The organism is Chromohalobacter sp. 11-W (assembly GCF_029889905.1).
Taxonomy (GTDB): Bacteria; Pseudomonadota; Gammaproteobacteria; order Pseudomonadales; family Halomonadaceae; genus Chromohalobacter.
In genome coordinates this window covers 113,415-318,640 of record NZ_JARANZ010000005.1, presented here as the reverse complement: position 1 = coordinate 318,640, position 205,226 = coordinate 113,415, and the positions used below count along the sequence as shown (strand labels likewise).

Annotated in this window: 177 protein-coding genes, 1 tRNA gene and 1 riboswitch; of the genes, 111 read left to right on the top strand and 67 right to left on the bottom strand. The window is 61.7% G+C overall.

Annotated elements, in window-relative coordinates; genetic code table 11:
* Positions 1–181 precede the first annotated feature (181 nt).
* Together OP494_RS09585 and OP494_RS09580 are read left to right on the top strand one after the other, a co-directional pair.
* Positions 182–2,224, top strand: coding sequence for a T6SS effector BTH_I2691 family protein (locus tag OP494_RS09585; RefSeq protein WP_280540507.1), 2,043 nt, complete (start codon positions 182–184; stop codon positions 2,222–2,224).
* 38 nt (positions 2,225–2,262) lie between these two features.
* A complete protein-coding gene (locus OP494_RS09580; RefSeq protein WP_280540506.1) occupies positions 2,263–3,174 on the top strand; it encodes a hypothetical protein in 912 nt (303 codons plus the stop codon).
* Positions 3,175–3,360: 186 nt separating this feature from the next.
* On the opposite strand, the gene OP494_RS09575 is transcribed toward OP494_RS09580, so the two are convergent.
* The 5 genes from OP494_RS09575 to OP494_RS09555 all read right to left on the bottom strand — a co-directional run bounded on the left by OP494_RS09575 (position 3,361) and on the right by OP494_RS09555 (position 8,487).
* Positions 3,361–4,212: an ABC transporter ATP-binding protein gene (locus tag OP494_RS09575; protein ID WP_280540505.1), complete on the bottom strand. Its 852-nt coding sequence runs from the start codon at positions 4,210–4,212 to the stop codon at positions 3,361–3,363.
* Positions 4,209–5,297, bottom strand: a complete 1,089-nt coding sequence (locus OP494_RS09570) for an iron ABC transporter permease (protein ID WP_280540504.1) — start codon at positions 5,295–5,297, stop codon at positions 4,209–4,211. The genes OP494_RS09575 and OP494_RS09570 overlap by 4 nt, the downstream gene beginning before the upstream one ends.
* An 85-nt stretch (positions 5,298–5,382) precedes the next feature.
* Entirely contained in the window at positions 5,383–6,354 is a 972-nt protein-coding gene (locus OP494_RS09565) for an iron ABC transporter permease (RefSeq protein ID WP_280540515.1), read from the bottom strand.
* Between the two features lie 115 nt (positions 6,355–6,469).
* Positions 6,470–7,387 carry an iron-siderophore ABC transporter substrate-binding protein gene (locus OP494_RS09560; protein WP_280540503.1) on the bottom strand — a complete coding sequence of 306 codons (918 nt, stop codon included), beginning with the start codon at positions 7,385–7,387 and terminating at the stop codon, positions 6,470–6,472.
* Between the two features lie 389 nt (positions 7,388–7,776).
* Positions 7,777–8,487, bottom strand: coding sequence for a dienelactone hydrolase family protein (locus tag OP494_RS09555; RefSeq protein ID WP_280540502.1), 711 nt, complete (start codon positions 8,485–8,487; stop codon positions 7,777–7,779).
* A 226-nt stretch (positions 8,488–8,713) separates the two neighbouring features.
* On the opposite strand from OP494_RS09555, the gene OP494_RS09550 reads away from it, so the two are divergent.
* Together OP494_RS09550 and OP494_RS09545 are read left to right on the top strand one after the other, a co-directional pair.
* Positions 8,714–10,504, top strand: coding sequence for an assimilatory sulfite reductase (NADPH) flavoprotein subunit (locus OP494_RS09550; RefSeq protein WP_280540501.1), 1,791 nt, complete (start codon positions 8,714–8,716; stop codon positions 10,502–10,504).
* 10 nt (positions 10,505–10,514) lie between these two features.
* The gene (locus OP494_RS09545; protein ID WP_280540500.1) at positions 10,515–12,245 is read left to right on the top strand and encodes an NADPH-dependent assimilatory sulfite reductase hemoprotein subunit; all 1,731 of its coding nucleotides are present in this window, start codon (positions 10,515–10,517) and stop codon (positions 12,243–12,245) included.
* Positions 12,246–12,323: 78 nt separating this feature from the next.
* On the opposite strand, the gene OP494_RS09540 is transcribed toward OP494_RS09545, so the two are convergent.
* The 10 genes from OP494_RS09540 to OP494_RS09495 form a co-directional block, all read right to left on the bottom strand.
* Positions 12,324–13,259, bottom strand: a complete 936-nt coding sequence (locus OP494_RS09540) for a diiron oxygenase (RefSeq protein WP_280540499.1) — start codon at positions 13,257–13,259, stop codon at positions 12,324–12,326.
* 26 nt (positions 13,260–13,285) lie between these two features.
* Positions 13,286–13,906, bottom strand: a complete 621-nt coding sequence (locus OP494_RS09535) for an aminodeoxychorismate/anthranilate synthase component II (protein ID WP_280540498.1) — start codon at positions 13,904–13,906, stop codon at positions 13,286–13,288.
* Positions 13,890–15,779 (bottom strand): aminodeoxychorismate synthase component I, encoded by a 1,890-nt coding sequence (pabB, locus tag OP494_RS09530; protein ID WP_280540497.1) that lies wholly within the window; start codon positions 15,777–15,779, stop codon positions 13,890–13,892. Before pabB ends, OP494_RS09535 begins: the two co-directional genes overlap by 17 nt.
* A 242-nt stretch (positions 15,780–16,021) precedes the next feature.
* Complete coding sequence (locus tag OP494_RS09525) at positions 16,022–16,291, bottom strand: DksA/TraR family C4-type zinc finger protein (protein ID WP_280540496.1); 270 nt, start codon at positions 16,289–16,291, stop codon at positions 16,022–16,024.
* A 54-nt stretch (positions 16,292–16,345) separates the two neighbouring features.
* A complete protein-coding gene (locus OP494_RS09520) occupies positions 16,346–18,697 on the bottom strand; it encodes an FdhF/YdeP family oxidoreductase (protein ID WP_280540495.1) in 2,352 nt (783 codons plus the stop codon).
* Between the two features lie 196 nt (positions 18,698–18,893).
* Positions 18,894–19,295, bottom strand: a complete 402-nt coding sequence (locus OP494_RS09515; protein ID WP_280540494.1) for a heme-binding protein — start codon at positions 19,293–19,295, stop codon at positions 18,894–18,896.
* A 31-nt stretch (positions 19,296–19,326) separates the two neighbouring features.
* Positions 19,327–20,595 carry a glycolate oxidase subunit GlcF gene (gene glcF, locus OP494_RS09510; protein WP_280540493.1) on the bottom strand — a complete coding sequence of 423 codons (1,269 nt, stop codon included), beginning with the start codon at positions 20,593–20,595 and terminating at the stop codon, positions 19,327–19,329.
* Positions 20,596–20,597: 2 nt separating this feature from the next.
* Entirely contained in the window at positions 20,598–21,722 is a 1,125-nt protein-coding gene (gene glcE, locus OP494_RS09505) for a glycolate oxidase subunit GlcE (RefSeq protein WP_280540492.1), read from the bottom strand.
* Between the two features lie 44 nt (positions 21,723–21,766).
* Positions 21,767–23,266, bottom strand: a complete 1,500-nt coding sequence (glcD, locus tag OP494_RS09500) for a glycolate oxidase subunit GlcD (protein ID WP_280540491.1) — start codon at positions 23,264–23,266, stop codon at positions 21,767–21,769.
* Positions 23,267–23,487: 221 nt separating this feature from the next.
* Entirely contained in the window at positions 23,488–25,182 is a 1,695-nt protein-coding gene (locus OP494_RS09495) for an L-lactate permease (RefSeq protein WP_280540490.1), read from the bottom strand.
* Between the two features lie 385 nt (positions 25,183–25,567).
* Between OP494_RS09495 and OP494_RS09490 the strand changes: the two genes are divergently transcribed.
* Positions 25,568–26,278, top strand: a complete 711-nt coding sequence (locus OP494_RS09490) for a glutathione S-transferase N-terminal domain-containing protein (RefSeq protein WP_280540489.1) — start codon at positions 25,568–25,570, stop codon at positions 26,276–26,278.
* A 54-nt stretch (positions 26,279–26,332) separates the two neighbouring features.
* The gene (locus tag OP494_RS09485; RefSeq protein WP_280540488.1) at positions 26,333–27,091 is read left to right on the top strand and encodes an SDR family NAD(P)-dependent oxidoreductase; all 759 of its coding nucleotides are present in this window, start codon (positions 26,333–26,335) and stop codon (positions 27,089–27,091) included.
* Here the strand turns inward: OP494_RS09485 and OP494_RS09480 are convergent, their stop codons facing one another.
* The 5 genes from OP494_RS09480 to OP494_RS09460 all read right to left on the bottom strand — a co-directional run bounded on the left by OP494_RS09480 (position 27,092) and on the right by OP494_RS09460 (position 31,798).
* Complete coding sequence (locus OP494_RS09480; protein WP_280540487.1) at positions 27,092–27,511, bottom strand: GNAT family acetyltransferase; 420 nt, start codon at positions 27,509–27,511, stop codon at positions 27,092–27,094.
* A 26-nt stretch (positions 27,512–27,537) separates the two neighbouring features.
* Entirely contained in the window at positions 27,538–29,586 is a 2,049-nt protein-coding gene (locus OP494_RS09475) for an FUSC family protein (protein WP_280540486.1), read from the bottom strand.
* A 7-nt stretch (positions 29,587–29,593) separates the two neighbouring features.
* Positions 29,594–30,463 carry an efflux RND transporter periplasmic adaptor subunit gene (locus OP494_RS09470; RefSeq protein WP_280540485.1) on the bottom strand — a complete coding sequence of 290 codons (870 nt, stop codon included), beginning with the start codon at positions 30,461–30,463 and terminating at the stop codon, positions 29,594–29,596.
* A complete protein-coding gene (locus OP494_RS09465) occupies positions 30,464–30,682 on the bottom strand; it encodes a DUF1656 domain-containing protein (protein WP_280540484.1) in 219 nt (72 codons plus the stop codon).
* Positions 30,683–30,859: 177 nt separating this feature from the next.
* Complete coding sequence (locus OP494_RS09460; protein ID WP_280540483.1) at positions 30,860–31,798, bottom strand: LysR family transcriptional regulator; 939 nt, start codon at positions 31,796–31,798, stop codon at positions 30,860–30,862.
* A gap of 242 nt (positions 31,799–32,040) precedes the next feature.
* Here OP494_RS09460 and OP494_RS09455 point away from each other — a divergent pair, with 242 nt between their 5' ends.
* The 4 genes from OP494_RS09455 to modC all read left to right on the top strand — a co-directional run bounded on the left by OP494_RS09455 (position 32,041) and on the right by modC (position 36,768).
* Positions 32,041–34,020, top strand: a complete 1,980-nt coding sequence (locus OP494_RS09455; protein WP_280540482.1) for a ligand-gated channel protein — start codon at positions 32,041–32,043, stop codon at positions 34,018–34,020.
* A 165-nt stretch (positions 34,021–34,185) separates the two neighbouring features.
* Positions 34,186–34,986, top strand: a complete 801-nt coding sequence (gene modA / locus OP494_RS09450) for a molybdate ABC transporter substrate-binding protein (protein ID WP_280540481.1) — start codon at positions 34,186–34,188, stop codon at positions 34,984–34,986.
* Positions 34,986–35,681 (top strand): molybdate ABC transporter permease subunit, encoded by a 696-nt coding sequence (gene modB, locus OP494_RS09445; RefSeq protein ID WP_280540480.1) that lies wholly within the window; start codon positions 34,986–34,988, stop codon positions 35,679–35,681. The genes modA and modB overlap by 1 nt, the downstream gene beginning before the upstream one ends.
* Entirely contained in the window at positions 35,674–36,768 is a 1,095-nt protein-coding gene (gene modC, locus OP494_RS09440) for a molybdenum ABC transporter ATP-binding protein (RefSeq protein ID WP_280540479.1), read from the top strand. The genes modB and modC overlap by 8 nt, the downstream gene beginning before the upstream one ends.
* A gap of 6 nt (positions 36,769–36,774) precedes the next feature.
* Here the strand turns inward: modC and OP494_RS09435 are convergent, their stop codons facing one another.
* The gene (locus OP494_RS09435; RefSeq protein WP_280540478.1) at positions 36,775–37,638 is read right to left on the bottom strand and encodes an EamA family transporter; all 864 of its coding nucleotides are present in this window, start codon (positions 37,636–37,638) and stop codon (positions 36,775–36,777) included.
* 71 nt (positions 37,639–37,709) lie between these two features.
* Between OP494_RS09435 and OP494_RS09430 the strand changes: the two genes are divergently transcribed.
* The 10 genes from OP494_RS09430 to ilvD all read left to right on the top strand — a co-directional run bounded on the left by OP494_RS09430 (position 37,710) and on the right by ilvD (position 52,789).
* Positions 37,710–38,195, top strand: a complete 486-nt coding sequence (locus OP494_RS09430) for a DUF192 domain-containing protein (RefSeq protein WP_280540477.1) — start codon at positions 37,710–37,712, stop codon at positions 38,193–38,195.
* A gap of 63 nt (positions 38,196–38,258) precedes the next feature.
* A complete protein-coding gene (locus OP494_RS09425) occupies positions 38,259–39,065 on the top strand; it encodes a sulfite exporter TauE/SafE family protein (RefSeq protein ID WP_280540476.1) in 807 nt (268 codons plus the stop codon).
* A gap of 250 nt (positions 39,066–39,315) precedes the next feature.
* Positions 39,316–40,293 carry a TAXI family TRAP transporter solute-binding subunit gene (locus OP494_RS09420; protein WP_280540475.1) on the top strand — a complete coding sequence of 326 codons (978 nt, stop codon included), beginning with the start codon at positions 39,316–39,318 and terminating at the stop codon, positions 40,291–40,293.
* A 161-nt stretch (positions 40,294–40,454) separates the two neighbouring features.
* Positions 40,455–43,052, top strand: coding sequence for a TRAP transporter permease (locus tag OP494_RS09415; RefSeq protein WP_280540474.1), 2,598 nt, complete (start codon positions 40,455–40,457; stop codon positions 43,050–43,052).
* Between the two features lie 211 nt (positions 43,053–43,263).
* Complete coding sequence (locus OP494_RS09410) at positions 43,264–44,055, top strand: MOSC N-terminal beta barrel domain-containing protein (RefSeq protein WP_280540473.1); 792 nt, start codon at positions 43,264–43,266, stop codon at positions 44,053–44,055.
* 254 nt (positions 44,056–44,309) lie between these two features.
* Entirely contained in the window at positions 44,310–44,720 is a 411-nt protein-coding gene (locus tag OP494_RS09405) for an oxidoreductase (protein WP_280540472.1), read from the top strand.
* A 2-nt stretch (positions 44,721–44,722) separates the two neighbouring features.
* Positions 44,723–46,930, top strand: a complete 2,208-nt coding sequence (locus OP494_RS09400; RefSeq protein ID WP_280540471.1) for an ATP-binding protein — start codon at positions 44,723–44,725, stop codon at positions 46,928–46,930.
* A 40-nt stretch (positions 46,931–46,970) separates the two neighbouring features.
* A complete protein-coding gene (locus tag OP494_RS09395; protein ID WP_280540470.1) occupies positions 46,971–48,212 on the top strand; it encodes a DUF945 family protein in 1,242 nt (413 codons plus the stop codon).
* A gap of 91 nt (positions 48,213–48,303) precedes the next feature.
* A complete protein-coding gene (gene lon / locus OP494_RS09390) occupies positions 48,304–50,760 on the top strand; it encodes an endopeptidase La (RefSeq protein ID WP_280540469.1) in 2,457 nt (818 codons plus the stop codon).
* A 316-nt stretch (positions 50,761–51,076) separates the two neighbouring features.
* Positions 51,077–52,789 carry a dihydroxy-acid dehydratase gene (gene ilvD, locus OP494_RS09385; RefSeq protein ID WP_280540468.1) on the top strand — a complete coding sequence of 571 codons (1,713 nt, stop codon included), beginning with the start codon at positions 51,077–51,079 and terminating at the stop codon, positions 52,787–52,789.
* A 64-nt stretch (positions 52,790–52,853) separates the two neighbouring features.
* Here ilvD and OP494_RS09380 read toward each other — a convergent pair whose 3' ends face one another.
* Positions 52,854–54,797, bottom strand: coding sequence for an aconitate hydratase (locus OP494_RS09380; RefSeq protein ID WP_280540467.1), 1,944 nt, complete (start codon positions 54,795–54,797; stop codon positions 52,854–52,856).
* Between the two features lie 444 nt (positions 54,798–55,241).
* On the opposite strand from OP494_RS09380, the gene OP494_RS09375 reads away from it, so the two are divergent.
* Both OP494_RS09375 and OP494_RS09370 read left to right on the top strand, forming a co-directional pair.
* Positions 55,242–56,300 carry an oxidoreductase gene (locus OP494_RS09375; RefSeq protein WP_280540466.1) on the top strand — a complete coding sequence of 353 codons (1,059 nt, stop codon included), beginning with the start codon at positions 55,242–55,244 and terminating at the stop codon, positions 56,298–56,300.
* A gap of 152 nt (positions 56,301–56,452) precedes the next feature.
* Positions 56,453–56,839, top strand: a complete 387-nt coding sequence (locus OP494_RS09370; protein ID WP_280540465.1) for a hypothetical protein — start codon at positions 56,453–56,455, stop codon at positions 56,837–56,839.
* Positions 56,840–56,935: 96 nt separating this feature from the next.
* On the opposite strand, the gene nudE is transcribed toward OP494_RS09370, so the two are convergent.
* On the bottom strand, positions 56,936–57,568 hold the full coding sequence (nudE, locus tag OP494_RS09365; protein WP_280540464.1) for an ADP compounds hydrolase NudE: 633 nt from the start codon (positions 57,566–57,568) through the stop codon (positions 56,936–56,938).
* An 81-nt stretch (positions 57,569–57,649) separates the two neighbouring features.
* Between nudE and yrfG the strand changes: the two genes are divergently transcribed.
* The 9 genes from yrfG to rsd all read left to right on the top strand — a co-directional run bounded on the left by yrfG (position 57,650) and on the right by rsd (position 67,639).
* The gene (gene yrfG, locus OP494_RS09360; RefSeq protein WP_280540463.1) at positions 57,650–58,324 is read left to right on the top strand and encodes a GMP/IMP nucleotidase; all 675 of its coding nucleotides are present in this window, start codon (positions 57,650–57,652) and stop codon (positions 58,322–58,324) included.
* A 102-nt stretch (positions 58,325–58,426) separates the two neighbouring features.
* Positions 58,427–58,819, top strand: a complete 393-nt coding sequence (locus OP494_RS09355; protein ID WP_280540462.1) for a S4 domain-containing protein — start codon at positions 58,427–58,429, stop codon at positions 58,817–58,819.
* 50 nt (positions 58,820–58,869) lie between these two features.
* Positions 58,870–59,745, top strand: coding sequence for an Hsp33 family molecular chaperone HslO (gene hslO, locus OP494_RS09350; RefSeq protein ID WP_280540461.1), 876 nt, complete (start codon positions 58,870–58,872; stop codon positions 59,743–59,745).
* A gap of 198 nt (positions 59,746–59,943) precedes the next feature.
* The gene (locus tag OP494_RS09345; protein WP_280540460.1) at positions 59,944–61,527 is read left to right on the top strand and encodes a phosphoenolpyruvate carboxykinase; all 1,584 of its coding nucleotides are present in this window, start codon (positions 59,944–59,946) and stop codon (positions 61,525–61,527) included.
* A gap of 87 nt (positions 61,528–61,614) precedes the next feature.
* Positions 61,615–62,121 carry a peptide-methionine (R)-S-oxide reductase MsrB gene (msrB, locus tag OP494_RS09340; protein ID WP_280540459.1) on the top strand — a complete coding sequence of 169 codons (507 nt, stop codon included), beginning with the start codon at positions 61,615–61,617 and terminating at the stop codon, positions 62,119–62,121.
* Positions 62,122–62,281: 160 nt separating this feature from the next.
* Positions 62,282–64,609 carry a Tex family protein gene (locus tag OP494_RS09335; RefSeq protein ID WP_280540514.1) on the top strand — a complete coding sequence of 776 codons (2,328 nt, stop codon included), beginning with the start codon at positions 62,282–62,284 and terminating at the stop codon, positions 64,607–64,609.
* A 252-nt stretch (positions 64,610–64,861) separates the two neighbouring features.
* On the top strand, positions 64,862–66,424 hold the full coding sequence (gene gshA, locus OP494_RS09330; RefSeq protein WP_280540513.1) for a glutamate--cysteine ligase: 1,563 nt from the start codon (positions 64,862–64,864) through the stop codon (positions 66,422–66,424).
* Between the two features lie 107 nt (positions 66,425–66,531).
* On the top strand, positions 66,532–67,050 hold the full coding sequence (locus tag OP494_RS09325) for a disulfide bond formation protein B (protein ID WP_280540458.1): 519 nt from the start codon (positions 66,532–66,534) through the stop codon (positions 67,048–67,050).
* Between the two features lie 79 nt (positions 67,051–67,129).
* A complete protein-coding gene (gene rsd, locus OP494_RS09320; protein WP_280540457.1) occupies positions 67,130–67,639 on the top strand; it encodes a sigma D regulator in 510 nt (169 codons plus the stop codon).
* Between the two features lie 46 nt (positions 67,640–67,685).
* Here rsd and OP494_RS09315 read toward each other — a convergent pair whose 3' ends face one another.
* The 3 genes from OP494_RS09315 to cra all read right to left on the bottom strand — a co-directional run bounded on the left by OP494_RS09315 (position 67,686) and on the right by cra (position 71,391).
* Complete coding sequence (locus OP494_RS09315) at positions 67,686–69,614, bottom strand: alkaline phosphatase D family protein (protein ID WP_280540456.1); 1,929 nt, start codon at positions 69,612–69,614, stop codon at positions 67,686–67,688.
* Positions 69,615–69,649: 35 nt separating this feature from the next.
* Entirely contained in the window at positions 69,650–70,303 is a 654-nt protein-coding gene (locus OP494_RS09310) for a phosphoribosyltransferase (protein ID WP_280540455.1), read from the bottom strand.
* Positions 70,304–70,377: 74 nt separating this feature from the next.
* A complete protein-coding gene (gene cra / locus OP494_RS09305) occupies positions 70,378–71,391 on the bottom strand; it encodes a catabolite repressor/activator (RefSeq protein ID WP_280540454.1) in 1,014 nt (337 codons plus the stop codon).
* A gap of 317 nt (positions 71,392–71,708) precedes the next feature.
* Between cra and ptsP (OP494_RS09300) the strand changes: the two genes are divergently transcribed.
* Genes ptsP (OP494_RS09300) through fruA form a run of 3 tightly spaced genes read left to right on the top strand, consistent with a single transcriptional unit; the run spans position 71,709 to position 77,331 of the window.
* On the top strand, positions 71,709–74,585 hold the full coding sequence (ptsP, locus tag OP494_RS09300) for a phosphoenolpyruvate--protein phosphotransferase (protein WP_280540453.1): 2,877 nt from the start codon (positions 71,709–71,711) through the stop codon (positions 74,583–74,585).
* On the top strand, positions 74,585–75,553 hold the full coding sequence (pfkB, locus tag OP494_RS09295; RefSeq protein WP_280540452.1) for a 1-phosphofructokinase: 969 nt from the start codon (positions 74,585–74,587) through the stop codon (positions 75,551–75,553). The genes ptsP (OP494_RS09300) and pfkB overlap by 1 nt, the downstream gene beginning before the upstream one ends.
* Positions 75,550–77,331: a PTS fructose transporter subunit IIBC gene (fruA, locus tag OP494_RS09290; RefSeq protein ID WP_280540451.1), complete on the top strand. Its 1,782-nt coding sequence runs from the start codon at positions 75,550–75,552 to the stop codon at positions 77,329–77,331. Before pfkB ends, fruA begins: the two co-directional genes overlap by 4 nt.
* A 110-nt stretch (positions 77,332–77,441) precedes the next feature.
* Here the strand turns inward: fruA and OP494_RS09285 are convergent, their stop codons facing one another.
* From OP494_RS09285 to otsB, 4 genes are all read right to left on the bottom strand, one after another.
* On the bottom strand, positions 77,442–79,496 hold the full coding sequence (locus OP494_RS09285) for a choline transporter (RefSeq protein ID WP_280540450.1): 2,055 nt from the start codon (positions 79,494–79,496) through the stop codon (positions 77,442–77,444).
* A 328-nt stretch (positions 79,497–79,824) separates the two neighbouring features.
* A complete protein-coding gene (locus OP494_RS09280) occupies positions 79,825–81,201 on the bottom strand; it encodes a trehalose-6-phosphate synthase (protein WP_280540449.1) in 1,377 nt (458 codons plus the stop codon).
* Positions 81,198–83,015 (bottom strand): glycoside hydrolase family 15 protein, encoded by a 1,818-nt coding sequence (locus tag OP494_RS09275; protein WP_280540448.1) that lies wholly within the window; start codon positions 83,013–83,015, stop codon positions 81,198–81,200. Before OP494_RS09275 ends, OP494_RS09280 begins: the two co-directional genes overlap by 4 nt.
* Entirely contained in the window at positions 82,979–83,761 is a 783-nt protein-coding gene (gene otsB, locus OP494_RS09270) for a trehalose-phosphatase (protein ID WP_280540447.1), read from the bottom strand. Before otsB ends, OP494_RS09275 begins: the two co-directional genes overlap by 37 nt.
* Before the next feature lie 205 nt (positions 83,762–83,966).
* Between otsB and OP494_RS09265 the strand changes: the two genes are divergently transcribed.
* Positions 83,967–85,745: an acyl-CoA dehydrogenase gene (locus OP494_RS09265; protein ID WP_280540446.1), complete on the top strand. Its 1,779-nt coding sequence runs from the start codon at positions 83,967–83,969 to the stop codon at positions 85,743–85,745.
* 10 nt (positions 85,746–85,755) lie between these two features.
* Here the strand turns inward: OP494_RS09265 and OP494_RS09260 are convergent, their stop codons facing one another.
* The gene (locus tag OP494_RS09260) at positions 85,756–86,418 is read right to left on the bottom strand and encodes a 2OG-Fe(II) oxygenase (protein ID WP_280540445.1); all 663 of its coding nucleotides are present in this window, start codon (positions 86,416–86,418) and stop codon (positions 85,756–85,758) included.
* 23 nt (positions 86,419–86,441) lie between these two features.
* The gene (locus OP494_RS09255) at positions 86,442–87,065 is read right to left on the bottom strand and encodes a CoA pyrophosphatase (RefSeq protein ID WP_280540444.1); all 624 of its coding nucleotides are present in this window, start codon (positions 87,063–87,065) and stop codon (positions 86,442–86,444) included.
* A gap of 48 nt (positions 87,066–87,113) precedes the next feature.
* On the opposite strand from OP494_RS09255, the gene OP494_RS09250 reads away from it, so the two are divergent.
* Positions 87,114–87,671, top strand: a complete 558-nt coding sequence (locus OP494_RS09250; RefSeq protein WP_280540443.1) for an NUDIX hydrolase — start codon at positions 87,114–87,116, stop codon at positions 87,669–87,671.
* A gap of 5 nt (positions 87,672–87,676) precedes the next feature.
* Here OP494_RS09250 and OP494_RS09245 read toward each other — a convergent pair whose 3' ends face one another.
* Complete coding sequence (locus tag OP494_RS09245) at positions 87,677–87,988, bottom strand: NGG1p interacting factor NIF3 (RefSeq protein WP_280540442.1); 312 nt, start codon at positions 87,986–87,988, stop codon at positions 87,677–87,679.
* Positions 87,989–88,113: 125 nt separating this feature from the next.
* Here OP494_RS09245 and ftsB point away from each other — a divergent pair, with 125 nt between their 5' ends.
* The 13 genes from ftsB (at position 88,114) to OP494_RS09180 (ending at position 99,534) form a co-directional block, all read left to right on the top strand.
* Entirely contained in the window at positions 88,114–88,479 is a 366-nt protein-coding gene (ftsB, locus tag OP494_RS09240; protein WP_280540441.1) for a cell division protein FtsB, read from the top strand.
* Positions 88,476–89,198, top strand: a complete 723-nt coding sequence (gene ispD, locus OP494_RS09235; RefSeq protein WP_280540440.1) for a 2-C-methyl-D-erythritol 4-phosphate cytidylyltransferase — start codon at positions 88,476–88,478, stop codon at positions 89,196–89,198. The genes ftsB and ispD overlap by 4 nt, the downstream gene beginning before the upstream one ends.
* Positions 89,195–89,683, top strand: a complete 489-nt coding sequence (gene ispF, locus OP494_RS09230) for a 2-C-methyl-D-erythritol 2,4-cyclodiphosphate synthase (RefSeq protein ID WP_280540439.1) — start codon at positions 89,195–89,197, stop codon at positions 89,681–89,683. Before ispD ends, ispF begins: the two co-directional genes overlap by 4 nt.
* Positions 89,680–90,726, top strand: coding sequence for a tRNA pseudouridine(13) synthase TruD (locus tag OP494_RS09225; protein WP_280540438.1), 1,047 nt, complete (start codon positions 89,680–89,682; stop codon positions 90,724–90,726). Before ispF ends, OP494_RS09225 begins: the two co-directional genes overlap by 4 nt.
* A gap of 36 nt (positions 90,727–90,762) precedes the next feature.
* Positions 90,763–91,515: a 5'/3'-nucleotidase SurE gene (gene surE / locus OP494_RS09220; protein WP_247620533.1), complete on the top strand. Its 753-nt coding sequence runs from the start codon at positions 90,763–90,765 to the stop codon at positions 91,513–91,515.
* Positions 91,496–92,185, top strand: a complete 690-nt coding sequence (locus tag OP494_RS09215) for a protein-L-isoaspartate(D-aspartate) O-methyltransferase (RefSeq protein ID WP_280540437.1) — start codon at positions 91,496–91,498, stop codon at positions 92,183–92,185. The genes surE and OP494_RS09215 overlap by 20 nt, the downstream gene beginning before the upstream one ends.
* Positions 92,182–93,123 (top strand): DUF368 domain-containing protein, encoded by a 942-nt coding sequence (locus OP494_RS09210; RefSeq protein WP_280540436.1) that lies wholly within the window; start codon positions 92,182–92,184, stop codon positions 93,121–93,123. The genes OP494_RS09215 and OP494_RS09210 overlap by 4 nt, the downstream gene beginning before the upstream one ends.
* On the top strand, positions 93,116–94,222 hold the full coding sequence (locus OP494_RS09205) for a peptidoglycan DD-metalloendopeptidase family protein (protein WP_280540435.1): 1,107 nt from the start codon (positions 93,116–93,118) through the stop codon (positions 94,220–94,222). Before OP494_RS09210 ends, OP494_RS09205 begins: the two co-directional genes overlap by 8 nt.
* 122 nt (positions 94,223–94,344) lie before the next feature.
* The gene (rpoS, locus tag OP494_RS09200; RefSeq protein ID WP_280540434.1) at positions 94,345–95,322 is read left to right on the top strand and encodes an RNA polymerase sigma factor RpoS; all 978 of its coding nucleotides are present in this window, start codon (positions 94,345–94,347) and stop codon (positions 95,320–95,322) included.
* 277 nt (positions 95,323–95,599) lie between these two features.
* Positions 95,600–97,072: a TolC family outer membrane protein gene (locus tag OP494_RS09195; RefSeq protein ID WP_280540433.1), complete on the top strand. Its 1,473-nt coding sequence runs from the start codon at positions 95,600–95,602 to the stop codon at positions 97,070–97,072.
* Between the two features lie 130 nt (positions 97,073–97,202).
* Complete coding sequence (gene alr / locus OP494_RS09190) at positions 97,203–98,297, top strand: alanine racemase (protein ID WP_280540432.1); 1,095 nt, start codon at positions 97,203–97,205, stop codon at positions 98,295–98,297.
* Positions 98,298–98,340: 43 nt separating this feature from the next.
* Complete coding sequence (gene lpxL, locus OP494_RS09185) at positions 98,341–99,261, top strand: LpxL/LpxP family Kdo(2)-lipid IV(A) lauroyl/palmitoleoyl acyltransferase (RefSeq protein ID WP_280540431.1); 921 nt, start codon at positions 98,341–98,343, stop codon at positions 99,259–99,261.
* 114 nt (positions 99,262–99,375) lie between these two features.
* Positions 99,376–99,534, top strand: a complete 159-nt coding sequence (locus OP494_RS09180) for a DUF1328 family protein (protein WP_075368045.1) — start codon at positions 99,376–99,378, stop codon at positions 99,532–99,534.
* Here OP494_RS09180 and OP494_RS09175 read toward each other — a convergent pair.
* The 4 genes from OP494_RS09175 to OP494_RS09160 form a co-directional block, all read right to left on the bottom strand.
* Complete coding sequence (locus OP494_RS09175) at positions 99,512–100,876, bottom strand: DUF2254 domain-containing protein (protein WP_280540430.1); 1,365 nt, start codon at positions 100,874–100,876, stop codon at positions 99,512–99,514. The two genes, OP494_RS09180 and OP494_RS09175, sit on opposite strands and share 23 nt — an antisense overlap.
* Positions 100,877–101,119: 243 nt before the next feature.
* Complete coding sequence (gene ettA / locus OP494_RS09170; protein WP_280540429.1) at positions 101,120–102,781, bottom strand: energy-dependent translational throttle protein EttA; 1,662 nt, start codon at positions 102,779–102,781, stop codon at positions 101,120–101,122.
* 121 nt (positions 102,782–102,902) lie between these two features.
* The gene (locus OP494_RS09165; RefSeq protein ID WP_280540428.1) at positions 102,903–103,337 is read right to left on the bottom strand and encodes a PAS domain-containing protein; all 435 of its coding nucleotides are present in this window, start codon (positions 103,335–103,337) and stop codon (positions 102,903–102,905) included.
* Positions 103,338–103,408: 71 nt separating this feature from the next.
* Entirely contained in the window at positions 103,409–104,725 is a 1,317-nt protein-coding gene (locus OP494_RS09160; RefSeq protein ID WP_280540427.1) for an MFS transporter, read from the bottom strand.
* Positions 104,726–104,858: 133 nt separating this feature from the next.
* Here OP494_RS09160 and OP494_RS09155 point away from each other — a divergent pair, with 133 nt between their 5' ends.
* Positions 104,859–105,128: a SelT/SelW/SelH family protein gene (locus tag OP494_RS09155; RefSeq protein ID WP_280540426.1), complete on the top strand. Its 270-nt coding sequence runs from the start codon at positions 104,859–104,861 to the stop codon at positions 105,126–105,128.
* Between the two features lie 4 nt (positions 105,129–105,132).
* Here OP494_RS09155 and OP494_RS09150 read toward each other — a convergent pair whose 3' ends face one another.
* Positions 105,133–106,107, bottom strand: coding sequence for a zinc transporter ZntB (locus tag OP494_RS09150; protein WP_280540425.1), 975 nt, complete (start codon positions 106,105–106,107; stop codon positions 105,133–105,135).
* Between the two features lie 173 nt (positions 106,108–106,280).
* Between OP494_RS09150 and OP494_RS09145 the strand changes: the two genes are divergently transcribed.
* Positions 106,281–107,168 carry a DMT family transporter gene (locus tag OP494_RS09145; protein ID WP_280540424.1) on the top strand — a complete coding sequence of 296 codons (888 nt, stop codon included), beginning with the start codon at positions 106,281–106,283 and terminating at the stop codon, positions 107,166–107,168.
* A 6-nt stretch (positions 107,169–107,174) separates the two neighbouring features.
* Here OP494_RS09145 and OP494_RS09140 read toward each other — a convergent pair whose 3' ends face one another.
* Positions 107,175–107,786, bottom strand: coding sequence for an arylesterase (locus OP494_RS09140; RefSeq protein WP_280540512.1), 612 nt, complete (start codon positions 107,784–107,786; stop codon positions 107,175–107,177).
* 46 nt (positions 107,787–107,832) lie between these two features.
* Between OP494_RS09140 and OP494_RS09135 the strand changes: the two genes are divergently transcribed.
* From OP494_RS09135 to OP494_RS09095, 9 genes are all read left to right on the top strand, one after another.
* Positions 107,833–108,552 carry an ABC transporter ATP-binding protein gene (locus OP494_RS09135; protein WP_280540423.1) on the top strand — a complete coding sequence of 240 codons (720 nt, stop codon included), beginning with the start codon at positions 107,833–107,835 and terminating at the stop codon, positions 108,550–108,552.
* Positions 108,549–111,077 carry an FtsX-like permease family protein gene (locus OP494_RS09130; RefSeq protein WP_280540422.1) on the top strand — a complete coding sequence of 843 codons (2,529 nt, stop codon included), beginning with the start codon at positions 108,549–108,551 and terminating at the stop codon, positions 111,075–111,077. The genes OP494_RS09135 and OP494_RS09130 overlap by 4 nt, the downstream gene beginning before the upstream one ends.
* A 400-nt stretch (positions 111,078–111,477) precedes the next feature.
* Positions 111,478–112,740 (top strand): serine hydroxymethyltransferase, encoded by a 1,263-nt coding sequence (glyA, locus tag OP494_RS09125; RefSeq protein WP_280540421.1) that lies wholly within the window; start codon positions 111,478–111,480, stop codon positions 112,738–112,740.
* Positions 112,741–113,016: 276 nt separating this feature from the next.
* Positions 113,017–113,799, top strand: coding sequence for an FCD domain-containing protein (locus OP494_RS09120; protein ID WP_280540420.1), 783 nt, complete (start codon positions 113,017–113,019; stop codon positions 113,797–113,799).
* Positions 113,800–113,835: 36 nt separating this feature from the next.
* Positions 113,836–114,984 (top strand): galactonate dehydratase, encoded by a 1,149-nt coding sequence (dgoD, locus tag OP494_RS09115; protein WP_280540419.1) that lies wholly within the window; start codon positions 113,836–113,838, stop codon positions 114,982–114,984.
* A 10-nt stretch (positions 114,985–114,994) separates the two neighbouring features.
* The gene (locus tag OP494_RS09110; protein ID WP_280540418.1) at positions 114,995–115,681 is read left to right on the top strand and encodes a 2-dehydro-3-deoxy-6-phosphogalactonate aldolase; all 687 of its coding nucleotides are present in this window, start codon (positions 114,995–114,997) and stop codon (positions 115,679–115,681) included.
* On the top strand, positions 115,678–116,589 hold the full coding sequence (locus OP494_RS09105; protein ID WP_280540417.1) for a 2-dehydro-3-deoxygalactonokinase: 912 nt from the start codon (positions 115,678–115,680) through the stop codon (positions 116,587–116,589). Before OP494_RS09110 ends, OP494_RS09105 begins: the two co-directional genes overlap by 4 nt.
* Before the next feature lie 261 nt (positions 116,590–116,850).
* Positions 116,851–117,738 carry an HAD-IIB family hydrolase gene (locus tag OP494_RS09100; protein WP_280540416.1) on the top strand — a complete coding sequence of 296 codons (888 nt, stop codon included), beginning with the start codon at positions 116,851–116,853 and terminating at the stop codon, positions 117,736–117,738.
* The gene (locus OP494_RS09095) at positions 117,735–118,955 is read left to right on the top strand and encodes a glycosyl transferase (RefSeq protein WP_280540415.1); all 1,221 of its coding nucleotides are present in this window, start codon (positions 117,735–117,737) and stop codon (positions 118,953–118,955) included. Before OP494_RS09100 ends, OP494_RS09095 begins: the two co-directional genes overlap by 4 nt.
* A gap of 28 nt (positions 118,956–118,983) precedes the next feature.
* Here the strand turns inward: OP494_RS09095 and OP494_RS09090 are convergent, their stop codons facing one another.
* The 3 genes from OP494_RS09090 to OP494_RS09080 all read right to left on the bottom strand — a co-directional run bounded on the left by OP494_RS09090 (position 118,984) and on the right by OP494_RS09080 (position 121,207).
* Complete coding sequence (locus tag OP494_RS09090; RefSeq protein ID WP_280540414.1) at positions 118,984–119,733, bottom strand: amino acid ABC transporter ATP-binding protein; 750 nt, start codon at positions 119,731–119,733, stop codon at positions 118,984–118,986.
* Positions 119,730–120,404 carry an amino acid ABC transporter permease gene (locus tag OP494_RS09085; RefSeq protein ID WP_280540413.1) on the bottom strand — a complete coding sequence of 225 codons (675 nt, stop codon included), beginning with the start codon at positions 120,402–120,404 and terminating at the stop codon, positions 119,730–119,732. Before OP494_RS09085 ends, OP494_RS09090 begins: the two co-directional genes overlap by 4 nt.
* A gap of 62 nt (positions 120,405–120,466) precedes the next feature.
* Positions 120,467–121,207, bottom strand: a complete 741-nt coding sequence (locus OP494_RS09080; RefSeq protein WP_280540511.1) for an amino acid ABC transporter substrate-binding protein — start codon at positions 121,205–121,207, stop codon at positions 120,467–120,469.
* 379 nt (positions 121,208–121,586) lie between these two features.
* On the opposite strand from OP494_RS09080, the gene OP494_RS09075 reads away from it, so the two are divergent.
* The 3 genes from OP494_RS09075 to OP494_RS09065 are packed head-to-tail and all read left to right on the top strand — an operon-like array spanning position 121,587 to position 124,557.
* Positions 121,587–122,498: an MBL fold metallo-hydrolase gene (locus OP494_RS09075; RefSeq protein WP_280540412.1), complete on the top strand. Its 912-nt coding sequence runs from the start codon at positions 121,587–121,589 to the stop codon at positions 122,496–122,498.
* A gap of 38 nt (positions 122,499–122,536) precedes the next feature.
* On the top strand, positions 122,537–123,238 hold the full coding sequence (locus OP494_RS09070; RefSeq protein ID WP_280540411.1) for a response regulator transcription factor: 702 nt from the start codon (positions 122,537–122,539) through the stop codon (positions 123,236–123,238).
* The gene (locus OP494_RS09065; RefSeq protein ID WP_280540410.1) at positions 123,235–124,557 is read left to right on the top strand and encodes an ATP-binding protein; all 1,323 of its coding nucleotides are present in this window, start codon (positions 123,235–123,237) and stop codon (positions 124,555–124,557) included. Before OP494_RS09070 ends, OP494_RS09065 begins: the two co-directional genes overlap by 4 nt.
* A gap of 26 nt (positions 124,558–124,583) precedes the next feature.
* Here the strand turns inward: OP494_RS09065 and dsbG are convergent, their stop codons facing one another.
* From dsbG to dsbD, 3 genes are read right to left on the bottom strand one after another with little or no spacing between them, the layout of a single operon-like run.
* On the bottom strand, positions 124,584–125,351 hold the full coding sequence (gene dsbG / locus OP494_RS09060) for a thiol:disulfide interchange protein DsbG (RefSeq protein ID WP_280540409.1): 768 nt from the start codon (positions 125,349–125,351) through the stop codon (positions 124,584–124,586).
* A 10-nt stretch (positions 125,352–125,361) separates the two neighbouring features.
* A complete protein-coding gene (locus tag OP494_RS09055) occupies positions 125,362–126,189 on the bottom strand; it encodes a TlpA disulfide reductase family protein (protein WP_280540408.1) in 828 nt (275 codons plus the stop codon).
* Positions 126,186–128,042 (bottom strand): protein-disulfide reductase DsbD, encoded by a 1,857-nt coding sequence (dsbD, locus tag OP494_RS09050; protein WP_280540407.1) that lies wholly within the window; start codon positions 128,040–128,042, stop codon positions 126,186–126,188. The genes OP494_RS09055 and dsbD overlap by 4 nt, the downstream gene beginning before the upstream one ends.
* A gap of 231 nt (positions 128,043–128,273) precedes the next feature.
* Between dsbD and OP494_RS09045 the strand changes: the two genes are divergently transcribed.
* Entirely contained in the window at positions 128,274–128,798 is a 525-nt protein-coding gene (locus OP494_RS09045) for a hypothetical protein (RefSeq protein WP_280540406.1), read from the top strand.
* A gap of 2 nt (positions 128,799–128,800) precedes the next feature.
* Here the strand turns inward: OP494_RS09045 and OP494_RS09040 are convergent, their stop codons facing one another.
* From OP494_RS09040 to OP494_RS09025, 4 genes are all read right to left on the bottom strand, one after another.
* On the bottom strand, positions 128,801–129,124 hold the full coding sequence (locus OP494_RS09040; protein ID WP_280540405.1) for a DUF190 domain-containing protein: 324 nt from the start codon (positions 129,122–129,124) through the stop codon (positions 128,801–128,803).
* The gene (gene crcB / locus OP494_RS09035; RefSeq protein WP_280540404.1) at positions 129,121–129,519 is read right to left on the bottom strand and encodes a fluoride efflux transporter CrcB; all 399 of its coding nucleotides are present in this window, start codon (positions 129,517–129,519) and stop codon (positions 129,121–129,123) included. Before crcB ends, OP494_RS09040 begins: the two co-directional genes overlap by 4 nt.
* A 103-nt stretch (positions 129,520–129,622) precedes the next feature.
* Positions 129,623–129,754, bottom strand: a riboswitch (Fluoride riboswitch).
* Between the two features lie 28 nt (positions 129,755–129,782).
* The gene (locus tag OP494_RS09030; RefSeq protein ID WP_280540403.1) at positions 129,783–131,585 is read right to left on the bottom strand and encodes a sugar phosphorylase; all 1,803 of its coding nucleotides are present in this window, start codon (positions 131,583–131,585) and stop codon (positions 129,783–129,785) included.
* A gap of 81 nt (positions 131,586–131,666) precedes the next feature.
* Positions 131,667–131,915 carry a GlsB/YeaQ/YmgE family stress response membrane protein gene (locus OP494_RS09025; protein ID WP_280540402.1) on the bottom strand — a complete coding sequence of 83 codons (249 nt, stop codon included), beginning with the start codon at positions 131,913–131,915 and terminating at the stop codon, positions 131,667–131,669.
* A 176-nt stretch (positions 131,916–132,091) separates the two neighbouring features.
* On the opposite strand from OP494_RS09025, the gene nrdR reads away from it, so the two are divergent.
* The 7 genes from nrdR (at position 132,092) to OP494_RS08990 (ending at position 137,723) form a co-directional block, all read left to right on the top strand.
* Positions 132,092–132,577 carry a transcriptional regulator NrdR gene (nrdR, locus tag OP494_RS09020; RefSeq protein ID WP_040243189.1) on the top strand — a complete coding sequence of 162 codons (486 nt, stop codon included), beginning with the start codon at positions 132,092–132,094 and terminating at the stop codon, positions 132,575–132,577.
* Between the two features lie 40 nt (positions 132,578–132,617).
* Positions 132,618–133,787 (top strand): bifunctional diaminohydroxyphosphoribosylaminopyrimidine deaminase/5-amino-6-(5-phosphoribosylamino)uracil reductase RibD, encoded by a 1,170-nt coding sequence (gene ribD, locus OP494_RS09015; protein ID WP_280540401.1) that lies wholly within the window; start codon positions 132,618–132,620, stop codon positions 133,785–133,787.
* Between the two features lie 176 nt (positions 133,788–133,963).
* A complete protein-coding gene (ribBA, locus tag OP494_RS09010) occupies positions 133,964–135,124 on the top strand; it encodes a bifunctional 3,4-dihydroxy-2-butanone-4-phosphate synthase/GTP cyclohydrolase II (RefSeq protein ID WP_280540400.1) in 1,161 nt (386 codons plus the stop codon).
* 188 nt (positions 135,125–135,312) lie between these two features.
* Complete coding sequence (ribE, locus tag OP494_RS09005) at positions 135,313–135,795, top strand: 6,7-dimethyl-8-ribityllumazine synthase (RefSeq protein WP_075368961.1); 483 nt, start codon at positions 135,313–135,315, stop codon at positions 135,793–135,795.
* Positions 135,792–136,292: a transcription antitermination factor NusB gene (gene nusB / locus OP494_RS09000; RefSeq protein WP_246974819.1), complete on the top strand. Its 501-nt coding sequence runs from the start codon at positions 135,792–135,794 to the stop codon at positions 136,290–136,292. The genes ribE and nusB overlap by 4 nt, the downstream gene beginning before the upstream one ends.
* Position 136,293: 1 nt before the next feature.
* Positions 136,294–137,253: a thiamine-phosphate kinase gene (gene thiL, locus OP494_RS08995; RefSeq protein WP_280540399.1), complete on the top strand. Its 960-nt coding sequence runs from the start codon at positions 136,294–136,296 to the stop codon at positions 137,251–137,253.
* Positions 137,250–137,723, top strand: a complete 474-nt coding sequence (locus OP494_RS08990; protein WP_280540398.1) for a phosphatidylglycerophosphatase A — start codon at positions 137,250–137,252, stop codon at positions 137,721–137,723. Before thiL ends, OP494_RS08990 begins: the two co-directional genes overlap by 4 nt.
* 82 nt (positions 137,724–137,805) lie before the next feature.
* Here OP494_RS08990 and mqo read toward each other — a convergent pair whose 3' ends face one another.
* Both mqo and OP494_RS08980 read right to left on the bottom strand, forming a co-directional pair.
* A complete protein-coding gene (gene mqo, locus OP494_RS08985) occupies positions 137,806–139,332 on the bottom strand; it encodes a malate dehydrogenase (quinone) (protein ID WP_280540397.1) in 1,527 nt (508 codons plus the stop codon).
* 200 nt (positions 139,333–139,532) lie between these two features.
* A complete protein-coding gene (locus OP494_RS08980) occupies positions 139,533–140,189 on the bottom strand; it encodes an HAD family hydrolase (protein WP_280540396.1) in 657 nt (218 codons plus the stop codon).
* A 165-nt stretch (positions 140,190–140,354) separates the two neighbouring features.
* On the opposite strand from OP494_RS08980, the gene OP494_RS08975 reads away from it, so the two are divergent.
* Both OP494_RS08975 and ptsP (OP494_RS08970) read left to right on the top strand, forming a co-directional pair.
* A complete protein-coding gene (locus OP494_RS08975) occupies positions 140,355–140,852 on the top strand; it encodes an RNA pyrophosphohydrolase (RefSeq protein WP_133698004.1) in 498 nt (165 codons plus the stop codon).
* Between the two features lie 107 nt (positions 140,853–140,959).
* Positions 140,960–143,221: a phosphoenolpyruvate--protein phosphotransferase gene (gene ptsP / locus OP494_RS08970; RefSeq protein WP_280540395.1), complete on the top strand. Its 2,262-nt coding sequence runs from the start codon at positions 140,960–140,962 to the stop codon at positions 143,219–143,221.
* 45 nt (positions 143,222–143,266) lie between these two features.
* Here ptsP (OP494_RS08970) and OP494_RS08965 read toward each other — a convergent pair whose 3' ends face one another.
* Positions 143,267–144,049, bottom strand: coding sequence for an NRDE family protein (locus OP494_RS08965; protein ID WP_280540394.1), 783 nt, complete (start codon positions 144,047–144,049; stop codon positions 143,267–143,269).
* Between the two features lie 151 nt (positions 144,050–144,200).
* Here OP494_RS08965 and OP494_RS08960 point away from each other — a divergent pair, with 151 nt between their 5' ends.
* From OP494_RS08960 to OP494_RS08935, 6 genes are all read left to right on the top strand, one after another.
* Positions 144,201–146,255, top strand: a complete 2,055-nt coding sequence (locus OP494_RS08960) for a response regulator (RefSeq protein WP_280540393.1) — start codon at positions 144,201–144,203, stop codon at positions 146,253–146,255.
* A gap of 85 nt (positions 146,256–146,340) precedes the next feature.
* The gene (gene lgt, locus OP494_RS08955; protein WP_075368966.1) at positions 146,341–147,147 is read left to right on the top strand and encodes a prolipoprotein diacylglyceryl transferase; all 807 of its coding nucleotides are present in this window, start codon (positions 146,341–146,343) and stop codon (positions 147,145–147,147) included.
* A 63-nt stretch (positions 147,148–147,210) separates the two neighbouring features.
* A complete protein-coding gene (locus tag OP494_RS08950; protein ID WP_075368967.1) occupies positions 147,211–148,005 on the top strand; it encodes a thymidylate synthase in 795 nt (264 codons plus the stop codon).
* Positions 148,002–148,538 (top strand): dihydrofolate reductase, encoded by a 537-nt coding sequence (locus tag OP494_RS08945; protein ID WP_246940797.1) that lies wholly within the window; start codon positions 148,002–148,004, stop codon positions 148,536–148,538. Before OP494_RS08950 ends, OP494_RS08945 begins: the two co-directional genes overlap by 4 nt.
* Before the next feature lie 139 nt (positions 148,539–148,677).
* On the top strand, positions 148,678–149,451 hold the full coding sequence (locus OP494_RS08940) for a ProQ/FINO family protein (protein ID WP_280540392.1): 774 nt from the start codon (positions 148,678–148,680) through the stop codon (positions 149,449–149,451).
* A 475-nt stretch (positions 149,452–149,926) separates the two neighbouring features.
* Positions 149,927–151,051, top strand: a complete 1,125-nt coding sequence (locus OP494_RS08935; RefSeq protein ID WP_280540391.1) for a porin — start codon at positions 149,927–149,929, stop codon at positions 151,049–151,051.
* A 283-nt stretch (positions 151,052–151,334) separates the two neighbouring features.
* Here the strand turns inward: OP494_RS08935 and OP494_RS08930 are convergent, their stop codons facing one another.
* Positions 151,335–151,580, bottom strand: coding sequence for a hypothetical protein (locus tag OP494_RS08930; RefSeq protein ID WP_280540390.1), 246 nt, complete (start codon positions 151,578–151,580; stop codon positions 151,335–151,337).
* A gap of 637 nt (positions 151,581–152,217) precedes the next feature.
* Here OP494_RS08930 and OP494_RS08925 point away from each other — a divergent pair.
* The 5 genes from OP494_RS08925 to OP494_RS08905 all read left to right on the top strand — a co-directional run bounded on the left by OP494_RS08925 (position 152,218) and on the right by OP494_RS08905 (position 158,129).
* Positions 152,218–153,747, top strand: coding sequence for a sugar ABC transporter ATP-binding protein (locus OP494_RS08925; protein WP_280540389.1), 1,530 nt, complete (start codon positions 152,218–152,220; stop codon positions 153,745–153,747).
* Positions 153,728–154,744 (top strand): ABC transporter permease, encoded by a 1,017-nt coding sequence (locus OP494_RS08920; protein ID WP_280540388.1) that lies wholly within the window; start codon positions 153,728–153,730, stop codon positions 154,742–154,744. Before OP494_RS08925 ends, OP494_RS08920 begins: the two co-directional genes overlap by 20 nt.
* A 70-nt stretch (positions 154,745–154,814) precedes the next feature.
* Positions 154,815–155,768 (top strand): ABC transporter substrate-binding protein, encoded by a 954-nt coding sequence (locus tag OP494_RS08915; protein ID WP_040242445.1) that lies wholly within the window; start codon positions 154,815–154,817, stop codon positions 155,766–155,768.
* 67 nt (positions 155,769–155,835) lie between these two features.
* Positions 155,836–156,891, top strand: a complete 1,056-nt coding sequence (locus tag OP494_RS08910; RefSeq protein ID WP_280540387.1) for a sugar phosphate isomerase/epimerase — start codon at positions 155,836–155,838, stop codon at positions 156,889–156,891.
* 41 nt (positions 156,892–156,932) lie between these two features.
* Positions 156,933–158,129 carry a Gfo/Idh/MocA family oxidoreductase gene (locus OP494_RS08905; protein WP_280540386.1) on the top strand — a complete coding sequence of 399 codons (1,197 nt, stop codon included), beginning with the start codon at positions 156,933–156,935 and terminating at the stop codon, positions 158,127–158,129.
* A gap of 347 nt (positions 158,130–158,476) precedes the next feature.
* Here OP494_RS08905 and OP494_RS08900 read toward each other — a convergent pair whose 3' ends face one another.
* The 3 genes from OP494_RS08900 to OP494_RS08890 form a co-directional block, all read right to left on the bottom strand.
* The gene (locus OP494_RS08900) at positions 158,477–159,424 is read right to left on the bottom strand and encodes a DUF2971 domain-containing protein (protein WP_280540385.1); all 948 of its coding nucleotides are present in this window, start codon (positions 159,422–159,424) and stop codon (positions 158,477–158,479) included.
* 114 nt (positions 159,425–159,538) lie between these two features.
* The gene (locus tag OP494_RS08895; RefSeq protein WP_280540384.1) at positions 159,539–159,781 is read right to left on the bottom strand and encodes a hypothetical protein; all 243 of its coding nucleotides are present in this window, start codon (positions 159,779–159,781) and stop codon (positions 159,539–159,541) included.
* Complete coding sequence (locus OP494_RS08890) at positions 159,778–160,275, bottom strand: hypothetical protein (protein WP_280540383.1); 498 nt, start codon at positions 160,273–160,275, stop codon at positions 159,778–159,780. The genes OP494_RS08895 and OP494_RS08890 overlap by 4 nt, the downstream gene beginning before the upstream one ends.
* Positions 160,276–161,019: 744 nt before the next feature.
* On the opposite strand from OP494_RS08890, the gene OP494_RS08885 reads away from it, so the two are divergent.
* Entirely contained in the window at positions 161,020–161,379 is a 360-nt protein-coding gene (locus OP494_RS08885) for a hypothetical protein (RefSeq protein ID WP_280540382.1), read from the top strand.
* A gap of 206 nt (positions 161,380–161,585) precedes the next feature.
* On the opposite strand, the gene OP494_RS08880 is transcribed toward OP494_RS08885, so the two are convergent.
* Together OP494_RS08880 and OP494_RS08875 are read right to left on the bottom strand one after the other, a co-directional pair.
* A tRNA-Arg gene (locus OP494_RS08880) sits at positions 161,586–161,662 on the bottom strand.
* A gap of 49 nt (positions 161,663–161,711) precedes the next feature.
* The gene (locus tag OP494_RS08875) at positions 161,712–164,198 is read right to left on the bottom strand and encodes an EAL domain-containing protein (protein ID WP_280540381.1); all 2,487 of its coding nucleotides are present in this window, start codon (positions 164,196–164,198) and stop codon (positions 161,712–161,714) included.
* A 258-nt stretch (positions 164,199–164,456) separates the two neighbouring features.
* On the opposite strand from OP494_RS08875, the gene OP494_RS08870 reads away from it, so the two are divergent.
* Both OP494_RS08870 and OP494_RS08865 read left to right on the top strand, forming a co-directional pair.
* On the top strand, positions 164,457–165,233 hold the full coding sequence (locus OP494_RS08870; protein WP_280540380.1) for a methyltransferase domain-containing protein: 777 nt from the start codon (positions 164,457–164,459) through the stop codon (positions 165,231–165,233).
* Positions 165,230–166,225: a methyltransferase gene (locus OP494_RS08865; protein WP_280540379.1), complete on the top strand. Its 996-nt coding sequence runs from the start codon at positions 165,230–165,232 to the stop codon at positions 166,223–166,225. Before OP494_RS08870 ends, OP494_RS08865 begins: the two co-directional genes overlap by 4 nt.
* 165 nt (positions 166,226–166,390) lie before the next feature.
* Here OP494_RS08865 and greB read toward each other — a convergent pair whose 3' ends face one another.
* Positions 166,391–166,930, bottom strand: a complete 540-nt coding sequence (gene greB, locus OP494_RS08860) for a transcription elongation factor GreB (RefSeq protein WP_280540378.1) — start codon at positions 166,928–166,930, stop codon at positions 166,391–166,393.
* Positions 166,931–167,162: 232 nt separating this feature from the next.
* Here greB and OP494_RS08855 point away from each other — a divergent pair, with 232 nt between their 5' ends.
* The 8 genes from OP494_RS08855 (at position 167,163) to OP494_RS08820 (ending at position 175,674) form a co-directional block, all read left to right on the top strand.
* The gene (locus OP494_RS08855; RefSeq protein ID WP_280540377.1) at positions 167,163–167,846 is read left to right on the top strand and encodes a hypothetical protein; all 684 of its coding nucleotides are present in this window, start codon (positions 167,163–167,165) and stop codon (positions 167,844–167,846) included.
* A 126-nt stretch (positions 167,847–167,972) separates the two neighbouring features.
* Positions 167,973–168,602: an NUDIX domain-containing protein gene (locus OP494_RS08850; protein WP_280540376.1), complete on the top strand. Its 630-nt coding sequence runs from the start codon at positions 167,973–167,975 to the stop codon at positions 168,600–168,602.
* 3 nt (positions 168,603–168,605) lie between these two features.
* A complete protein-coding gene (locus OP494_RS08845) occupies positions 168,606–169,052 on the top strand; it encodes a DUF1249 domain-containing protein (RefSeq protein WP_075368979.1) in 447 nt (148 codons plus the stop codon).
* On the top strand, positions 169,052–169,774 hold the full coding sequence (locus OP494_RS08840) for a metallophosphoesterase (protein WP_280540375.1): 723 nt from the start codon (positions 169,052–169,054) through the stop codon (positions 169,772–169,774). Before OP494_RS08845 ends, OP494_RS08840 begins: the two co-directional genes overlap by 1 nt.
* A gap of 174 nt (positions 169,775–169,948) precedes the next feature.
* Entirely contained in the window at positions 169,949–170,866 is a 918-nt protein-coding gene (gene cysD / locus OP494_RS08835) for a sulfate adenylyltransferase subunit CysD (protein WP_280540374.1), read from the top strand.
* A complete protein-coding gene (gene cysN, locus OP494_RS08830) occupies positions 170,866–172,293 on the top strand; it encodes a sulfate adenylyltransferase subunit CysN (RefSeq protein WP_280540373.1) in 1,428 nt (475 codons plus the stop codon). The genes cysD and cysN overlap by 1 nt, the downstream gene beginning before the upstream one ends.
* Before the next feature lie 182 nt (positions 172,294–172,475).
* Complete coding sequence (epsC, locus tag OP494_RS08825; RefSeq protein WP_280540372.1) at positions 172,476–173,387, top strand: serine O-acetyltransferase EpsC; 912 nt, start codon at positions 172,476–172,478, stop codon at positions 173,385–173,387.
* A gap of 190 nt (positions 173,388–173,577) precedes the next feature.
* The gene (locus OP494_RS08820) at positions 173,578–175,674 is read left to right on the top strand and encodes an LTA synthase family protein (RefSeq protein WP_280540371.1); all 2,097 of its coding nucleotides are present in this window, start codon (positions 173,578–173,580) and stop codon (positions 175,672–175,674) included.
* Between the two features lie 2 nt (positions 175,675–175,676).
* Here the strand turns inward: OP494_RS08820 and OP494_RS08815 are convergent, their stop codons facing one another.
* The 3 genes from OP494_RS08815 to cmoA all read right to left on the bottom strand — a co-directional run bounded on the left by OP494_RS08815 (position 175,677) and on the right by cmoA (position 178,322).
* Complete coding sequence (locus OP494_RS08815; protein WP_280540370.1) at positions 175,677–176,465, bottom strand: ABC transporter ATP-binding protein; 789 nt, start codon at positions 176,463–176,465, stop codon at positions 175,677–175,679.
* A 116-nt stretch (positions 176,466–176,581) separates the two neighbouring features.
* Positions 176,582–177,586, bottom strand: coding sequence for a tRNA 5-methoxyuridine(34)/uridine 5-oxyacetic acid(34) synthase CmoB (gene cmoB, locus OP494_RS08810; RefSeq protein WP_280540369.1), 1,005 nt, complete (start codon positions 177,584–177,586; stop codon positions 176,582–176,584).
* On the bottom strand, positions 177,579–178,322 hold the full coding sequence (gene cmoA, locus OP494_RS08805) for a carboxy-S-adenosyl-L-methionine synthase CmoA (protein WP_280540368.1): 744 nt from the start codon (positions 178,320–178,322) through the stop codon (positions 177,579–177,581). The genes cmoB and cmoA overlap by 8 nt, the downstream gene beginning before the upstream one ends.
* 117 nt (positions 178,323–178,439) lie before the next feature.
* Here cmoA and pgi point away from each other — a divergent pair, with 117 nt between their 5' ends.
* The 5 genes from pgi to serB all read left to right on the top strand — a co-directional run bounded on the left by pgi (position 178,440) and on the right by serB (position 186,370).
* Complete coding sequence (gene pgi / locus OP494_RS08800; protein WP_280540367.1) at positions 178,440–180,119, top strand: glucose-6-phosphate isomerase; 1,680 nt, start codon at positions 178,440–178,442, stop codon at positions 180,117–180,119.
* A 61-nt stretch (positions 180,120–180,180) separates the two neighbouring features.
* Positions 180,181–180,825 (top strand): YqiA/YcfP family alpha/beta fold hydrolase, encoded by a 645-nt coding sequence (locus OP494_RS08795; RefSeq protein WP_280540366.1) that lies wholly within the window; start codon positions 180,181–180,183, stop codon positions 180,823–180,825.
* A gap of 10 nt (positions 180,826–180,835) precedes the next feature.
* On the top strand, positions 180,836–182,716 hold the full coding sequence (parE, locus tag OP494_RS08790) for a DNA topoisomerase IV subunit B (protein WP_280540365.1): 1,881 nt from the start codon (positions 180,836–180,838) through the stop codon (positions 182,714–182,716).
* Positions 182,717–182,877: 161 nt separating this feature from the next.
* Complete coding sequence (gene parC, locus OP494_RS08785) at positions 182,878–185,136, top strand: DNA topoisomerase IV subunit A (RefSeq protein ID WP_280540364.1); 2,259 nt, start codon at positions 182,878–182,880, stop codon at positions 185,134–185,136.
* A gap of 10 nt (positions 185,137–185,146) precedes the next feature.
* A complete protein-coding gene (serB, locus tag OP494_RS08780; protein WP_280540363.1) occupies positions 185,147–186,370 on the top strand; it encodes a phosphoserine phosphatase SerB in 1,224 nt (407 codons plus the stop codon).
* A gap of 67 nt (positions 186,371–186,437) precedes the next feature.
* On the opposite strand, the gene OP494_RS08775 is transcribed toward serB, so the two are convergent.
* Positions 186,438–187,277, bottom strand: coding sequence for an AraC family transcriptional regulator (locus tag OP494_RS08775; protein ID WP_280540362.1), 840 nt, complete (start codon positions 187,275–187,277; stop codon positions 186,438–186,440).
* Between the two features lie 343 nt (positions 187,278–187,620).
* On the opposite strand from OP494_RS08775, the gene OP494_RS08770 reads away from it, so the two are divergent.
* The 8 genes from OP494_RS08770 to OP494_RS08735 all read left to right on the top strand — a co-directional run bounded on the left by OP494_RS08770 (position 187,621) and on the right by OP494_RS08735 (position 197,248).
* The gene (locus tag OP494_RS08770; RefSeq protein ID WP_280540361.1) at positions 187,621–189,768 is read left to right on the top strand and encodes a TonB-dependent siderophore receptor; all 2,148 of its coding nucleotides are present in this window, start codon (positions 187,621–187,623) and stop codon (positions 189,766–189,768) included.
* A gap of 49 nt (positions 189,769–189,817) precedes the next feature.
* A complete protein-coding gene (locus tag OP494_RS08765; protein ID WP_280540360.1) occupies positions 189,818–190,693 on the top strand; it encodes an alpha/beta hydrolase-fold protein in 876 nt (291 codons plus the stop codon).
* A 157-nt stretch (positions 190,694–190,850) separates the two neighbouring features.
* On the top strand, positions 190,851–192,563 hold the full coding sequence (locus OP494_RS08760; protein WP_280540359.1) for an HD domain-containing phosphohydrolase: 1,713 nt from the start codon (positions 190,851–190,853) through the stop codon (positions 192,561–192,563).
* Between the two features lie 79 nt (positions 192,564–192,642).
* Entirely contained in the window at positions 192,643–193,686 is a 1,044-nt protein-coding gene (locus tag OP494_RS08755; protein WP_280540358.1) for a M4 family metallopeptidase, read from the top strand.
* Positions 193,683–194,033 (top strand): protealysin inhibitor emfourin, encoded by a 351-nt coding sequence (locus tag OP494_RS08750; protein WP_280540357.1) that lies wholly within the window; start codon positions 193,683–193,685, stop codon positions 194,031–194,033. Before OP494_RS08755 ends, OP494_RS08750 begins: the two co-directional genes overlap by 4 nt.
* A 374-nt stretch (positions 194,034–194,407) precedes the next feature.
* Positions 194,408–196,123: a 2-isopropylmalate synthase gene (leuA, locus tag OP494_RS08745; RefSeq protein WP_280540356.1), complete on the top strand. Its 1,716-nt coding sequence runs from the start codon at positions 194,408–194,410 to the stop codon at positions 196,121–196,123.
* Between the two features lie 7 nt (positions 196,124–196,130).
* On the top strand, positions 196,131–196,592 hold the full coding sequence (locus tag OP494_RS08740) for a DUF3465 domain-containing protein (protein ID WP_280540355.1): 462 nt from the start codon (positions 196,131–196,133) through the stop codon (positions 196,590–196,592).
* A 62-nt stretch (positions 196,593–196,654) separates the two neighbouring features.
* The gene (locus OP494_RS08735; protein WP_280540354.1) at positions 196,655–197,248 is read left to right on the top strand and encodes a DUF4202 domain-containing protein; all 594 of its coding nucleotides are present in this window, start codon (positions 196,655–196,657) and stop codon (positions 197,246–197,248) included.
* A gap of 31 nt (positions 197,249–197,279) precedes the next feature.
* On the opposite strand, the gene epmB is transcribed toward OP494_RS08735, so the two are convergent.
* On the bottom strand, positions 197,280–198,350 hold the full coding sequence (epmB, locus tag OP494_RS08730) for an EF-P beta-lysylation protein EpmB (protein WP_280540353.1): 1,071 nt from the start codon (positions 198,348–198,350) through the stop codon (positions 197,280–197,282).
* 110 nt (positions 198,351–198,460) lie between these two features.
* Between epmB and efp the strand changes: the two genes are divergently transcribed.
* Together efp and epmA are read left to right on the top strand one after the other, a co-directional pair.
* Positions 198,461–199,027 (top strand): elongation factor P, encoded by a 567-nt coding sequence (efp, locus tag OP494_RS08725; protein ID WP_040242404.1) that lies wholly within the window; start codon positions 198,461–198,463, stop codon positions 199,025–199,027.
* A gap of 179 nt (positions 199,028–199,206) precedes the next feature.
* Positions 199,207–200,181 (top strand): EF-P lysine aminoacylase EpmA, encoded by a 975-nt coding sequence (gene epmA, locus OP494_RS08720; RefSeq protein WP_280540352.1) that lies wholly within the window; start codon positions 199,207–199,209, stop codon positions 200,179–200,181.
* 127 nt (positions 200,182–200,308) lie between these two features.
* Here epmA and asd read toward each other — a convergent pair whose 3' ends face one another.
* Positions 200,309–201,145, bottom strand: coding sequence for an archaetidylserine decarboxylase (gene asd / locus OP494_RS08715; RefSeq protein ID WP_280540510.1), 837 nt, complete (start codon positions 201,143–201,145; stop codon positions 200,309–200,311).
* Positions 201,146–201,243: 98 nt separating this feature from the next.
* A complete protein-coding gene (locus tag OP494_RS08710) occupies positions 201,244–202,074 on the bottom strand; it encodes a rhodanese-like domain-containing protein (protein ID WP_280540351.1) in 831 nt (276 codons plus the stop codon).
* A gap of 163 nt (positions 202,075–202,237) precedes the next feature.
* Here OP494_RS08710 and OP494_RS08705 point away from each other — a divergent pair, with 163 nt between their 5' ends.
* Positions 202,238–203,572: an NCS2 family permease gene (locus OP494_RS08705; RefSeq protein WP_280540350.1), complete on the top strand. Its 1,335-nt coding sequence runs from the start codon at positions 202,238–202,240 to the stop codon at positions 203,570–203,572.
* Positions 203,573–203,618: 46 nt separating this feature from the next.
* Here the strand turns inward: OP494_RS08705 and OP494_RS08700 are convergent, their stop codons facing one another.
* Positions 203,619–205,112, bottom strand: a complete 1,494-nt coding sequence (locus tag OP494_RS08700; RefSeq protein WP_280540349.1) for a RimK family protein — start codon at positions 205,110–205,112, stop codon at positions 203,619–203,621.
* Between the last annotated feature and the right edge of the window lie 114 nt (positions 205,113–205,226).

The window sequence follows — 205,226 nt, the reverse complement described above, 5'->3', positions numbered from 1 at the left end:
GCATGATCGCGCTGGTGCTGATCGCCTCGCCGGTCATGCTGCTTCACGCGGTGGCGCACTGGTGTTCGCTGCTGCTGTGCTGGCCGGTGTACTGGCCGCGTCAGCTGCGTCTTGAAAGCACGGCATCCGAGCCAGTGTGAGGGAATACCGGCACAATACGACCCCGAGCTTTCGCAACACGGTGGCTGACGAAGACGATGCGCAAAACACCGCCACCTTCGAATCCGTCTATCCCTTCCAATGGCGCGCTTTTGAGGCCGATGACCTGATCGAAACCGCCGAGCGAACATCGCAGGGGCGATCCATTCTCTTCGCCGCGCACGACCCGCGCGGCATCACGGTCGAGCTCAACGCCGAGCAGATTCAAGCGGTATCGGCGTCGCTGCAGCGTTTTAGCTGGCGTATGTCCTCGTGGGCCGGGATACAAACCATACGGGAATCTGTAGGAAACCAAGCAGAAAAGCGTCACCGGCAATCGGTGCTGTTACGTGACCCAGAAATGCTCGAGCTCAATGAGCAACAGCAGCAACAGGTGAATGCACGGATCGAGATCACAGGCCCAAGTGAACACCAGTTGCAATACAAAAAAGAGCTCGAAGAAACACATGATATTATCGCTGGTAGAATAGAGAAAAAAGAGGCCACATCGGAGCAACTGACCGATGATAGAATCAAGGAGGTCCGACTGGCCGCTTGGGAGGAAACCCGGGAAGGGAAGAAGTTTCTGTCGCGGACGGACAAGAAAATCGAAGACGATTATCAAAGTATCAAGGAAACCCTCAAAGCCGATTCCGAGGCGATAGACATACCGCTCTCTCAAGATCACGCGACCTGGCTGGACTCCCCCGATCTGAAAAGGATCTTCTCCTCGGATTATCGGACGGACGAACTCGATTCCGGGGTGAATTACGTCAACCACTTCGTCGACTGCATTGACGATGCCTCTGACCGAGAAGAGTGTGCCGAGATACTGAGGACATGGGCGAGCGCGGGTAACCCCACCGACCCGGATAACCCGCTGTTACGGAGCCTTGGGCATAACCAGGACGACCACCTGGCGGAGATCGATAGTGCGCCACCCCTGACCGCACAAAGCGCCTCGACGATTCTCGACAAATTCAATGCCGCGTGGCAAAAAAGCGCCAAAGCGATGCTAAACCCCGAAACGAGCGAAACCGCGGGGCGCGATGCCTTCACCAGGTTGATCTATCATTCCGGGGCGCCGGTTGCCAAGTTACTCTCTCAAGGTGTCGACGGCACTGCGAAGAGCCTCTATCTGATGGCATCGATGTTCTCCACCGATCAATGGATTGTGGAGCGCCCCTTGAGGGGCACTCCTACGCAGTTCGTCAATCTTCTGGCCGAAGAAATGCGCCTGGCCATTCCGGCGAACAAGCGGCCCAGCCGACTTCAGATGCAGCGTGCGCTGCGAGAGATGCTAAAAAGAACAGGCCAGTACGACCAGCTCGGCTCTCAGCACTTCGTGTTCGTGGATCGCGCGCGCCTGGCGGCAATCGGTGACGGCCAGGGAGCCGGGCGCTCGACAGCGGAGAGGATCTTGCACTCCCGTGAACCCATTGTCCTGGCCCCGCGTAACATTCGCGAAGGGATCATGCCAGGCTTCCAGCAAGCCATGAATGGCGAAGTCAGAATGAATGCGGTTTCCTTGTTCTTCTCGGGCATCTCCTGGTACTACGCGGGCAAGGCGCTGGACAGCGCCAATTCATTCAGCCGCCGCGAGCTATCGGTCAAGTTCTGGACCTCACTGGCCGGTGTCGTCGGTGGCCTGTGCGAGACAGTAGAAGCGGGTGTGAAAGGGCTAGTCGCTGCTGGTCAACAATTCTCAGATGGCACTAAAAGCCTTTTCAAGGCTGTGGGCAAGATTGGCCGCTTTTTAGGGGCGGGTGTGGCGTTTGTGTTTGCTGTATACGATGTGACACATGCAGTTGAAGAGTTGATCAAAGGTAATTATGGATTGTCGGCACTCTATCTGGCTTCGGCTGCAGGTGGTTTCGCTCTTGGCTATATCGCGATAGCCGCCGGTATTTTTTCATTGCTTGGTATGGCTTTGGTTTTAGTCATGCTAGGTATTGGGTTCCTGATAGGCCTTTTGACGGATTCGAAAACTCAGCAGTGGCTAAGTCATTGTTTTTACGGATCTGCTGATAGATTTTCGACCATTGAAGAATCTCAGCAGGAACTTGGTGATATTTTTAGGGGGTGAGTGTGAATAAGCGAGATCGGGTTTTTAAGGCTTTAGGTATGATTCCTAAGCATCAGTTTGAACTTCCTTCTAATGGCAGGGAGAAACGCTTATCTATTGAAAGCCCTTCTGCCGACGAGGCTTGCCCCTCCCAAGTTATGATTTTATATAGTAATAATATTTTGCAGGTTGCTGATTCTGAGTTTCAGCGGAGGGGGATTTATCTGGGCTGGGGGGTTGTGATTGGGATTCCCCTGGTTGCGTTGTTTGTTTATATGTCAGCGTTGCCATTTTTCTATCCTCTTGCTCCATTTTGGATGATCCCTGTGTTTGCCTTAATCATTTTGCCTCTTGCGGCAGGGGTTTTGTGGATGGCCTGGCAGGAGATTAAACGTTACGCAATATCGCCCGTGGTTTTTAACCGTCGCACGGGGAATGTTCATTTTTTTAGCATTCATGATGGCCAGCCGGTTACCTATCCTTGGCGCCGCTGTACCTACTGTATAGTGCCAAAACGGGCGGGCGGGCCCGAGGGGCGCGACTATGAAGTGCGCGGCTATGTATTGAATGAGTACGATGGTGTGCTGGATAGCTTTTCTATTGGCGAAGAAATGATTAATTTGGGTCATGTTGCTGGAAGCATGACGGAGCGTTGGTTGAGCTACCAGTTCGAGTATGTTCGTCAGTTTATGACTTTGCAAGATATTAGAGGCTTGGAGGCACCCAAAGAAGATGACTATGTTTCCCTCAAGCCTAGCTTTAGGCAGGCGATGGAAGTTGTTGATCCTAAGGTAAAGTCAAAATCGCTAGTCATTAAGCTGTTGTCTGTGCTGATGAGTGTGGTCACCTTGATACCTAAGGTGCTTGGTGGCGCTGGGCATTATTTATGCTGCAAATACTGCAAGGTGCCTCAGTGGTCTCAAGAGATCATTGACGAGTGTGGTCCTGAGATTGTGCTATCCAAGCGCTGATTGGTAATAGAAGTTGTTGGGAAAATCTGCAGACCTTAAGGGCTACTCGGCGCGTTGCTTGAGTCCTCAAGCACGCCCTGGTGATCGCTGCTGCTGGCCGTGAAAGCTGCGCCGGGACGGTACGGCATCGGTACCGATTGGAATGATCTCGGCGCTACCCACGCTAATCAGTTCTGGCGCGCCTTCCTAGGTCGCGCTGCCGTCGAGGACGTCGCGTGTGCGGCGTACATTGGTGAGCAGCGGGGCACCGGTGGCGGGGTCGGTGATCAGTGTGCAATCAACGCCATACAGCCGCCGTACTAGATCGGCCGTGACCGTCTCCCCCGGCGGCCCTTCGGCGAGAATCTGACCTTGGTGCATGGCGATCAGGTGATCGGCGTAGCGACAGGCGCCGACCAGATCGTGGATGACCATGACGATGGTCTTGCCTGCAGCGGTAAGCGAGCGGATGAGCTCGTAAACCTCGACCTGATGCCCAAGATCGAGCGCCGAGGTGGGCTCATCGAGCAGCAGCGTCGCGGTCTGCTGGGCGATGGCCATGGCGATCCAGGCGCGCTGCCGCTGGCCGCCGGAGAGCGCGTCTACCGGGCGCTCGGCAAGCGTCGTAAGCCCCGTCAGCTCGAGCGCTTCGTCGACGCAGGCCTTGTCGTCTGCGGACCACTGGCGTAGCCAGCTTTGATGCGGATGACGCCCGAAGCGTACCAGTTCGGCCACGGTCAGCGCCTCGGGTGCGTGGGGCTGTTGCGGGAGCAGCGCCAAACGCTTTGCCAGCTCTCGGCTTGGCACGCGCTGGATGTCCGCGCCATCGAGCAAGACCGCGCCCGCGCGCGGCTTGAGTAAGCGCGACATCCCCGACAATAAGGTCGATTTTCCGCAGCCGTTGGGACCCACGATGGCCGTGACCTGCCCGGCGGGAAGGCGTAGCTCGAGCCCCTCGATGACGGGTACGTTGCCATAGGCGAGCGATAGTCCCTGCGTCGCAATGTCCGGGGCGCTGTCGTCATCGGCGGGCGCGTAAACGAAAGCCTCTTGGGTCATGGGGTCGTCCTGGCATTAGGGTTCAAGAGTATCCACAGCAGCAGCGGGCTGCCGATCAAGGCGGTGACGATGCCCACCGGTACTTCGATGGGGGCGAATATCACGCGCCCTAGCAGGTCGGCGGCCAGCATGACGATGGCACCTGCCAGGGTCGCGCCGACCACGGGCACCGTGTTTCGGGTACTGATCTGGCGTGCGAACTCCGGGCCGATCAACGCCACCATCCCCACTGGGCCGGCCACCGCCACGGCCAATCCGGTGAGGATCACCGCCACGTTCAGCGCCATCAGGCGACAGCGGCTCGCCGATACGCCTAGACCGATGGCCACGGCGTCGGAGAGGCGCATGACGGTCAACGAGCGTGTCAGCCGAATGGCCGCTAACACCGCAGGCAGTAGGGCCAGTGAGAGTATCGATACCGCATGCGCGGGGCGTGCGTTGAGGCTGCCCACCGTCCACGGATAGGCGGCGTTGGCAGCATCGATCGAGACCCGTGTCAGCATGAGTTGGGTAATGGCGCCGAATACCGCGCCCACGCCGATACCGGCGACCAGAAAGCGGTAGCCGCGCACGCCGATGCTGCCGGTCAGCCCGAAAGTCAGCGCGGCGGCGACGGCGGCGCCAGTCAAGGCCATGGCAGGTGGCGCCAGGCTGATCCCGGTGCCCACCACGGAGGCTACCGCGAAGGCCGTGGCGCCATTGTCGAGTCCCACGATGCCCGGCGTTGCCAGACGGTTGCGTGCCACCGTCTGCATCAGGCAACCGGCCAGCGCGAAAGCTCCCCCAGTGACGAGCCCGGCCACGACGCGGGGTAGGCGCAGGTCACGCACCACGAAAATATCCAGCGCGCTGCCGTGGCCGAGCAGCGCCCCGAGCGTTGCCGGTCCTGACAGCGTCGCGGCACTGCCGGTAGCGAGCGATATCCCTGTCAGTAACATCAGGAGTCCCACCATCAGCAGATTGGCGAGCAAATTGCGCTTGTCGACGATGATCCGCAGTGGCGGACGCTTGCCCAGCGGCAGCGTGAGGAGGAATTTGCCCGTGTACGTGTGGCTCGACGTCTGCGTTCGAGAGAGCAATGTCACTTCGTGTTTCGTGGAACGCGAAGTTGTGGAAAGCGTGTTCGACATGGGCGGCTTTTGCGTTATGGACGGCTTCGACATGGGTGACTTACAGCATCGGGAGTCGGCGGCGGCGGACCACGGCGATCAATACGGGCGCACCGATCAGGGCCGTGATCACCCCTAGTGGCAACTCGGAAGGCTGCACCACGAGTCGCGAGACGATGTCGGCACTGACGACGACGATGGGTCCCAATGGCAGACAGAACCATAAGGTGCGCCGAATGTCGGGGCCTGCCAGCGCCCGCGCGGCGAAGGGCACTACCAGTCCCACGAAGGCGACGGGGCCGGCGATGGCCGTGGCGCCTCCGACCAGCAGCGCGACCACGACGATCACCAAGAAACGCACTATGCGGGGGTGATGCCCCAGGCCGATGGCGACATGCTCGCCGAGCGCCAGTGCCGCGAGCGGGCGCGCGAGAATGACGGTCAGCAGCGCGGCCAGTGCCAGGCTGGGAGCCAGCGGCATCAGGTCTGTGGCATCCCGGCCGGCGAGGCTACCCACCACCCAGAAGCGGATCTCATCCGCCGTATATTGATCGAACAGCAGGATCAGCGACGATAGCGAGTGCAGTAACCCCGAGAGAATCGCCCCGGCGAGAATGAGGCGTACCGGGTCGTTGCCGATGCCTTGCAGGCGCGCCGCGGCCAGTACGCACAAACACCCGCCCAAGGCACCGAGTTGCGCGACCGAGATGCGCAGCGTGGCGGCATCCGCTCCCCACAGGATCGCCAGCGTCACGGCGAAGGCACTGCCCGCACTGACGCCCAGCAACCCGGGTTCCGCCAAGGGGTTGCGCGTCACCGCCTGCAGCAGCGCGCCCGCGATGCCCAGGGCGATTCCCACCACCAGACCGATTCCAAGGCGCGGCAGGCGTAGCTCGCCGATCACGAAATGGGCCTCGCTATCGTGCATGGCGGCGGCGTCGAAATCGCTCAGCGCCAGCCAGGCGCGATCAGGGCCGACAGCGCCGGCCCCGAACAGCAAGCTCAGTAATGCGATGACCGCCAGCAAGATCATCAACAGACCCCACGTGGCGACCGGCGAGGGCGACTTGCCGGACCACAGACAGGCTCTCAGGCGAACCATGACGCTGCTGTCGGCGTGGCGGTTCATGAACGACGCCATGTAGCGGTCACTTCATTTCGCGCATGGCGGTGTCGATGTCGTCGAGGATCTCCTGCGCCGCCATCGGACCGGACGCGCTGGTCCATAGCTGGCCGTCGACGGTGATCACGTGGTCCTGTTGCACGACGTCGAGGCGTTCGAAGGCCGGCGACTGCTTGGCCGCTTGGTAAGCCTCATCGCCCTCGGCATTCAGTGTGGCCAGGAATAGCCAGTCGTTGTCGATCCTCGATAGGTTCTCCAGGCTCAGCGGATCGCTGTGCGGGCGCCCCTCCTTGACGGTATCGCCGTCATCGACCGTGAACCCGCTGCGGGTGAGCAGCGTATTGGAAAAAATCTGCGGCGCCATGACGATGGCGCCTTGCGGCATCCAACGAATCAGGCTGGCCGTGGGCGAGTTCTCGATGTCCTCGCGAATTTCCTGTGCCTGTGCGTCGACCCCATCGATAGCCTCGTTGACGGCATCAAGACGCCCCAGTGCCTGGCCATAGACTTGTGCTTCCTGCTCCCAGCTATCCATCTGGTAGGGCGTGACATCCGGCACCACGGTGGGCGCGATACGCGACAGCAACTGATATTGCGACTCGGGAAGTTGCGGCGAGGCGAGAATCAGGTCCGGCTTGAGCGCCGCCACGGCCTCGATGTTGGTTTCCCGCGGTGTGCCGACGATGGAGATGTCGCCGGCCGCGTCGCTCAGGTAGCCAGGTACGCCGTCTCCGCCGCGCGTGGCGACCGCACCGAGGGGCGTCATGCCTGCTGTCAGTGCCGTATCCAGCGCCCCCGTATAGAGCGTGACGACGCGTGCGGGATCGTCATCGACCTCGACCGAGCCGAAGGCCGTTTCCAGGGTCGTGGCGCTGGCCGGCAAGGTCGTGGAAAGCGCGGCGATGCCGGTCGCGGTCATGCAAAAGCGACGTAGAGATGTCATGGCGAGGTTCCTACCTGTTGATCCCGTGAGGAATGATCCGTCGTGAAAGCGCCAAGAATAGTAAACGAGAACGAATGTAAATGAGAAGCTATCTCACAATTGGGTAGGCGATGTCGTCTCCGTGAGAGACGCAAAGCGCGGCATATGACTGGCCGAGTTTAGGCGGAGAGAGGCAAGAGTAGTGCGCGAAAAAGGTGGGATTTTTTTATTAAGGTATTGATTCTAAATATCTTTCAAGAAAGTCATGACAACCGTCTTCACGGTGCGAGCGTTTCGACGGGGAACGTTTCGGGAAGCGCGTTCGCCATGACGAAACATGGTGTTCGTGATACTGCTGAGAACCCCAATTGGGCTGGGGTTCTCACCGGCGAGATCTGTGTGGCGGTGTGTCAGGCGCGGTCTTCGATGAAGACCAGGGTGCGGCCGTGGGAGAGCGCCGCTGCGTGGCGATGGTAGGCGCTGCGAGCCCAGCAGTTGAAGCCGTGATCGGCACCGTCGTAAACGTTGATCGTGACGTCGTCGCGGTCGGCGAAGGTGGTGCGGACTTGGTCGACGGTCTCGGCGGGGATATGTCCGTCGTTACCGGCGAAATGGAACTGCACCGGCACGTCGAGCTGCGCGGCCTTGTCCAAGTGCTTGTGGATGCCGCCGGGGTAGAAGCTCGCGGCACGATCGACGCCGGCTTCAATAGCTGCCAGATAGGCAAGGATGCCGCCCATGCAGTAACCGATGGCGGTGACGTCGCCGTCGCATTCGCTGCGTTGACGCAATGCCTGGGCGGTGCTGGCCAGGTCCTTGACGGCTACCGTGAAATCGATATCGCCGACGAGCTTGAAGGCCTTGTCCATGTCGGCCCCTTCATAGGCGAGCTCGACGCCCGGCTCCTGACGCCAGAATACATCCGGCGCGAGCACCACGTAGCCGTCCTGAGCGTATTGCTCGGCGACGCTACGCATGTGGGCATTGACGCCGAAGATCTCCTGGATCAAAACGATGCCGGGGCCCTTGCCAGCAGGTGGCAGCGCCAGGTAGCCCTTGAAGGACTGACCGTCGTGGGACGTGATGTCGATCCACTGGGGGGTGACGGTGGCGTCGCTCATGGTGTCTCCTTGGATGGGTGAAGCGTTCGAGATATGGATCTAGTCTAGAGAGCTGACATCCTGAAGGCTAGGAGGTTTGCAGGCGAACGATGGCCCAGTCGAGTGGCTAGGCCGTTTAATCCTGTAAAGAATATGAGAATCGCTTTTTAGAATTTTTCATTCTTTTTAGACTTGCTAGTCTAGAGGTCTTCGTTTTCCGAGCATTTACGCAACGATGAGAGGTCCAATGTCGCAAGGACGCTTGTCCGAATCGAACAGCCCCCTCAGCGCCGATCAGGCGCGGCGGCTCAATGACGCGCTGGCCGATCTCGACGCCCGGCAACGTGCCTGGCTGCAGGGATATCTGGCCGGCCTGGAGGCGCATGATGCACCGGCGGTCGCCGAATCGCCGGCCGCGACGCCGGGTGAGCCGCTGACCGTGCTGTTCGGCAGCCAGACCGGCAACGCCGAAGGCGTAGCCGAGCAGGCGGCCGAGCGCGCGCGTGCCTGGGGGCTCGACGTCGAGCTGAAGGACATGGCGTCCTTCGGCAAACAAGACCTCAAGCAAGCCACCCGGCTGATGGCGGTGGTCAGCACTCAAGGAGATGGTGACCCGCCGGATAGTGCCTTGGGTTTTTACGAGCTGATTGCGGGGCGCAAGGCACCACGTTTGAGTGACGAGCATCGCTTCGCTGTCTTTGGGCTGGGCGATGCCAGCTACGAATATTTCTGCGAGTCCGGCAAGGTGCTCGATTCGCGGCTCGAGGCTCTGGGCGCGCAGCGCTTGTGCGCGCGGGTCGACGCCGATGTCGACTACGAAGAGACCGCCACGCAATGGGTCGACGCGACGCTCGAGGCCTTCGCTGCGCTCTCGGGGAGTGCTGCGCCGGGACCGGCATCCGATGCGCCCGGCAGCGTGGCCGCGACTTACTCGCGTTCACATCCCTTCCAGGCGGAAGTGCTGGAGGCGCAGCCGCTCAATACCCGGGATTCCGACAAGCAGACGCTGCATGTCGAGCTCTCGTTGGAGGAGTCGGGGCTGGAATATCTCCCCGGCGACGCGGTGGGCATCGTACCGCAGAACGATCCTGCCTATGTCGAGGAACTGCTGGCCGCCTTGCGACTGGATGGCGAGGCACCGTTCGAGGAAGGGCGCCAACTGCGCGATGCCCTGCTCAACGATTTCGAGGTCACCACGCTGACGCGCCCCTTCCTCAATCATTGGGCCGAGATCAGCGATGATGCCGAACTGCGCCGCCTGCTCGACGAAGAGTCGCGCGACGAGCTGCGCGAATGGCTGCAGGGACGGCATATCATCGATGTACTGGAGCACTTTCCGGTCGAGGGGCTGGAGGCGGACACTTTCATTCGTGCGTTGCGCAAGCTGCCGCCACGCTTGTATTCGATTGCCTCGAGCCAGGCCGCGGCCCCCGACGAAGTGCACCTCACGGTGGCCGTGGTGCGCTATGAAACCCACGGTCGCGCGCGCGGCGGTGTGGCGACGACCTATCTCGCCGACCGCGTCAGCCCTGGCGACCGGGTGCCGATCTACATCGATCACAACAAGCACTTCAAGCTGCCCGACGATGATGCGGCGCCCATCGTGATGATCGGGCCGGGGACTGGGGTGGCGCCGTTCAGGGCCTTTCTCCAGGAGCGCGAAGCGCGCGGGGCGAACGGCGATAACTGGCTGTTTTTCGGCGACCGGCGGCGGCGTAGCGACTTCCTGTATCAGGCCGAATGGCTGCAATGGCGCAAGACAGGACTCCTGTCGCGGCTCGACGTGGCGTTTTCCCGCGATCAACAAGACAAGGTCTACGTGCAGGACCGCCTGCGCGAGCAGGCCGCCACCCTCTATGATTGGTTACAGGCCGGGGCCTATGTCTTCGTGTGCGGCGATGCCGAGCGCATGGCGCCGGACGTCCACCAGGCCTTGCTCGATGTGATTCGCGAGCAAGGTGGATACGACGAGGAAGCCGCTGCCGAGTACCTGCGTGACCTGCAGCAGCAAAAGCGCTATCAGCGCGACGTCTATTGAGGAGACCGACATGGATATCATCGCCAAGATGCGTGACGTGTCGCTCGATGAGCTGCACCCCAATGAACGGCTCAAGGTCGACAGCCACTATCTTTACGGCACCCTTGAGGAGAGCTTGGCCGACCGGGCTACCGGCGCGGTCAATGAAGCGGATACCCAGCTGACCAAGTTTCATGGCTTCTATCAGCAGGATGACCGAGATGTGCGCGACGACCGCCGCCATCGCAAACTGGAGCCGCTGTATTCGTTCATGGTGCGCCTGCGCTTGCCCGGCGGGCGGGTATCGCCTGAGCAGTGGCTGACGCTGGATGACAACGCCAGGCGCTATGCCAACGGCACGCTGCGTATCACTACACGCCAGACCTTTCAGTATCACGGGGTGTTCAAGGAAAACCTGCGCGGCCACTTGCAAGCGCTGGACAAGTCGATGATGGATACCATCGCCGCCTGTGGCGATGTCAACCGCAACGTGATCTGCACCGCCAATCCGCACCGCTCGCCAGTGCATCGTCAGGTTTACGACCTCGCGCACGAGATCAGCACTCGCCTATTGCCGAGCACTCGGGCCTATCACGAGATATTTCTCGGTGAGGAGCGTGTGGCGGGCGGGCCTCAGGAAACCGGCGACGAGGTCGAGCCGCTCTACACACGGCATTATCTGCCGCGCAAGTTCAAGGTCGCGCTGGCGATCCCGCCCGAGAACGATGTCGATGTGTTCGCCCATGATGTCGGCTTCATCGCCGACGTACAGGCGGGCGAGTTGCAGGGCTTCAATGTTTGCATCGGTGGCGGCATGGGCATGACGCACGGTGAGACCGCGACCTTCCCGCGACTTTCCGACATCGTCGGCTACTGTACGCCGGATCGCGCGGCCGCCGTGTCGGAGGCGGTCATGCTCGTGCAGCGTGATAACGGTAATCGTCACGACCGCAAGCAGGCGCGTCTCAAGTACACTGTCGAGGCCCTGGGCGTCGACGGCTTTCGCGAGCGCGTCGAGGAGTATCTGGGCGAGTCGCTGGCGCCGGCGCGTGAATTGCCGCTCACCCACAATGGCGACCGACTGGGTTGGTATCAGGGGGAGGACGGCCTCTGGCACTACGGCCTGTTCGTTCAAAATGGTCGTCTGGCCGATGTCGATGGGGGCGCTCAGCTACTGACGGGCATGCGCGAGATCGCCAAGGCGCATGAAGGCGATATCGTGTTGACCACCAACCAGAACCTGATCATCACCCAGGTGCCCGAGGCACGCCGCGAGGCCATCGACACGCTGCTGGCGGATTACGCGATGACGTTCGAGACGACACCACTGCGGCGTCACGCGATGGCCTGTGTGGCATTCCCCACTTGTGGCTTGGCGATGGCCGAAAGCGAGCGTTATCTGCCGTCACTCATCGACCGGCTCGAGGCGATCATGCATGACGCGGGCCTTGGTGACGACGCCATCATCGTGCGTATGACGGGTTGCCCCAACGGTTGTGCGCGGCCCTATCTGGCGGAAATCGGCTTCGTAGGCAAGACCTTGGGACGCTACAACCTTTATCTGGGGGGCGGTTTCGCTGGTGAGCGCCTCAATAAGCTCTATCGCGAGAACATCGACGAGGCGACCATTCTCGAGGAGCTCACGCCGCTGATTCAGCGTTACGCCGCCGAGCGCGAGGCGGATGAGGCATTCGGCGACTTCGTGGTGCGCGTGGGCGTGATTGCGCCGACCCTGGCCGGGCGCGAGTTCCACACGCGCTGAGCCTGCGCCCAAACTTGCTTCTACTGTCCTTGGCGTCAGGGGGCGCCAAGGCGTGGCGTCCGATCGCGCGATGTCGTGTTATCGGAAGACGAAACTCGGCCCTTCGTGAATGCCGATCTGCTGCAACAGTTTGACCAGCGCGCCATAATCGCGAAGTGAGCGCTTCGTGCGGCTCTTCGAGGCCATGTCTTGCAGTATGCTCTCGCGTTCGGGAATCGCCAGATAATCGAGAATGGCGCGCCAGAATCCTACGTCGAGTTCGACGAAGTCGTCGATGGCGCGCATCAAGTGGGCGCGAAAGATCGCTTGCTGTCCGGCACTGAGGCGCTCGTAAACGGCGCGGGCGATCTCGCCGAAAATGGCGGCGTGCGAGGCTTCGTCCTGGCGGTGGAGCTCGGTATTCAGGCGGTTGAGCGGCTGGATGCTGCGGTCCTGCGAGAGACGTTTCAAGAATACGTTGATGGTCATTTCGGCCACGGTGGCGTAGGCCATGCGGATCAAGGCGAACTCACGCTCGTTGTCCGCCTTGGAAAGCGCTGTCTCCATGCGTTGCTCGAGCAGGGGCGTGGGAATGCGCAAGTCCTGGAGTCGGTGCTGGCGGCGCGCGCAGTCGCAGACTTCCAGGCACATCAGAATATGGAACTGCTCGTCCACCTGGGTCTGCGCGATGGCCTTTTTGGAGACGGTATCGCCGACGCCGGGCAGGGCATCCTGTAGCAGCAACGAGCACATGGGATTGATGACCTTGTCCTCGACGAAGATCGTCTTCTCGTTGTAGTTGATCCAGGCGCCAGCGAGGACGCGGCGTTTGTCCGCTTCGCCGATGGCCTGGAAACGCGAGTCGTCCCAGAAAGGCACCATCGACGATGGGAAATCCGGCGCCGTGGTGTCGTAATATTCGCTCAGGTCGAGCCGCGCCTTGCGCACTGCGACGCGCTGGTTCCAGTTCTCGGTGAGGCGCGCGAGTACCTCGTTTTCACGCGCCGTCGTAGGGTTGTCGGTACCGGTGTACATGTGGATTCTTCCTTGAAAATCCTTGCCTAGAAGCCAGCCGCTTTCCCGAGCGATGGGCGATGTTGATCGAGTTTACGCAGGAAGTTCGCCAGCATGAGGTGGCCCTGCTCGGTGAGGATGGACTCGGGATGAAACTGCACGCCTTCGATGTCCAGGTCGCGATGACGGATGCCCATGACATCCTCGATATTGCCCTGTGCGTCACAGGTCCAGGCGCTGATCTCGAAATTGGCGGGCATGCGCTGGCGGGTGACGATGAGTGAGTGGTAGCGGGTCACGCGCACCGGTTGGCTGACGCCGGTGAACACGCCGCGTCCGTCGTGGTGAACGTGGGATACCTTGCCGTGCATGACCTCGCGAGCGTGCTCGATGTACCCATCGAAGGCCTCGGCGATCGCTTCGTGTCCCAGACAGATGCCCAGAATCGGGACCTTACCTGCGTAGGCCTTGATGACCTCGAGCGTAATGCCGGACTGCGAGGGCGTGCAGGGCCCCGGCGAAATCAGGATACCCTCGATGTCGTGGCTCGCCAGTTGGTCAAGCGTCATCGCATCGTTCTTGACGATCCAGGGCTGTGTGCCCAGTTGGTTGAGGTAGGACACGATGTTGTAGGTGAACGAATCGTAGTTATCAATGAGACACAGCATAGGTAGCCTCCTGGCCCGCCCAGGCGGTAAGGGTTTGTATGGCCTGCTCGCTGAGCGTGACCGGTATGACGCCGCGCACGGCGTTGGTCAGCCATATGGCATCGGCGTCGAGCAGATCCCGCGGCGTGATCGGACGTTCGCAACAGCGCTCGCAACTCGCTTCTATGAGCGTGTCGCGTGCGATGCCGGGCAGTACGCCTTCGTCGATTGGCGGTGTCAGCAGCAAGCCGTCCTTCTCGATGAATAGGTTATGGCGACTGGCCTCGGTCACCCGGCCTTCGTGGTTGAGGAAGGCGACGTCGTAGTCGCCTTGAGCCTGGTGGCGTCGATATTCGCTATTGTAGATAGTGCGTTCGGTGGTCTTGTAACGCAGCAAGAAGGCGTGCTGGTCGATGGGGTGGGCGCTGATGCCCAGTCGCGCTGTAGAGGGCGCTTCTTCCTCGGGCCCTAGTGACGTGGTGGTGATATCGAACTGGCCGTCGTGGGCCAGGGAAAGACGCACTCGTGTGTCCTGATCGAGTCCATCGATGGCCTCGGCGAGGGCCAGTCGGACGCTGGCGGCCGCGTAGACGAAATGTAGATCGCGGGCTGCGTGTGACAGCCGTTGCAGGTGCTTCTCAAGGTGCTCGATATGGGCGCCTTCCGCCCGGTAACGCATGGTCTCGATGAGTTGCAGGTCCTGATTGAGCCCGCTCAAGAAACGCGCCTTGAGCAGGCATTCCTCGTATTCGGCTTCAGGGTCCGACTCATGAAGCACGCCGCCGCCAATTCCCATCTCCGCATGGCCATCGGCATGTGCGATGCAGGTGCGGATGGGTACGTTGAAACAGAAATCGTTGTGAGGCGTCAGATAGCCGATTGCGCCGGTATAGACGCCGCGCGCTTCGAGCTCGAGTTCTTCGATGATCTGCATCGTGCGTATCTTGGGGGCGCCGGTGATCGAACCGCAGGGAAATAGCTCGCGTAACACATGTTCGATCCTGGCGTTGGAGTCGATCTTGCCGGTCACGGTGGAAATCATCTGATGCAGCGTCTCGAAGGTCTGTATCTCGAACAGATTCTTGACCGCCACGGATCCCGGCGAGGCGACGCGACTGACATCGTTGCGCAGCAAATCGACGATCATCACGTTCTCGGAGCGTGTCTTCGTATCGTGACGCATCGTATCGAGAATAGCGGCATCTTCTTGGGCCGATGTCCCACGTGGGAAGGTGCCTTTCATGGGCTTGGACTCCAGTTCTGTGCCTTGTTTACGCAGAAAGAGTTCCGGCGATAGCGACAGTACTGAATACTCTGGAAAATTGAGCAGCCCACCAAACTCGACTTTTTGGCGACTTCGGAGTTTGCGATACAGGGCGACGGGTGAGCCTTGATATTCGAAGCGATATTTTAGTGTGTAGTTGACTTGATAAGTGTCACCTTCTCTAATATAAGACTTTATTTTTTCGATATTAGCGAGGTACTCTTCGCGTCGCGCGTTGAGCGCCAAGTGGCGAATGGCTGCAGGTGTCGTGTCGGGCGTGCGTGCTTCGAGGAACCGGTTGGCTTGATGCTGCGACAAACGGCGTACATCGCGAAACGCATAGAAATGCACGAGTGGGGCATCGCTCTTGGCGCGATTGCAAAACTTGAAGTCCGGCTTGTCCGCCAGCGCGTAGCCCGCCTCATAGGCGAGATAGCCAGACACGTAATAGCCTTGCTCACGCAACTCATCGAGCTCGCGCAACGCGCCCTGCAATGCATCGTTGCGGTAACAGATCACTTCGTATTCGGGGTTTTCGAACAACAATGAAGCGCGGTGATCGCTTGAGCAACGGGTGTTCTCGAGCAATATGAAAACATTGTCTGTTTGTTGTTTGTTTAGGCTGCGCATCACCCATGCTCCCTGGTATTAATTATATGTTTATTTAAGAGCGCGCAGGAGTTGGTGTCAATGATGATTATATTGGTATTATTATGTAATATATTTAATGCAAAGAGGTTATTATGCGTTTAAAAACAACCTTAAAAATGGGGTGGTAAATCTACACAATGCGTGGCAGGAAAATACCGCGTGCCGATGAAAATGCTCATCCCGCCGCCGGTCGCAATGCGATTCATCGACGGCGGAACGACTCAACGCAGCTGGCTATCCTTGCTGCCTCGACGGTTGTAGCCGCTGGCATCAAAGCGTTCATGCCGATCACGCTCGCTCTGGCAAGCAATGCACAGTCGTACCCCAGGTACGGCATCACGCCGCGCTTGGGGGATAAGATCGCCGCATTCCTCGCAGTGGCTCAGACTTTCGCCGCTGGGTAGCCGATGGCGCGAGCGCTGCACAGCGTCTTCGACGGTGCTATCGATCTGGTCCTGTACGGCACCGTCCTTCGACCATCCTCCTGCCATGTCATCTCTCCTCGGCATGTGGCATGCCGTGCCTGCGGTTGGGCTCACGGGCGCTCAACTCGTGGCAAGCATTCCCGTGGCGTTCTCGACTTCCTCGCTCGACATCAGCGATAAGGTGACCGGTATCGACTTGCCGGCGATGGTATTGCTTTGGCGGTCCCGGTTGGTGACTGGAATCAGGTCGTTGACCTCCGGGTAGTACGCGCCCAGGCAGTTCTCGGGTAAATCATAGGCGATGAGCTTGAAACCGGATACCTGGCGTTCGATGCCATCGTCGCTGACGGCGGTCAGCGTGACGCGATGTCCCGCCTCGAAGCCGTGTTTCTCCATGTCCGTGGGATTCATCATCACCACGCTGCGGGTACCGTAAATGTCACGATAGCGGTCGTCATAGGAATACACGGTGGTGTTGAACTGATCGTGACCGCGAATCGAGAGCAGTTGGAAGTGCGTATCGTCGGGGACGGAATCGTCCTCGGTGAGCATGTCGCCGGGGAACAGGAAATTAGCCTTGCCCGAGTCGGTGTGCCAGAGACGGTCACGCGCGGCGATATCGAGATGGAATACGCCTTCCGCGTCGAGCCGGCGGTTGTAATCGCGGAACGTCGCAGGCTGTGTGGCTTCGATCTTGTCGCGGATGCGCGCGTAATCTTCGCTGAGCCATTCCCAGTCGACCTTGGGATTGGGTGAGAGCGTGGCGCGTGCCAGTCCGGCGACGATGGCAATCTCCGAGCGCAAATGTGGCGATGCCGGCTCCAGTGCGCCGGTCGAGCCTTGCACGTTGCACATGCCGTCCTCGATGGTGATGGTCTGTTCGACGCCGGACTGGATATCCTTCTCGGTGCGCGCCAAAGGTGGTAGCAAGTAAGCGGCCTTGCCGTGAAGCAGGTGGCTTCGATTGAGCTTGGTGGCGATCTGCACGGTTAACGGAATATGTTTGACGCGTGCGGCGACGCGCGCCTGATCCGAAATCGCGCGGAAGAAGTTGCCGCCCATGCCGAGGAAGGCGTCGACCTCGTCGCGCAGGATGGCCTCGCAGCATAGTGCGACGTCATGGCCGCGCTCGCGCGGGCATTGGATACCGAAGACCTCGTCCATCTTCGATAGGAACGCCTCGCCGGATTTGTGAAAGATCCCCACGGTGCGGTCACCCTGGACGTTGGAGTGGCCGCGCACAGGGCAGGCACCGGCGCCGCGGCGGCCGATGTGACCGCCCATCAGCAGTAGGTTGAGGATCTGATGAACGTTGTCGCCGCCACGGATGTGCTGGGTGATACCCATACCCCAGCAGCAGATGACGCGCTTGGCACGCATCCATGCCTCGGCGGCTTCCTCCATGGCCGCGCGCTCGAGACCACTATGACGTTCGAGACGTTCCCAGGACAGTGCTCGGCAATGCGCAGCGAAGTCCTCGAAACCGGCGGTGTGCATACTGATGAACTCATGATCGATCACCCCCTGGCGGCTCTCGGCATGTGCCGCGTCATCAGCCTCGAGGATGCGTTTACACATGCCTTGAATGGCGGCGATATCGCCGCCTATGCGTACCTGATGGTATTGCGAGCTGATCGGCATGCCGTGGTTGGTGAGCATGTCCTTGGGTGTCTGCGGATTGGCGAACTTGACCAGCGCCCGCTCGCGAAGCGGATTGAAGGTGATGACCTCGGCGCCGCGCTGGCGCGCCTCATGCAGCAGGCCCATCATGCGCGGGCTGTTGGTACCGGCGTTCTGACCGAAGATGAAAATCGCATCGGCGTGCTCGAAATCCTCCAGGGTCGTGGTGGCCTTGCCCACGCCGATACTCTGGGGGAGCGCCACGGTGGTCGTCTCGTGACACATGTTGGAGCAATCCGGGAAGTTGTGCGTGCCCAGCATGCGACCATAAAGTTGCCACAGAAACGCCGCTTCGTTGGATGTGCGCCCCGACGTATAAAGCTCGACTTTTTGAGGATCGTAGGTCTTGAGGCGCTCGCCGATCTCCCGAAATGCCGTTTCCCAGTCGATGGGATCATACTTGTCGGTGGTGGCGTTGTAGCGCATCGGATGCGTCAGTCGGCCTTGCTTCTCGAGTGCGTGATCCGACCAGTCGAGAAGTTCGCTCAGCGTGTGCTTGGCGAAGAACTCCGGGGTGGTGCGTGCCGCTGTGGCCTCCCAAGCGACGGCTTTGGCACCGTTTTCACAGAATTCCGCCGGGCCGGGCTTTGCGGGATTGGGCCAGGCACAGCTAGGGCACTCGAATCCGCCTTGGGGCTGATTGATCTTGAGCATCAAGGCATTGCCATTGAAGGGCACTTTCTCGCGCAGGAAATGCGTCTCGGTGGCCTGGATCGATTGCCAGCCTCCGCCTGGGGCATCGTGCGGGCTCTGCTGGCCGTGTACTGCATCATCCGTGAGCGAACGCGCCATGCTAACTCCTCCTACGGTCACCCAACCTACGATAGAGCACGATACGTCGCGAACTCATCGTATGGTGGCTAGTAAGTATGTGACTAGCGAGTATGGCAATGACAGCGCGATCTTGCAGGGACAATTAAGGGAGAAGTGGAGAAAAGGGCAGGGAAGCAGAGACACGCCCGCGGCGTGTCTCACGGCGAGCGAAGGGTCACACCAAGGCGGCGACGGCGGCCTTGGCGACTTGCACGTCTTGATCGGGTTTGACGCCGGAAACGCCGACGCTAGCGATGACGTTACCCTCGACGATCAGCGGCACGCCACCGGCGAGCAAGGCTTGCATCGGCGCGCTGACGAAGGCGGTGCGGCCGTTATTGATCATATCCTCGAAGACTTGGGTCTCCTTGCGGCCGATCGCAGCGTTACGTGCCTTTTCGGTAGCGATTCCGGCGCTGAACGGTGCCGCGCCGTCGAGTCGACGCAGGCCGAGTAGATGGCCGCCGGCATCGGCGACGGCGACGGTGATGGCCCAACCGTTGGCGTCGGCTTCTTGCTGAGCGGCGTCGAGCAACTGATTGACGTCGCTAAGTTCAAGCACTGCGTGGGTCTTCATTTGTGTCTCCTTGGTAGATAATTGCTGCGGGCTACGGGACGTTCGCAGCTCGAGGCGCGTCACTCGTAGCAGGAGTCAGGGCCTCATCGACGATTTCGATCCAGTGTCGCACCGGGGTGCGGCCTGCACCTGCCAAGTGAGTCTGACAGCCAATGTTGGCGGTGACGATTTCCTCGGGGTGACCCGCTTCGAGCGCGTCGAGCTTGTCATTGCGTAATTGTGTCGCCAAGGCCGGCTGGGTGATGGAGTAGGTCCCGGCCGATCCACAGCATAGGTGGGGATCGCGCACCGGGGATAGTGTGAATCCCAGGCGTGTCAAGACGCCTTCTACGGCGCCGCCGAGTTTCTGGGCATGCTGCAGTGTGCAGGGGCAGTGGAAGGCGAGGCGCTTGTCGTGGCGCGGTGCCAGCGTCTCGAGGTCTTCGTCGCGAAGGATTTCGACTAGATCCTTCGCGAGGGCGCTGACATGGCGTGCCTTGTCGGCATAGCGTGGGTCGTCGGCGAGCATCTCGCCATATTCCTTGACGAAGGCGCCGCAGCCGCTGGCGGTCTGCACGATGGCCTCGGTGCCTGCCTCGACGTGTGGCCACCAGGCGTCGATATTGGCTCGCATGCGCTCGCGTCCGTCTTTCTGGGCATTGAGGTGATAGTCGATGGCACCGCAGCAGCCTGCCTCCGGGGCTGAACTCAGGGCGATCCCCAGACGGTCGAGAACGCGTGTCGCGGCGGCATTGGTGTTGGGGGAAAGCCCTGGCTGTACGCAACCCTCGAGCACCAGCATATGGCGGTCGTGGGTAGCGGGTTCTGTGCGCCCCACATTGACCGCGCGGGGTGGAATCTTGTCCTTGAGCGGCCCCGGCGCCAGCGGGCGAAAGGTTTGCCCCAACGCTAGCAATGTCTGGAAGCGACGTGGCTCGACCAGTGCCTTGCGTAGGCCATAACGCAAGGCGCGCTCCTTGTAGGAACGTCCGACGCGACGCTCGACCTCGGCGCGCCCGATATCCAGAAGCTTGTGATATTCGACCCCCGAGGGGCAGGTGGTTTCGCAATTGCGACAGCTTAGGCAGCGGTCGAGATGTGTTTGCGTTTCTTGCGTGACTCGGTCGTCATCGTCGCGGCTTTCCAGCAGCTCCTTCATCAGATAGATGCGTCCGCGCGGGCCATCGCGTTCGTCGCCCAGAAGCTGATAGGTCGGACAGGTCGCGTTGCAGAAGCCACAGTGCACGCACGACCGCAGGACGCGGTCGGCCTCGCGAATGTGCGGTTGGCGTAGGGCTTCGTCGGTGAAATTCGTCTGCATGGCTATAGCCCCTCGTAGAGTCGCCCGGGGTTGAAGATGCCGTGCGGGTCGAGCTCGGCCTTGAGTCGGCGGTGGTACTTGGTGAGCACGGGCGAGAGTGGTGTGAAGGGCGTCTCGATGCCATGCGGCCGGTCAAGGTCGATACGCGTCGCGTGCCCGCCGGCATGGGCAGCATGCCGGCGCATCGTTTCGGCCGGCGTATCGCTGCGCCACCAGCGTTGCGCGCCCGCCCAGTCGATGAGCTCGTCGCCGTCGAGCGGTACGGAAGGAGCGCGATGCGGTAGCGATAGCCGCCAGAGTGGGCGGCTGTCGTACTGGCGTGAGAAGAAGGGCAGCTCGAGCTCGCGCAGTCGTCGCCAGAAATCGACGTAATCCGGTTCGCCGCCGAGTCGCTTCCGCGTGTTGGCAACTGAGCCAGGACCGCCCTCGAGACGAATATGCAGTGTCTCGCCATCGTGCGCGGCACCGGTGATGGGCAGTGGCTCGCGTCCCCATTCGGCGAGGCGCGCCATGGCTGCGTCGCGGGACATCTCCAGGTGCAGCGTGGCGCTTTCGGCGGGACGCGGCAGGACCTTGAACGATACCTCGTCGATCACTCCCAGCGTGCCCTGTGCGCCGACCATTAACCGCGAAAGGTCGTAGCCGGCAACGTTCTTCATGACTTCGCCACCGAATCGTAGCCGCTTGCCGTCGTGGGTAATGAGGCGTGTTCCGAGGACGAAGTCGCGCACGCTTCCCGCCCAGGGGCGGCGTGGGCCGGAAATTCCGCAAGCCACCATGCCGCCTACCGTGGCGGTGTCGGCAAAGTGCGGCGGCTCGAAGGCCAGTTGCTGGCCCTCATGGGCCAGTGCGGCTTGCAGATCGGCCAGGCGGGTGCCGGCGCGTACCGTGACCACCAACTCGACCGGGTCGTAGTGGACGATACCCGTGTGCGCGGCGAGCGAGAGCGTCTCGCCGCTTACGGGGCGGCCGTAAAAGCCCTTGCTGTCGCCGCCGACCAGGCGCAAGGGCGTATTGTCTTGCGCCGCTTGCCGCACGCGTTCGAGCAGGGTGTCGCTGGCATCGTGATCGGCGGCCGGCAGACTCTCCGGCGCGGGCGCCGGGTTTTGATCCTGGGGGTGTGTCATGGTTTCTCCTTCACACACGGCACGAGGCGCTTTTCAGACGAGTTCTAGAAGCGCGGCAATTCGGGGTGTGGCAATTGCCCCTGGTGAACGTGCATGGCGCCGAATTCGGCGCAGCGCGCCAGCGTCGGAATGTTCTTGCCGGGATTGAGCAGTCCGCGTGGATCGAAGGCGGCCTTGACGGCATGAAAGACCGTGATTTCGTCGGGATTGAACTGGGCGCACATCTGGTTGATCTTCTCGCGACCCACCCCGTGTTCGCCGGTAATGCTGCCGCCGACCTCGACGCAGAGTTCGAGGATTTTGCCGCCTACCTCCTCGGCCAGTGCCAGCTCGCCGGGGGCATTGGCGTCGAAAAGGATCAGAGGGTGCATGTTGCCGTCGCCGGCATGGAAGACGTTGGCCACGCGCAGGCCGTGGGTCGCCGAGAGCTCGGCGATGCCCTTGAGCACGCGTGGAAGCTCGCGACGCGGGATGGTGCCGTCCATACAGTAGTAGTCGGGCGACATGCGTCCCACCGCGGGAAAGGCGGCCTTGCGTCCGGCCCAGAAAGTGGCGCGTTCGGCATCGTCACGGGCGAGGCGGATATCGATGGCGCCGGCCGCTTCGAGGACGCCACGCACCGTTTCGCAGTCAGCGTGGACATCATCCTCGACGCCATCCAGCTCGCACAGCAGGATGGCGTCGGCATCCACCGGATAGCCGGCCTTGACGAAGTCCTCGGCAGCCTGGATGGCCAGTTTGTCCATCATCTCCAGGCCGCCGGGGATGATGCCTGCGGCGATGATGTCGCCGACTGCCTTGCCGGCCTTCTCGACGTCGTCGAAGCTGGCCATCAGTACCTTGGCGACCTCGGGCTTGGGTAGCAGCTTGACGGTGATCTCGGTGATCACGCCGAGCATGCCTTCGGAGCCGGTGAACAGCGCCAGTAAGTCGAAGCCCGGGGCATCCAGAGCCTCGCTGCCTAGCGTGATGTGTTCGCCCTCGATGGTCAGGATGTTCACTGCGAGAACGTTATGCACGGTCAGTCCGTACTTGAGACAGTGCACGCCCCCGGCATTTTCGGCGACGTTGCCGCCGATCGAGCAGGCGATCTGCGAGGAAGGATCGGGCGCGTAATACAGCCCATGAGGTGCCGCCGCTTCGGAGATCGCCAGGTTGCGCACGCCGGGCTGTACGCGGGCGGTACGTGCCTCGGGGTCGATATCGAGAATGCGGCTGAAACGGGACATCACCAGCAGCACACCTCTTTCGAGTGGTAGAGCGCCACCGGAAAGGCCGGTGCCCGCGCCTCGCGTGACCACCGGCACGCCTTGGGCGTGGCAGATGCCGAGCAGGGTTTCCACCTGCTCCAAGGTGTCGGGAAGCGCCACCAGCATGGGTAGCACGCGGTACGCGGAGAGGCCATCGCACTCGAAGGGGCGAAGGTCTTCCTCGCGATGCAACAACGTCATGCCAGGTAGGTGGGCGGTTAGATGCGTCAAAAGGGCGTCCTTGTCTACCGTCGGCAGCGTGCCGTCCAGGCGTTCGTCAAAGAGGATGTTCATACGGTCTCCTTGGGCGATGCCGCCACGCGTGGGCGTGGACTCGGTGCATGGCGCGGGACAGGACCTCGCCACTTATGGAAAGTGTTTCCATATTCGCGCATGGCAAACGATTGTGCCTATTAGCCGAAAGGATAAAATATGGGTAATTGGTAAGACCAATAATGCCCTCCCCAGTGCGATCCGGAGAGGGCATTACCCATGAGGGGGTCGGCCGGTGCGGGCTAGCCGAGTAGTGGATCGCTGACCCCGATCACGTAGAACGCGAACAAGCCGATGAGGCCCGTGAAGATAAGGTAGTAAAGCGTCGGCAGGATCGTCTTGCGCAGCGTAGTGCCCTCGCGGCCCAGCAGGCCCACGGTAGCGGAGGCGGCGACCACGTTGTGAATGGCGATCATGTTGCCGGCGGCCGCGCCCACGGCTTGCAGCGCCACCATCATCGCGGTGGACAGCCCCAAGGCCTCGGCGACATTGAACTGGAAGTCCGAGAGCATCAGGTTGGAGACTGTGTTGGAACCCGCGATGAACGCTCCCAACGCACCGACGGCGGGGGCGAAGAACGGATAGACATGCCCCACGCCATCGGCGACGAGTTGCGCCATGGCCACGGGCATCGAGACTAGATCGGCCTGGTTGACGCCGGAGTTGATCAGGATGCGTACCATCGGCACGGTGAAGATCAACACGAAGCCGGCGCCCAACAGCGTCTTGGTCGATTCGCTGAAGGCCGCACCCAGCTCGCTAGCGCGCATGCGGTGCAGCAACACGGTAAGCAGCACCACGATCAGGATGATGCCTCCAGGCAGGTACAAGGGCTGAAGGCTACCCGAGACACCGCTTTCACCGAGGATGTCGTTCCAGCTAAGGCTGATCGACTGAAGCGTCGAGGTGACCGACGGCACGGTGCGCGAGATCACCAGAAGAACGGCCAGCAGCACATACGGCACCCAGCCCATGAAGACCGACATCGGCGCCTTGCCGGCGACTTGATCCATCTTGATTTCCAGGCGTCCGAGCCACTCGTCCGGCCAGGTCGTGCTGTCCGGGAAGTCCCAGGTGTCTTTGGGTAGCAGGAAGCCTTTCTTGGCGGCTGGCACGACAATCGCCAGACCCACCAGGGCACCGATCATCGATGGGAACTCAGGGCCCAGGATCACGCCCACCAGGGCGTAGGGCACCACGAAGGCGACGCCAGTGAACAACGCGAACGGTGTGATCGAGAGCCCTTCCTTCCAGGAGCGGTTGGCACCGAAGAAGCGCACCATCACGATGACCATGATCAGTGGCATCAGGACCCCCACGATGGCGTGGGTAATGGCGACTTCCGAGGCGACCAGTCGAAAGAAGCTTTCCCAGCTCGAGCCGCTGGCGGTCAGTTGTTCGGTGATCGCGTTGCGGTTGAGGCCGCCGGTGACGCCCACCACGATGGGTGTGCCGACGGCGCCGAAGGAGACCGGCGTGGACTGAATCATCATGCCCACGGTCACCGCGCCCAGCGCGGGAAAGCCCAGTGCCACCATCAGCGGCGCCGCCACGGCTGCTGGGGTTCCGAAACCGGAGGCCCCTTCGATGAAGCAGCCGAACAGCCAGGCGACGATCAGCGCTTGCACGCGTCGGTCGGGGCTGATGCTGGAAAAACCGTTGCGAATGGCGGTGATGCCGCCGGAGTGCTTCAGCGTATTGAGTAGCATGATGGCGCCGAAGATGATCCACAAAAGGCCCACGGTGAGGATCAGTCCCTGGAACGTCGAGGCAGCGACCCGGGTGAACGTCATATCCCAGGCCAGCAAGGCGATCAGCGCGGTGACCACGAAGACTACGGGCATGGCGACCTTGGCCTGAACTCGGAAGCCAATCAGCAGTACGCCGGCCAGCACCAATGGCAGGAAGGCGAGTAGCGAGAGCAGCGTTTGATTCATGAAAGTGCCCCTGATTGTGTTGTTGTGCAGCGCAAGACGGAGGCAGGCGAATATCGCCCGTCATCGCGCAAAAGATAAACGTGAAATGCGACAGGGCCAATTGTTGGATAATTGGTATTACCAATAATGGATTCAATCTGGTGAGGTCGAAATATCTTTCAAAATCAAATTTCTATAGCCTTGCTTGTGACCTTCGTCGGAGTCTTTCGGCGTGTTGACGAGGTGTTTAGTACGTCTTGAGTTCGACTAATAGACGAGCCTTTTCAAGGACATCGCCGCCTGGGCGCGGGCGTCGTAGGCGCGATTGCGTGGCATGTGGTAGCGTCGGAGGTCCGGCGCGTGGAGTATTCTCACGCTAAGCCTATGATCAAAAAGGAGCGGTGGCATGGCGTTGCAGATGTACGATTTGAGCGGGCGTGACGAGCGGCTGCGGTTCTCGCCTTACTGCTGGCGCGTGCGTTATGCGCTGGCACACAAGGGCCTGGAATGCGATTTCATTCCATGGCGTTTCACACAGAAAGAGGCGATCGCGTTTTCGGGACAAGGCAAGGTGCCGGTACTCGTCGACGGTGAGACCTCGGTCACCGATAGCTACGAGATCTTCCGCTATCTGGATCGCGTGTACCCGCAAAATCCGCTGTTGGGCGACGACATGTCGGAGTCACGGGCGCGCTTCTTCAAGTTCTACAGCGAGCGGGCCCTGGCGCCGGGGATCCTGCGCACCATCGTCATGGACTTGTTCAACGTCGTGCATCCTGACGATCAGGCCTATTTTCGTGAAACGCGTGAAAAGGCGCTGGGACGCAGCCTCGAGGAAATGCATGCGCCCAGCAAAGGACTCTCGGCACTCGATGCGGCCCTCGAGCCGTTGCGTGGGCGTCTCGAAGAGGCCGACTTCCTCGACGGCGAAGCGCCCGGCGGTGCCGACTACATGGTCTTCGGTCATTTCATGTGGGCACGGTGTGTCTCGGCGGCGGATCTCGTCTCCAATGCCGACCCGGTCTATGCCTGGATCGAGCGCATGCTGGATCAGCATGGTGGCGTAGGGCGCAATGCCACGCGCATCGTCGACATCGAGGGCGGCTATCCTGGTTGATGGCGCTGTGAGTGTGCCATGAGGGGTAGGGCGTATGTGGATAAGGAGCAAAGCATGAGCGATATCGTATTGATTACTGGCGCGACCTCGGGCTTCGGGCGTGCTGCGGCACGGCGTTTTGCCGAGGCCGGCTGGTCGTTGATTCTCACCGGGCGGCGCGCGGAGCGTCTCGAGGATCTCGAGAAGGAGCTAAACGACAAGGTGCCTGTGCATACCGCGGTGCTCGACGTGCGGGACGCCGAGGCGATCAAGGACGTCGTTGCGGCGCTGCCGGAAGGTTTCCGCGCGGTCAAGGCGTTGATCAACAACGCCGGCTTGGCCCTGGCACCGGAGCCGGCGCAGAAGACGGATCTGAACGACTGGCATACGATGATCGACACCAACATCACCGGCTTGGTCAACGTGACGCATGCGCTGCTGCCTACGCTGATCGAGACCGGGGCCGGCGCGAGTATCGTCAACCTGGGGTCGGTCGCGGGGCAGTGGCCGTATCCGGGAAGTCACGTCTACGGCGCGAGCAAGGCATTCGTGCAGCAGTTTTCCTATAACCTGCGTTGCGATCTGCAAGGCACTGGCGTGCGGGTCACCGATATCGCGCCGGGCATGGCCGAAACCGAGTTCACGCTGGTGCGCACTGGCGGCGATCAGGCGGCCTCCGACAAGCTTTACGGCGACACCACACCACTCGAGGCCGAGGATATCGCCGAGTTGATCTGCTATACGGTGTCGCTGCCGGCACATGTCAACGTCAATCGCCTCGAGGTCATGCCGACACGCCAGGCGTGGTCGGCCTTCGCCATCGACCGCGACTGATCAGTCGTCGGCGATCAAGCGCTTGCCAAGGGTCACGAAGTCACCTTCGTCGTACCCTTGGCGGCGGTAATAGTCGATCAGCGTGGGATGCTCGTTGCGTACCATCAGCATCAGCTTCGGGCAGCCCCGGGCCTGCAGGGCGCGCTCCACGGCGGTGAGTAATTGGCGGCCAAGGCCGCGGCGCTGGCAATCGGGGCTGACCGCCAGATAGTGCACCCAGCCACGATGACCGTCGTAGCCCGCCATGGCACTGGCGATCACCGCGCCCGCTTCCACTCCCACCAGAAACAGGCTGGGGTCTTCCGCGAGCTTGCGTGCGATGTCGCGGCGTGGGTCGTTCCATGGGCGCGTCAGCTCGCAGCGTTGCCAAAGCGCAATGACGCTCTCTTCATCTTGGGGCTGGAAAGGGCGGATCTGCATATTTATCTCTCGGATGACGTGGGTCGTCAGGCGCTCTTGGTCGCGGAGATGGCCGGTGTTTGACGCTCGGCCATGACGTCGGCCTGACGTTCCAACACCAAGACGAGTCGCTCGATCAATCCCTCGATGAGCTCGCGCGCGTCTTCCTCGATGCCGCCATGGCGTGCGATGGCATCGTCCAGCGCTTGGCCGGCCTGGTTTATTCCCTGAGGCGAGCGGCCATGGGCACTGTCCTCGAAGCCGTCGGCCAGCGTGGCCAGAAGATGTTGCATGGCGTCACGTACAGGCGCCGGTGCGTCTTCCAGGCGGTGGCGCAGGCGTAAACACGAGCGACCCAGGTCGAGGCCGTTGAGGCCGATCATGAATAGGTGGCGATGATCCTCGGGCAGCATGTCGTCGTGCCGTGCGAGTTGCAGCAGGCGATCGGCCATGCGGCCGCTGAAGCGGCTTTCGGCTTCATGCAAGGGCTGCTGGTCGATATACCGCAAGTCGTGGCTGATGGCGCCGATCAAACGCCGGCGCCGGATCGGCGTGCCCAGGCCGGGGAACAGGCGGAACCCCATCACCACGGCGCTGAGCCCGACAATGACGGCGATGGCGCGATTGGCGAAGCTGTCGAATGAGAATTCCATCCCATTGCCGGGCATGGTCAGCAGAATATTGAAGATAGTGAAGGCAAGGCAATAACCCATCAAGCGTGGGTTGGAGGCGCCAAGCAGCCCTAGGAACAGCGGCGTGACGAAGAGCATGGCGAGCATGGGAAAGCCGTTGGCCTGCGAGAGCAACACATGGCCGAACAGGAAGGCGCTGGGCAATGCGGCCAGCATGCCTTTGAAGAACATCATGCAGATCGTCACGGGGTTATCGCGTGTGGCGAAAAACGCCGAGAACAGAGTGCCGAGAAGCATCGCGACCTGGCCGTTGTTCCAGTGTGTCTGCAACCAGAAGATGGCCAGACACGAAAAGACCAGCCCCGCGCGGCCGGCATTGAGCAACGCCACCAGGTGATCGCGGTGCCAGGACAACGAGCCGCCGCGTAGTTGCTTGCGCCCGGGGTGGGCGATGGCCTCGCGCGCGTCGAGCATGATCATGGCATGACCGAGGACCTCGCGCAGCGCCAGAAGCACACGGCGCTGCAAGGGGTCGAGCTGCGTGTCGGAATAGCCGTGAGCGCGCTTGCGCAGATCCTGTAGTTGGCGGCGTGCGGCGGGTACGCCTTTCACGTGCTCGGCGTTGCGAAAGCCGTCGGCGATTTCGTTGGCCAACTGGTGCAGGGGCGCGCTGATGCGCTCGCGATGGTCGTGCAGCAACTGATAAAGCGCGCCCAGCGTGGCGAAGAACCGCAACGTGCGTCGGGTGAGCACGTGCGTCGCGCGGATTCGGCCGCCGCCATCGGGGCCCTCGTAGCGTGCCGCCTGGCTGTCGGTTTCGAGCATCGTCAGCGGCTCGAGACTGGCGGTCAACGATTGCTGCATGGCGTCCAGGCCATCGCCGGCATCGAGGCGTTGCCCGGCGTGCGTGAAGGCGTGGTTGATTACCTCGTCGGCTTGATTGGCCAAGTGGTCCTTGACGCGCGTGGGCCATAGCAAGGCACTGACAAGAGTGGCGCAGAGGGCGCCGAGCCCCAGCTCGGAGAGCCGTGCGACGGCGATATCGAAGAGGCCGCCGGGCTGACCGGCGGCGATGACCACGATCAGCATTGCCGTGACGGCTCCCATGATGCAGCCGTAGGAAAAGTTGTTGCGCAACAGCGAGCTGCCGTAGGTGCAGAACATGATCCACAGCGTCAGCACTACCAAGGCGGGCACACGTGCCTGTGCGAAGAAGGCCATGATGACGATGCCGACCAGCGCACCGATGAGGGTGCCGCCGATCTGGCAGATGCCTTTTTCGACGACCATGCCGCTCATCGGTCGGATCTGCAGGAAGGCTGCCGAGATCAACGCCCAATAGGGACGGTCGAGATCGCACCATAGCGCGATGTAAAGCGCCAGCAGCATCGCCAGTGTGGTCTTGGCGGCGAACTGCAGCGACGCCTTCGAAGGGGTGAGGTAGGTTTCCAGCCAAGGCGACATGGGCGGCTCAGTCGGTATCCGTCTCGTCGACGATATGGATGGTGGCGGTCATGCCGGCACTGAGCAGCGTCTCGTCGGGGACCTCATCGAGCGCGATGCGCACCGGAATCCGCTGCGCTAGCCTGACCCAATTGAAGGTCGGCTCGACCTGAGGCAAGAGCTGATCGTTGGGCGAGGTATTGCTATCGGCAATCCCGCGTCCGACGCCCGTGACATGGCCACGCAATTCGGTATCGCCGTTCATCAGCGTGATCTTGGCGGTGTCGCCTTCATCGATACGCGACATCTTGGTCTCTTCGAAATACCCGGTCACGTAGTAGGAGTCCGCTTTGAGCAGTGCCATCACGGCATTGCCGGCCGAAACGTAGTTGCCCTCGGTAAGGTGCAGATTGAGGATATGCCCATCGGCGGGTGCCTTGACCACGGTGCGCTTCAAGTCGAGCTGGGCGCTTTCCAGGTTGGCCTGGGCCTCGTCGAGATTGGCTTTCGCCACGCGGGTATCGATTCGCGCGACTTCACGATCCTCGCTGCTGATGGCCTGATTGCTCAAGTTGTTGCGCCGGTTCTCCTCGTGTCGCTTGAGCTCCAACTGCGCTTGGTTCAACGCGACCATGGCCTGGGCTTTGTTGACGGCAGTTTGGTAACGCGCCTGATCGATCTGGAACAGGGTGTCGCCTTGTTCGACTTTCTGCGTGTCGCTCACTGGCAGCTGGCGCACCCAGCCCGAGACATCCGGGGCGATCGTGACGACATCGGCACGAACGCGGCCGTCGCGTGTCCATGGCGTATATAGATAGTAATGCCAGAGCCAGACGCCGGCAGCGATGGCCAGTGCCACGACAACGAGGGTGATCAGCATGCGTAGCGGTGTGCGCATTTAAACGATTCCAGCAGTGGGCGAGAAGGCAAAGGCGACGGCGGCCGTAATGATGACGAACAAGGCGGCATCGAACCACGCTTCGAACCAAGGGATGTGTTGCCCTACGAGTCGATGCAATACGGTACGCACAATGAGTGCGCCGATGAACCCTAACAGGGCATAGATAAGCAGCGGACTGAGATAAATGCCACCGACAGCGATTTCCTTGAGACCCATTCCCTCTCCCATTCGCCAAGGCAAGCGCATATGTTAGCACGCTATCAAAATGCGCGACACCTGGACATCGGCATTTCGCATGAACCGGCTTCCACATGCACTGACTTTCACTTGAGCCAGCTTTTTATATGAACCGGTTCTTTATAAAAGAGAGTACAGCATGCCATTTTGAGGCTGTCAGTCTAGCGTGAAAACGCGCTCGGGCGGGATAGGTGAATGCAGGCGCCAGCTCTCCGGCACGGTCTGGCGGATCTGTTCGAGAAGCGTGACGCTCTTGCGAGGTAAACGCCCGAAGGGATAGAGCAAGGTGATGGGAAGTGACGAGGGTGCCCATTCTGCGAGGCAGGGCGCCAAGCTGCCGGGATGATGTTGAAGGCGTTTCTCGGCCATCCAGTGGGGGAGAAGGCCGAGGCCGCGTCCTCGTGCGATGGCATCGATATGCAGGACGTATTGATCCACGTGCAGACGTGAGGGCGGCAGCGTGATCCGGGTCTCTCCTTCACGCGTGTGATGCAACGTCACGCCTTCTTCACTGGTGCCGAGCAAATCGACCCAGGCGTGTTCTGTCAGTTCGCGGGGGTGGCGAGGCATGCCATGGCGCCGGAAATAGTCGGGATGCGCGTAGACGCCACGACGCATGTAGCCAAGCGTTTCCTGACGCAGGCCGCAGTCGGCGACGTCGCCCAGCCACAGGCACAGGGTCTCGTCTTCGGGGCCCGTGGGCGGCGTCATGCGGGTATGCAGGTTCAGGCGCACGCCCGGATGACGTGCCACGAAATCTTCCATCTGCTGGCTGAACCAGCCCCGCGCAAAGGCGTTATGCACCTCGACGGTCAACGTGCCGCTGACATCTGCGCGCAAATCGTCGAGCGCCTGCTGGCCTTGCTCGGCGAGGTGCAGTATCTGCTGACTGTAGGCAAGAAACAGCGTACCGGCTTCGGTGGGAAGCAGTCGGTTGGCTTGGCGTCGTAGCAGCGGTTGCCCCAGTCGTTCTTCCAACTGGCTGATACGCCGACTGAGTGTCGACTTCGCTAGCCCCAGTTCGCGTGCGCTGGCGGTCAGGCTGCCGGACGCCATGACCGAGGCGAACGCGGTCAATTCATCGAGATCGTGCATGCCATAGGCCATCATCAGCGTGGTGCGTGGAGTGGGTCACTATTCTGGCATATTGTGCGACGTTTTTGAAAATCATTAACGCTTGTAATTATCTCTTGTTGCGTTGCGGATTATGAAACGCCCTGTCCCGTGTTCTGTTGTCACTCTCTGTGAAAGAATCTAAATGATAAAAATTCGCATTAAATATCATGCAAAAGCTCCAGCGGTGTCGGAGCGGGATTCATCAGGGAGAACAACGCATCATGTCTCATTACGTTCGGCCATCAGTGCTTGCACTTGCCGTTACCACTCTCGGTACGCCGCTGGCCTATGCTGCCGATGACGATGTCCAACTCGACAATGTCGTCGTCACCGCCGCGGGATACGCCCAGCAGATACAGGACGCGCCGGCATCGATCAGTGTCATTTCGCGCGAGCAGCTCGAGAAAAAGGCCTACCGCGATATCACCGACGCCTTGCGTGATGTCCCCGGCGTTATCGTCACGGGAGGTGGTCGTGGCGATAACGGCGCCGATATCAGCATGCGTGGCATGCCGGCGCAGTACACCTTGATGCTCGTCGATGGTCGCCGCCAATCCTCGCGCGAGTCGCGTCCCAATGGAAGTGCTGGGTTCGAGCAGGACTGGTTGCCGCCACTGCAGGCCATTGAGCGGATCGAGGTCATTCGCGGGCCGATGTCGACGCTTTATGGCTCGGACGCGATCGGCGGGGTCATTAACGTCATTACGCGTAAGGTGGCCGATGATTGGCACGGCAACGTGCGTGCCGAAGCCACACTTCAGGAAGACAGCGACTCGGGCAATGCCAATCAGGGGCAGCTTTATGTCTCGGGGCCCTTGGCCGACGACCTGCTGGGGCTGCAAGTCTATGGCCAGTACCAGAAGCGTGAGGAAGATGACATCGAGCAAGGGTACGAGGACAAGGATCTACAAAGCCTGACCGCCAAATTTGCGCTGACCCCGAGCGAGAATCACGATTTTGGTGTTGAGGTCGGCAAGGAAACGCAGGATCGCGCGTCACATGTCGGCAAATCTGCCCCGGCGGAAGGGTGCCGCGGCGGCTGTACCGATAGCTATTCGGAGCATGATCGCGAACATTACGCATTGACCCATACCGGGCGCTGGGGATTCGCCACCTCCGACAGTTACGTCCAGCGCGAGGCCACCGATAACAAGTCGCGCGATATAGAAATTACCAACACCGTGGCGAACACCCAGTGGGTACTGCCGTTGTCGGGTCATATCGTGACGCTGGGCGCTAACTATGAGAAAGAAGAACTCGATGATCAGAACACCAACCAGATTTCTGACCGGACCCAGGTCAGTAACTATCAGTGGGCGCTGTTCGCCGAGGATGAATGGCTATTGACGCAAGATTTCTCGTTGACCGGCGGGGTGCGTCTGGATGACAACGAAAACTACGGTAGCCATGTCAGCCCGCGTCTGTATGGGGTTTGGCAGGCGGCGCCGCGCTGGACGCTCAAGGGCGGTGTTTCCACCGGGTATCGCGCTCCCGGGCTGCGTGAGGTAACGGCCGATTGGGGAGCCATTAGTCGTGGCGGTACCACTTACGGTAATCCGGATCTGGAGCCCGAGACATCGCTCAACCAGGAGCTGGCCTTGCTGTATAGCGCCCCGAGTGGCCTGAATGCCAGCGTGACACTGTTCCACAACGACTTCGAGGACAAGATCACGCGGGTACGTTGTGGCTCGGCCACGGCATGCCCGCCGGTAACGCAGTACGATACCGACGATGACGGCACTCTGCGGACCAATACCCGCATCAATGTCGACGAAGCCGTGACGCAAGGCGTGGAGCTCGCACTCTCGTCGCCGCTGACCGAGACGTTGACCTTGTCGACGAGCTATACCTATACCGACTCCGAGCAAAAAAGCGGCGAATACGAAGGCAATCCGTTGACCCAATTGCCCAAACATCAGTTCAGCGGCACGCTGGACTGGGCCCCGTCGCAGCGCCTCAATGCCTGGGCTCGCTTGACCTACCGCGGTAAGGAAAGTCAGCCCGTCGAAGGGCCCTCTTCCAATACCACCCGAGCCCCTTCCTACACCTTCGTGGACAGTGGCGGTTCATGGCAGCTCACCAGACGAACCAAGCTCATGCTCGGTGTCTATAACATCTTCGACGAAGAAATCGACTACGACGAATACGGTTACGTGGACGATGGGCGTCGGTATTGGGTAGGGGCAAGCCTCGACTTCTAAGCAGCGAATGAACGCTCGCGTCGTGCAGGGAGGCCTTGAGGCCTCCCTGTTGCGTTCGGCACGGCTGCCTAGCGAGTGTCTGGGTTGTTGCCATTGCGCATGCTATTTTCGGTAAGCTAATTCACTTGTCATGTGTATCAAGAAGGCCGTCAGGCCCGGAGTTCTATGTCACGTCGTCCGCTGGTTCGTCTTTGTATCGTTCATGCCCTGGCACTGTCGTTGGGTATGGCAAGTCTTTCGGCATTGGCGGGTGAGCGCGTCAAGGTCTTCGCTGCGGCCTCGCTGACCGATGCCGTCGATGCGCTGGCTGATGCTTACGGGCGCGATCACGATGTCGAGATCGTGCCTGTCTACGCCGCCTCGTCGACGTTGGCCCGGCAGATCGCCAATGGTGCGCCGGCGGCCATTTATCTCTCGGCCAATGAGCGCTGGATGGACTGGCTCGACGCGCAGGAGGGGATCACGCTCTCGCATCGCCACGATGTACTGGGCAATCGCCTGGCGCTGATTGCGCCTCGGGACAGCGATCTTGCTCGTTTCACACCGGATGAGACCGCCTCGATCGCCGAACGATTGGGAGACGGGCGTCTGGCACTCGGCAACCCGGAGCATGTCCCCGCGGGTATCTATGCCAAGCAGGCGCTGACATCGCTGGGTCAGTGGCAGGCGCTCGCGCCACGGCTGGCGCGTGCCGACAACGTGCGCAGTGCCTTGGCGCTGGTCGAGCGCGGTGAGGCGCCGTTGGGTATCGTCTATTCCAGCGATGCCGAGGCTAGCGACAAGGTCAAGACGCTGGGCCTGTTCCCGGACGCGTCCCATGAGCCGATTATCTATCCGATGGCATTGATCGGCGACGCACCGAGTGATGCGGCCAAGTCTCTGGCGGATTGGCTCGATGGCCGTCAGGCGGCCGCGATCTTTCAACGCTTTGGCTTTGCGACCGTGGCGGCGGAAGACGCGTCATAATGCTGACACCGCTGGAATGGGAGGCGCTGTCCCTGAGTCTGCGTGTTTCCGGTGTCGCGGTGGCCGTGATCCTGTTGCCGGGGCTGGGCATGGCCTACGTGTTGGCGCGTTTCGACTTCCCGGGCAAGACACTTCTCGATGGCATCGTGCATTTGCCGTTGGTGCTGCCGCCGGTAGTGGTGGGGTATTTGCTGCTGGTGTCGCTGGGGCGACAAGGCTCGCTGGGTCACTGGTTGCACGAAACGCTTGGCGTGAGTCTGCCCTTTACCTGGCAAGGGGCGGCGCTTGCCGGGGCAGTGATGGCGTTTCCGCTGTTGGTGCGTGCCGTGCGCCTGTCATTGGAGTCGGTCGACCGCAAGCTGGAGGAAGCGGCCCGCACGCTAGGCGCGAGCCGCTGGAAGACCTTTCTTACGGTGACCCTGCCGCTGATATTGCCGGGCCTTCTGACCGGTAGCGTGCTGGCATTCGCACGCTCGCTGTCCGAGTTTGGCGCGACGATTACTTTCGCCTCCAACATTCCCGGTGAGACGCGCACCTTGCCACTGGCGCTTTACAGCCTGGTGCAGACGCCCGGAAAAGAGGCCGCCGCCGCGCGGCTGTGTGTGATTTCGGTGATCGTGGCGTTGATCGCGCTGGTGGCGTCGGAATGGTTGGCGCGGCGTGCACGCCGACGCCTGGAGGGACGCCATGCTTGAGGCGCAGGTCTTTCAGCGGTTGGGCGATTTCACGCTCGATACCTCACTGGCGGTGCCGGCGGAAGGCGTCACGGCGTTGTTCGGGCGCTCGGGTAGCGGCAAGAGCAGTCTGATTCGCTTGATCGCCGGCCTGGAGGCGCCGGAGACAGGTACCATCCGGTTGGGCGATACATGGCTGGTGGATACTCAGCGCCACCTCTGGGTACCGCCCCATCGGCGCCAACTGGGCATCGTGTTTCAGGAAGCACGGCTGTTTCCGCATTATTCGGTGCGTGGCAATTTGCGCTACGGTATGCCGCGCGCGGCGCGCGCGGATTTCGATGGTCTTGTCGAACTGTTGGGGATCGGCCATTTGCTATCGCGTACGCCGGGGCTGCTTTCGGGAGGCGAGGCACGGCGCGTGGCCATCGGCCGGGCGCTATTGTCGCGACCGCGCATGCTGCTGATGGATGAGCCGCTTACCGGGTTGGATGGGGCGCGAAAGCAGGAGCTCCTGCACTATATCCGGCGCTTGGCGCGCGACACTGGCGTGCCGATTCTCTTCGTCAGTCATGACACGCGCGAAATCGGGGCCCTGGCCGATCGCGTGGCATTGATAGAAGAGGGCCGTGTCATGGCCAGCGGGCCGGTGGATGAGATGTTTGCGCGCCTCGATCTGGGCCCGCGTACGGGGCGTTTCGAGGCGTCTTCGTTGCTCGAGGCGCGTATCGTCGCGCATGATGAAGCGCTTTGCTTGACGCGTCTGGTACTGCCGGGCATGGCCGAGGGCGAGACGTTGAGCGTCGCGCGTCTCGAGGGGGCGGTGGGGGATACGGTGCGTTTGCGCCTGCGGGCGCGCGATGTCGGGATCGCGCCTTCATGGACGCCGCCTTTGCCGGATTTTGCCTGCATACCGGCGACGCTACGCGAGATCGGTGACGAAGCCCATGGCCCCTTCGTCGAGGTAATGCTGGACGTCGGCGGACAGGCGCTGCGGGCGCGTCTCACCCGCGAAGCCGTTGGCCAAATGGGACTGCGCGCGGGGCAAGCGCTGCAGGCGCGACTGCGTAGCGTGACGATCTCCCGCCATGATGTGATCGTGATGTGAGCGTACTCAAGGCGCGGCGCGGGTACGCCACCTTCCCGGCAGATTGATCACCGCCAGCCCGGCGATGACCAGCGCCCCACCGAGCAGCTTGTGACTATCAAGGCCATCACCGAGCAGCCAGACGCCGAGAAAAACGGCGATGACCGGCATCAGCAACGTCAGCGGAACGACCCGGTTGATCGGGTGGCGACGCAGCAGTGAATACCACAAGCCATAGGCGATGATCGACGACATCACCGCCGTGTAGAATACCGCGCCCCAGCCGATCCAGCCGGCCTGGCGAAGCGCTTGCATGTGCTGAGTTTCGAAAAGCCAACTGCCCAATGCGACCTGGGGAATGGCGAATAGCGCGATCCACCCGGCCAGCGTCAGCGGCGAGATGGCCGGCGCACGCTTGATGATCAACGTCGATACCGCCCAGGCCAGGGCGCTGGTCAAGAGCGTCAACGTGGCCGTGGCATTGGGCAGCGCCGGCCCGCCAGCGAGTACCACGGCGCCGGAGAAGGCCAGCAACAAGCCGAGCAGGCGGCGAAGGTCGAGGCGTTCCTTGAGGAACACAGCGGCGAGCAAGGTGGCAAAGGGCGTCCCCATCTGCACCAGCAAGGCGCCGGTGCCGGCCTCGGCCTGTCCCAGGCCTAGAAACAGCAGCGGGAAATGCAGGCCGCCGAAGGTGACCGACAACACCAGCAGCCATGGCAGTTGCCGTCGTGTCACGCGTGTGAAGGGGACGACCAAGGCGGCGACCAGCATGAAGCGCAGTGTCATCAGCATCAGGGGTGGCATGTCGTCCACGCCGACCTTGATGACGATGATATTGAAGGCCCAGATGACGATGACTAAAAGGCCGATCAGAAGATCGCGAAGAGGCACGGTATGTCCTTGTGGCTGCGTAGGCTGAGGTATCTATTCGCGTTTGGCGATAGAACGCAAGAGGATAGCGCATGAAACGGACATTGTACGTGTCGAGCTGGATAGTGTTGGGCCTTTGGGCGCTAACACTCGTGTCGGCATTCGGAGAGGAACGCGCGACGCTCGAGCGCGCCACGTTGGAAATTGCTGGCGAGACGCTGTCGGTGGAAGTGGCCAGGCAGGCCGACGAGCGTGCCCGGGGGTTGATGGGGCGCGACGTGCTCGCAACGGATGCCGGCATGCTATTCGTCTACCCACGCCGACAACCTCCTGAGGCGGCGTTCTGGATGTATCGCACGCGAATTCCGCTGGATATCGCTTTTTTAGGTGCGGAGGGCGAGGTGCGCGCCATCCGACACATGCAGCCGTGCCAGGCCACTTCCAGTGCCGAGTGCCCCAGTTATGCGGCCGAGGTTCCATTTCGCGCGGCCCTGGAAGTCAATGCCGGTTATTTCCGTCGACACGGCATCGAGGTGGGTGATCGCCTTCCGATAGCGCCTTTACTATCGCCGCGCTAGGCTGGCGGGCCGATTGTCGGCGCTGACGTGGCGTCGAACGTTCGATGACAAGGAGTGAGCAACGTGGATCCGATATGGTGGTTGGCTTATCTGGCCTTGGGCGGTGTAGTGGGTATCTTCGCCGGCCTGTTGGGAGTCGGCGGTGGCGGCATCATGGTGCCGATACTGACATCGTTGTTCGCCCTGCAGGGGTTTCCGCATGACACCTTGGTACATGTGGCGCTCGGGACGTCGCTGGCCGCCATCGTCCCCACATCGCTGGCGAGCTTGCGCGCGCATCATCGTCGCGGCGGGGTAGTGTGGCCGGTAGTGCGCTCCATCACGCCGGGTATTCTAGTGGGGACGTTTCTGGGCACCTTCCTGGCGTCCCACGTGCCGACGTCGGGGTTGGCCATCTTCTTTGCCTGTTTCATGGCCTTCGTCTCGTTACAGATGCTGATTAATCTCAAGCCCCAGCCGTCGCGCACCTTACCGGGTACCTGGGGCGTCTCGGGCGTGGGGCTGGGCATCGGCGGTATCTCCGCTTTGGTCGCCATCGGTGGCGGTTCGTTGACGGTGCCTTTTCTCACCTGGTGCAACGTCTCCATGCGGCGTGCGATCGGCACATCCGCAGCAGTGGGGTTGCCAATCGCGCTGGCAGGCGCGGTCGGCTATCTGATCAACGGCTGGGGAGAGTCGGGGTTGCCTGTGGGGACGCTGGGATTCGTCTACTGGCCGGCCGTGATCCTGATGTCGAGCGTGAGCTTCTTCACCGCACCCCTGGGCGCTCGGCTCGCCCACCGTCTGCCCGTGTCCGCACTCAAGCGCATCTTCGCGTTTGTCTTGATGGCGTTGTCGGTCAAGATGTTGTTCACCGTCTTGTCGGGATAGGTGCGGGTATGGGGTTAGACGTTGGTCGAATACGGGCTCGATATAGCAAACGTCTGTTCCGGTTGGCGCAACGGGCGGTTATCATGCCCGCCGGCTATCGGCTTTGGCACATATTGCCTAAGCTGAGAGCAAGGGAATTGAAGGCGCTGGAGTGTACTGCGTTCGCGGTGCTTTTCGGTCGCTCCCTGTTGCCGGTCGTGGCCTCGGCCTTGCGATCGGCTCGTCAAAATAATGTTAAAGAGGTGCATGCATGAAACGTTACGCCTTTACCGCTGCGTTATTCTCCGGGGCCCTGCTGGGTGCCGCCGCGCTATCGACGCCGGCGATGGCTCAAGATCAGGAGCGCTTCGTCACCATCGGGACAGGTGGGCAGACAGGGGTTTACTACGTGGTGGGACAGTCGATCTGCCGCCTGGTCAACCGCAACTCGGAAGACACCAACATCCGCTGTAACGCGCCGTCTACCGGTGGCAGCGTGGCCAACATCAACGGCATCAAGTCCGATGAACTGAGCATGGGCGTCGCGCAGTCCGACGTGCAATATCGTGCTTACAACGGCGAGGGTGATTTCAAGCAGCCGATGGAAGACCTGCGTGCGGTATTTTCCGTGCACGGTGAGCCGTTGACCGTTCTGGCGCGCAAGGATGCTGACATCCACGGCATCGAAGACCTCAAGGGTAAGCGCGTCAACATCGGCAACCCGGGTTCCGGCCAGCGCGCCACCATGGAAGTGCTGATGGAGGCCGAGGGCTGGGACAAAGATGTGTTCTCGCTGGCCTCCGAGTTGGGTGCTTCCGAAATGGCCTCGGCGCTGGCAGATAACAACATTGATGCCATGGCGTATGTGGTCGGCCACCCCAATGGTGCGATTCAGGAAGCGACCACGACCGTCGATGCCAACCTCGTCCCGCTGAACGACGACGCGGTGGATGGCTTGGTCGAGGAATATCCCTACTACGCCAAGTCGGTCATTCCCGGTGGCATGTACAAGGGCAATGACGATGACGTCGAGACCTTCGGCGTCAAGGCCACCTTCGTGACCTCTTCCAAAGTGGATGACGATGTCGTCTACGAAGTGGTCAAGGCGGTGTTCGACAACTTCGATCGTTTCAAGCGTCTGCACCCGGCCTTCTCCAACCTGGAACCGGAAGAAATGATTTCCGACGGTCTCTCCGCGCCGCTGCACGAAGGCGCCAAACGCTATTATAAAGAGCGTGGTTGGTTGTAAGCGTTAGCTTGATGTCGTGCTAGACGATGCGCGGCCGCTTCGGCGCCGCGCATCGCTGGTTCTGGCCACGCGGTGGCGAATGCAACAAGCGACTGTGATGTGTTTTTTGGTCGGTCAGGGCACGCGAAGCACGCTCTGATCGACACCACCGGGACAACAGTATGCAAGACGATAAGTCGACGGCATCCACGCGAGAAGCCGAGCTTGAAGAACTGGCTGCCAACGAGACCGGGGCTCGCAAGCCCGCGGGGCCGGTTGGCAAACTGCTGCTTTGCGTGGCGGCGATCTGGTCGTTGTTCCAGCTCTGGATCGCTTCGCCCTTACCCTTTGTATTTGGCTTTGGGGTGTTCAGTGCCACGGAGGCACGTTCCATCCATCTGGCCTTTGCCATCTTCCTGGCTTTCATGTCTTATCCGGCCTTCAAGCGCTCACCGCGCGGAAGAGTGCCGTTGTTGGATTGGGGATTGGCATTGATAGGCGCCTTTGCGGCGTCCTACATGTATTTCTTTTACGAGCAACTTGCGCAACGCCCCGGTGCGCCGATCCTGCAGGACGTCATCATCGGTGTGATCGGTCTGTTGCTGCTGTTGGAAGCCACGCGGCGTGCGCTTGGACCACCGCTGATGATCGTGGCGATCGTGTTCATCGTCTATTCACTGGCAGGCCCCTACATGCCGGGGATGTTAGCGCATCGCGGGGTGAGCCTTTATGGCCTTGTCAATCATCAGTGGCTAACATCGCAAGGCGTGTTCGGCATCGCCTTGGGCGTATCGACTAGCTTCGTGTTCCTGTTCGTATTGTTCGGTGCCTTGCTGGATAAGGCCGGGGCCGGCAATTATTTCATCAAGATGGCGTTTTCGATGCTGGGCCACTATCGTGGCGGTCCGGCCAAGGCGGCGGTTGTCGCCTCGGGCATGACCGGTCTTATTTCGGGCTCCTCGATTGCCAATACCGTGACCACCGGTACCTTTACCATTCCCATGATGAAGCGCGTTGGCTTTAGTCCCACCAAGGCCGGTGCGGTCGAGGTCTCGTCGTCGGTCAATGGTCAGATCATGCCGCCGGTGATGGGGGCCGCGGCTTTCTTGATGGTCGAGTATGTGGGTATTTCGTATGTCGAAGTCATCAAGCATGCCTTCCTGCCGGCGTTGATCTCTTATATAGCCCTGATCTACATCGTTCACCTCGAGGCGCTCAAGGCCAACATGCGCGGGCTCGAGAGCAGCAATCCCGTCCGTCCATGGCTTCAGAAAATCGTCGGCTTCCTGACCGGATTGGTCGGGATCATGGCCTTGGCCCTGATCGTGTATTACGGGCTGGGATGGCTCAAGCCGGTGCTGGGTGAGGCCATGCCGTGGGTGGCCGCCGTGGGGCTGGCGGTGATCTATGTGGCGCTGCTCAAGCTAGGATCACGCTACCCCGAGCTCGAGAAGGACGATGCCAATAGCGATATCTCAGTACTTCCGCAAACGCGGCCCACGGTGATGGTAGGGCTTTATTTTCTGCTGCCTGTCGTGGTGCTGGTGTGGTGCCTGATGGTGGAGCGCTTGTCGCCAGGGCTCTCGGCATTCTGGGCCACCGTGCTCATGATCGTCATCATCCTGACCCAGCGTCCGTTGGAGGCATTCTTCCGCGGCCGCGGCGCGCTAGGCAATGAAGCAAAGCGTGGCGTCGTCGATCTTTGGGAAGGCTTGATCGATGGCGCGCGCAACATGATCGGTATCGGCATCGCCACGGCGGCGGCGGGGATTATCGTCGGTGCCGTCTCCCAGACCGGGGTGGGGCTGGTGCTGGCAGGCTTGGTCGAGACGCTGTCGATGGGCAATCTGTTGCTGATGCTCATGCTGACGGCAGTGTTGAGCCTTATTCTGGGCATGGGGCTGCCAACCACGGCTAACTATATCGTGGTCTCCGCGCTGCTGGCACCGGTCATCGTCCAACTGGGTGAGCAGAATGGCTTGATCGTACCGCTGATCGCGGTGCATCTGTTCGTCTTCTATTTCGGCATCATGGCCGATGTGACGCCTCCGGTGGGGCTGGCCTCGTTCGCCGCTGCGGCGATTTCCGGGGGCGATCCCATTCGCACCGGTTTCCAGGCGTTTTATTACAGCTTGCGTACGGCGGCGTTACCCTTCCTGTTCATTTTCAATACCGATCTGCTGTTGATCGATGTGAACTGGTGGCACGGCATACTGATCTTCGTGGTGGCGACGGGGGCGATGCTGATCTTCGCCGCCGCTACGCAGGGCTATATGGTGGTGAGGAGCCGTTGGTACGAGAGTCTGCTGCTGCTGTTGGTGGCTTTCACGCTGTTCCGGCCGGGGTTCTGGATGGACATGATTCATGACCCGTATCGAGATATTCCTCCCGCGCAGTTCGAGCAGGCATTAGGCGCCATCGATGACGATAGCAACCTGCGCGTTCGTGTCGACGGTCTCGATGCCTATGGGTCACCGACCAGTTTCGTGATGTTGGTGCCGGCGCCGGAAGGAGACAGCGGTAGCGAGCGTATGCAGAACCTGGGCCTGACCTTGATGCAGGAAGATGGCAAGACGTTGGTCGACATGACCGATTTCAATAGCCAGGCGGAGAAACTGGGCTTCGATTTCGATCAAGAGATCGTGTCGATTCGCGCGCCCGTCGAGCGCTGGCCGAAGGAGTGGATGTGGATACCGGGACTGGCGGTATTCGCACTCGTCGTCTGGCTGCAACGCCGTAGGCGGCCGACACCGAGCCGGCACGCCGATGCTGGGACGTAAACGGACACATCGCGTCGGTACGTGGTGTAACAAAATGCGCCCGCCTCGAGAGAGGCGGGCGTTTTTGATGGTGGCTGTCGCTTGTGTTTACTGCTCAAGTACCCCCCCCCGGACGGGGCAATGGCGCGTCACTATCGAGGCGGCAGGCGGTATTTTTTGCGACAATGCTCAGAAATACCCTCTCAATTCCCTAGACCCCAATGAGGCTGCCATGGCGTCGCTGTCCACGATCCACCTTTATCCCGTTAAATCCACTGCGGGACGTATGCAAGAATCGGCATGGGTCGGTGTGGAAGGGATAGTCGGTGATAGACGTTTCATGGTTGCCAAGCCCGATGGCACCTTCCTGACCGCCCGCACGCATCCTCAGTTGCAGTGCGTGACTGCGACGTTCGACGGTCAAACGCTGGGCCTGTCGCATCCGCAACTGCCCGCGTTGGAACTGGCGGTGGGAGCCTTCGATCTAGCAACGTTCGCCACCACGGTATGGGCCGACGACTTCGATGCCTGGACCACGCATGCACGTCTGGATGCCTGGTTCAGTGAGGTGGCGGGCGAGCCCGCTCGGTTGTTGTGGCTGGGTGAGCAATCCTCGCGTTATCGGCGTTCCATCGAACAGCGCGTCAGCTTTGCCGATGGCTACCCGCTGTTATTGATCTCCGAGGCCTCGTTGGCCGATCTCAACACGCGTACTGCTGAGCAGCATCTCATGGCGCAGTTTCGTCCCAATCTGGTGATCGCCGGTACCACCGCGTATGCCGAGGATGAGTGGCGACGCATCCGTCTGGGCGAGGTTGTATTCCGTGTCGATAAGCCTTGTGCTCGCTGCGCGATGGTCAGCGTCGATCCCGCCACGGGCACGTTCAAGGAGGGCCGCGAACCCTTGCGTACGCTGGCCGGTTACCGGCGTGGCGAGGGCGGCAAGGTGTATTTCGGGCAGAACCTGATTGCCGAAAACGAGGGCCGCATTACGCGTCATGATCGCCTCGAGGTGCTGGAGTGAGGCGGATGGATCAACCACGACATTCGACAACCACGCATGGCATGCAAGCACCATTTTGCGGTGGTAGGGTCATTGATAGCGGTATGACGTTTTTGCTCGCACTCGGATGGGAACGGCTAATCATGGGTGTCTTGATCACGCTGAAGCAATGCCTGGGACGCCGAGGCATGACGGCCGGACTTGGCTTCTTTTTGCTCATGTCCTGTGTTTCGGCGGTGCATGCTCACCCATTGCCGGCTCCCGAAGGAAAGGTCATGTTGACCGTGGAGGGGAATATCTCGCGTACCAACGGTGATGGTGTGGCACGATTCGACCGCGACATGCTCCAGGAATTGCCACAAGGCACAACCGTCACGCATACCCCTTGGACCGAAGGTGCATCGCATTTCGAAGGTCCCTTACTGGGCGCAATTTACGATGCGGTCGGCGCTCGCGGCGATTCGCTGCACGTCGTCGCGTTGAATGATTTCGCTGCCGACGTACCGCTGCCCGAGGCAAGAGAGTACGGAGTAATTCTAGCCATGCAGCGCGATGGCGAGCCGATGCCGGTGCGCGAATACGGCCCGTTGTTCGTGCTCTATCCTTTCGATGATCATCCCGAACTGCAGACCGAGGAAGTGCGTTTCCGCTCGGTCTGGCAGGTCGCGCGTATCGTCGTGGAATGATGATGGCCTGGCGCTCCCGTATCCATCTCGTGTCGCGTTTGCCGATGCGGCTCAAGCTTGGGGCCTGCGCGGCGATCCTGTTTTTCGTCGCGGCCCTGGTGGTGGTCAGCTTGATCATTTGGCGACAGGAAGTCCTGGCCAAGAGTGTTGCCGGCGACGCCGCCTGGGCGGCCTACAAGCTGGATCGGGAAACCATTCAGATGCGCAATGCCGTCTTGCAGGCCGAACAGAATCCGGGCGAGTTCGATGACGTGCGCATGCGCTTCGAATTGCTGTATAGCCGCATCAATCTGCTACGCGAAGGCGAAATCGCCGCGCTTTTTCAGTCGCTGCCCGAAGCGCGCGCGTTGTTGCCAGAGATCCTGTCGCGCAGCGATGCGCTCGATGCCGCTTTGACGCGGATGTCCCCCGAATCACCCGAGCTTTCCTCATTAGATGAACGCTTGCAGACGCTGAGCGGCCTCAGCGAGCGCCTCGTCGTGTCGGTCAACGCCTATCTCGCCGAATCCAAGACGCGTGAGCGTGAAGTGCAGTTGGCGCTGTATGCCGCCTTGCTGGCGTTGATCTTGCTGATGTGCGGCGCCACCGTGTTGGTGATCCGCTTCCTGTTTCAGGAGGCGGGAGAGAATATCGCGGCGCGACGGGCATTGGAGCATCTGAGCCAGGAGCTTCAGGACACCGCGCGTCATGCCGAGTCCGCCAACCAGGCCAAGTCGGACTTCCTGGCCACCGTCAGCCATGAGATACGCACGCCGCTCAACGGTGTGCTGGGGATGACGGAGCTACTGCGCGAACGCACGCTGGATGAAACCTCGCATCAATATGTCGAAACCATCCACGATAGCGGTTCACAGCTGTTGGTGTTGATCAGCGATCTACTGGACTTTTCCAAGATCGAGGCCGGGCATCTGGATATCGAGCGTGAGATGTTCTCTCTCCCCGAGCTTGTCGGGTCCTTGATGCGACTGCTCGAGCCGCGCGCCACCTATGTCGAGTTCGTGAGTGTCGTCTCGCCGTCGGTACCCGAGTACCTGGTAGGCGATGTGGGGCGCTTGCGCCAGGTATTGCTCAACCTGCTCTCCAACGCGCTCAAGTTCACGCGGCAAGGTAGCGTGACGCTGATCGTCAAACCGATGCGCGGCGATTGGATACATTTCGAGGTAAGCGACACCGGTTGCGGCATCGATGACGTCGACCGCGAACGTTTGTTTCAGCCTTTTTACCAGGGGGCAGCCACGCAGAATGGGACCGGCCTGGGGCTGGCCATCAGCAAGCGGCTGGTGGAAGCCATGCAGGGACGTATCGGCGTCTCGAGTCCGGCCAACCAGGGCAGCCGCTTCTGGTTCGAGCTGCCATTGCCCCGCGACGCCGAGAGCGGTGGAAAGCTCATTCCGTCAGGGGAAACATGGAACGCGACGGCGGCACGCACGGCGCCCCTGCTGGTGATTGAGGACAATCCCGTCAATCGCCAGGTGGCCGTGGCCATGCTTGAGCGTCTTGGACATACGGTGCATGTCGCCGACAGCGGTGAGGCGGCCTTGGAACTCACCGAGCGCACAACGTTCGCCTTGATTTTCCTGGATATTCGTATGCCCACGCTCGATGGGCCGGAGACGGCACGGCGGATTATTGCCCAAAACGGTCCCAACCAGGCCACCCCCCTGGTCGCGATGACCGCCAGCGTCACTACCCAAGAACATCAACGGGCCTTGGTCTCCGGCATGGCGGAGGTGTTGACGAAGCCCATTCGCCAGCACGTTCTAGTCGATCTCCTCGTGCGCTTCGGTTTACGCGATCTGGAAGAGACGTCCACGCCTGACGAGGCACGGTCGTCTGCCGTGGTGGAGTCGGCGGATACGCTACCGGCGCTCCTCGATCGCCAGGAATTCGCGATGCTCGGTGACACTTTGGGTGCGGCGCAGCGTAGTGCGTTGGTGGCCGCCTGGCAGTATCAGTCGCGGGTGCTGGAGGAGGCGCTCGAGGCGGCCGTCGCCGACGCGGATATGACGCGGACGGCCGAACTGGCACATCGACTCAAGGGCGAGTCGTCGTCGCTGGCCTTGACGCGCCTGGTACACGGCAGTGATTGCCTGGAGCGTGTGGCGCGCCAGGCGGACTCGGACGAAGCCGGTCGGCAGTGGAGAATGTTGCGTCCCACCATCACCTCGTCGCGTCAGGCGCTGCGCATGGCCAATGACATGCCCGCCTGAAGAGACGTGAAGGCGCCTCGCGTCATCTGGAGACATCATAATGCACAAGAAACGCTGGATCGGCGGGGGCTGCCTGCTTTTGCTGTTCGGCATCGCTTGGTGTGTGGCGCAGGCGTGGTCGAGTCATGTCGGCGAACAGGCGCTGGAGCGTCTGACCGCACGGCTGGATGCTCGCCAGGGCTGGCAGGCCTCGCGTCATGAGGTCGAACAAGGGTGGTGGCATTCCTCCGGCGTTCTGCGTCTGGAAACCGTTGCGGGGGAAGGTAGCCCGCTGCGCGTTTCGCTCCCTTATCGCGTCCGTCATGGCGTTCTGAGCAGTCACCTCGATGGTGAAGCGGTTGTCACCCACGCAGGGACGACGGTGTTGGCGGCGGATGCAGCCCCGACATGGCAGGCTACCTATCGAACGTTGTCGGGCGATATGACAGGGCGGCTGAAATGGGCGGCGTTCACCGCACGCGGTGTGCTGCCGAAAGCGGCGTCGCTGGAAGTCGGCGCCGGCGAGCTGATGTTGAATGGGCATGCCGGGGACGTGCGTTATCACTTACGCTCGGCGCCGTGGCACGTATCGCTGGGCGAGGCGTCGCTCGAGCTCGGGGCGCTCGACGTCGAGGGGCGTCATCGGGGCGACGAGCGCAACTTTCATCACAGCATGGATCTTTCTCTGGCGTCGCTGGCCTGGCAGGACGGTGCGTCGTTCTCGCTGAATGCATTGGATTACGAGGCCGACCTGCGCCTCGACGATGATGCCTTCGACTATCATGGTGAAGGCAACGTGGCGGATATCGCCGTGGCGGGGCAGTCGGTGGCCTCGGGTCGCATGTCGCTGGGATTGGCGCGCGTCGATGCCGATGCCCTGCGCGCTCTAATCGAACGCATGCATGAGGAGAGCTTGGGCGCTGACAACGGCCGTGACGTGGCCTCGGTCGACGCGACGTCGCGGTGGGCGCGGTTGACCCCTTTGGTAGTGAATGTGCTGCGTGATTCACCGCGACTCACGCTGGAGACCCTGCAAGTGACCAGCGAGGCCTTCGGCGTCGATAGCCGCGCCTTCGGAGAATTGACGCTCGACGGTGACGATGCGGCCTCGCTGGCGGCCACCCCGGTGACATCTCCCGCCTTCTGGCGCCATCTCCAGCAACGTCTCGATGGCCATATCACGCTTGTCGATGCGCCGGCACTTTTGGCCTTGCATCTGGGGCTTCCGCCGGAGACGCCGCGTTTGGTGTTTCGCGTCGATGCCGGCCAATGGCGTGTCAATGAACGTGCGCTGCGTTGGTGAGCATCATGCCGCGTAGGCTTGAAGTTCGCCGGTGACGCCCGCATTCCTCTTGGCAAACGGGCAATTTGCCCGACGACTTTCAAGGTGAATGATGAGCGAACGCGATCAGGATCAATCCCGGGATTTTTACGCCGAACTCGAAGAGGCACGGCAAGACGCCGAAGAGGAAAATTCCCCGACGCAGGACGATCAAGAATCGACCTCCCAAGGACGTGCGGTGGTGCCGACGCAGGACTATCTGCCCGAGCGTCTCTACCTACTGCCGATTCACAACCGGCCGTTCTTCCCTGCGCAGGTGCAGCCGCTGGTCATCCACCGCGAACGCTGGGAAGAGACCATGGAGCGGGTCGGCAACACGCCGCACCAAAGCGTTGGGGTAGCGTTCGTCGGCGATTCCGGCGTCGATGAGCTAGGGCCCGGTGACTTCCCGGAGATCGGTACGGCGGTCAAGGTTCATCGCTCGCAGACCGAAGAGCAGCAGATCCAGTTCATCGCCCAGGGGGTGCGGCGTTTTCGTATCGTCCGCTGGTTGTCGAAGACACCGCCGTACCTGGTCGAGGTCACCTATCCCAAGGAACCCATCGAGGCCAGCGACGAGGAAGCGCGCGCCTACGCCATGGCGATGATCAATGGCATCAAGGAATTGTTGCCGATCAACCCGCTGTACGGCGAGGAGCTCAAGCATTACCTCAATCGCTTCAGCCCGCATGAACCCGGTCCGCTGACCGATTTCGCCGCAGCCATTACCTCGGCCAAGGGGCCTGAGCTGCAGGAAGTGCTCGAGACGCTGCCGGTGATGGCGCGCATGCAGAAGGTACTGCCGCTGCTACGCAAGGAAATCGAGGTGGCGCAGCTGCAAAGCGAGATCAGCGAGCAGGTCAATGCGCAGATGCAGGACCGCCAGCGCGAGTTCTTTCTGCGCGAACAGCTCAAGGTCATCCAGCGCGAACTGGGCATCTCCAAGGACGACCGCGAGAACGATGTCGATACGTTCCGCGAACGCCTCGAGAATCTGGAAGTGCCCGAGCGCGTCATGGAGCGCATCGAGGACGAACTGGGCAAGCTCTCGGTGCTCGAAACCGGCTCGCCGGAATACGGCACCACGCGCAACTACCTGGACTGGTTGACATCGCTGCCGTGGGGCATCACCTCCGAGGACCAGCTCGACCTGCCCCGAGCGCGCAAGATTCTCGATCGCGACCATGATGGCCTGACGGACGTCAAGGAGCGCATCGTCGAGTTCCTCGCCGAAGGCACCTTCAAGGGCGATGTCGGCGGCTCGATCCTGCTGTTGGTCGGCCCGCCAGGCGTGGGCAAGACCTCGGTGGGGCGCTCCATCGCCGAAGCCCTGGGCCGCGAGTTCTATCGCTTCTCGGTGGGCGGCATGCGCGATGAGGCCGAGATCAAGGGCCACCGGCGGACCTATATCGGCGCGATGCCAGGCAAGCTGGTGCAGGCGCTCAAGGAAGTCGAGGTCGAAAACCCGGTGATCATGCTCGACGAGGTCGACAAGATGGGCCAGTCGTTCCAGGGCGACCCGGCCTCGGCGTTGCTCGAAGTGCTCGACCCCGAGCAGAACGTCGATTTCCTCGATCATTATCTCGACGTGCGCATGGACCTTTCCAAGGTACTGTTCGTATGCACGGCCAACACGCTGGATTCGTTGCCACCGGCGCTACTCGACCGCATGGAGCAGATCCGTCTGTCGGGTTACATCGCCGAGGAAAAGATGGCCATCGCCAAGCACCATCTGTGGCCCAAGCTGCTCGAGCGCGACCGTATCCCCAAGAAGCGCATCAACCTCACCGATGCTGCGCTCAGGAAGGTCATCGAGGGCTATGCGCGCGAAGCCGGGGTGCGGCAGTTGGAAAAGCAACTGCACCGCATCGTGCGCAAGGCGGCGGTGACGATGCTCGAAAACGAGCAGGACACGGTCAAGATCTCGGTCAACAACCTCGAAGACTTCCTGGGAGCGCCGACGTTCCGCAAGGAAAAAGTGCTCAAGGGCGTCGGCGTGGTCACCGGACTGGCATGGACCTCGATGGGCGGGGCGACGCTACCGGTCGAAGCGGCGCGCGTGCACGCGAAATCGCGCGGTCTCAAGCTCACCGGCCAGTTGGGCGACGTGATGCAGGAGTCGGCGAATATCGCCTATAGCTACACGGTGGCGCATCTCAGGGAATTCGGCGCCGACCCGACCTTCTTCGACGAGGCGCATGTGCACATGCACGTGCCCGAAGGCGCTACGCCCAAAGACGGCCCATCGGCCGGCGTGACGATGACCACGGCGCTGCTATCGCTGGCCAAGCAGCAGCCCCTGGACCGACCCCTGGCGATGACCGGCGAGTTGACGCTGAGCGGCCAGGTGCTGCCGGTGGGGGGTATTCGCGAGAAGGTGATTGCCGCGCGGCGCAGCGATATCTTCGAGCTGATTCTGCCCGAACCCAACCGTCGCGATTATGAGGAGCTGCCCGATTACCTCAAGCAGGGGATGATCGTGCACTTCGCCAATCGCTACCGGGACGTGGCTAAGGTGGTCTTCGGCTAGTCGTATAGGCGCTGCCTGAAGGAGCGTGTTCACGTGCTCACTATTGGGCGCGATCGGATGTCCGATCGCGCCCAACGTCGTTACAATGGACGTACCCCTTTCTGCGCGGGGCATGGCGAGTCGCTTTATCCAGGTCGTTTCACTAGAAGAGCCGCTTCACGAGAGCCGCCTTACCCAAGAAACACGAGGCCCGCGCAACGTCATGTGACCGTGACATTGGACGCACGTCGCTCGTCTTATCGCTGCATCACCCCAGCCGGCATGCGTCGCCCATATAATTCGCCCTCGGGCCTACCAGACGAAACAGGAGCACTTGATGAGCCAGCAGGACTCTCCCGCCAACGCCGATCACCGTCGCCGCCATTCCGCCAATGTCGTCGATGGCCCCGGCAAGGCTGCCAGTCGCGCCATGCTGCGTGCGGTGGGCTTCAACGACGAGGATTTCAAGAAGCCGCAGGTGGGTATCGCGTCGACCTGGAGTCGCGTCACGCCGTGCAACAGCCACATCAACGTATTGGCCGACGCTGCCAGTGACGGCGCCGATGCTGCCGGTGGCAAGGGTGTGGTGTTCAATACCATCACCATCAGTGATGGCATCGCCAATGGCACCGAAGGCATGAAGTATTCGATGGCCTCGCGCGAGATCATCGCCGATTCCATCGAGGCGGTGTCCGGTTGCGAGGGCTTCGATGGTGTGGTCGCCATCGGTGGCTGCGACAAGAACATGCCGGGCTGCATGATCGGCCTGGCGCGCCTCGATCGCCCCAGCATCTTCGTCTACGGCGGCACCATCCAGCCTGGCGCCGGGCATACTGACCTGGTGTCGGTGTTCGAGGCGATGGGCGCCTACTCGCAGGGCAACAAGTCGCTGATCGAGGTCAAGCAGATCGAGGAAGTCGCCATTCCCGGACCGGGTTCCTGTGGCGGCATGTATACCGCCAACACCATGGCGTCTGCCATCGAGGCCATGGGCATGAGCCTGCCCAATTCGTCGGCTCAGGATGCGGTGTCCCAGAGCAAGAAGGATGATAGTCGCGCCGCCGGCGAAGCTGTGCTCAAGCTGCTCGAGCTGGACATCAAACCTTCGGACATCATGACCCGCAAGGCGTTCGAGAACGCCATCACCGTGGTCATTGCCCTGGGCGGTTCGACCAATGCCGTGCTTCACCTGATCGCCATGGCCAACACCATCGGGGTAGAACTCTCGCTCGACGATTTTACCGAGATCGGCAAGCGCGTGCCGGTGCTCGCCGATCTTCGTCCCAGCGGTCATTACCTGATGAGCGAACTGGTGGCGATCGGCGGTATCCAGCCGCTGATGAAAGTCCTGCTCGACGCGGGCCTGCTCCACGGCGACTGCCTGACCGTGACCGGCAAGACATTGGCCGAGAATCTGGCCGACGTGACGCCCTATCCGACGGGTCAGGAAATCATCAAACCGCTGGATGCGCCGGTCAAATCGAGCAGCCACTTGCGCATCCTCTACGGCAATCTGGCGCCGGAAGGGGCGGTGGCCAAGATCACCGGCAAGGAAGGCACGCGCTTCACGGGTCGCGCCCGCGTCTTCAACTCCGAAGAGGAAGCGCAGGCGCGAATCAATGACCTCACCGTGGTCGCCGGCGACGTCGTCGTTATCCGCTACGAAGGCCCCAAGGGTGGCCCCGGCATGCGCGAGATGCTGACGCCCACCTCGGCGATCATGGGTCGTGGCCTGGGCGACAAGGTCGCGCTGATCACCGATGGGCGTTTCTCCGGCGGCAGTCACGGTTTCGTGGTCGGCCATGTCACGCCGGAAGCCTTCGTGGGTGGCCCCATCGGCCTGATCGAAGATCATGATGAGATCACTATCGATGCCGAAAACGATGTGATGACATTGCATATCAGCGACGACGAGATGAAGCGGCGTCGCGAGGCCTGGAAGCGTCCGGCGCCGCGCTACACGCGCGGTACGCTGGCCAAGTACGCCAAGACGGTCAGCTCCGCGTCGAAAGGGGCGGTCACCGACCTGCCTGAAGCGCTGGACGACTGAGACGGCGTTTGCCTTGCATCACCAAAGCGGCCCCTGCGGGGGCCGCTTCTCGTTGGTGGGCTTGTCAGGCGGCCTGGTGGTCGCGCATCCAGGCGATCAGGCCGCCGCTGAACAAGATCTCGACCTGGCGTGGGGTCAAGGCATGTTCGAGTGTCAGCGTTCGGTTGCCGGCCTGTGCCGTCACGGGACCGCCAGCTTCCAGCGCTTCTTTTAGCTTATCGAAGCCGATGTGGGTATCGACCTCGAGCGCGTCGTAATCGTCGCCGTCGGAGAAGGTCAGCGGCAGCACACCGAAGTTGACCAGGTTCTGGTGGTGGATACGGGCAAAGCTCTTGGCGATGACGACACGCATTCCCAGGTAACGCGGGGCGATGGCGGCATGTTCCCTACTCGAGCCCTGGCCGTAATTCTCGCCACCGATGACGATATGATCGCCTGTCTCGCGAGCACGGTCAGCATAGCTGTCGACGACGCCGCGAAAGGAAAATTCGGCGATCTTGGGGATGTTGGAGCGGTAGGGCAGCACCTCGCCGCCGGCCGGCATGATCTCGTCGGTGGAGACATCGTCGCCGGCCTTGACCAGAACCGGCAGGTCCAGTTGTGTCTCGAGCGGCTCGAAATCCGGCAACGACTCGATGTTCGGGCCCTTGATCAGATGCACCTTGCGCGCTTTGGATGCTTCCATGGGGGCGATCAGGGTGCGGGTGTTGATGATCGGGTCGTCGGGCTCCTGCACCTGGGGGTAGGCCATGTCCAGCGTTCGAGGATCGGTGATCACGCCCTTGAGCGCCGAGGCCGCGGCGGTTTCCGGGCTGCACAGGAAGACGCGGTCTTCGCGCGTGCCCGAGCGGCCGGGGAAGTTGCGCGGCACCGTGCGCAGGCTGTTGGTGTCGTTGGCCGGCGCCTGTCCCATGCCGATACAGCCATTGCAGCCAGCCTGGTGCAGGCGCGCGCCGGCGCCGAGCAGGCTCAATAGGTGGCCATCGCGGGTCAGCGTTTCGAGAATCGAGCGCGAGGTGGGATTGACCTCCAACGAGACGTTATCGTCGATGGTTCGTTCCTTGAGCATGGCGGCGACGATGGCGAAATCGCGATAGCCGGGGTTGGCCGAGGAGCCGACATATGCCTGCGATAAGGGTTGGCCGGCTACCTCTCGCACCGGAACCACATTGCCGGGGCTCGACGGGGTGGCAATCAGGGGCTCGAGTTGCGATAGATCGATCGTCTCGTGGCGGTCGTAGCCGCAGCCGTCGTCCGGCAACAGTTCGTGCCAATCCTCGCCGCGCCCCTCGGCGGTGAGGAACGCCTTCACCGCCGCATCGGAGGGGAACACGCTGGTAGTGGCGCCGAGTTCCGCGCCCATGTTGGCGATGACATGGCGGTCCATCGCGGAAAGCTGCTCGAGGCCGGGGCCATAATATTCGATGATGCGTCCCACGCCGCCGCTGACGCCATGGCGGCGCAGCATCTCGAGAATCACGTCCTTGGCGCTGACCCAGTCGGGCAGGCGGCCTTCGAGACGCACGCCCCAGACTTCCGGCATGCGCGTATGGAAGGGTTCACCGGCCATCGCCATGGCGACATCGATGCCGCCGGCGCCGATTGCCAGCATGCCCAGCGAGCCGGCGGCCGGCGTGTGGCTGTCCGATCCCAGTAGGGTCTTGCCGGGCTTGCCGAAGCGTTGCTGGTGGGTGGGGTGGCTGACGCCGTTGCCCGGACGTGAAAACCATACGCCTAGACGTTCCGCCGAGGTCTGTAGAAAGCGGTGGTCGTCCGGGTTCTTGTTGTCTTCCTGAATCAGGTTGTGGTCGACGTACTGGGCGGAGACCTCTGTCTTGACCCGATCGAGCGCCATGGCTTCCAGCTCCAGCATTACCATGGTGCCGGTGGCATCCTGAGTAAGGGTCTGATCGATTGTCAGGCCGATGGCTGCGCCCGGCGTCATATCGCCGCTGACGAGGTGCGAGGCGATGAGTTTCTGGGTAACGTTACGGGGTGTGTGACGCATGATGATGTCCCCAATGGTGAAATTTGTCCCTTAAGTGTAGGACAGACATCGCCGGCTTCACGGACTGAGCATGTAGCCGCTGCCAGTGACGGGAAAATCATCGCCAGACAAGGCCCACCCCGAAAGGTCGGAATGAGCCTCGAAATAGGGAGTACGCAGCTTCAAGCGGCACGTTGCCAAGCCTGAGCGGCGTCGTCCATCATTAGCCATTGCTCGATGTCGTACCATAATGTTTCCAGTAGCAGCTCGAGACTCTCTTCCGAGCAACACATAACGTCTCTCCCGGTAACGTGGCAGGGTGAGTGAAGCCCAGCTTTCAGTATGGCGCTCGTAAGCCAAGTCGCCGAGGTTTTTGGTGACGCTTTGTCACCGCGCGTACGGGTGGGCATCATCGCGCCATCCCGGGGTTGACGCCCGGGGGCGCAGGAGAGAAAGGATTCACGCATGACCGACAAGATCAATGTGGGATTGGTAGGTTACGGTTTCGCCAGCAAGACGTTTCATGCACCGCTTTTGATGGCGGATGACGGCATGACTTTGCAGGCAATTTCCAGCAGCGACGCCGCTAAGGTGACGACCGATTGGCCGCAGGTCGAGGTCGAAGCCAGTGCGGCCGCGCTCTTCGCGCGCGACGATATCGATCTGGTGGTGATCCCCACTCCCAACGATACGCACTACGATCTGGCGAGTGCGGCCCTGTCCGCCGGCAAGCATGTGGTGATCGACAAGCCCTTCACGGTCACCCTCGACGAGGCCGAGTCACTGGTCGAACAAGCCTCGCGGGCAGGCAAATTGCTTTCTGTCTTCCACAACCGGCGTTGGGATGCGGATTTCCTGACCGTGCGGGACCTGCTCGATAGTGGTGATCTGGGGCGTATCGCGCATTTCGAATCGCACTTCGACCGTTACCGTCCCGAGGTCAAGACGCGCTGGCGCGAATCTGCTGCCCCGGGTGGCGGTATCTGGTACGACTTGGGCCCGCATCTCATCGACCAGGTGCTAGTGTTGTTCGGCATGCCCGAAGAGATATCTCTCGATCAGGCCTGCCAGCGTGATGGCGCTCAGGTCGACGATTATTTTCACGCCGTGCTCCGCTATGGGCAGCAGCGGATCATTCTGCATGCTGGCAGTCTGATGGCGGCGCCTGCACCACGCTTCTCCGTGTATGGCACGCATGGCAGCTACGTCAAGCATGGGCTCGACCCGCAAGAGGAGATGCTCAAGCGGGGCGAGCCCCTGCCCACGCTGGAATGGGGCGAAGATCATCAGCATGGGCTGCATACGGTGGCCAATGTGCACGACGCCAGTGCGCGCCCTGAATTGCGGGAAGTGCCTACACGGGCGGGCAATTATCCGGCTTATTACGCGGGCGTTCGCGAGGCGATACGGGGCCAGGGGAAGAACCCCGTGCCGGCGGAGGAAGCCCTGGCGGTAATGCAGGTGCTCGAAGCGGGGCGACGCAGTGCGCAACACGGGTGCTTCGAGAAACTCGAGGCGCATTGAGGCTGTCGAGAAGGCGCTCGGTAGCCGGTTTCTCCTTGCATCATGCGAATACCTTGTCTAGGGTCTGTATAGGGTTGAGCGATAACCTTTTACTCGCGTAACCCACACACTTCACCTGAGTGTGAAGGCGTAAAGGATTAAGGAGGATTCGCATGAAACAGCAACTGACCGCACTGACCTTCGCCACGCTCCTGGCACTGCCCACGGCGGGCGCTTTTGCACAAGATAATTCGGCGCCTGACATCAGTGGTGAAATGGGCTCTGCTAACACTCAAGAAGGTTCCATGAAAGCCGAAGGTGGTACTGCGAGCGGTATGACTGAGGGTAATATGGATGGTGAGAATAGCATCCCTGATGGTGATCAAGAAGGTTTGAGCACTCAAACCGGCTCGGCGAATACCGAACAGGGTGATACTGCTGCTCAAGGTGGCACTGCCGCCTCTCCCGATGCCGATGATGGCCCGGTACCGGAAAGCATGGATGATCCGGAAGACAATCACGGTGTCGATTCCGCGCAGGATGTCGATCCCGAAGAATGATCGCTTTGATGGTCCATAGATTGGGCCACTGTCACGCTAGGAAGCGATACGACGAAGCCCCGCCACGGCGGGGCTTCGTTGCGTTTGGGCGGTGGCTCACCACCACTGTTCGTGGGTGCGCTCGTTACGCAAGCGGTCGCGCGCGATGAACAGGGCGGCGATGGCGCGTCCTTCGTGGAAATCCTCCCGCGCCAACAGGGAGGCGATATCCTCAATAGGATGACGCTCGACGATCAGGGGCTCCGGTTCATCGCCGGGCAAGCGCTTCTCGTACAGGTCGGTGGCGAGCATGACGTGGATGCGGTGGCTCATGTAATTGGGCGCCAGGGAGAGTTCCACCAGTGGTTCGATGCGTTGCGCGCCCATGCCGCATTCTTCCATTAACTCGCGATTGGCCGCACTGACTATGTCCTCGCCGGGATCGACGAGCCCCTTGGGCAAGGTCAGGGCATAATCGTCGAAACCCGCGGCATATTCATGAATCAGCAATACATGCTCCGGGTCCGGCATGGCGACGATCATCACGGCGCCACCGCCATGGCCATTACCGCTGCCCGTGAGGCGCTCAAAAGTGCGCTCAGCGCCGTTGGCGAAGCGCAGCTCGAGCTCTTCAACGGCGAACAGGCGGGTGCGGGCGACTTCACGGCGGTTCAAGAGGCGTGGCTTGGGATGGCCCACGCCGGTGTCTTCGGGCGGTATGCCGCCATCGTGATGGGAAGAAAAGGCCATGGTGTCTCCGTGCGGGTAGCGATCATGCAGCGTACAATAAGAGAGCTTTAGGTTCGATATCCACCCTGGCGGGAGCCCATCATGGTTGACTGGAACGCCATCGACACTGTGCTGCTCGACATGGATGGCACACTGTTGGACTTGCATTTCGACAGCCATTTCTGGCTGGAACACTTGCCGCAGCGCTATGTGGAACTGCACAAGCTGGATGTCCATCACGCCGATACGCTGCGTTCGCGTATCATCGGCGAGCAGGGCACGCTCAACTGGTACAGCCTGGCCTACTGGAGCCGAGAGCTGGGCGTCGATGTGGTCGCGCTCAAGCGTGAGGTACAGCACTTGATCGGCTTGCGTGGCGATGCGCTGGATTTCCTCAAATGGCTCAAGCAGGCGCATCCGCGTGTCGTGCTGGCGACCAACGCCGACCGTGAAAGCCTGGCGCTCAAGTTGCCGCTGACTGGGCTTGAAGGATATCTCGATGCCATCGTCTCGTCGGCGGACGTGGGTGTCGCCAAGGAAGCGCCCGAGTTCTGGTTCGCGTTGCAGGACATCGAACCCTTCGAGCCCGCGCGTACCTTGTTCATCGATGACAACCCTGCGGTATTGGAAAGCGCGCGCGAATACGGTATTCGCTATCTGCTGGGCATCAAGCAGCCCGACAGCCAACGCCCCGAGCGCGAACTTGAAAATTTCATCGCCCTCGAGCGTTTCGCCACGCTCTTGCCGCAGGATATGCCGAGTGCATCGCGCCGTTGATCGCGCCGCATCCCGCCTTGAAAAGTCGCCCTCCGGCGCCCACGTTACACGTCTCGTTCGTGGGGCGTTCTCGCGTATTGAGGCGGCGATGCAGGGAGAAATATGAGCGACACGATCCGTATCGACAAGTGGCTATGGGCGGCACGCTTCTTCAAGACGCGTGGCCTGGCCAAGAAAGCCATTGAAGGTGGCAAGATCCACTACAATGGTGGGCGTGTGAAGACCAGCAAGGCGGTCGAGCTCGGTGCCTTGCTCAAGGTGCCGCAAGGCTGGGACACCCTCGAAGTCGAAGTGACGGGGCTCTCCGGTCAGCGCCGCGGCGCCGCCGAGGCTCGTGAACTCTACCGCGAAACCTCGGCCAGCCAGGCGCGGCGTGAGCGCGAAGCCCAGAATCGGCGCCTGGCCAATCAAAGCATGCAAGGGCCACGTGGCCGCCCCGACAAGAAGCAACGCCGCGCGATTCAGGACTTCCAGCGCCATGGCTTCGATGATTGAATGCCGGCATGGCGCCCCTTTCGGCTTTTCCAACCTGACGACGAACCATCATGACCGACCAGATCCAACGTTTTCTTTTCGACGATACCAACGTGCGCGGCGAAATCGTCAACCTGCAGCAGGCCTACGCCGAGGTGCTCGACAAGCATGCCTATCCTGAGGCCGTAAGCCGTCAGCTCGGCGAGTTGCTGAGCGCCGTGGCGCTGCTCACCGAGACGGTCAAGCTCGATGGCACCGTAAGCCTCGAGGTGCGTGGCCAGGGCTCCGTGCGTTTGCTGATGGCGGAGTCCAATCCCGGGGGCGACCTGCGTGCTATCGCGCGTCTTGACGATGAAGCGGCGCTTCCCGAGGAAAACGCCTCGCTCACGTCCCTGGTCGGCGAGGCGCAGATCGTGATCACGCTCGACCCCCGCGAGGGGCAGCGCTATCAGGGCATCGTCGCCGTCGAGGCCGATAGCCTGGCCGCCTGCCTGGAGGACTACTTCGCACGTTCCGAACAGCTGGCCACTCGCCTGTGGTTGGCGGCCGACGGTCGCCGTGCGGCGGGAATGCTGCTGCAGCAACTGCCCGACGATGAGGCCAATAGCGATCCCGATGCCTGGCAGCGCACCGTGCACCTGGCCACTACGCTGAGTGATGCGGAATTGCTCGATCTCGAGCAACGCGAGCTGCTCCATCGCCTCTTTCATGAGGAACAGACCCGCGTCTTCGACCCCAAGACGCTACGCTTCGGTTGTACCTGTACGCGTGAGCGCATCGCCAATGCGCTGCATGGCTTGGGTGCCGAGGAATTGCGCAGCATCGTGCGCGAACAAGGCGAAGTGGAAACGCAATGCCATTTCTGTCATAGCCATTACCGTTTCAGTGCCGCCGATATCGAGGCGCTGATCGAGTCGCCGGGCGCAGGCGCCCCGACCCTGCATTGATCTGACGCGCGTCATGCCCAAGTGCGCGCGGTGTCATTACCGTGCTGGTGACGTTTTCCGCGCAGAGCCTTTTTGCCATAATGACGGCCCCTCAGTCTCGCCTTGTCCTCACAAGAGGCAATCCATTGTCCGGGTGGCCCTGGCGAGTAAGCATCGGTTAACGAGAGAGAAACGCCCTTCGGGGCTCAGGACACGATAATGACCACGACCCCAGCCGCCTCCCCGGCAAACCACGAGGCACGTCCCGTGCAGACCCATACCAATCTGAGCAGCGCTGCGTTGATCGAGCATGCCATCGCGCGCGGCGAAGGCCATCTCGCCGACAACGGTGCCTTCGTGGCGAACACTGGACGGCGGACCGGCCGCTCACCCCAGGATCGGTTCATCGTCAAGGAGCCTTCCACGGCGGACTTGATCGAATGGGGAGGCGTCAATCAGCCGTTCGACGCCGAGCGTTTCGATGCCTTGTGGGAGCGTGTCGAGGACTATCTGGCCGAGGGCGACAACTTCGTTTCGGAGCTGCACGTCGGTGCCGATCCCGAGTATTACCTGCCGATTCGTGTCACCACCGAAACCGCTTGGCACAACCTCTTCGGGCGGACCCTGTTCGTGCGTCCCGAAGGCTACAACCCCAAGGGCAAGAGCGAGTGGACCATCCTCAATGCGCCGCATTTCGAGTGCGTGCCCGAGCGTGACGGTACGAATTCCGACGGCACGGTGATCCTCAATTTCGCCCGGCGCCGTGTGCTGATCGCCGGCATGCGCTACGCCGGCGAGATGAAGAAGGCCATGTTCTCGGTGCAAAACTTCCTGTTGCCCGAGAAAGACGTGCTGCCCATGCACTGCAGCGCCAACGTTGGTGAGGATGGCGAAACCACGCTGTTCTTCGGTCTCTCGGGCACCGGCAAGACCACGCTCTCCGCGGACCCCGAACGCTACCTGATCGGTGACGACGAGCATGGCTGGGGCGAGGGCACCGTGTTCAACCTGGAAGGCGGCTGCTACGCCAAGTGCATCGACCTCTCGGAGAAGAATGAGCCGCTCATCTGGAAGGCCATTCGCTTCGGTACGGTGCTCGAGAACGTGGTCCTCGACGAGTGCCGTCATCCCGACTATAGCGATGATGGCCTGACCCAGAATTCCCGCGCCGCTTATCCGCTCGAGCACATCGACAAGCGCGTGCCCGAGAACCTGGCCGGCGAGCCCAATGCGATCATCTTTTTGACCTGTGATATGAGCGGGGTGCTGCCGCCGGTCTCGCTGTTGTCCAAGGAAGCTGCCGCCTATCACTTCCTGTCCGGCTATACCGCCAAGGTGGGTTCCACCGAAATGGGGGCGTCCGAGGGGCTGGAAGCGACGTTCTCGACCTGCTTCGGTGCGCCGTTCTTCCCGCGTCCGGCGCGCGAGTACGCCGATCTGCTGGTCAAGCGCGTCGAGGCGTTCGAGTCGCGCGTGTATCTGGTCAACACCGGCTGGACCGGTGGCGCCTACGGCGAAGGTGGCTCACGCTTCAGCATCCCCACCACGCGTGCCATCATCGCGGCGATCCAGGACGGTGTTCTCAAGGACGTCGAGACGCGTCACATCGAAGGGTTGAACCTGGACGTTCCGGTGGCCGTGCCGGGCGTCGACGCGACACTGCTCGATCCGCGTCAGGCGTGGCCGGACAGCGCCGACTACGAACGTCACATGAAGGCGTTGGCGGATAAATTCATCGCTAACTTCGCCAAGTTCGACGGCGTCGACGAAGATATTGTTGCCGCCGGTCCTGCGCTTCCCTGACGGAGCGAACCATTCAGTAGAATTCGCCTCTAACGGGGAGAGTCGGCCATCGGCTCTCCCCGTTATGTATTGCAAGGAGGGAACGTCATGCATCGCCGTCGTTTTTTGGGCTGGTTGGGTGTCGCGGGAATTCTGAGCGCAGTGCCGAGCGTCGTCTTGGCACGCCCCAAGTTGTCGCTGGAGCGGGGCGCGGACGTCGAGGAGCTCACGCTTGATGACGCCGAGTGGCGCGAGCGACTCAGCGAAGAGCGCTATCGTGTCCTGCGTGAGGCCGATACCGAGCCGGCGGGTAGCAGTCCGCTCGACAAGGAAACGCGCGCCGGTGAATATCGCTGTGCCGGTTGTGACTTGCCGCTTTTCTCCTCGCGCACCAAGTATGACTCCGGCACGGGCTGGCCGAGCTTCTTCGACCACATCGAAGGCCACCTGCTGACAGAGCTGGACTTCGTGTTGCTGATTCCGCGTACCGAGTATCACTGCGCGCGCTGCGGCGGGCATCAGGGCCACGTCTTCGAGGACGGTCCCGAGCCGACCGGCCTGCGCTGGTGCAACAATGGCCTGGCGCTGCGGTTCGTGCCCGATGAGGCAGGGTAAGAACGCGCCATCTGCGTCGCGCCGGCGGTTGTGATACCTTGTCGCCACTTCTGTGACAGGTCGTTTTCGACAAACGGCTTTCGACATGACGGCCCGCGTTATCGCGGGCCGAGGTTTTGCCGAGCGTCTCGCGCCCGGCCCGGAGAACGTCAAGGACATCATGGACGCCAATCTCAAGATCGTTTCTCGGCTCGCCGAAGAACTCGCCGTTCGTTCCCAGCAGATCAGTGCTGCTGTGGCGCTGCTCGACGACGGCGCTACCGTGCCCTTCATCTCTCGTTACCGTAAGGAAGTCACCGGCGGGCTGGATGACATTCAACTACGCACGCTGGAAGAGCGTCTGCGCTATTTGCGTGAGCTGGAGGAACGCCGTGTCGCGGTGCTTGCCAGCATCGACGAACAGGGCAAATTGACCGACGCTCTGGCGGCATTGATCCAGGCTGCCGATACCAAGCAGCGCCTCGAGGATCTGTATCTGCCCTATAAGAAGAAGCGCCGCACTAAAGCGCAGATCGCCCGTGAGGCAGGGCTCGAACCGCTGGCCGAGGCGTTGTTGGCCGATCCCGGTCTCGACCCCGAGACCGAAGCCGCAAAATATGTTCGCGCCGCTGAAGGCGATACGCCCGCCATCGAGGACGCTAAGGCTGCCTTGGATGGCGCCAAACAGATCCTCATGGAACAGTTCAGCGAAGATCCCGATCTGGTGGGGCAACTGCGCGAGCGGTTGTGGAGCGAGGGGCAACTTGTCTCGCGCGTGATGAGTGGCAAGGAGCAGGAAGGCGCGAAGTTTTCCGATTACTTCGAACACGACGAATTGTTCGCCAAGGCGCCTTCGCATCGTGCGCTGGCCATGTTCCGGGGCCGCAACGAGGGCGTGCTGTCGTTAGCGATTCGTCTGCCGGGCGAGGAAGATGCGGAGATTCACCCTGCCGAGGTCGCCATTGCCAAGCACGTCGGCGTGGCACTCACCGCCACGCAGCCGGCCTCGCGTTGGCTCAAGGAAGTGGTGCGCTGGACCTGGCGGGTCAAGCTTTACACCCACCTCGAGACCGAGTTGATGAGCCGCTTGCGCGAACGCGCCGAGCGCGAGGCCATCGAGGTATTCGCCGCCAACCTCAAGGATCTGTTGTTGGCGGCGCCCGCTGGGGCGAAGGCTACCCTGGCCATCGACCCGGGGCTGCGTACCGGCTGCAAGGTAGTGGTCGTCGACGCGACCGGCAAGTATCTGGAAGATACGGTGATTTACCCACATGCGCCGCAGAAGCGCTGGGATCAGTCCCTGGCCACGCTGGCGGGGCTGGTCGACAAGCATGACGTGGCTCTGGTCGCGGTGGGCAACGGTACCGCCAGCCGCGAGACCGACAAACTCGCCGGCGAGGTGGTCAAGCGGGTGTCGCGGCCGCTTGCCAAGGTCATGGTCAGCGAGGCGGGCGCCTCGGTGTATTCGGCTTCAGAACTCGCCTCGCGCGAATTCCCGCAGCTCGATGTCACCGTGCGCGGCGCGATCTCCATCGCCCGGCGCTTGCAGGACCCGCTCGCCGAGCTGGTCAAGATCGAGCCCAAGTCCATCGGCGTCGGCCAGTACCAGCACGATGTTTCCCAGGTCCAGCTCTCGCGCAGTCTGGAGGCGGTCATCGAGGACTGCGTCAACGCCGTGGGGGTCGAGCTCAACACTGCGTCCGGCGCCTTGCTGTCACGTGTTTCCGGTCTCAACCCGACGCTGGCCGAAAACATCGTTGCCCAGCGCGATGCGAAGGGGCGCTTCACGTCGCGTCGCGAGTTGCTGGATGTCAGCCGGCTGGGGCCCAAGACCTTCGAACAGTGCGCGGGGTTCTTGCGTATCGCGGACGGCGACAACCCTCTCGACGCCAGTGCCGTGCACCCCGAGGCCTACACGGTGGTCAATCGCATCGCCCAGCGCCATGAGCGTGACCTGGCCGGCGTGGTCGGCGATAGCGGCTTCCTCAAGTCGCTCAATCCGGCCGATTACGTCGATGATACCTTCGGTTTGCCTACCATCAGCGATATTCTCAAGGAACTCGACAAGCCCGGTCGCGACCCGCGCCCCGAGTTCAAGGCCGCCGAGTTCCGCGAAGGCGTGGAAACCCTCAAGGATCTCGAGCCAGGGATGATCCTCGAGGGCAGCGTGACCAACGTCACGCACTTCGGGGCGTTCGTGGATATCGGCGTTCATCAGGATGGCCTGGTGCATATCTCGGCACTCTCCGAGAAGTTCGTCGAGGATCCGCGTCAGGTGGTCAAGGCCGGCGATATCGTCAAAGTGAAGGTCATGCAAGTGGATCTCGAGCGCGCCCGGATCGGGTTGTCCATGCGCATGGGCGATGCGCCGAGTGATGCCTCGCGCAGCGACGAACCGCGTCGCTCACGCGGCCAGCGTGGCGGGGGCGGCAAGCGTGATTCGCAACCGGCGAGCGAAGGTCTCGGTGCACTCGGCGAAGCGTTGGCGAAGGCACGTCGCCAATCGTGAAACGCCTCGTGCGCGCGATTTGCCTTGAAAGGTGGCCGGTCGCCTCCATAATGGTTTTTTAATGCGGCGCGCTCAGGGGCCCGATGATCCGCCGGGGTTGCCCCGGCGATGTTTCCGTTAGCCGCACACATGAGATCGTCCGGCGATGCCGGCAAGCCACGATCCACCGGTGACACCAGGGGAAAAGCCGCGCTTTTCCCAGACGTGAGGGAATTTATCTTGTCCGAAACACTCGCCACCGCCATTCAGCGCATGCATGGGCTGGCTCGCCAAGGGCGATTCGGCCGCTTGCGCCGCGGCATCGAGAAAGAAGGCTTGCGCGTCGATGGCGCCGGGCGCATCGCCCAAACGCCCCATCCCCATGCCCTGGGCTCCAAGCTCGCGCATCCTTATATCACCACCGATTACTCGGAAGCATTGCTCGAGTACATTACGCCGGTCTACTGTCGCCCCGACGACGCCTTGGCGTTTCTCGGTGATCTGCTGCGCTACAGCTATCGGCAGCTCGGCGACGAGTTGATCTGGCCGGCAAGCATGCCGAGCCGCCTGGATGGCAACGACAGCGTGACCATCGCCGATTACGGCACCTCCAATGTCGGCACCATGAAATACGTCTACCGCAAGGGGCTCGACGTTCGTTATGGGCGCATCATGCAGTCCATCGCCGGTGTTCACTACAACGTCTCGCTGCCCGAGAATCTGTGGCCGATGCTGCGTGAGCTCGAAGGCCGCGATGGCGAGAACCTGGAGGGCTATCGCTCCAGCCGCTATTTCGACCTGATCCGCAACTTCCGGCGTCATAGCTGGTTGCTGCTGTACCTGTTCGGAGCGTCGCCGGCGCTGGATCGCAGCTTTCTGACCGGTCCGGCACCAGATCATCTCGAAGCGCTGGGCGAGCACACACTGGCGGGACGTTACGCCACGAGCTTGCGTATGTCCGATCTGGGCTACCAGAACAAGGTGCAGGAGCAGCTCAAGATCTGCTTCAACTCGTTGTCCAACTACGTGGGCACGCTACGCCATGCGATCAGCACGCCGTGGCCGGACTATCAGCGTTTCGGCGTCAATGTCGATGGCGATTGGCGCCAACTCAACGCCAATATCCTGCAGATCGAGAACGAGTATTACAGCGATATCCGCCCCAAGCGAGTGGCGCGTCACGACGAGACGCCCACCCAGGCGCTGGAGGCACGCGGTGTCGAATACATCGAGGTGCGCTGTCTGGATCTCGATCCTTTCACGCCGTTGGGTATCGACGAAACGCAGATGCGCTTTTTAGATACCTTTCTGATGTGGTGTCTGCTCTCCGAGAGCCCGTGGATTCCCGACGAGGAATGCGACCGCCTCGACGACAACCGCCGCTTGGTAGTGGAGCGCGGCCGTGATCCTGAACTCAAGCTGAGTGTCGGCGATCGCCAGCGCTATTTGCGCGACTGGAGCCACGACATCTTCGCCGAGCTTGAAGGCGTCGCCGAGCTGCTCGACACCAATGAGGAGGGTACGCCGCATCGCGACGCCCTCGCGGCGCTTGCACCGCGCCTCGATGACCCCGAACTGACGCCGTCCGGCCAGCTTTATGCCCAACTGGTCAACGAGGGCATCGAATATCTCGACCAGGCGCGTGCCTTGGCCGAGCAGCAGGCCGCCGAGCTGCGTGAAGCGCCCATGGATCGCGCGCGCCAGGCGTTGTTCGAGCAGCTCGTCGAGACCTCGCATCAGCAGCAAGGCGATATCGAACGCGCCGATCACGAGGATTTCGAGACTTTTCTGGCGCATTATTTCGAGCGCGCGGGTAAACCTCTCAGCGTCGCGTGAGTCGAAGCGTTGTCCAAGGCCTGTGCCGCACCTGCGGCACAGGCTTTTTCATGAGCGAAGCAAAGACCCAACACGACACTAGTCGGATTGCCTGAGGAGACGTGACGATGATTACCCGATTGGCCGCGATGAACGTGCGTCGAGGCTGCTTGCTGGGCCTGGCGATGTGCGTGCTGATGATGGGCGTGGCCTTGGTATTGCAATATGTCTATGGGTTGACGCCTTGTCCGCTGTGTATCGGGCAGCGTATTGCGGTCTTGCTTGCGGCGCTCGTCTTCGCCGTGGGCGCGGTGCACAATCCTGCAGGACGTGTCGGGCGCGGCGTTTATGCCGGCTTGGGCGCCCTGGCTGCGGCACTGGGCGTGGCGGTTGCCGCGCGCCATGTGTGGTTGCAGTCGCTGCCCGCGGAAAGTGTGCCCAGTTGCGGTCCAGGACTGGACTACATGATGGAAGTGCTGCCATTGTGGGGCGTAATCTCGCGAGTGCTTTCCGGCTCGGGAGAGTGCGCCGAGATACACGGCTTGCTGTTGGGCATGTCGATCCCGCAATGGACGCTGGTGGGATTCGCCGTGCTGCTACTGATTCCGCTGGGCATGCTGGCCGGTATCGTGATTCGCCGCCGTTGAGGGGCGGGAAGGCGGCAGGAGAGCCGCCTTCCTCAATGTCAGGGAGTGGCCCGCGCGGCCATGACAGGAGAGGTTCATCATGCTGGAAGATACCAAGACGGCCCTCGAGCGTTGGGGTGGTGTTCACACGCTCATCGACCGTTGGCTACAACAACGCTATGACATGCTGGTGACGCTGATGGAGCTGCGCGAGGCCTGCGACGCGGAACTGGAATCCGTTTCCAAGGCGCGTATCGATGCCTTCAGCGAAGCCTTGATGGACTATATCAGCGGTGGTCATTTCGAAGTCTATCCGAAGCTGCGCGACGAGGCGGTGGCGTTCGACGACCGAGACGCCCTGGTCCTGGCCGATCGTCTGCTCGCACGGCTTGAGATGTCTACGCAAATGGTGCTTGAGTTCGACAATGACTATTCGACGCCGACGCGTTGTCAGCATTACGTGACGCGTCTGCCGGCCTGGCTCGAGCGCCTGAGCAAGGCCCTGACCGAGCGCTTCGCGCTCGAGGATCAACTCATCGCACGCTTGCATGCCGCGCATGCGCCATCTTCCGGCGTCGGCGACTCCCCCGCACCGCGCGCCTTGTCGTAAGCCGGGCCGTTTCGGCTGATGCCGTTTGGCATCAGCCGTCGGGCAGTCAATCGTCCTCAAGGAAGTACGTGGTGCTGCCGTCGACGCCCAGTTGCGCGATGCTGGCCGGGCGGCCTTGCGCATCCAAGGTGACCAGTCCGATGCCGGCTTGATTCCACAGTCGCTCGCCGTGGCTGGCCCCTTGTGGGTAGCGTGGGCGAATGTGCATGGGTCGACGCTTGGTGAACCAGTTAAGCGGCGACGCCGGTGCATACAGCCAGCGGTTGAGACGGTCGAGTACATCCAGTAAACGTGTGGGAAACTCGTTCTTGAGCCCGCTGCTGGTAATCTGCCAGAGGCGTGGGCCGCGCTGGCGGTGGCGAACCTCGATATCGTAGACAAAGGAATAATGCACGTCGCCGGAGAGGATCACGTAATTGCCGGGGGTGCGGGTATGGCGAAAGATATTGAGCATGACGCTGGCCGCGCCGCGATGGGCCATCCAGTTTTCCGCATCCACCAGCAGCGGTTTGCCCGCCAGCGTGAATAACCTCTGTATCCCCTCGATTAACTTCACCCCGAACATCGGTGCCGGCGAGACGATGATCACCGAATGTTGTCCGAGCAGTGTCTGCTGGAGTTCGCTCAAGGCTTCCCAGTCCATCAGTCCCGAAGGGTGGTGGCGGTGCCGCTCACTGCGCCAGCGTTGTGTGCGGGTGTCGAGCACCACTAGAGGCGGCGTGGAGGGAAGCTGATAATGCCAATGGTCGAAATCATGAAGACGCTCGATAAGAGCATCTTGGGTTCGGCAGTCGAGGCGCCCCTCAAGGTCGCGTTGCTCGAATAACGCCGTCAGCGTGGGCCATAGCGAGCGAAAGGCGTCGGGGTCGTTGCCCCATCCCTGGCATAGCAGATACCCCAGCAAGGCATTGCCGATGATACGTCGCGAAAATGGGTGGCCGTAGGCGGTTTCTTCCCAGGCGGCGGATAGGTTCCAATCGTCGGTAATGTCATGATCGTCGAAGATCATCAGTGTGGGTAGGTGTGCCATCACGCGAGCGGCGAGCGGCAGGCCTTCGCGAAAAGCTGCGATGATCGAGGCCTCGGCGTCGAAGGTCTCGGCCAGAGAATCGTCGAGCGCGGGGCGTTTGATCTCGATCAGCGACCAGGGCGTTGGTGACCACGTCAGTAGGTACATGGCCATGACCTCAGCCAGCGTGATCAAGTGATTGTGCGCGCTGCTGGTGGTGAAAACAGGTTTGCGGACACCGCCGAAGAAGCGCTCACGCAGCTTGTCGTTGGCCTCGAATGCAGGCAGCAAGTGCTCCCGGCGATAATACGTATCGGGGTGCGTGTAGAGGCTGTCCGCATCCTCGACCACGGCGCCTTGCACACATTCGCCGAACAACCCGAGCCGTTGAATGAGCGCGTGGATGGCAACCAGCATCGGGCCGGCGACATCATCGGCATAGATCTGATCGCCCGTCAGCAAGAGTGCTGCGGGCATGCGTTCGAAGCTGTTGCGCGAGGCCGCGACATGCTCGTCGGCGCGTACCAGGCCATCTTCGGATGGATGGTGCGGTTTGCGACATGAGCCGTGGAGCAGCAAATCGAAACGCGAGCGCAATACGAAGCAGGGGCGGTCGGCATCGTCATACAGGAGGTGAGGCGCCCAGTCGGCGATGCCTTGCGTGGCATCGGCGGTTTCCTCGGCTACGCGCAGATCGTAACCAATCGGACGCTCGTAAGGCAGCGGCGCGGTAAGTGGCACATCGATGAGATGCAGCCATGCATGTTCGCCTACCGGTATGCGCCTGCACAGCGAGCTATCCAGTGCGAAACGCTGGCTCGGCGACTCAGCATCATCGACATGCAAGGTTAATGTCAGGTCGAGCGGGCGCGACCCGACGAGCCAGATCACCAGGCGGTCGGGCAATGCGCGGCGCAGGATGGGACCGGCGAGAACGTCAGGTAAAGAGGCGGAAGACTGCTTCATGGACGCCAGCATAACGGGCGGTTGGCATGCCGTCATCAAGCGTCTCGCGCACTACGCAAGCAGGCGCGCACCTCAGCGTCGCTGGTCTGGTCGAAGTGCCGGTACCACTGGCCCACCGAGGCAAAATGCTCAGGCGCTGCCAGACATTCGATGCGGTCGACCTCGGAACGCAGTGACGCGAGACTCTCGGGCGCGGCGACGGGTACGGCCAGGATGCAGTGCTCGGCGCCGAGTCGGCGCACTGCGCGAATCGCCGCGCGCATGGTTGCGCCAGTGGCAATGCCGTCGTCGACCAGCACCACTTGCCGGCCGGTGAGCGTCGGGTAGGCTTGGTCGCCGCGAAACGCGTGCTCACGACGTTCGAGTTCGTGGCGCTCATGATCGATGACCGATTCGAGTCGCCGCGCGTCGACGCCCAGCCGCTGGATAAGGGGCTTGTCGAGTACCTGTACGCCACCGCTGGCGATGGCGCCCATGGCGAATTCCTCGTGACCGGGGACGCCCAGCTTGCGCACTACGATCACATCGAGTGCGACGCCTAGCGCGCGTGCGATTTCGGCGGCAACCGGGACACCGCCGCGGGGCAGCCCCAGCACCAGCGCCGAGGCGTCAACGTGGCCCCGTAAGCGCTGGGCGAGGTGCCGGCCGGCGTCTCGACGGTCTTGCAGTGGTAGTTCTTGCTCTTTCATGACATGCCTCGCCGGATGGCAACAATTCCGAAGAAAGCATGGTCAGTTTTGCGAGCCTGGGCCAACGCTGTGGGTCAACCAAGCGGTGCGTGTGTGTGCTTGAGAGCTCGGCGATCGTGCAGCGAGCGTTCGATGATGTCGATGCCGGGACGATAATCGCCGGATGCCGCTTGCATGGCGCGGTTCAGGGCCAGTTCGGCGATGCGGTCGTGATGCTGGGGTAGTGAATTGACCGCCAAAGGCAGAAAGTCCAGCAGGCGGTCGTCGCCGAACGTGGCCAGACGCAGCTCTTCGGGCAGCCCCCCTTGTTCGAGTAGAACATCGAAGACACCATCGAGCAGCACATAGGACGCCGTGACGAGCGCATCGGGAATGCCGTGCTCGTCGATCAGGCGCCGCATGAGCGCTGCGCCGGTAGCGCGGTCGTAGCGCGCGCCGCTGAGCAATATCGGGTCGTCGAGGGAAGCCTCGCGAACCGTCTCCAGAAAGCCCTCCCGCCGTTCCACGCTGATCGACAGCTCCGGCACTGCATCCAGCCAAGCGATGCGCGCGACATCGGCGTCGAGCACCGAGCGCGTCAGGGCGCCGGCGGCCTGGGCATTGTTACTGACCACACAGACCACGCGCTCGGGATCGAGGGCGCGGTCGAGCGCAATGATCGGCAGACCGCCCGCCATCAGGTCGGGATAGAACGGGTCGTCCATGGCCAGGCTGCTGGCGACGATCAGGGCATCGCAGCGTTGGGCGCGCAAGGCCCGCGCCAGCTCGCGTTCAGTGTCGGGGTCATCGTCCGAGCCGGCGATCAGTAACTGATAGCCCAGACGGCGCGCGCCATTCTCCAGACGCTTGGCCAGGCGAGCGTAACTGGTGTTCTCCAGATCCGGCACGATGAATCCCAGCGTGCGGCTCGCGCCCCGGCGCAGCGCCGCCGCCTGTGCATCGATACGATAATCGTGCTTAGCGACAACGGCCATGACGTGCGCCACCGTCTCGGGGCGGATGCGCCGCTCAGCGGCCTGACCGTTGATCACGTAACTGGCGGTGGTGCGCGAGACGCCGGCCAGCCGAGCGATTTCTGCGAGAGTCATGGGGGCATTCCTTGAACGAGCCGACGATGCAAAAGCGCCTATTCTAGAGGCTGACACGCGGTCTTGCTTGTCCGCCCCTGCGAAGGTCTAGTCCCGTGTGGCTTGATAAATCGTAGTGAACGTTTCAGCATTGCTATCCAAGATAGCTGACACGATTCAGCCCGTCATCCGCAAACGCTGGGTGGTTGGCGTCCAAGCGTCGGCATGTCCCGGTTCGACGGTGCTTATGCCTATTATGACGGTGCCACGTCGGGCGTGATCGTTGGCCTTACCCGAGGGACGGACGGCTCCGTTCCGGCGGCATTCTGGAGAGTTCCATGCTGACACTGACAAGCGAAGACGTTCTACTCGACCGGCACGCCCACGATTGGCGCGATGCCTTGAATCAGGCCGGTGAGGCCTTGGTCGAGGCTGGCCGTGTGGCACCTGGCTACCGTGACGGACTGCACGCGCGTGAGGCGCAGTCGTCAACCTACCTGGGCAATGGCATTGCCATTCCTCACGGCACCCCGGAGAGCCGCGAACACGTCAAGACCACCGGGGTGCGGGTGCTGCAATTCCCCCATGGCATCGAATGGCATGATGGACAACGCGTCACCCTGCTGGTGACGATTGCCGCGCAGAGCGATGAGCATCTCGATATTCTGCGCCAGTTGACGCACGTGCTCGATCGCGACGGCGTGGCTCAGCGTCTGGCGGCTGCCGACAGCCGTGAAGAGATCATTACGCTGTTGTCTAAAGCACCGGTCGAGGCGCGCCTGGATGCCGATACGCTGTGCCTGGGCTTCCCTGCACGTGATCGCTTCGAGCTAGCGCTGGCCGCCGCGGCGCGGTTGCGTCAGGTGGGGAGCGTGGACAGCAGCTTCGTGGCCGAGATCAACACGCTGGAGCCAGTGGCGCTGGGCCAGGGGTTGTGGCTGGTGAGCAGTGCCCAGGGTGTCATCACGCCGACACTGGGCGTGGCGACGCCGGAACAGGCCTTCTCGGGGCCCAAGGGACCGGTCAATGCGGTTTTCTGTCTGGCGGCGCAAGGTGATGCGCATCGCGGTTTGCTCGAACGCCTGGGCGCCCTGTTGGATGCCGGCATCGGCGAGAGTCTCGCCGATGCCGACGCCGCGACGCTGCTGGCGCGGCTTTCCGGTGAGTCCGCCGAAGCAGAGACTGCGCGCGCGACGGTGCTCAATGCCCATGGGCTGCATGCGCGGCCGGCGAAGCAACTGGTGCAGGTTGCCCGACGCCAGGCCATGCCGGTCAAGGTGCGTCTGCTCGAGGGCAGTGCCGAGGCGGTCTCGGCGGCGAGTCTGACCAAGGTCATCGGGTTGGGGGCGCGACGCGGCCAGACGCTGGTGTTCTCTGCCGAAGGTGAAGGCGCCAGCGAGGCACTGGAAGCCCTTGTCGCGGCCGTCAAGGATGGCCTCGGCGAGCACGTGACACCTCTTCAGGAGGCATCGTTCGAGGCGCCTGCCGACGAGGATGAGAGCCTACCCGCGCCCTTGGAAGACGACGTCGCGCATCCCGCCGTGCCGGCATCGCCGGGGCTGGCCATCGCGCCGGCCTTCGTGATGCGCACGCCGCGATTCGAGTACCCCGAGCGGGCCGATGGTCTCGACGAAACCCGCCGCGGCGATAGCGCCGCGCAACTGGCGCGCCTCGATGCCGCGATCCAGGAAGCTGCTGAACAGCTGCGTGCTTTGGTGCGGACCGCCCAGGGCGGCGAGGTCGCCGAGATACTCTCGATGCATGAGGAAATGCTCGACGATCCCGAGCTGCGCGAAGCGGCGCATGAGTCGTTGAGTACCGGCACGAGTGCCGAGGCGGCATGGTGGTCGGCCATCGATACTGCCGCTCGCGCCCAGGAAAACCTCGCTGATCGTTTGCTGGCCGAGCGTGCCGCCGATCTGCGTGACGTTGGCCGGCGTGTGCTGGGCATCCTGTGCGGTGTGCGCCTACCCACGCCGCCGGAGACACCTTACATTCTGATCACCGATGACGTCGGTCCCTCGGACGTGGCGCGCCTGGATACCGCTAAGGTGCGCGGTCTGGTCACCGCGCGCGGCGGGGCGACCTCGCACAGCGCGATTCTTGCACGGGCGCTGGGTATTCCTGCCGTGGTGGGCGGCGGCGAACGCGTACTGACGCTGGTCAACGATATTGATGTGATCGTCGATGGCGAGCGTGGCCGTGTGATTCCCGCACCTTCCGACGAGCGTCGCTCACGCACCGAGCTACGCCTGAAAGAGCACGAAATGCGTGAGCGTGAGGCCTATGCCGCGCGCCATGAGGAAGCGCGCACGCAGGACGGGCATCGTGTCGAAGTCGCCGCTAACCTCGGCAACACGGCGCATGCAGCGGATGCCGTCGAGCGCGGTGCCGAGGGCGTGGGGCTGCTGCGTACCGAGTTCGTGTTCATGGCGCACCCCGAGGCGCCGGATCTGGACACCCAGATCGCCGAATATCGCCAGGCCATCGACGCCCTCGACGGTCGCCCGCTGGTCGCTCGTACGCTGGATGTCGGCGGCGACAAGCCGTTGCCTTATTGGCCGTTGCCGCCGGAGGACAACCCGTTTCTCGGCCTGCGCGGCATTCGTCTGGCATTGACCCGCCCGGAGGTGCTCGAGACGCAGCTGCGCGCCCTGCTCACCGCCGCGGGTGACCGCCCGTTGCGGATCATGTTCCCGATGGTCAAGGACATCGCCGAGTTCCGCGCCGCCCGCGAGATCTTCGATCGTGTGCAGGCCGAGGTGCAGGCTGGCGATGTGCAATTAGGGGTGATGATCGAAATCCCCTCGTGCGCGCTGTTGGCACCGAGCCTGGCCGCCGAGGTCGATTTCTTCTCCATAGGCACCAATGACCTGACCCAGTACACCTTGGCCATCGACCGCGGTCACGCAGAGCTCTCGGCCCAGGCCGACGGCCTACATCCTGCGGTGCTGGCGCTGATCCGCATGACCGTCGAAGCCGCGCACGCTCAGGGCAAATGGGTAGGTGTGTGCGGCGAGCTGGCCAGCGACGCCCAGGCGGTTCCCGTGCTGGTGGGGCTGGGCGTCGATGAGCTTTCGGTCTCGGCGCGGCAGGTGCCGATGGTCAAGGCACGGTTGCGCGAGCTGACCCTCGAAGTGGCTCGTCAGCACGCCGATCTGGCCCTGAGCCAGTCGACCGGCGATGCCGTGCGCGAAGCGCTGGAGGCTCTCTGATGGCGCGTGTACTGACGCTGACTCTCAATCCCGCGCTGGACCTGGCGATTCGCTTGCCCGCGCTCACGCTGGGGGCGGTCAATCGCACCGAGGCCACGCATCTCGAGGCGGCGGGCAAGGGCGTCAACGTGGCGCGGGTGCTGGCGGCGCTGGGCCATGAAGTGGCGGTCTCGGGCTTTCTGGGCGCGGACAACGACGGTGCCTTCGGGCGCGCTTTCGCCGACTGGGGCCTAGAGGACGCCTTTCTGCGTTTGCCTGGAGAAACGCGTATCAACGCCAAGCTCGCCGAAGCCGAGGGCCGGGTCACCGATATCAATGGCCCCGGTCTCGAGGTGGCGCGCGATGATCTGGCGGCACTCTATGCCGTGCTTGAGGCGCGGTTGGTGGATGCCGCGAGATGCCCCGACGCGGTGGTGATCGCCGGGAGTCTGCCGCCAGGCATGTCGCCCGATGATCTGGCGGCCTTGATCGGTTGGCTGCGCGGCTATGACGTGCCGGTCTGGGTGGATACCAGCGGCGCGGCGTTGAACGCCGCAATTGCCGCCACGCCCAATGCCGTCAAACCCAACGAGACGGAACTGGCCGAGTGGGCGGGTGAGTCGCTGGAAGACGCCGCGTCGCGCTTGGCCGCCGCCACACGCCTGCACGCGTCAGGCATCGAGCACGCCCTGGTGTCGCTGGGCGGCGAGGGCATGCTGTGGGTCGGCCCCGAGGGGAACTGGCAGGCCACGCCGCCGCGCGTCGAGGTCGCAAGCACGGTATGCGCTGGTGATACGTTGCTGGCGGCAATGCTCCACGGTCGCCTCGAGAATCTCAACGCCGAGGCTACCTTGCGTCTGGCGACGGCGCTTTCCGCCGAGGCGGTACGCCATGTCGGGGTAGGCGATACGCATGCCCCGGACCTAGACCAACTCCAACAAAACACGTGCGTGCGTCGGCTCGACGATAACGCGAGGGAGGACTCATGAAAGCGATCCTGATTACGGCCTGCCCGAGTGGCGTGGCGACGACGTTTCTGGCGGCTCGACGTCTCGAGCAGGCCGCCCGGCGTCGCGGTTGGCAGGTCACGGTGGAAATGCACGGCGAGCTCGAGCCACCGCAGCCGGTCTCCGAGGCGGACGTGCGCGATGCCGAACTGGTGATCGTGGCCGCCGATCATGTGCCCGATGCATCACGCTTCACGGACAAGCGCCTGTTCCAGGCACCCATTGCCGAGGCGCTGCCCGATCCGGATGCGTTCCTGTCACGGGCCGAGCGCGAGGCCGAACTCTTCGCCGGCGGTGACGCAGCGCCGCAGGCGGCGCCCACGAGCGCTGCTGACGCCGGCGATGACCAAGGCCAGCGTATCGTCGCGGTGACGGCATGCCCCACCGGGGTTGCGCATACCTTCATGGCGGCCGAGGCGCTGGAAGAGGCCGGACGCGGCCTGGGCCATCATATCCGCGTTGAAACCCAAGGCTCGGTCGGGGCGCAGAATCAGCTCAGCGAAGCGGACATTGCGGCGGCCGATGTGGTGCTGCTGGCCTGCGATATTGAGGTCGACGATGAGCGCTTCGCGGGCAAGCGCATCTACCGGACGTCGACCGGCAATGCGCTCAAGAAGGCTCGACAGACCGTGCAGGACGCTCTCGCTGAAGCTGCCGTGGAGAGCCAGGGGGGCAATGCTGCGTCGTCTGGCGAGAAAAGCACTGGCAAGGGCAAGAGCGTCAAGGAAAAGGGGGTCTACAAGCACCTGCTTACTGGTGTTTCGTTCATGCTGCCGATGGTGGTTGCCGGCGGCTTGTGCATCGCCCTCTCGTTCGTGTTCGGTATCGAGGCCTTCAAGGAAGAGGGGACTCTGGCGGCGGCCTTGATGCAGATCGGCGGTGAAGCCGCCTTCGCCTTGATGGTACCGGTCCTCGCTGGATATATCGCCTATTCCATCGCCGACCGGCCGGGAATCGCGCCCGGCATGATCGGCGGGATGCTGGCCAGCAATATCGGCGCCGGGTTCATCGGCGGCATCCTGGCCGGTTTCCTTGCCGGGTACGCCGCCAAGGCGATCACCCGCTATCTCAAGCTGCCGGCGAGTGTGGAATCTCTCAAACCGATTCTGATCATTCCCCTGCTGGCGAGCTTGTTTACCGGCCTGGTAATGATCTATGTGATTGGCACGCCGGTAGCTGGGCTGCTTGATGCACTGACCAATTTTCTCGATAGCATGGGCTCGACCAATGCCGTGCTGCTGGGGCTATTGCTCGGCGGAATGATGTGCGTCGATATGGGCGGGCCGGTCAACAAGGCGGCGTATACGTTCGGGGTGGGGCTGCTTTCGAGCGAGACCTATGCGCCAATGGCGGCCATCATGGCGGCGGGGATGGTCCCACCGCTGGCGATGGGGATCGCCAGCATGCTGGCCAAGCGCAAGTTCGATACGACCGAACGCGAAGGGGGCAAGGCAGCCTTCGTGTTGGGGCTTTGCTTCATTACCGAAGGCGCGATTCCCTTCGCCGCCAAGGACCCATTGCGCGTGTTGCCGGTATGCATCATCGGTGGGGCGATCACCGGGGCCTTGTCGATGTATTTCGGTATTCAACTGATGGCGCCGCATGGCGGGCTGTTCGTGCTGTTGATCCCGCACGCAGTCAACTTCGCACTGCTGTATCTGCTGGCTATCGCGGTGGGTGCGGTGATCGCCGGGGTGGCGTATGCCGTCATCAAGCCGGGGGCTTCCGCTGTGCCGGTCGAGGAGAAAGTGGCGACTTGATACGCCGCTTTCCCGGCGCGTCCAGCCAACGAGGGCGTCGCCAATGCAAGGGGCGCATCTGGCGATGCGCCCCTTTATAAGCCAATGGCTCGATGTGGTGGCGGCCTAGATCATTCCGGCGGTTGCTCAGGGCTGTCCGGCATGGTCACGGTCCCCGGCGCTTGCCGGTTCATGTGCAGGAAGTGGAGGTGACGCTCGTACTGATCGAGAATGTCTTCGATCACCTGTTCCTTGTTGTACCCCATCAAATCGTAGCCCTGGCTGCCCTCGAGCAGATAGACCTCTAGGCGATAGTAATACGCATTGGTCTGTTGGGCGCGAAGCGCGAACGAGGGAGTGGCGAAGCGGCGCGGCCAGACCTGATACGTGAAGTTCTGCTCGTCGCCGAGGCTGACATTGAGTGCTAGGTGCGCCTCGTCGCCTTCCTGCTCGTCGACCTCGACCTTGACGCCTTCCTGACCGATGGCCTGACTGACCTCTTGCATGGCCGGTTTGACCACTTCATCGAGGAAACGCCGAGCCTGTTTGTCACCCGGGAAGCTCATCGCCCGGCTGAGACGCTGGCGCCAACCGCGCGGCGAGCGCTCGCCGCCACCGGTGCGGCTGGAAAGATGCCCGGCGAGGCTGGTGCGATGGCTGTCCTCCTTGAGACCTTCCACGCGCAACGCCTTGAGCAAGCCCGCCATCATGAAGAACAACACGATGGAGAAGGGCAGGCCGGTGATCACCACCACGCTCTGTAGGGCCGACAAACCACCGGCCATCAGTAGCGCCAGGGTCAAAAGCCCGATTACGCAGGCCCACAGGATGCGCATCCAGATCGGTGCGTCGCTGTTCACGTCCTTGAGCTTGGAGGTGAAGTTGGACAGTACCAATGCCCCGGAGTCGCCCGACGTGACGAAGAAAACGATGGCCAGAACGGTCGTGACTAGCGTGGTAATGCCGGTCAGCGGCAAGGATTCGAGGAACAGATAGATGGACGAAGCTGGCGTGTTCATCGCCGCATCCCCGAAATCCGTGGCCCCGTTCATGACCATGTCGATGGCGCTGTTCCCCATGATCGACATCCACGCCATCATGAAGACCAGTGGCAGAATGAGCGTACCGGCCACGAATTCACGAATCGTGCGACCGCGCGAGATACGTGCCAGGAAGAGCCCTACGAACGGCCCCCAGGCAATCCACCAAGCCCAGAAAAACAAGGTCCAGCCGTTTAGCCAAGCGGAGGGCGGATCAAAGGCGTAGGTGTTCATCGATAGGCTGATGAAGTCGGAGAAGTAGTCGCCGACGTTGAGCACCAGCACGTTGAGCAGGAACAAGGTCTTGCCGCTGAAGAGGACGAACAGCAACAGCAATAGTGCCAGCAGCATGTTGAATTCGGACAGGCGGCGAATGCCTTTTTCCACCCCGGTGACGGCAGACACCGTGGCGAAGAACACGATCATGATCACCAGCGCCGCCTGCACCAGAGTGTTCTCGGGAATCGAGAACATGTAGTTGAGGCCGAAGTTGAGCTGGATGACCCCGATCCCCAGGCTGGTGGCGATACCGAAGACCGTGCCCAGCACGGCAGCGATATCGACGGTATGCCCGATGGGACCATGGATTTTCTTGCCGAAGATAGGATAGAGCGCGCTGCGGATGGTCAGCGGCAGATTATGCCGATAGCTGAAGAACGCCAGCGACATGCCCACTAACGTGTAAATGCCCCAGCCGGAAAGCCCCCAGTGCAGGAATGTCAGCTGCATGGCATGACGTGCGGCTTCTATCGTGCTGCCTTCTCCCTCGGGAGGCGCCAGGAACTGCGTTACCGGTTCGGCGATACAGAAAAACAGCAGGTCGATGCCGATCCCTGCCGAGAACAGCATGGCCGCCCAGGAGGCCATGTTGAAGTCGGGCTTGGAATGTTCGGGCCCCAACTTGATCTTGCCGAAGCGTGACAGGCCTATGGCGATCACGAACACCAGGTAGGCAACCACGGCGATGAAGTAATACCAACCGAAGGTGTTGGAAATCCAGCCGAGTATGGCGTTGATGATGTCGCTGGCCGAGTCGGTGAAAAACATCGTCCAGAGTGCGAAAAGCACGATGCCGATCACCGAACCGTAAAAGACCACCGGATTGAGGCGGTCGCGACTGACGTCGTCGGTGTGTTGTGGATGCATGAGCAATCCTTTAGTTGTGTAAGCACGGCGGTAGCGAGACGAGAGGCGCGTTCTTTTACTATGGCAGAGTCATGAAAGGGCTTCTGGCCATGCGCCGCCGTCGTGAACACGGTTCTCCATGCGAGCTCCTTGGTAGCGGATTTCTGGCCGCTGCCGAGATGTTCGCGGGAGACGCGACTGACTTGGCTGTGTGTCACGTTCCGTTGGGGGCGTGTGTCGCGTCGCTACCGATGGAATGAAGCCATATTTTTATTGATTGAATGTTCAATCAAAATACTTGGTTATGTATCGGCTTTCAACCGTCAGGCACCATCGAAGCGATGCGACCTCAACCCGGCACGGCATATCCGAGATCGTCCAGGAAACGCTGCCACCAGCGCGTCAGGTCATTGCAGCGGACGCTGGCCAGCATGCTGGTATGGCGTTGGCAACGCTCCTCGTGTGGCATCTGCAGTGCTTGATCGAGCGCTTCGGCGATGGCGTGCGGGTCGTAGGGATTGACCAGCAAGGCTCCTTCGAGCTCATGCGCGGCGCCGGCGAGTTCGCTGAGCACCAGCGCGCCGGGATCACGGCTGTCCTGGGCCGCGACGAACTCCTTGCAGACCAGGTTCATGCCATCGCGCAGCGGTGTGACAAGGCCCACCTGGGCGGCGCGAAAGAGCCCCATGAGTGCGGTACGCGGATAGGTCTTGTTGATGTAGTGCACTGGCACCCAATCGAGATCGGAGTGTAGGCCGTTGATATGGCCGGCCTGGGATTCGAGCTGCTGACGCAGATCGTCATATTCGGTGATGGCGCTTCGAGAGGGACTGGCGACTTGTGTATAGAGGACGTGGCGCCGGTAGTGGGGGTAGTCGTCGAGCAGGTGCTCGAAGGCGAGCATGCGTTCGCCGAGTCCCTTGGAATAGTCGAGTCGGTCGGCGCCGGCGATCAGCGCACAGCCACCCAACGAGGCACGTAGTTGGCGGACGGCTTGCTTGGTTTCGCTATGCTGTGCCTCGCGTTGCAGTGTGTCGACATCGATGCCCACGGGATAGATGCCGAGTTTCAGGCGTTGGTCGCCGTAGCGCAGCACATTGTCGCTACGCTTGGCCCCGAGGATGCGGATCGCAGCATGGCAGAAGGTTTCGAGGTCTTGGGGTGTCTGGAATCCCAGCAAATCGTAAGCGAAGAAGCTTGCCAACAAGTCGCGATGTCCGGGAATACAACGCAATAGCTCGGCGCTGGGAAAGGGAATGTGCAGGAAGAACCCCATCGGGGCGTGGTTCCCCTGGCGCCGCAAGGCTTCACCGAGGGGGATCAGGTGATAGTCGTGTACCCAGATGAGCTCGTCGCCGGTAAGCAGCGGGCTGAGTTTCTCGGCGAAATGCTGGTTGGTGGCGTAGTAGACCTGAGCATGGCGGCGTTGGAACTTCATGGCGCCCAGATTGAAGTGGAAGATAGGCCACAGCACTTCGTTGGAAAACCCCAGATAATAGTCACTGTGCTGCTCCGCGTTCAGCGGCAAGGTGGCGTAGGTAATGCCATTGCGACGTGTCTGCGTTGGCTGTGGCGAGGTGTCATGACATACCTCACCATTCCAGCCGAACCACATGCCCCCATGGCGGGCGAGGGCGCTATTGAGCGCCATCGCCAGACCGCCTGCTTGGGAGCGCCCGGCCTCGGGGATCGACACTCGGTTGGAGATCACGACCAGGTCTTTCATAGCGCTTCCTCCCAGCTCTTGCTGAGGTGCAGCGCCGAGTTGATCAGCCCCACCATGCTGTAGGTTTGCGGGAAGTTGCCCCATAGCCGGTGACTGTCAGGGTCGAGATCCTCGGAGAGTAGCCCGACCTTGTTGCGACATGCTAGGAGCCCCTCGAACAGCCGCCTGGCTTCATTGTGATCGCCGATCGCCCAGAGCGCGTCGATATACCAGAAAGTACAGATATTGAAGGCGTTTTCGGGCGCCCCGAAATCGTCGTCTGCGACGTAGCGAAAGAGGTGGTCGCCACGCCGCAGATGCCCGCCGATGGCCTTGACGGTAGCGACGAAGCGCGGGTCATCGGCTGCGAGAAATCCAAGCTCGTTGATGAGCAGCAGGCTGGCGTCCAGGCCCTCGCCGCCGAAGCTCTCGGCGAAGAAGTCTTGCGTTTCGTTCCAGGACTCGGTGCAAATGGTGCGATGCATGGTGTCTGCGGTATCGCGCCAGTGCCGTGCGGCGCTGTCCAGATCGAGTTGTGCGGCGATCTTGGCCAGCCGGTCACAGGCTGCCCAGCACATGATGGCTGAGTAGGTGTGCACGCGCTCACGGCCTCGGTATTCCCAGATGCTGGCATCGGGCTGGTCGTAACACTCGGCGGCCAGGTGACCCAGAGGCTCAAGGCGCCGGAACAGGGTTTCGTTACCGACCTCTTCGAGACGTTGATCGAAGAAGACCTGGTTGGCGGCCAGGATGACGGCGCCGTAGACATCATGCTGATTTTGCAGGTAGGCGGCGTTGCCCACACGTACGGGCCCCATGCCGTGATACCCAGCGAGTGTCTCGAGGCTGTGCTCGTCCAGCACCGTCTCGCCGCCGATGCCGTAAAGCGGCTGTAACTGGTGGCGATGCGTGCCGACGACGAGGTCGATGATGTAATGCAGAAAATTTTCCATCGTCCCGGTTGCGCCGAGCCGGTTGAGCGCATGCACCACGAAATATGCATCGCGCAGCCAGCAATAGCGGTAGTCCCAATTGCGCTGGGTGTTCGCGGCTTCGGGGATCGAAGTGGTCATGGCCGCGACCACGGCCCCGGTATCGTCGAAGGTGCTGAGTTTCAGCGTGATGGCGGCGCGAATCACGGCGTCCTGCCATTCGAAGGGCACGGCCAGCCGGCTGACCCAGTCGTGCCAATAGCGGCGCGTCTCTTCCCAATAGTGGTTGTAGAGCCGCGCGGGGGTGGTGGTCAGGCTCTCATCTGGCCCGATGATGAAATGCAATGGACGATCCAGAGCATGGGCGGATTCCTGCAACAAGTGGGTGATCGAGGCGTCGGTGGTCAGACGCATGACGTCGTCCTGGCATAGGTAGCGGATGTGGTGGCTACCGTGGGTCGTGTCGGGCGACGTGCCATCGTAGCCCTGCACCGGACGTAGACGCGTGCGGATTACTGGGGTGCCGGCGATGCGCTCAACGCGTCGACACAGTCCGGTGGGATGAAATTCCCGCCCGAACTGCAAGAAGCGAGGACAAAAGTCGGTGATGCGGACCTTCCCGCCCTCGGCATCCTCGATCTCCGTGCACAGAATGGCGGTGTTGCGGACATAGTATTGATGGCTGGCGACACGGTTTTCGACATCGATGGCGAAATATCCGCGATCCTGCGTATCCACCAGGCGGGAAAACACGGGGGCGCTATCCAGGCGCGGGAAACAGAACCAGACGATGCGGGACTGATCGTCGATCAGCGCGCTGACCTGGCAGTTGCCGACCAGCCCCAGTTCGAGTGTCGGATCCTGCGTTAGGGTGACATGCTCCTTGTCTGACGTTCCAACCATGACAAAACCTCCTCGACGCTATCCAAGCGATACGTGGCTTGACTCTGCGCGGCTTCACCGACGCGTACGGAAAAGCCGCCGTGTGCATTGACGACGGGGAACGCGTCCTCGTCCGTGCGATCGTCGCCAATGAACAGCGGGGTGCGCTGCCGAAAGGGCGGCGTGTCGAGTAGTCGCTGCACGGCGCGTCCCTTGTGGCAGGCATGATGACGAAGCTCCAGCAGGCACTTGCCCTCGGTGAGTTGGTAGGCGTCGCGGTGGGCCTGCCAAAGGCGTGTCATCGTGTCTCGGCAGGCCCGTTCGTGCTGCGGTGCCTGGCGGTAGTGGAGAGCGAAAGCGTACGTTTTATCCTCGAAGACGGTACCGGGATGCCGTTGTGAGAACTCGGCCAGGGCGGCACTCAAGTGCACCGTAGCCTCGGACTCGAGCCGCGCGGCGTGTCGGGTGCCGTCGCTGTCGCGCCACTGTGCGCCATGACAACCCAAGAGCGTTATCGGTAGGGGCGCCGTCAAGTATTCCAGGTCGTCCAGACGGCGACCGCTGATGACGGCGAGGGCTCCCTCGAGCTGGGTCTGCAAGGTGCTGAGCAAATGGCGTTGGCGGGGCGGTAGCGTGACGGCATCGGGGTGCGATGCGATGGGCACCAACGTGCCGTCGAAATCGAGAAACAATGCGATATTGGAAAAAGCAAGTGCCGACGGTAGTGGCGTCTGCATGCCGATATCGGTCTCAGTATCCAGAATCAATATCTTTAAGCGTTGGTCATGCAAGGAAAAATTGCAAGCGAACCCCGGCGTTCGCTGCTAATGAACGGCCTGAAAAGGCCTGGTCTCACCTCACTTGCACCGTTCGGCTAATGGTCCGTCACGCCCGGCGCCTCTATGATCACGACATGTATTCCAATTAACACATACGTTTGAATGATAGGCGTATGAATGATGAAGGTGAGCCATGTCTTCCTATGCCGCGCCGTTACGCGATCTTCGCTTCGTCCTCGAGGAATTGCTCGAGCACCGCTCGCTTCATTTGCCCGAGTATCAAACGCTTTCCGAGGATCTGGTCACCGCCATCCTCGACGAGGCTGCACGCCTGGCGGGCGAGGTGTGGGCGCCACTCAATCGCGGTGGCGATGAGCAAGGATGCCGCCTGGTAGAAGGCGAGGTGCGCACACCGGCGGGTTTCGCCGAGGCCTATCATGCCTTCGTCGAGGGCGGGTGGAACGGCATCGGCAGCGATCCCGCTCATGGCGGGCAGGGGCTGCCGGAGGTCGTCGCCAGCGCGGTGCAGGAAATGTGGCAAGCCGCCAACATGGCGCTGGCGCTGTGCCCACTATTGACGGCGGGGGCCGTCGAAGCACTGGCCCAGCATGGCAGCGAGGCACTCAAGGCGCGCTATCTGGAAAAGCTGGTCAGCGGTGAGTGGACGGGCACCATGAACCTTACCGAGCCGCAGGCTGGCTCGGATTTATCGGTGGTTCGTACGCGGGCGGTGCCGGAAGGCGAGCACTATCGCATCAGCGGCCAGAAGATCTTCATTACCTGGGGCGAGCATGACTGCGCCGACAACATCATCCACTTGGTCCTCGCCCGTCTGCCGGATGCCGCCGAGGGCAATCGCGGTATATCGCTGTTTCTGGTGCCCAAATTCCTGGTCGATGAACAGGGCCGCCTAGGGGAGCGCAATGACGTGAGCTGTGTGTCGCTGGAGCATAAGCTGGGCATTCATGGATCGCCGACCTGCGTACTCAGCTTCGGCGAGCACGAGGGCGCCATCGGTTATTTGGTCGGCGAGCCCGGTCGCGGGCTTCAACACATGTTCACGATGATGAACGCGGCGCGTCACAAAGTCGGCATTCAAGGCATTGGTGTGGCCGAGCGGGCTTATCAGCAGGCGCGTGCGTATGCTACAGAGCGTGTGCAAGGTCGCATGCCCGCGTCGCGCGGCGGCCGCCCCGCCGTGCTCAGCGATCATTACGATGTGCGTCGCATGCTGCTGTCGATGCGCGCGCGCCTGGAAGCCCTGCGGGCCTTGGCCTTGCTCTCGGCCAGCGAGATGGACCGTGCCCGGCATGCGCCCACGGCGGACGAACGGCAATGCGCCCAACAGCGGGTCGATCTCTATACCCCGGTGGTCAAAGCTTTTGCCACCGACCAGGCGGTAGACATCGCGTCGCTTGGCATTCAGGTACATGGTGGTATGGGGTACATCGAAGAAACTGGCGCCGCGCAGCATCTACGCGATGCGCGCATCGCACCGATCTACGAAGGCACCAACGGCATTCAAGCGCTCGACCTCGCGGGTCGGAAGATCTACCGCGACGGCGGTACCGCCTTGAGTGGTGTGCTCGACGAGGTCGCCGCTTGCGCTGATGAGCTTACCGCCGACGCTGAGCTCGCTGAATTGGGCGTGTCGCTGCATCAGGGCGTAGTGGATCTACGCCGGGCGGTGGCCATCGTGCTGGCGCGGGGCGCCGATGACGAGCGCGGCCCAGATGCGCTCCAGGCCCTGGCGACACCGCTGCTGGCGTTGACCGGTCATGTGCTGTGCGCCTGGCAGATGGGGCGTGCGGCGCTGATCGCGCAGGCGGCGCTGGCAACCGGTAGTGACGATGCCTTCTATCGCGCCAAGTTGGCCAGCGCGGACTTCGTCTTGCGCCAGTGGCTGCCCATGGGGAGAGCGCAGTTGGCGGCGATAGAGGCCGATCCGAGTGTGTTCGACGAAGCGTGGTGAGGCGGCGTTTTCAGCGGGCCGGATCGACGCTGCCGCCCAGCGAGGTGTTGCGGCGGAACCAGCCGGCGATGCTGGCGCGTGGGGCCTGGGTAGGCAGTACCTCGTGGGGGATGCGGTCGGCGAGAAAGCACACGAAGGTGCCGAGTTCGGGGCGTATGCGCGCGATTTCGCGTTCGGGGTCGTCAGGGTCGAACAACGCCATCTCGCCACCATGCGTTGTCGTCCATGCTGGATTGAGATATAGCACCGTTGAGACGATGCGGTTGCTACGGCCGCGAAAGCTGTCGAGGTGCTTTTTGTAGAAGGCGCCGGGCGGGTATAAGGCAAAGTGCGCCTCGAACTCGAAAAGTCCCAGATAGAGCGCGCGGTTGATGGTCTGCTGCAAGAACGTCATGACCGTCAGGTATTGGCGCTGGGCCCGGCTTTCGCGATCCAGCCAATGAATGGCATCGCCACGAACATCGCGTTTGATACGGTGTGCCTGGCCGCGGCCGATGCCGGCTTCGTCGAGATGCGATTGTGTCTTCAGCGTCTGTAATTCCGCCTGCAAGCTGTGGCATAGCGCGGTATCGATGAAGCGTTCGCCGACGAACCACCCCTGCGTGACCAGCGCATCCAGAAGCCGGGGTAACGCGGCCATGTCGAGGTAGTCGGCGGGATCAGGTCGCGACATTCGCATAGGGTCCATTGTAGGTATCAAGGCCGCGGCGGGGGTGGTGCGGGCAGATGCCGCAACGGACTACCGAGGGGCGCACGGTCGAGGCTGATGGGGCGCGCGAAGCCCACCGCCAGCAGTTCGACCAGCATCATCGCCGACAGGCCCCATATTACATGATTGGCGTAGGCATAGCTGGGCACATAATAAGTGTGCTCGCCGTGACGGATGACATCCGTGTGGCTGCGACGGTCCTCGAGGAACCACGTCAATGGTACTTCGAAAATGGTATCCAGCTCATTATGGTCCGGTTTCAATGGAAGGTCGGGCGGAATAAGGCCGACGAATGGCGTCACGCCGATGCCGTGGCGCGAGGTGACATCGCTTAGCCGGCCGAGGTACGCGACGTGTGCGGGCGGTAGCGCGATCTCCTCATGCGCTTCGCGCAAAGCGGTGGCCCACAAGTCGGCATCCTCGGGTTCGACTTTGCCACCGGGAAACGCGACTTGACCGCCATGCTGCGCGAGATGGCCGGCACGGCGCGTCAGCACGAGTGTGGGCTCGCGGCGCTCGACGATCGCGAGCAGCACCGCGGCTCTCGGCATGTCGGCGTTCAGTTGGTGCGGTCGATGCGCTTGCAGGCGTTTGCGCAGTGTCTCTAACATGTTGCTTTTCACCTAATGGGGCGCCATATCGCTCGCCCGAGGACGACCATGAATTTCTGTAGCCATTGTGGCCAAAACGTGCGTTTCGCGATTCCCGAGGGCGACGATCGCGGGCGTTTTCTCTGCGATGCCTGCGGCACCATCCATTATCAGAATCCGCGCATCGTGGCCGGTACTTTACCGGTAGCGGGCGAGCGCGTCTTGCTGTGCCGGCGTGCGATCGCACCTCGCCTGGGTTATTGGACGCTGCCCGCGGGCTTCATGGAAAACGGCGAAACCACGTCCGAAGCCGCCACGCGCGAGACACGCGAGGAAGCCTGCGCCGAGGTCGACCTCGAGGGCCTTTATACGCTCATCAATCTGCCGCATATCAATCAGGTCTACATGATCTTCCGTGGTGCGTTGCGCGGCGACTATGCGTCCGGCCCGGAGAGTCTCGAAGTCGCGCTGTTCGAGGAAGCCGAGATTCCCTGGCACGAGTTGGCCTTCCCAACCATCGAACGCACCTTGCGCCACTATTTCGACGACCGGCGGGGCGGTGACTATCCGCTGCACGTGAGCGATATCACCGCCAAAGACCGCGAACGTTACCTGGGCAGCGCGTAACGCGCCTAAACCTCTGCCAGGCGCCACGCCTCATACGCCGGTTCCTCGTAGGGGTGAGCCAGCTTGAGCGCCGCCACGGCGGCTTCCAGATGATCGTCCTCGCAGACCAGTTCGACCTTCAATTCCTCGACATGGCTGAGCGCACCGACCTGGCCGATATGCGGGTCGGCGCCGTCGAGCGGGCGAAACTGGCCCTGGCCGGGCGTCTGGAAGCAGCAGGCTTCGTAGTCGCCGATGCGTCCGGCGCCGGTAGCGAAAACCGCTTCCTTGACGCTTTCGGCGTCGTCCACGGGAACGAAAAACGCGAGTTTGTACATGCGGGGCTCCTTGAGGTCGTGGTCAGCGCGGCGCGTCACGCGGCGATGGCGCGCCGCGTGGACTGCGCGGGTGCCTTGATGATGGCATAATGCCGGGCAGCTGTCGGTCCAGGACGGAACCAACGATGTTGAAGTGGATATGCATAGCGCTAGTGGTACTGATCGGTCTACTGCAGTATCACCTGTGGTTCGGTGAAGGGGGAGTGCGTGAACTCAACCATATTCGTCACCGTGCCGATGTGCTCGAAGAAAAAAACGACCGGCTGCAGGCGCGCAACGACCGCCTGGCGGCGGAGGTGATCGATCTCAAGAAAGGGCTCGATGCCATCGAGGAACGGGCACGTAGCGACTTGGGCATGGTGCGCCGTGACGAGCAGTTTTTCTGGGTGCCCGGCGTGACCGCGGAGCGCTCCATCGTCGAACAAAGTGCCACTACGGTACGCGGCGACCCTGAAAAGGCGGCGGCGATGCCTGAGGAGACTGCGCCGTGAGTCGATTGTGGTTGATCGTGCCGGCGGCGGGGCAAGGCCGCCGCATGGGCGCCGCCTTGCCCAAGCAGTATCTCGACATCGCCGGCCGGCCGGTACTGGCGCATACCTTGGCGCGGCTGCATGCTGCCTTTCCGGACGCGGCGCTGCGCCTGTGCCTGGATGCCGATGATGCTCGCTTCTCCACCGAGTGGGTTCCCTTCGCCGACTGGCAACGAGTCCCCGGTGGCCATGAACGTGCCGATTCGGTAGCGAACGCGCTGGCCTCGCTCGAGGGCGTCGCGGCGGACGATGACCTGGTGTTGGTCCACGACGTCGCGCGGCCTTGCGTGGCGCTCGATGACTTGCGTCGCCTGCGTGCCGTGCTTGAAACCTCAGCCGATGGAGGGCTGCTGGCGGCGCCGGTGGCGGACACCATGAAGCGCGCCGATGCCGACGGCCACGTCGTGCATACGGTATCGCGCGAGGGGCTGTGGCATGCCATGACCCCGCAAGGTGCTTCCTATCGCGTGTTGTGCCGGGCATTCGCGCATGCCCGCGACACGCGCGTGGCGCTCACCGATGAGGCTTCGGCGCTCGAGGCCTTGGGCCTGGCGCCGCGCTTGGTACCCGGCCGCCGGGATAATCTCAAGATCACGCATCCCGAGGATCTTTCCCTCGCCACGCGGCTTCTCAGCGACACCGCGAGCGATGCCCCGCTTTCCGACGAGACATGTTCATGACGCTACGTATTGGTCACGGTTTTGATGTGCACCGCTTCGGCGATGGCGATCACCTGATGATAGGTGGTGTGCGCATCGCGCATACGCACGCTTTCATCGCTCATTCGGACGGTGACGTCCTGCTTCACGCGCTGTGCGATGCTCTGCTCGGCGCCTGCGGCCTGGGCGATATCGGCCAGCATTTTCCCGATACCGACGCGGCCTGGGCCGGTGTCGACAGTCGCGAATTGCTGCGCCGGGTATACGATCAAGTCACCGCCACGGGCTATCGCATCGTCAACCTGGATACCACCGTGATCGCCCAAGCGCCGCGCCTGGCCGATCACATCGCGCTGATGCGCACGCGTATTGCCGAGACGCTCGGTATTGCGGAGGACGGGGTCAACGTCAAGGCAACCACCAGCGAGCGGCTCGGCTTCACCGGGCGAAAGGAAGGCATCGCCGCCGAGGCGGTGGTGCTGCTGACACGCGCGGACGCCACATGATCGATATGTCGCTCTGGCCACCCGATTGGCCGCGTGTTCACGGCGGACCGCTGGCGGCGGGCGAGTTTCGCATGACGCCCGAGGACTTCATCGTCGAGGAGGTGTTCGATTTCGCGCCGGAAGGGCAGGGCGAGCACCTTTGGTTGTGGATCGAGAAGCGCGACTTGACGACGCCGGAAGCCGCCAAGCATGTGGCGCGCGTGTGTGGCGTGCGTCCGCGCGACGTGGGCTATAGCGGCCTCAAGGATCGCGTCGCGGTTACCCGCCAGTGGCTATCGGTGCATTTGCCCGGACGTGAAGCCCCTGATGGGTTCGCCACCCAACTGAGCGACGTGGGGGTCGTGGTGCAAGAGGCGCGACGTCACCCACGCAAGCTCAAGCGCGGCGTGCACCGCGCCAACCATTTTACGCTTCGTCTGAGCGGCGATATTGCCTCGCATCCCGAGCTATCGCGTCGCTGGCAGGCCCTGTGCGCGGATGGCGTGCCCAATTACTTCGGCCCGCAACGCTTCGGCCGCGAAGGGCGCAATCTGGTGCTTGCTCAGAAGGCCTTTGCGCGCGGTTGGCGTAAGCGTGATGATCCGCATGGTATGCAGCTTTCTGCGGCGCGCAGCTTCCTGTTCAATGAGGTGCTGGCCATGCGCCTGCGCGCGCAGACCTGGCGAACGCCGCGTCCGGGCGATGTGTTAGCGCTGGCGGGGACGGCCAGCCGCTTTGTGGCCGACGAGATCGATTCTGCCTTGCATGAACGCGCTGCGCGTGGCGACGTCACGCCCACCGGCCCGTTGTGGGGGCGCGGGCGTTTGGAGAGTGGCGCAGAGGTCGCCGAGGAAGAAGCGCGGCTCGCGGCGCGCCATGAAGCACTCACGCAGGGGCTGGAAGCGGCCGGCGTACGCATGGATCGGCGCACGCTATGCGTGCCGCTTGATGCACCGTCGCTGGAGCATGAGGCCCCAAACCGGGTGACGCTCGGGTTCGGCTTGCCGCGCGGCGCCTTCGCGACTTCGGTATTGCGCGAGTTGATGCATCACCCGTTGCTGTGAAGGGATATCGGCTACCAGAAAAGCAAGAGGATAAGTATGCGTAAGTTACTGTTATCCAACGATGATGGCGTCCATGCGCCAGGGCTTCGTGCGTTGCATGACGCGCTCTCGGCACATGGGCGTCTGCGCGTGGTAGCACCGGATCGTGATAAGAGCGGCGCCAGCAACTCGCTGACGCTGACGCGTCCCCTGGCGTTGACGGCCCTCGACAACGGCTTTTATTCAGTCGACGGTACGCCTGCCGATTGTGTGTACCTGGGCGTCAACGGGGTCTGGGACGAGAAGCCTGATCTAGTGATTTCAGGCATCAACCATGGCGGCAATCTGGGCGACGACGTGCTGTATTCGGGCACCGTGGCCGCCGCCATGGAAGGACGCAACCTGGGCATGGCAGCGATTGCCGTATCGCTTTGCGGCGAGCGCTATTTCGAGACGGCCGGCCGCGTCGCGGCGACCTTGGTGGGGGCGGCGGAGTCGCTGTCATTGCCCCCACGGAGTCTGCTCAACGTCAATGTGCCGGACGTGCCTTGGGAAGATATTCAGGGCGTACGCGTGACGCGGATGGGGTATCGCGGTCCTGCGGCCCGACCCATGAAGGTGAAAGATCCGCGTGGCCGCGAGCGTTATTGGATTGCCGCCGTCGGCGATAACGCCGATGATGGGGCGGATACCGATTTCGCGGCTATCGACGCGGGGTACGTATCGATCACGCCCCTACAGACCGATCTCACGCGCCATGCCGCGTTGGACGACGTACGGAACTGGCTGGATGCATTGTCGAATTCCTGACACACACGATACACACCGACTCGGTGGCATCGGCATGACCTCGCAGCGTACTCGCAACCGCTTGATACGACGCTTGCAGGCCGGTGGCATTCAAGATCGACGGGTGCTCGACGTCATGGCGCGCGAACCGCGTCATGTCTTTCTCGACGAGGCGCTGGCGCATCGGTCCTATGAAGATACTGCCTTACCGTTGGGCCATGGCCAGACGCTTTCTCAGCCGTGGATCGTGGCGCGGATGACCGAGTTGGTGCTGGCCGCGCAGCCGCGTCGAGTGTTGGAAGTCGGGACCGGCTCAGGCTACCAGACCCTGATTCTGGCGCGCCTGGTCGAGTCGGTGTGGAGCATCGAACGCATTGGTGCGCTGCATCGCAGAGCCGCCTCTCGCCTGGCCATGCTGGGGGCCGGTAACGTGCGCCTGCGCCATGAAGATGGCGGCCATGGATGGCCGCAGGCTGCCCCCTTCGATGTCATCCTCTTTACCGCCTGTGCCAGTGTGCTGCCTCAGGAGCTATTGGACCAACTGGCCGACGGCGGGGAACTGATCGCGCCGCTGGAGGATGAGGTAGGTCATCAATGGCTGACGCGGGTACAGCGGCGCGGACCCACCTTCGAACGTACACGGCTCGAGCGGGTCAGATTCGTACCGCTATTGGAAGGGGTCATACAATGAAGCGCTACCTGACGCTTTTCTTCAAGGGCGCCGGGATGGGCGCCGCAGACGCAGTACCCGGAGTGTCCGGCGGCACCATTGCCTTCATTACTGGCATCTACGAGGAGTTGATCCACTCGATCAAGCAATTCGGCCCTAGCGCCTTTGGGGCGTGGCGTCGCGGCGGTCTGGCGGGACTCGTGAAGCATCTCAATCTGGCATTTTTGCTGCCTTTGCTGCTGGGGATCGTGGCGAGCCTGGTGAGTGTCGCGCATCTCGTCACCTGGCTGCTGGATCATCATCAGCTATTGCTCAATGCATTCTTCTTTGGATTGGTGCTGGCCTCGGCCGTTGTGGTGGGCCGACAGGTCGGACACTGGCAGTGGCGGCATGTCTTTCCCTTGATTCTGGGCGTCTGCGTGGCCCTGTGGCTGCCCAGCCTTTTGCCCGCCCCTACGGGAGGCAGTCAGTGGATATTATTGGTGGGAGGCGCCATTGCCATCAGTGCGATGCTTCTGCCGGGTGTCTCGGGGAGCTTCCTGCTATTGGTAATGGGGCTTTACGGGACGGTCATGGAGGGCATCAAAAGTGCCGACGTGGCCTTGATCGCGACTTTCGGTACGGGCTGTGTCATCGGCTTGATGGTGTTCTCGCGAGTCCTGTCGTGGCTTTTTCATCATTACCGACTGGGCACGCTCTTGACCCTGGTCGGCTTCATTCTCGGCTCGTTACCGCAACTCTGGCCGTGGCGCGAGCTGGTTAGCTACCGCCTCGCAAGTGGCGACCAGATCGTGCCGCTCGACTATCGCTATCTCATGCCTTCGGACTACAGCGTGATCACCGGTGAGCCGGCTCAATTGCTGACGGCGGTCGTCTTGATGATCGCGGGCCTTTTGCTGGTCATGGTCATCGGCGAACGCAGTCCATCTCCCTTTAAAGAGGACCGACCCCATGTCTGACGCTCGTCGACTAATGCCCGCGCTGGGACTCGTGGCGCTGGGCCTTGTGGGATGCGCAAGCTCCGGCGGCGCACCCCAGGTGCAGGATCTCTCGGTCAGCCGTAACAGCGAGCCGCCGAGTTCGTATACCGTCAAGTCGGGCGATACCTTGTATGGCATCGCCTGGCAGAACAACCTCGATTTCCGTGACTTGGCGCAACTCAATGATATTACGCCGCCCTATCGCCTCGATCCGGGGCAAACGCTACGCCTGACCCCCGATGGCGATGCTCGGGCGGCGTCAAGTAAAGCGTCCGACGAGACCAGTGGTGCGGTCGCGACCCCGTTGGGCGATGGTGCCGGTACGAGTGGTAGCGCCCAGGACGATGACTGGCTGGTGCCGGCGGACAGTGCGTCTTCCCAAGGCCGTGACGTCGATGTCGCGTCCATCGATGCGCAGGCCGTAGGCGCTGCTTCCGATGCCCGCGAAAGCGGTGCGCCGGGACCGGTCTACGACGCAGACGAGGCGGCCGACGATTCTGCGCGCGATGACGAAGCCAAGAGCGATGCCTCGGATGCCTCAACCGTCAGCGATGGGCCGCAGGAGACGCAAGCCGATAGTACGAGTACGGACGACCAGGCGACGGACGACGAGCCGTCCGAGCCCACCCGCGAGGCCGGCACGAGCGTCGCCGGTGAAAGCGATGCGACGGCCGATCGCTCGCAACGCGAGTACCAGCCGGTCGACGATGTGGCTTGGCAGTGGCCCACTGAGGGCAATGTCGTCAACGGTTTCGACGACAATTCCACCGTGACGGCCGGCATTGATATCGCCGGTGAAAAGGGGCAACCTGTCAAGGCAGCGGGTCCGGGCATCGTGGTGTATGCCGGCAGTGGCGTCCGCGGATATGGCAACCTCATCATTCTCAAGCATAACGACCATTTCCTGAGTGCTTACGCGCATAACGATACGTTGCGTGTGGAGGAAAACGATGTCGTCAAAGCAGGAGAGGTCATTGCCACCATGGGCGATACCGATGCCGATCGCGTCAAGCTGCATTTCGAGGTGCGCCAGGACGGCCAGCCTCAAGACCCAATGGAGTACCTGCCGTCGCGTTGAGCACGGCAGGACTCAGACCCTGAACATGCGTACAACAATAAACGGGTAGTCCGCCATGGCCGGTGGCTCGCACGCCCCGGCCGAGGTCATCAAATCGGCAGCAGTAAAGTGGGGTATCGGATATGAGCATGCTGGAGCGGGATATTCAGGGTGTGGATCTCGACGACGTTGATAACGAAGTGGAAGTCGATGCCGTAGAGGTTGCTAGCGACAAGGATGACGATGCGTTCGAGAAAGCGCTGAATCGTGACGAAAAAAGTTACCATCAAAGCCTCGACGCAACACAGATTTACCTCAATGAGATCGGCTTTTCGCCGCTTTTGACCCCCGAAGAAGAAGTGCACTATGGACGCCTGGCCCAGAAGGGCGATCCCGCTGGGCGCCAGCGCATGATCGAGTCCAATCTGCGTCTGGTGGTCAAGATCGCTAGACGCTATCTCAACCGGGGATTGTCACTGCTCGATCTCATCGAGGAAGGCAACCTGGGTCTGATTCGTGCCGTGGAAAAGTTCGACCCCGAACGGGGCTTTCGCTTCTCTACCTATGCGACTTGGTGGATTCGCCAGACCATCGAACGGGCGTTGATGAATCAGACGCGCACGATTCGCTTGCCCATTCACGTGGTCAAGGAACTCAACATATACCTGCGGGCGGCGCGCGAGCTGACGCAACGACTCGATCACGAAGCCACAGCCGAGGAAATCGCCGACTTTCTGGACAAGCCGGTGGGTACCGTCAAGAAGATGCTCGGGCTCAACGAACGCGTGTCGTCGGTCGATTATCCGATGGGCGGCGAGAGCGATAAGCCCTTGATCGACACGCTGGCCGATGAAAACGAAGCTGGCCCCGAGTCGCTGCTGGTCGGCAACGACGTCAAGCAGCACGTCGATGACTGGCTGGCGGAGTTGACCGACAAACAGATGGAAGTCGTCGTGCGTCGTTTCGGCTTGCGCGGGCATGAAGCCGCGACCCTCGAGGATGTCGGGGCGGAAATCGGTCTGACGCGCGAGCGGGTGCGCCAGATTCAGGTCGAGGCGTTGAAAAAATTGCGCCGAGTACTGGAGAAGCAAGGGTTGTCGCTGGATTCTATTTTCGAATGATACACCAGGCATGATGAGCCGCATGGCTTGTCATGCCACGGGTCTGTCACGGCAATGACGCGCTTTCCACGCTATCCTTGGTACTTGCTTATTTGCCTGATACATTGATCTGAGGCAATACATGCGGCATTGTATGTAACCCCGATGCCCCTGTTGGCGGTGACACTGCCGGTCGTCGAGCCCGTAATCAGCTCGCCCCCGAGAAAATCAGTGGAAGCAAGTCAGTCAAAAGCACGTTCGTCAAAGGACGTGCGTCAAAAGAAAGGAACCCAAGCCGATGTCCTCTCGAGAGCCGTCATCGCCGAAATTTCGGCTGCGTTTATTGCCGGTGTTGATCGCCGCCGCTGTTACCTCTCAGGCGCACGCCGCCGATTTGTGGACCATTACGCAGGACGCCCTGCAGAACAATTCCACTCTGGGTGCCTCGCGGTCGACCTTTCAGAGTGTCGAGGCCGGGCGTGACGTGGCGCGTGGTAGCTTGTTGCCGCAAATTGATGCAACCGCGCAGGTCGCGCATAACAACACGCTGGAGAGCCAGAGTTCATCGAGTGCTTTGGGAGGTGCCGGAACGGGAGGCACTGGGACGGGTTCCGAAAGCAGCTATAACTCGACCAGCGCCGGGATTGAATTGACCCAGGCGTTGTACGACGCCACGAGCTGGGCTGAGCTTGAAATCGCCAAACGCGAGACTGGTCAGCAAGCGCTTTTGCTTCAAGCCGATCGCCAGCAGTTGCTCTATGATGTCGCCTCGGCGTATTTCGAGATCTTGCGCGCCAATGACGTGCTCGAAGCGAGTATTTCCCAGGAGAAAGCGATCAAGCGCCAGCTCGACCAGGCGCAGGAGCAATTCGATGTCGGGCTAGTGGCAACCACCGATGTCAACGAGGCGCAGGCGTCTTACGATCTAGCCCGCTCCCAGCGTATTTCCGCCGAAAACGACCTGCAGGTCAGTTTCGAGGCGCTGGAACGTCTGACCGGTAAGCGTTACGACAGCATCGACGCCTTGTCGGACGATATTCCCATCGAGTCTCCCGAGCCGGCGGGGCGCGATAACTGGATTCAGATGGCAATCGCCAATAATCCCAATGTGCAGGCGGCGCAGGCCGCGGTGGATGTGTCTCAGGCGGAAGTCGAGCAGGCGGAAGCCGGCCATAAGCCGACGCTCTCGGCCTTTGCCAACTATAATTATTCGGATAGTGACCAGGACTATCTGGACGGCCACAACGCGGACACACAAGTCGGGCTCCAGGCCTCACTGCCTATCTACAGTGGCGGGACGACCAGCGCTCAGGTGCGTCAGCAGACCTACTCGCTAGAGGCCACGCAGTACGATTTCGAGGCCCAGCGTCGCGATACCACACAGCAGGTACGCTCGCTGTTCACGCAGGTCATGAACGATGTCGAAAGCGTCGAGGCCCAGCGGCAGGCGATCGTCTCCAACCGTAGCGCGCTGGAAGCGACGCGTTCCGGCTACGAGGTGGGGACCCGCAATATCGTCGATGTGCTCGACGCCGAGCAGGCCTTGTATCAAGCGGTGTCCGATTATGCCGATGCGCGTTATACCTACGTGACCGACATGGTAGAGCTGCGTCAGCAGGCCGGGGTGCTCGATCAGGGTGTGATTCGCGATCTCAACCAGTGGCTGCGGGAGAGTCAGACGGTGACGCTACGTCTACCCGAGGATGGCGGTATGAGCCAGATGGAAGACATCGGTGAGCGACCCACGATGGAGCAGTCGTCCACGCCCTGACGCGAGTTCGACAAGTGGCATTCGTGACGCCGCACCTTGGGTGCGGCGTTTTGCGTCGTGCCACGCACCACTGCCGTGGGCGAGGTAGAATAGGGCGCCTGTTATTGCCTTGTCAGAAGGAACGTTTGCCATGTCTCGGCCGTTAATCGCCGACATCGACCTGGGCGCTTTGCGCCAAAATTATCGTCTTGCCTGCGATCAAGCGCCGCACAGCCGTGCCATGGCGGTCCTCAAGGCGGGCGCCTACGGCCATGGTGCGGTAGAGTGCGCCAACGCCCTGGCCGATATGGCCCCTGCCTTCGCCGTCGCGAGTCTCGAGGAAGCGGTGGCGCTGCGCGACGCGGGCATCGTGCAACCGATCATGCTGCTGGAGGGATTCTTCGACGCCGAGGAGTTGCCGCTCATCGACGCGCATCGGCTCTGGATCGCCGTGCACAGTGACTGGCAGCTCGACGCCTTGCTGGCGTTTCAGCCTCGGACGCCGATTCCGACCTGGCTAAAGCTGGATTCCGGCATGCATCGCCTAGGGTTCGCGCCGGAGGCCTTCGTGTCGCGTTGGCAGCGCCTGAAGGCGGCGCCGGATCAGGTCACCGACCTGCATATGATGACGCACTTCGCCACCGCCGATGCGCTCGAGCCGGCGTATTTGTGCCGCCAGATGGCGTGTGTCGAGGCGCTGCGCGAGCAGCTTGAGGCGCCGGTGTGCCTCGCCAATTCGCCGGCCACGCTGGCCTGGCCGCAGACGCACGGTGCATGGACGCGTCCGGGCGTCATGCTCTATGGCAGTGACCCGCTGGAAGGCGCCAATGATGCCAGTCGCGCCCTCAAGCCGGTGATGACGTTGAGCTCCGAGATCATCGCGGTGCGTGAACTGAGCACGGGAGAAGCGGTCGGTTACGGCGGGCGTTGGCGGGCCCCGCGCCCCTCGCGCATTGGCGTGGTCGCATGTGGTTACGGTGATGGCTACGATCGCCACGCTCGGGATGGCACGCCGGTACTCGTCGAGGGGCAGCGTGTGCCGTTGGCCGGCAAGGTCTCCATGGACATGCTGACGGTCGACCTCACTGAGGTGCCCGAGGCGCGCATCGGTAGCCGGGTCGTGCTGTGGGGTGAAGGACTGCCCATCGATGAAGTGGCGCGTCACTGCGATACCATCAGCTATACGCTGATGACCGGTGTCTTGCCCCGCGTGCCACGCCGCTATCGGCTGGCCGACAGAGTGTGAAAATCCGCTACAATGAGCGGCGTTTCGATGCCCCGAGAGAGATATGGCCAAGCACGTATTTCCTGACAGTTTCGCCCATCCCCGCTATTGGCCCACCTGGCTTGCCATCGGACTGATGCGTCTCGGTGCCTGGCTGCCCTGGCGCCTCAAGATGGCGGTGGGGCGCCTCATCGGTCTGTGTGCCTGGCGCTTCGCGCGCAGTCGCCGACGCATTACCGAGACCAATCTGGCGTTATGCTTTCCCGAATTGAGCGAGGAGGAGCGGTCTCGGCTGGTACGTGAGACCTTCATCGCCAACGGCAAGGGCATTCTCGAGACTGCCACTGGCTGGTGCCGTGATCCCGAGCATTTGCGCCATCGCGTGACCTTCAAGGGCGAAGAGCACATGACTCAAGCCTTGGCGCAGGGCAAAGGGGCGTTAATCATTGGCGTGCATTTCTCGACCCTCGACCTCGGCGGTGCGCTGCATTCGCTGTTCTTTCCTGCGGACGTCGTCTACCGGGCGCATGACAACCCGCTATTCGAGCGCTTCATGACGCGTGCACGACGGCGTATCTTCGGGCGTGCCATCGACCGCCACGATCTGCGCGGCGTGGTGCGTCGTATCAAGGAAGGTCACGCCGTGTGGTACTCGCCGGATCAGGATTTCGGCCGTGATGCCAGCGTCTTCGCGCCCTTTTTCGGGGTCGAAGCTGCGACACTCAAATTGACGGCGAAGATTGCCCGTATGACGGGGGCGCCGGTGATGCCATTGATTTTTCATCGCAACCCCGGTGATGAGACGTACATGCTGGAATACCTGCCTGCGTTGGAGGGTTTTCCGAGCGGGGACGATGTTGCCGACGCCACACGCATCAATGGCCTCATCGAAGACGCCATTCGCCGCCACCCAGAGCAGTATCTATGGCTGCATCGGCGCTTCAAGACGCGGCCACGCGGTGAGACTTCGCTGTATTCGAAGTGACGGTGGCCGCGGGCGGTTCTCGCTTGACGTTGGGCGGATTACGGACAACCCTTGAGGCGTCTCTCATGGACAATGAGAGCCAGATAGACAACATCCAACGGAAGGAAATAACTCATGCTCAATTATGCGATCATTTTTCTGATCATCGCCGTCGTTGCAGGCGTTCTCGGCTTCGGCGGTATTGCCGGGGCCGCCGCGACCATCGCCAAGGTCTTGTTCTTCGTCTTCTTGGTGCTGTTCGTGGTAACGCTCATTCGTGGTCGGGGACGTTGACGGCGTCGGTTGGCGGCATTGCTTGAGAGAAGCCGTCTGGCAGCTTTAAGCGGTGTTCGCCGGCCTGCATGCGCCTAGCGATGAAATGGCGGTCAAGGGGATCCTTGGCCGCCTTTTTCAGTGCGTCGACGACACGGTCGGCGTGCGCTTGAATGACTGCCAGCGCCTCATCGTCGGCAAATAGCGAGAGGGTCTTCAAGGACTTGAGCAAGGCCAGAACGATGCTGATATCGTCGCGACCGTAATGCAGGATCGGGTTAAAGAGTCGATAGAGCAGACTCTCGAAGTCGTGGGTCGCCCAGCTCACTCTCAGTGTGCCGTTTCCATCGGTCAAGGCGTTGCTGGGGGCGATCTTCAGGCGTCGGCACAGCAGTTCAGTCAATTGATGCAGACACAGGCGAGCGGTGCCCGGATCATTGATCCCCGGTGACAGCGCCTTGATGGCAATTTCCATTAGCTGTGTCAGGCCATTGATATACAGATCCTTCATTGACTCCCCTTGCACATAGATCAGGGTCGCCAGCACCGCGTTATTGAACGCCTCGTCCGGCTCGTTGGCGATATCGATCTGGAAGAGCGGGAAACCTTCGACGGTGTAGTCGCCGAACATGAAATCGAGATGAATGACCGCATCGTGCTCCTCGGCGAGGTGCGCTAGCGTCTCTAGTTGAACGTTCTGCACATAACCGCTTCGCTGAGCGTGGATGACATGGCCATCGGCAGGCACTTCGAGGTTCGCGTATCGCTGCCAGTGGGGTTGCTGCTGCAGATTCTCCAGGCGCTGCATCGACGTGCGAGTAGACTGGTGCAAGCCTTGAAGAACGGCGTTGATCTGGACTGACTGAGAGGCGTTGTGGATGAAATAGACGAACAGCCCCAGGCAATGGATCACCATCAAAACCCCGAGATACCCGCCAAGTGAACGCCACAGGCTGGGTGTCCCCCCTTCGAAAGGCACCATCAGCAGAATCAGTATGAAGAGAATGGTCCCCAGGTAGTGGCCAAGCACCTTCTGGTGATGGCGTTCGGTGATCAGACCAAAGACCAGCTTGTGTGAAAAGTTGCCGCCGGCCTGAGACAGTACCGTCATGACCATCGAGAAACTGAACACTACCATCGATATCATCCCGGCGATCAGCGTCGAAAGCAGCGCTCGGGCCGTATCTGGGTCCTTGAAGTCGAGGTAGGTGAGAATCTCGGGCAGAGCGGATTCGGAGACCTGCGGCACGACGGCGATTAGCCCCAGGGCCAGATAAATCAGCGCCAGCAGGCAGGGGAGGTAAGCGATGCTCTGCCGAACGCGGTTGAACTGCTTGTAGGGCCAGGTAATCACGGCGATCATCACGTCATCCTTCAGCTGTGGCAAAATCCATTTTATCGACGCCAACCTCGTCTTCCGCGCCTTTCAGCCAAGCACTGATCGCGACATCGGCGAGCGGTGACGAGGTTAGGCAACGTCGATGAGAGAGCCGTGTTACATATCCATCAGCAATGTTCTGCTGATCACGCCCCGACGCTTTTCGACAGCGCGTAAAAAGCCCCGCTGCATTACACAGCGGGGCCTCGGTGCTACGACGCACTCGGGTCAAGCATCGATGCGCTTGTATTTCATGCGCTTGGGCGTGTCGCTGCCCACGCGCTGGCGATAGTCTTCCTCGTACTCGCTGTAGTTACCCTCGAAGAATACCACGCTGGAATCCCCTTCATAGGCGAGGATATGAGTGGCGATACGGTCGAGGAACCAACGGTCGTGCGAGATGACCAGCGCACAGCCGGGGAAGGCGAGCAGAGCCTCTTCCAAGGCACGCAGCGTCTCGATGTCGAGATCGTTGGACGGTTCGTCGAGCAGCAGGACGTTGGCGCCTTGCTTGAGGGTCTGTGCCAGTTGCAAGCGACCGCGCTCGCCCCCCGAGAGCTCCGATAGGCGTTTTTGCTGATCGTTGCCCTTGAAGTTGAAGCGCCCCACGTAGGCACGTGAGGACATCTCGTAGCCATTGATGCTGATCATGTCCTGACCGTCGGATACTGCTTCCCAGACGGTCTGCTTGTCGTCGAGATGATCGCGCAACTGCTCCACGTAGGCGATGTCCACGGTTTCGCCGGTCACGACCTCGCCGCTGTCGGGCTGTTCCATGCCGGCGATCAGCTTGAACAGCGTGGACTTGCCAGCGCCGTTGCCGCCGACGATGCCTACGATGGCACCCTTGGGCAGCTGGAACGAGAGGTTCTCGAACAGCAGCTTGTCGTCGAAGCGCTTGGCCACGTCGTGGAACTCGATGACCTTGTCACCTAGGCGCGGCCCGGGTGGAATGTAGATTTCGTTGGTCTCGTTGCGCTTCTGAAAATCACCCGATTGCATTTCCTCGAAACGGTTCAGGCGCGCCTTGCTCTTGGCCTGACGGCCCTTGGCGTTGCTGCGCACCCACTCGAGCTCCTGCTTGATCGCCTTGTTCTTGGAGGCTTCCTGCTTGGCCTCCTGCTCGAGGCGTTTTTCCTTCGATTCCAGCCACTGCGAGTAGTTGCCTTCGAAAGGGATGCCCTGGCCGCGGTCCAGCTCGAGAATCCAGCCGGCGACGTTGTCTAGGAAGTAGCGGTCGTGGGTAATCGCCACCACGGTGCCGGAGTAGTTGTGCAGGAAGCGCTCGAGCCAGGCCACCGATTCGGCATCCAGGTGGTTGGTCGGCTCGTCGAGCAGCAGCATGTCGGGGTTCGACAGCAGCAGCCGGCACAGCGCCACGCGACGACGCTCGCCGCCCGAGAGCACGCCGACCTTGGCGTCCCAGGGCGGCAGGCGCAGAGCCTCGGCGGCGACTTCCAGCTTGCGCTCGATGTTGTGCGCATCGGCAGCCTCGATCAGGTCCTCGAGACGTGCCTGCTCGGCGGCCAGGGCGTCGAAGTCGGCGTCCGGCTCGGCATAGGCGACATACACCGCCTCGAGTTGTGCCTGAGCTTCGGTGATCTCGCTCAAGGCTTCTTCGACCGTCTCACGGACGTTCTTGTCGTCGTCGAGCTCGGGCTCCTGAGGAAGATAGCCGATATTGATGCCCGGCATGGGGCGTGCTTCGCCGTTATATTCCTTGTCCACACCGGCCATGATCCGTAGCAGCGTGGATTTACCCGCGCCGTTGAGGCCGAGCACGCCGATCTTCGCGCCAGGGAAGAAAGAAAGCGAAATATCCTTGAGGATTTCATGCTTGGGCGGGACGATCTTGCCCACCCGATTCATGGTATAGACGTATTGCGCCATGGAATTCCGGTTTGGTTGGGAAGTGGATCACGAGTAACGATGATAGAGGGGGCGTGGCGTAAAGGCTAGCGCGATGAAATCACGTCTCCTCGCCGCGCGTCCCGTCGCTTGAAACTTTCTCTCAGGCTTGCCCGCGCTCGGCACGCAGACGCTCGAGCTCCTGCATCGCTTCGACACGCTCGGTGACATCCTTCTGCACGCCGACGAAGTAGGTCAGTTGGTCTTCATCGTCGTAGACAGGCGTGATCGAAAGTTCGTTCCAGAACATCGAGCCGTCCTTGCGATAGTTGCGCAAGACCTCCCGGCAGGGCCGTCCCTCGCGGATCGCCTGACGAATGTTATCCAACTGGGGCTGATCGTGGTCGCCGTTCTGGAGGAAGCGGCAGTCGCGATAGAGGATCTCGTCGACACTGTAGCCGGTGAGTCGTTCGAAGCCTTGGTTGGCATAGATCAGGATGGTTTCGTCGCCTTCCTGTTCGGCCACCACGATGCCATCGTCTGACGCGTTGACAATACGCTCAAGTAGCGCCGGGCTGATCATGGGAGGTCGTTTCATCGTCTCTGCGTTCCTTGGGACTGTCATGCACTCATCATGGCCATGCCGGGGGTGGATTTCAACGCGACGTATTACATCTCGACCTCCGGCAGGCGTTGGCTGGAGGCTGTTGCACCAAGGGCGCACAGTGCCAGGACCAGCAATAGCCCAGCGCTGCCGGTGAAGTGCGCGATGGCGCCCAGCAGCCCGCCCACTAGCAACATGAGGATCCCGGTGAAAGTATTGGAGAGCGCGACATACAAGGCACGCTTGTCGCTGCCTGCCATGTCGATCACGTAGGCCTTGCGCCCCAGGCGCACGCCGGCATGGGCGATGACGAGCAGCGCGTACACCAACGCATAAGGCCACACGCTGTCGCTCCAGGCGCCGGGCAGCCAGGCGATCAATGCCGCTGCCGCGCAGCACAACGCGGCAATCGCGGCGCTGTCGCGCATTACCTTACGGCTGGAGCGGTCTGCAAGCTTGCCCCATATAGGGCTGGCCAGCATACCCGCCAGGCCCGAGACCAGGATCATGATACCCAGACCACCGAGGTTGGAGCCGCTTTGTTGTTGTCCCAGCAGGGCGATATAAGGCAGCGCCAGCGCGCTGGAAAGCAGCAGTGCCCGCGCCATGTTGAAGTGCAGGAAGTGTCGGTCGGTACGCAGCAGGCGCAGGCCTTCACCGAGGCTGCTCCAGACATTCATGCCGCCTTCGGTGGCGCCGGGCTCTTCCTTGATGCGTGATGCCCAGAGAGCATTAAGCGCCCAGCCGAGCGTGGCGATGAGCAGCAGGATCGCCAGCGCAATCTGCCCCGGGCGGTCGCCGAACAGCATCAGCACAGCGCCCACGGCCAGTGTGATGGCGCCTGCGACGCTACCGCTCCATCCCATGAGCGTGCCTCGGCGTTGCTTGGAAATCGTCTTGCCCAGCACGTCCTTGGTGGCAATCGACGAGAGCCCGCGGCCGAGCGACAGCATCACCAAGGCCGCAAGAACGATGGCGCCGCCCCAGGCGCCCTGGCCGAACAGCGCCATGATAGCCATCACCAGCGCTGCGAGCGCTTGTACGATACCGCCGGTGACCCACACGCCCTTGCGAATTGCCTTGAGGCGAATGTAACCGGCAACGAACACTTGCGGCAGCAGGGCGCCGGCCTCGCGGATCGGGACCAGAAAGCCGACCATCCACACCGGCGCGCCGAGGGCGCCCAGCAGCCACGGCAATACCAGGCGGGCGCTGGAAAGCTCATCGGCGAGCTTGTTGCCCAGCGAGGCCAGTAAATGGCGCAGGAAGTTGCCGGGCTGTTCATGGCAGGCGGCGTCGGGAATATCCTTGCATAGCCGGCTGTCTTCGTCGCCGGTCAAGCGCTCGTAGAGCCGCGTCAGGGAGGAGGCGCGATCACTCATGCGTTTTGTCCTTACGTTGTGCTCTTACTAGGTTAAGCCCTTGCTGACTGGCTGGTCGCGACTGTGTGACTTGTTCGAGGGACGCGGTCACCGCATCATGGCCGCCCTATCCACCGACGGAGGCGCGTTCGCCATGTCCCGCATTCGCATCCATTATTGCACGCAATGTCACTGGTTGTTACGGGCCGGATGGTATGCCCAGGAACTGCTGCAGACCTTCGGTGAAGACCTCGAACAGGTTGCGCTGGCGCCCAGCCACGGTGGCCATTTCGAAATCGTCTACGATGACGACGTGATCTGGGAGCGCAAGCGCGACGGCGGCTTCCCCGATATAAAATGGCTCAAGCAGCAGGTGCGCGACCGACTCGATCCCGATCGAGATTTGGGACATACCGATCGCTAAAGCGTTACCACCAATGCTTGCGCTTGAGTAGCCACATCACGCCTAGCCCCATCACCAGGGTGAGCGTGATGAAGATGGCGAAACCGTAAGGGCTGTCGGCCCCGGGGATGCCGCCTACGTTGATGCCCAAGAGTCCGGTCAAAAAGCTCAAGGGCAGGAAAACGGTGGTGATGATGGCCAGCATGTACATGCGCTGGTTGAGTTGCTCGTTGTGCTCGCTCCAGATCTGCTCCTGAAGGATCAGCGCACGTTCTTGCATGGCACTGAAATCCTCGACGTAGCGCGAGAGCTGGTTGGCATTCTCGCGTAATGCGACCTGGGTCGTCTCATCGATCCACTGAGGGCTTTGGGCAAGCTGCGAAAGACAGTCGCGTTGCGGTCCCATGAAGCGACGCAGGGTGATGAAGGGGCGGCGCAGCCGGGTGAGATCATCGGCGTCGACATCACCCTTGGCGAGTTGCAATTCCTCGAGCTCGCCGAGGGCGTTATCGAGTTGGTGGGAATAGTCACCGACCTGATCCACCAGCGCCTCGACCAGCCAGGCGAGAAGATCGGGCACCGATAGTGCGCCTTCGCCGGCATCCAGGCGTTCACGGACATCGCTGGCTGCCTTCAGCGGACGGCGGCGCAGCGTGATCATGCGCTTGGGCGTCATCCACACACGCAGCGAAATCATGTCGTCCATGGCGGCGCCGGGGTTGTGGTTGACGCCACGCAGCGTGGTGACGATGCCGCGCCCGAACTTTGCCACGCGCGGACGCGTGTCTTCCTCGAGCAACGCCTCGACCACTGTCTCGTCGAGCTCGGCCAAATCGTTGAGATAGCTCGCAATATCGTCGTGGCGAAAGTCGAGATGCATCCATACAGGGGCCTCATCGCTGGCCCAGGCGGCCTGCAACTCGCTCACGCTCAATAATTCACCGCCACCTTGACCGTTCAACCGGTAGGCGGCCACCAGTGCGGTGTCCATGTCACTCATCGGGATCTCCTTGTCGACGATTAGCACTGCACGGTCAGCATAAGTGAAATAGTCATCGCTGATATGCGTAAAATCAACCAGGTGGAGCAGGTGGAGGACGTCGCTTTGGCCATGCGAACGCATTAGGCTGGGCGTTATCACGTACCGAGAGATACGCATTCACTGGGAGGCGCATGACAGGGGATCGTCGAGCAATCGCATTTGGCCTGGTCGCGGTAGGGTTATGGTCGACCGTGGCGACGGCTTTCAAGCTGGCTTTGGAAACAATGCGTCCCGTCGAGCTGATGTGGCTGGCGGCGCTGGTCTCCTGGGCATTGATCGGGGGGCTGGTCATCGCTCAGGGACGCGCCCACGAGGCGCTCACTCGCGGCTGGCGTACCGCACTCTGGGCGGGCATGATGAATCCCGTGGCCTATTATCTGGTGTTGTTCGCCGCCTACGACCGCTTACCGGGACAGGAGGCGATGGCGCTCAACTATACATGGGCGCTGACCATGGCCTTGCTGGCCGTGCCGCTGCTCAAGCAGCGCCTGACGCCGATGGATATCGTCGCGGGTCTCGTTGCCTATGCCGGCGTGTGGACGATCGCCACACGCGGCCATGTGTGGCAGGTGGCGTTCGCCGATGGCCTGGGTGTCGCGCTGGCGCTGGTATCAACGTTGATCTGGGCGTTCTATTGGCTGTTCAATGCCCGCGATGCGCGTGCGCCGCTGGTTGCCCAATGGCAGAACTTCAGTGTCGGCATCCCCGTATTGACGGCAATCGTGTGGCTGGGCCCGGGCTTTGAGTGGCATGGTTGGCCGTCGCTGGGCGCGGGCATCTATGTCGGCTTGTTCGAAATGGGCTTTGCGTTCGTCTTCTGGCAACTGGCGGTCCACCAGGTCTCGCGCACCGCCAAGGTTGCCAATCTGATCTTCCTGTCGCCGCCCATCTCGCTGTTGCTGCTGTATTGGGTGGTTGGCGAACCGATCCTGACTTCCACACTGGTGGGGTTGGTGCTGATTCTCGCCGGGCTGGCGCTGCAACAGTTGCAGAAAACGCCAGCACCGCGAGAAGTGTGAAGGGCTCTAATCATTCGTCGTTGTCGAGGCTTTTTCCAGCATAGGCGCGAGGCCTTGCCACACATTGTCGAGGATAGTGGGCTGCGCTTCGGCGGTGGGGTGAATGCCGTCGTCCTGCATCATGGCATCTTGTAGGGCGATACCGTCGAGAATGAAGGGCACCAGGGGGATGGCGTATTCTTCACTGAGCTGCCGGAAGACGCCGCGAAAGGCATCGGTGTAAGAGGCGCCGTAATTCGGCGGTATTTCGATGCCCAGCAGTAGGACGCGCGCGTCGGCTGCCTGGCTTTTTTCGATCATGTCACGCAAATTGAGCTTCATCTGCTGCGGTGAAAGCCCGCGCAGGCCGTCGTTACCGCCCAGTTCTAGCAGCACGATGTCCGGTGCGTGGCGCTCGAGCAGTTCCGGCAGGCGTGCCGCGCCGCTCGAGGTGGTGTCGCCACTGATGCTGGCATTGATGACCTGGTGCTGACTGCCCAGGCGTTGTCGAAGCAAGTTGACCCAGCCTGCGTCGCGCTCGATGCCGTGGGCCGCGCTCAGGCTATCGCCGACCACTAGCAGGGTAGCGGCGCGAGCATTCACGGCATGTCCCGCAGCGAAGCACAACACGGCGACCATCAGGACGCGCATGCCTCCGCGTATCCAGGAAGAGGAATTCTCACGCATGTCCGACGACTCCTTGAGTGAAGCTAAAACTCCCATTTTACACGCAAGTCACGTCGCGCAGCGCGTGCGCAGCGGTGAGCGTGTACTGACAATTCTCGACGACTTGGCGTTGGACGTCCATGGCGGCGAAAGCGTGGCCATCTTGGGTAGCTCCGGATCGGGCAAGTCGACCCTGCTAGGTTTGCTGGCGGGGCTGGATACGCCCAGTGAAGGCGATATCCAGTTATTCGGTGAATCGCTGAACACTCTGGACGAGGACGGCCGGGCGCGGCTGCGTGCCGGGCAAGTGGGATTCGTGTTTCAGAACTTTCAACTCCTGCCGACTCTGACGGCGCTGGAAAACGTCCTGCTGCCCCAGGAGCTTTCGCCCTCGGGCGACGACGAGCAACGCGCGCGAACCTGGTTGACGAGGGTCGGACTCGGCGAGCGGCTTGGCCACCTGCCCAAGCAACTCTCCGGCGGTGAGCAGCAACGCGTGGCGGTAGCGCGTGCCTTCGTCAGCCATCCCAGGCTGGTCTTCGCCGACGAGCCCACCGGCAATCTCGACCGAGCCACGGGGGCGCATATCATCGACTTGCTGTTCGAACTCAATCAGGAAATGGGCACGACCTTGATATTGGTCACGCACGATCATGCTCTGGCGCGACGCTGTGGGCGTTGTCTGCGCCTTGAAGAGGGGCGCCTGCAGGCCATGAGTCACGACGAGGTGGCCTCGTGAAGGCGCTCTCGCTGTCGCTCAAGGGATTGTGGCGTGATCTTCGCGCCGCCGATGTGCGGGCGCTGTTCGTGGCGCTGGCGCTGGCGGTGGCGGCCTCGACGATGATCGGTTTCTTCCTGGATCGTCTCGACCGGGGGCTGACCCGACAGGCCGGGCAGTTGATGGGCGGCGATTTGGTGCTCGAGCAGAGCGACCCTTTCTCCGAGGAACTTCGTCAGACGCTGCGCGGTGCTGGGCTGACGCTCTCGCAGCAGGTCGACCTGATTTCGATGGTCAGTCGCGACGATGCCTTTCAACCGGCCAGTCTCAAGGTCGTCGACGCCGCTTATCCGTTGTATGGGCAAGTGCGCGTCGATCGTGGCGAAGGCCTCGAAATGCTGGCTCACGGCCCCGCGCCTGGCAGCGTGTGGGTGGCGCCGCGTCTGGCGCGGTTGATGGAACTCGATATCGGTGACTCGCTCGCGATAGGCGACAGCACGCTCACTGTAAGCGGCCTGATCGAGCGCGAGCCGGATCAGAGCGCGGGATTCTCGGCCTTCAATCCACGCGTGATGATGCACCGCGATGACCTGGCGGCGACCGACCTGGTGCAGCCCGGCTCGCGGCTCGAATACGAACTGCTGGCCCAGGGGCCGCCCGAAGCCGTGGCGCGCGTGCAGTCGCGTCTGGAGAGACTGCGCGACAATGGTGTCGAGGTGCGCGACGTGCGCGAGGATCGTCCTCGGCTAGGCGGTGCGCTGGATCGCGCCCAGCGCTACTTGAGCCTATCGGGACTGGCTGCAGTATTGCTGGCGGGGGTGGCGGTGGCCATGGCCACGCGCCGCTATGTCGATCGCCATTTGGATACTGCGGCGTTGTTGCGCTGTTTCGGCGCCTCTCAGCGACAACTGGTGACATTGTTTGCTTTGCAGCTCGCCTGGCTGGCATTGGCGGCTGCGGTGGTGGGGGCGCTGTTGGGCTTGCTGGGGCAGGCAGGCTTGCTGGTGATTCTGACGAATTTTCTACCCCTCGAACTGCCGCCGCCGGGGCCGTTGCCATTACTGATGGGAGTGCTGACCGCACTGGCGGTTCTAATCGGCTTCGCCGGCCCCACCTTGTTGCGTCTCAAGCGGGTGAGCGCGCTCAAGGTGCTGCGCCGCGAACTCGATCCCGTGCCCATGGCCGGTTGGGCCGTGGTCGTCATCGCCAGTGGCGTTTTCGGTGCTTTGCTGTGGTTGTATTCGGGCGATTTCACGCTCTCGCTGGGGCTTTTGATCGGCGGCGAACTGGCGTTGGCGGCCCTGTGGTTATTGGGCCACGGGCTGCTCTCGGGGCTGCTGCGGCTAGTGCGAGGCGTCGCCGGCGAGCGCCGCCACGGCGCGCGGCACGCTTGGCGTCTCGGCGCACGACAATTGGCCCGCCGCCGATATGCCAGCTTGGGGCAGTTGCTGGCCTTTTCGGTCACCTTCGCCGCCATGGCGATCATCGCCCTGGTGCGCGGCGATCTGGTGACCGCCTGGGAATCGCAGTTGCCCGAGGATACGCCCAACTACTTTGCCATCAATATCCAGCCGGCCGAGCGCGAAGGCTTTCGACAGATCGTCGAGGGGGCCAGCGATACGCGTAGTGCCCTGTATCCCATCGTACGTGGGCGGCTGGTCGCCATCGATGGCGACGCCGCAGAGGACGCCGTACCGGCCGATCAACGTGACGCCAATGTGCTGCGCCGTGAGCTCAATCTAACGTGGCGCGAGACACTGCCCGAGGGCAACCGCATCGTCGCCGGCGAATGGTTCGATGCGGAGGCGCCTGCCGAAAACGGCCGCCCGGTGCCGATCTCCATGGAACAGGAGCTGGCCAAGCGCCTGGGCGTGACGCTTGGTGAGGTGCTGCGGTTCGACATCGGCGGTGAAACGGTCGAGGGACGCGTCACCAGCCTGCGCAGTCTCGACTGGGAAAGCTTCCGACCCAACTTCTTCGTCATCTTTCCCCCGGGGACGCTTGAGCGCTTCAGCCATAGCTATATCACGGCGTTCCACCTGGAGGATGAGCGCCAGACGGTCATCGGTAAGCTGGTATCACGCTATCCCGGCGTCTCGCTGCTCAATGTCGACGCGATTCTCGAGCAAGTCCGCGAGTTGCTGGGGCAAGTGACGCGAGCCATCGAACTGGTACTGGTATTCGTGTTGTTGGCGGGAATCAGCGTGCTCTATGCCGCGCTCACCGCGAGCCGCCCGATGCGCGCGCACGAAAGCGCTCTGCTGCGTGTGTTCGGCGCCGGCGATCGGATGATCGCTCAGGTTCAAGGTGCTGAATTCGCACTGCTGGGGATTGCCAGCGGCCTGCTGGGCGCATTGCTGGCGGAAGCGGCGGCGCTGGGTGTCTACCTGATGTGGTTCGATCTACCGCCGCGTTTACATTGGCCACTGTGGGTCGTGATGCCCTTGGGCGGTGGGCTGCTCATCGGAGGCATCGGCCATCTGTTGACCCGTCAGGTACGTCGTCAAGCGCCCATGGAAAGTCTGCGGCTGTTGGGGGAAACCTGAACCCAGCGTATAAGTTGGGGGCGTTGATACACGCGACACGCAAGAAGCCCCGCTGAGGATCGCTTGATCGTTCGGCGGGGAGGACCAAACTTGCAGGGCATTGTCGGTAAGCGGGCATCCATGCCCCATGCATTCCTTCCACTCGGCGACGAACTGCCGACGAGCAGCGCCACTGTAGCGTTCAAAGGCGAGGCGCAGAAGATGAGTTCGCTCATCGCCACGTGCGGTTTTGGTCATCGCGCACGTGCTTGAGCGATCCTAAAGCGACCATGAGAAATCATGCAGCGACGGATGACTGCCTTTCATATGAAAGGCATCGCGCGCTGCGCTATCATGGCCCTTCGTTGACCCCGTGCGGCGCCCGCCGCGCAGACCTTCCGTGATTCGAGGACTCTCGCCGATGTTCACCCGTGACATGCAGATTGCCGGTTTCGATGATGCCCTGTGGGACGCCATGCAGCAGGAGGTGGGCCGTCAGGAAGCGCACATCGAGCTGATCGCCTCCGAGAACTATGCTAGCCCGCGCGTCATGCAGGCGCAGGGTACGCAACTGACCAACAAGTACGCGGAAGGTTACCCCGGCAAGCGTTATTACGGCGGTTGCGAGCACGTCGATGTCGTCGAGCAGATGGCCATCGACTACGCCAAGGAATTATTCGACGCGACCTACGCTAACGTTCAGCCGCATTCCGGCTCCCAGGCCAACGGCGCGGTGTTTCAGGCGTTGGTCAAGCCCGGCGATACCGTGCTGGGCATGAGTCTCGACGCGGGTGGTCACCTGACCCACGGTGCCAAGCCGAACTTCTCCGGCAAGCATTACAACGCCGTGCAGTACGGCCTCGATGACAACGGCCTGATCGATTACGACCAGGTCGCCAGTCTGGCGCGTGAGCACCAGCCGAAGATGATCATTGCCGGCTTTTCCGCCTATTCACAGATCATCGACTGGGCCAAGTTCCGTGAAATCGCCGACGAGGTGGGGGCTTACCTGCTCGTCGACATGGCGCATATCGCGGGTTTGGTCGCGGCGGGTGTCTATCCCAGCCCCTTGCCTCATGCGCATGTGGTCACGACCACCACGCACAAGACCCTGCGTGGACCGCGTGGCGGCTTGATTCTCTCCGCCGAAAACGACGCCGAGATCGAGAAGAAATTCCAGTCCGCCGTCTTCCCCGGTAGCCAGGGCGGCCCTTTGATGCATGTCATCGCCGCCAAGGCGATCTGCTTCAAGGAAGCCATGGAGCCCGACTTCAAGGCCTACCAGCAGCAGGTAGTGATCAACGCCAAGGCCATGGCCAGCGTGTTCATCGAGCGCGACTATGACGTCGTATCCGGCGGCACCGAGGACCACCTCTTCCTGCTCTCGCTGGTCAAGCAGGGCCTGACCGGCAAGGATGCCGATGCCGCCCTGGGCCGCGCCCACATCACCGTCAACAAGAACGCCGTGCCGGGCGACCCGCAGAGCCCGTTCGTCACCTCAGGGCTGCGCATCGGCACGCCGGCCGTGACCACCCGTGGCTTCGGTGAGAGTGAATGCGCCGACCTCGCTGGCTGGATCTGCGATATTCTCGATGCCATGCAAAAGGGCGATACCGCGCAAGCGGAAGCCGACGTCAAGGCCAAGGTCGAGGCCATCTGCGCGCGGTTGCCGGTGTATCGTTAAACCGTGATGGCCTCCTGACGGAGGGCGAGTCCTGATGAGATCCCCCGCTTTTCGTGATGCTGCGAAGCGGGGGATTTTCTTTTCTCGCCACGGGTAAGTGGTATTCTTTTACTGATGAAAGCGAGCCTGTTTCCTCGCCATACGGGACTCTGCCTCTCGGTGTGCATGTCGCTATTCCCCGTTAGCACTAAGGTCTAAGAGCAATACGGCCGAAAATGCTGGAAGCTATGTCGGACATAGAGGTAAATTTGTCCAACAAGGCAGGCGGAGCCGTTTATGCGCCCCTCTTCACTTTCAGGTACCACGGCCCGACCCGATATCGCCGAGTCGTTGGCCGAGGCGATTTTCAGTGGCCGTTATGCACCCGGTGACTTGATCCCCCGCGAGCTGGATCTTTGCGAGACGTATGGCGTCAGCCGAAGCACGGTGCGTAGCGTCTTGCAGAACTTGGTATCGGCAGGGCTTTTGGTGCGGATCTCAGGTCAGGGCACTCGGGTGCGTGAGCTAACCCAGTGGCACATGCTCGATCCGCGAGTGACCGAGTGGATGGCGCGCTATGCCGAGCCCAATCCGCGCTTCCAACGTGAAATCTATGCGTTCCGTGTGGCTGTCGAGCCGTTCGTGGCGTATCTGGCGGCCACCGCTGCCACGGCGACCGATCTGCTGGCAATCGAGCAGGCCTACGAGGGCATGATGCGCAGCCTCGATACGCCCGATCATTGCTGGGAAGGGCGCTCGCACGATGATTATGACGTGGCCTTCCATGAGGCGATTTTCGCTGCGACGCACAATGTGGTGTGGACGCAGCTCAGTCATGTGCTGCGGCCCACGATTACGGTGCTGGTCCAGCGCTCCAACCAGAGCGCCGATGAGCTCGCCGATAGCATGGAACGCCACCGCAAGGTGATGGAGGCGATTCGCTTGCGTCAGCCGGCGCGGGCGCAAGCCTGTGCCTTGGCGGTTCTCGAGCGTACCGGACAGGATCTGGGTATCGCCGAAATCCCGGCGGACTTACCTTCATTATCCCCGCTTGGCGGCGCCACTTCTGACGAGCGCTGAGCGAGTCATCATTTTGCATCGACAAGGAGACCTCTCGTGAAGATTACCCAGCTCAAGACCTGGCAAGTACCGCCGCGTTGGCTGTTCCTCAAGATCGAGACCGATGAAGGGTGCTATGGCTGGGGCGAGCCGGTCGTGGAAGGGCGCGCGGCTACCGTCGAGGCGGCGGTGCACGAACTCGCCGACTATCTGGTCGGCCAGGACCCACACCGTATCGAATACCTTTGGGACACGATGTACCGCGCGGGTTTCTATCGCGGTGGCCCGATCCTGATGAGTGCCATCGCCGGGATCGACCAGGCGCTGTGGGACCTCAAGGGTCGCGATCTCGGCGTGCCCGTCTATCAGCTACTGGGCGGCAAGGTGCGCGACAAGATGCGCATGTATGCCTGGACCGGTGGTGATCGTCCCAGCGATGTGGGGGCTGGCGCCAAGGCCTTGGTCGACAAGGGGTTCACGGCATTCAAGATGAATGGCACGCCGGAAATGCAGATCGTCGATTCGCACCGCAAGATCGACGAGGCTGTGGCGCGGGTCGCCGAAGCGCGCGAGGTGGTAGGGCCGGACGTGGGCATCGCCATCGACTTTCACGGTCGCGTGCATCGTCCCATGGCCAAGGTGCTGATGCGCGAATTGGAGCCCTACCACCCGATGTTCGTCGAGGAGCCGGTACTGCCTGAGCATCTGCCCAGTCTCAAGCACATTGCTGGCGGCCTGGGTTATCCCATTGCGACCGGCGAGCGCTTACATACCCGCTATCAGTTCCGCGACCTGCTGGCCGAAGGCATGGTGGATATCATCCAGCCCGATCTCTCGCACTGCGGCGGCATCAGTGAGGGCATGAAGATTGCCTCGCTGGCGTCGTGTCACGATGTCGCGCTGGCGCCGCATTGCCCGCTGGGGCCGTTGACGCTGGCTGCTTCGCTGCATGTGGATGCGGTGAACCACAATGCGTTCATCCAGGAGCAGAGCATGGGCATCCACTACAATCGTGATAACGATGTACTGGATTACCTGGTCGACAAATCCGCGCTGGCCATTACCGATGGCTTCTGCGCGATTCCCGAAGGGCCCGGCCTGGGAGTCGAGATCGACGAGCAATTCGTCGAGGAGCGCGCCAAGGTGGGGCATCGTTGGCGCAACCCTGTGTGGACGCACGAGGATGGGTCGATAGCGGAGTGGTAAAGGAGGCTTTATGAACGAGACGCAACGGGCCGCGCTCGACGCGGCACTCAGGGAATTGCCGCTGGTGGCGATTCTGCGTGGTATTCGCCCCGAAGAGATCGATAAGGTCTTCGACGAGTTGGTCGAGGCGGGGTTTCGTCTGATCGAGATCCCGCTCAACTCACCCTTGCCGTGGAAGAGCATCGAACGCGTTGCGGCACGTTGCCCCGAGCATGTGCTGGTGGGCGCCGGCACGGTGCTGGAGGCCGCTGATACGGCTGAGCTGGCGCGTCTTGACGCACCGTTGATGGTTACTCCCAACAGCGACCCCGAGGTGATTCGTGCCGGTGTCGAGCAGGGCCTGGCGCCGCTGGTCGGCTGCATGACGCCGAGTGAGGCGTTGAGCGCGGCGCGTGCCGGGGCCACGGCGCTCAAGTTGTTCCCGGCTGGGCGCCTGGGAACCGGTTACTTCAAGGATATCAGCGCGATCCTGCCGCCTGAGCTACCGGTATTCGCGGTAGGTGGCATCGACAAGAGCAACATGTCGGATTGGCATGGCGTGGGCATTCGCGGTTTCGGTTTTGGGAGCAATCTTTACCGTCCCGGGCGCAGCGCCGCCGAGGTGGGCGAGGTGGCACGCGAGCTTGTCGCCGAATGGCGGCGGCTCGAGGAACTCTACACCATGACCGAACTGTTCGAGCACGAGGGCGATCAATGAGCGCCGATCAGCGACTGATTGTCATCGACTGGGGCACCAGCAATTTCCGGGCGTTTCTGGTCGATCGACAAAGCGGTGCCTGCCTCGATACGCGGCGTAGCGAGGCAGGTCTCAAGGCGCTGGAAACCGCCGAGTTTCCGCATTACTGCCAGGCTCAAGTCGGCGACTGGCGGGAAGGCGGCCGGGTGCCCGTCTATCTGGCGGGCATGGTCGGTTCCAAGCGCGGCTGGAGTGAGGCACCGCAGCTCGATTTGCCCGTCTCGGGGCGTGATCTCGCCGCACATGTCGTGGCCGCGCCGGGGTTGGAAAACGCCTGGATCGTGCCGGGTGTGAAGCAAGTCGATGAGACGCACTGTGACGTCATGCGCGGTGAAGAGGTTCAGGCATTGGGTGCCCTGGCGCTGGCCAGAGTCTCCGACGCCGACTGCTGCCTGCCCGGCACCCACAGCAAGTGGGCGCGACTACGCGATGAGCGAATGACGACCTTCACCACGCTGATGACCGGTGAGCTTTATCATGCGGTGCGCTTCCACACCCTGCCGGGCGAGCCCGCCCGTGATGACGCGCCGTTCGATGAAGGTGCATTTCGCCAGGGACTGGCGTGTGCCCAGAGTGAGGACGGCGTGTTGCATGCCCTGTTCGAGGCCCGCAGCCGGCATCTCTACCGCGGTCTGGATGCCGAGCAGGTAGGCAGCTTCATCTCCGGGGTGTTGATCGGTGAGGAAGTGCGTGCCATGCGCGTCGCACGTCCCGGCCTCGAACGCTTGCTGCTGGTTGGTGCCGAGGCGTTACGGCGTCCTTATACGCTGGCGCTGGAAACGGCTGGTCTCGAGGTCACGCCGCTGGATAGCGATGCGGCGACGCTTGCCGGGTTGGCGGCGATTGCCGAGCATCATCACGCCCAGTAACGCGTTCTGCCCAAGGCCGAGGCTTGATATGCCCCGTTGTGGTGCACTAGATGCGCTGTGACGGGGCATTTTTGTACCCGGAGGAAGGCCATGCACCGTGGCGGCGCGTGCATGAGTCCTTGGTAACCGGGCTCGAAGGGTTGCTTGTCAGAGAGTGGCACGATCCGTGCTACCTTCATCTGAAGAACACCTTTCATGATCGCATTGAGATCGTGTGGCGCGTTCCAGGACATGTGAGGCGGTGCTAAGGGGAGAAGGCTCATGACGCAATCGGTTTCGCATACGCCGTGGCTGGTGTTCACCGATCTGGATGGCACGCTACTCGACCACGACAGTTATACGTGGCAACCCGCCGCCGCCTGGTTGGCACGGCTTGCCGAGGCCGGTGTCGCGGTGATTCCGACCACCAGCAAGACCCGCGAGGAACTACTGGCCTTGCGCGACGAACTGGGGCTCACGGAGACGCCGTTCATCGCCGAGAACGGCGCGGTGATCGGGTTGCCGGCGCGTTGGCAACATGCTCGGTTGGATCGTGACCCCGCCGCGCCGGATGGTCTGATCGTCAAGACACCGTCACTGGATATCGGTTTCATTCGACGGCGCCTCGAGGTGCTGCGCGAGCGGCTGGGCGTGCGCTTTCGTGGCATGCGCGAATTGTCCCTCGATACGTTGTGCGAGTTGACCTCGCTGAGTGCCGACAAAGCGCGTCAGGCGCAGGCGCGCGAGGGCAGCGAGCCCCTTTTGTGGGATGACGACGAGGCCGCCCTGGCACGCTTTCGTCACGCCCTGGAAAGCGATGGGCTGCGCCTGACGCGGGGAGGACGGTTCTGGCATGTGATGGGGGCGGTCGACAAGGGCCAGTCGGTGCGCTGGTTGCTCGATCGCTACACGGCGCTTCGTGGGGTCAGACCTGCCAGTGTCGGGCTGGGCGACGGTCCCAACGATGTCAGCCTGCTCGAAGCCGTCGATCATCCGATTCTGGTCCGTGGCAAGCACGAGGCGGTAGTGGACATCGCCGGCGGCATGACGCTCTATCGTACCCGGCAGCCCGGCCCCGAAGGTTGGGCCGAGGGCATCGCCGAGTGGTGGCAGACCTGCATGGATGCGACGTCCGAAGACAAGACTCCCCAGGAGGGCACGTCACGATGAGCGATTTCTACCAGAACGGTATCGTCACCACCTTTCATAATCTCACCCAGCGCCCGGTGGACGCATTGGAAGCCGATTTGATGAAGTTTTCCAAGCGCCGGCCGATGGGCTTGATCCTGCCCTCGCTGTTTTCCGAACTCGAGGGGCCGGCGCTGTCGAATATCGTCGATGAGCTGGCGCAGGTGCCGTACCTCTCGGAGATCGTGATCGGGCTGGACCGTGCCGATCGCGACCAATTCTTGCGCGCCCGCGAATTCTTCTCGCGCCTGCCGCAGCATCACCGTATTTTGTGGAACGATGGACCGCGTCTGTCGGCGCTGGACGCCGAGTTGAACGCGCTCGACCTGGCACCGCAGGAGCCCGGCAAGGGGCGTAACGTGTGGTATTGCAGCGGTTATGTGCTGGCCTCCGCGCGCACGGAAGCGGTCGCGCTGCACGATTGCGATATCGTGACCTATGACCGTGGCATGCTGGCGCGGCTGCTGTATCCGGTCGCCAACTCGCAGTTCAATTACGAATTCTGCAAGGGCTATTACTCGCGAGTGGCCGATAACAAGCTCAACGGGCGCGTGGCACGTCTGATGGTGACGCCGCTGATTCGTGCGCTGAAGATGGTTTTCGGTCCATTGCCATACTTGGAGTATCTGGACAGCTATCGCTACCCGCTCTCGGGGGAGTTCTCGATGCGCGCCGACGTGCTCGACGGCATTCGCATCCCCAGCGACTGGGGGCTGGAAATCGGCGTGCTCTCGGAGGTTCACCGCAACCATTCGACCAAGCGGCTGTGCCAGGTGGATATCGCCGATGCCTACGATCACAAGCACCAGCCCGTCTCCCCTGACGATCCCAGCGGTGGTCTCAATCGCATGAGCCTGGACATCGCCAAGGCCATGTTCCGCAAGCTGGCGACACTGGGCGTGCCCATTCACTCCGAGACCTTTCGCACCATCAAGGCGACCTATTACCGCACCGCGCTGGATCTGATCGAGGCCTACGATAACGATGCGCGCATGAATGGCCTGGCGCTTGACCGCCACAGCGAGGAGCAAGCGGTAGAGCTTTTCACCGCGAACATTCTCGAGGCGGGGGCGTCGTTTCTAGAATCACCCCGAGACAAGCCGTTCATTCCCAGTTGGAACCGGGTAAGCGCGGCGATTCACGACCTCAAGGAGCGCATGTACGAGGCCGTGGAACTCGACAACCAGGGCCAGGTGTAAGCGTCCAGGCACCTGGCCGAATGCCGACTCAGACGATGGGATTGTTGGCCAGCACCTTGCGCAGGAAGCGTTGCGTACGTTCGTCCTGGGGATTGGTGAAAAGCTCGTCGGGCGGGCCTTGTTCGATGATGCGGCCTTCATCCATGAACACCACGCGGTCGGCGACCTCGCGGGCGAATTGCATCTCGTGGCTGACCACGATCATGGTTTGGCGCTCCTGGGCGAGGTGCTTCATCAGGGCCAGTACCTCGTCGACCCATTCAGGATCGAGCGCCGAAGTGGGTTCATCGAAGAGGATGACATCCGCCTTGGCGGCCATCGCACGCCCGATGCCCACGCGTTGCTGCTGACCGCCGGATAGCGATGCCGGATACGCATTCGCCTTGTCCGTTAGACCGATGCGCTCGAGAATTTCGCGCCCTCGGGCATGTGCCTCTGCTTTGGAGAGGCCATCGACGACGATCATGCCCTCGCAGATATTGTCCAGCGCCGTCTTGTTGGCGAACAACGCATAATTCTGGAAGACAAACGCGGTGCGTCGACGCAGCGCGAGGATGTCGCGACGACTCGCATGGGCGACGTCTAAGCTGAGGTTGCCCACCGTGAGCCGTCCGGCGTCGGGGGTTTCAAGATAATTGATGCAGCGTAGAAGCGTCGACTTGCCGGTGCCCGACGGGCCGATGACGACGATGATCTCGCCTTGCTCCAGCGTCAGGTCGATGTTCTCGAAGACGGTATGCGCGCCGAAGCGTTTGGTGATGCCGTTGAGTGCGATCATCGTTGATAGGCTCGGTTAAGACGTTTTTCCAGCCGCCGCTGTAGCCACGAAAGAATTTCCACCACCACCCAGTAGATGATGGCCGCCAACAAGAACGCCTCGAAGTAGAGAAAGCTGCTGGCGGCTTCTTTCTGGGTGGCTCCCATGAGTTCGGTCACGCCGAGCGTGAAGGCCAGCGAGGTGGCCTTGATCATGTCGATGAAATAGTTCATGAGCGTCGGCGTGGCCACGCGTGTCGCCTGTGGCAGGACGATGCGACGCATCAGTTGCCCTTGGGTCATGCCGATGGACAGCGCTGCTTCCGTCTGGCTGCGGTCGACCCCGACGATGGCGGCGCGAATCGATTCCGCCATGTAGGCAGAAAAGTGCAGGGTCAGCCCCAGGATAGTGGCGGTGATGCCGTTGATCGCGACCAGAAAGGTCAGGATTTGCGGTAAGCCGTAATAGAACAGGAACAGCTGCACCAGCAATGGCGTGCCGCGAAAGAAGGAGATGAATAGCATGGCCAGCGCATTGAGCCCAGGCGTTCGCTGAACCCGCACGACGGCCAGCAGGCAGGCCAGTACCAGCGCTGCGAGCATGCCGGCGCCGGCCATTTCCAATGTCAGCGGTAGATAGCCGAGTAAGATCGGCAACAACCCCAGCATGTAGTCGAGATCGAGAACGTGCATGATCGAGTCGCCTGAAAGCAGACGACCGGGGCATGCCCCGGCCGTTCAAATGAAGCGTGGTGTCACGGCGTGGTGATATCGGTGCCGAACCACTTTTCGGAGATTTGCTTGAGCGTGCCATCTTCGCGAAGCACATCCAGGGCTTTATTGATGCGGTCGCGCAAGGCATGCCCGGCTTCGTCGTCGCGGAAGGGCAGGGCGTTCTCGATGCGCGAGAACGGCTGGCCGGCGAGCGCGAGCGGTAAGGGCTTATCCTTGATGACCTGGGTGGCGCTGACGCGGTCCATGACGAAGGCATCGGCGCGGCCCAGCGCTACATCCTGCTCAATGTTCGATTCGTAAGTCTTGATGTCAATGTCATCGGCATAGGGTAACTCGCGCAAGAGCTGCTCGTAGTTGGAACCCAGGTTGACGGCGACGGTCTTGCCCTTGAGATCCTCGACACCCTCGATGGCGTCGTTGCCCTTGCGTACCACCACTTGGGCGCCGTCGTAGACGTAGGGCTCGGTGAAGGCATACTTGGCCTTGCGCTCCGGCGTGATGGTGATCTGGTTGGCGATGGTATCGATGCGGCCGGAATCGAGCATGCCCGCCAGTCCCGAAAAACTCGCGGTGACGAACTCGATGTCGTCACCGGTTTGCTCGCCGACGGCGTTCATGACATCGACCTCGAAGCCTTTCAGTACATCCTGCTCGACGAAGGTAAAGGGATAATAACCGCCGGACATCCCGACACGCAGGGTATCGGCATGCGCAGTGAGGGCGGTCGCGCTCAGGGCGAGCCCCGCCAGGGCATATTGCATAAAATGGCGTAACGACATGATCGGCTCCTACATGGGATCGAAAAGTGGCTGTCCGGGGACTTGGCTGAAGGTGGCAATACCCCGTCGGCTTTCCGTGCAAAATCTAGTGTAGCCTGAATAGTGCAATTGAGAATAATGAACTAATTTTATATTCCTTTTTGTTTTTCTGCATCCCCGCTGCCTGGCTTCCCTTTGCCCGGTGAGTCTCTCTCTGGCGCATTCACGTACTTTCTGGCGCCATGCCGGTCGATATTGCCGATTTTTATAGCGAGGCATCATGTTGCGTGCCGATATATAGTAAAAAAGTATAACGTTAGAACAATGTCTGCGTTATCCTGAGAGAAACGCTCAGACTCTAGGGGAGGCGATGACGGACGCAATGAAAACCTTTGCTTTATCACACGGGAAGAGAGCCGATCAGCCGGATGTCGCGGGCTTTTTCGACCCGCGTACCTTCAGCATTCAGTATGTCGTCAGCGACCCCGCCACGCGGCACTGCGCGATCATCGACCCGGTGCTCGATTTTGATGAGAAGTCCGGTGCCACTGCGACCCATCAGGCCGACGAGTTGCTGGCGTATATCGAGCGCGAAGGGTTTGAAGTCGATTGGATTCTGGATACCCACCCGCACGCGGATCACTTTTCCGCCGCACGTTACTTGCATGAGAAAACCGGTGCTCCCACCGCCATCGGTCGACCGGTGACCCAGGTGCAGGCGCTGTGGAAAGGAATCTACAACTGGCCGGAGCTGAAGGACGACGGTAGCCAGTGGGATCATCTGTTCGACGAAGGGGATACCTTCAAGTTGGGCGAGATCGATTGCCGCGTAATGCACTCGCCGGGCCATACGCTGGCCTCGATCACGTACGTGATCGGCGATGCTGCCTTCGTTCACGATACCCTGTTCCAGCCCGATTTCGGCACCGCGCGTGCCGACTTTCCCGGTGGCAGCGCGCATCAGCTGTGGCACTCGATTCAGGCGATCCTGGCCTTGCCGGACGAGACGCGCCTGTTCACCGGTCACGATTACATGCCTGACGGGCGCGAACCGCAGTGGGAAAGCACCGTGCGCGAGCAGCGTGAGCACAACAAGCACCAGCTCGGCGAGAGCAGCGAAGCCGAGTACGTCGAGTTGCGCAACCGCCGCGATAGCGAGCTGCCCATGCCGAAGCTGATCCTGCACGCGCTGCAGGTCAACATCCTCGGTGGGCGGCTTCCCGAGCCGGAGAGCAACGGCAAGCGCTATCTGAAGCTGCCATTGAATGCGCTTGAGGGCGCTAGTTGGGAATGAAATCGCAGATCGCCGTACATTGAATGAAAGGACCCCCCATGCACGTATTGCTCATCGAAGACGACGAGCTGGTCGCCACTGGTATCCGTGCGGGGTTGGAAAGCCATGGCTGGGCGGTGGATCGCGTGGCGACAATGGCGGCGGCGCGTCATGCGTTGCATACCTTGACCAGCGATATCGTGGTGCTCGACCGCGGCCTGCAGGACGGCGATGGTCTGGCGCTGGTCGGCGAATGGCGTGAGGCGGGGTGTAGCTTGCCGGTACTGGTGCTGACCGCGCGGGATGCCGTGCATGATCGGGTAGCGGGGCTCGAGGCCGGCGCCGACGATTATCTCGTCAAACCCTTCGATCTAGGCGAACTGGTCGCGCGACTACACGCGTTGCTGCGGCGCGCGGGCGGTCGCGCTCACCCCCACATGATGCATGGGCCACTGTGTTTCGATCCCCAGGCGCGCCAAGTGACCTGGCAAGGCCGACCGGTGACGCTTTCAAGACGTGAAACGGTGCTGTTGGAAACCTTCCTGCAATCACCGGGCAGCGTACTGAGTGCGGACCAACTGCGCGATAGTCTCTATGGCCTCGACGACGAGGTAGAGAGCAACGCACTCAACGTGCATATTCACCACCTGCGGCGCAAATTGGTGCCGGCGGTGATCGAAACGGTGCGCGGCCTCGGTTACCGCCTCGGCACGTTGGATGCCCTGGAGCGCTCGAGTGCATCGTCGGTGATCTCGCAATGAGCCTCAAGGCGCGTTTGCTGGTGATCCTGGGGGTAACGTTGACAGTGACCTGGAGCCTGGCGGCGGCCTGGCTGTGGTGGGACCTCAACGACGAGGTGGAGCGTACGCTCGATCGCCGTCTCGCGCAGTCGGCGAACATGGTCGCGGGCCTGATAGCGCGATTGCCCGAGGGCGCCTGGGTGGCTAACGATGCGCAGCGGACGTCCATCGTGGCCCCGTTAGAAGGTGTCGCCTGTCAGGTGACGTCCGCGCAGGGCCAGGTGCTGGCACGCACGCATGCGGACATGGCTGCGATACTCGACGTGAGCCAGCCGGGGTACGCCTATCGGCAGCGCGAGGGCGAGGACTGGCGTGTCTATACCTTGATACGCAATGACGTGACGATCACCACCGCCGACCGGGTGACGGAACGCCGTAGCCTGATGCACGATATCCTCGCGGTTGTCATCGTGCCTTTCGCGGTGGCGCTGGTGATCAGCGGGGCCGTGCTGTGGTGGGGGATACGGCATGCTCTGCGTCCCCTGGAGAGTTGGCGCGAGGCGCTGAGCCGTCGTCATCACGATGACCTCTCGCCGGTGACGGATACCGGGCTACCACGTGAACTGCGTCCGTTGATTGTCACGCTCAACGAGTTACTGGTACGCATGCGCTCGGCCATTCGTCGCGAAAAGCGCTTCACCGACGCGGCTGCCCACGAGTTACGTACGCCATTGACCGCCGTCAAGACGCACCTTCAGGTCGCGCGACGCGTGGAGGGCGATGCGGCTCGCGAGGCCGTTTCGCATGCTGAACAAGGCGCCGCGCGCTTGGCTGCCACACTCGATCAATTGCTGGCCCTGGCGCGTATCGAGGGCTCCGGGGCGCGGCACGAAACAGACGACGCACGGGTGGCCGATATCGTTCGTAGCGCCGTGCGTGATACGCAAGCGCCTTTCCGCATCGTCGTCCCGGCGACATGTCCGGATGCGCGCGTGGGAGTGCCGTTGGAACTGGCCGCCACGGCGCTGCGTAACGTGCTCGATAATGCGCTTCAGCATGGCCCGGCCGAAACGCCCGTGACGCTGGATGTGGCTCAGACAGCGCATGAGGGGAACGATGCCACCTGGGTCGAGCTATGCGTGCATGATCAAGGGCCAGGCGTTCCCGAGGCGGCGCTTGCCCATGTGACCGAGCGCTTCTGGCGGCGTTCGGCCACGCCGGGCAGCGGTCTGGGGCTGGCGATCACCGCCGCGATTGCCGAACGCGCCGGGGGCGAATTGCAATTTCGACGTCCGCCATGTGGCGGATTCGAGGTAGGCCTGATGTTGCCGCAGGTTTGAGACGCAGGCGTTGCTGACACGAATGATCAGGGGCGTGGCGAGCCCATGACCGCGCGCATCTCTTCCTCTGCGGGCATTCCTTGTTTGACCTCTAACTGCCCGTCCTGACGGTAGACGATCGCCGGAGTTCCGCGCAGGCCTAACGAGCGCATGAGGGTGTTGTTGTCCTGGACTCGCTGCTCGATGTCCGCGGGTTGTGCAGAGGGCGCGACTTCGTCGTCGCGATTGTGCGCCTCGAGAGCCGCAGCCGGATCATCGGCGCCCAGTAGGGTGGCGGCCTTGGCGGGACTGTCGGACTGAAGAACGCCGATCATGATGTGATGCAGCTGGACGTCGCCGGCCTCGACCCAGGGACGCGCGGCTGCCCAGAAGCGTTTGCAGTATGGGCAGTTGGGATCGGTGAAGACATACACCGTGCGCTGGGCGTCACTGCTGCCGTCGAGGATCCAGTGACTGTCCTCGAGACGCTGCCATAAAGCATCGTCCTGGGGCCCTTTGACCAATTTGTCGAGCGGCTCGCTCGAGAGGTTGCGGCCCTCGGCATCGACGAGGTTGCCGACGATGGCGTGCTGACCGTTTTGAGTGACATAGATGGCCACCGGCTGGCCTTGTGCGCTGGCGGCATAACCAGTGAGGCCGTCGGGGGCCTCGAAGCGCTCGTGCACCGTCAGGCCCTGGTCGACGAGCGCCTCGACCGGCGCGGGAAGGTCATCGGGTTGTGCCCAGGCGGGGAAAGTGACCAGAGAGAGGGCGGTGACAAGCCCCAAGCGTGGGCCGCGAGACGTCAAGAACATGTACGTTCTCCTACTGTGGTGAAGCCAGGCGTGACAAGGCGTGTGTCAGGGTGGCCTTCGAGAGTTCGCCGAAGTGCGTGTCGACCAGACGACCGCCTGCGTCATAGAACAAGGTGGTGGGCATCGCTTGGGCGCCGACGTGCTCACCGAGCGCCAGTGTTTCGTCGCGCAGCACGTTATCGAGATCGAGGGACGCGTTGTCCAGGTAGTGACCGATGACTTGGCGAGCCTCGCCCTGATTGACGAACATGAAGGTGACATCGTCACGGCGCTGCTGCGTGTCGGCGAGCAGCGGCATTTCGCGCCGGCAGGGCGGGCACCAGCTAGCCCAGAGATTTACCACCAAGGGTTGATCGTCGTGCAAGGCAGGGAGGCTGGTGGCAGTGCCGTCGAGTGTCATCAGCGACGTTTTGGGCAAGGCGGTACGCCCGCCCTCGTCAAGCTGAACCAGAGCATAGACCGCCCCCGCCCAGGTGAGCGCGCCGGCCAGCAGTGCGGCACTCAAAGCGTGGCGTTGGCGTGGCGCACGCCACAAACGCCAGCCGCAGTAGGCCAGCGCGGCAACGCCTGCGCCGAGCGGATCGAAGCCGCGGTCGCGGATGTCGAGCATTGACCAGATCGAATCGTACGCATCCCAATAGCGCACGATGAAGACTAGGCGTGCGCCAGCCAGGGCGACGAAAACCAATGTAAAGAGGGTGTCGCTGACGCCGGTACGCCGTCGACGCCCGACTAAGGCCCCGGTGACGACGGCGACGACCAATGCGAAGGCAAGCAGCAACTGGCCGAGACTGAGCGCCAGGGGGCCAAGGGCCAGGCTGCGGTCGAGGACCGTCATGCGTCGTCTCCCGCGCGGGGCGTGCCTTTTACTCGCTCGAGGCGCGACAGGAACGCTTCCGCGCTCACTTCACCCACGATACGGTTGTCTCGACGTTCACGGCCATCGGCGCCGTACAGCAGCAAGGTCGGCGGACCGACCACGCCGAGGGCCTGCATGATGGCCTGATCCGCGGCGTCGTTGTCGGTAACGTCGATGCGCAGAAGTTGCACGTTCTCCAGTGCCGCTTGCACGCCTGCATCGCCAAACACTTCTTCTTCGATGATCTCGCAACTGATGCACCAGTCGGCGGTGAATTCCACCAGTGTTAGACGTTGCTGCGCCGCCGCTTCCTCAAGGCGCGCGTTCAATGCGTCGCGGTCGTCGACGGTCTCGAAGCTGAGTGCCGGGGATGTTTCGACGGCATGGGAGTCGCTGCCGCCAGTAAAGCCCGCCAAGGGCCGCAGCGGATCATGTTGGCCCCCCGCTGCACCGACGAGCATGAGCATTCCCCATACGCCGAAGAGCGTGCCTAGGCTACGCCCCAGTACCTGCAGCGCGTCGCGCAGTGCACGTGCCGCCGTCCAACTGGCTTGAGCCAAGCCGATGAGCAAGGCACCCCAGGCGGCCATCTCCAGTGCCGGGGGCAGGATGCGTGCCGCGAACCACACTGCCATGCCTAGCAGGACGAAACCGAATATCGCTCGAACCCGGTTCATCCACGGCCCGGGGCGCGGTAGAACGCGCGGGCCCAGCAGGCCGACCGCCAGCAAGGGCGCTCCCATGCCCAGTCCCAAGGCCCACAATGCCAGGCCGCCGTGCCAGGCATTGCCGCTTTCGGCGATGTACAACAACGCGCCGGCCAGGGGGGCCGTCATGCATGGCCCGACCAGCAGCGCCGAGAGCACGCCCATGATGGCGGCGCCTTTGAGTCGTCCGCCACGTTGGCGTGCCATGCGCGCATCGAGTCGGCTACGCAGACCCTGGGGCAGCGTCAGTTCGAACACGCCGAACATCGCCAGGGCCAGCAGGATGAAGAGTACGGAGAAGCTGGCGATGAAGGCGGGGGCCTGGAAGAGCATTTGCAGGTTGGCGCCGGCCAACGCCGCCGCGACGCCTAGTAGTGCGTAGGTCGTGGCCATGGGCAATATGTAGGCGAGCGAGAGCACCGCGCCGTCACGCATTCGTGGCTGACCTTCGCGCGTGGCGCCGACGATCAGACTGGAAAGGATCGGCACCATGGGCAGCACGCAGGGCGTGAAGGTCAGCAGCAACCCCATGCCGAAGAAGGCCAGCAGCACCCAGCCCAATCGGGCATCGGCGAGCTGAGCCGCGAGGCGTTGGTCGTCGGCCTGGGCGGCATCGTCTGAGGCTGAAGTGTCATCCGAGCTTGCCGTGTTATCGGCCTTGACGGCGGTGTCGCTGGCACTGTGCGTAGCGCTCGCACTGTCCGCGTCCGCGTCCGCGTCCGCGTCCGCGTCGGCGTCGGCGGTGAGCGTATCGACATCGACGGTTCGGTGCTGCGGCGGATAACACAGTCCGGCTTCGGCGCAGCCTTGCCAGGTCAGCGTCACCTGCTCGGCATCGCCCAGCGCGGCGTGTAATGCCACCTGATGATGGTAGACCTCCGAGCGGCCGAAATAGTCGTCCTCGATGGTCTCGCCCTGGGGCAGGTCGACATCCGCTGGGCCTCCGTCGGTCTCGACGCTGAAGCGATGTCGGTACAGATAGTACTCGGGGGCGATATCCCATTCGGCGATAAGCGTGTCGGCATCGCGCGATACCGACAATGAGAAGGCTTGCTCGGCGGAGAGGAAATCGTCCTGGCTGGCAAACGGCGATTCGGCGAGGGCCGGCGTGGAGCAGACGAGCATGAGCACGGCGAGACAGGCCGCGAGCCCGGGTCTGAGGGAGTGAAAATGGCATATTGGCCGGCGCGAATCGTGAATCATGATAGTCCATACGGATGACGAGATGGCGCCTAGCATAACGGTACGGGATTAGCCGAGCATTAAGAGCCGATGCATGTCGGCATGTCGCGGTGCTTGCCAAGCGAGCGGCAACGCGCTGAAGTGGTGTGATGGCAACCTGTGCGAGGGAACGACATGACGACAAACTGGAACAATTGGATATCAAGGCAGCCACCGAGCGCCACGCCGTCGCCCATCGACGGCGCGCCGCTCGCTGGGCAAGAAGAAGCTCAGTGGTTGCCGCTGGCGCATGGCACCTACCGGGCGCTGTTCCAGTGGACGACGCCCAGCGCGCAGGCGGCGATGGCCAACGCCGGGCTGCTGCGCGCCGTGCGGGCGGTGAACTTGTTCGCTGCGGCTGACGTGCCGGTTGAGCGTCGCCATATGATCGTCCTCGTCTCCGGAGCGGCGACGCCGTGCCTTCTCGAGGATGTCGCCTATGCGCGCCATTACGCGTTGCCGGAGGCCTCGAACAACCCCAACCGTGTGTTGATCGAGGCACTCCAGCGTGAAGGCGTGGGCGTCATGGTGTGCCTGCAGGCCTGGCATGGGCAGGGCTTCGCCCGCGATGCTCTGCTGGCCGATATCGAGTTGGCGCAGTCAGGCATGACGGTGGGCATTGCGCTGCAGAACGCCGGCTTCGCGCTGGTGGCAGTTTAAGGTTACCCCAACTGGGCGTAATTCACCTCGCGGCGTAGCACGAAGACATCGATACCGGCCTGGTCGACGGCGTCGATCAGGCGCTCGGTCAGCGTTTTTTCGAGCACGAAGAGCAGTTCGATGGGTCGGTCGGCCAATTCGAAGAAATGCGCCGAATGCGTGCGTCCGTCGGCGCCTGTGCCTTCACTAGCCGTACGGCGCGTCATGCGTTCGATGCCCAGCGTCTTGGCTTGTTCGGCCACTGCGTCGATGACCGGTTTGCCGTGGTGACGACGCGACTCTGGCGCCATGAAAATGACTTCGTAACCGTGTTGCCATTCGCTCATTTCAAGACTCCCGTCAGGTGTTTGATGGCACCGAAGCTGGCGATGCCTACGCCGGTCATGACCAACGAGCCGAGCACATGCACGGCGATGCCCGATAATGCCATGAGGTAACGTCCGGCCTGCAGGTTGGTGAACATCTCGGCGGAAAAGGTCGAGAAGGTCGTCAACGCCCCCAGAAAGCCGGTGACCACGAATAGACGCCATTCGGGGGAGAGGTGCGGCAACTGGGCGAAGAAGGCGATGGAAAGGCCGATCAACCAGGCGCCTAGCCAGTTGGCGGCCAAGGTGCCGGGGGGGATCGAAGGGAAGAGGGTGTTGAGCCATATCCCCAGTAGCCAGCGTAGGTTGGCGCCGAGCGCGGCACCGGCGCCGATCGCCACGATGGAAAACCACATGCGTTCGATTCCTCGCAATTGAGAATGATCAACGAGGTGGGCGTGCGGGGGCGGCGAGGCTGAAAAAATAACCGTGGATACCTGCGCACGACGCACCTCGAGTGCGTTGGCAGGCATCATTAGCACTGGCGGGAACGCGTCGGCGATGTGGTGCCGATGCCAGGCGGTTTGTCGCGATGGGCGCTTGGTTTAGGGCACCGATGACGACGGGAGGAATGCCATCTCCACGCTTACAGTAACCAGCACGGCGCGCGTCGGCAAGCCTATGTCGGTGCGCCAGGTCGTTGCACCAGCCACAGGCTGCGATACGGGCGTAGTTCACGCGGGGCCTGCGCATCCCAAGGAGCGTCGGCGAGCAGGTCGTACCAGCCGTCTTCGTCAAGGTCGGGCAAGGGCAGTGGCTGACGTTTGTCGGTGACGTTGTAGACCGCGAGCAGGCGGCGCCCATCGGCCAGCGGACCGCGCTGCACGGCGAACAGCGTCGGCGGGGTATCGACGATATGCTGCTCGACCTGAGGATGAAAGCAGGGTTCCTGGGCGCGTAGTTTGAGACGCCGCCGCAATGCCATGAACACCTCGCGCGTGGGTGTGTTGCGGCTATCGAGAAGTTCGTCCAGGGCTTCCTTCTGCCAGCGCCGTCGGTTGATGGTGCGCAACTGTCCGCTGCGTTCGACGCCTTCGTGGTCATTGAGCGTGGCGGTCAGGCAGTGGAAATAGATGCCCGGCACGCCCTGCAGCGCGAGCATCAAATGCTGGCTGCACAGAAAACGTTCCACCTGCCAGGGGTCGGCGCCGCGACGTGTCCCGCGTAGCGCATCGAAGTAGGTGATGTTGACCTCGTAAGGCGTGTCCTTGCCATCGGCGTTGGCCTTCATGCTCACATACCCGCCGAAACGGTGCATGAGTTCGAGCATGGCGTCGATCTCGTGGGGCGGTAGCAGTCCTTCCAATGCGCGTACGCCGATTCCGTCGTGGCTAGCGGTGAAGTTGAAATAGGTGCAGCCGGGTGGCAGCGCGGGGAGGCTGCGTGCCCAGGCTTCCAGCGCCGTGGCATCGCCGCTGGTGAGCGTATGCACCAGCAGTGGCGGCAGTGTGAACTGATAGATCATGTGCGCTTCGTCGGGCTGCTCGGGCGCGTCCGACGTGGCGGCCTCTTCGAGGCGTTCGAGGCCGAAGTAGCTCATGTTCTCGCGGTGCGGCACGTTGGTTTCGGTGATCAGCAGCGTGCCGGGGGCGAGGTAGTCGAGCACGGCGCGCAGTAGCCGCACCACGGCATGGGTTTCCGGCAGATGGATGCACGAGGTGCCGAGTTCCTTCCATAGATAGGCGATGGCGTCGAGGCGGATGATGCGTGCGCCTTGCTCCACGTAGTAGAGCATGATGCCGATGAACTCGATGAGCACATCGGGGTTGGCGAAGTTGAGATCGATCTGGTCCTCGGAAAATGTCGCCCACAGATAGCGTGTCCCGCGGCGGGTGGAAACCGGCACCAGCAGTGGTGAGCTGCGTGGCCGGGTGACTTGCGACAGGTCGGTATTCGGGTCCATTTCGATGAAGTAGTCGCGCCCCGGCTGGGTGCCGGCCAGGTAGTCGACGAACCACAGCGATTCCCGCGAGACGTGATTGATGACCAGGTCGACCATCAAGTCGCCGTGGCGCGTCAGGCGGCGAATGTCTTCCCAGTCGCCCAGCGCCGGGTTGACCTCGCGATAATGGATCACCGAGAAGCCATCGTCGCTGCTCCAGGGGAAGAATGGCAGCACGTGAACGCCACTGAAGGTGTCCGCGAGGCGTGTCTCGAGAAACTCGTCGAGCACTTGCAGCGGTGGCCGCTCGCCGTCGAGCAGTAGATCGCCGTAAGTGATCAGTAACTGGTCGCGCTCGCTCCATAGTGGACGCGAGCGTTCGGGAATGGCACCACGTTGGTGCGATATCAGGCGTTGCAGGCGGCGCAGCACTTCATCGGCCCGCGGGCCATAGATTTCGTTCAGACGCGCCTTGGCGCGTGCGATGAAGGCGGCTTCATCGAGTTCGGTCTGTGGGACTGGGGAGATGGGATGGGGCATCTAGGGTCCTCGCGAGAATCGGTGGCTCGCACGTCGGCATTGTTATTGCTGTTGCAGGAGTCGTGCCATGCGCGACAAAGATCATTTTTTCACGATGCGGTAAAGCCCCAGCAGGATGATGGCGCCGAGTACGGCGATGACGAAACTGCCGAGATTGAAGCCATCCACCGAGCCGAATCCCAGCGCGGTGCCGACCCACCCCCCGACGATGGCACCGAGGATTCCGATGATCATGGTGACGATGAGGCCACCGGGATCGCGCCCCGGCATGATCAGTTTGGCGACAATACCGGCCAGCAGACCGAAGACGATCCATGCGATGATGCCCATTGGCTTATCTCCTAGACGATGCCTTGAAAGCATGCTTGGCAAACGCGGAAATGCAAGCAGCCTCATGAGCTTGGCCGGCCTGGCGGCAGTGCGCAAGCGAGTTTCCGCGCGGCGCGGGGACAGGCTACAATGTCGGGCAACCTCAATGACAACGACTCAACCTCGGACGCGCCACGATGCACTGCCCCTTTTGTGGAAAGTACGACACCAAGGTGACCGATTCGCGCCTCGTGGCCGAGGGGGATCAGGTGCGTCGGCGCCGCCAGTGCAATGACTGCGGCGAACGCTTCACCACCTACGAGACTGCGGAACTGGTCATGCCCCGCGTGATCAAGGGCGATGGCTCGCGGGAAACCTTCGATGAGCGCAAGTTGCGCGCCGGCATGTTACGAGCATTGGAGAAACGTCCGGTCAGCGCCGAATCCATCGAGGCGGCGGTCGAGCGTATCCGTCAGCGCCTGCGTGCCCGTGGTGAGCGTGAACTGGAGGCGCGCGAGATCGGCGAGGAGGTCATGCGCTCGCTGAAACGGCTCGATCAGGTCGCCTACATCCGCTTCGCCTCCGTCTACCGACGCTTCCAGGACCTCGACGAGTTTCGCGCCGAAATCGACCGCTTGGCGCAAGAGCCCAGCTTTGTGCCCGACGATAACGATCAGCGCTGACTTCGATACGTATCGACTCGAATCGCCCACGGAGTGACTCATGACACAGGACGCCGCCGTGTCGGCGCTATCTCACGAAGTGTGCATGGCGCGCGCGCTGCAACTCGCTCGGCGAGGCTGCTATACCACGCATCCCAATCCGCGCGTCGGCTGCGTGGTGGTGCGTCAGGGGTGCATCGTTGGGGAGGGTTATCATGCACGCGCCGGCGAGGCTCACGCTGAGGTGCACGCCTTGCGAGCCGCTAGCGAGGCGGCGCGAGGCGCCACGGTCTATGTCACGTTGGAACCCTGTTCGCACCATGGTCGCACACCGCCTTGTGCCCAGGCGCTGATTGAAGCCGGGGTGCGCCGTGTCGTGATCGCGATGGTCGATCCCAATCCGCAGGTGGCCGGGCGTGGCGTGACAATGCTGCGTGAGGCAGGTATCGAGGTCGAGGTGGGCTGCCTGGAGGCCGATGCCGAGGCGCTCAATGTCGGTTTCGTGAAGCGCATGCGCGAGAGGCTACCGTTCGTGCGCCTGAAGATGGCGATGAGCCTGGACGGCCGCACTGCCATGGCCAGCGGTGAGTCGCAATGGATCACCGGGGGGAGCGCGCGTACCGAGGTGCAACGCTTACGGGCGCGCTCGAGCGCGGTGATGACCGGGGTCGATTCGGTCATTTTCGACAACTCGCGCCTCACGGTGCGTGCCGCGCAGCTTGAATTGGACGATGGCGAAATGATCGCCGAGCGCCAGCCCCTGCGCGTCGTGGTCGACTCGCGGCTGCGCTTGCCGGTGGCGGCGGCGTGCTTGCGTGAGTCAGGACGCACTTTGGTGGCGACCGTCTCGTCGGACGAGACGCGCCGCGCGACGTTGGAACAGGCCGGGGCCGAGGTGCTCGTCCTGCCCGAGGCGGCCGAAGGGCGCGTCGATCTACGCGCTCTGCTAGCGCATCTGGCGGAGCGCGAGCAATGCAACGAGGTGCTGCTCGAAACCGGCGCGACGCTGGCCGGCGCCATGCTCGATATCGGCGCCATTGATGAGATGCACCTGTTCGTGGCACCGACGCTACTGGGCGGCGAGGCACGTCCGCTTTTTGCGCTACCGGGACTCGAGCGCATGGCGCAGCAGCGTCCGCTGCAAATCGACGACATCCGCGCCGTGGGGCGCGATTGGCGCATCGTCGCGCGACCGCTCCCTGGCGAGTGCGTTGCGCCGGACGACGCCTGATTCGTTGCCCGCCTGGGTGTTGCCACTGGCGCGCAAGCGCGCTTGCAGGTACTCTGGGCGCCGACCTGACTGGGTGTCGAAGAGCGACGACGCCCGCGTCGTGACACCACGACACATCTTATGACGGCGCCGACCACAAGATCGCATCGGCGTACGAGACGAGCATCGGAGACACCATGGCGCTTTCATCCAAACAGGGCTTGGCCTCCATCGAAGCCATTGTCGAAGACATTCGTCAGGGCAAGATGGTCATACTCATGGACGATGAGGATCGCGAGAACGAAGGCGATATCATCATGGCCGCCGAGTGCGTCGAGGCCGAGCATATCAACTTCATGGCCCGCCACGCGCGGGGCTTGATCTGTCTGCCGATGACCCGTGAGCGCTGCGAGCGTCTCGAGTTGCCGTTGATGGTGCGCGACAACGGTTCCGGCTTCGGTACCAAGTTCACCGTCTCCATCGAGGCCGCACGCGGTGTCTCCACGGGTATTTCCGCCTCCGATCGTGCGCGCACCGTGCGTGCCGCCGCGGCGCGCGACGCTGTCGCGGCGGATATCGTCCAGCCCGGCCATATCTTTCCCCTGATGGCCGAGCCGGGCGGCGTGCTGCGTCGTGCCGGACATACCGAAGCCGCTTGCGATCTGTCGGCCATGGCCGGATTCGAGGCCAGCGGCGTGATCTGCGAGGTGATGAACGACGACGGCAGCATGGCGCGCCGCGACGAACTGGAGCGCTTTGCCGTCGAGCACGGCATCAAGATTGGTACGATCGCCGATTTGATCCACTACCGGATCCACCACGAGCGCACCGTCGAGGAAGTCGAGCGCACGGTCGTCGACACGGCATTCGGTGAGTTGACGCTACACGTTTTCCACGACCGGATTCAGAACACCCATCATCTGGCGCTGGTGAAGGGCGTGCCACACAGCGAGACGCCGACCACCGTGCGTGTGCATATCGCCGATACGCTGCGCGATCTGCTGATGTTGAGCAAGCCGGAGAGCCACAGTTGGACGGCGTCCAGCGCCTTGGCGCAGATCGCCGAAGCCGAAGCCGGGGTCTTCGTGCTGCTTGATGATGGCCGACCGCGTCTCGACCTCAAGGATCAGCTCGACGTGCTGCTGTCGCGCAAGCCAGCGCCGCGCTCGAGTGCCTCCGATGGTGCCGGTAATTATCTGACCATCGGTACCGGATCGCAGATTCTGCGCCAATTGGGCGTCGGGCAAATGCGCCTTTTGAGTTCGCCGTGGAAGTTCTCCGCGTTGTCCGGCTTCGATCTTGAGGTCGTCGAACGTGTGGGTGGCGATACCCCTGAGAGCGACCAGCCGGTAGAATAAGTCTTTCATTCATCCGACCGCCGGGCCTTAGGGGCGCCGGTGGCCGCGCGTGCCGGTGAAGAAAAGCGCTCCTCGGCGGTGGTGATACCATGCGCCATGTTGAAGTAAGTGATCGCTTCACTGGCATGCACTGACACAGCTGATATATCGTGCGCGAAGTGTCGCGCATTCAGACCCGGGATTTGACAATGCAACCGATCTCTCAAGTCGAGGGTGGCTACACCGATGTCGATGGCCGTTATGTCATCGTCGTGGGCCGCTTCAATCATCACGTGGTCGATAGCCTGGTGGAAGGGGCGGTGGACAGCCTCGTGCGCCACGGCGTGGACGAAGAAAACGTCGATATCATCCATGTGCCAGGCGCCTGGGAGCTACCCTTGGCCGTCAAGCGCGCCGTGCAGGTTCTCAAGCCGCATGCCGTCATTGCCCTGGGGGCGGTGATCCGCGGGGGGACGCCACATTTCGACTACGTGGCGGGCAATTGCAACAGTGCCATGAGTAGCCTGCAGTTGGAGCTGAATACCCCCATCGCCAACGGAGTGCTGACCGTCGATTCTATTGACCAAGCCATTGAGCGTGCCGGCACCAAGGCCGGGAACAAAGGTGCCGAGGCGGCGATGGCAGCGATGGAAATGGTCTCTCTATTCAAGCGAATGGGAGGGGAAGCATGAGCCAATCACCCCGTGATGCGACCCCGGCCCAGCAAGCGCGCCGCGCGGCGCGTGAGTTGGCGGTGCAGGGTCTCTACCAATGGCAGATGACCGGCAAGTCGATCACGGCGGTGGAGTCGGAGTTTCGCGCGCAAATCGCCGATGAGGATCTCGAGGATCACGAAAACTGGCACAAGGTCATGGGCATCGCCGATCTGGCGCTGTTTCATGAGTTGCTGCACAACGTGGCCGGCGACCGTGAAGCCATCGACAAAACCATCGCGCCGCTGCTCGACCGTCGCCTCGAGGATCTTGATCGCATCGAACTGGCGATTCTTAGGCTGGGTGCCTATGAGCTCAAGTATCGCCTCGAGGTGCCGTATCGTGTGGTGATCAACGAAGGCATCGAATTGGCCAAGGGCTTCGGTGCCACCGATGGCCACAAGTACGTCAACGGTATTCTCGACAAGCTGGCGAGCCGCTTGCGGAGTACTGAGGTCGCTGCGCGTCGTCGTTGACATGTTGGGAGAATTCGACATCATCGCGCGTTATTTCGCGACGCCCGATCAGTCCCCGCTCACCTCCGGTATTACGCTGGGGCCGGGCGACGACTGTGCGCTTATGAGCCCCGCCGCGGGGACCGAGCTGGCCATGAGCGTGGACACCTCGGTAGCCGATGTGCATTTCCCCGGCGATGCGCCGCCCGAGGCCATCGGGCATCGCGCGCTGGCGGTGGCGCTTTCCGATCTGGCAGCGATGGGTGCGCGGCCGCGCGGCTGTTTGATGGCCTTGACGCTGACGCATGCCGAGCCCGTGTGGCTGGAGCGGTTCGCTCAAGGGTTTCTCGATCTGGGCCGACGTATGTCGACGCCCTTGATCGGCGGTGATGTCACGCGGGGTACGCTATCCATCTCTGTCACAGTGATCGGCGATGTGCCTGTTGGCCAGGCGCTGCGGCGGAGTGGTGCGATGCCAGGAGAGCGTCTGGCGGTGACCGGTGCGCTGGGGGGTGGCCACGGTGGTCTGCGCATGTGGCAGGCCGGCGGCCATGACTTCGAGGACCCGCTGCTGGCTGCCTACTTGACGCCAACGCCTCAGCTCGAGGCGGGTCGTGCACTGCGGGGGCTGGCCTCGGCGGCGCTGGATATCTCCGATGGCCTGCTGGCCGATCTCGAACATCTATGCCACGCCTCGGGCGTGGGCGCTCACCTTGACCCGGCGTGTATTCCTCTAGCGCCGACGCTGGAAATGACGTTAGGCAGCGAAGGCGCCTTGCATGCCGCGTTCAGCGGTGGGGACGATTACCAGCTTCTGGTCAGCGTGCCTGATTCGGCTTGGGAAGAGGCCCAGCGGCGCTGTGCCGACTGTGATGTCACGCTGACCGAGATCGGGCATGTCGTCGCCGAGCCCGGTATCAGCGGGGTTCCCGAGACAATGAAGGTTGCAGGATGGCAGCATTTCACGGGAGGCGGACCATGAATCGCTCACCGCGCAGCGTCTGGCGCCGCCCGACTCATTTTCTGGCGTTTGGCCTAGGAAGCGGGGCGATTCCTTTCGCGCCGGGCACTTTCGGTACATTGGCCGCCATCCCATTCTATTGGTTGTTGTCGGGACTATCTCTCGATTGGTACCTAGGGTTGGTGGGCGCGGCCTCGATCCTGGGGATATGGCTGTGCGAAAAAACCTCGCGCGATCTGGGCGTTCACGATCATTCCGGCATTGTCTGGGACGAGTTCGTAGGTTATTGGCTGACCATGGCGGCGGTTCCCTTTTCGTGGGAGGCAGCGCTGTGGGGCTTCGTGGTGTTTCGCATGTTCGACATCATCAAGCCTTGGCCGATCCGTTGGGTGGACCGCCACGTAGCCGGGGGCTTCGGGATCATGTTCGATGATGTGCTCGCCGGCGTATATGCCTGGAGCACCATGCACTTGTGGTTCTGGCTGCACTAGCGCTTCTACAGACTATTTGGCTGTGCTACTAAAAGCGCCTCGATCTATCGATCGAGGCGCTTTTTATGCGGGGCCATATTTTTTATGCCACCGGCGCTGGTGCGGGCTGTGCATCGGCGAGCTTGAGCGTGGTGTGCGTGCGGTGACGCACTTTGCGCAGCAGCTCGCCGTGATCGGCCAATGTGTCGGCGCGCGCGGGGACGAGCTCATGTAGGCGCTGCTGCCAGGCATCGCTGGCAAATTTCTCGGGGAAGCACTGTTCGACGAGATTGATCATGATCGAGGTGGCCGTGGAGGCGCCCGGCGAGGCGCCGAGCAGCGCCGCGAGCGACCCGTCGCTGGCGGCAACGACCTCGGTGCCGAATTGCAGCACGCCGCCTTTTTCCGGGTCCTTCTTGATGACCTGGACGCGTTGGCCGGCAACCTCGAGGCGCCAGTCTTCGCTCTTCGCCGTGGGGTAGAAGGCGCGCAGCTCATCGACGCGCTGCTCATGGGAGAGCCGTACCTGGTCGAGAAGGTACTTGACCAGGCTGAAGTTATCGCGCGCGACCGAGAGCATCGAGCTCAGGTTTGACGAGCGCACGGACTTGACTAGATCCAACACCGAGCCGGTCTTCAGGAACTTGGTGGTGAAGCCGGCAAAGGGGCCGAACAAGAGCGAGGGCGTGCCGTCGACATTGCGCGTGTCCAGGTGAGGCACCGACATCGGCGGCGCGCCGATGGGAGCCTTGCTGTAGACCTTGGCATGGTGCCGGGAAACGATTTCAGGCTTGTCGCAACGCAGCCACTGGCCGCTGACCGGGAAACCTGCGTAGCCCTTGCCTTCGGGAATGCCGCTTTTCTGCAGCAGATGCAGTGAGGCACCGCCGGCGCCCAGGAACACGAAGCGTGCCCGCAGGGTGCGCGTGGTGTTGTCGTTGCCTGCGACCTTGAGGGTCCAACTGCCATCGTCGTTGCGGTCCAGGTCCTCGACCGTCTGACCCGTGGTGATGCGTACCTGCTCGTCGGGCTCTTCCTCGAGGCGGGCGAGGAGCTGGCGAGTCAAGGCGCCGAAGTCGACATCGGTACCGCCGGCGACGCGCGTCGCGGCCAACGGTTCGTCGCCCTCGCGTCCATCCAGCAACAGCGGCGCCCATTGGCCGATGACACTGCGCTCCTCAGTGTATTCCATTCCCTCGAAACACGGATGTTCGCGCATGGCATGGTAGCGATCGCGTAGGAAGCGGACGTCGTCTGCGCCGCGCACGAAGCTCATGTGCGGTACTGGGTGCACGAAGCGTGCCGGATCGCCGAGGTTGCCCTTTTCGACCAAGTAGCTCCATAGCTGTTTGGATTCCTCGAACAGGGTATTAGTGTGGATGGCCTTGTCGAGAACGATCGAGCCGTCCTCGGCGCGGGGCGTATAGTTGAGTTCGCACAAGCCGGCGTGGCCGGTACCGGCGTTGTTCCAGGCAAACGAACTTTCGCTGGCAGTGGTGTCGAGGCGCTCGATGATCTCGATGCGTGCCTCCGGCTCCAGCTCGTGAAGCAGTGTCGCGAGCGTGGCGCTCATAACGCCTGCACCCACGAGTACGATGTCTACTGACTCATCCATATGCGTGCCAACCATTCACATAGCCCTTGAGAAGGTGCGTCGGTCAGCCGGCGAACGGCATCTCGAACTGCGACCGGCGCGATGGAATTCTGCGTTGCATTATAACGCTTTTGACGCGGAAATACTGCCTCCCCAAGCCCGACATTATGACTAGTGACAAAGCCATAAGGGATCCCTTTGGCGTCCTTTGTATATGCTGCTGGGTCGAGGCATTCTCAATCACGCAGGCTGATGATGCGCCAGCCGCGTTGCTCGGCGGCCTCACGCAGGGCATCGTCGGGATCGACGGCGACGGGGTGATCGACGCGCTCGAGGAGAGGCAGGTCGTTGTGCGAGTCGCTGTAGAACCAGGCGCCGTCGAGGGTGACGTCTTCCTCGGCGAGCCAGGTGTCCAGGCGCGTCACCTTGCCTTCGCGGAAACTCGGGGTGCCCACCACGCGACCTGTGTAGCGGCCGGCATCGATCTCGGGCTCGACGGCGATCAGGTCATCCACGCCCAGGCGTTCGGCGATGGGGCCGGTGATGAAGCGGTTGGTAGCGGTGATGATCAATAGCCGATTGCCTTTGGCGCGATGGCGTGCCAGCAGTTCTTCTCCGCGCGTCAGGATGTGCGGCTCGATCTTGCTGGCCATGAACTGTTGATGCCAAGCGGCCAGTTGCTCCGGCGTGTTCTCGGCTAATGGCTGTAGTGCCAGGGCCAGGTACGCCATGATGTCGAGATCGCCGCTCTGGTACTCTTGGTAGAAGCGCTCGTTGGCGTCGCGATAGGTCGTCGCGTCGACGGCGCCTTGCTCGATGAGGAACTCGCCCCAGGCATGGTCGCTGTCGAGGTCCAGTAGGGTATTGTCGAGATCGAAGATCGCCAGGCTCAAGGAGGACTCCTTGCATCGTGCTGGGTGAACAGGAAGATTGCGTGCGGCGTAAAAGGAGATGGATTATCGCAGAGTTACTGAATGTTGCCCACCACAAGGCGTATTGATGCGCTTTCTGGCTTTGTGGAAGAATGGCCTCAACGAATATTCATTAAGGTGATGTCCGTGATCGACGCTGACGGCTTCAGGCCCAACGTTGGCATCATCATTGCCAACCGCAGTGGACAGCTGCTCTGGGCGCGTCGTGTGGGACAGAATGCGTGGCAATTTCCGCAAGGAGGAATCAAGGCGCATGAGACACCGGAACAGGCATTATATCGGGAGCTCGAGGAAGAGATCGGCTTGACGCCGGAGGATGTCGAGATCCTGGCCTGTACGCGCGGATGGCTGCGCTACCGTCTCCCACGACGCATGGTGAGAACGCATTCGAGGCCGGTATGTATCGGCCAGAAACAGAAGTGGTTCCTGCTCAAGATTCGGTGCCGGGATAGCCGAGTTTGCGTGGATTCCACGCCCAAGCCGGAGTTCGATGGCTGGCGCTGGGTGAGTTACTGGTATCCGCTAGGGCAGGTCGTGCCTTTCAAGCGTGAAGTCTACCGCCGCGCCTTGCGGGAACTGGCGCCGCGCGTTCATCGCTTGGCGAACGAAGAGGGGCCATGCTAGCCGCAGGTGCGTCTCTTGCCTATGCGTCCCAGCTTGTCGGTACGCGCCACGTTCGCCTCAGATCAACCGTCGCACGCACGTCGTGACGACAACAAGAAGAAACGCTCATGCTAGACGTTCTCCGACGCATCATCCAAGAAGTCAACGGCGCGCGTAGTCTCGAAGCCGCGCTGGCGACCATGGTGCGCCGAATCCGCAAGGCGATGCGCACCGATGTGTGCTCCGTCTATCTGTTCGATGCCGAGCGCGATTGCCTGGTGCTCATGGATACTCTGGGCCTGCGTACTCAGGCGGTGGGGCAGGTGAGCATGCCGCTGGGCGAGGGCCTGGTCGGGCTGGTCGGTCAGCGCGAGGAACCCCTCAACCTTGAGGACGCGCCGTCGCATCCGTATTTCCGCTACTTTGCCGAAACTGGCGAGGAGCGCTTTTCGAGCTTTCTCGGTGTGCCGATCATTCATCAGCGCCGCATGCTCGGGGTGTTGGTCGTGCAGCAACAGGCCATGCGTCGTTTCGACGAAGGCGAGGAAGCGTTCCTGATTACCATGGCGGCGCAGTTGGCCGGTGTGCTGGCGCACGCCATGGCCACGGGTACGCTGACCCGCCCGACCCAAGCCGATGGCCAGGCGATGTTCTCCGGCGTCGCGGCGTCGCCCGGCATGGCGGTGGGGGAATTGGTAGTACTGATGCCACCGGCGGATCTCAACAGCGTGCCGGACCTGATTCCTACCGACATCGAAGCTGAAATCACCCGCCTGCACGAAGCGATCGCTAATGTTCGCAAGGAAATCGGCGTCGCGGCGGCACGTTTGGTCAAGCGTATCTCGGCGCAGGAAGTGGCCCTGTTCGATGCCTACCAGCAAATGTTGGGCGACGCGGCGCTGGGTCAAGAGGTCGAGAAGCGCATTCGCGAAGGTCAGTGGGCGCCCGGTGCTCTAGCCGATGTGGTGAAGCGTCATGTGCAATATCTGGAGCGTGTCGACGACAACTACTTGCGCGAGCGAGCCGCCGACATTCGCGATCTGGGACGTCGCGTGCTCGCCCATCTGCAGGAAGACAGCCCGCGCACGCCGGATACGTTCCCCGAGCAGACCATCCTGATTGGCGATGAATTGAGTGCGGCATCGTTGGGTGAGGTGCCACGCGACAAGTTGGTGGGCTTGGTGTCGATTCGTGGTTCGAGTACCTCGCATGTCGCTATTCTGGCGCGTGCGATGGGCATTCCCACCGTGCTGGGGATGGTCGATCTACCCTTGCCGAGGCTCAACGGTGCTCGAGCGATTCTCGACGGTCATCGCGGTCGGCTGTTCGTGCGTCCCGATGCCGAGCGTGAGCATCATTACGAGACCTTGATCGCCGAGGAGACGGCTCTTAGCGAGGTCCTCGAACATGAGCAGGATCGCCCCAGCGAAACCTCCGACGGGTACCACATGCCCTTGATGGTCAACACCGGGCTCGCCGTGGAGGCCGTGGCGTCGCTCAAGTCACGGGTCAGTGGCGTGGGCCTTTATCGCACCGAAGTGCCCTTCATGATGAACGAGCGCTTCCCCAGCGAGCAGGAGCAAACGCGGCTTTACCACGATCAGCTCGAGGGGTTCGCGCCGTTGCCGGTGGTGATGCGCACGCTGGATATCGGTGGCGACAAGGACCTGCCGTACTTTCCCATCGACGAGGCCAACCCCTTCTTGGGGTGGCGCGGAATCCGCGTGACGCTCGATCATCCGGAAGTGTTGATGGTGCAGTTGCGCGCCATGCTGCGTGCCTCGGTGGGGCTCGACAATCTTTGCATCCTGTTGCCGATGATCTCGAGCATCGAAGAAGTCGATACCGCGCTCAAGCTCATCGACCGGGCCCAGCGGGAACTGATCGAGGAGGGTGTCAAACTGGCGCGCCCTCAGGTCGGGGTAATGATCGAGGTGCCGGGAACGCTTTATCAGCTCGATGCGTTGGCCGCCCGTGTCGATTTCTTCTCGGTGGGCAGTAACGATCTCACCCAATACCTTCTGGCGGTGGATCGCAACAATCCGCGCGTGGCGAGCCTCTACGATGCCTGCCACCCAGCCGTGCTGGGCGCCTTATCGCATCTCGCCAGCGAGTCGCGACGCTTGCAGGTGCCAGCCTCGGTATGCGGCGAGCTGGCCGGCGACCCCGCTGGTGCCTTGCTGCTGATGGGGATGGGCTTCGAGGCGCTCTCCATGAATGCCCCTAGCTTGTCTCGCGTGCGCGCGGCGATCCGGCGTGTTTCCCTTGCAGACACGCGGACGCTGCTCGACGAAACGCTGGCGTTGCCCACCACCGCGGCGGTGCGGGCGCATCTACGCCAGCGTATGGGCGAATGGAAGCTGGCACATTTACTTCCCCCCGACGACTGAGTCCTGGTGGAGTGCACTGCCGCTGGGCCGGGTGAGAATGGCTCGTCAGGACTGAGGGGCGCCCGCCAAGGCGAGTGAGTGCCGGCAGCTGCCATGCGCTACGCCGTTCGGGCCGAAGCGCGATTCCTGCAGCTCGATGCCGGTGGGTTGCCAGTCCACGAGCGTCGTGGCGCGGGTGCCGTAGCGCTCCCCGCGAATGAAGATCGGTGACAGGAAGTTTTCCATTTCCATGCCCACGCCGGTATCCGGTAGCTCCGCTGTCGGCGCCGACCGAGTATCGTGCATCGTGTCCAGCGCGGGCGCCTGCCATGCGGTCTGCGTCAGTGCACGCTCGAAGCCGTCCCGTGCGCGGATCACTTTCGGCCAGGGTGTATCCAGGGTGGCATTGGAAAGGCCATGCACGCCGGGCGAAACCCGAGCGAGCGACGTGCCTGCCGGGCCATGATGAACGTGCACTAGCGTGATGCCGTCGCAATAGAGCAGATTGAACCAGGCATAGGCCTGCGCCTCGCCCGCCGCGAGGGTCTCGAGCCAGGCGAGCGGCGCTTCGTGCGTCAGCGCCTGGTAAGGCAGGGCGCCTCGGCTGGGTGGTGAGGGCGGCGCTGTAGCGTACGCATCGCGGACATTGGTCACTGCCGCGAGGCGTCCCGTTTGCGATGCCGCTAACCACGTGCCGCCGGCACGTAGATCACGACCGCCGACCAGGGTTGGTGCGTCCGGCCATGCGGCCAGCGCTTGTGTCGGGCGGGCGTGAGTCTCATCGCGGTTGGCGGCCAAGCGCAGAGGTGTGTCACTGCCTGGGCGCCAGTCGAAGACGATCAAACACATGTCATATTTCTCTCGCCAAAGGGCTTTCGTGGACGTCGCTATCGCGAAGATGATGGCGCCAGCGTAGCGCGCCATGCCAAGGCCTGCACGTGCCATGACAGCCGGTAAGCGAGCGCGTACACTCGCTGCATCGTTACGAGCAGGGTAGGGAATGCACAAAGCCGCGACTCCTTCGAGCCCCCATCGTTCGCGCTGGAAAGCGTTGCTGTGGCCGTTGTTGCTGGCCGAAATAGGCTTCACGTTGGTGTGCCTGGGCGCCGGAGCGTTGATTTGGCAGGCGAGCGATCGTCGTGAATCGGAAAATGCGCTGGCGCGTCTGCAGGCCTCGCATAGTGTCTACGCACGCCAGCTGGATGCACGCTTGACCGCCCAGCAGCAGCATCTTGTGATGCTTGCGCGTGGCTCGCGGCGCATTCTTCAGTCGATGGACGAGAATACCTCGACCTCCCCGAACGTTTCTCCGGTGCTGCCGGCCGTGCTGTCGCACGACGATACCCAGCGGCTTCTGACGAGGCTGCTCGATGACTATGACGGCATGGATGCCTTGGTCACCCGCCTCTTCGTCTTGCCGGTGGGTATGCGCGATTTCAGCGTCCCCGAGCCGTTGGACGGCATCGACGACGATCTCCCTCCTTATCAGCGAGAACGCGTCTCTGACGATACGGAAAACGTCACCTGGTGGACTGGAGCGCAAGCGCCACCGGGACGCTTGGTCGCTACTCGCGATGTCGTGTGGAACGAGCGTTACCTTGCGCGGGTGGGTATGGAAATCTCCCTGCCACGGTTGAAGCGTTTGATTCGCGATGAGACGGGCAACACGGGGAAGCACTGGCTGGTCGACGGTGGCGGGAATGCCTTGATGCGCGATGATGTTTCCCGCGTGTTGCCGGACGCCGCGGGGCGGTATGGGATGCAGTGGCTGGAGGAAGGGCGCCGGGCGTTGATCTGGGACACGCTCCCCGGCACCGGTTGGCGGCTGGTGAGTCGCCTGAGCCTACCCGACAACAGTGCCTGGCAGAAGGCACTGCCATGGTTGAGTATCGGCTTGATTCTCGGCAATGTGCTGATCTTCGCGGGCTTCGTGACCGTGCTCTACTGGCGGTTGCAGCGCGAGGAGGACGCTTGGCAGGCCGCGCTGGGCAGGCTCGCCGGATGGCTTCCTCGCTCGCAAGACGATGCGCCGGACACCACCGCCGTCTCGCCGGCCACCTTGAATGCGCTATTGACGCGTCTCGAGCCGCAATTGGGCACTCCTGCATCGAACGATGCGTGGGATATGCCGGCGTGGCTCAACGCCTTGCAACTACCGGCCTTGCTGACCGAAGGCGATGCCATCGTCACTCTAAATCCCACCTTGGCAAGATTGCTTGGCGAGCGCCCTGAGGCGTTGCGCGACATTCTGCTGGCCGAGTGGTTGAAGCCGCGACTCGTCGATGAACAACGGCGCCGGGTGCGGGTCACCGATGCGGGAGGGGCAGCGCGCGAATATCGCCTCGAATGCCTGGCCGTGCATGGTGATCACTCCGTCTGGGCGTTGATCGATCAGACCGAGGCCGGCGAAACCTTGCACCGCTTGCGACTCGCCCGTGATCAGGCGCGCGAGGATGCGCGCCTCAAAACGGGGTATCTGTCGCACCTGCGCCAGGAGCTCGAGGCCTCTGTTAAAACGCTGACCTCGCTTCCCGGGACCGAGGCGCCGCATCCCCCGTCGCAGTGGGAGGCGCTGCGGCGGCGCCTGGAAGACGCCATGCTATTGCTCGACACCTTGACGGAGGAAAAGCCGGCGGCCGATACGCATCCAAGCGATACGAGTCCCCGGGTGCTGATCGTCGATGATGGTCCCGTCAATACGCTATTGGCATGTAGCGTGCTCGAGCGCCAGGGTTGTCATGTCGAGACCGCTGCGAATGGCGAGGAGGCGCTGGCGCTGGCCGAGCGTCAGGCGTTCGATCTGGTGTTCATGGACATCTACATGCCGACCCTCGACGGTATGGAAACCAGCCGTCGCTGGCGTCGGTTGGAACGCCGACTGGCGAGGCGGCATGCCAGCGTGCTAGTGGCGTTGACCGCCAATGTCACGCAATCCAGTCGAGAAGCCTTTCTGCAGGCGGGCATGGATGACTGCCTGGCCAAGCCTTACCGTCCTGGCGATCTGATCGCGATGGTGCGCCGTTGGGTGGGTAAAGGCGAGACATCCGAGACGTAGCCGATGCTGTGCGTCGTTGCCGCCCGGCAGCGGCTGTCGTAAGGTGTCGGGCCCACGCCGACCAGAACGTATGCAAGGAGTACGCATGCTCAGTTACCCCGATATCGACCCCATCGCCATCGCCTTGGGTCCCCTCAAGGTGCATTGGTACGGGCTGATGTATGTCATTGGTTTCGTGGGAGCCTGGTGGCTGGGGCGCAAGCGCGCCGCCCGCATCGGCCTCAAGCCCGATGATATCGGTGACTTGCTGTTCTATGGGGCGCTAGGGGTCGTTCTCGGGGGACGCGTGGGGTATGCGATCTTCTATGGCTTCGAGCGCCTGATGGCCGATCCATTATGGATCTTTCAGGTCTGGGATGGCGGCATGAGCTTTCACGGCGGCCTGGTCGGTGTCTTGATTGCCGCCGGCTTGTTCGCGCGCAAGCACCGCCTGGCGTTTTTTCAACTGACCGATTTCGTGGCGCCGATGGTGCCGATCGGCCTGGGGGCCGGACGTATCGGTAACTTCATCAATCATGAATTACCCGGGCGTGTGACCGACGTGCCCTGGGCGCTGGTGTACCCCGGCCTGGGGCCTGAGGGGCGTCATCCCTCGCCGCTTTATGAGTTCGCGCTGGAAGGCGTGGTGATGTTCGTCGTGCTGTGGTGGGTCTCTAGTCGGCCGCGTCGGCGTGGTATGATATCTGGCCTGTTTTTGTTGCTTTACGCGGTGTTTCGCTTCTCGGTCGAGTTCGTGCGTCAGCCCGACCCCCAGTTAGGTTTCATCGCCTTCGGCTGGCTGACGATGGGCCAATTGTTGACCGTCCCCATGGCCTTGGCCGGCATCGCCTTGATTGTCTGGTCGCGTCGGCAGTCGGTCGACGACGCGCGTGAAGCGTCGCCGTCAGCGTGAGCGGCCAGGCGTCCAATTCCGGCGTGGCAATGCCGCGCCTTCATCGTTCAACGTTCGGATGACATGCAGCCTTATCTCGATTTGATGCGCCATGTGCTCGACAATGGCGTGGAAAAAAGTGATCGCACCGGGACCGGGACGCGCAGCGTTTTCGGTCATCAGATGCGCTTCGACTTGGCCGACGGCTTCCCGCTGGTAACCACCAAAAAACTCCATTTGCGCTCCATCATCCATGAGCTGCTGTGGTTCTTGCGTGGTGACACCAACATCGCCTACCTCAAGGAAAACCGGGTCCGTATCTGGGACGAATGGGCCGACGAGAACGGCGACCTGGGGCCGGTTTACGGCTACCAGTGGCGCAGTTGGCCGCGGCCGGATGGCGGGCATGTCGATCAGATCGCCAATGTCGTCGAGCAAATCAAACGTAACCCCGATTCGCGCCGGCTGATCGTCTCCGCCTGGAATCCCGCGCTGGTCGATGACATGGCGTTGCCGCCGTGCCATGCCTTGTTTCAGTTCTATGTCGCCGATGGTCGGCTGTCGTGCCAACTGTACCAGCGCAGCGCCGATATCTTCCTTGGGGTGCCATTCAATATCGCCAGCTACGCGCTACTCACGCACATGATCGCGCAAGCATGTGACTTGGCGCCGGGCGAATTCATTCATACCCTGGGCGATGCACATCTCTACCTCAATCATCTTGACCAGGCGCACCTTCAATTGAGTCGCGCGCCGCGTCCGCGTCCGCGCCTGGTGCTCAACCCTGAGATCACGGATGTGTTCGATTTCACCTTCGATGATATCGCCATCGAAGATTATGATCCGCATCCGCATATCAAAGCGGAGGTGGCCGTATGAGCGAGCCCACGAACGCCTGTGTCGATACGGTGGTGCCCATTGCACTGGTGGCAGCGATGTCGCGCGAACGTGTCATCGGCGTCGATAACAAACTGCCGTGGCATCTGCCGGAAGACCTCAAGTTCTTCAAGGCCGTGACCATGAACAAACCGCTGGTCATGGGGCGCAAGACGTTCGAATCCATCGGCAGGCCGCTTCCCGGACGGCTCAATATCGTTGTCACGCGTGATCGTGGCTATTCCCATGACGGAATCAGCGTTTGTCATGATCTGGCCAGTGCTCTCGAAATGGCCGATAGCCAGGCCATCATCGAGGGCGTCGAGGATATCTGCGTGATCGGCGGTGGCGAAATCTTCACTGCAGCTTTGCCCTGCGCGACGCGACTTTACCTGACCGAGGTCGATGTATCCGTGCAAGGCGACGCCTGGTTTCCCGCGTTCGACACGGCGCATTGGCAGGAAACCCAGCGCGTGCCGGGGCAGGGCGGCGACGGCAAGCCCGACTACGCCTTCGTGCATTACGAACGGCGATGAGGTTGCCAGCGCGGCGAAGCTGGCACAGACTTACCCGGTAGCCCGCATGGGCCGGGCCTGTCTGCCGTATCGGTGTTAAATCACTACGCAGACGCTTCGAGGCCCAGTGTTTGTTCAAGGCAATCAGGGAGTGCACGCCTTGCTGACCGACCAAGCAGACGCCCTGTTCAGGGCATTGGAACATCAAGCCGAGGCCTGTCGGGCCAACCTCGAGGCCGCTCGTGGGCAGGTCTCGGCGCTCGAGTCGGAAAACCGTGCCCTGCGTGAGCGCCTCCTGGCGCTTGCCGAGTTGGAACCCGACGATACCGAGACGCCCGCCACCCAGGCGGAGTTGCCCGACGCTGGTGCGAAAGCAAGAGGGCTAGGGCCCATCGCGTTTCGTGGTCCGCGTCGGTCAGCGGGAGAAGCCACCGAAGATCATGCCTCCTCCGCCTCTGACTCGCCGTCGGAAGATCAAAGCAGAAGCGCTAGCCACGCTGAAAGTGAAGCTCCGCAGGTAAACCTGGCGCTGGGCGCGGAACATGAGCCGCCTTCTCCCCAATCGTTGCTGGCGCAGTGGTACCAGCGCTATCCGGAAACCTTCTTCAAGGGCCATACTCAGCCGCTCAAGACGGGCATTCATCTCGATCTGGTGGCGCGCGAGCCTTGGCCGGAGAAACTTGTGCGTCGCGCTCTGGCGTGCTACGTGCACTTGCCACGCTACCTCAAGGCGGTACGCGCCGATGTGGTGCGGGTGGATCTCGACGGCCAGGCGGCAGGCACCGTGAGCGAGGGCGAGGCGCGCCATGCCCGCAAGCAGCTCGATGAACTCACGAAAAAGCAGAAAAAACAGCAGAAGCAGCACCACGAGCGCAAAGAATCCGAGCAGCTAGAGCGCAAGTTGAGTCAGTTGCTCGCCAAGCACGGCCGCTAACATTCGGGTGAAAGTATTGAAAAAGAGGGGCGCAAGCCCCTTTTTTCATGCCATGTTTTTCCGCGTCGGGTGGGGATTATCTCCGCGTTATGCGACTTTTGTAGTAAAACTTGCCTTTGTGGCGATTTGCCCCTTGCCAGAGAGAGCCTTGAATCGTAAAGATGAGCGCGTCGCTGACGTCATGCCAATGTCATATTGGCGGCGTAAAGTGGATTTCAGGCCTTTCAGGGCTGGCTCGCGGAGGAGATGGTCTTGACCGAATCGTCAGGATGCGCGGAAGGAAAACAGTGTTTTTTTCTTGTTGCGTTCTCCAAAAGACCGGTATATGGTTTCCCTGCGAGCATTGGATAACAACAAGGCTTTACGGACTCGTCGCGGTGTTGCTTAGCAGACCGTTGAATAAACAAGCCGGGCCGAAAGCCGACTGCATTTGCAGACACGATCGAACAGTAAGCTAGTTAAGGAACTTATCGCGATGAAAAAGACACTCTTAGCGACTGCCGTTGCCGGTGCCCTGGGCGCCTCCGCTGGTATTGCACAGGCTGCCACTGTCTATAACCAAGACGGCACTCAACTCGACCTGTACGGCAACATCCAGATTGCCTATCGCTCCATCGACCAAGCTGATGGTGATACAGAAGATGATCTGTTCGACAACGGTTCTACCGTCGGTTTCTCCGGTCAGCACATCATTAACCCGGGCTTGACCGGCTACTTCAAGGCCGAGTTCGAGCACAACGCCGATGAAGAAAAAATCGGTGGTGGCATCGACACTGGCGACCAAGCTTACCTGGGCATGAAGGGCAACTTCGGTGATGCCCGTGTCGGTTCCTGGGATCCGCTGATCGACGACTGGATCCAGGACCCGATCACCAACAACGAATACTTCGACGTTTCTGACTCCACCAGCGATCTCGGCAACATCTACGGCGACGACGGCCTGGGCGCCGACCCGGACCGTGAAGGCGACAAGATTCAGTACGTCTCGCCCTCACTGGCTGGCCTGCAGTTTGCCGTTGGCGCGCAGTACAAAGGCGATGCGGAAGATGAGTTCGGTGGTGATGGTCAAGTCGCCGGATACGAAAACCAAGGCTCCAATGCCGGTTTCTTCGGTGGTGTTAAGTATACCGCCGGTGCGTTCTCCGTCGCGGGTGTCTACGACAGCCTGGATAACTACGAGCTGCGTAACGACGCTACCGGTGATGAAATTTCTGCCGAAGCTTATGGTGTGAACGCTCAGTACACCATGGATGCGCTGCGTGTTTCCGCCAAGGTGGAAAACACCGACGTCGAGTTCGCTGGTGACGATGGCGACATCATGCGCTATGCCCTGGGCGCTCGCTACGGCTACGGCTTCGGCGATATCTACGGTGCCTATCAGCGCGTCGACGCCGACGAAGAAGTGGCTGCTGTCGCTAACCCCGGTGGCGTGAACGGTACTACTGGTGCTTACGAAGGTGACGACAGCTTCAACGAATTCTCGTTGGGTGCTACGTACAACCTGTCTCCGGCGATGTACACCTTCGTCGAGTACGCCAAGTATGACCGTACTAACGATGAAAGTGATGGCGTTGCCGTGGGTGCTGTCTACAGCTTCTAAGCTGTCGATGCCCCAGCGATCTTGAAGATCGCACATAAACGAAGCCGGCTCATTGCGAGCCGGCTTTTTTAATGAGTATCCGTAAGGTTTGATACTTTTTAGTAAGAAATATGTACGGCACTGGCAGAAGGCTACGTCTGGGTTTCCATGGGGGCTTCCAAGGATGACTGCGCCAGAATTCGGGGGGCATCGTCGCGTATTTCTTCACGCCGCGAGCTGCATATCATCGCTCAAGTTGTCGGGAATGTCCTTGAGAAGGACCAAGTTTAGCTCATGAGAGCCCTCACGCTGGAATAGAAATAGCTCGTGACTCATAGCCATCTTTATTGAGAGTGGCGTTATAGTCTTTGCCTCCGAAATAGGAGTCATCCGCTTTTTTGAGCGTGACGGTGGTCGGCGTTTGACCTTGAAAGACTGCCTGGTTGGTCTCATCCGTGATCACGAGGCCTGCCTGCGATGGCGTACTGTTGATCGTGACTTGCTGATCTTTGTCACCGACGATACTGGCGCAGCCAGACAGCGACATCATTCCCGCTACGCATATTGCGATCGCGTGGTGGGGTCCCTGAGGGAATCGCCGACCTGGGATCGTGGTTGATCAGACGACGCTCTCACGTTTTTGATCTTGCCCTCCAGGAAAACACATAGATTGGAAAACGAATGGGCATGAGTGTCCAGCGTATACAACTCAATTTTTTGTATCTGACTACAAAAATCGCCTACTGCTCCCTGAATATAATCGACCGAAATCTTTGCACAGATGATGAAAGCCGCACATAAGTTGAGCTGCATCAGTGTTTTGGGTCGTTTTTGTTCCTATACCTGGCTCTATATCTTTGTGCGCATAAAAAAATAAATGGCTTTTATCTGGGACCTAAGTTGCATGGCTAGGGATTTAGTTTGTCGTCTAAATTAAAAGCGTGCTCGGCCTTACAACGACAAACTTTTTGGTGACGCCATGCTTTGGAAACTGCCTTGTTCACGATTGTTCTGGGTGGTCTTGCTTGCCGCCCTGCCGTTACCGGTGCTCTCTTGGGCCGTGTTACGCGGTGTCCCAAGGTGTACCTGACGCCTGAGTATGTGGCGCCGAGCGCACTGCTCCTCGCTGCCGACGACAACGACCAATTGACCAGCCAGGGATTTCCCTTCGATAGGGGGTGGTACGGATGATGAGCGCGCCCCCGATTCGTCTTCAAGGGCATCGAATTTCCCGCTCTTTTGGTGGCAATCAGGTGTTGTTCGACGTCGACCTGACGCTTCATGCCGGAGAGGTACATGCTCTTCTTGGCGAGAATGGAGCCGGTAAGTCGACGCTGGTGCGTATTCTGTCGGGATATTTGCCTCCGTCATCTGGCGAGATAAAAGTGTCGGGCGAACCCCGCCGCTTTCGCTCGAGTGGTGAGGCCGAGACGGATGGCGTGGTGATGATTCACCAGGAATTGGCGCTTGCCGAGCAACTGACCGTCGAGGAAAACATTTTCTTAGGCCGCGAGCTTCGCCGAGGGCTGTTCCTGGATCGCCGGGCCATGCGTGCACGGTGCCGTGAGGCACTCGTCGAACTCGAGACCGATATTGACCCAGCAACGCGGGTCAAGGACCTGAGTACATCCGACCAGCAGATGGTGGAGATCGCCAAGGCCGTCACGCGAGATGTGCGGGTCCTGATCATGGATGAGCCGACTGCGTCGCTGACCGAGCGTGAGGTGCAGATTCTGTTTTCCCTGGTATCGCGATTGCGAAAGAAGGGGGTGGCGATCCTGTATATCTCCCACAAGCTTCGCGAAATCGAGCAGATCGCCGACCGGGTCACGGTGCTGCGCGACGGACATTTGATCGACACGGGGCTTGCCGAGGGCCGCAGCAAGGAAGACCTGGCCAGGCTGATGGTCGGGCGCGAAATCAACGAGATGTACCCAGCCCGCAGCAGCGTTGCATCAGATGCTCCGATAGTGCTTGAAGCGCGCAATATCGAGGTGCCAGGCGCCGTGCGCTTGGCCAGCTTTACCTTGCGCAGGGGCGAGGTCCTGGGGTTCGGTGGTGTGGTCGGCGCGGGGCGAACGGCCCTATGCGAGGCGATCCTAGGGTTGCGTCAGCGGCGTGCGGGAGAGGTGCTACGCAACGGCAAGTCCGTCTCCTTCAGGCACTTGCGCGACGCGGTACGTTATCGTATCGCCTACTTGACCGAAGACCGCAAGGGCAAAGGGCTGGTCCTCAACATGGGACTGCGACCCAACCTGACGCTGCTCAACCTGCGCGCCTACTGTCATCCTCTGATCAGCCGTCAGCGCGAGGCACAAGCCTATGCCGAGGCGGCGAAGCGCTTCGATATTCGGCTGCGTACCGATGTAAGCACCGCTGGTGAGCTCTCCGGCGGTAACCAGCAGAAGTTGTTGCTGGCTAAAGTCATGTCTATCGATCCCGAGATAGTGATCATCAACGAGCCCACCCGAGGCATAGATGTGGGGACAAAACAGGAAATCTATCGCTTCATACGCGACCTGACCGAGTCGGGGTGTTCGGTCATTCTCATTTCTTCCGAAATGTCCGAACTCATTGGACTCTCACATCGTGTGGCAGTGATGTGCGCCGGGGTGCTGACCGGTGTGCTCGAGGGAGACGAAGTCAATGAACAGGAAATCATGCAGTACGCATCCGGGATCAAGGGGGTAGGGGGGAATGAGCATCGTCGTGCCTGACAATAATAAACCCATGAAGCGCAATGTCTTTCGTTTTGATATCAAGACCTGGGGGCCTTTCATCGCCCTGGTTGCACTGGCCATTCTCGGTGTGCTCATCAACCCTGCTTTTCTGGGGGCCGACAATCTCTCGAACATGCTTACCCGCAGCGCGTTCATCGGCATCATCGCTGTAGGCGCGACGTTCGTGATCACGGCAGGGGGATTGGACCTGTCCGTTGGTTCAATGGCGGCCTTCATCGCTGGGGTGATGATCATCCTCATGAATGGTTTAGTCGAGCAGTTCGGCGTCGGAATAACGACCGTGCTGTTCGGCATCGGGGCATCGCTTATCCTGGGAATGGGGGCAGGCTTCATCAACGGTGTCGTGACCACCAAGGGCAAGATCGAAGCCTTCATCGTCACGCTCGGCACCATGGGCATCTATCGTTCGCTGGTGACCTACCTGGCCGATGGCGGCACCCTGACGCTGGACTGGAACGTTCGCGACGTCTATCGCCCGGTCTACTACGAGAGCCTTCTGGGTATCCCGATCCCGGTCTGGGTTTTCCTGCTGGTCGCCCTGGTCGGCTACGTCCTGCTCAACTACACCCGCTTCGGCCGCTACTGCTTTGCCATTGGCTCCAACGAAAAGGTCGCCGAGTACAGCGCAATCCACGTCGACCGGGTCAAGACGCTGACCTACGTATTGCAGGGCGTCTGCGTTTCACTGGCCACCATCATTTATGTGCCGCGCCTGGGCTCGGCCTCAGCGGCTACCGGTGTACTTTGGGAGCTCGAAGCGATTGCCGCGGTGATCATCGGCGGCACCGTACTCAAGGGCGGTCATGGGCGCATCTGGGGCACCGTGGTCGGGGCGATCATGCTGACCATGATAGGCAACATCCTCAATCTCACGGATGCCATCTCCAACTACCTCAACGGCACCGTGCAGGGAATCATCATCATCGTTGCGGTGTATCTGCAGCGCGCATCATGGAAAAAGAACAACGTCTGAACGCCATCACCGAAGCCAGAAAGCAGAAAGCGCAAACAAGATAACAACGCAAGCCGAGAGGAGCGTGACCATGCCAACCCTAAAGACAACACTTGCTGCATTTGCCACCGCTGCCGTGCTGGGCGTACCGGCAACCGCGTCGGCGGAGGATTACACCATCGGCGTCTCGATTCCATCTGCCACGCATGGCTGGGCCGGCGGCCTTAACTTCCATGCCGAAGAGGCCAAGAAACGCTTGGAGAAGCTCTACCCTAACGTCTCGATCACTATAGCCACTGCCAGCAACCCCGGGGAACAGGCCAACGATCTTGAGGATCTAGTGTCGCTGCGCCACATCGATGCTCTAGTGGTATTGCCGTTCGAATCCGGGCCGCTGACCGATCCGGTCCGCCGGGTGAAGCAGGAAGGGGTGTTCGTCACCGTGGTCGACCGTGGGCTTACCGAGGATGGCATCCAAGATCTTTACGTTGCGGGCAACAACCAGGAGATGGGGCGCGTCTCGGGAAAGTATATTCGTGAGCGGCTCGAAGACGAAGGCAAGATTGTCGTACTGCGCGGGCTTCCGACGGTGGTCGATGACCAGCGTGTCGAGGGATTCCAGTCCGCACTTGAAGGCTCGAATATCGAGATTCTCGACATGCAACACGCCAATTGGAACCGTGACGATGGCTTCGAAGTAATGCAGGACTTCCTCTCCCGCTTCGATGATATCGATGCTGTGTGGGCCCAGGATGACGATACCGCACTGGGTGTTATCGAGGCCGTCCGGCAGGCCGAGCGTGAAGATGAACTGTTCATCGTCGGCGGGGCCGGCATGAAGGACATCATCAAGCGAGTCATGGAAGGTGATGATCTGGTACCGGTAGATGTGCTTTATCCGCCGGCGATGATCGCAACGGCAATGGACCTGACAGTCCAGCACTTCATGTCCAATGGGCCGGTGCTTGGCGAATACATCCTGGCTTCGCCGCTTATCACCCAGGATAACGCGGAGCAGTATTACCATCCCGACTCCCCCTTCTGACATGCCTCCGCACGGGCCCAAGCGGGCCCGTGCCGTTGCGACACACAGAGAACAAGGAGCGCGCGCCATGAAGACCATCAAGGGACCGGCTATCTTTCTCGCTCAGTTCGCGGGTGACGATGCCCCTTTTAATCGCCTCGATACCATTGCTGCCTGGGCGTCGGGGCTGGGCTACACAGGCGTACAGATTCCCAGTTGGGATACCCGCCTGATTGACTTGAAGCAAGCGGCAGAAAGCCAGGATTATTGCGATGAACTCAAGGGGACCCTGGCCGATAATGGGGTGAAATTGACCGAGCTCTCGACACACCTACAGGGGCAGCTCGTGGCGGTACACCCCGTTTATGACGAAGTCTTCGATGGCTTCGCGGCACCCGAGGTGCAGGGCAATCCTTCTGCTCGCCAGGCCTGGGCGGTAGAGCAATTGCACTTGGCGGCCAAGGCTTCCCGAAATCTCGGGCTGACGGATCACGCCACCTTCTCTGGATCATTGGCCTGGCCGTTTCTTTATCCTTGGCCACAGCGGCCGGCTGGCCTGATCGAGACCGCCTTCGATGAATTGGCACGGCGCTGGCGTCCGATTCTGGATGCCTTTGACGAGGCAGGGGTAAACCTTTGCTACGAAATTCACCCAGGCGAAGACCTTCACGATGGCATCACATTCGAGATGTTTCTGGAGCGCGTCGGCCACCATCCTCGCTGCCACATTCTTTATGACCCTAGCCATCTGATCCTGCAGCAGCTCGATTATCTGGGCTTTCTCGACGTCTATCGAGAGCGGATCAAGATGTTTCACGTCAAGGACGCCGAATTCAATTCGAGCCCGAAGCAAGGAATCTATTCCGGTTATCAGTCCTGGACCGAGCGCGCGGGTCGGTTCCGCTCGCTTGGCGACGGCCAGATAGACTTCAAGCGTATCTTCTCGTGGATGGCTGCCCACGACTATGACGGTTGGGCCGTGCTCGAGTGGGAGTGTTGCCTCAAACACCCGGAAGTTGGGGCGCGCGAGGGGGCTGCTTTTATCCGCGACCACATTATCGAGGTGACCGAGCGGGCCTTCGACGATTTCGCCGATGCCGGCTCCGACCAGGCCGCTAACCGCCGCATACTCGGGCTAGATTGAATCCAGCCGGCAACGGCAAACGGCACGACAAGGAGACGATTATGAGCGACCACAACAGCGCCACGCGTCGGCTACGCCTGGGCATGGTCGGAGGCGGCGAAGGGGCCTTCATCGGTGGCGTGCATCGCATCGCGGCCCGGCTCGACGATCAATACCAGCTCGTGGCGGGCGCCTTTGCCTCCAACGCCGAGCGCAGCCAGGCCTCGGCGGCGGCGTTGCACGTATCGCCGGAGCGGGCCTACCCGGACTATCGCACCATGGCCACGGCCGAAAGCCAGCGCGAGGACGGCATCGATGTGGTGGCCATCGTGACGCCCAATCATCTCCATTACGATGTGGCGAAAACCTTTCTCGAGGCGGGAATCGACGTTATCTGCGACAAGCCGATGACTACTACCCTGGAAGATGCCCAGGCGTTGGCCGAGCTGGTCGAGAGAAGCGGACGCTTTTTCGGCCTGACTCACAACTATTCCGGTTACTCGTTGGTGCGCCAGGCTCGTGAAATGGTGGCGACCGGAGAACTGGGCGATATCCGCGTGGTTCAGGTGGAATATCCCCAGGACTGGCTTTCCACACCCTTGGAAGAGAGCGGCGTTAAACAGGCCGAGTGGCGTACCGACCCCAAACGCAGTGGGCCGGCCGGCTGTCTGGGCGATATCGGTACCCATGCCTACCATCTAGCCCGCTTCGTCACGGGGCTAGAGCTCGAATCGCTGGCGGCCGATCTTCACGCCTTCGTCGAAGGGCGGGTCCTCGATGACAACGTGCACATGATGATGAGGTTCAAGGGCGGCGCGCGGGGCATGCTGTGGTCGAGCCAAGTGGCTCCGGGCAACGAGAACGGCTTGAAACTTCGAGTCTTTGGCAGCCATGGCGGACTCGAATGGCGACAGGAAGAGCCTAACCGACTTATTCATTCGCCTTTGGGCGAGCCTTCACGGATTCTCACGCGCAATGGCCCCGGCCTAGGGGCGGCGGCGCTGGCGGCTGCACGCATTCCGCCGGGGCACCCCGAAGGCTATCTCGAGGCCTTCGCGCAGCTCTACAGTGATTTTGCCGAACAGATCCGGGCGCGACGAGAAGGGCGCGAAGCTCAGACCTTGGCACAAGGCACGCCCAACGTTACGGATGGAGTCGATGGTCTCAGGTTCATCTCTCTGGCACTGGCGTCATCGAAACAAGGGGGCGCCTGGGTCGGGCTCGAAGAGCCTGTTGGGCTTGGCGTTGATCGTATGTAAGTGGGGGCGATAGAGTTCTATGTTTTTAGGTAAGTTTTTAATTTATAAAATAAAAATAGGTATGAATATCGCTTATACCAAGTGATATACCATGAAGCCTTATTAGCTGCTCATGGGTCTACCCGAATCGTGACAGCGCGAGAGGACTGGCCGTTTATGGCTAAGAGAGGACCTTGTCGTCGGCGCCCCTGGATCTAGATATGGCTGCTTACCCTACCTGGCTACATCCACCTCACTGAAAAGAAACCTTCGTTTACTTTACAGAATGCTTCAATCTTGCAGCCATGCTAAGGCTAGAGAGCCGCGTAGCCGAACATGAGGGTGAAAGCGTAAGAGAAAATACAAAATTACTCAGACTCTACTTTTTCCAACATCCCTGTTTCAAGTTTGGCCTGATATACACCAGAAATCCTCTTACTTAGAGGGCAGATAAGTCTTTCTGAAATACTAAAACTGCAATCCCTACTAGATTCTATGATTCTTAAAAATCTTTCTACATCGGCATTCTCACCTATTGTCACTCTACGTAAAGCTCCGCAATTTACCCCCGGAACTCCGGTGTCAATTCTAGCTAAAAATATTACATCGTGGCTTTTAGCAGCATTCCATATATCTGCCAAGGCCTCCGTTTTTGAATATGCAATAAAATATTCAATAAATGCCCCGTCTATCTCTAAATAGGCGCCATTGTTATTATTGATGCTGACGGGAGGTAAGCCGTACCTTGAGAGGACTATGTTTATTTTTTCAACCCCGGATTCATTAGCTAGTATTCTAGAGGTGAAATCGAATGGTAGTATGATTCGACTCTCGTCCTCTATTTTCCACTCCTCCTTCTTTTTTGTTAGATGGTACTTAAGAAAGGTTTCTGGGTGGAAATTATTGAGTTCTATTGAGGGGGTGTCTGTATAATCTACAGGTGAATATAAAAAGCCTCGATCAAAACTTAATGAAAATCCTGGAGAAGATGAATTCACAAAAAGCGAAAAAGGATCATCCTCGGGGACTTCGACAGAAATAGCGATGCCTTTTTGGTTGTCGGCGTATCTATCCCACATATGTGATGACATCAAGTCATTACAAAGAGAGACGACGCCATGAAAGTCCATGTACTTCTTTAGTCTTTCCCGCGCATCACCACCAAAATGAATTTCAGCTTCTTTTAATGCGGGTGTTTCGTCAATGCAAAACTCTTCCTCATCGTTCTGGTCCCAGCTAGGCGTAATTCTAAAACAAGGATCGCAGCAGAAGCTTTCAAAAATATCCATGCTCATGAATTTGTGAAGAACTGGCATTTCTCAACCCCCATATGCTTCGCATCATAAACCACATACAGATATCACATATAATACGGGGATGCACTCTCTGAAGGAAAGCGCACGCAACTAACAGCCAAGTGCCGCCGTTCACTAGAGAAAGACCACAACTGCTTGAATGAAGAAGCTTCCACATAGAAATGCAAGGCCGATCCGTTGAAACCGGATGCGGTTAGCATTTTTTACCTTGATATCCTTGTTGCGCTTGTTCACCTCCTCGCTTCCCAAAACACCTCCTACGAACGGCTGCAGGGCATAGCTTGCAAGGAACAGAATGACAGTGCCGATAGTGCCCAGAATGGCCGACACGAGCCCGGCGATTTGTACGTGCGTCATTCCACCAGTCCTTTCGGCTTTCCACCGTCATAGCCGTCAAGCCCTGGGATCATGGACTTTGAGATGCACTTGCAGCCGTCCTGGCGCCCCGGCCATGTCCACTCGCTATTCAGGAACATGCCTCTGCTGATCAGATAAGGCTTGCCGTCGGCCGCCTTATGCGCCGCGTCCTGTTCCTCGCCGCTGGGTAGCTTAGGGTGCAGTCGGCATGGTGTGCCTGAATAGCACCACGTCGCATATTTGATCCCAAGCTTAGTTTGTTGCTCAGCGTTCATGATCGCCTTGGCTTTTAAGTTCAGGGATTGCGAAATATCAGCGGCTCGCCCTTTGGTCATGCCGTCAATGCCCATCAAGGCGGCGGAGATGATGTGGAGCGCACCACCTGCCGAGATCGCTCGGAGCGCCGCCTGATAGATCGCCTCGAAATCGTCAGCATCCACTTCAGGAAGCAGCCGGATGTTTGCCTTCAGGTCTACCAACACGGCATCGGTCATCCTCGCAGAATCGAACTTGACGGTCGGGACGCGGCTAGCAAGGTGTTCAGGTGCATGTGATTTACGGTCTCTCTTGCTCCATTCAAACATAATTGCCCTGTGCGTTGCTTCTGGGTAGTCCGAGCTTAGTGTTTCTTTGCCTGACGTAGAATTACCGCTTTGGGTCGGAAGCGGTCGGCTTTTCAAAGCATACCGGAACAATCATCCGCATCGACTTGCCGCACCCCATTTCGTTGCTCTATTCCAGCCCCCTAGTCGTTTGTCAGTCAGGGAGAAAACCGCAACATTCCGCATCATTTTCATCTCCTCCAGTAGCCTTGTAGCCCTGGCAACGGCGTAGGTTGACGTCGCTTGCAACGCTGCATCAAAACCGACCCCATCAGCCCGCAGGCAGGCGGGGAGTCGACCGCGCGCCGTCGCCGAAAGTCGCAACCGGATGCGTTCCGGCCCTAGGAGGGGCCACAGCCACCCCAATTGATACATTTGAGTAACACTCTGGACTATACAGGCTTAGTCAGGAATCACTAATTCGTCTAGCGGCCTGGGTATGGCTGGGCTTGAACGTTACCTGGACTGATCGACTGATTTTGAGTGGTTGGCTTGATCGCTCGGCGGGCGCTTACCGCTATGCTGGTTGATAGGTGAATTGCTACGGGCATTGAGTAGGAATCGATTGCAGCGAATCGGTTGGTGGTCTAATGCAGGTTCGAGAGGCTTCGTTCTCCTAACAATCAGGGGTGACACATGAACAATTTTTGGACGCTGGGCACTGTTATCGTGGCCATGGCGACTCCCTTCGTCTCGGCAACTGCCAGCGCCGCTGACTTCGAGTGCAGTCGGGATGGCATCCGGTCATCAATGATTGAGAAGCGGGGCTCTTTCCTTGCGTTTCTAAAGGGTGTCGAGGATCCACAATCGGTTCTCGAAGAGTTTCAGAACGAGTTCAAGGCACTTCAGGAGCGAGATGATTACGAGAGCACCTACGCGGAGCTAGAAAGCCTGGACGAGAACCCCGATCAGCAGCCATCGCCTGAGCTCTGTGAAAGGGTTCAGGAGTCCGGCGATGTCGTTGATAACTTCATCGAGTCCAACTCTGGTCGTTGATTCTTGCCAGAAAGCGCCCGAGCCAGGTGCTGGCGGTGACAGGACGGCGAATGCGAGCGGATGATGATGGTCGATGGCAATGGCCCACATGCACGGGGCGCTGGGCAGTCCTCTGCAACGGCCTGGTTGAACGGGGGTTGCGAGACAACCCATGCTTCAGACTAAGCAGATGAGTAGCTGCGAAGCAGGCACTATCTAGGGTGACGTGGCGCCCCCGATAGGGTTCGAACCTATGACCTATCCCTTAGGAGGGGATTGCTCTATCCAGCTGAGCTACGGGGGCGTGGCGGGGTGGGCATTATAAGCGCCCTCGGGCTAGGGATAAACCCGTGTCATGCTTCGGGGCGGGTTGATTGTGCCTGCAAAGCAAGAGGGTAGAGGAGGGGCGCCTTGCTTGCCAGATAGTGTGCTTCGAGTTCATCGCGCGGCATGGGATGGCCGATCAGAAAGCCTTGCACCATGTCGCAGCCCATTTGGCGCAAGACATCGAGCTGCTCGACCGTTTCGACGCCCTCGGCGAGTACCATGCGTTGCATGGCATGCGCCATATCGATGATGCCACCGACGAAACGACGTTGCTGCGGGCGCTCGACGAGATGACGGATGACGGCTTGATCGATCTTGACGATGTCGATGGGGAGTTGGCTGGCGTATGTCAGCGATGAGACGCCGGAACCGAAGTCGTCCAGGGCGATCTGGGCGCCCAAGCGTCGTGCCTGCTGGAGTTGGTTGTAGGCCAAGTCGATGTCATGAAACTGGGTAGTTTCCACGACCTCGACATTGAGAAACGGCGAGGCGAGGGCATGGCGCTTGCGTGCCTGTGCCATGTCTTCGGCGAGCTGACCGGATTCGACTTGGTCACGTGTGACGTTGATGCTAACGGTGACTGCCATTTTGGAAGCCTGAAAGCGTTGCGCGGTGTGGGCGGCCTGGTGGACGAGCCAGGTGCTGTAGGCGTGCTCCAGTGAGGAGTGATTGACGATGTCGATGAAATGGTGAGGCGCGAGCAGGCCCTGCTCGGGATGATGCCAGCGCACCAGTGCTTCGAAGCTCACGATGCGTTCGTCGGTCAGCGACAAGATGGGCTGATAGAACAGCGCCAACTCTTCCTGCTCCAGGGCGCTCTGCAAGCGCGTGTAAAGGTCGTACCCATCGCTCGGGTGGCGCTTGCTCATCGCAACGCGATTCTTGCCTTGCCCTTTGGCTTCGTACATCGCGCTGTCGGCGGCGGCGATCAGCGCGTTCGCTGCGTATTGGCTATCCTCGGTATAAGCAACGCCCACCGAGGCCGAGAGCGTGATGCTATGCTCGTTGCGCAGATTGATAGGGCTGATCAGGTCATCAAGGAGCTTGAAAGCGACCTTTTCAGCTTTTTCTGCACTACGCATGCCTGCCAGCGCGATGACGAATTCGTCGCCTCCCAGTCTTGCAACCAGGTCTGTGCTGCGTGTTTGCTGCTTTAGCCGCTGAGCGATGATCACCAAGGCTTCATCGCCTGCCGCGTGGCCGTATGTATCGTTGATCGGTTTGAAATCATCGAGGTCGATGAATAGTACGGCGACCCCGATGCCGGTATAGGAAAGCCCGGATAACAGGTTTTCCAGCGCACCGCCAAAATGCTCGCGATTGAACAGGCTGGTGAGCGGGTCATAGATGGCGCGCCGCTCGAGGCGCGCCTGCTTCAGGTGTTTCTGGGTGATGTCGCGAAACACGGCAATGTAATGCGTGATGGTGCCGTGGATATCGTGGATCGCCGAGATGGTGACGTTTTCGATGAGCTGACTACCGTCTTTGCGAACGTTCCAGATATCGCCCGTCCAGTACCCTTGTTGGTGCACGGTGGCGAACAGGCTGGTATAGAACTGCGCATCGTGTTTGCCCGAGGACAGCAAGTGGGGAGTGCGTCCCAAGGCTTCCTCGGCGCTGTATCCGGTCAACTGCGTGAAGGCGGGATTGACGTCGATGATGCGTTTGTCGGCATCGGTCACGAGGATGCCGTCATGGGTGCTGTCGAAAACCGTCTCGGCCAGCGCCATGCGTTCCGTGGCGAGCTTGCGCGCGGTGATATCGGTTAGATAGCCATGCCACAGCGTGCCTCCGTTGGCCAGCCGTGTGGGCATGGCAGCGCACTCCAGCCAGCGTAGCCCTCGAGTGGGATGATGATAACGAAAGGCCCTTTGCCATAGTCTCAGCGATGTGGCGGAGCATGCGAGCGCGTCGCGCAGCTGCTGTCGATCCTCTGGGGCGATTCGGGCCAATAATGTTTCGGCGTCTTGTTGCAGGGCGTCGCGGTCGATGCCGCAATAGTCTTCTAGCCGGGGACTGATGTAGGGAAAGCTACCCTGCCTATTGGGCCATTGCCGATATTGAAACAGCACGCCGGGTGCCTGGGCACTGAGCTGTTCGAGGAGGCGGCCTTGGATGCGCCAGCGGGTGCGAGATCGATGTTGTTCATTGATATCGCGCTGCACGCTGATCAGGTAGCAATGTCCCTCCTGACTGTATAGTGGGGCCAGCATTAGTTCGCTGTCGAAACGGGTGCCGTCCTTGCGACGATTTTCGAGGGTCAGCGTCAGCGGGGTGCGTTCTTCGATGGCACGGTGCAGGCGATGGTTGGCCTCCGGGTCTGCATCGCCCGTCTGCAGCAAGCGGCAGGAGCGCCCCAACACTTCCTCGCGATCATAGCCGGTGAGTTGCTCGAAGCCCTTGTTGACGAATATCAGGGGGCAGCCAGGCTGTTCACCATCGGCAATCGTGAGTGCAATGCCTGATACTTCCAGCAACTCGGTCAGCGACGGAGGCAAGATATGTGGGGCCAAGGTCTCGTGTCCTCTACGACATCCACGCGAAGGCGTGGGAATGGCGCTATTTCGCCGGCCACCGGCCGGCGCGCGATCAAGTGGCGTTATGCGTGTTGAATCGACGCCATGCACCGTGCGTGAAAGCCCCGTCTGGTCTGGGCTGGAGGCATACAGGCAGTAACGCTAGACTACTCCTTTTTTACATTCCAGTGCCAGGCTTTGAGCGGAAAAGTGTCTTCATTTGCCGACATTTTAGAGGGACTGGATGAGCAGGGGATGCCATTGGTCACCACCGACCGGATTTTCGACGGCTTGGCCGACAAGTTTGAACGCGGCCTCTACGGGACGCCGCGCGGTGCGATTCGTCTGGCGGTGCTGGGACACGTGTTGCCGAGCGAATTGCCCACCGATGGGCGGCCCGCGTTGGATGTGGGCGCCGGCCTGGGCCAAATGAGTATATGGCTAGCGCAACGTGGTCATGCGGTGACCATGGTCGAGCCCTCGCGCGACATGCGCGAACGTGCCATTGCGGGCGTGGGGGATCTGGCCATCACGCCCGTCGATGCCACCTGGCAGACGCTGCCCGAACGCGCGCCGGGGCCGTGGGGGCTGATCGTGTGCCACGCGGTTCTGGAGTGGTTGGCGGCGCCACAGGCGGCCTTCACACAACTCGCCACGCTGCTGGCGCCGGGTGGCTATCTGTCGTTGATGGTCTTCAACCGCGATGCGTTGCGGTTCTCCAACGTGATCAAGGGCAACCTGGACAAGGCGCTCGATGATCGCCTGGAAGGGCTCGGCAAACGCCAGCGCCTGACGCCGATCTCGCCACTTACCGATGCCCAGGTACGCGCATGGAGTACGGCACAAGGCCTGTCGATCGAGGCGGTGACGGGGGTACGTATCTTTCACGACTACCTTTTGGAGCGCCACCCCACGCCGGAGCAGCTCGAGAAAGTCATCGAACTCGAGCGTCGTTATTGCCAGCAGGAACCGCACTGGCGCCTGGGGCGTTACCTGCATTACACCCTGTACAAACCGGAGACCGTGTCATGAGTGCGGAGACGCCCCCTTGCCAGTTGCTTGCCCGTCAGTCCCACGAGTATCGCGATTGGTTGTGGGTTGCGCCGCCTCGCGATGCATGGCTGGAAACGAACGGCGGCAGCGTATGGAGCGCGGATGCAGCGATTTGTCAGGCCTGGCGGGCGCGTGGGAACCGGGTGTACGACGGCCTCGCGCCGGTGCTGGAAGCGCCGGTCGAGGGTGCCGTATTGTTCTGGCCCAAGACGCATGCGCTAGGCGAGTGGTGGCTGCTGGCGTTGTGCGCGGTGTTGCCTGAAGGGACGCCGCTGCAGGTCGTCGGCGAGCATCAAGGGGGCGTCAAGCGTGTGCTCAAATCGCTGGCCGCCCTGGGGCTCGGGTGCCGCAAGGTGGATAGCGCGCGACGCTGTACGCTGTATGCCACGCGCACGGCACCGTTATCGCTGTCGCCGGAGGCGGCCTGGACCACGTTCGAGGCCGCGGGACTCAGCGTGGCGAGCCATCCCGGCGTATTCGGCCATGGCAAGCTCGATGATGGCACGCGCTTGTTGCTCGAGACACTGCCCAGTGGCCTCGGCGACCCGGCGGGTCGTCACTTGCTCGATATGGGGTGTGGTGACGGTATTCTCGCTGCCTGGCTCGGCGCACGAGGCGCAAACGTCTCGGCGGTGGATCTCAACGCCTTCGCGGTGGCTGCGACACGTCGCACACTCGCAGCCAATCGGCTGGCGGGGGAGGCGTGGCAGAGCGATGTCTACAGCGAAGTGACGGGAAAATTCGACGCCATCGTCAGTAACCCGCCTTTTCATCAGGAGCGTGCCATCGACTACGGCCCGGCAGCGCGCTTGATACGCGAGGCGCCCGACAAGCTGGTTCGGGGGGGCAGTCTGATCCTGGTGGCCAACGCCTTCCTGCCGTATCCCCGCTTGCTGGAAGAGGCCTTCGGTGACTTTACGGTGCTTGCCGATGATCGGCGGTTTCGTATATATCGCGCCATCAAGCGTTAGGGAAGCACTGCATAAATGTCTGCACAGACGAATCGCCGCGTTACGCGGTGCTCGAAGGCTCGCCTAACCCCATGTTATGTCTCGCCTTCTGTGCTCCGGGCGCCTTGCACTTCATTCTGCTCGACGATTTATTCAGCGCATCCGAGGCACTTTTCAGAAAAGAACTTAGGCGTCGGGATCGTCGTAGGCGATATCCGTAATCACGTAGGTGGTATCGCCGGCTGGGGCGTTGACGGTGACGTCTTCGTCGAGTCCTTTGCCTAGCAGGGCTCGGGCGAGCGGAGCATCGACGCTGACCCAGTGCTTGTCGGTGTCGGTTTCGTCGTGGCCTACGATGCGAATCGCCAGTTCCTCGCCGTGTTCATCCTCGAGCGTGACATAGGCGCCGAAGTACACCCGTGAGGTGTCGGCGGGCAGGCGGTCGACGACCTGAACCTCATCCAGACGCTTGCCGAGATAGCGGATACGCGCGATGACGCGGTTGAGCTCTTTCTTGTTATAGGTGTAGTCGGCGTTCTCGCTGCGGTCCCCTTGGGCGGCGGCTTCGCCGACCTTGGTGGAAAGCGCGGGACGTTTGACGCGGGAAAGATGCTCATGGATGCCCTTGAGCCGGGCATAGCCCTGTGCCGTGATCAGCGGGCTCTTCTTTTCCTGGCGCGGGTCCTTGGCAGGATCGCGCCAGCGGGTCATGTTGCGGCCTTTCATGCCTACCTCCAGAGCGTGGAATGCTTACCCTACGCAAGCCGTGCCGGTACGCCAACCCCGCTGCCCGGTGCGGAGTCGTCGATACGAAGACTCGGGCCACGACGAAAATTCGGACTACGACGAAAATTCGGACTACGACGAATCGACTTAGCGATTAATTCAAACGTTCGTTACATTTTAGAGCGAGTGAACATACCTATTATCGCAATGGTGCAGCACGCCAGGAGGTCGCATGCAGGTTCGTTATGTTGAGGGAGCACGTCGCCGACGCTGTCTCGTTCCGGCACGTCTTTATGTGGTCTTGTGCGCCGCATTGATCGGCGCGCTCAGTAGCGCTATGGCCTGGGCCGATGCTTCGCCGGATGGTGTATATCCGTTGATGTCGCGTTGGGGAAATGTGGAATATGGCATGCAGGGCGCGGCACAGGAAAAGGCGCTTGCAAGCCTGGCGAAGGAGGCCGGTGCTCTCGCTGAGGCGCATCCCGACAACGCACATGTATTGACGGCCGAAGGCGTGATTCTCGCCTCGTATGCCAAGGCCAAGGGCGGTCTCGGGGCGCTGGATCTGGCGAAACGTGCACGCAAGGCGCTGGAACGTGCCATCGAGCTCGATCCGCGCGGCGATAACGGTTCCGCCTATGTGACGCTGGGCGCGCTATACGATCGTGCGCCGGGCTGGCCCGTGTCGTTCGGCGATGACGACAAAGCCGGTGATCTGTTGCGTCGCGCGCTGGAAATTCGCGGCGATGGCATCGACACTCATTACTTCTATGCCACGTATCTCCGTGACGAGGGGCGCCGCGCCGAGGCACGTCGCCACGCGCAGCAGGCCGTCGATGGCCTGGCCCGCAAGGGGCGCGATTCTGACGAGGCGTTGCGAGAGAAAGCTCGGCGGCTATTGGACGAATTGTCATAGAAGAGCGCCGACGCGGTTGGCATCGCCATGCCGCGTCGGGATAATGAGGCGCATTGTGCCCGTGTTAGGGGGCGACGCGCCTTGCAACGTGTCGCCTCGTTCATGGCTTTACTGTCAGGAGGCGTCATGGCTGAACAGGCTCATCCCTACACGCCGCGTTACGCGCATGAGTCGGTAGAGGAGCGCTTCGATGAAACGCTGCAGTCGGGATTCTTCAGTCTCGAGCGGCGTCATTATCGGCATCGTCGTTTTGACGGTGGATGGAGCGAGCGGGTCCTCCGTGAAGTTCATGTGCGCCACGACGCGGTCGGCGTGCTGCTTTACGACCCGCAGCGTGATTGCGTGGTGCACGTCGAACAGATACGTGCCGGTGCGTTGGACGATCCGCAAAGCCCTTGGAAGCTGGAGCCCGTGGCGGGGTTGGTCGACGCGGGTGAGACCGGCGCCGAGGTCGCCCGCCGTGAATCCATGGAAGAAGCTGGCTGTGAGATCGGCGAGTTGATCGAATTGTATACGTACTATCCGAGCCCCGGCGCGTGCACCGAGCGAGTCACCTTGTTCTGCGGGCTGGTGGATAGCGACGGTGTGGGGGGTGTGCACGGTCTCGAGAGCGAAAACGAGGATATTCAGGTCCACGTACTGAGCTTTGCCCAGACCTGGGCGCTACTCGAGCAAGGCGTCATCGATAACGCGATGTCCCTGATCGCGTTGAACTGGCTGGTGCGTGAGCGCGCCTCGCTACGGGCAAGGAGGTAGAGGATGGCGAAAGCGGCATATGTTAACGACCTCAAGTCCCTGCAAGGCGAGTGCACGGCCAACTACCTGCGCCTGAGCCGACTGCTCGGCGACATGGGCGCCGGAGAAACACGCGAGGTCGCCCTGGCCGGTGAGCATCGTCGCTTTGGCTCGCTGTGGCTGGAAGTGCTCGAATGCGCGCCTTACACCACCATTTGTCGTGTCTCGCAGAGTGGTGTGCTGGACGGCATCATCGAGTCGCCGCGCATGCGTGTGCATCTTTATCACGACGCACGCATGGCGGAAGTCACCGACTTTCAGCGCCAACGGCATTTTCATGGCCGGTATCGCTACCCCAACGCGCGTATGCATCAGCCCGACGAAAAACTCCAGCTCAATCGCTTCTTGGGGGAGTGGTTGGAACATGGCTTGGCTCACGGGCTGACCGTGGACGTGCCGGAGCTGCCTTGATGCGCCTGATTCAGATCAGCGATTGTCATCTCTGCGCCAATCCCGAGGCGCGTTCACGCATCGGCTATCCGCTGCGCCAGCTGCGCGCTGTCGTTGCCCAGGCACGGCGATTGCGTCCAGATATCGTGCTGGTCAGTGGCGACATCAGCCATGATGAATCCCCGGCGGCATACCGTCATGCTTTTGAGGTCTTCACCGAGTTCGAGTGCCCATGGTTCTGGATGACCGGCAATCACGACCATCCCGAGTTCATGGAAGAGCTACATCCCTTTCACGATGAACTCGACCTCGGCGAGTGGCGGCTATTGCTGCTGGACTCCCGCATACCCGGTCAAGCGGGCGGAGAGCTGGGCCAAGCCGCCTTGCAGGACCTGGCCATGCGTCTCGAGGAGGACGAGCGTCCGACGTTGCTGGCCATGCACCACCCGCCGCTGAAAATCGGTTCGGCGTGGATGGATGCACTGGGCCTGGCGGACCGCGAGGCGCTATGGCAGACGCTGGCCGCTTACGGCCAGGTACGGGCGGTGCTGTGTGGGCATATCCATCAGGCGTTTGCGAAACGCCATGGGGACATTGCCGTTTACGGCTGTCCCGCCACCGCCGATCAGTTTCTTCCCCGGCGAGATGAGTTCACGCTCGATGAAGCGTCTCGCCCCGGTTTTCGCATCATCGACCTCGAAGGACAGCGTTTGTCGACCTGGGTGGAGCGCGTCGATCCTTGAGAGTGGGGGCGTTGTGCTCATGCCTTTTATGCTTTTGCGTGCTTAAAAGATAGTCCTTAATTCTTTGACGTTATCATATGTCTCTAGGTACCGTGAGCGCCATGACGCGTAGAGCGGCGGGCCACGAGCTTCCAGCTTGTCTCAACGACTGTTCCTAAAAACCAAGGTTTTCAGATGTCTGAAATCTCACCCGAACGCCAAACCCACTTGAAGCAGCTTGAGGCGGAGTCGATCCATATCATCCGCGAGGTAGCCGCTGAATTCGCCAACCCGGTGATGCTGTACTCCATCGGCAAGGATTCGTCGGTGATGCTGCATCTGGCGCGCAAGGCGTTTTATCCCGGCACGCCGCCGTTCCCGTTGATGCATGTCAACACCACCTGGAAGTTCCGCGAGATGATCGAGTTTCGCGACCGCATGGCGGACGAGGTGGGCATGGAGTTGATCGAGCATATCAATCAGGAAGGCGTCGAAGCGGGCATCAATCCGTTCGATCACGGCAGTGCCAAGCATACCGACATCATGAAGACCCAGGCGCTCAAGCAGGCCCTGGATAAGCACGGCTTCGATGCGGCCTTCGGCGGCGCGCGCCGCGACGAAGAAGCCTCGCGCGCCAAGGAACGCGTCTACTCCTTCCGCGACAAGCATCACCGTTGGGACCCCAAGAACCAGCGTCCGGAGCTTTGGAGCATCTACAACGGCAAGATCAACAAGGGTGAGTCGATCCGCGTCTTCCCGCTCTCCAACTGGACCGAGCTGGATATCTGGCAGTACATCTATCTGGAATCGATCCCCATCGTCCCGTTGTATTACGCCGCCCCGCGCCCGGTGGTCGAGCGCGACGGCACGTGGATCATGGTCGACGACGACCGCATGCCGCTGGGAGAAGGCGAAGTCCCCGAAGAGAAGTGGGTACGCTTTCGTACATTGGGCTGCTACCCGCTTACCGGCGCGGTGGAATCGAAAGCCGACACGCTGCCCGAGATCATCCAGGAAATGCTGCTGACCAAGACCAGCGAGCGCTCCGGCCGTACTATCGACCGCGACCAGGCGGGGTCCATGGAGCGTAAAAAACGCGAAGGGTACTTTTAATGTCACACCAGTCATCGCTGATTGCCGACGATATTGAGTCCTACCTGCACGAGCATGAAAACAAGGACCTCTTGCGTTTCATCACCTGCGGGAGTGTCGACGACGGCAAGTCGACCCTGATCGGGCGTTTGTTGCACGATTCCAAGATGATCTATGAGGATCAGCTCGCGGCGATCACGCAGGCCTCCAAGACCAGCGGTACCACCGGCGATAAGGTCGACCTGGCGCTGTTGGTCGACGGCTTGCAGTCCGAGCGTGAGCAGGGCATCACCATCGATGTCGCGTATCGGTATTTCTCTACCGACAAGCGCAAGTTCATCATCGCCGATACGCCGGGCCACGAGCAGTACACTCGCAACATGGCGACCGGCGCCTCCACGGCCAGCCTCGCGGTGATCCTCATCGACGCGCGTTACGGTGTGCAGACTCAGACCCGGCGGCACAGCTTCATCGCCGATCTGCTGGGCATCCAGCATCTGGTGATCGCGGTCAACAAGATGGACCTGGTCGATTATTCCCAGGCACGCTTCGACGAGATCGTCGCCGAGTACCGTGACTTCGCCGCCAAGCTCAATGCCCCCGACATTCACTTCGTGCCGCTGTCCGCGCTGGAAGGCGACAACGTCGTCAATGCCAGCGAGAGCACGCCTTGGTATGACGGGCCTCCGCTGCTCGAACTGCTGGAGACCGTCGAGGTCACCCATGACCGGAACCTGACGGATCTGCGTCTGCCGGTACAGTACGTCAATCGTCCGCACCTCGACTTCCGCGGCTACTGCGGCACGCTCGAGGCCGGTATTCTGCGCCCCGGTCAGGCCGTCAAGGTGCTGCCCTCCGGCAAGTCCTCCACGGTGGCGCGCATCGTCACCTTCGATGGCGATCTCGAGGTGGCGTATCCGGGGCAAGCGATCACCGTCACCCTGAATGATGAGATCGACATCTCGCGGGGTGACTGGCTGGTTGCCGCCGATGCCGAGGTGCCACTGGCCGACGCCTTCGAGGCCGACATCGTGTGGATGAACGACACCGCTCTCGAGACCGGCCGGCTTTATGACCTCAAGCTCGCCACCCGGGATCTCGCCGGCAAGGTGAGCCAGATCGACTACCAGATCGACGTCAACACGCTCGAGCATCACGCTGCCGAGACCCTGGGGCTCAACGCCATCGGCCGTTGCCGCGTCGACGTGGCTGGCACGCTACCGGTAGACGACTACCGCGTGAGCCCCGGCACCGGCAGCTTCATCGTCATCGACCGGTTGACCAACGTCACCGTGGGCGCGGGGATGGTACGTGGCGCGGCCAAGGGCGCCGGTACGAGCAACGGTGAGGTGGATTGGCAGGCCTTCGAGATAGAACTCAATGCGTTGGTTCGTAAGCATTTCCCGCATTGGGAGGCGAAAGACGTCCGCTCGCTGATGGGGCACTGAGCCGCGACTGCCTAGTGTCTTGCATGCCCCTTCCCGCCCGCGGGGAAGGGCATTTTGCATTGGGTGCTGCGGTAAGCGCTGTGGCAAGCACTACGCGAAGAAAGTGCGCGGGACCGAGGTCGCACTCGACCATGAGGCGGCTTATCATGAGGCACTCGTATTCATTGAGGACACGGTGAGGTATGCATAACGTCGATTGGCAGCTTGAGGAAATCGTGACGCAGTTGAGAGCTACTCGCGAAACCTGGCGCGAGCGTAATGGACGCTCGCGCGAGCGTGGCTGTCGTGAATTGCCGTCGCGGAGTGCCATTCGTGTCATTACCGACGACTTGATCGGGGCGTTGTTTCCGATGCGTCTCGGCCCTAGTGATCTGCGTCGCGAGAGCGAGGACTTCTACGTCGGTCACACGCTGGATGCCACCCTCAATGCGCTATGCCACGAAGTGTGCCTGGAGCTGAAGTACATCGCCCGGCAATTGGGGCACGATGCCGGTGATACCCAGGCGCGTGCGGTGGAGATCGTGCAGGGGTTCGCGGCCGACTTGCCCGAGCTTCGCCGCCGCCTCGATGCCGATGTGATGGCGGCCTACCATGGCGATCCGGCGGCGCGTAGCGTCGATGAGGTGCTGCTGTGCTATCCGGGGGTGCATGCGGTTATCCACCACCGTATCGCCAGCTATTTTTACCAGGAGGACCTGTCGTTGCTGGCGCGGATGATCGCGGAAATCGCGCATTCGGATACGGGCATCGACATCCATCCGGGGGCCACTATCGGCGAGGGTTTCTTCATCGACCATGGCACTGGTGTGGTCATCGGCGAAACCGCGATCATCGGTAATAACGTGCGCCTCTATCAGGCCGTGACACTGGGGGCCAAGCGCTTTCCGTCGGATGAGCGTGGCCACCTGGAAAAAGGCCTGCCGCGCCACCCCATCGTCGAGAACGATGTGGTCGTCTATGCCGGGGCGACCATTTTGGGACGTATCACTATCGGCAAGGGCTCGATCATTGGAGGCAACGTGTGGCTCACGCGTAGCGTGGAGCCGGGCAGCAACGTGACTCAGGCCAATCTGCAAAGCGGTCCCTGCCCGTAAGACGGTGAGCGCAAGAAGGACGGTGAGCGCAAGAAGGACGGTGAACGCAAGAGGATAGTACGACGCGCGGTTTTGGCCGCGCGTCGTTGTGTAAAGAAGCTTCATCTTTCCCAATAGCAAGCACGCTAACGCATCGTCAGAGTCGTCCAAGGCCGGTATAGTGTGCGCGCTTATCAGGCTGAGATGACATATGTATAACGATTCCGTGACCGTCTCGCGTTGGCAGCACTGGCGCGAAATGAACCGTCAACTGTGGCGGCTGGGGCTCATCGGGGTAGTGACCCTGACCTTGATGCGTGTCTTGCTGTGGCAACTGAATGCGCCGTCTTCGCTCGATGTCCCGACCGGGGAGTTGCTGCAAGCCTTTTGGATGGGGCTACGTTTCGACGCCAAGATCATGGCGGTTCTCCTGGGGCCATGGCTGGTGGTGGCGACGGCACTGCTGCCCTTGCCGCGTATCTTCTTGGCTGGCTGGCGTCGCCTGTGGCCGGTCTGGGCCATTGCCATCATGGTGCTGGTCAATCTTCTGGCGTTGATCAATCATTTCTTCTTCACCTTTTACCAGGGCCCGATCAACTCGCTGATATTCGGGTTGTTCGAAGACGATACCCAGGCGGTACTGCAGACGATCTGGAGTGACTATCCCTTTTTCTCCTTGCTGATTGCCTTGACCGGCATGACGGGGATCCAAGTTGCTTTGATGCGGCATGGCCACCGACAAGCACGGCGCCGCCTGGGCTGGCGTTGGGCCACCCTGTTAGTGGTTGTTTCCTGGGTGGCGTTGATTGGATTGGGGCGTGGCACTGTGGGCACCTTTCCCTTGCGCGAGATGCACATGGCGGTTTCGTCGAATGCCTTTGTCAACGATTTGGTGCCCAGTGGGCCGCAGGCGCTTTATCTCGCCTGGAAGGAGCGTCAGGTCAATCAGATTGGCGACGATCCTCAGTCGGGCCTGACACGTTATGGGTTCAGCTCCCCCATGGCGGCGGCAGAAGTGCTCGGTTGGTCGCAGGCCGATACTCCACAGGCGGTTCTCGACCACATGACCGAGACGACCCCCGTGCGACCCGCTGTAAAAGAGAAGTCGCCGCATGTCGTGCTGAGCTTGATGGAAAGCTGGGGGCGTCACCCGCTGGCTTTCGACGACGCCGAGAACAATGATCTTCTGGGGCACTTGCGTCCCTGGATGCAGGAAAAGGCGGATTATTTCCCGCATGCGCTATCGGCCGAGAACGGTACGCATCCCTCCCTGGAGGGGCTGCTGCTCGACACGCCGATCAGCCCGTTGACGCAAAGTCGTTACGGCTATCGTCAGTATTCGACATCGGCTGTGTTGCCTTATGAGCGTGCGGGATACCACACCGTGTTACTGAAGTCAGGCTCCGCACAGTGGCGTAACCTCGACAATGCGTTCAAGCGTCAAGGCTTCGACGAGGTGCTGGGCGAGAGCGCGATCCGCGAGCGTTTCCCTGAGGCCAAGGGCGGTACCTGGGGGCCCTTCGATGAGTGGATGTTCCGCTACGGCGAGGAGCTTCTGAAAGAGGCCGAGGCTAACGACGAGAAGCTGCTGCTGGTGATGCTATCGGTCACCAATCACCCGCCGTACAAGATTCCGGAAGACTACGATCCCGCGCCCTTGGATGTCTCGCGGCTGGGCGATGAGTTGGCCGTCTCGCCCGAGTTCGGCACCTCGATCCTCGAGACCTATCAATATGCCAATGACAACCTAGGCCGTTTTCTCGACCGTCTCGATGCCGATGGATTGATGGATCATACGCTGTTCGCGGCGACCGGCGATCACAATACACGCTCTCTCATGCAGTATCCCGACGCGCATGATTTGTTCGATCAATTCGGTGTGCCGCTCCTGATGTGGGTGCCGCCGGCCTATCGCGATGGTGGCGAGGCGCAGGTCGATGACTGGACCAGCCATCGGGATATTTTCCCGACGCTATGGGCGCATTCGCTTTCCGACGCGCAGGTGCCGTGGATGGGGCGTGATCTGTATACCCCAAAAACATCGCCCATGGCACTCACCTTCAACCATCAGGATGGTGGACAGGGCATTATGATCAGCGATGCGGGAGCGGCCACGAGCCTCACCGATCCTACCTACTATCGTTGGTCGAACGACGCGCCTGACTTGGAGGATAGCGCGCTGGCGGCCACGACGTCGCCGTCACGCGCCTTGGAGGAACAGGCTAAGCGTGCCCAGGCGCGCATGGCGCTGGAAGACTGGCGCATTCGGCGCGAGGCCTTGCAGGCCGACACCCCCGAGGTCGATTGATATCAAGGCGTGGCGTCTGGCCTCTTCGAGAGACGTGTCTCCGTCTTCGGTGGGCTCACCTGCACCCTGAGCACATGACGCACCGCCGGCGTTAGGTTGGTGCAGCGTGCTCCGGCGTCCATCCACCATACGCGGTCACAGCATGCGAGACTCGCGTCGCACTGGCTGACGACTGGCACGATGCAAAGGCGGTGGCGGCGCGAGGCGGCGCCTAGATCGGCTAAGAGGCGCTGCTCTTGCTCGGGCGCGAGAGGCTCGAGGTCAAGTAGCAGGATGCCATTGTCGCGTCGCTGCCGAAGTGGGCAATGGGGCGCCGCCGCGACTTGGCACAGCGAACGCGCGATCATCGCGCGTTGAGCATTCGCAGGGTCGAGCCCCCCTAGGCGTTGGTCGCCCATGGCTTGCAGATCGAGCGCTTTGAGTGCCGTCTCAACCGCCAGCGGAAGGCAGGGCGGCGCACTGGCACCGTGCTGCGTGACGCGTGAGCAACTCTCCAGCAGACCCAGCCCGACGAGGTCTCGCACGCGCCAATCGGCCAAGCTTTGCGGTGGGGCGACGACATGCGCGATGCGCTGGGCGCGATAGGTGCTGGGCCAGCAGTGCAGGGGTTGACCGTCGAGGCAGATGCTACCGCGCGTGGGTCGGTAGAGACCGGCGAGCAAGCCGATCAGGGTACTCTTGCCCGCGCCATGCGGCCCGCAGATGCCGAGTAGTTCGCCCGGCACCAGACGATCGTTGAAGGGCATCAGGCGCGGCGTTCCCTCCAGAGCCGTATTGAAGAGCGACAGCATGATAGGCCTCCTTCGACATCGATAATGATAAACATTATCGTTCGCATGCCGGAGGAGAGCAAGTCCAATGCGCGCAAGTCAAACAAGTGTTAGGCCTTGTCTGAAAAGTGCCTAAGTCACTCGGGTTTGCGTGCCACCAGCACGGCACGCCGTGGCGCCGGATAGCCTTCAAGGGTTAGCGTGGGATCCTCGGGATCGAGAAAGTCGGCCAGCGATTGGAATGTCATCCATGGAGTACTGCGCTGTTCTTCCAACGATGTCGGGGCTTCGTCGACGACGCGCACATCCTCGAAACCACAGCGCTCGAGCCAGTGCGACAGCGCCGCCGACGAGGGCAAGAAGTACACATTGGGCATGGCGGCGTAGCGCTCGCCGGGCATGAACACGGTGGTGACATCGCCTTCCACGACCAGGGTCTCGAGGACCAGTTCGCCGCCGGGGCGCAGGGTTCCGCGCAGTTGCGTTAGATGTTCGAGCGGCGAGGCGCGATGGTAGAGCACGCCCATCGAGAAGGTGGTATCGAACGCTTCGAGTTGCGGAGGAACGTCCTCGATGCCGACCGGCAGGAAATGCGTGCGCCATGCGTCGGCCTCGCCCACGAAATGGCGTATGGCCTGAAATTGGTAATAGAAGCGTGGCGACGGGTCGATAACCAGGACAAACGCTGCGCCTGCGCCGGCCATGCGCCAGGCGTGGTAGCCGTTGCCGCCGCCGACATCCAGTACGCGGCGTCCCTCGAGCGGTGACAGATGCGGTGCGACGCGCTGCCATTTCCAGTCCGAACGCCATTCGGTGTCGATGTTGATCCCGCCCAAGACATAGGGTCCTTTGCGCCAGGGCATCAACTTGCGCAGCAGGTTCTCGCACTGGCGTTGGCGGCTGTCGTCGAGCGCGACATCGACCCGCACGCTGTCTTGATCGAGCGCGACATGGCGTGTCTCGGGCAGCGCCGGGAGTTTGGCGACGGCCTTTTCCCAGGCAGGCAGATCGCCGAAGCGTCGACGGTCCAGACCGTTGGCGAGTTGCGTCGGCAGCTGCGCGATCCATTCGGTCAGGCCGTTGTCGAGGAAGGCATCGAAGAGTGCACGTTGGGTGCGGTCGAGCGGCAAGCGATCAGGCATCCTTGAAGGCCACCATCGAGGCGAAATTGAGATACTGAAACCAAGTACTGACGCGCGTAAAACCGGTGGTACGCAGTCGGTCGTGGTGTGTCTCGAGGGTATCCGGTACCAGCACGTTTTCCAGCGCGGTGCGCTTCTGGCTGATTTCCATGTCGCTGTAGCCGTTGGCGCGCTTGAAATCGTGGTAGCGTTCCACCAGCCAGGCATTTTCCTGCTCGTCGGGTAGCACGATCTTTTCCGAGAGCACCAGCACTCCGCCGGGTTCCAGAGCGTTGTACAGGTGCTCGATGACCGCGCGGCGGTCCTCGGGCGGCAAGAATTGTAACGTGAAGTTGAGCACGATCATGCCGGCGGGTCGGTAATCGACGTGCCGGATATCGCCTTCGATGATATCGATGCGATGATCGGGGCATTCTTCGGCGAGCGTTTCACGCGCGCGGGCGACCATCGTCGGTGACAGGTCGACCCCGGTCAGCGTGAAGGCTTCGGGCGGCAAGCGCCCGGCGAGCGCGAGGGTTACGGCGCCCAGCGAGCAGCCCAGGTCGTAGACATGCGCGCCGAAGCGCAGGTGACGTTCAGCGATCAAGCCCAGCATGCCCAGTATCTGGCCATAGCCGGGTACCGAGCGACGAATCATGTCGGGAAAGCAGGCGACGACCTGTTCGTCGAAGGAAAAGTTGGCCACCCGGTCGAGGGGTGTCGAAAAGATCGCGTCACGGTAAGATGCGTCACTCATGAGGCACTCATCGAGTCGAGGCGTGGCGGGGCCACAGGGAATGGCGCATTGTACGCGCCGCGCCGGGGCTGTGCATCCGCGGGGCCATTAGCGAGCTTGTCAAGGAGAGTACGAGTCATGACCCAGTCAACCATGATCCACCATTCGCCGGCCTGGCAAAGGCTCGCCGCGCATGCCACCGAAATGCGTGACGTGCATCTCAAGAGCCTGTTCGCCGAGTACCCCGGTCGTTCTGCGCGCTTCACGCGACGTGGGGTAGGGCTGACGCTGGATCTGTCCAAACATCGCTGGCGTGACGAGACGCTTGCGATGCTGCTCGAGCTGGCCCGTGAGGCGGATCTCGAGCGCGCCATCGCGCGTTTGCAAGACGGCGAGCGGGTCAATCTCTCCGAGGATCGCCCGGCCTTGCACACCGCCTTGCGCCTGCCCCCCGAGGCGAGTCTGGTGGTCGAGGGCGAGGATGTCGTCCCCGATGTCCACGAGACGTTGGCCCGCATGCAGGCGATGGTCGAAAAATGTCACGCCGGGCAGTGGCGCGGCGCCACGGGACGGCCGATCACCGACGTGGTGAACCTGGGCGTCGGCGGTTCCGACCTGGGTCCTTTGATGGTGACCCACGCCCTGGCCGATTACCGGCCACGCGAAGTGCATCAGGTCGACATTCATTTCGCCTCGACCATGGACGGCTCGCAACTCGCCGACTACCTGACCCGCTTCAATCCTGCCACCACGCTTTTCGTGCTGTCATCGAAGTCGTTTACCACCATCGATACGCTGTCCAACGCCTCGACCGCGCGCGACTGGTTGATGACGCGCTTGGCCGATGGCGATCAAGATACCGAGATGAGCGAATTGGTGATGCGCCAGCACTTCATCGGTGTCTCGGCCAAGCCCGAGAAGATGAGCGAGTGGGGCATCGATCCGCGTCATCAGTTGCGCTTCTGGGAATGGGTCGGCGGGCGTTATTCGCTATGGGGGGCCATTGGTTTGCCCATCGCGCTGGCGGTGGGCATGGATAACTTCCGCGAGCTGCTGGCGGGCGCTCACGACATGGATCGCCATTTCCGTGAGACACCGCTCGAGGACAACCTGCCGGTGCTGCTGGCCTTGGCGGGCATCTGGAACGTCAACTTCCTGGATGTGCGCGCGCATTCGATTCTGCCTTATGATGGCCGTCTCGAATACTTCGCCAGTTATCTCGAGCAGCTCGAGATGGAATCCAACGGCAAGTCGGTCACCAATAGTGGCGAGATCACGCCGTATTCCACCTGTCCGGTACTGTGGGGGCAGCTCGGTCCCAACGCGCAACATGCCTTCTATCAGTTGCTTCACCAGGGCACGCAGGCGGTGGAGTGCGACTTCATCGCCCCGGTGCGACGTTATGATCGGGTCGAGGACCCGGCCACTCGGGCGCACCTCAAGGCTCAGCACCGTTTGACGCTGGCCAACTGCGTCGCCCAGTCGCGGGTCTTGATGCTCGGCGACGAAGCCCTGCCCAGTGATGTGCCGCGTCCGAGCCATAAGCGCTATCGGGGCAATCAGCCCTCGACCACGCTGCTGCTCGACCGCCTGACGCCGCGCTCATTGGGCGCGTTGATCGCACTCTATGAGCACAAGGTGTTCGTTCAGGCCACCCTCTGGGACATCAACCCCTTCGATCAATGGGGCGTGGAACTGGGCAAGCAGATCGCCTCCGAAACCGAGCAGATCCTGGCCTCGCGGCGCGGTGCTGAGACGCTGGACGATTCCAGCCGAGGCCTGCTCGATGTGGTATGGCAAGCACAGGACGGAACATGATACTGGCTGTTTGTACAGGTTGTGCGGTATGCTGACGATGCCCGTAGCGAATATGACGTCTGTGGCTAATATTACGCCCGTGGCCAATATCCTGTACCTGCATGGTTTCAATAGTGGCGCGGCGTCGCCCAAGGCGCGCTTGATCGCGGCCACCTGCGAGCATCTGGCGAGCGAAGATGTGGCGCCACCTCGGTGTGTCACGCCGCAATTACCGCATCGTCCCGATGAAGCCTTGGCATGCGCTGAGCGCGAGTTGCATGCCCTGGGCGATGACACCTTGCTGATCGGCAGTTCGATGGGAGGCTTTCTAGCCACCTGCCTGGCCGAACGCTTCGGCGTGCGCGCGGTGTTGATCAACCCCGCGGTACGGCCGGCACGATTGGTGACGCAGTGGATGGGCGCGCCGTTGGAAAATCCTTATACCCATGAGCGCTTCACTATCGACGAGCGACATGGCGAAGCGCTCGAGTCCATGACGCCCGCCGCCGTCATCGACCCGAGTCGCTATCAAGTGCTGCTGGGTAGCGCCGATGAAACGCTGGATTGTCGCGATGCGCTGGCTTTCTATGCCGGTGCTTCGATGATCGTGCATCCCGGCGGCGATCACGGCTTCAGTGCCCTGGCCGATTATTTGCCGGCCATCTTCGCGCATGGTGGTTGGACGCTGCCCGCCCGATCGTACGCGCGCTCTGACGAACTCACTTAATGGACAACGCATGACGCAATACAGTGCCAGTTCCATCGAGGTCCTGTCGGGACTCGACCCGGTGCGCAAGCGCCCCGGAATGTACACCGATACCAGTCGCCCCAACCATCTCGTGCAGGAGGTCATCGACAACAGCGTCGACGAGGCGCTGGCCGGTCATGCGCGGCATATCCGTGTGCAGTTGCATGACGACGGCGGCATCGAGGTCTCTGATGACGGACGTGGCATGCCCATCGACGTACATCCCGAGCATGGGGTGTCCGGCGTCGAGCTGATTTTGACGCGGTTGCATGCGGGCGGGAAGTTCTCGCAATCGAGCTACCGTTTCTCGGGCGGCCTGCACGGTGTCGGGGTGTCGGTGGTCAATGCGCTGTCGCGGCGTCTGGAAATCGAGGTCTGCCGCGATGGCGACCGCCACGCCATGGCTTTCGCCCATGGCGACAAGGTGGAGGAACTCGCCGTCATCGGGTCGTGTGCCAAGAAGGCCACGGGCACGGTGCTGCGCTTCTGGCCGGACGAGAGCTATTTCGATAGCCCTAAGTTGTCGTTACCGCGTCTTCAGCACCTGCTGCGCGCCAAGGCGGTCCTCTGCCCCGGGCTCGAGGTGACACTGGTGGATACCGACGGCAGCCAGAGCGTGTGGCAATACGCCGACGGCTTGCGCGATTATCTGGCCCAGGCCACCGACGACGTCGAGGCGCTGCCCAGCTCGCCGTTTCTCGGCCACTTCGAGGACGACGATCAGGGCGTCGACTGGGCCATCCAGTGGCTCCCCGAAGGCGGAGAACTGTTGCAGGAATCCTACGTCAACCTGATTCCCACACCGCTCGGCGGCACGCACGTCAACGGCTTGCGCTCGGGGTTGCTCGAGGCGCTGCGTGAATTCTGCGAATACCGCAGCCTGCTGCCTCGCGGGGTCAAGTTGACCGGCGACGACCTGTGGGAGCGTGTCGCCTTCGTGCTCTCCGTGAAACTGCTCGACCCGCAGTTCGCCGGCCAGACCAAGGAGCGACTCTCCTCGCGCGTGGTGGCCGGCTTCGTCTCCGGCGTCGTCAAGGACGCCTTCTCGCTGTGGCTCAACCATCACGTCGACCAAGCCGAGGCCTTGGCCGAGCTGGTGATCAATGCCGCCCAGCGGCGCCAGAAGAGTGCCAAGAAGGTGGCCCGCAAGAAGGTGACCTCCGGTCCCGCCTTGCCGGGCAAGCTCGCCGACTGCGCAGGACAGGACCCGGCGGCCTCCGAGCTGTTTCTGGTCGAGGGCGATAGCGCTGGCGGTAGCGCCAAGCAGGCGCGTGATCGTGAGACGCAGGCGATCCTCCCGCTGCGCGGCAAGATCCTCAACACCTGGGAAGTCGAGGCGCACGATATCTACAGCTCCCAGGAGGTCCACGACATTGCCGTGGCCATCGGCATGGACCCCGGTAGCGACGATCTCACCAAGCTGCGTTATCACAAGATCTGCATCCTCGCCGACGCCGACTCCGATGGTCTGCATATCGCGACTCTGCTGTGCGCGCTTTTCGTGCGCCACTTCCCCGCGCTGGTCGATGCCGGGCATGTGTTCGTGGCCATGCCGCCGCTGTATCGCATCGACCTGGGCAAGGAAGTCCACTATGCCCTCGACGAAAGCGAGAAGGCCGCCATCTTGAAACGCCTGGAAGGCAAGCGTGGTACGCCGAACGTTCAGCGCTTCAAGGGCCTAGGCGAAATGAGCCCGCTGCAGTTGCGTGAAACCACCATGGCCGCCGACACGCGCCGCCTCGTGCAACTGACCCTCGCTACGGACGACGGCACCCGCGAGATGATGGACATGCTGCTGGCCAAGAAGCGCGCCGGCGACCGCAAGAACTGGCTCGAGGATTACGGCAACCTAGCCGATATAGAAGTGTGAGAGGGAAGCAAGAAGATGGAAGGTATAAGAGAGATGAGGCAGATTGTCTTGGGTTTTCTTCCTTCTTCCAGGCGCGAAGCGGCGTTCTTCTCTCTTCAAGCTATGTTTCGTGCGGGCACGGTCCGCGAAGTTTCCATGATGGTAGATAGGGCCCCAAACCCATGACCATGGACATCCATGTGGAAGAGGGCGACGTCGAACGTTTGTCCCTCAAGGAATATACCGAGAAGGCGTATCTCGACTACTCGATGTACGTGATTCTCGATCGGGCGCTGCCGCATATCGGCGATGGCATGAAGCCGGTGCAACGGCGCATTGTGTATGCCATGCGCGAGTTGTCGTTGACGGCGAGCGCCAAGTACAAGAAGTCGGCACGTACCGTCGGCGACGTGTTGGGTAAGTTCCACCCGCACGGCGACAGCGCCTGTTACGAGGCGATGGTGCTGATGGCGCAGTCGTTCAGCTATCGCTATCCACTGGTCGATGGCCAGGGCAACTGGGGGAGTCCCGACGACCCCAAGTCGTTCGCGGCGATGCGCTATACCGAGGCGCGGTTGTCGAAGTTCTCGGAGGTGCTGCTCTCCGAACTCGGTCAGGGCACCGTCGACTGGACCCCTAACTTCGACGGTACCCTCGATGAGCCGGCCGTGCTGCCGTCGCGTTTGCCGCACGTGTTGCTCAATGGCGCGACCGGTATCGCGGTGGGCATGGCCACCGACATTCCGCCCCATAACGTGCGCGAAGTCGTGGACGCGACCTGCCACTTGCTGCGTCATCCCGAGGCCAGCGTCAGCGACCTGATGCGTTACGTGCCGGCGCCGGATTTTCCCACTGAAGCGGAAATCATCAGTTCGCCGGCCGATCTCGGCAAGCTCTACGAGAGTGGGCGCGGCTCAGTGAAACTGCGCGGGCGCTATACGCTGGAAGAGGGCAATGTGGTGGTTACCGCATTGCCGTATCAGGTCAGCGGCGCCAAGGTGCTCGAGCAGATCGCCGCGCAGATGCAGGCCAAGAAGCTGCCTATGGTGGCGGATTTGCGTGACGAATCGACCCATGAGACGCCCACGCGTCTGGTGCTGGTGCCGCGCTCCGGCAAGGTCGATGTCGAAGCGCTGATGGCGCACCTGTTCGCCACCACCGATCTCGAGAAGAACGTGCGCGTCAACCTGAACGTCATCGGCTTGGATGGGCGTCCGCGCGTCATGGCACTCCACGCCATCCTGGGTGGATGGCTGCGCTTCCGCCGGGCGACGGTGCGCCGGCGGCTCGAACACCGCCTCAAGAAGGTCGAGGATCGCCTGCATATTCTTGAAGGCTTGCTGGCGGCGTATCTCGATATCGACGAGGTGATTCGTATCATCCGCGAGGAGGACGAGCCCAAGCCGGGACTGATCAACGCCTTCGGGCTGTCCGAGCGTCAAGCCGAAGCGATTCTCGAGCTGCGCCTGCGGCATCTGGCCAAGCTCGAGGAGTTCAAGATTCGCGGCGAGCAGGACGAGTTGAGCGCCGAGCGTGAACGCCTCAAGGAGCTGCTGGGCAACGACGAGGCGCTGACTGACCTGATCGAGCGCGAATTGCGCCAGGACGCCGACGACTATGGCGATGCCCGCCGCGCGCCGCTCGTCGAACGCGGCGAAGCCAAAGCCTTGTCCGAGGTCGAGCTGGTGGGCGCCGACCCGATTACCGTGGTGCTCTCCGAAAAAGGCTGGATTCGCAGTGCCAAGGGCCACGAGATCGACCCTGCAGGGCTTTCCTACAAGGCGGGCGACAGCTTTCATCTGGCCGCACGTGGCAAGTCCAATCAGCCGCTGGTACTGCTCGATGACGCCGGACGCAGCTATACGCTGCCCGCACATAACCTGCCCTCGGCCCGCAGCCAAGGTGAGCCCATCACGGGACGCATCAATCCCGGCGCCGGCGCGCGCATGGTCGGAGTAATGCTTGATGTGCCCGAGGCGCGCTACCTGCTGGCCTCGGACGGAGGCTACGGCTTCATCGCTCGGCTCGATGACCTGATCGGCAAGAGCAAGGCGGGCAAGGCCGCGCTCAGCGTGCCCAAGGGCTGCAATGTCATGCCGCCGGTTGCGGTGGCGGAAGGCGAAGGCATGCGCATCGCCGTGGTCTCCAACGAAGGGCGTTTGCTGGTCTTTCCGCTCGAGCAACTGCCGGTCATGGCCAAGGGCAAGGGCAACAAGATGATCGATATCCCCGGCGCGCGCGCTGCCAACCGGGAAGAGTTCGTACGTGACTTGGCCATGTTGCCCGCCGGGGCCTCGCTGGTGGTGCATGCAGGCAAGCGCAAGCAGACGCTCTCGAGTCGCGATCTTGACTATTACGTCGGTGAGCGTGGCCGCCGGGGCAGCAAGTTGTCGCGAGGCTTCCAGAAAGTCGACCGCTTAGAGGTCGAAGAAAGAGGTTAGAAGAGGCCATATGACACAGCGGTTATTGATTCGCGCCGGCGGTCCCGACCATCCGGGCCAGTTGGCAGCGCTAGGCGCGGCCTTGATGGAATGCCAGGCGCGGCTGGTGGATATTCACCAGCACAGTGCGTTGGGCCACGTCGCCTTCGAGATGCTGGTGGACGCCGAGGTCGGCGCCGACGCCTTCAAAGCGCAACTGAATGGGCATCTCGCTGCACAAGATCTCATCGAACAGGGGCTTGCCGTTGAAGTCGAAGCGGTGACGGCGGACACATGGCAAACCCTCGAGACTCAGGCCGAGATGCCGCGCCTGATCCTGACCCTGCTGGCGCCTCGGCTGCCCTCGGGGATTCTCGCCGACGTCGGTGAGCTGGCGGCGGCGCATGGGTTGAGCGTCGAGCGTATTGCGCGTTTGTCGGGGGGCGATTCTCTCGATGAGCAGCCTCCGCATGGCGCCTGCGTGGAGTTCATCCTGCGCGGCGCGGCGGTCGAGCTACCTCGCCTGCGCGAGCAGGCGCTCGAGCTGGGTGCACGCCAGGGAGTGGATGTTGCCATTCAGGAAGATTCCTTGTGGCGGCGACACCCAAGGCTAATCTGCTTCGACATGGACTCGACCTTGATCCAGGCCGAGGTGATCGATGAGTTGGCTCGCCGGCACGGTGTCTTTGAGGAAGTGGCCGCCGTCACCGAGCGTTCCATGCGCGGCGAGCTGGATTTCAAGCAGAGCTTCCGCGAGCGTATGGCCAAGCTGGAAGGGCTCGACGAGTCGGTATTGCGCGAGATAGCCGAGACCCTCCCGCTGATGGATGGCATCGAACGCTTGATGACGCATCTCAAGCGCCTGGGCTATCGCACTGCGATCATCTCCGGAGGCTTCACCTATTTCGCGCGCTACCTGCAGGAACGCCTGGGTTTCGACGAGATTCACGCCAACGAACTGGTGATCCACGCCGGCAAGATCACCGGCGAGGTGCGCGAGCCGATCATCGACGCCGAGCGCAAGGCCTGGTGGCTGGGCGAAATCGCGCGGCGCGAGGGATGGGACATGGCGCAGACCATTGCCGTGGGTGATGGCGCCAACGACCTCAAGATGCTGGAAAGCGCAGGGCTGGGCATCGCCTTCCGCGCCAAGCCGCTGGTGCGCCAGCAGGCGCGGCAGTCGATCAGCACGCTGGGGCTGGACGCCGTGCTCTACCTGTTGGGCTATCACGAGGATGAACTGACCCGCCTTTGAAGGCCATTGACTCAGGTGCCGTTCTCACGTGCACGCGTCACCGCGACGCGTGCCGCTAGGCTGCCGTCTAACGTGGCATTCGTCGGCACATGCTGGGTGTGACCCCAAAGGCACGTTTAAAGGCCGTGGCAAAGTTGGCCGCGCTGTTGTAGCCGGCCAAGGCGGCGGCATTGTCCACGCTGATACGGTCATCTACGAGGGCCCCGCGTGCGACTTCCAGGCGTTGACGGCGGAGATACTGTCCCAAGGCCATGCCGTGTCGCTGGTGAAAGCGGCGTTGCAACTGACTCAGGCTCATGTCCATGCGTTGCGCTAGTGCTTCTTGCGAGAGTCGCCCCGCTTCACCGCTTTCCATGAGGCGTTGAAGACGTATTGTCCAGTCGTGATGTGCTGGGGAGACGTCGCGAGCCAAGGGCGAGTTGATGGCGTCAAGAGCCTCGCCGACGACGGCCATGGCCAGTGCTTCCAATTGCAGTTGGTTGGCCCCGGAGGGGCGCGCCGGCGATTCGCCGATGCGTTCCAACCAGGCCTTCAAATGCACCGAGGGCGTCCACACGCATTGCGCGAGATGCTGCTGTCTTCCAAACGGCAACAGTTGGCTGGCGGCATGTACGCCCCAGCGGCGTTTCAGCCATTGCGGCGTCAGCGTCAGGGTCAACGTATTTTCTATTCCGCCGACGTGGCCGTGGCGTGAAAATGGCGCTTCTTCGTCCAGCGCGACTACCAGGGCCATGGCAGACGCCCCAGGCCCGAGCGTGGTGGCGTGTCCGCCGAAGGCAATCCGTGCTTCCCCTCGCCAGACGATCGCCAGTTTCAAGGCGGGCCACAGATTCGCTTCACTGATCAAGCCAACGCGGTCACGAACCTGTGCTAGGCGCAGGAACAATCCAGGCTGCACCTCGTACATCTGCATATTTCCCAGCAGTGGCGCCGAGCGATGATCCCAGCTCGGCGCGCGGCACCTATGTGTCTGGGTGACGACACGGGATAGGCCCTGCAGTTCTCGTACGTCAATCAATGGGGGCCGCGATAAGGCGTTCATGGGTGTCGAGTCTCGCCGGCATGCTGCCGTATTCACAAAGCTCTGGGGGACGAGGGCAAAGGCACTGGCCTTTTCACCATGGAATAATGCGCGGTGTTCTAATTAAATGCAATGAATTCTCATTTCTGTTGGTAGAGCAGGGGACAGCGCCATGACAATACTTCAGCGACAGTATGGGCGTAATATCGCGCCACGGAACGTCACGCCTATGCTACGAAGACTCACTATTAACGGCTTATATACCGGCGTCGTGCTTCTCATCAGCGGTATTGTGGGAGATGCCGTAGCCCAAGAAGGGAACACCGCCCGGCTGGATACGATCCAAGTCACGGGAAATCGGCTCTATGAAATGCTGCCGTCCGAGGTGATCGGCGGATACACCGTCGACGCCGCGACCGTGGGTACCAAGACGCCGGCAGCGTTGCGCGACATTCCTCAGTCGATAAGCGTGGTGACCCGCGATGCCATCGAGGATCAAAACTTCACGACACTCGACGAACTGGGCCGGCGCACCCCGGGGATGCGGGTGCTCAGCAACGACAACGGACGCTCGTCGATCTACGCCCGCGGCTATGAATACGACGAGTTCAACATCGATGGTCTGCCGGCGCCGATGACCAGTATCAACGGCTCGGTGCCGTCGCTGGTTGCCTTCGACCGTGTGGAGATCATGCGCGGGCCGTCGGGTCTGTTCAACAGCACCAGCGAGATGGGTGGCATCGTTAACCTCGTCCGCAAGCGTCCCACCGCTACGTTCCAGGGACACGTCAGCGGCAGCGTGGGCAGTATCGATCAACGCGCAACGCAGGCCGATCTTTCGGGGCCGATCGACGCCGAGGGACGCATTCGCGGCCGCCTGGTGATCGACCACACCGATCACGCGCAGTTCGTCGACCACAACGATAACGAGCAGAACGACATCTACGCCGCCGTGGACGTCGATCTCGACGAGGCGACCACGCTAGGGCTGGCTTTTATCCGCAACACCAAGGACATCGTGGTCAACAACGGCCAGCCGGTGGATAGCGACAGCGAGCTGCTCTACGGGCGCCGTTCGGCCTTCTATGGCGCCGACTGGAACGCTTTCGAAAGCCAGTCCAACGACTGGATCGCCGAACTGACCCACCGCTTCGCGGGAGGCGGCTACGGGCGCTTCGCGGCACGCTACTCCGACCGCAACGCCGCCTACAATTACGCCTTCGGCGGCAGCGCCCTGGCGGCCGACGACACGCTGACGGTGGCGGGCATCGGTAGCCGCGTCGACCAGCAGGCGTTGTCGCTGGACGCCAGCTACAGCCAGCCATTTTCGGCGTTCGGCCAGGTCAGCGAGTTCGTCGTCGGCAGCGACTACAAGCGCTACGAGACGGACATCGAGTCGGGGCGCTCGCGCAGTGTGGCCGGAGGGCGCGTGACCCTCGACGCGCTCAACGATCTCGCCTACGTTGATATCCTCGGCGCGGCGCGGGCCAGCGGCGGCGGGTACAGCCACAGCGATACCACGCTCGAGGAGGCCGGCGTCTACTCCAAGCTGACCTTGCGGCCGGTGCAGTCGCTGGCGCTGATCGCCGGCGGGCGGCTGAGCCACTACGACGTCGACTATGCGGACCGCGTGGCCGACGACAGCCAGAGCCGCAACGACACCAGGCTGACACCCTATGCCGGCCTGGTCTATGACCTTGGCCCCGACCACTCGCTCTATGCCAGCTATTCACAGGTCTTCAAGCCCCAGACCGAATACGACGCTAGCGGCGATTTGCTCGAACCGCGCGAGGGCGATCAGTACGAAGTGGGAATCAAGGGCAGCTACTTCGGCGGCGACCTGAATGCGCGGATCAGCGCCTTCCGCCTCTACGACGAGAACCGCGCGGCGACGCCCGACGACACCGGCGCCGACTATGTCGTGGCGGTGGGCAAGATGCGCATCCAGGGCGCCGAGCTGGAACTGACCGGAGCGCTGACGCCGCAATGGGACGTCATCGCCGGCTACACCTACATCGACACCGAAATCCAGGAGGCGTCTACCGCTCGTGACGACGGCGTCTTCCTGCTGATGCCCAATAACATTGTCAATCTCTGGACGCAGTACGGCTTCAGCGGCGGCATGCTGGGCGGGCTGCATGTCGGGGGTGGAGTCACCGCGATGAGCGATTTCAGCTCAAGCAACGGGGTCGAGGCGCCGGGCTACGCCGTGGTTGATGCGATGCTTGGCTACGATTTTACCGCCCATGTCAGTGGCCAGCTGAACTTCCACAATATCTTCGACCGGGAGTATTACAATCGGGTCGGCGGGGTGAACACCTTCAACATGGTGGGGGCGCCGTCCAACGTCGTCGCCTCGCTGCGCTATGATTTTTGATAAACGATCCGCTGGCGCTTGGTTGGCGGGGCTATGCTGGATGGTCGGCATGCCGGCACTGGCTGATGAAGGAGGTGCCCGGATGGTTCCTTCACCCGTGACGTTGCCCATGACTCAGTCCTTCACGCTGCATTCGCAACATACGGGGCGTGATTATCTGATTGAAGTGGCCCTGCCCAAGGCCGGAGCTCCGCGTGCCGGGTATCCAGTGCTTTACGCACTGGATGGCAATGCACGCTTACCTTTGTTGCGCGAAGCTCGGGAGACCCTGACACGCGGCGGCCCACGTGGTGACGGCCTGCCTCTTATAGTCGTGGGTATCGGCTATCCCGGTATTGACCGCTTTGCGATAACGGCCCGCGCCGAGGATTATATACCTCCGGGTCGTGACTCAGCGGATATGAGCGATGATACCCCGCATGGCGGCGCCGACCGATTTCTTGCTTTTATCGAAACCGAACTTAAACCTGCTTTGGCGTCGCGTTATGCGCTTGATCGCTCTCGTCAGTCACTGTTTGGGCACTCTTACGGTGGGCTCTTTACACTGTATGTATTGCTGACATGCCCGGAATGCTTCCGTGACTATATTGCCATCAGTCCCTCGTTATGGTGGCATCGTGAGCGGTTTTTTGATGATGCCGTCGCGGCGTTTGCTGATCCGGGGCTATGCCGAAAACTCAAAGACCGGCGCGTGCTGATGGGTGTGGGAGCGCTCGAGCAAACTCCTATGCCGGAAGAGCGCGGCACGCCTAAGGGTGAGCGACGACGTCACAATGCAATGGTAGATAATGCACGGGGGATGGCGGAGTGGTTGCAGCGTGAGTGCCTAATGTTGGAGACGCGGTTCACAGAGTTTGCCAATACGGATCATGGGAGTGTGATGTGGCCCGCGGCGCGCTGGATTATGGAAGCGTTCGAAGACTAGGTTTTACATGGCATTTTAGAGCATCGGTCTGCAACCGTGCGATGCTGGCAAGCATTCAAGTCTTGCGTGATATAGTCGATAACAGATTACATACCCTTACACGAGCACGCCGCGTGACGGAGGTGCTCGTTTTCGTTTCGTCAGCATCGAGACCTCAATGTCGCCATCCGATCCCGCACCCTCCCAAGACATTACGCACCCCGGCGAACTTTACGGCTTTCTCGAGGCCCTGACCCTGCCCGGGGGCGCGAGTCTGTGCTTCGAGAGTGGTGACGGAACGCCGTGGCCCGTGGTGGTCATGGACATCATCCAGGAGGACTCGCTGTGCCTGGATGTCTCGGCGGTCCGCGAGATCGTTCCTCGGCTAAGGCGCGGCGAGAAATTCCAACTGATGGGGCAGGTCGAGGGCGCGATGCTGACCATCCAGGCACTCGCGGTGAATGAATGGCGCGAGCAGGGTGAGCGCCTGCAGGTGGTATGCGATTATCCGCAGGCGGTGTCCGTGATGCATCGGCGTCAGAGCTTTCGGGCCAGCCTGCGTGCCGGCATGGAGGTCGGCGTTGTGTTACGTGTGGCGGGCGAGGACACACCGTATGAAGGGTGGCTTTGCAATCTCTCGCTGGGTGGCTGCCTGGTCGCGTTACCGTTGGCCGCAGCGGCTGCGATCAAGCCCGAGAAGGTCATCGATAGCATTCGCCTGACGTTTCCCAACCAGCGTCATTTCGAACTACCGGCCAGCGTCCGCCATGTGCGCACTGACGAGGCATGGACGCAGGCGCAGGCGGGCTGCGAGTTCGTCGGTTTATCGTCCGCGATGGAGCGCCTGGTGTGGTACTGCGTCAAGGAGATCGAGCGCGAAAGCGCGCGTACCGTCATGCATACCGGGCGTCCCCTGGAGCCTTCGACACTGTTTCAATCGCCCGACGCCGCCCGACGTGACGTTTCGCGTCGCCGGCAGGCACGCTCGCAACCGGGAGGCGCAATGGCGTCCCGGCTGCAGAAAGTCGCCGATTATCTCAACGCGCAATTGGTGCAGTTGAAAAGCGGTGAGCCGGTGGCCTCGACGCAGCTTTCGCGGAGTACCGACACGTTGCTGACGCTGTGGCAGCAGGATCGTCAGGCGCTGCTGTATGCGAGTGCGTGCCTCACCCAGGAGTCGCATCTGGTGCAGCATAGCCTGATGGTAGCCGTGCGACTGCTGGATCTTGCCCAGTCGCGACGCATGGCACCGGAACGTCTCAAGGCGGTGGTGGCCTGTGCCCTGGTTCACGATCTGGGCAAGGGCATGCTGCCCGATGCCTTGTTGCGTGATGAAGTGCTGCGCCCGGAAGAGCAAGTTCAACTCCACACCCACGTCGGTTTGATACGCGAGCGCCTGGACGACTGTCGTTGGCTGGATGGTGATGTCGTCGAGCAAGTCATCGGCATGGCCAACGAGCGACTCGATGGCAGCGGCTACCCAGCGGGCAAGCGGGGGGACGCGTTGCCCGAGCTGGCGCGCATGATGGCGGTAGTGGACGTCGCCGACGTGATGACGCGTCCGCGTCCCGGGCGTGCCGCCTGGACGCAGCGCGAGGTTTATCGACATCTGCTGACACAGGCCGAGGGTTTCGACAATACCTGGGTACAACGCTATATCCGCCGCTTCGGCATGGCGCCGATCGGATCCCTGGCACTCTATGCCAACGGCGCGCTCGCCTGGGTTCAGCGTCACGACGCGCGCGGCACGCCCAATCAGGTGCATGTCGTGCTCAACACCCGCAGCCCCTCGCGACGTCTCGATCAGCGTCTCGATGACGACGATATCGGCCAGTTGGGCACGCTGAAAGAGGCCGTGAATTCTGCGCGCTACCGCATGACGCCGGTTTAGCGTGTTTCGTTGTGCTTGATCGAGCATCCTGAGCCACACTGCCTGGGTATACCCGATAGCCGATCGAGGACCCAAGTTCATGCCGGATACGAAGACTTTAGCGCGCGGTTTCATGCCGCCCCATGTGCTCGAGCGCGTCGCGGCGCAGGGTTCGGGGCGCCTACGTCGATGTGCCCAGCAAACGCTCGAGGCCGATCACTGGTTTCGCCAGCGCGGCGCGCCGGCACCGCAACGGGATGCCGCGCGGGCCGTTGCCGGGCGCCCCGACCGTCGGATTTACAGCGCCGAGAATGAGCAGACGCTGCCTGGGCGTCTGGTGCGCGACGAAGGCCAGCCAGAGAGTGGCGATCCGGCCGTGGACGAAGCCTATGAAGGGTTGGGGGCGACCTATCGGTTTTACTGGGAGGTCTTCGAGCGCGATTCCATCGATGCCAAGGGCATGCCGTTAATCGGCACCGTGCATTACGCTCGCGACTACGACAACGCGTTCTGGAACGGCTCGCAGATGGTCTTCGGCGACGGTGATGGCGAATTGTTTCGGCGCTTCACGGCGGCGCTGGAAGTCATCGCGCACGAATTGACGCATGGTGTGATCGAGCGCGATGTCGGCCTGGTGTATGCCGATCAGGCCGGGGCGCTCAACGAGTCGCTGGCCGATGTGTTCGGGGTGCTGGTCAAGCAGTACCATGCCGGCGAGTCGCCTCAGAGTGCCGATTGGCTGATCGGCGCGAATCTGTTGACCGATCAGGTGCAGGGTCAGGCGCTGCGCTCCATGAAAGCACCGGGAACGGCGTATGACGATCCTGTGCTGGGGAGCGATCCGCAGCCGGGCCACATGCGCGATTTCGTCGACACGCAAGCCGACAACGGCGGTGTGCATATCAATTCAGGCATTCCCAATCGTGCGTTTTACCTTGCCGCGGTGGCCCTTGAAGCACCCGCCTGGGAAAGCGTGGGGCCGGTATGGTACGCAGCGATGCGCGACGCGGCACTGAGCCGCGAAGCGGATTTCGCGGCCTTTGCCGCCCTGACGCTCGATCACGCCGAGCACCTGCATGGGCCCGAGAGTCGCGAGCATCGTGCGGTGGGTGAGGCCTGGCGCGGGGTGGGCGTCATCTCATGAGCAAAACCGAACTGCCGGTGCTGTCGGGCGATACGCGCCTGGCGGTCGCGCGCGAGGGCGGTTTCGCTTATCTACCGGGGTTGGCCGCGCCGCGCGAAATCGATTGCGACCGCCTGACGCCCTTGCAATGGGCGCGGCTCGACACGGGGTTGCGAGCCTTGGTGGCGCTGCCCGAGGCGGCGCTTATGTCGCCCGACGGGCGCTTTTTCCGTCTCACGCTTTCCTCGCGCCGTACCGGGCAGCCGCATTGGCAGCGTTGTCTCGACGAGCCGCATGCCCCGGCGTGGCTGGTGCGCCTGTGGCGAGACGGTCACGCGGCGCTCGATGAGGAGGTGCCATCACCGTGAGTGGCGGTTGACAGCCATGCACGCAGCTGTTTAGTTAGCTATATGACAATCTTCGACATGCGACTACTACGTTTAGACCTACGACTTACCATCGGCCTATGAGCCGGCGGATGCCTTGCGCATCGTCACCCTCCCGGTCTAACGAAGCCCCGTCCAACGAAGAAAATGTCCGCCATGTCGAATACCGCCACTCTTTCCCTGACCTCCCCGAATGCGTTTCGCGCCATTGTCGAACGCGCGTCGCCGCGAGCCGATGTGTCATGTCATTGCCGACGCCCCGTGGTGCTTATCCGCTGCGGGGCGTCGTCGTGTTTCAGCTTGGGGAAAGACATTCCGATTCCCGTCATTAGAATATCGCAGAAGGAGACAACGCCATGATGCTCAAGGACCCCTCCACCAAATACCGTCCCTTCGAGGCCGTCGACCTGCCCGATCGTCAGTGGCCGGCACAGCGGATCACGCATCCGCCCGTGTGGTGCAGCGTGGACATGCGCGACGGCAACCAGGCGCTGATCGATCCCATGGATCTCGAGCGCAAGCGGCGCTTCTTCGACTTGCTGGTCAAGACCGGCTTCAAGCAGATCGAGGTCGGCTTTCCCTCGGCTTCGCAGATCGATTTCGACTACGTGCGTGAGCTAATCGAGGACGACGCGATCCCCGATGACGTCACCATCCAGGTACTGACCCAGGCGCGGCCGCACCTCATCGAGCGCACCTTCGAGGCGCTGGAAGGCGTCAAGCGCGCTGTCGTGCACGTCTACAATGCCACCGACCCGGTCTTCCGCCGGGTGGTATTCGGTGTCGACAAGTCGCAATGCATCCAGATCGCCAAGGACGCTACCGCGCAGATCAAGGACATGATGGCGGCCCGCCCGCAAACCGACTGGACCTTCCAGTATTCGCCGGAGCTCTTTACCTCGACCGAGCTGGATTTCGCCGTGGAAATCGTCGAGGCGGTCAGCGAGGTCTATCAGCCGACGACGGCCAAGCCGATGATCGTCAATCTGCCGGCCACCGTGGAAATCGCCACGCCCAATCACTATGCCGATCAGATCGAGTGGTTCTGCCGTCACGTCGCACGGCGCGATAGCCTGGTGGTGAGCGTGCATCCGCACAATGATCGTGGCACCGGCGTGGCGGCGGCGGAGCTGGCGTTGATGGCCGGCGCCGACCGCGTGGAAGGTACGCTGTTCGGCAACGGCGAGCGCACCGGCAACGTGGATATCGTCACCCTGGCGATGAACATGTACACCCAAGGCGTGCATCCGCAGCTCGACTTTTCCAATATCACGCCGCTGATGCGTGAGGTCGAGCACTGCAATCAGCTGCCGGTGCATCCGCGCCACCCGTATGTCGGTGACTTGGTGTTCACGGCCTTTGCCGGCTCGCACCAGGATGCCATCAAGAAAGGCATGGCCGAGCGCCGCGAGCATCCCGAGAGTCTCTGGGGCGTGCCGTACCTGCCCATCGACCCACTCGACGTGGGGCGTTCCTACGAGGCGGTGATCCGCGTCAACAGCCAGTCGGGCAAGGGCGGTGTCTCCTATCTGCTGGAACAGGAGCACGGCATCGAGCTGCCGCGTCGCTTGTCCATCGAGTTCAGCCAGGTGGTGCAGACGGTGGCCGAGCGCACCGGGCGCGAGATCACGTCAGAAATGATCTATCGCACCTTCGAGGACGAATACCTCACCAGCCGCGATCCCTATGCGCTGATCAATCATCGCCTGAGCTCGGATGACGATAGCCCCCGCGTGCGTCTCGACGCCCAGATCGATGAACAGGGCGAGCGACGCCACGTCACCGGCGAGGGCAACGGCCCTCTGGCATCCTTCATCAAGGCGCTGGCGGCCCACGGGCTGGATGTCGAGATCATCGACTATCACGAACATTCGCGCGGCCAGGGTGCCGACGCCGAAGCGGTGGCCTATGTCGAGGTGCGTGTCGAGCAGACGCCGATATTCGGGGTCGGCATCGACGAGAGCATCACCAGCGCTTCCATGAAGGCGGTGCTCGGCGCGTTGAACCGCCATTGGCGTACTCAGCAGGCGCCGGCGCCCAACGTTACCGCCGAGACGCTTGGCGAGGCCTGAGGTCAGTATGAGCATGCGTCGCCGCGCGATCCTCCTCGGCCTGACGTTCGCGGCGGCGGTACTCGTACTCGCCGGAGCGCTGGCGGTCCTGGCGCCCTCGGTGTCGGCACCGAGGGCCGGCGACGCCGCAGGTTCGGGCGTCGTGACCCTGCGCGAGGCCTACCAGCAGCACCATAGCGGGCTTCAGGTCGAGGCACGCGGCGAGGTGGTGCGCGTGCTGCCGGACGACGATGAAGGTAGCCGCCATCAGCGCTTCATTCTGCGCTTGTCGAGTGGCCAGACCGTGCTCGTCGCCCACAATATCGACCTGGCGCCACGGATCGAGGGGCTGCGCGTTGGGGACACAGTGGGCTTCTTCGGTGAGTACGAATGGAATCCCGAGGGCGGTGTCGTGCACTGGACGCATCGCGACCCCGGCGGCGATCATCTCGACGGCTGGTTGGAATATCGCGGGCAGCGCTATCGATGAGCCTTATTTAGATATACATATTCAGACACGCACGTTCGGGCACGAATCCTAAGGAGGTCAGCATGACCGAGAGCACGCCCTTTCAGCGCGCGCAGGCGGCTATGGATGCCGCCCATGCTGAGGATCCTAAGCGCGAGGCGACGGAGGAAGCCGGCGAACGGCCCGCCGAGCTGCTCTATGCGCAGCGCATGAGCGACTGGCTGGCGCGGGTCGCTCCGGAGGCCTCGGAGCCGTTGCAACTCGCGGTGCGCGCCCAGCATCTGCGGCGCTGGGAAGTACCGCGCGACGATTACCCGCGCGATCGTCCCGGCTATCTGGCTTGGCGGCGCGATCTCGGGCGTCGACAAGCGGCACTGGCGGAGACGATCGTCCGCGAGGCAGGCTACGACGAGGCGGCAGCGGAGCATGTCGGCGCCTTGATCCGCAAGGAAAACCTCAAGCGTGACGCAGACACCCAAGCGTTGGAAGACACCGCTTGTTTGGTCTTCATGGCGCACTATTTCAGCGATTTCGCCCGCGAGCATGATGACGACAAGTTGGTGCGCATCGTCGCCAAGACCTGGCGCAAGATGTCCCCGCGTGGGCACGAGCTGGCATCAGCCCTGACGCTGCCCGAGCGGGAACGCGAGATCGTGGCGCGCGCCCTGTCGGCGTGAGACCGGTTGGTCGTCGGCCATCGTGAGCGACCTAGGCTAGCGGTGTCTTGCTGGCCTCGCCGGGTATCTCGCGCACTAGGCGCGGCATCAAAAAGCCGGCGAGGTGGGTGCGTAGCGTCTCGACCAGCGTGACCGCCTCGGCATCGGGGACGTCGAAATGCGCGGCGCCTTCGACGGGGTCGAGCACGTGCAGGTAATAAGGCAGTATGCCGACCTCGAAAAGCCGCTCGGAGAGCCGAGCGAGCGTCTCGACGTCATCGTTGACGCCGCGCAGTAGCACGCTCTGATTGAGCAGGGTGACGCCGGCGCCGCGTAACCGCGCCATCGCCTCGGCGACGTGCGTGTCGATCTCGTTAGGGTGGTTGATGTGCACCACCATCACGGTCTGCAGTCGCGTGGCCGCCAGCCAGTCGAGCAGCGCGCCATCGACGCGGTCGGGAATCACCACCGGCAAGCGCGTATGCAGACGCAGGCGCTTGAGATGGGGAATGTCCGCGAGGCGTTCGGCCAGCCAGGCCAGGCGCCGGTCCGGCGAGGCCAGCGGATCGCCGCCGGAGAAAATGGCCTCGTTGATCGAGGTGTCCTGGCGCAGATAGTCGAGCGTGGAGGCCCACTGCGCGCGCGAGGGGGAATTCTCGGCGTAGGGGAAATGTCGACGAAAGCAGTAGCGACAATTGATGGCGCAGGCCGGGCTGGCGATCAGCAGCACGCGGTTGCGATACTTGTGGATCAACCCTGGGCGCGGGCGGTGCTCGGCTTCCTCGAGTGGGTCGCTGACGAAACCGGCGACGCTGTCGCTTTCCCGCTCGAGAGGCAGCACTTGGCGCAGCAATGGGTCGTCTGGATCGCCGTGGCGAATGCGCGATAGATAGGCGTGCGGCACGCGCACCGGAAACAGGGCATGGCCTCCCTCGGCGCCCGGCAGCCAGGCGGGATCGAGCCCCAGGTGCCGACACAGTGCGTGCGGGTCGCGTACCGCCTCGCGCAACTGGGCTTGCCAGTCCTGCGAGTGCTGACGCGGGGTCAAGGTGGCGCCTTCGGGGGCGTCTTCGCCGGACGCGGCATTCACGCTCTGCAAAGCGATGGATGTTCGGGTTATCATGGGCGGCTATTTCCTATGGGCCTCGTGATGGCGGTGGTGTCATCCCATGACGAGGCGCATCGAGCAATCTGCGTAGCGCACGCTACGACGCATGCAACTAGCGAGGCATCATGGCGACGTATTCTACCAATGAATTCAAGGGCGGTCTGAAAGTCATGCTTGACGGGGATCCGTGCAGCATCCTCGAGAACGAGTTCGTCAAGCCGGGCAAGGGCCAGGCATTCAGCCGTGTCAAACTGCGTAACTTGATCACCGGGCGCGTCTGGGACCGGACCTTCAAGTCCGGCGAGTCGCTGGAAGGTGCCGATGTGCTGGAACTGGACATGGAGTACCTCTACAGCGATGGCGACATGTGGCACTTCATGCGCACCGATGGCTCCTTCGAGCAGTACGCGGTCGACAAGAAGGCCATCGGCGATGTCGAGAAGTGGCTCAAGGAGCAGGTCGTCTACACCGTGACATTGTGGAACGACAACGCGATTGCCGTCTCCCCGCCCAACTTCATCGAGCTGGAAGTAGTCGAGACCGACCCCGGCCTCAAGGGCGATACCGCACAAGGCGGCTCCAAGCCGGCCACGCTGTCCTCCGGCGCGGTGGTGCGCGTGCCGCTGTTCATCAACGAAGGCGAAGTGCTCAAGGTCGATACGCGTAACGGCGAATACGTTTCGCGGGCCTAAACTCAGCTTCGAGCTGTTAGCCGCTCGGTGCCTTCGGGGTGGGTTCGTGGGAGCGAATTTATTCGCGATAGGGATCGCTACAAGTCTATCGGGAACAAGTTCCCTCCCACCGGGCTTCGAACAAAGACTGGATTTGGCCACGCTTCGGCGTGGCTTTGTCGTTTCTAAAGGAGCGTTTGATGACAACCGATTGGCAGCCCTCGGCGAGTATCGAGACACTGCGCGAGCGGGCGCGGCTATTGGCGCGGGTGCGAGCATTCTTCGCCGAGCGCGATGTGCTGGAGGTGGAAACCCCGGTGCTGGGGCACGGCGGCAGCACCGACCCGCACCTGGCGAGCCTGTCGCTGAAAGCCACGACACAGGGTGGGTGCGAACGGTTGTGGCTGCAAACCTCGCCGGAATTCCACATGAAGCGCTTGCTCGCGGCGGGCAGCGGGCCGATCTTTCAGCTGGCACGCAGCTTCCGCGACGGAGAGGTGGGGCGTCGCCACAATCTCGAGTTCACCATGCTCGAGTGGTATCGCCCGGGCTTTTCGCTTTCCGTGCTGATCGACGAAACCCAGGCGTTGATTCGCCACGTGCTGGGGCGCGACCCTGGGCCATGTCGACAACGCCGCTATCGCGAGCTGTTTCGCACTCAGGTGGGGCTCGATCCCTTCACTGCGTCGCTGGCCACGCTATGCCAAGCCGCCGAGCGCGAGACCGGTATGGATCTTCACGATGCCGAGCGCGATGCGTGCCTGGACGCACTGATGGCGTTTGTCATCGAGCCGCACCTCGGCCAAGAAGGGCTGGAGGTCGTCGTTGATTATCCGGCCAGTCAGGCGGCGCTGGCGCGGCGCCACCCCGATCCCGAGGATGGGGCGGAGGTCGCGGCGCGCTTCGAGGTCTACTGGCAAGGGGTGGAGTTGGCCAATGGCTACGATGAGCTCACTGATGCCGAGGAGCAGGCCGCGCGCTTTGTCGAGGATAATCGAGAACGCCGACGGTTAGAGCGCAGCGAGGTGGATGCCGATGCCCGTCTGCTGGCGGCGCTAACGGCCGGCATGCCTTCCGGCAGTGGGGTGGCGCTGGGCATGGATCGTTTGATCCAACTGGCGCTGGGCAAGACGAGCGTGGCGGAAGTGATGGCGTTTGCCACGCCGCGTTGTTAGCGCCGTGTCCAGCCTGACGGAGCAAGTCGCCGCGAGAGCGCTGTAAACCCTCCCTGGGCGCTACTTTTTGCCATCCCTGGCAAAAAGACCCTCGCTTCGCCTTGCCCCGCCAGTCATGGGGACTCTCTTAGGAAGCGAGCGATTGCCCCATGCTGACCATCAGGCCGTCGGTGCAGACATCGCGAAACGCGACGTCGTGACCGAAGCACATCACTACGGTGGAGCCGAGCTTGAAGCGGCCCATCTCCTGACCCTTCTCGATCACAATGGGCTCGTCGAAGCGTGTCGTTTGCACGCGCCCGCTGAGCGGCGTGATCTGGCCGGCCCAGACCGTTTCGATGGCGGCGACGATCATCGCCCCGACCAGCACCATCGCCAACGGGCCGTGCTCGGTGTCGAACAGGCAGACCAGGCGCTCGTTGCGGGCAAACAGCCCCGGCACGTGATTGGCAGTGGCCTGATTGACCGAGAACAGCCGCCCCGGCACATAGATCATTTCGCGCAGGGTGCCTGTCACCGGCATGTGCACGCGATGATAGTCGCGCGGCGATAGATAGACCGTGGCGAATTGGCCGTCCCGAAAGGGCGCGGCGCGATGCGTGTCGCCTCCCAGCAGGGCGGTCAGTGAATAGGTATGCCCCTTGGCTTGGACGAGGGTGCCGTTGTCGATGGAACCGAACTGCGACAGCGTGCCATCGGCGGGAGAGACGATGCCCTCGCCGATGGGCCGCGCCTCGGGCGTGAGCGCGCGGGTGAAGAAGTCGTTGAAACAGGCGTAGGCCTCGGGATCGCTGTCGACGGCCTGGCTCATGTCGACATCGAAGGTACGAATGAAACGCTGAATGAGCAGGTCCTTGAGCCACGGCGTACGGCTCTCGGCAAGCTTGCCCACCCCACGTGAAATCAGGTGATGGGGTAGGGGGTGTTGAATTCTGGCGAAGAGTTCGTCGCGATCCACGGGCATATCCACGGCAAGGTCGAAAGGCATGCCACGATAGTGGCGTGGCGTCATGGGCGCAATAGCCCCCGGCACGCACGCATCGCCGGGGGATGGGGCGTGGCTTATTTCTCTACTGGCGTGTCGTCGCGGTTGCCCCATTCCTGCCAGGAGCCGGGATAGGCGCGCATCTTCTCGAAGCCTAGGGCCTTGCCCACCAGCCAGGTGAAGCCGCTACGATGATGGCTCTGGCAGTGAGTGACGATTTCCTTGTCCGGTGTCAGGCCTTTTGCCTCGAGCTCTGCGACGAGTTCGGCGTAATCGCGCAGCCGCAGGTGACGCTCGGGGTCCATGGCATCGGTCCATTCGAAATTGACGGCGCCGGGAATATGCCCCATGTGGGCGTTCTTGCCTTTTTCGCCGCGATATTCGTCCGGTGAACGGGCGTCCCAGACCGCGAGTTCACGCTCACCGAGGCGGTCGATGAGTTCTTCGCGGCGGATCTGAGCCTGAGGTTGATGGATCGTCGCCTGGTAGTCGCTGGGCGTGGGCGTGCTGGATTCGCGCTCGACGCGTTGCCCGTCGGCGCGCCAGGCGTGAATGCCGCCGTTGAGATAGGAATACCGGGTGTGGCCGATGAGCTCCAGGGTCCACAGCAGGCGTCCAGCCCAGCCGCCGCCTTCATCGTCATAGGCGATGACGTGCGTGTCGCGGGTCAGGCCGAGTTCGGAAAACAGCGCGGAAAGCGCTTCTTCGTCAGGGATGTCGTTGGGTACCGTGCCGCTGCCGACGAGCAGGCGGCGATGGTCGAGAAACACCGCGCCGGGTACGTGGCCGTCGGTGTAGCTGTCGGCCTTGAGCGGTACATCGACGATCAATAGTTCGGGGGCGCCGAGATGCTCGGCGAGCTGCTCGGGCTCGACGATCAGCGGCAGCAGGTTGTCTTCTGAACTCATGGTCTTCTCCCGCGTGGACGTGGGGCGCGTGAATGCTTGCCAGATCATGGCACAGGCAAGCGGCCTTGTGCAGCCATGACGTGGCTGGGGATGAGCACGAGGGGCGAGATTGGCTATACTGCGCGACGTCTCATCCCAACCCAACCTGTGTGGAGAACGCGACGTGTTCGAACGACTTTTCGGCATCCGGGCTCAGGGGAGCACCCCGCGCACCGAGATCCTGGCGGGGATCGCGACCTTTCTGGCTTCGATGTACATCATCGTCGTCAATCCGACGGTGCTAAGCGATGCCGGTGTGCCTTTTTCCAGTGCGTTGACTGCCACCGTGCTGGTCAGCTTCTTCGGCAGTGTGATGATGGGGTTTTACGCCAAGAACCCGATCCTGGTGGCGCCTGGCATGGGCATTAACGCGCTGTTCGCCTACACCATGGTATTGGGGGCGGGCATGGAATGGCAGACCGCACTGGGCTGCGTGTTCTGGGCCGGGGTCATCTTTGCGCTGCTGGCGGCGTTCAATGCGCGTCAGTTGGTGATCGATGCGATTCCGGCGCAATTGCGTTACGCCATCGCCTGCGGCATCGGTCTATTCATCACCACTATCGGCTTGGTCAACGCACAGTTCATCGTCCCCAACCCCGTCACCGTGGTCGGCATGGCCTCGCTCGATCCGGTGCTGGTGACGTTTCTCATCGGCTTCGCGGTCACCGCCTGGCTGGTGGTGCGCAACGTGCCCGGCGCGCTGATTTTGGGGATCGTCTTCACCACGTTGGCCAGCGTGCCGATCGGCCGCCTGTGGGGCGATGGCAGCCGTTACTTTCCCGAGGACATGGCGTCGTCGACGCTGGTCAACTTCAACGGCATCTTCGCCATGCCGGATTTAAGCGGTTTGATGGCGCTCGATCTGTGGGGCTCATTATCGGTGGCCTACTGGCCGTTCATCTTCGTGTTGCTGTTCACGACTTTTTTCGACGCGCTTTCCACCTTCATGGGCGTCTCCGAGGCGGGTAACTTGAAGGATGCCGATGGTAACCCGCGCAACATTCGTCGCTCGATGATCGTCGATGCCAGCGCCGCGCTGATCTCCGGGCCGCTGGGAACCAGCCCGGCCAATGCCTATGTAGAATCCGCTGCGGGGATCAGCCAGGGCGGTCGTACCGGGCTCGTCGCGGTGGTCGTGGCGGTGTTGTTCCTACCGTTTCTATTCCTCTCGCCGCTGCTGTCGTTGGTGCCGGCGATTGCCACGGCGCCGGCGCTGATTCTGGTCGGCGTGTTCATGATGGACCCCATTCGCAAGATCCATTGGCACCAGTTCGACGACGCCATCCCGGCCTTCGTCGCCATGGTGCTGATTCCCTTCACCTATTCGATCACGCACGGGATCGCCTTTGGTTTTTTAACGTTCGTGATCGTCAAGCTGGCGGTGGGCAAGACCCAAGAGATAAAGCCCACCATGTGGGTGTTGTTCGCGCTTTCGCTGTTGCTGCTGTTCGAAGGCTGAAGGGGATATGTCGGTGTCGGCGTCCATGCCGGCACCGGTGCTGTCGTCAGCGCGTTTCCGATGTCGCGTGGCGCTCCAGACGCGCCAGGAAGACATCCATGACGCGTGCGTAGAGCCGTGACCCGAGGTAGGCGTCCTCGACACCGGCATCCAGGTTGGGGTTGTCGTTGACCTCGATGACCACGACGCGCTCGCCGATCTGCTTGAGATCGACGCCGTAGAGGCCATCGCCAATCAGGCGCGTGGCCTTCAGCGCGGCCTTGAGAATCGCCTTGGGCACGTCCGATGGCGGGTGCGTGGTGAAGCTGCCGCTACGCACCCTCGGGCGTGAGTGATCGTAGATCTGCCAGTGCCCGCGTGCCATGTAATAGCGGCTGGCGAAGAGTACCTCGCCATCCAGAATGCCGATGCGCCAGTCGAAATCGGTGGGCAGCCATTCCTGTAGCAACAGCAGCGCGGAGGAGGCGAACAAGCGCGAGGCCTGCTCCTTGAGTTCGTCGAGCGAGGTGATCTTGACCACACCTTTCGAGAACGCGCCGTCGGGTACCTTGAGCACCAGCGGGAAGTCGAGACTGGTGACCTTGTTCGACAGTTGGGTCAGATCGTCGCGACTCAGCAGTACGCCGCGCGGCGCGGGGACGCCGCGTGCACCGAGCAATGCATGCAGGTAGATCTTGTTGGTACAGCGCAGGATCGACTGAGGGTCGTCGATGACCACCAGACCTTCGTGCTCGGCGCGTTTGGCCATGCGGTAGGTGTGATGGTCGAGTCGTGTGGTTTCGCGGATGAACAAGGCATCGAACTCGGCCAGACGGCCTTCGTCCTTGCGGGTAATGAGGCTGGCATCGATGCCGCGTCGCCGACCGGCGCGAATGAATTGCTTGAGTGCACTTTTGTTGCTGGGCGGCATGGCCTCCTGGGGATCGATGAGAATCGCCAGGTCGAAACGGTAGCGACGCCGCGCCTTGGGCGTGCGCCATACCTTGCGTGAGTGTCGGTTCAAGGCCGCCGCGAAACGATCCTGATCGCTTCCCTGCAAGGCGTTGAGGGCCAGGGGCTTCAAGCGCGTCAGACGCCATGTGCCATGACGCTTTTGAAATTTGGCGTCTAGCAGGGGACACGGCAGGCGTTCGAAGAGACGGCGCGCCAGCCGGCCTAGTCCCTCTTGGTCGCATTCACCGAACAGCACCGTCAGGCTTAGTTCATCGCCGCTCAACGCGCTGCGCTTTTCGAGATCGCGCATCATGGGTTCCAGCGATTCGAGCTGAAGGTCGATCAAGGCCTTGCGCGAGAGCTGGTTGAGTGTCTCGACCGAGGGCAGGACGCGCTGGCCGCGCGCCTGGGCGAGCAACGAGACATAGTAGCCCGTCTCCAGATAGTCGAGCCCACGGCAGAGGTTGATGACATGCGTGGCATCGCGTGTCTTGTCGGGGGCAGCCGACTCCAGTGCCAGGAAATCGGCGGCGCTGATCACATCATCGCTGGGGTAGTAGGGCAACCAGTCGTCGAGGCGGTCGACGACGATACGCAGGCGGGACATAGACCTTCCTTGTGAAGGAGAAACGTCAATCGACCTTGAATAAATCGTGTCTAGAATGGGCAGCGAGCCGCGTCTCGACAATAGCCCCGCCTTGAAATAATTTCTATACACGAT

Excerpts from the sequence above, each read along its gene's own strand:
- OP494_RS08840 (WP_280540375.1), top strand. The coding sequence starts at position 169,052 with ATGCGCCTGATTCAGATCAGCGATTGTCATCTCTGCGCCAATCCCGAG.
- OP494_RS08820 (WP_280540371.1), top strand. The coding sequence starts at position 173,578 with ATGTATAACGATTCCGTGACCGTCTCGCGTTGGCAGCACTGGCGCGAA.
- OP494_RS09135 (WP_280540423.1), top strand. The coding sequence starts at position 107,833 with ATGTCCGACGACTCCTTGAGTGAAGCTAAAACTCCCATTTTACACGCA.
- OP494_RS09225 (WP_280540438.1), top strand. The coding sequence starts at position 89,680 with ATGATCGATATGTCGCTCTGGCCACCCGATTGGCCGCGTGTTCACGGC.
- OP494_RS09310 (WP_280540455.1), bottom strand. The coding sequence starts at position 70,303 with ATGAAAGAGCAAGAACTACCACTGCAAGACCGTCGAGACGCCGGCCGG.
- OP494_RS09160 (WP_280540427.1), bottom strand. The coding sequence starts at position 104,725 with ATGAGTGATCGCGCCTCCTCCCTGACGCGGCTCTACGAGCGCTTGACC.
- OP494_RS09175 (WP_280540430.1), bottom strand. The coding sequence starts at position 100,876 with ATGATCGCCGTGATTACCTGGCCCTACAAGCAGTTCAACCGCGTTCGG.
- OP494_RS09405 (WP_280540472.1), top strand. The coding sequence starts at position 44,310 with ATGTTGACCGTGGAGGGGAATATCTCGCGTACCAACGGTGATGGTGTG.
- OP494_RS09525 (WP_280540496.1), bottom strand. The coding sequence starts at position 16,291 with ATGGCAGGAGGATGGTCGAAGGACGGTGCCGTACAGGACCAGATCGAT.
- OP494_RS09555 (WP_280540502.1), bottom strand. The coding sequence starts at position 8,487 with ATGAGCGACGCCACCGTCACCCCCCAGTGGATCGACATCACGTCCCAC.
- OP494_RS09265 (WP_280540446.1), top strand. The coding sequence starts at position 83,967 with ATGTCTTCCTATGCCGCGCCGTTACGCGATCTTCGCTTCGTCCTCGAG.
- asd (WP_280540510.1), bottom strand. The coding sequence starts at position 201,145 with ATGCCCGTGGATCGCGACGAACTCTTCGCCAGAATTCAACACCCCCTA.
- ribD (WP_280540401.1), top strand. The coding sequence starts at position 132,618 with ATGACACAGGACGCCGCCGTGTCGGCGCTATCTCACGAAGTGTGCATG.
- dsbG (WP_280540409.1), bottom strand. The coding sequence starts at position 125,351 with ATGTTCTTGACGTCTCGCGGCCCACGCTTGGGGCTTGTCACCGCCCTC.
- OP494_RS09100 (WP_280540416.1), top strand. The coding sequence starts at position 116,851 with ATGACGCAATCGGTTTCGCATACGCCGTGGCTGGTGTTCACCGATCTG.
- OP494_RS09165 (WP_280540428.1), bottom strand. The coding sequence starts at position 103,337 with ATGAAACGACCTCCCATGATCAGCCCGGCGCTACTTGAGCGTATTGTC.
- fruA (WP_280540451.1), top strand. The coding sequence starts at position 75,550 with ATGAAAGCGATCCTGATTACGGCCTGCCCGAGTGGCGTGGCGACGACG.
- OP494_RS09545 (WP_280540500.1), top strand. The coding sequence starts at position 10,515 with ATGGATATCATCGCCAAGATGCGTGACGTGTCGCTCGATGAGCTGCAC.
- surE (WP_247620533.1), top strand. The coding sequence starts at position 90,763 with ATGCGTAAGTTACTGTTATCCAACGATGATGGCGTCCATGCGCCAGGG.
- OP494_RS09140 (WP_280540512.1), bottom strand. The coding sequence starts at position 107,786 with ATGGTCGCCGTGTTGTGCTTCGCTGCGGGACATGCCGTGAATGCTCGC.
- OP494_RS08935 (WP_280540391.1), top strand. The coding sequence starts at position 149,927 with ATGAAAAAGACACTCTTAGCGACTGCCGTTGCCGGTGCCCTGGGCGCC.
- nudE (WP_280540464.1), bottom strand. The coding sequence starts at position 57,568 with ATGGCCTTTTCTTCCCATCACGATGGCGGCATACCGCCCGAAGACACC.
- hslO (WP_280540461.1), top strand. The coding sequence starts at position 58,870 with ATGACCGACCAGATCCAACGTTTTCTTTTCGACGATACCAACGTGCGC.
- OP494_RS08910 (WP_280540387.1), top strand. The coding sequence starts at position 155,836 with ATGAAGACCATCAAGGGACCGGCTATCTTTCTCGCTCAGTTCGCGGGT.
- OP494_RS09375 (WP_280540466.1), top strand. The coding sequence starts at position 55,242 with ATGACCGACAAGATCAATGTGGGATTGGTAGGTTACGGTTTCGCCAGC.
- OP494_RS08755 (WP_280540358.1), top strand. The coding sequence starts at position 192,643 with ATGCCGGATACGAAGACTTTAGCGCGCGGTTTCATGCCGCCCCATGTG.
- OP494_RS08710 (WP_280540351.1), bottom strand. The coding sequence starts at position 202,074 with ATGAGTTCAGAAGACAACCTGCTGCCGCTGATCGTCGAGCCCGAGCAG.
- OP494_RS09280 (WP_280540449.1), bottom strand. The coding sequence starts at position 81,201 with ATGAAAGACCTGGTCGTGATCTCCAACCGAGTGTCGATCCCCGAGGCC.
- OP494_RS08895 (WP_280540384.1), bottom strand. The coding sequence starts at position 159,781 with ATGACGCACGTACAAATCGCCGGGCTCGTGTCGGCCATTCTGGGCACT.
- OP494_RS08775 (WP_280540362.1), bottom strand. The coding sequence starts at position 187,277 with ATGTACGAGGTGCAGCCTGGATTGTTCCTGCGCCTAGCACAGGTTCGT.
- OP494_RS09315 (WP_280540456.1), bottom strand. The coding sequence starts at position 69,614 with ATGAAGCAGTCTTCCGCCTCTTTACCTGACGTTCTCGCCGGTCCCATC.
- OP494_RS09085 (WP_280540413.1), bottom strand. The coding sequence starts at position 120,404 with ATGCACGTTCTCGATCTCGACTACATGCTGGGGTTGTTGCCGATCTTA.
- msrB (WP_280540459.1), top strand. The coding sequence starts at position 61,615 with ATGCATCGCCGTCGTTTTTTGGGCTGGTTGGGTGTCGCGGGAATTCTG.
- OP494_RS09430 (WP_280540477.1), top strand. The coding sequence starts at position 37,710 with ATGAAACGGACATTGTACGTGTCGAGCTGGATAGTGTTGGGCCTTTGG.
- OP494_RS09420 (WP_280540475.1), top strand. The coding sequence starts at position 39,316 with ATGAAACGTTACGCCTTTACCGCTGCGTTATTCTCCGGGGCCCTGCTG.
- OP494_RS09535 (WP_280540498.1), bottom strand. The coding sequence starts at position 13,906 with ATGCTGTGTCTCATTGATAACTACGATTCGTTCACCTACAACATCGTG.
- OP494_RS09520 (WP_280540495.1), bottom strand. The coding sequence starts at position 18,697 with ATGGCGCGTTCGCTCACGGATGATGCAGTACACGGCCAGCAGAGCCCG.
- glcE (WP_280540492.1), bottom strand. The coding sequence starts at position 21,722 with ATGACACACCCCCAGGATCAAAACCCGGCGCCCGCGCCGGAGAGTCTG.
- OP494_RS08915 (WP_040242445.1), top strand. The coding sequence starts at position 154,815 with ATGCCAACCCTAAAGACAACACTTGCTGCATTTGCCACCGCTGCCGTG.
- ribE (WP_075368961.1), top strand. The coding sequence starts at position 135,313 with ATGCAACCGATCTCTCAAGTCGAGGGTGGCTACACCGATGTCGATGGC.
- OP494_RS09150 (WP_280540425.1), bottom strand. The coding sequence starts at position 106,107 with ATGAGTGACATGGACACCGCACTGGTGGCCGCCTACCGGTTGAACGGT.
- OP494_RS09090 (WP_280540414.1), bottom strand. The coding sequence starts at position 119,733 with ATGATCGCACTCAACGGCATCACCAAACGCTTCGGCGCGCATACCGTC.
- OP494_RS09285 (WP_280540450.1), bottom strand. The coding sequence starts at position 79,496 with ATGCATCCACAACACACCGACGACGTCAGTCGCGACCGCCTCAATCCG.
- ptsP (WP_280540395.1), top strand. The coding sequence starts at position 140,960 with ATGCTAGACGTTCTCCGACGCATCATCCAAGAAGTCAACGGCGCGCGT.
- OP494_RS09515 (WP_280540494.1), bottom strand. The coding sequence starts at position 19,295 with ATGAAGACCCACGCAGTGCTTGAACTTAGCGACGTCAATCAGTTGCTC.
- OP494_RS08740 (WP_280540355.1), top strand. The coding sequence starts at position 196,131 with ATGAGCATGCGTCGCCGCGCGATCCTCCTCGGCCTGACGTTCGCGGCG.
- OP494_RS08905 (WP_280540386.1), top strand. The coding sequence starts at position 156,933 with ATGAGCGACCACAACAGCGCCACGCGTCGGCTACGCCTGGGCATGGTC.
- OP494_RS09495 (WP_280540490.1), bottom strand. The coding sequence starts at position 25,182 with ATGAATCAAACGCTGCTCTCGCTACTCGCCTTCCTGCCATTGGTGCTG.
- OP494_RS09410 (WP_280540473.1), top strand. The coding sequence starts at position 43,264 with ATGGCGTCGCTGTCCACGATCCACCTTTATCCCGTTAAATCCACTGCG.
- OP494_RS09580 (WP_280540506.1), top strand. The coding sequence starts at position 2,263 with ATGATTCCTAAGCATCAGTTTGAACTTCCTTCTAATGGCAGGGAGAAA.
- OP494_RS09415 (WP_280540474.1), top strand. The coding sequence starts at position 40,455 with ATGCAAGACGATAAGTCGACGGCATCCACGCGAGAAGCCGAGCTTGAA.
- modC (WP_280540479.1), top strand. The coding sequence starts at position 35,674 with ATGCTTGAGGCGCAGGTCTTTCAGCGGTTGGGCGATTTCACGCTCGAT.
- OP494_RS08770 (WP_280540361.1), top strand. The coding sequence starts at position 187,621 with ATGCTACGAAGACTCACTATTAACGGCTTATATACCGGCGTCGTGCTT.
- OP494_RS08925 (WP_280540389.1), top strand. The coding sequence starts at position 152,218 with ATGATGAGCGCGCCCCCGATTCGTCTTCAAGGGCATCGAATTTCCCGC.
- OP494_RS08700 (WP_280540349.1), bottom strand. The coding sequence starts at position 205,112 with ATGTCCCGCCTGCGTATCGTCGTCGACCGCCTCGACGACTGGTTGCCC.
- mqo (WP_280540397.1), bottom strand. The coding sequence starts at position 139,332 with ATGGTTGGCACGCATATGGATGAGTCAGTAGACATCGTACTCGTGGGT.
- greB (WP_280540378.1), bottom strand. The coding sequence starts at position 166,930 with ATGAAAGGCCGCAACATGACCCGCTGGCGCGATCCTGCCAAGGACCCG.
- leuA (WP_280540356.1), top strand. The coding sequence starts at position 194,408 with ATGATGCTCAAGGACCCCTCCACCAAATACCGTCCCTTCGAGGCCGTC.
- OP494_RS09210 (WP_280540436.1), top strand. The coding sequence starts at position 92,182 with ATGAAGCGCTACCTGACGCTTTTCTTCAAGGGCGCCGGGATGGGCGCC.
- ptsP (WP_280540453.1), top strand. The coding sequence starts at position 71,709 with ATGCTGACACTGACAAGCGAAGACGTTCTACTCGACCGGCACGCCCAC.
- OP494_RS09075 (WP_280540412.1), top strand. The coding sequence starts at position 121,587 with ATGAAAACCTTTGCTTTATCACACGGGAAGAGAGCCGATCAGCCGGAT.
- efp (WP_040242404.1), top strand. The coding sequence starts at position 198,461 with ATGGCGACGTATTCTACCAATGAATTCAAGGGCGGTCTGAAAGTCATG.
- OP494_RS09065 (WP_280540410.1), top strand. The coding sequence starts at position 123,235 with ATGAGCCTCAAGGCGCGTTTGCTGGTGATCCTGGGGGTAACGTTGACA.
- modA (WP_280540481.1), top strand. The coding sequence starts at position 34,186 with ATGTCACGTCGTCCGCTGGTTCGTCTTTGTATCGTTCATGCCCTGGCA.
- OP494_RS09025 (WP_280540402.1), bottom strand. The coding sequence starts at position 131,915 with ATGGGCATCATCGCATGGATCGTCTTCGGTCTGCTGGCCGGTATTGTC.
- OP494_RS09400 (WP_280540471.1), top strand. The coding sequence starts at position 44,723 with ATGGCCTGGCGCTCCCGTATCCATCTCGTGTCGCGTTTGCCGATGCGG.
- ilvD (WP_280540468.1), top strand. The coding sequence starts at position 51,077 with ATGAGCCAGCAGGACTCTCCCGCCAACGCCGATCACCGTCGCCGCCAT.
- OP494_RS08965 (WP_280540394.1), bottom strand. The coding sequence starts at position 144,049 with ATGTGTTTGATCGTCTTCGACTGGCGCCCAGGCAGTGACACACCTCTG.
- OP494_RS09250 (WP_280540443.1), top strand. The coding sequence starts at position 87,114 with ATGAATTTCTGTAGCCATTGTGGCCAAAACGTGCGTTTCGCGATTCCC.
- OP494_RS09245 (WP_280540442.1), bottom strand. The coding sequence starts at position 87,988 with ATGTACAAACTCGCGTTTTTCGTTCCCGTGGACGACGCCGAAAGCGTC.
- pfkB (WP_280540452.1), top strand. The coding sequence starts at position 74,585 with ATGGCGCGTGTACTGACGCTGACTCTCAATCCCGCGCTGGACCTGGCG.
- crcB (WP_280540404.1), bottom strand. The coding sequence starts at position 129,519 with ATGTGGTTTTCCATCGTGGCGATCGGCGCCGGTGCCGCGCTCGGCGCC.
- OP494_RS09490 (WP_280540489.1), top strand. The coding sequence starts at position 25,568 with ATGGCGTTGCAGATGTACGATTTGAGCGGGCGTGACGAGCGGCTGCGG.
- OP494_RS08750 (WP_280540357.1), top strand. The coding sequence starts at position 193,683 with ATGAGCAAAACCGAACTGCCGGTGCTGTCGGGCGATACGCGCCTGGCG.
- lgt (WP_075368966.1), top strand. The coding sequence starts at position 146,341 with ATGCTCAGTTACCCCGATATCGACCCCATCGCCATCGCCTTGGGTCCC.
- OP494_RS09275 (WP_280540448.1), bottom strand. The coding sequence starts at position 83,015 with ATGGTTGGAACGTCAGACAAGGAGCATGTCACCCTAACGCAGGATCCG.
- OP494_RS09485 (WP_280540488.1), top strand. The coding sequence starts at position 26,333 with ATGAGCGATATCGTATTGATTACTGGCGCGACCTCGGGCTTCGGGCGT.
- OP494_RS08850 (WP_280540376.1), top strand. The coding sequence starts at position 167,973 with ATGGCTGAACAGGCTCATCCCTACACGCCGCGTTACGCGCATGAGTCG.
- OP494_RS09195 (WP_280540433.1), top strand. The coding sequence starts at position 95,600 with ATGTCCTCTCGAGAGCCGTCATCGCCGAAATTTCGGCTGCGTTTATTG.
- OP494_RS09395 (WP_280540470.1), top strand. The coding sequence starts at position 46,971 with ATGCACAAGAAACGCTGGATCGGCGGGGGCTGCCTGCTTTTGCTGTTC.
- modB (WP_280540480.1), top strand. The coding sequence starts at position 34,986 with ATGCTGACACCGCTGGAATGGGAGGCGCTGTCCCTGAGTCTGCGTGTT.
- OP494_RS09105 (WP_280540417.1), top strand. The coding sequence starts at position 115,678 with ATGAGCGCCGATCAGCGACTGATTGTCATCGACTGGGGCACCAGCAAT.
- ispF (WP_280540439.1), top strand. The coding sequence starts at position 89,195 with ATGACGCTACGTATTGGTCACGGTTTTGATGTGCACCGCTTCGGCGAT.
- OP494_RS09345 (WP_280540460.1), top strand. The coding sequence starts at position 59,944 with ATGACCACGACCCCAGCCGCCTCCCCGGCAAACCACGAGGCACGTCCC.
- OP494_RS09475 (WP_280540486.1), bottom strand. The coding sequence starts at position 29,586 with ATGTCGCCTTGGCTGGAAACCTACCTCACCCCTTCGAAGGCGTCGCTG.
- rpoS (WP_280540434.1), top strand. The coding sequence starts at position 94,345 with ATGAGCATGCTGGAGCGGGATATTCAGGGTGTGGATCTCGACGACGTT.
- OP494_RS08870 (WP_280540380.1), top strand. The coding sequence starts at position 164,457 with ATGCCATTGGTCACCACCGACCGGATTTTCGACGGCTTGGCCGACAAG.
- epmB (WP_280540353.1), bottom strand. The coding sequence starts at position 198,350 with ATGATAACCCGAACATCCATCGCTTTGCAGAGCGTGAATGCCGCGTCC.
- OP494_RS09325 (WP_280540458.1), top strand. The coding sequence starts at position 66,532 with ATGATTACCCGATTGGCCGCGATGAACGTGCGTCGAGGCTGCTTGCTG.
- epmA (WP_280540352.1), top strand. The coding sequence starts at position 199,207 with ATGACAACCGATTGGCAGCCCTCGGCGAGTATCGAGACACTGCGCGAG.
- cysD (WP_280540374.1), top strand. The coding sequence starts at position 169,949 with ATGTCTGAAATCTCACCCGAACGCCAAACCCACTTGAAGCAGCTTGAG.
- OP494_RS08815 (WP_280540370.1), bottom strand. The coding sequence starts at position 176,465 with ATGCTGTCGCTCTTCAATACGGCTCTGGAGGGAACGCCGCGCCTGATG.
- OP494_RS09080 (WP_280540511.1), bottom strand. The coding sequence starts at position 121,207 with ATGCAATATGCCCTGGCGGGGCTCGCCCTGAGCGCGACCGCCCTCACT.
- OP494_RS09260 (WP_280540445.1), bottom strand. The coding sequence starts at position 86,418 with ATGTCGCGACCTGATCCCGCCGACTACCTCGACATGGCCGCGTTACCC.
- OP494_RS09070 (WP_280540411.1), top strand. The coding sequence starts at position 122,537 with ATGCACGTATTGCTCATCGAAGACGACGAGCTGGTCGCCACTGGTATC.
- OP494_RS09355 (WP_280540462.1), top strand. The coding sequence starts at position 58,427 with ATGAGCGACACGATCCGTATCGACAAGTGGCTATGGGCGGCACGCTTC.
- OP494_RS09040 (WP_280540405.1), bottom strand. The coding sequence starts at position 129,124 with ATGAGCGAATGGCAACACGGTTACGAAGTCATTTTCATGGCGCCAGAG.
- gshA (WP_280540513.1), top strand. The coding sequence starts at position 64,862 with ATGCATGGGCTGGCTCGCCAAGGGCGATTCGGCCGCTTGCGCCGCGGC.
- OP494_RS08865 (WP_280540379.1), top strand. The coding sequence starts at position 165,230 with ATGAGTGCGGAGACGCCCCCTTGCCAGTTGCTTGCCCGTCAGTCCCAC.
- glcF (WP_280540493.1), bottom strand. The coding sequence starts at position 20,595 with ATGCAGACGAATTTCACCGACGAAGCCCTACGCCAACCGCACATTCGC.
- OP494_RS09550 (WP_280540501.1), top strand. The coding sequence starts at position 8,714 with ATGTCGCAAGGACGCTTGTCCGAATCGAACAGCCCCCTCAGCGCCGAT.
- OP494_RS09045 (WP_280540406.1), top strand. The coding sequence starts at position 128,274 with ATGACGACAAACTGGAACAATTGGATATCAAGGCAGCCACCGAGCGCC.
- nrdR (WP_040243189.1), top strand. The coding sequence starts at position 132,092 with ATGCACTGCCCCTTTTGTGGAAAGTACGACACCAAGGTGACCGATTCG.
- OP494_RS08960 (WP_280540393.1), top strand. The coding sequence starts at position 144,201 with ATGCACAAAGCCGCGACTCCTTCGAGCCCCCATCGTTCGCGCTGGAAA.
- rsd (WP_280540457.1), top strand. The coding sequence starts at position 67,130 with ATGCTGGAAGATACCAAGACGGCCCTCGAGCGTTGGGGTGGTGTTCAC.
- lpxL (WP_280540431.1), top strand. The coding sequence starts at position 98,341 with ATGGCCAAGCACGTATTTCCTGACAGTTTCGCCCATCCCCGCTATTGG.
- OP494_RS08845 (WP_075368979.1), top strand. The coding sequence starts at position 168,606 with ATGGCGAAAGCGGCATATGTTAACGACCTCAAGTCCCTGCAAGGCGAG.
- OP494_RS09155 (WP_280540426.1), top strand. The coding sequence starts at position 104,859 with ATGTCCCGCATTCGCATCCATTATTGCACGCAATGTCACTGGTTGTTA.
- OP494_RS09480 (WP_280540487.1), bottom strand. The coding sequence starts at position 27,511 with ATGCAGATCCGCCCTTTCCAGCCCCAAGATGAAGAGAGCGTCATTGCG.
- OP494_RS08855 (WP_280540377.1), top strand. The coding sequence starts at position 167,163 with ATGCAGGTTCGTTATGTTGAGGGAGCACGTCGCCGACGCTGTCTCGTT.
- pabB (WP_280540497.1), bottom strand. The coding sequence starts at position 15,779 with ATGCGCAGCCTAAACAAACAACAAACAGACAATGTTTTCATATTGCTC.
- OP494_RS09095 (WP_280540415.1), top strand. The coding sequence starts at position 117,735 with ATGAGCGATTTCTACCAGAACGGTATCGTCACCACCTTTCATAATCTC.
- OP494_RS09205 (WP_280540435.1), top strand. The coding sequence starts at position 93,116 with ATGTCTGACGCTCGTCGACTAATGCCCGCGCTGGGACTCGTGGCGCTG.
- OP494_RS09030 (WP_280540403.1), bottom strand. The coding sequence starts at position 131,585 with ATGCCCCATCCCATCTCCCCAGTCCCACAGACCGAACTCGATGAAGCC.
- thiL (WP_280540399.1), top strand. The coding sequence starts at position 136,294 with ATGTTGGGAGAATTCGACATCATCGCGCGTTATTTCGCGACGCCCGAT.
- OP494_RS09335 (WP_280540514.1), top strand. The coding sequence starts at position 62,282 with ATGGACGCCAATCTCAAGATCGTTTCTCGGCTCGCCGAAGAACTCGCC.
- OP494_RS09560 (WP_280540503.1), bottom strand. The coding sequence starts at position 7,387 with ATGACATCTCTACGTCGCTTTTGCATGACCGCGACCGGCATCGCCGCG.
- OP494_RS09110 (WP_280540418.1), top strand. The coding sequence starts at position 114,995 with ATGAACGAGACGCAACGGGCCGCGCTCGACGCGGCACTCAGGGAATTG.
- ftsB (WP_280540441.1), top strand. The coding sequence starts at position 88,114 with ATGTTGAAGTGGATATGCATAGCGCTAGTGGTACTGATCGGTCTACTG.
- parE (WP_280540365.1), top strand. The coding sequence starts at position 180,836 with ATGACGCAATACAGTGCCAGTTCCATCGAGGTCCTGTCGGGACTCGAC.
- OP494_RS09540 (WP_280540499.1), bottom strand. The coding sequence starts at position 13,259 with ATGTACACCGGTACCGACAACCCTACGACGGCGCGTGAAAACGAGGTA.
- OP494_RS09565 (WP_280540515.1), bottom strand. The coding sequence starts at position 6,354 with ATGATCTTGCTGGCGGTCATCGCATTACTGAGCTTGCTGTTCGGGGCC.
- epsC (WP_280540372.1), top strand. The coding sequence starts at position 172,476 with ATGCATAACGTCGATTGGCAGCTTGAGGAAATCGTGACGCAGTTGAGA.
- cmoA (WP_280540368.1), bottom strand. The coding sequence starts at position 178,322 with ATGAGTGACGCATCTTACCGTGACGCGATCTTTTCGACACCCCTCGAC.
- parC (WP_280540364.1), top strand. The coding sequence starts at position 182,878 with ATGACCATGGACATCCATGTGGAAGAGGGCGACGTCGAACGTTTGTCC.
- OP494_RS09455 (WP_280540482.1), top strand. The coding sequence starts at position 32,041 with ATGTCTCATTACGTTCGGCCATCAGTGCTTGCACTTGCCGTTACCACT.
- OP494_RS09120 (WP_280540420.1), top strand. The coding sequence starts at position 113,017 with ATGCGCCCCTCTTCACTTTCAGGTACCACGGCCCGACCCGATATCGCC.
- OP494_RS08900 (WP_280540385.1), bottom strand. The coding sequence starts at position 159,424 with ATGCCAGTTCTTCACAAATTCATGAGCATGGATATTTTTGAAAGCTTC.
- OP494_RS09255 (WP_280540444.1), bottom strand. The coding sequence starts at position 87,065 with ATGTTAGAGACACTGCGCAAACGCCTGCAAGCGCATCGACCGCACCAA.
- glcD (WP_280540491.1), bottom strand. The coding sequence starts at position 23,266 with ATGAACATCCTCTTTGACGAACGCCTGGACGGCACGCTGCCGACGGTA.
- OP494_RS08920 (WP_280540388.1), top strand. The coding sequence starts at position 153,728 with ATGAGCATCGTCGTGCCTGACAATAATAAACCCATGAAGCGCAATGTC.
- OP494_RS09055 (WP_280540408.1), bottom strand. The coding sequence starts at position 126,189 with ATGACGGTCCTCGACCGCAGCCTGGCCCTTGGCCCCCTGGCGCTCAGT.
- lon (WP_280540469.1), top strand. The coding sequence starts at position 48,304 with ATGAGCGAACGCGATCAGGATCAATCCCGGGATTTTTACGCCGAACTC.
- OP494_RS08735 (WP_280540354.1), top strand. The coding sequence starts at position 196,655 with ATGACCGAGAGCACGCCCTTTCAGCGCGCGCAGGCGGCTATGGATGCC.
- OP494_RS09470 (WP_280540485.1), bottom strand. The coding sequence starts at position 30,463 with ATGCGCACACCGCTACGCATGCTGATCACCCTCGTTGTCGTGGCACTG.
- OP494_RS08990 (WP_280540398.1), top strand. The coding sequence starts at position 137,250 with ATGAATCGCTCACCGCGCAGCGTCTGGCGCCGCCCGACTCATTTTCTG.
- dsbD (WP_280540407.1), bottom strand. The coding sequence starts at position 128,042 with ATGCTCGTCTGCTCCACGCCGGCCCTCGCCGAATCGCCGTTTGCCAGC.
- OP494_RS09465 (WP_280540484.1), bottom strand. The coding sequence starts at position 30,682 with ATGGGTCTCAAGGAAATCGCTGTCGGTGGCATTTATCTCAGTCCGCTG.
- ribBA (WP_280540400.1), top strand. The coding sequence starts at position 133,964 with ATGGCGCTTTCATCCAAACAGGGCTTGGCCTCCATCGAAGCCATTGTC.
- OP494_RS09180 (WP_075368045.1), top strand. The coding sequence starts at position 99,376 with ATGCTCAATTATGCGATCATTTTTCTGATCATCGCCGTCGTTGCAGGC.
- OP494_RS08950 (WP_075368967.1), top strand. The coding sequence starts at position 147,211 with ATGCAGCCTTATCTCGATTTGATGCGCCATGTGCTCGACAATGGCGTG.
- ettA (WP_280540429.1), bottom strand. The coding sequence starts at position 102,781 with ATGGCGCAATACGTCTATACCATGAATCGGGTGGGCAAGATCGTCCCG.
- pgi (WP_280540367.1), top strand. The coding sequence starts at position 178,440 with ATGACCCAGTCAACCATGATCCACCATTCGCCGGCCTGGCAAAGGCTC.
- cra (WP_280540454.1), bottom strand. The coding sequence starts at position 71,391 with ATGACTCTCGCAGAAATCGCTCGGCTGGCCGGCGTCTCGCGCACCACC.
- OP494_RS09145 (WP_280540424.1), top strand. The coding sequence starts at position 106,281 with ATGACAGGGGATCGTCGAGCAATCGCATTTGGCCTGGTCGCGGTAGGG.
- yrfG (WP_280540463.1), top strand. The coding sequence starts at position 57,650 with ATGGTTGACTGGAACGCCATCGACACTGTGCTGCTCGACATGGATGGC.
- OP494_RS08930 (WP_280540390.1), bottom strand. The coding sequence starts at position 151,580 with ATGATGTCGCTGTCTGGCTGCGCCAGTATCGTCGGTGACAAAGATCAG.
- OP494_RS09370 (WP_280540465.1), top strand. The coding sequence starts at position 56,453 with ATGAAACAGCAACTGACCGCACTGACCTTCGCCACGCTCCTGGCACTG.
- OP494_RS09460 (WP_280540483.1), bottom strand. The coding sequence starts at position 31,798 with ATGCACGATCTCGATGAATTGACCGCGTTCGCCTCGGTCATGGCGTCC.
- glyA (WP_280540421.1), top strand. The coding sequence starts at position 111,478 with ATGTTCACCCGTGACATGCAGATTGCCGGTTTCGATGATGCCCTGTGG.
- OP494_RS08885 (WP_280540382.1), top strand. The coding sequence starts at position 161,020 with ATGAACAATTTTTGGACGCTGGGCACTGTTATCGTGGCCATGGCGACT.
- OP494_RS09575 (WP_280540505.1), bottom strand. The coding sequence starts at position 4,212 with ATGACCCAAGAGGCTTTCGTTTACGCGCCCGCCGATGACGACAGCGCC.
- OP494_RS08760 (WP_280540359.1), top strand. The coding sequence starts at position 190,851 with ATGTCGCCATCCGATCCCGCACCCTCCCAAGACATTACGCACCCCGGC.
- serB (WP_280540363.1), top strand. The coding sequence starts at position 185,147 with ATGACACAGCGGTTATTGATTCGCGCCGGCGGTCCCGACCATCCGGGC.
- cmoB (WP_280540369.1), bottom strand. The coding sequence starts at position 177,586 with ATGCCTGATCGCTTGCCGCTCGACCGCACCCAACGTGCACTCTTCGAT.
- OP494_RS08890 (WP_280540383.1), bottom strand. The coding sequence starts at position 160,275 with ATGACCGATGCCGTGTTGGTAGACCTGAAGGCAAACATCCGGCTGCTT.
- OP494_RS09215 (WP_280540437.1), top strand. The coding sequence starts at position 91,496 with ATGCATTGTCGAATTCCTGACACACACGATACACACCGACTCGGTGGC.
- OP494_RS08945 (WP_246940797.1), top strand. The coding sequence starts at position 148,002 with ATGAGCGAGCCCACGAACGCCTGTGTCGATACGGTGGTGCCCATTGCA.
- nusB (WP_246974819.1), top strand. The coding sequence starts at position 135,792 with ATGAGCCAATCACCCCGTGATGCGACCCCGGCCCAGCAAGCGCGCCGC.
- cysN (WP_280540373.1), top strand. The coding sequence starts at position 170,866 with ATGTCACACCAGTCATCGCTGATTGCCGACGATATTGAGTCCTACCTG.
- OP494_RS09380 (WP_280540467.1), bottom strand. The coding sequence starts at position 54,797 with ATGCGTCACACACCCCGTAACGTTACCCAGAAACTCATCGCCTCGCAC.
- alr (WP_280540432.1), top strand. The coding sequence starts at position 97,203 with ATGTCTCGGCCGTTAATCGCCGACATCGACCTGGGCGCTTTGCGCCAA.
- OP494_RS08765 (WP_280540360.1), top strand. The coding sequence starts at position 189,818 with ATGCCGGCACTGGCTGATGAAGGAGGTGCCCGGATGGTTCCTTCACCC.